The organism is Kaistia defluvii (genome assembly GCF_040548815.1).
Lineage (GTDB): Bacteria > Pseudomonadota > Alphaproteobacteria > Rhizobiales > Kaistiaceae > Kaistia > Kaistia defluvii_A.
This window is the reverse complement of the sequence record NZ_JBEPSM010000001.1, coordinates 962,542-1,188,908: the sequence shown is the minus strand read 5'-3', so window position 1 is coordinate 1,188,908 and position 226,367 is coordinate 962,542. Positions and strand designations below refer to the sequence as shown.

209 protein-coding genes, 3 tRNA genes, 1 pseudogene and 1 other annotated feature (1 of these 214 running past the window's edge) are annotated in these 226,367 nt (G+C 65.4%); of the genes and pseudogenes, 117 read left to right on the top strand and 96 right to left on the bottom strand.

Translation table 11 applies throughout. The features are described from left to right. On the bottom strand, positions 1-402 hold the 5' portion of the coding sequence (locus tag ABIE08_RS05605; RefSeq protein WP_354549344.1) for an ATP-binding protein. Its footprint begins 483 nt before the window's first position; only the first 402 of its 885 coding nucleotides appear in the window; its start codon is at positions 400-402; its stop codon lies beyond the left edge, outside the window. 325 nt (positions 403-727) lie between these two features. On the opposite strand from ABIE08_RS05605, the gene yajC reads away from it, so the two are divergent. The 5 genes from yajC to ABIE08_RS05580 all read left to right on the top strand — a co-directional run bounded on the left by yajC (position 728) and on the right by ABIE08_RS05580 (position 4,955). After that, entirely contained in the window at positions 728-1,066 is a 339-nt protein-coding gene (gene yajC / locus ABIE08_RS05600; protein ID WP_266342154.1) for a preprotein translocase subunit YajC, read from the top strand. A 65-nt stretch (positions 1,067-1,131) separates the two neighbouring features. Then, on the top strand, positions 1,132-2,733 hold the full coding sequence (gene secD / locus ABIE08_RS05595; protein ID WP_354549343.1) for a protein translocase subunit SecD: 1,602 nt from the start codon (positions 1,132-1,134) through the stop codon (positions 2,731-2,733). 22 nt (positions 2,734-2,755) lie between these two features. After that, positions 2,756-3,694, top strand: coding sequence for a protein translocase subunit SecF (gene secF / locus ABIE08_RS05590; RefSeq protein WP_354549341.1), 939 nt, complete (start codon positions 2,756-2,758; stop codon positions 3,692-3,694). 6 nt (positions 3,695-3,700) lie between these two features. Next, complete coding sequence (locus ABIE08_RS05585; protein WP_354549340.1) at positions 3,701-4,099, top strand: Mth938-like domain-containing protein; 399 nt, start codon at positions 3,701-3,703, stop codon at positions 4,097-4,099. 13 nt (positions 4,100-4,112) lie between these two features. Next, positions 4,113-4,955, top strand: a complete 843-nt coding sequence (locus ABIE08_RS05580; RefSeq protein ID WP_354549339.1) for a phytoene/squalene synthase family protein — start codon at positions 4,113-4,115, stop codon at positions 4,953-4,955. Positions 4,956-5,182: 227 nt separating this feature from the next. Here the strand turns inward: ABIE08_RS05580 and ABIE08_RS05575 are convergent, their stop codons facing one another. The 3 genes from ABIE08_RS05575 to ABIE08_RS05565 all read right to left on the bottom strand — a co-directional run bounded on the left by ABIE08_RS05575 (position 5,183) and on the right by ABIE08_RS05565 (position 8,864). After that, complete coding sequence (locus ABIE08_RS05575) at positions 5,183-6,937, bottom strand: B12-binding domain-containing radical SAM protein (RefSeq protein ID WP_354549337.1); 1,755 nt, start codon at positions 6,935-6,937, stop codon at positions 5,183-5,185. A 167-nt stretch (positions 6,938-7,104) separates the two neighbouring features. After that, the gene (trmFO, locus tag ABIE08_RS05570; RefSeq protein WP_354549336.1) at positions 7,105-8,514 is read right to left on the bottom strand and encodes a methylenetetrahydrofolate--tRNA-(uracil(54)-C(5))-methyltransferase (FADH(2)-oxidizing) TrmFO; all 1,410 of its coding nucleotides are present in this window, start codon (positions 8,512-8,514) and stop codon (positions 7,105-7,107) included. A gap of 197 nt (positions 8,515-8,711) precedes the next feature. Continuing rightward, on the bottom strand, positions 8,712-8,864 hold the full coding sequence (locus tag ABIE08_RS05565; protein ID WP_266332480.1) for a DUF1127 domain-containing protein: 153 nt from the start codon (positions 8,862-8,864) through the stop codon (positions 8,712-8,714). A gap of 268 nt (positions 8,865-9,132) precedes the next feature. Here ABIE08_RS05565 and ABIE08_RS05560 point away from each other — a divergent pair, with 268 nt between their 5' ends. After that, entirely contained in the window at positions 9,133-9,720 is a 588-nt protein-coding gene (locus ABIE08_RS05560; protein ID WP_354549335.1) for a hypothetical protein, read from the top strand. A gap of 180 nt (positions 9,721-9,900) precedes the next feature. Here ABIE08_RS05560 and ABIE08_RS05555 read toward each other — a convergent pair whose 3' ends face one another. Then, complete coding sequence (locus ABIE08_RS05555) at positions 9,901-10,647, bottom strand: DUF2189 domain-containing protein (RefSeq protein ID WP_354551593.1); 747 nt, start codon at positions 10,645-10,647, stop codon at positions 9,901-9,903. Positions 10,648-10,981: 334 nt separating this feature from the next. Between ABIE08_RS05555 and ABIE08_RS05550 the strand changes: the two genes are divergently transcribed. Continuing rightward, on the top strand, positions 10,982-11,386 hold the full coding sequence (locus ABIE08_RS05550) for a VOC family protein (protein WP_354549333.1): 405 nt from the start codon (positions 10,982-10,984) through the stop codon (positions 11,384-11,386). A gap of 8 nt (positions 11,387-11,394) precedes the next feature. On the opposite strand, the gene ABIE08_RS05545 is transcribed toward ABIE08_RS05550, so the two are convergent. Next, positions 11,395-12,168, bottom strand: a complete 774-nt coding sequence (locus ABIE08_RS05545; RefSeq protein ID WP_354551591.1) for a VOC family protein — start codon at positions 12,166-12,168, stop codon at positions 11,395-11,397. Between the two features lie 181 nt (positions 12,169-12,349). Further along, positions 12,350-12,405 (top strand) — a sequence feature (sul1 is cis-regulatory element that is thought to sense ions involved in sulfur or methionine metabolism; They are found in Alphaproteobacteria). 73 nt (positions 12,406-12,478) lie between these two features. Here ABIE08_RS05545 and ABIE08_RS05540 point away from each other — a divergent pair. Beyond that, positions 12,479-13,960 (top strand): SulP family inorganic anion transporter, encoded by a 1,482-nt coding sequence (locus tag ABIE08_RS05540; RefSeq protein WP_436409505.1) that lies wholly within the window; start codon positions 12,479-12,481, stop codon positions 13,958-13,960. A 135-nt stretch (positions 13,961-14,095) separates the two neighbouring features. Continuing rightward, positions 14,096-14,431, top strand: a complete 336-nt coding sequence (locus ABIE08_RS05535; RefSeq protein WP_354549332.1) for a hypothetical protein — start codon at positions 14,096-14,098, stop codon at positions 14,429-14,431. A 30-nt stretch (positions 14,432-14,461) separates the two neighbouring features. On the opposite strand, the gene ABIE08_RS05530 is transcribed toward ABIE08_RS05535, so the two are convergent. The 3 genes from ABIE08_RS05530 to ABIE08_RS05520 all read right to left on the bottom strand — a co-directional run bounded on the left by ABIE08_RS05530 (position 14,462) and on the right by ABIE08_RS05520 (position 17,103). Beyond that, positions 14,462-15,580 (bottom strand): winged helix DNA-binding domain-containing protein, encoded by a 1,119-nt coding sequence (locus tag ABIE08_RS05530; protein ID WP_354549330.1) that lies wholly within the window; start codon positions 15,578-15,580, stop codon positions 14,462-14,464. Positions 15,581-15,621: 41 nt separating this feature from the next. After that, a complete protein-coding gene (locus ABIE08_RS05525) occupies positions 15,622-16,248 on the bottom strand; it encodes a LysE family translocator (protein WP_354549329.1) in 627 nt (208 codons plus the stop codon). A 72-nt stretch (positions 16,249-16,320) separates the two neighbouring features. After that, the gene (locus tag ABIE08_RS05520) at positions 16,321-17,103 is read right to left on the bottom strand and encodes a TIGR00730 family Rossman fold protein (protein WP_354549328.1); all 783 of its coding nucleotides are present in this window, start codon (positions 17,101-17,103) and stop codon (positions 16,321-16,323) included. Positions 17,104-17,252: 149 nt separating this feature from the next. Here ABIE08_RS05520 and ABIE08_RS05515 point away from each other — a divergent pair, with 149 nt between their 5' ends. The 6 genes from ABIE08_RS05515 (at position 17,253) to ABIE08_RS05490 (ending at position 23,702) form a co-directional block, all read left to right on the top strand. After that, positions 17,253-18,068 (top strand): aminoglycoside phosphotransferase family protein, encoded by an 816-nt coding sequence (locus ABIE08_RS05515; RefSeq protein ID WP_354549326.1) that lies wholly within the window; start codon positions 17,253-17,255, stop codon positions 18,066-18,068. 288 nt (positions 18,069-18,356) lie between these two features. Then, on the top strand, positions 18,357-19,316 hold the full coding sequence (locus tag ABIE08_RS05510; RefSeq protein WP_354549325.1) for a substrate-binding domain-containing protein: 960 nt from the start codon (positions 18,357-18,359) through the stop codon (positions 19,314-19,316). Positions 19,317-19,728: 412 nt separating this feature from the next. Next, a complete protein-coding gene (locus ABIE08_RS05505; RefSeq protein WP_354549324.1) occupies positions 19,729-21,267 on the top strand; it encodes a sugar ABC transporter ATP-binding protein in 1,539 nt (512 codons plus the stop codon). Between the two features lie 19 nt (positions 21,268-21,286). After that, the gene (locus ABIE08_RS05500) at positions 21,287-22,306 is read left to right on the top strand and encodes an ABC transporter permease (RefSeq protein ID WP_266332469.1); all 1,020 of its coding nucleotides are present in this window, start codon (positions 21,287-21,289) and stop codon (positions 22,304-22,306) included. 245 nt (positions 22,307-22,551) lie between these two features. Further along, entirely contained in the window at positions 22,552-23,379 is an 828-nt protein-coding gene (locus ABIE08_RS05495; protein WP_354549322.1) for a DUF2092 domain-containing protein, read from the top strand. Continuing rightward, positions 23,376-23,702, top strand: a complete 327-nt coding sequence (locus tag ABIE08_RS05490) for a hypothetical protein (RefSeq protein WP_354549321.1) — start codon at positions 23,376-23,378, stop codon at positions 23,700-23,702. The genes ABIE08_RS05495 and ABIE08_RS05490 overlap by 4 nt, the downstream gene beginning before the upstream one ends. Before the next feature lie 68 nt (positions 23,703-23,770). On the opposite strand, the gene uvrA is transcribed toward ABIE08_RS05490, so the two are convergent. Continuing rightward, entirely contained in the window at positions 23,771-26,698 is a 2,928-nt protein-coding gene (uvrA, locus tag ABIE08_RS05485; RefSeq protein WP_354549320.1) for an excinuclease ABC subunit UvrA, read from the bottom strand. Positions 26,699-26,984: 286 nt separating this feature from the next. Here uvrA and ssb point away from each other — a divergent pair, with 286 nt between their 5' ends. After that, on the top strand, positions 26,985-27,488 hold the full coding sequence (gene ssb / locus ABIE08_RS05480; protein WP_354549319.1) for a single-stranded DNA-binding protein: 504 nt from the start codon (positions 26,985-26,987) through the stop codon (positions 27,486-27,488). 243 nt (positions 27,489-27,731) lie between these two features. Here ssb and ABIE08_RS05475 read toward each other — a convergent pair whose 3' ends face one another. Further along, the gene (locus ABIE08_RS05475; RefSeq protein ID WP_354549317.1) at positions 27,732-28,859 is read right to left on the bottom strand and encodes an iron-containing alcohol dehydrogenase; all 1,128 of its coding nucleotides are present in this window, start codon (positions 28,857-28,859) and stop codon (positions 27,732-27,734) included. 136 nt (positions 28,860-28,995) lie between these two features. Here ABIE08_RS05475 and ABIE08_RS05470 point away from each other — a divergent pair, with 136 nt between their 5' ends. Beyond that, positions 28,996-30,327 (top strand): MOSC domain-containing protein, encoded by a 1,332-nt coding sequence (locus ABIE08_RS05470; RefSeq protein ID WP_354549316.1) that lies wholly within the window; start codon positions 28,996-28,998, stop codon positions 30,325-30,327. A 23-nt stretch (positions 30,328-30,350) separates the two neighbouring features. Next, positions 30,351-31,133 (top strand): glycosyltransferase family 25 protein, encoded by a 783-nt coding sequence (locus ABIE08_RS05465; RefSeq protein WP_354549315.1) that lies wholly within the window; start codon positions 30,351-30,353, stop codon positions 31,131-31,133. A gap of 4 nt (positions 31,134-31,137) precedes the next feature. On the opposite strand, the gene ABIE08_RS05460 is transcribed toward ABIE08_RS05465, so the two are convergent. The 3 genes from ABIE08_RS05460 to ABIE08_RS05450 all read right to left on the bottom strand — a co-directional run bounded on the left by ABIE08_RS05460 (position 31,138) and on the right by ABIE08_RS05450 (position 33,237). Then, positions 31,138-31,458 carry a hypothetical protein gene (locus ABIE08_RS05460; protein WP_354549314.1) on the bottom strand — a complete coding sequence of 107 codons (321 nt, stop codon included), beginning with the start codon at positions 31,456-31,458 and terminating at the stop codon, positions 31,138-31,140. Between the two features lie 104 nt (positions 31,459-31,562). Then, on the bottom strand, positions 31,563-32,498 hold the full coding sequence (locus ABIE08_RS05455) for a CHAD domain-containing protein (RefSeq protein WP_354549312.1): 936 nt from the start codon (positions 32,496-32,498) through the stop codon (positions 31,563-31,565). Between the two features lie 82 nt (positions 32,499-32,580). After that, positions 32,581-33,237: a MarC family protein gene (locus ABIE08_RS05450; RefSeq protein ID WP_354549311.1), complete on the bottom strand. Its 657-nt coding sequence runs from the start codon at positions 33,235-33,237 to the stop codon at positions 32,581-32,583. A gap of 410 nt (positions 33,238-33,647) precedes the next feature. Here ABIE08_RS05450 and gyrA point away from each other — a divergent pair, with 410 nt between their 5' ends. Then, the gene (gene gyrA / locus ABIE08_RS05445) at positions 33,648-36,377 is read left to right on the top strand and encodes a DNA gyrase subunit A (RefSeq protein WP_396309460.1); all 2,730 of its coding nucleotides are present in this window, start codon (positions 33,648-33,650) and stop codon (positions 36,375-36,377) included. 104 nt (positions 36,378-36,481) lie between these two features. On the opposite strand, the gene ABIE08_RS05440 is transcribed toward gyrA, so the two are convergent. Continuing rightward, a complete protein-coding gene (locus ABIE08_RS05440) occupies positions 36,482-36,709 on the bottom strand; it encodes a hypothetical protein (RefSeq protein ID WP_354549310.1) in 228 nt (75 codons plus the stop codon). Between the two features lie 206 nt (positions 36,710-36,915). On the opposite strand from ABIE08_RS05440, the gene coaD reads away from it, so the two are divergent. The 5 genes from coaD to tgt all read left to right on the top strand — a co-directional run bounded on the left by coaD (position 36,916) and on the right by tgt (position 40,850). Further along, entirely contained in the window at positions 36,916-37,407 is a 492-nt protein-coding gene (gene coaD, locus ABIE08_RS05435; protein ID WP_354551586.1) for a pantetheine-phosphate adenylyltransferase, read from the top strand. A gap of 43 nt (positions 37,408-37,450) precedes the next feature. Beyond that, on the top strand, positions 37,451-37,999 hold the full coding sequence (locus ABIE08_RS05430; protein ID WP_436409504.1) for a peptidylprolyl isomerase: 549 nt from the start codon (positions 37,451-37,453) through the stop codon (positions 37,997-37,999). Between the two features lie 52 nt (positions 38,000-38,051). Beyond that, the gene (locus ABIE08_RS05425; RefSeq protein WP_354549309.1) at positions 38,052-38,525 is read left to right on the top strand and encodes a peptidylprolyl isomerase; all 474 of its coding nucleotides are present in this window, start codon (positions 38,052-38,054) and stop codon (positions 38,523-38,525) included. A 115-nt stretch (positions 38,526-38,640) separates the two neighbouring features. Further along, positions 38,641-39,723, top strand: a complete 1,083-nt coding sequence (queA, locus tag ABIE08_RS05420) for a tRNA preQ1(34) S-adenosylmethionine ribosyltransferase-isomerase QueA (protein WP_354549307.1) — start codon at positions 38,641-38,643, stop codon at positions 39,721-39,723. Then, positions 39,720-40,850, top strand: a complete 1,131-nt coding sequence (gene tgt / locus ABIE08_RS05415; RefSeq protein ID WP_354549306.1) for a tRNA guanosine(34) transglycosylase Tgt — start codon at positions 39,720-39,722, stop codon at positions 40,848-40,850. The genes queA and tgt overlap by 4 nt, the downstream gene beginning before the upstream one ends. A gap of 18 nt (positions 40,851-40,868) precedes the next feature. On the opposite strand, the gene cobD is transcribed toward tgt, so the two are convergent. Then, on the bottom strand, positions 40,869-41,879 hold the full coding sequence (gene cobD, locus ABIE08_RS05410; protein WP_354549305.1) for a threonine-phosphate decarboxylase CobD: 1,011 nt from the start codon (positions 41,877-41,879) through the stop codon (positions 40,869-40,871). 258 nt (positions 41,880-42,137) lie between these two features. Here cobD and ABIE08_RS05405 point away from each other — a divergent pair, with 258 nt between their 5' ends. Continuing rightward, positions 42,138-43,064 (top strand): alpha/beta hydrolase, encoded by a 927-nt coding sequence (locus ABIE08_RS05405; RefSeq protein WP_354549303.1) that lies wholly within the window; start codon positions 42,138-42,140, stop codon positions 43,062-43,064. A 63-nt stretch (positions 43,065-43,127) separates the two neighbouring features. Here the strand turns inward: ABIE08_RS05405 and ABIE08_RS05400 are convergent. After that, positions 43,128-43,201: transfer RNA gene (locus tag ABIE08_RS05400), tRNA-Cys, on the bottom strand. Between the two features lie 273 nt (positions 43,202-43,474). Then, positions 43,475-44,341: a hypothetical protein gene (locus ABIE08_RS05395; protein WP_354549302.1), complete on the bottom strand. Its 867-nt coding sequence runs from the start codon at positions 44,339-44,341 to the stop codon at positions 43,475-43,477. A gap of 250 nt (positions 44,342-44,591) precedes the next feature. On the opposite strand from ABIE08_RS05395, the gene ABIE08_RS05390 reads away from it, so the two are divergent. The 4 genes from ABIE08_RS05390 (at position 44,592) to ABIE08_RS05375 (ending at position 50,566) form a co-directional block, all read left to right on the top strand. Next, the gene (locus ABIE08_RS05390) at positions 44,592-45,260 is read left to right on the top strand and encodes a protein-L-isoaspartate O-methyltransferase family protein (RefSeq protein ID WP_354551583.1); all 669 of its coding nucleotides are present in this window, start codon (positions 44,592-44,594) and stop codon (positions 45,258-45,260) included. Between the two features lie 246 nt (positions 45,261-45,506). Beyond that, positions 45,507-46,850, top strand: coding sequence for a TolC family outer membrane protein (locus tag ABIE08_RS05385; protein ID WP_354549301.1), 1,344 nt, complete (start codon positions 45,507-45,509; stop codon positions 46,848-46,850). Between the two features lie 159 nt (positions 46,851-47,009). Further along, positions 47,010-47,633: a PopZ family protein gene (locus tag ABIE08_RS05380; protein WP_354549299.1), complete on the top strand. Its 624-nt coding sequence runs from the start codon at positions 47,010-47,012 to the stop codon at positions 47,631-47,633. Between the two features lie 182 nt (positions 47,634-47,815). Next, the gene (locus ABIE08_RS05375) at positions 47,816-50,566 is read left to right on the top strand and encodes a valine--tRNA ligase (protein ID WP_354549298.1); all 2,751 of its coding nucleotides are present in this window, start codon (positions 47,816-47,818) and stop codon (positions 50,564-50,566) included. Positions 50,567-51,123: 557 nt separating this feature from the next. Here the strand turns inward: ABIE08_RS05375 and ABIE08_RS05370 are convergent. Next, entirely contained in the window at positions 51,124-53,004 is a 1,881-nt protein-coding gene (locus tag ABIE08_RS05370) for a DEAD/DEAH box helicase (protein ID WP_354549297.1), read from the bottom strand. A gap of 355 nt (positions 53,005-53,359) precedes the next feature. On the opposite strand from ABIE08_RS05370, the gene ABIE08_RS05365 reads away from it, so the two are divergent. The 11 genes from ABIE08_RS05365 (at position 53,360) to ABIE08_RS05315 (ending at position 62,230) form a co-directional block, all read left to right on the top strand. Beyond that, entirely contained in the window at positions 53,360-53,680 is a 321-nt protein-coding gene (locus ABIE08_RS05365) for an FtsB family cell division protein (RefSeq protein WP_354549295.1), read from the top strand. Between the two features lie 179 nt (positions 53,681-53,859). Beyond that, entirely contained in the window at positions 53,860-54,918 is a 1,059-nt protein-coding gene (gene pdhA / locus ABIE08_RS05360; RefSeq protein ID WP_354549294.1) for a pyruvate dehydrogenase (acetyl-transferring) E1 component subunit alpha, read from the top strand. 15 nt (positions 54,919-54,933) lie between these two features. Beyond that, entirely contained in the window at positions 54,934-56,337 is a 1,404-nt protein-coding gene (locus ABIE08_RS05355) for a pyruvate dehydrogenase complex E1 component subunit beta (RefSeq protein ID WP_354549292.1), read from the top strand. 4 nt (positions 56,338-56,341) lie between these two features. Beyond that, positions 56,342-56,638 (top strand): DUF5076 domain-containing protein, encoded by a 297-nt coding sequence (locus tag ABIE08_RS05350; RefSeq protein WP_354549290.1) that lies wholly within the window; start codon positions 56,342-56,344, stop codon positions 56,636-56,638. Between the two features lie 7 nt (positions 56,639-56,645). Then, positions 56,646-58,022 carry a pyruvate dehydrogenase complex dihydrolipoamide acetyltransferase gene (locus ABIE08_RS05345; RefSeq protein ID WP_354549289.1) on the top strand — a complete coding sequence of 459 codons (1,377 nt, stop codon included), beginning with the start codon at positions 56,646-56,648 and terminating at the stop codon, positions 58,020-58,022. Between the two features lie 75 nt (positions 58,023-58,097). Then, the gene (gene lpdA, locus ABIE08_RS05340; protein ID WP_354549287.1) at positions 58,098-59,537 is read left to right on the top strand and encodes a dihydrolipoyl dehydrogenase; all 1,440 of its coding nucleotides are present in this window, start codon (positions 58,098-58,100) and stop codon (positions 59,535-59,537) included. A 131-nt stretch (positions 59,538-59,668) separates the two neighbouring features. Further along, positions 59,669-59,854, top strand: coding sequence for a hypothetical protein (locus tag ABIE08_RS23605; RefSeq protein ID WP_436409503.1), 186 nt, complete (start codon positions 59,669-59,671; stop codon positions 59,852-59,854). Positions 59,855-60,198: 344 nt separating this feature from the next. Further along, complete coding sequence (locus ABIE08_RS05330; protein ID WP_354549285.1) at positions 60,199-60,447, top strand: GlsB/YeaQ/YmgE family stress response membrane protein; 249 nt, start codon at positions 60,199-60,201, stop codon at positions 60,445-60,447. 79 nt (positions 60,448-60,526) lie between these two features. After that, the gene (locus ABIE08_RS05325; RefSeq protein WP_354549284.1) at positions 60,527-60,775 is read left to right on the top strand and encodes a GlsB/YeaQ/YmgE family stress response membrane protein; all 249 of its coding nucleotides are present in this window, start codon (positions 60,527-60,529) and stop codon (positions 60,773-60,775) included. Between the two features lie 17 nt (positions 60,776-60,792). Then, positions 60,793-61,755 (top strand): lipoyl synthase, encoded by a 963-nt coding sequence (lipA, locus tag ABIE08_RS05320; protein ID WP_354549282.1) that lies wholly within the window; start codon positions 60,793-60,795, stop codon positions 61,753-61,755. A gap of 7 nt (positions 61,756-61,762) precedes the next feature. Beyond that, a complete protein-coding gene (locus ABIE08_RS05315; RefSeq protein ID WP_354549280.1) occupies positions 61,763-62,230 on the top strand; it encodes a type II toxin-antitoxin system RatA family toxin in 468 nt (155 codons plus the stop codon). Positions 62,231-62,293: 63 nt separating this feature from the next. Here ABIE08_RS05315 and ABIE08_RS05310 read toward each other — a convergent pair whose 3' ends face one another. Both ABIE08_RS05310 and ABIE08_RS05305 read right to left on the bottom strand, forming a co-directional pair. Further along, complete coding sequence (locus tag ABIE08_RS05310) at positions 62,294-62,797, bottom strand: CinA family protein (RefSeq protein ID WP_354549278.1); 504 nt, start codon at positions 62,795-62,797, stop codon at positions 62,294-62,296. Beyond that, positions 62,794-64,005: a bifunctional 2-C-methyl-D-erythritol 4-phosphate cytidylyltransferase/2-C-methyl-D-erythritol 2,4-cyclodiphosphate synthase gene (locus tag ABIE08_RS05305; RefSeq protein WP_354551581.1), complete on the bottom strand. Its 1,212-nt coding sequence runs from the start codon at positions 64,003-64,005 to the stop codon at positions 62,794-62,796. The genes ABIE08_RS05310 and ABIE08_RS05305 overlap by 4 nt, the downstream gene beginning before the upstream one ends. Positions 64,006-64,140: 135 nt before the next feature. Here ABIE08_RS05305 and dusB point away from each other — a divergent pair, with 135 nt between their 5' ends. From dusB to hflX, 8 genes are all read left to right on the top strand, one after another. Continuing rightward, positions 64,141-65,193: a tRNA dihydrouridine synthase DusB gene (dusB, locus tag ABIE08_RS05300; RefSeq protein WP_436409538.1), complete on the top strand. Its 1,053-nt coding sequence runs from the start codon at positions 64,141-64,143 to the stop codon at positions 65,191-65,193. Positions 65,194-65,201: 8 nt separating this feature from the next. Then, positions 65,202-66,326, top strand: a complete 1,125-nt coding sequence (locus ABIE08_RS05295) for a two-component system sensor histidine kinase NtrB (protein ID WP_354551579.1) — start codon at positions 65,202-65,204, stop codon at positions 66,324-66,326. 1 nt (position 66,327) lies between these two features. Further along, positions 66,328-67,770, top strand: coding sequence for a nitrogen regulation protein NR(I) (ntrC, locus tag ABIE08_RS05290; RefSeq protein WP_266332426.1), 1,443 nt, complete (start codon positions 66,328-66,330; stop codon positions 67,768-67,770). 135 nt (positions 67,771-67,905) lie between these two features. Next, positions 67,906-70,179 (top strand): sensor histidine kinase NtrY-like, encoded by a 2,274-nt coding sequence (locus ABIE08_RS05285; protein WP_354549275.1) that lies wholly within the window; start codon positions 67,906-67,908, stop codon positions 70,177-70,179. 14 nt (positions 70,180-70,193) lie between these two features. Continuing rightward, on the top strand, positions 70,194-71,558 hold the full coding sequence (gene ntrX, locus ABIE08_RS05280; RefSeq protein ID WP_354549273.1) for a nitrogen assimilation response regulator NtrX: 1,365 nt from the start codon (positions 70,194-70,196) through the stop codon (positions 71,556-71,558). 81 nt (positions 71,559-71,639) lie between these two features. Next, on the top strand, positions 71,640-72,518 hold the full coding sequence (locus ABIE08_RS05275) for a D-amino-acid transaminase (protein ID WP_354549271.1): 879 nt from the start codon (positions 71,640-71,642) through the stop codon (positions 72,516-72,518). Positions 72,519-72,665: 147 nt separating this feature from the next. After that, positions 72,666-72,920, top strand: a complete 255-nt coding sequence (gene hfq, locus ABIE08_RS05270; RefSeq protein ID WP_018181607.1) for an RNA chaperone Hfq — start codon at positions 72,666-72,668, stop codon at positions 72,918-72,920. Further along, positions 72,921-74,375, top strand: a complete 1,455-nt coding sequence (gene hflX, locus ABIE08_RS05265) for a GTPase HflX (protein ID WP_396308171.1) — start codon at positions 72,921-72,923, stop codon at positions 74,373-74,375. Between the two features lie 42 nt (positions 74,376-74,417). Here hflX and mazG read toward each other — a convergent pair whose 3' ends face one another. Next, positions 74,418-75,245 (bottom strand): nucleoside triphosphate pyrophosphohydrolase, encoded by an 828-nt coding sequence (gene mazG, locus ABIE08_RS05260; RefSeq protein WP_354549269.1) that lies wholly within the window; start codon positions 75,243-75,245, stop codon positions 74,418-74,420. A gap of 297 nt (positions 75,246-75,542) precedes the next feature. Here mazG and ABIE08_RS05255 point away from each other — a divergent pair, with 297 nt between their 5' ends. The 9 genes from ABIE08_RS05255 to ABIE08_RS05215 all read left to right on the top strand — a co-directional run bounded on the left by ABIE08_RS05255 (position 75,543) and on the right by ABIE08_RS05215 (position 84,194). Then, on the top strand, positions 75,543-75,752 hold the full coding sequence (locus ABIE08_RS05255) for a cold-shock protein (RefSeq protein WP_018181610.1): 210 nt from the start codon (positions 75,543-75,545) through the stop codon (positions 75,750-75,752). Positions 75,753-75,867: 115 nt separating this feature from the next. Continuing rightward, positions 75,868-76,089: a hypothetical protein gene (locus ABIE08_RS05250; protein WP_354549267.1), complete on the top strand. Its 222-nt coding sequence runs from the start codon at positions 75,868-75,870 to the stop codon at positions 76,087-76,089. Between the two features lie 151 nt (positions 76,090-76,240). Continuing rightward, positions 76,241-76,486, top strand: a complete 246-nt coding sequence (locus ABIE08_RS05245; RefSeq protein ID WP_354549265.1) for a hypothetical protein — start codon at positions 76,241-76,243, stop codon at positions 76,484-76,486. Positions 76,487-76,556: 70 nt separating this feature from the next. Further along, a complete protein-coding gene (locus tag ABIE08_RS05240) occupies positions 76,557-77,099 on the top strand; it encodes a thermonuclease family protein (protein WP_354549264.1) in 543 nt (180 codons plus the stop codon). Positions 77,100-77,271: 172 nt separating this feature from the next. Continuing rightward, positions 77,272-78,099: a response regulator transcription factor gene (locus ABIE08_RS05235; protein ID WP_354549262.1), complete on the top strand. Its 828-nt coding sequence runs from the start codon at positions 77,272-77,274 to the stop codon at positions 78,097-78,099. Positions 78,100-78,123: 24 nt separating this feature from the next. Continuing rightward, the gene (locus ABIE08_RS05230) at positions 78,124-80,388 is read left to right on the top strand and encodes a GumC family protein (RefSeq protein WP_354549261.1); all 2,265 of its coding nucleotides are present in this window, start codon (positions 78,124-78,126) and stop codon (positions 80,386-80,388) included. Further along, positions 80,389-81,618 carry a polysaccharide biosynthesis/export family protein gene (locus ABIE08_RS05225; RefSeq protein ID WP_354549259.1) on the top strand — a complete coding sequence of 410 codons (1,230 nt, stop codon included), beginning with the start codon at positions 80,389-80,391 and terminating at the stop codon, positions 81,616-81,618. Between the two features lie 117 nt (positions 81,619-81,735). Continuing rightward, positions 81,736-82,902 (top strand): glycosyltransferase, encoded by a 1,167-nt coding sequence (locus tag ABIE08_RS05220; RefSeq protein ID WP_354549258.1) that lies wholly within the window; start codon positions 81,736-81,738, stop codon positions 82,900-82,902. Beyond that, the gene (locus tag ABIE08_RS05215; RefSeq protein WP_354549256.1) at positions 82,899-84,194 is read left to right on the top strand and encodes a glycosyltransferase family 4 protein; all 1,296 of its coding nucleotides are present in this window, start codon (positions 82,899-82,901) and stop codon (positions 84,192-84,194) included. Before ABIE08_RS05220 ends, ABIE08_RS05215 begins: the two co-directional genes overlap by 4 nt. Positions 84,195-84,196: 2 nt before the next feature. Here ABIE08_RS05215 and ABIE08_RS05210 read toward each other — a convergent pair whose 3' ends face one another. The 7 genes from ABIE08_RS05210 to ABIE08_RS05180 form a co-directional block, all read right to left on the bottom strand. Further along, positions 84,197-85,438 (bottom strand): glycosyltransferase, encoded by a 1,242-nt coding sequence (locus ABIE08_RS05210; protein WP_354549254.1) that lies wholly within the window; start codon positions 85,436-85,438, stop codon positions 84,197-84,199. Continuing rightward, positions 85,435-86,700, bottom strand: coding sequence for a hypothetical protein (locus tag ABIE08_RS05205; RefSeq protein ID WP_354549253.1), 1,266 nt, complete (start codon positions 86,698-86,700; stop codon positions 85,435-85,437). Before ABIE08_RS05205 ends, ABIE08_RS05210 begins: the two co-directional genes overlap by 4 nt. 37 nt (positions 86,701-86,737) lie before the next feature. Continuing rightward, positions 86,738-87,655: a glycosyltransferase family 2 protein gene (locus ABIE08_RS05200; protein WP_354549251.1), complete on the bottom strand. Its 918-nt coding sequence runs from the start codon at positions 87,653-87,655 to the stop codon at positions 86,738-86,740. Then, positions 87,652-88,851: a glycosyltransferase family 4 protein gene (locus tag ABIE08_RS05195; protein WP_354549249.1), complete on the bottom strand. Its 1,200-nt coding sequence runs from the start codon at positions 88,849-88,851 to the stop codon at positions 87,652-87,654. The genes ABIE08_RS05200 and ABIE08_RS05195 overlap by 4 nt, the downstream gene beginning before the upstream one ends. A 158-nt stretch (positions 88,852-89,009) precedes the next feature. After that, positions 89,010-89,663, bottom strand: coding sequence for a PIG-L deacetylase family protein (locus ABIE08_RS05190; protein ID WP_354549248.1), 654 nt, complete (start codon positions 89,661-89,663; stop codon positions 89,010-89,012). Further along, a complete protein-coding gene (locus ABIE08_RS05185; RefSeq protein ID WP_354549246.1) occupies positions 89,660-90,472 on the bottom strand; it encodes a sugar phosphate nucleotidyltransferase in 813 nt (270 codons plus the stop codon). Before ABIE08_RS05185 ends, ABIE08_RS05190 begins: the two co-directional genes overlap by 4 nt. Continuing rightward, complete coding sequence (locus ABIE08_RS05180) at positions 90,472-91,758, bottom strand: class I SAM-dependent methyltransferase (protein WP_354549245.1); 1,287 nt, start codon at positions 91,756-91,758, stop codon at positions 90,472-90,474. Before ABIE08_RS05180 ends, ABIE08_RS05185 begins: the two co-directional genes overlap by 1 nt. Before the next feature lie 321 nt (positions 91,759-92,079). Here ABIE08_RS05180 and ABIE08_RS05175 point away from each other — a divergent pair, with 321 nt between their 5' ends. Then, positions 92,080-93,078, top strand: a complete 999-nt coding sequence (locus ABIE08_RS05175; RefSeq protein ID WP_354549243.1) for a glycosyltransferase — start codon at positions 92,080-92,082, stop codon at positions 93,076-93,078. 17 nt (positions 93,079-93,095) lie between these two features. Then, the gene (rfbC, locus tag ABIE08_RS05170) at positions 93,096-93,623 is read left to right on the top strand and encodes a dTDP-4-dehydrorhamnose 3,5-epimerase (protein ID WP_354549241.1); all 528 of its coding nucleotides are present in this window, start codon (positions 93,096-93,098) and stop codon (positions 93,621-93,623) included. 12 nt (positions 93,624-93,635) lie between these two features. On the opposite strand, the gene ABIE08_RS05165 is transcribed toward rfbC, so the two are convergent. Further along, the gene (locus ABIE08_RS05165; RefSeq protein WP_354549240.1) at positions 93,636-94,964 is read right to left on the bottom strand and encodes a DUF4910 domain-containing protein; all 1,329 of its coding nucleotides are present in this window, start codon (positions 94,962-94,964) and stop codon (positions 93,636-93,638) included. Continuing rightward, on the bottom strand, positions 94,961-96,025 hold the full coding sequence (locus ABIE08_RS05160; RefSeq protein ID WP_354549238.1) for an NAD-dependent epimerase/dehydratase family protein: 1,065 nt from the start codon (positions 96,023-96,025) through the stop codon (positions 94,961-94,963). The genes ABIE08_RS05165 and ABIE08_RS05160 overlap by 4 nt, the downstream gene beginning before the upstream one ends. A gap of 269 nt (positions 96,026-96,294) precedes the next feature. Here ABIE08_RS05160 and ABIE08_RS05155 point away from each other — a divergent pair, with 269 nt between their 5' ends. Then, the gene (locus ABIE08_RS05155; protein ID WP_354549237.1) at positions 96,295-97,752 is read left to right on the top strand and encodes a lipopolysaccharide biosynthesis protein; all 1,458 of its coding nucleotides are present in this window, start codon (positions 96,295-96,297) and stop codon (positions 97,750-97,752) included. A gap of 201 nt (positions 97,753-97,953) precedes the next feature. Here the strand turns inward: ABIE08_RS05155 and ABIE08_RS05150 are convergent, their stop codons facing one another. Both ABIE08_RS05150 and gmd read right to left on the bottom strand, forming a co-directional pair. Next, the gene (locus ABIE08_RS05150; protein WP_436409502.1) at positions 97,954-98,934 is read right to left on the bottom strand and encodes a GDP-L-fucose synthase family protein; all 981 of its coding nucleotides are present in this window, start codon (positions 98,932-98,934) and stop codon (positions 97,954-97,956) included. Next, a complete protein-coding gene (gmd, locus tag ABIE08_RS05145; RefSeq protein ID WP_354549234.1) occupies positions 98,909-99,982 on the bottom strand; it encodes a GDP-mannose 4,6-dehydratase in 1,074 nt (357 codons plus the stop codon). The genes ABIE08_RS05150 and gmd overlap by 26 nt, the downstream gene beginning before the upstream one ends. Before the next feature lie 252 nt (positions 99,983-100,234). On the opposite strand from gmd, the gene ABIE08_RS05140 reads away from it, so the two are divergent. Continuing rightward, the gene (locus tag ABIE08_RS05140) at positions 100,235-101,524 is read left to right on the top strand and encodes a glycosyltransferase family 4 protein (protein WP_354549232.1); all 1,290 of its coding nucleotides are present in this window, start codon (positions 100,235-100,237) and stop codon (positions 101,522-101,524) included. On the opposite strand, the gene ABIE08_RS05135 is transcribed toward ABIE08_RS05140, so the two are convergent. Next, the gene (locus tag ABIE08_RS05135) at positions 101,488-102,597 is read right to left on the bottom strand and encodes an MraY family glycosyltransferase (RefSeq protein WP_354549230.1); all 1,110 of its coding nucleotides are present in this window, start codon (positions 102,595-102,597) and stop codon (positions 101,488-101,490) included. The two genes, ABIE08_RS05140 and ABIE08_RS05135, sit on opposite strands and share 37 nt — an antisense overlap. Before the next feature lie 302 nt (positions 102,598-102,899). On the opposite strand from ABIE08_RS05135, the gene ABIE08_RS05130 reads away from it, so the two are divergent. Further along, positions 102,900-103,106 carry a tautomerase family protein gene (locus ABIE08_RS05130; protein WP_354549229.1) on the top strand — a complete coding sequence of 69 codons (207 nt, stop codon included), beginning with the start codon at positions 102,900-102,902 and terminating at the stop codon, positions 103,104-103,106. A gap of 77 nt (positions 103,107-103,183) precedes the next feature. On the opposite strand, the gene ABIE08_RS05125 is transcribed toward ABIE08_RS05130, so the two are convergent. After that, positions 103,184-103,387 (bottom strand): hypothetical protein, encoded by a 204-nt coding sequence (locus ABIE08_RS05125; protein WP_354549227.1) that lies wholly within the window; start codon positions 103,385-103,387, stop codon positions 103,184-103,186. A 394-nt stretch (positions 103,388-103,781) separates the two neighbouring features. On the opposite strand from ABIE08_RS05125, the gene ABIE08_RS05120 reads away from it, so the two are divergent. From ABIE08_RS05120 to ABIE08_RS05105, 4 genes are all read left to right on the top strand, one after another. After that, positions 103,782-104,723 carry a glycosyltransferase family 2 protein gene (locus ABIE08_RS05120; protein ID WP_354549225.1) on the top strand — a complete coding sequence of 314 codons (942 nt, stop codon included), beginning with the start codon at positions 103,782-103,784 and terminating at the stop codon, positions 104,721-104,723. 116 nt (positions 104,724-104,839) lie between these two features. Next, positions 104,840-105,883, top strand: coding sequence for a glycosyltransferase family 4 protein (locus tag ABIE08_RS05115; protein WP_354549224.1), 1,044 nt, complete (start codon positions 104,840-104,842; stop codon positions 105,881-105,883). Continuing rightward, positions 105,880-107,454 (top strand): glycosyltransferase, encoded by a 1,575-nt coding sequence (locus tag ABIE08_RS05110; protein WP_354549222.1) that lies wholly within the window; start codon positions 105,880-105,882, stop codon positions 107,452-107,454. Before ABIE08_RS05115 ends, ABIE08_RS05110 begins: the two co-directional genes overlap by 4 nt. A gap of 208 nt (positions 107,455-107,662) precedes the next feature. Beyond that, complete coding sequence (locus tag ABIE08_RS05105) at positions 107,663-109,798, top strand: histidine kinase dimerization/phosphoacceptor domain -containing protein (protein WP_354549220.1); 2,136 nt, start codon at positions 107,663-107,665, stop codon at positions 109,796-109,798. Positions 109,799-109,919: 121 nt separating this feature from the next. On the opposite strand, the gene ABIE08_RS05100 is transcribed toward ABIE08_RS05105, so the two are convergent. Together ABIE08_RS05100 and ABIE08_RS05095 are read right to left on the bottom strand one after the other, a co-directional pair. After that, entirely contained in the window at positions 109,920-110,243 is a 324-nt protein-coding gene (locus ABIE08_RS05100) for a hypothetical protein (RefSeq protein ID WP_354549218.1), read from the bottom strand. A gap of 376 nt (positions 110,244-110,619) precedes the next feature. Beyond that, a complete protein-coding gene (locus ABIE08_RS05095) occupies positions 110,620-110,883 on the bottom strand; it encodes a BrnA antitoxin family protein (RefSeq protein ID WP_354549217.1) in 264 nt (87 codons plus the stop codon). Positions 110,884-111,029: 146 nt separating this feature from the next. Between ABIE08_RS05095 and ABIE08_RS05090 the strand changes: the two genes are divergently transcribed. After that, a complete protein-coding gene (locus ABIE08_RS05090; RefSeq protein WP_436409501.1) occupies positions 111,030-112,322 on the top strand; it encodes an NRAMP family divalent metal transporter in 1,293 nt (430 codons plus the stop codon). A gap of 111 nt (positions 112,323-112,433) precedes the next feature. Here ABIE08_RS05090 and arr read toward each other — a convergent pair whose 3' ends face one another. Then, the gene (gene arr, locus ABIE08_RS05085) at positions 112,434-112,850 is read right to left on the bottom strand and encodes an NAD(+)--rifampin ADP-ribosyltransferase (RefSeq protein WP_354549213.1); all 417 of its coding nucleotides are present in this window, start codon (positions 112,848-112,850) and stop codon (positions 112,434-112,436) included. 363 nt (positions 112,851-113,213) lie between these two features. Continuing rightward, entirely contained in the window at positions 113,214-114,113 is a 900-nt protein-coding gene (locus ABIE08_RS05080) for a LysR substrate-binding domain-containing protein (RefSeq protein ID WP_354549211.1), read from the bottom strand. Between the two features lie 169 nt (positions 114,114-114,282). Between ABIE08_RS05080 and ABIE08_RS05075 the strand changes: the two genes are divergently transcribed. The 3 genes from ABIE08_RS05075 to ABIE08_RS05065 are packed head-to-tail and all read left to right on the top strand — an operon-like array spanning position 114,283 to position 116,020. Continuing rightward, positions 114,283-114,828, top strand: a complete 546-nt coding sequence (locus tag ABIE08_RS05075) for a sugar ABC transporter (protein ID WP_354549209.1) — start codon at positions 114,283-114,285, stop codon at positions 114,826-114,828. 5 nt (positions 114,829-114,833) lie between these two features. Then, positions 114,834-115,160, top strand: a complete 327-nt coding sequence (locus ABIE08_RS05070; protein ID WP_354549207.1) for a hypothetical protein — start codon at positions 114,834-114,836, stop codon at positions 115,158-115,160. Positions 115,161-115,180: 20 nt separating this feature from the next. Continuing rightward, a complete protein-coding gene (locus ABIE08_RS05065; protein WP_354549206.1) occupies positions 115,181-116,020 on the top strand; it encodes an MBL fold metallo-hydrolase in 840 nt (279 codons plus the stop codon). 385 nt (positions 116,021-116,405) lie between these two features. Here the strand turns inward: ABIE08_RS05065 and ABIE08_RS05060 are convergent, their stop codons facing one another. Together ABIE08_RS05060 and ABIE08_RS05055 are read right to left on the bottom strand one after the other, a co-directional pair. Next, on the bottom strand, positions 116,406-117,575 hold the full coding sequence (locus ABIE08_RS05060; RefSeq protein WP_354549204.1) for an MFS transporter: 1,170 nt from the start codon (positions 117,573-117,575) through the stop codon (positions 116,406-116,408). Further along, complete coding sequence (locus ABIE08_RS05055) at positions 117,572-117,910, bottom strand: antibiotic biosynthesis monooxygenase (RefSeq protein WP_354549202.1); 339 nt, start codon at positions 117,908-117,910, stop codon at positions 117,572-117,574. Before ABIE08_RS05055 ends, ABIE08_RS05060 begins: the two co-directional genes overlap by 4 nt. Positions 117,911-118,018: 108 nt before the next feature. On the opposite strand from ABIE08_RS05055, the gene ABIE08_RS05050 reads away from it, so the two are divergent. After that, complete coding sequence (locus tag ABIE08_RS05050) at positions 118,019-118,906, top strand: LysR family transcriptional regulator (protein ID WP_354549200.1); 888 nt, start codon at positions 118,019-118,021, stop codon at positions 118,904-118,906. A gap of 145 nt (positions 118,907-119,051) precedes the next feature. Here the strand turns inward: ABIE08_RS05050 and ABIE08_RS05045 are convergent. Continuing rightward, positions 119,052-119,141 (bottom strand) — tRNA-Ser (locus ABIE08_RS05045). Positions 119,142-119,455: 314 nt separating this feature from the next. On the opposite strand from ABIE08_RS05045, the gene ABIE08_RS23600 reads away from it, so the two are divergent. The 5 genes from ABIE08_RS23600 to metG all read left to right on the top strand — a co-directional run bounded on the left by ABIE08_RS23600 (position 119,456) and on the right by metG (position 125,465). Beyond that, entirely contained in the window at positions 119,456-120,820 is a 1,365-nt protein-coding gene (locus ABIE08_RS23600) for a septal ring lytic transglycosylase RlpA family protein (protein ID WP_436409500.1), read from the top strand. A 97-nt stretch (positions 120,821-120,917) separates the two neighbouring features. Further along, positions 120,918-122,108, top strand: a complete 1,191-nt coding sequence (locus ABIE08_RS05035) for a D-alanyl-D-alanine carboxypeptidase family protein (RefSeq protein WP_354549198.1) — start codon at positions 120,918-120,920, stop codon at positions 122,106-122,108. Next, positions 122,096-122,758, top strand: coding sequence for a dTMP kinase (tmk, locus tag ABIE08_RS05030; RefSeq protein WP_354549196.1), 663 nt, complete (start codon positions 122,096-122,098; stop codon positions 122,756-122,758). Before ABIE08_RS05035 ends, tmk begins: the two co-directional genes overlap by 13 nt. A 3-nt stretch (positions 122,759-122,761) precedes the next feature. Further along, on the top strand, positions 122,762-123,832 hold the full coding sequence (locus tag ABIE08_RS05025) for a DNA polymerase III subunit delta' (RefSeq protein WP_354549195.1): 1,071 nt from the start codon (positions 122,762-122,764) through the stop codon (positions 123,830-123,832). Between the two features lie 37 nt (positions 123,833-123,869). Further along, entirely contained in the window at positions 123,870-125,465 is a 1,596-nt protein-coding gene (metG, locus tag ABIE08_RS05020; RefSeq protein ID WP_354551576.1) for a methionine--tRNA ligase, read from the top strand. A gap of 266 nt (positions 125,466-125,731) precedes the next feature. Here metG and ABIE08_RS05015 read toward each other — a convergent pair whose 3' ends face one another. Continuing rightward, positions 125,732-126,712 (bottom strand): glycosyl transferase family 90, encoded by a 981-nt coding sequence (locus ABIE08_RS05015; protein WP_354549193.1) that lies wholly within the window; start codon positions 126,710-126,712, stop codon positions 125,732-125,734. A 234-nt stretch (positions 126,713-126,946) separates the two neighbouring features. Between ABIE08_RS05015 and ABIE08_RS05010 the strand changes: the two genes are divergently transcribed. The 3 genes from ABIE08_RS05010 to ABIE08_RS05000 all read left to right on the top strand — a co-directional run bounded on the left by ABIE08_RS05010 (position 126,947) and on the right by ABIE08_RS05000 (position 129,655). Then, positions 126,947-127,759 carry a TatD family hydrolase gene (locus ABIE08_RS05010; RefSeq protein ID WP_354551574.1) on the top strand — a complete coding sequence of 271 codons (813 nt, stop codon included), beginning with the start codon at positions 126,947-126,949 and terminating at the stop codon, positions 127,757-127,759. After that, positions 127,752-128,591, top strand: a complete 840-nt coding sequence (locus ABIE08_RS05005; protein ID WP_354549191.1) for an MBL fold metallo-hydrolase — start codon at positions 127,752-127,754, stop codon at positions 128,589-128,591. The genes ABIE08_RS05010 and ABIE08_RS05005 overlap by 8 nt, the downstream gene beginning before the upstream one ends. Positions 128,592-128,722: 131 nt before the next feature. After that, positions 128,723-129,655: a lysylphosphatidylglycerol synthase transmembrane domain-containing protein gene (locus tag ABIE08_RS05000; RefSeq protein ID WP_354549189.1), complete on the top strand. Its 933-nt coding sequence runs from the start codon at positions 128,723-128,725 to the stop codon at positions 129,653-129,655. A gap of 119 nt (positions 129,656-129,774) precedes the next feature. Here the strand turns inward: ABIE08_RS05000 and ABIE08_RS04995 are convergent, their stop codons facing one another. After that, on the bottom strand, positions 129,775-131,598 hold the full coding sequence (locus ABIE08_RS04995; protein ID WP_354549188.1) for a glycoside hydrolase family 2 protein: 1,824 nt from the start codon (positions 131,596-131,598) through the stop codon (positions 129,775-129,777). Between the two features lie 316 nt (positions 131,599-131,914). Here ABIE08_RS04995 and ABIE08_RS04990 point away from each other — a divergent pair, with 316 nt between their 5' ends. Beyond that, positions 131,915-132,625 carry a hypothetical protein gene (locus tag ABIE08_RS04990; protein WP_354549186.1) on the top strand — a complete coding sequence of 237 codons (711 nt, stop codon included), beginning with the start codon at positions 131,915-131,917 and terminating at the stop codon, positions 132,623-132,625. A gap of 278 nt (positions 132,626-132,903) precedes the next feature. Here the strand turns inward: ABIE08_RS04990 and ABIE08_RS04985 are convergent, their stop codons facing one another. After that, positions 132,904-133,446, bottom strand: a complete 543-nt coding sequence (locus ABIE08_RS04985; protein WP_354549184.1) for a chloramphenicol phosphotransferase CPT family protein — start codon at positions 133,444-133,446, stop codon at positions 132,904-132,906. 285 nt (positions 133,447-133,731) lie between these two features. On the opposite strand from ABIE08_RS04985, the pseudogene ABIE08_RS04980 reads away from it, so the two are divergent. Further along, positions 133,732-134,447 (top strand): annotated as a pseudogene (locus ABIE08_RS04980) (DUF1868 domain-containing protein). Between the two features lie 71 nt (positions 134,448-134,518). Here ABIE08_RS04980 and ABIE08_RS04975 read toward each other — a convergent pair. Next, positions 134,519-135,580: an alkene reductase gene (locus ABIE08_RS04975; protein WP_354549182.1), complete on the bottom strand. Its 1,062-nt coding sequence runs from the start codon at positions 135,578-135,580 to the stop codon at positions 134,519-134,521. Positions 135,581-135,694: 114 nt separating this feature from the next. After that, a complete protein-coding gene (locus ABIE08_RS04970) occupies positions 135,695-136,132 on the bottom strand; it encodes a group III truncated hemoglobin (RefSeq protein WP_354549181.1) in 438 nt (145 codons plus the stop codon). Positions 136,133-136,371: 239 nt separating this feature from the next. Between ABIE08_RS04970 and rimO the strand changes: the two genes are divergently transcribed. After that, a complete protein-coding gene (gene rimO, locus ABIE08_RS04965) occupies positions 136,372-137,685 on the top strand; it encodes a 30S ribosomal protein S12 methylthiotransferase RimO (RefSeq protein WP_354549179.1) in 1,314 nt (437 codons plus the stop codon). A gap of 112 nt (positions 137,686-137,797) precedes the next feature. Then, entirely contained in the window at positions 137,798-139,006 is a 1,209-nt protein-coding gene (locus ABIE08_RS04960; RefSeq protein ID WP_354549177.1) for an acyltransferase family protein, read from the top strand. Positions 139,007-139,045: 39 nt separating this feature from the next. On the opposite strand, the gene ABIE08_RS04955 is transcribed toward ABIE08_RS04960, so the two are convergent. Continuing rightward, positions 139,046-139,864 carry a hypothetical protein gene (locus ABIE08_RS04955; protein ID WP_354549175.1) on the bottom strand — a complete coding sequence of 273 codons (819 nt, stop codon included), beginning with the start codon at positions 139,862-139,864 and terminating at the stop codon, positions 139,046-139,048. Further along, complete coding sequence (locus ABIE08_RS04950; RefSeq protein ID WP_354549173.1) at positions 139,851-140,393, bottom strand: RNA polymerase sigma factor; 543 nt, start codon at positions 140,391-140,393, stop codon at positions 139,851-139,853. Before ABIE08_RS04950 ends, ABIE08_RS04955 begins: the two co-directional genes overlap by 14 nt. Before the next feature lie 93 nt (positions 140,394-140,486). On the opposite strand from ABIE08_RS04950, the gene ABIE08_RS04945 reads away from it, so the two are divergent. The 3 genes from ABIE08_RS04945 to ABIE08_RS04935 all read left to right on the top strand — a co-directional run bounded on the left by ABIE08_RS04945 (position 140,487) and on the right by ABIE08_RS04935 (position 143,358). Further along, positions 140,487-141,119 (top strand): tetratricopeptide repeat protein, encoded by a 633-nt coding sequence (locus ABIE08_RS04945; RefSeq protein WP_354549171.1) that lies wholly within the window; start codon positions 140,487-140,489, stop codon positions 141,117-141,119. A gap of 578 nt (positions 141,120-141,697) precedes the next feature. Further along, a complete protein-coding gene (locus tag ABIE08_RS04940; protein WP_354549170.1) occupies positions 141,698-142,825 on the top strand; it encodes a type III polyketide synthase in 1,128 nt (375 codons plus the stop codon). Further along, a complete protein-coding gene (locus ABIE08_RS04935; protein ID WP_354549168.1) occupies positions 142,822-143,358 on the top strand; it encodes an isoprenylcysteine carboxyl methyltransferase family protein in 537 nt (178 codons plus the stop codon). The genes ABIE08_RS04940 and ABIE08_RS04935 overlap by 4 nt, the downstream gene beginning before the upstream one ends. 346 nt (positions 143,359-143,704) lie before the next feature. Here the strand turns inward: ABIE08_RS04935 and ABIE08_RS04930 are convergent, their stop codons facing one another. From ABIE08_RS04930 to uraH, 12 genes are all read right to left on the bottom strand, one after another. After that, entirely contained in the window at positions 143,705-144,922 is a 1,218-nt protein-coding gene (locus ABIE08_RS04930; RefSeq protein ID WP_354549166.1) for an ArgE/DapE family deacylase, read from the bottom strand. Beyond that, entirely contained in the window at positions 144,919-146,193 is a 1,275-nt protein-coding gene (locus ABIE08_RS04925) for an allantoate amidohydrolase (RefSeq protein WP_354549165.1), read from the bottom strand. The genes ABIE08_RS04930 and ABIE08_RS04925 overlap by 4 nt, the downstream gene beginning before the upstream one ends. Then, complete coding sequence (uraD, locus tag ABIE08_RS04920) at positions 146,190-146,711, bottom strand: 2-oxo-4-hydroxy-4-carboxy-5-ureidoimidazoline decarboxylase (RefSeq protein ID WP_354549163.1); 522 nt, start codon at positions 146,709-146,711, stop codon at positions 146,190-146,192. The genes ABIE08_RS04925 and uraD overlap by 4 nt, the downstream gene beginning before the upstream one ends. A gap of 35 nt (positions 146,712-146,746) precedes the next feature. Beyond that, positions 146,747-147,928: a urate hydroxylase PuuD gene (locus tag ABIE08_RS04915; protein WP_354549161.1), complete on the bottom strand. Its 1,182-nt coding sequence runs from the start codon at positions 147,926-147,928 to the stop codon at positions 146,747-146,749. Between the two features lie 181 nt (positions 147,929-148,109). Further along, positions 148,110-149,180: a BMP family ABC transporter substrate-binding protein gene (locus ABIE08_RS04910; RefSeq protein WP_266333194.1), complete on the bottom strand. Its 1,071-nt coding sequence runs from the start codon at positions 149,178-149,180 to the stop codon at positions 148,110-148,112. A 91-nt stretch (positions 149,181-149,271) separates the two neighbouring features. Continuing rightward, on the bottom strand, positions 149,272-150,183 hold the full coding sequence (locus ABIE08_RS04905) for an ABC transporter permease (protein WP_354551573.1): 912 nt from the start codon (positions 150,181-150,183) through the stop codon (positions 149,272-149,274). Positions 150,184-150,191: 8 nt separating this feature from the next. Next, a complete protein-coding gene (locus tag ABIE08_RS04900; protein ID WP_354549159.1) occupies positions 150,192-151,346 on the bottom strand; it encodes an ABC transporter permease in 1,155 nt (384 codons plus the stop codon). Next, positions 151,336-152,844, bottom strand: a complete 1,509-nt coding sequence (locus tag ABIE08_RS04895) for an ABC transporter ATP-binding protein (protein WP_354551571.1) — start codon at positions 152,842-152,844, stop codon at positions 151,336-151,338. Before ABIE08_RS04895 ends, ABIE08_RS04900 begins: the two co-directional genes overlap by 11 nt. A 94-nt stretch (positions 152,845-152,938) precedes the next feature. Continuing rightward, a complete protein-coding gene (gene xdhC / locus ABIE08_RS04890; RefSeq protein ID WP_354549157.1) occupies positions 152,939-153,949 on the bottom strand; it encodes a xanthine dehydrogenase accessory protein XdhC in 1,011 nt (336 codons plus the stop codon). Positions 153,950-153,966: 17 nt separating this feature from the next. Then, the gene (xdhB, locus tag ABIE08_RS04885; RefSeq protein WP_354549156.1) at positions 153,967-156,288 is read right to left on the bottom strand and encodes a xanthine dehydrogenase molybdopterin binding subunit; all 2,322 of its coding nucleotides are present in this window, start codon (positions 156,286-156,288) and stop codon (positions 153,967-153,969) included. After that, complete coding sequence (gene xdhA / locus ABIE08_RS04880; RefSeq protein WP_354549154.1) at positions 156,275-157,759, bottom strand: xanthine dehydrogenase small subunit; 1,485 nt, start codon at positions 157,757-157,759, stop codon at positions 156,275-156,277. The genes xdhB and xdhA overlap by 14 nt, the downstream gene beginning before the upstream one ends. Positions 157,760-157,764: 5 nt before the next feature. Further along, positions 157,765-158,118 (bottom strand): hydroxyisourate hydrolase, encoded by a 354-nt coding sequence (gene uraH / locus ABIE08_RS04875; RefSeq protein ID WP_354549152.1) that lies wholly within the window; start codon positions 158,116-158,118, stop codon positions 157,765-157,767. Positions 158,119-158,364: 246 nt separating this feature from the next. Here uraH and ABIE08_RS04870 point away from each other — a divergent pair, with 246 nt between their 5' ends. Beyond that, complete coding sequence (locus ABIE08_RS04870; protein WP_354549150.1) at positions 158,365-159,321, top strand: LysR family transcriptional regulator; 957 nt, start codon at positions 158,365-158,367, stop codon at positions 159,319-159,321. Positions 159,322-159,791: 470 nt separating this feature from the next. Here the strand turns inward: ABIE08_RS04870 and ABIE08_RS04865 are convergent, their stop codons facing one another. From ABIE08_RS04865 to ABIE08_RS04850, 4 genes are all read right to left on the bottom strand, one after another. After that, positions 159,792-160,784, bottom strand: coding sequence for a quinone oxidoreductase family protein (locus ABIE08_RS04865; protein WP_354549149.1), 993 nt, complete (start codon positions 160,782-160,784; stop codon positions 159,792-159,794). A 106-nt stretch (positions 160,785-160,890) separates the two neighbouring features. Further along, positions 160,891-162,096 carry an MFS transporter gene (locus tag ABIE08_RS04860; RefSeq protein ID WP_354549147.1) on the bottom strand — a complete coding sequence of 402 codons (1,206 nt, stop codon included), beginning with the start codon at positions 162,094-162,096 and terminating at the stop codon, positions 160,891-160,893. 174 nt (positions 162,097-162,270) lie between these two features. After that, the gene (locus ABIE08_RS04855) at positions 162,271-162,993 is read right to left on the bottom strand and encodes a TerC family protein (RefSeq protein ID WP_354549145.1); all 723 of its coding nucleotides are present in this window, start codon (positions 162,991-162,993) and stop codon (positions 162,271-162,273) included. A gap of 17 nt (positions 162,994-163,010) precedes the next feature. Continuing rightward, entirely contained in the window at positions 163,011-163,712 is a 702-nt protein-coding gene (locus ABIE08_RS04850; RefSeq protein WP_354549144.1) for a CDP-alcohol phosphatidyltransferase family protein, read from the bottom strand. Positions 163,713-163,900: 188 nt separating this feature from the next. Between ABIE08_RS04850 and ABIE08_RS04845 the strand changes: the two genes are divergently transcribed. The 4 genes from ABIE08_RS04845 (at position 163,901) to hspQ (ending at position 166,404) form a co-directional block, all read left to right on the top strand. Continuing rightward, positions 163,901-164,338, top strand: a complete 438-nt coding sequence (locus tag ABIE08_RS04845) for a YeeE/YedE family protein (protein ID WP_354549142.1) — start codon at positions 163,901-163,903, stop codon at positions 164,336-164,338. Then, positions 164,335-164,811 (top strand): DUF6691 family protein, encoded by a 477-nt coding sequence (locus ABIE08_RS04840; RefSeq protein WP_354549140.1) that lies wholly within the window; start codon positions 164,335-164,337, stop codon positions 164,809-164,811. Before ABIE08_RS04845 ends, ABIE08_RS04840 begins: the two co-directional genes overlap by 4 nt. Continuing rightward, on the top strand, positions 164,808-165,968 hold the full coding sequence (locus tag ABIE08_RS04835) for a UbiH/UbiF family hydroxylase (RefSeq protein WP_354549138.1): 1,161 nt from the start codon (positions 164,808-164,810) through the stop codon (positions 165,966-165,968). Before ABIE08_RS04840 ends, ABIE08_RS04835 begins: the two co-directional genes overlap by 4 nt. A 100-nt stretch (positions 165,969-166,068) precedes the next feature. Next, complete coding sequence (hspQ, locus tag ABIE08_RS04830) at positions 166,069-166,404, top strand: heat shock protein HspQ (protein WP_354549137.1); 336 nt, start codon at positions 166,069-166,071, stop codon at positions 166,402-166,404. 408 nt (positions 166,405-166,812) lie between these two features. Here hspQ and ABIE08_RS04825 read toward each other — a convergent pair whose 3' ends face one another. Genes ABIE08_RS04825 through ABIE08_RS04795 form a run of 7 tightly spaced genes read right to left on the bottom strand, consistent with a single transcriptional unit; the run spans position 166,813 to position 172,862 of the window. Next, positions 166,813-167,637: a DeoR/GlpR family DNA-binding transcription regulator gene (locus ABIE08_RS04825; RefSeq protein ID WP_354549135.1), complete on the bottom strand. Its 825-nt coding sequence runs from the start codon at positions 167,635-167,637 to the stop codon at positions 166,813-166,815. Then, positions 167,634-168,584, bottom strand: a complete 951-nt coding sequence (locus ABIE08_RS04820; RefSeq protein WP_354549133.1) for an ROK family protein — start codon at positions 168,582-168,584, stop codon at positions 167,634-167,636. The genes ABIE08_RS04825 and ABIE08_RS04820 overlap by 4 nt, the downstream gene beginning before the upstream one ends. Further along, complete coding sequence (locus tag ABIE08_RS04815; RefSeq protein WP_354549132.1) at positions 168,581-169,312, bottom strand: ribulose-phosphate 3-epimerase; 732 nt, start codon at positions 169,310-169,312, stop codon at positions 168,581-168,583. Before ABIE08_RS04815 ends, ABIE08_RS04820 begins: the two co-directional genes overlap by 4 nt. After that, positions 169,309-170,136 (bottom strand): alpha/beta fold hydrolase, encoded by an 828-nt coding sequence (locus ABIE08_RS04810; protein WP_354549130.1) that lies wholly within the window; start codon positions 170,134-170,136, stop codon positions 169,309-169,311. Before ABIE08_RS04810 ends, ABIE08_RS04815 begins: the two co-directional genes overlap by 4 nt. Continuing rightward, complete coding sequence (locus tag ABIE08_RS04805; protein WP_354549128.1) at positions 170,133-170,957, bottom strand: sugar phosphate isomerase/epimerase family protein; 825 nt, start codon at positions 170,955-170,957, stop codon at positions 170,133-170,135. The genes ABIE08_RS04810 and ABIE08_RS04805 overlap by 4 nt, the downstream gene beginning before the upstream one ends. Further along, on the bottom strand, positions 170,957-172,033 hold the full coding sequence (locus ABIE08_RS04800; RefSeq protein WP_354549127.1) for a Gfo/Idh/MocA family protein: 1,077 nt from the start codon (positions 172,031-172,033) through the stop codon (positions 170,957-170,959). The genes ABIE08_RS04805 and ABIE08_RS04800 overlap by 1 nt, the downstream gene beginning before the upstream one ends. A 19-nt stretch (positions 172,034-172,052) precedes the next feature. Next, positions 172,053-172,862, bottom strand: a complete 810-nt coding sequence (locus tag ABIE08_RS04795; RefSeq protein ID WP_354549125.1) for a sugar phosphate isomerase/epimerase family protein — start codon at positions 172,860-172,862, stop codon at positions 172,053-172,055. Between the two features lie 180 nt (positions 172,863-173,042). Between ABIE08_RS04795 and ABIE08_RS04790 the strand changes: the two genes are divergently transcribed. From ABIE08_RS04790 to ABIE08_RS04750, 9 genes are all read left to right on the top strand, one after another. Beyond that, positions 173,043-174,179 carry a Gfo/Idh/MocA family protein gene (locus ABIE08_RS04790; protein ID WP_354549123.1) on the top strand — a complete coding sequence of 379 codons (1,137 nt, stop codon included), beginning with the start codon at positions 173,043-173,045 and terminating at the stop codon, positions 174,177-174,179. A 118-nt stretch (positions 174,180-174,297) separates the two neighbouring features. After that, positions 174,298-174,645 (top strand): hypothetical protein, encoded by a 348-nt coding sequence (locus ABIE08_RS04785; RefSeq protein WP_354549122.1) that lies wholly within the window; start codon positions 174,298-174,300, stop codon positions 174,643-174,645. A 117-nt stretch (positions 174,646-174,762) separates the two neighbouring features. After that, positions 174,763-175,785, top strand: coding sequence for an acyltransferase family protein (locus tag ABIE08_RS04780; RefSeq protein WP_354549120.1), 1,023 nt, complete (start codon positions 174,763-174,765; stop codon positions 175,783-175,785). Position 175,786: 1 nt separating this feature from the next. Then, on the top strand, positions 175,787-177,247 hold the full coding sequence (locus ABIE08_RS04775) for a cryptochrome/photolyase family protein (protein WP_354549118.1): 1,461 nt from the start codon (positions 175,787-175,789) through the stop codon (positions 177,245-177,247). A gap of 117 nt (positions 177,248-177,364) precedes the next feature. Then, the gene (locus ABIE08_RS04770) at positions 177,365-178,405 is read left to right on the top strand and encodes a cysteine synthase A (protein WP_354549116.1); all 1,041 of its coding nucleotides are present in this window, start codon (positions 177,365-177,367) and stop codon (positions 178,403-178,405) included. Next, positions 178,405-179,121 (top strand): alanyl-tRNA editing protein, encoded by a 717-nt coding sequence (locus tag ABIE08_RS04765; protein WP_354549114.1) that lies wholly within the window; start codon positions 178,405-178,407, stop codon positions 179,119-179,121. Before ABIE08_RS04770 ends, ABIE08_RS04765 begins: the two co-directional genes overlap by 1 nt. A 34-nt stretch (positions 179,122-179,155) precedes the next feature. Continuing rightward, the gene (sseA, locus tag ABIE08_RS04760) at positions 179,156-180,016 is read left to right on the top strand and encodes a 3-mercaptopyruvate sulfurtransferase (RefSeq protein WP_354549112.1); all 861 of its coding nucleotides are present in this window, start codon (positions 179,156-179,158) and stop codon (positions 180,014-180,016) included. A 14-nt stretch (positions 180,017-180,030) separates the two neighbouring features. Further along, positions 180,031-180,573, top strand: coding sequence for an MOSC domain-containing protein (locus ABIE08_RS04755; RefSeq protein ID WP_354549111.1), 543 nt, complete (start codon positions 180,031-180,033; stop codon positions 180,571-180,573). Positions 180,574-180,807: 234 nt separating this feature from the next. Beyond that, entirely contained in the window at positions 180,808-182,085 is a 1,278-nt protein-coding gene (locus ABIE08_RS04750) for an OmpA family protein (protein WP_354549109.1), read from the top strand. A 68-nt stretch (positions 182,086-182,153) separates the two neighbouring features. Here ABIE08_RS04750 and ABIE08_RS04745 read toward each other — a convergent pair whose 3' ends face one another. The 4 genes from ABIE08_RS04745 to ABIE08_RS04730 all read right to left on the bottom strand — a co-directional run bounded on the left by ABIE08_RS04745 (position 182,154) and on the right by ABIE08_RS04730 (position 186,678). Then, positions 182,154-182,954, bottom strand: coding sequence for an amino acid ABC transporter ATP-binding protein (locus tag ABIE08_RS04745; RefSeq protein ID WP_323181628.1), 801 nt, complete (start codon positions 182,952-182,954; stop codon positions 182,154-182,156). Positions 182,955-182,973: 19 nt separating this feature from the next. Further along, complete coding sequence (locus ABIE08_RS04740) at positions 182,974-184,308, bottom strand: amino acid ABC transporter permease (RefSeq protein WP_354549107.1); 1,335 nt, start codon at positions 184,306-184,308, stop codon at positions 182,974-182,976. A gap of 10 nt (positions 184,309-184,318) precedes the next feature. After that, positions 184,319-185,494 (bottom strand): amino acid ABC transporter permease, encoded by a 1,176-nt coding sequence (locus tag ABIE08_RS04735; RefSeq protein WP_354549106.1) that lies wholly within the window; start codon positions 185,492-185,494, stop codon positions 184,319-184,321. A 161-nt stretch (positions 185,495-185,655) separates the two neighbouring features. After that, on the bottom strand, positions 185,656-186,678 hold the full coding sequence (locus tag ABIE08_RS04730; protein WP_354549104.1) for an amino acid ABC transporter substrate-binding protein: 1,023 nt from the start codon (positions 186,676-186,678) through the stop codon (positions 185,656-185,658). A gap of 328 nt (positions 186,679-187,006) precedes the next feature. On the opposite strand from ABIE08_RS04730, the gene metC reads away from it, so the two are divergent. After that, positions 187,007-188,185 (top strand): cystathionine beta-lyase, encoded by a 1,179-nt coding sequence (metC, locus tag ABIE08_RS04725; RefSeq protein WP_354549102.1) that lies wholly within the window; start codon positions 187,007-187,009, stop codon positions 188,183-188,185. On the opposite strand, the gene ABIE08_RS04720 is transcribed toward metC, so the two are convergent. Genes ABIE08_RS04720 through ABIE08_RS04705 form a run of 4 tightly spaced genes read right to left on the bottom strand, consistent with a single transcriptional unit; the run spans position 188,178 to position 191,928 of the window. Then, positions 188,178-188,519 carry a lipid-A-disaccharide synthase N-terminal domain-containing protein gene (locus tag ABIE08_RS04720; protein WP_354549101.1) on the bottom strand — a complete coding sequence of 114 codons (342 nt, stop codon included), beginning with the start codon at positions 188,517-188,519 and terminating at the stop codon, positions 188,178-188,180. The two genes, metC and ABIE08_RS04720, sit on opposite strands and share 8 nt — an antisense overlap. Further along, entirely contained in the window at positions 188,509-189,306 is a 798-nt protein-coding gene (locus ABIE08_RS04715) for a glycosyltransferase family 2 protein (protein WP_354549099.1), read from the bottom strand. Before ABIE08_RS04715 ends, ABIE08_RS04720 begins: the two co-directional genes overlap by 11 nt. Beyond that, positions 189,263-190,216, bottom strand: coding sequence for a phosphatase PAP2 family protein (locus tag ABIE08_RS04710; protein ID WP_354549097.1), 954 nt, complete (start codon positions 190,214-190,216; stop codon positions 189,263-189,265). The genes ABIE08_RS04715 and ABIE08_RS04710 overlap by 44 nt, the downstream gene beginning before the upstream one ends. Then, positions 190,213-191,928 carry an ArnT family glycosyltransferase gene (locus ABIE08_RS04705; RefSeq protein WP_354549095.1) on the bottom strand — a complete coding sequence of 572 codons (1,716 nt, stop codon included), beginning with the start codon at positions 191,926-191,928 and terminating at the stop codon, positions 190,213-190,215. The genes ABIE08_RS04710 and ABIE08_RS04705 overlap by 4 nt, the downstream gene beginning before the upstream one ends. 171 nt (positions 191,929-192,099) lie before the next feature. Here ABIE08_RS04705 and ABIE08_RS04700 point away from each other — a divergent pair, with 171 nt between their 5' ends. The 7 genes from ABIE08_RS04700 to ABIE08_RS04670 are packed head-to-tail and all read left to right on the top strand — an operon-like array spanning position 192,100 to position 200,506. Continuing rightward, on the top strand, positions 192,100-194,823 hold the full coding sequence (locus tag ABIE08_RS04700; RefSeq protein WP_354549094.1) for a DUF2339 domain-containing protein: 2,724 nt from the start codon (positions 192,100-192,102) through the stop codon (positions 194,821-194,823). A gap of 58 nt (positions 194,824-194,881) precedes the next feature. Next, the gene (locus ABIE08_RS04695; protein WP_354549092.1) at positions 194,882-195,208 is read left to right on the top strand and encodes a hypothetical protein; all 327 of its coding nucleotides are present in this window, start codon (positions 194,882-194,884) and stop codon (positions 195,206-195,208) included. A 51-nt stretch (positions 195,209-195,259) separates the two neighbouring features. Continuing rightward, positions 195,260-196,318 (top strand): lipopolysaccharide heptosyltransferase II, encoded by a 1,059-nt coding sequence (waaF, locus tag ABIE08_RS04690; protein WP_354549091.1) that lies wholly within the window; start codon positions 195,260-195,262, stop codon positions 196,316-196,318. Between the two features lie 56 nt (positions 196,319-196,374). Continuing rightward, positions 196,375-197,385 (top strand): ADP-glyceromanno-heptose 6-epimerase, encoded by a 1,011-nt coding sequence (rfaD, locus tag ABIE08_RS04685; protein WP_354549090.1) that lies wholly within the window; start codon positions 196,375-196,377, stop codon positions 197,383-197,385. After that, positions 197,382-197,918, top strand: coding sequence for a D-glycero-alpha-D-manno-heptose-1,7-bisphosphate 7-phosphatase (locus ABIE08_RS04680; protein ID WP_354549089.1), 537 nt, complete (start codon positions 197,382-197,384; stop codon positions 197,916-197,918). Before rfaD ends, ABIE08_RS04680 begins: the two co-directional genes overlap by 4 nt. 9 nt (positions 197,919-197,927) lie before the next feature. Continuing rightward, on the top strand, positions 197,928-199,367 hold the full coding sequence (gene rfaE1, locus ABIE08_RS04675; protein WP_354549087.1) for a D-glycero-beta-D-manno-heptose-7-phosphate kinase: 1,440 nt from the start codon (positions 197,928-197,930) through the stop codon (positions 199,365-199,367). Then, complete coding sequence (locus tag ABIE08_RS04670; RefSeq protein ID WP_354549086.1) at positions 199,364-200,506, top strand: AGE family epimerase/isomerase; 1,143 nt, start codon at positions 199,364-199,366, stop codon at positions 200,504-200,506. The genes rfaE1 and ABIE08_RS04670 overlap by 4 nt, the downstream gene beginning before the upstream one ends. Here ABIE08_RS04670 and waaC read toward each other — a convergent pair. Then, positions 200,489-201,532, bottom strand: a complete 1,044-nt coding sequence (waaC, locus tag ABIE08_RS04665) for a lipopolysaccharide heptosyltransferase I (RefSeq protein ID WP_354549084.1) — start codon at positions 201,530-201,532, stop codon at positions 200,489-200,491. The two genes, ABIE08_RS04670 and waaC, sit on opposite strands and share 18 nt — an antisense overlap. Before the next feature lie 133 nt (positions 201,533-201,665). Here waaC and ABIE08_RS04660 point away from each other — a divergent pair, with 133 nt between their 5' ends. Beyond that, positions 201,666-202,757, top strand: coding sequence for a M24 family metallopeptidase (locus tag ABIE08_RS04660; RefSeq protein WP_354549083.1), 1,092 nt, complete (start codon positions 201,666-201,668; stop codon positions 202,755-202,757). Positions 202,758-202,840: 83 nt separating this feature from the next. Here the strand turns inward: ABIE08_RS04660 and ABIE08_RS04655 are convergent, their stop codons facing one another. Then, positions 202,841-203,932 (bottom strand): COX15/CtaA family protein, encoded by a 1,092-nt coding sequence (locus ABIE08_RS04655; RefSeq protein WP_354549082.1) that lies wholly within the window; start codon positions 203,930-203,932, stop codon positions 202,841-202,843. Positions 203,933-204,147: 215 nt separating this feature from the next. Here ABIE08_RS04655 and ABIE08_RS04650 point away from each other — a divergent pair, with 215 nt between their 5' ends. Beyond that, a complete protein-coding gene (locus ABIE08_RS04650; RefSeq protein WP_354549080.1) occupies positions 204,148-204,363 on the top strand; it encodes a DUF2842 domain-containing protein in 216 nt (71 codons plus the stop codon). Here ABIE08_RS04650 and ABIE08_RS04645 read toward each other — a convergent pair. After that, positions 204,344-205,411: a polysaccharide deacetylase family protein gene (locus tag ABIE08_RS04645; RefSeq protein ID WP_354549079.1), complete on the bottom strand. Its 1,068-nt coding sequence runs from the start codon at positions 205,409-205,411 to the stop codon at positions 204,344-204,346. The two genes, ABIE08_RS04650 and ABIE08_RS04645, sit on opposite strands and share 20 nt — an antisense overlap. A 115-nt stretch (positions 205,412-205,526) precedes the next feature. Here ABIE08_RS04645 and ABIE08_RS04640 point away from each other — a divergent pair, with 115 nt between their 5' ends. Then, complete coding sequence (locus tag ABIE08_RS04640; protein ID WP_354549078.1) at positions 205,527-206,738, top strand: GNAT family N-acetyltransferase; 1,212 nt, start codon at positions 205,527-205,529, stop codon at positions 206,736-206,738. Here the strand turns inward: ABIE08_RS04640 and ABIE08_RS04635 are convergent, their stop codons facing one another. Then, positions 206,739-208,832: a GumC family protein gene (locus tag ABIE08_RS04635; RefSeq protein WP_354549077.1), complete on the bottom strand. Its 2,094-nt coding sequence runs from the start codon at positions 208,830-208,832 to the stop codon at positions 206,739-206,741. Between the two features lie 232 nt (positions 208,833-209,064). Here ABIE08_RS04635 and ABIE08_RS04630 point away from each other — a divergent pair, with 232 nt between their 5' ends. Next, positions 209,065-209,628 carry a polysaccharide biosynthesis/export family protein gene (locus ABIE08_RS04630; RefSeq protein ID WP_436409499.1) on the top strand — a complete coding sequence of 188 codons (564 nt, stop codon included), beginning with the start codon at positions 209,065-209,067 and terminating at the stop codon, positions 209,626-209,628. 5 nt (positions 209,629-209,633) lie between these two features. Beyond that, positions 209,634-210,836, top strand: a complete 1,203-nt coding sequence (locus ABIE08_RS04625) for a glycosyltransferase family 4 protein (RefSeq protein WP_354549074.1) — start codon at positions 209,634-209,636, stop codon at positions 210,834-210,836. Positions 210,837-210,899: 63 nt separating this feature from the next. On the opposite strand, the gene ABIE08_RS04620 is transcribed toward ABIE08_RS04625, so the two are convergent. Together ABIE08_RS04620 and ABIE08_RS04615 are read right to left on the bottom strand one after the other, a co-directional pair. Continuing rightward, entirely contained in the window at positions 210,900-211,250 is a 351-nt protein-coding gene (locus ABIE08_RS04620; RefSeq protein WP_354549073.1) for a VOC family protein, read from the bottom strand. 75 nt (positions 211,251-211,325) lie between these two features. Next, positions 211,326-212,111: a DUF6597 domain-containing transcriptional factor gene (locus ABIE08_RS04615; protein WP_354549071.1), complete on the bottom strand. Its 786-nt coding sequence runs from the start codon at positions 212,109-212,111 to the stop codon at positions 211,326-211,328. A 158-nt stretch (positions 212,112-212,269) separates the two neighbouring features. Here ABIE08_RS04615 and ABIE08_RS04610 point away from each other — a divergent pair, with 158 nt between their 5' ends. Together ABIE08_RS04610 and ABIE08_RS04605 are read left to right on the top strand one after the other, a co-directional pair. Continuing rightward, entirely contained in the window at positions 212,270-213,769 is a 1,500-nt protein-coding gene (locus ABIE08_RS04610) for an undecaprenyl-phosphate glucose phosphotransferase (protein WP_354549070.1), read from the top strand. Positions 213,770-213,777: 8 nt separating this feature from the next. Next, positions 213,778-215,040, top strand: coding sequence for an O-antigen ligase family protein (locus ABIE08_RS04605; protein ID WP_354549069.1), 1,263 nt, complete (start codon positions 213,778-213,780; stop codon positions 215,038-215,040). A gap of 7 nt (positions 215,041-215,047) precedes the next feature. Here the strand turns inward: ABIE08_RS04605 and ABIE08_RS04600 are convergent, their stop codons facing one another. The 8 genes from ABIE08_RS04600 to ABIE08_RS04565 form a co-directional block, all read right to left on the bottom strand. Further along, on the bottom strand, positions 215,048-215,857 hold the full coding sequence (locus ABIE08_RS04600) for a class I SAM-dependent methyltransferase (RefSeq protein WP_354549068.1): 810 nt from the start codon (positions 215,855-215,857) through the stop codon (positions 215,048-215,050). Positions 215,858-215,933: 76 nt separating this feature from the next. After that, positions 215,934-216,977, bottom strand: a complete 1,044-nt coding sequence (locus tag ABIE08_RS04595; RefSeq protein WP_354549067.1) for a Gfo/Idh/MocA family protein — start codon at positions 216,975-216,977, stop codon at positions 215,934-215,936. A gap of 5 nt (positions 216,978-216,982) precedes the next feature. Then, the gene (locus ABIE08_RS04590; protein WP_354549066.1) at positions 216,983-217,990 is read right to left on the bottom strand and encodes a Gfo/Idh/MocA family protein; all 1,008 of its coding nucleotides are present in this window, start codon (positions 217,988-217,990) and stop codon (positions 216,983-216,985) included. Between the two features lie 11 nt (positions 217,991-218,001). Further along, the gene (locus tag ABIE08_RS04585) at positions 218,002-218,781 is read right to left on the bottom strand and encodes an SDR family oxidoreductase (protein ID WP_354549064.1); all 780 of its coding nucleotides are present in this window, start codon (positions 218,779-218,781) and stop codon (positions 218,002-218,004) included. Positions 218,782-218,821: 40 nt separating this feature from the next. Then, a complete protein-coding gene (locus ABIE08_RS04580; protein ID WP_354549063.1) occupies positions 218,822-219,154 on the bottom strand; it encodes a hypothetical protein in 333 nt (110 codons plus the stop codon). 56 nt (positions 219,155-219,210) lie between these two features. Then, entirely contained in the window at positions 219,211-220,338 is a 1,128-nt protein-coding gene (locus ABIE08_RS04575; RefSeq protein ID WP_354549062.1) for an ABC transporter substrate-binding protein, read from the bottom strand. Positions 220,339-220,374: 36 nt separating this feature from the next. Beyond that, complete coding sequence (locus tag ABIE08_RS04570) at positions 220,375-221,226, bottom strand: ABC transporter permease (RefSeq protein WP_436409498.1); 852 nt, start codon at positions 221,224-221,226, stop codon at positions 220,375-220,377. A 31-nt stretch (positions 221,227-221,257) separates the two neighbouring features. Beyond that, on the bottom strand, positions 221,258-222,061 hold the full coding sequence (locus ABIE08_RS04565; RefSeq protein ID WP_354549060.1) for an ABC transporter ATP-binding protein: 804 nt from the start codon (positions 222,059-222,061) through the stop codon (positions 221,258-221,260). Between the two features lie 408 nt (positions 222,062-222,469). On the opposite strand from ABIE08_RS04565, the gene ABIE08_RS04560 reads away from it, so the two are divergent. Next, the gene (locus ABIE08_RS04560) at positions 222,470-223,405 is read left to right on the top strand and encodes a MurR/RpiR family transcriptional regulator (RefSeq protein WP_354549059.1); all 936 of its coding nucleotides are present in this window, start codon (positions 222,470-222,472) and stop codon (positions 223,403-223,405) included. Positions 223,406-223,416: 11 nt separating this feature from the next. On the opposite strand, the gene ABIE08_RS04555 is transcribed toward ABIE08_RS04560, so the two are convergent. Beyond that, a complete protein-coding gene (locus ABIE08_RS04555) occupies positions 223,417-223,923 on the bottom strand; it encodes an NUDIX hydrolase (protein ID WP_354549058.1) in 507 nt (168 codons plus the stop codon). Between the two features lie 792 nt (positions 223,924-224,715). On the opposite strand from ABIE08_RS04555, the gene ABIE08_RS04550 reads away from it, so the two are divergent. After that, positions 224,716-225,414 (top strand): outer membrane protein, encoded by a 699-nt coding sequence (locus ABIE08_RS04550; RefSeq protein WP_354549056.1) that lies wholly within the window; start codon positions 224,716-224,718, stop codon positions 225,412-225,414. 537 nt (positions 225,415-225,951) lie between these two features. On the opposite strand, the gene ABIE08_RS04545 is transcribed toward ABIE08_RS04550, so the two are convergent. Beyond that, positions 225,952-226,028: transfer RNA gene (locus ABIE08_RS04545), tRNA-Pro, on the bottom strand. Between the last annotated feature and the right edge of the window lie 339 nt (positions 226,029-226,367).

Sequence of the window (226,367 nt, the reverse complement as noted above, 5' to 3'; positions counted from 1 at the left end):
GCTGTCGATATCCTCGCGGTGGATCTCGATCAGCTTCATCGCATGGCCGCCGGGCAGCTTGGACGGATCGCTGTTAATCGTCGCATGCGCCGCTTTGACCAGCGAGCTCTTGCCCATGCCGCGCGCGCCCCACAGCAGCACGTTGTTGGCAGGCAGGCCGCGCGCGAAACGGTCGGTATTTTCGACCAGGATGTCGCGCACCCGGTCGACACCCTTGAGCAGCACCATCTCGACGCGATTGACCTTCGGCACGGGCTGCAGCGTGCCGGTGGAAGCCTGCCAGACGAAGGCATCCGCGGCGTCAGGGTCGAATTCCGGCCGTGCCGGCGGGACCGCGCGCTCGATCAGGGAGATCAGCCGGTCAAGACGATCGGCGACGGATTTCAGCGTATCTTCTGTCACAGTCATTTCCTCGGGCCGATCCCCACCTCCCGCGTTTCGGGAGGGCTGAGGGCGCGCCGGCGGCTGGGGTGAAGTCGTGCGGAGGGAGGGGCAAACCCTTCATCCGGCCCTCCGGGCGATCTCTTCCCGCGTGCAAGCGAGGGCTCCGGACGACATTCGCCACTATCATGCCGGTGCGGCCATTTGCAAAGGCCTGCCGCGTGGTTATATTCCGCGCCGTTTCGCGTACCGCTGTCTCTCCCTATGTGAAGGTCGGCGCAAACCACGCGTCTTGATCGGACGGGCCACCAGCGGACCCGCCAACGCTACAGGGAGCAATTATTCAATGTTCATTACCCCCGCCTTCGCACAGGCCGCCGGCGCTTCCGCTGGTGGTGCCGACCTGCTGATCCAGTTCGTGCCGTTCATCTTCGTCTTCGCGATCATGTGGTTCCTGATGATTCGGCCGCAGCGGCAGAAGCAGAAGGCGCACCAGGAAATGATCAAGGGCGCGCGCCGCGGTGACACGGTCGTGCTGTCGGGCGGCCTGATCGGCAAGATCAACAAGGTCGTGGACGATTCCGAGCTGCTGCTGGAAGTCGCCGAAGGCGTCCGCGTTCGTGTTTCGCGTGCCTCCATTGCCGACGTGCGCGCCAAGGGCGAGCCGGCCAAGGACGGCGAGTAAGCCAGCCTCTAGCTCCCCTGATGAAACGGCCCGCCTGAGGGCCGAGATCGACTGGAACGGTTTCCATGCTGCACTTCACACGCTGGAAGATGATTGCGATCCTGACCGTCGTTGTGGTCGGGCTCCTCGCGGCGCTTCCCAATCTCTTCTCGAAGGAAACCGTCGATTCCTGGCCGAGCTGGGTGCCGAAACGGCAAATGGTTCTCGGCCTGGATCTCCAGGGGGGCGCCTATCTCCTCTATGAGGTGGATCGGCAGGACTATGTGCAGAAGCGCCTGCGCTCGCTCGTGGGCGACATCCGCAAGGCGATGCTGCAGGAGCCGCGTATCGGCTATTCGGGTCTGGGCGTGCAGGGGCAGGGCGTGCAGCTCCGCATCCGCGACCTCTCCCAGCTCGACGAGGTCAAGAAGCGCCTCGAGCCGCTGCGCAACCAGCTCGCGACCTCCGCGCTCGGCGGCACGGCCGTTAACGAATTCGACCTGACGGTCGGCAATGACGGCCTCGTCCAGATGGCCTATTCGACCGCCGGTCTCGATCAGCGCATCCGCCAGATCGTCGATCAGTCGATCGAGGTCATCGGTCGCCGTATCGACCAGCTTGGCACCGTCGAGCCCTCGATCCAGCGCCAGGGCTCGGACCGCATACTGGTCGAGGCTCCCGGCCTCGACGATCCCGAGCGCCTGAAAACGCTTGTCGGTCAGACCGCGCAGCTGACCTTCCATCTTGTCGACACTGGCGTTTCGCCGACTGCCGACACGCGCAAGCCCGGCACGATCGTCCTCAATTCGACCGATACGCCGCCGGTGCCCTACGTGCTCGAGGAAGCCCCGCTTCTGACGGGCGAGGATCTTACGGACGCGCAGGCGACCTTCGATTCCCGCACCAACGAACCGGTCGTGTCGTTCCGCCTTTCGAGCGCGGGCGCCCGCGTCTTCGGCGACGTGACGCAGAAGAACGTCAACCGGCCCTTCGCCATCGTTCTCGACGATAAGGTGATTTCGGCCCCGGTCATCCGCGAGCCGATCCTGGGCGGCTCCGGCCAGATCTCCGGCAATTTCTCGATCCAGTCCGCCAACGACCTGGCCATCCTGCTGCGCGCCGGCTCGCTGCCGGCCAAGCTGACGATCGTCGAGGAGCGCAACATCGGTCCGGGCCTCGGCGCCGACTCGATCCGCTCGGGCAAGATCGCCGCCATCATCGGCACCGCCGCCGTCTGCGCCTTCATGGTCATGACCTATGGCGTGCTGGGCTGGATCGCCAACATCGCGGTGATCGTCAACGTCATCCTGATCTTCTCGATCGTGACGATCCTGGGAGCGACGCTCTCGCTACCGGGCATCGCCGGCGTGATCATCACGGTTGGAACCGCGGTGGACTCCAACGTTCTGATCTATGAGCGCATACGAGAAGAGTTCCGGGCTGGGCGATCCGCGATCGCCTCGATCGATGCCGGCTTCCACAAGGCGCTCGGCACCATCCTCGACGCGAACGTGACCACGCTGATCGCCGCGCTCGTGCTCTTCTACATGGGTTCCGGCCCGATCCGCGGCTTCGCCGTCACGCACGCCATCGGCGTCGCGACGACGATGTTCACGGCGTTCACCTTTACCCGCCTCCTGGTTGCGATGTGGGTGCGTTGGCGCCGTCCGACCAAGATCACGCTCTGAATCGAAGCGAGGACAGAAACCCATGGCTCATCTTCGCATCGTACCCGACAACACCAAGATCCCCTTCATGCGGATGCGGAAGTGGACGTTTCCGCTTGCCGCTTTCCTGTCGATCATGTCGGTGATCCTGTTCTTTACCGTCGGTCCCAACTACGGCATCGACTTCCTCGGCGGCACCGTCATCGAGATTCAGACCAAGGACGCCAAGCCGGATCTCGGCAAGCTGCGTTCGACGTTGAACGGCCTCGGCCTCGGCGACGTCCAGGTTCAGACCATTGGCGCTGACAATTCGATCCTTATCCGCATGGGCCAGCAGGACGGCGGCGAGGAGGCCCAGCAGGCGGCAATCGGCAAGATCCGCACGGCGCTCGTCGATCAGGCGGAGTTCCGCCGCACCGAGATCGTGGGACCGCGCGTATCTGGCGAACTGGCGTCCAAGGGCGCGCTCGCCATGCTCGTCACCTTCGCGGCGATCGCCATCTACGTCTGGTTCCGGTTCGAATGGCAGTTCGCTGCCGGCTCGATCATTTCGGCCGCCAACGTCGTGGTCATGACCTTCGGCTTCTATGTCGTCACGCAGCATGAGTTCAATCTCACCTCGCTGGCCGCGATCCTGACGACGATCGGCTATTCGCTCAACGATACGGTCGTGGTCTATGACCGAATTCGAGAGACGCTGCGCAAGTACAAGAAGATCCCGCTCGGCGATCTGATCGACCGCGCCATCAACGACATGCTCGGCCGTACGGTGATTACGACGGTGACCACGCTGATCGCGCTGTTCTCGCTCTATATCTTCGGCGGCGAGGTCATCCAGGCGTTCACGCTGGCCATGATCTTCGGCGTGCTGGCTGCCATCTTCTCGTCGGTCTGCGTGGCTGCGCCGATCCTGATCTATTTCGGCCTGCGCTCGGATCAGATGTCGAAGAAGGAAGACGTGGAGGCGGCCGGAAAGGCCTGAGCCTCGATGGCGCTCTTCACGCGACCGTCCGTGTCGCTGCGTGACCAGCATTTTCCTGGTCAGGCTCCGATCGATGTCTACGGCGAAGGGGTATTCCGCTTCGCCGAGATGTCGCATCCGGGCTCGCTTCTCTGCCTGCCGAGCGGTATCTATGGATGGCCGGTCGGCAGCGTGGCGGAGATCACGGCCGAGACGCTGGCGGACGTGTTCGCCGAGGCGGCGGATGTCGCCCTGCTGGTGATCGGTTGCGGCCGTGACATCGGGGCGGTGCCGAGAGAACTGCGGCAGCAGCTCCGCGATAGCGGGATCGGTCTAGAGGTGATGGCGACCGGCCCGGCCGTCCGCACCTACAACATCCTGCTCGCCGAGGGCCGCCCTGTCGCGGCGGCGCTCGTCGCCATCTGATTGGTTTCGTTCCATGGACGTCTTCGCCCTTTGCGCCGATGAAGTGCGCGCGCATGACCGTGATCGGTTCCTCGCCGATCTGTTCGCGCCCGAGGCGAAGCGGCGATATCTCTTTGCGCTTCATGCCTTCAATCTCGAGATCGTGCGGGTCCGCGACCTGGTCAGCGATCCCATGCCGGGCGAGATCCGCTTGCAATGGTGGCGCGACGTGCTGTCGGGCGAGGCGAGGGGCGAGGTCGCCGGCCACCCGGTCGCAGCCGCCCTGCTCGAGACGATCGGCCTGCACCACCTGCCGCGCGCCGCCTTCGACAATCTGATCGAGGCGCATATCTTCGATCTCTACAATGATCCGATGCCGACGCTGGGCGATCTCGAAGGCTATGCCGGCGAGACGGTTTCCGTGCTGATCCAGCTGGCAGCGCTCATTCTTGCGGGCGGCGAGGATCCGCATACGGCGGATGCGGCTGGCCATGCCGGCGTGGCGCAGGCGCTCACCGGGCTAATGCGCGCGCTGCCGTTTCACGCCCGCCGCCAGCAACTCTTCCTCCCCGCCGATCTCATGGAGCGGCACGGGGTCAGGGCGGAAGATATCTTCGCGGGCCGCACGACGCCGGAACTGCTTGCCCTGCTCGCCGACCTGCGCGAGACCGCGCGGCGGCATCTCGATGCCGGTCGGGCCGCACTTGCGCATGCCGATCGCATCGCGCTGCCCGCGTTCCAGCCGGTCGCGCTCGTCGAGCCGATGCTCCGGCTGATGGACCGGCCCGGATACGATCCCTTCCTGATGACGATCGATCCGCCGCAATGGAAGCGCCAATGGTGGCTCTGGCGCGCCGCGCGCCGGGGCGAGTTTTAGGGGGCGACCTCAGCCTCCCACAGAGACCTTCGTGTTGGTACCATCTTCAACATGCTGAGGAGGCCCGCAGGGCCGTCTCGAAGCACGCAGAATGGCGCGGCATCGAGATTGGCCCTTAGGCGGTGCGTCCTTCGAGGCTTCTCTGCGCGAAGCACCTCAGGATGATGGAGATGGGAGACCGGCAGGCCGTCTTTCTTGCTGCGAGGAAGGGTTCGCTATCGCGCCCCTCAAGCCGCGCCGTGCGTCAGCACGTCGATGTTGTGGGCGTGGCGGACGGCGCCTCGGGCGGCTTCGTTCTGGTTGAAGATTTCCAGCGTCTCGGTCTCGTCATCGACGACCGGCATCAGGGCCGCGTCCATATAGCTGGCCTTGTCCGGGTCGGCCTCGATGCGCCGGCGCCGCCATTCGAGCTTGCCGAGCAGCCAGAGCAGTCGGGCGCTCTTGCGCACCGTCTCGATCGCGTGGCGCGGATAGAAACGCCAGACCGGTTCGACGGGCAGGCCGGGGCGCCGGTCGAGCCGGTCCTTGAAGCGGATGACGCCGCCCTGAAGCGGGTGGACATGCTCGACGTCGACGGAGGTCGAGAACCACATCAGCAGCTTCATGATGCTGGTTGTGCGGACGCCGGTCGCGGCCGCGCGGCGCAGGATCGTCAGCATGTGCTCGGGCGAATAGAACAGCCGCCAGGCGTCGCGATAGATGCCTTCCCATTCCTGCTGCGACATGCGCTCATGGCCGGTGACGGCATGTTCGAGGTCGTATTTGTTCAGGTCCGCGTCCATCGCCACGCCCTTGCGGTGCAGGGTCTGGTGGTCCTCGGAGCCAGGCAGCGGCGTCAGGAAGAAGAACTCCAGGATATCAAGCGGCAGTTCGCGCTGGATGATGCCGATGTCGCGGCGGATGCTCTCGGGCGTATCGTTGGGAAAGCCGAGGATGTAGCCGGCATAGGTGATGATGCCCTGGTGCTTCCAGTCGAGCAGCATGCGGCGATATTCGGTGATCTTGTTCTGGCGCTTCTTGGCGGCCATCAGGTTGTCGGGGTTGATGTTTTCCAGCCCGATGAAGACGCGGCTGACGCCGGCCCGTTTGCACTTCTCGATGAAGTTCGGGATCTTGTGGCAGAGCGTGTCGACCTGGATCATCAAGCCAATCCGCATGCCTTCCTTCTCACGCAACGCAATGATGCGGTCGAGGATGATTTCCCAATCCCGGTTTCGGGCGAAATTGTCGTCGGTGATGAAGTAGTTGTGAATGCCCTGGGCGAGGTTCTCGCGGATCAGCTTCTCCACGTCGTCCGGCGACCGGCGGCGGGATTTGCGGCCCTGCACGTTGATGATGGTGCAGAACGAGCACTGGAACGGACAGCCGCGCCCGGCATCGAAGCTGGTGTTGCCGCCCAGCGTCCGCGCGACATAGCCGGCCGGCAGGAAGGGCGGCGGCGTGCCTTCGACGCTCGGCAGATCCTTCATGTAGTTGTAAAGCGGCTGCAGCGTGCCGCCGGCCGCGTCGAGCAGCACGCGGTCGAGCCGGTCCTCGGCCTCGCCGGCGAACAGGCTGACGCCGATGTCCAGCGCCTGCTGCAGGTCGACATGCAAATCCGGCAGCATGGCGAGGCAGCCGGAAACATGAAACCCGCCCATGGCGACCGGAATGCCAGCCGCGCGCAGCGGACGCGCTAGGTCGAGGGCGCGCGGATATTGGTTCGACTGGACGCCGACCAGGCCGACCAGCCCGAAATTGCCGTGGCGGCGGAATTCCTCGATCACCTGGTCGATGCGTACCCGCGTGTTGGTCTCGTCGATGGCGCGGATGTCGATGGTCACGTCCTCGCCCAACACTTGCCGGGCCTCGCAATCCGCGGCAAGGCCGTAGAGGCTTGCCAGCGAGTTGGAGGGGATCGATGACCGGTACCAGCGGATCACATAACCATCGTCGTCGTAATGCGACGGCTTGATCAGCAGCAGAAGAAAGGGCCGCTTCATGGGCGGGCCCTGCAATGCACATCGGACTGCATGTCTGGCTTTCCCCCTTGCGGCGGTTCTAGCGCATGCGAATTCTCAGACTGGGCATTTCAACAGGCTTCGACGATTACTGTACGGAAGGCCGGCGCGTTCGGCAATGCCAAGCGCGCCGGCTGGAGTCTTGCCGGCTATTCGGCGGCGGCGACCGAGGTCTGGCCGCCCAGCCAGGCAGAGGCGTCGGCGCGGGCACGGGCCGTCAGCGCCTTCTTCTTGGCGACGGTCTTGTCGGTGCCGCGCAGCTTCACGCCCGGCTCCTTCGGGATCTCGATCGGCGGGAACAGGCCGAAATTGACGTTCATCGGCTGGAAGGAGCGGCTGCCGGCTGCATCGTCGACGAGATGGCCACCGGTGATGTGGCCGAGCAGGGCGCCGAAGGCCGTGGTGACAGGCGGCGTGACCGGCGTTTCGCCGAGACGCTCGGCGGCGGCGAAGCGTCCGGCGAGCAGGCCAATCGACGCCGATTCGACATAGCCCTCGCAGCCGGTGATCTGGCCGGCGAAGCGCAGGCGCGGCTGTGCCTTCAGGCGGAGCAGTGGATCGAGCAGCTTGGGCGAGTTGAGGAAGGTGTTGCGATGCAGGCCGCCGAGGCGCGCGAACTGCGCGTTCTCGAGGCCTGGGATCATCCGCAGCACGTCGGTCTGCGCGCCATACTTCAGCTTCGTCTGGAAGCCGACCATGTTGTAGAGCGTGCCGAGCGCATTGTCCTGGCGCAACTGGACGATGGCGTGCGCCTTGACGGTGGGGTTGCGCGGGTTGGTGAGGCCGACGGGCTTCATCGGGCCGAAGCGCAGCGTCTCGCGGCCGCGTTCGGCCATGATCTCGATCGGCAGGCAGCCGTCGAAATAGGGCGTCGAGGCCTCCCAGTCCTTGAAGTCGGCCTTGTCGCCGGCGATCAGCGCATCGAGGAAGGCGTTGTACTGCGCCTCGTCCATCGGGCAGTTGATGTAGTCGGCGCCATTGCCGCCCGGCCCGACCTTGTCGTAGCGCGACTGGAACCAGGCGATGTCCATGTTGATCGAGTCGAAATAGACGATCGGCGCGATGGCGTCGAAGAAGGCGAGTTCATCGGCGCCGGTGAGGCCCCGGATCGCTTCCGACAGGTCCGGCGAGGTGAGGGGTCCTGTGGCGACAATGACGCTATCCCACTCGGCCGGCGGCAGGCCGGCGATCTCGTTGCGGTCGATGGTGACGAGGGGATGGTCTTCCAGCGCCTTGGTGACGGCCTGGGAGAAGCCTTCGCGGTCGACGGCGAGCGCGCCGCCGGCCGGCACCTGGTTGGCGTCGCCCATGCGCATGATGAGCGAATTCGCCATCCGCATTTCCGCGTGCAGCAGGCCGACCGCATTGGTCTCGGCGTCGTCGGAGCGGAAGGAGTTGGAGCAGACGAGCTCAGCCAGGCCGTCCGTCTTGTGGGCGTCCGTCTCGCGGACCGGGCGCATCTCGTGCAGGACGACGGGAATGCCGCGATTGACGATCTGCCAGGCGGCTTCGGAGCCGGCCAAACCGCCGCCGATGATGTGAATGGGATCTGTTTTCATGGCGCGGAGATTATTGCGCCGGAGCCGTTCGGACAACCGCGCAGTTCGCAGTTCGGTCCGGACAAAAGAAAACGCCCGTCGGGGAGGAGGTCGACGGGCGTTTCTTTGAAAGGCGCATCGCGAGGGAGGAGGTTCGCTAGCGCCGCATCGCAGGGAACAAGGGAGGAGGTTTGTTCCCGCGCGAATTCTGTATCGGTTTAGTAACCGGCCGACTGCTTGGCAATCTGCGTGATGTCGCCGCGATTGATTCCAAGGTCATTGAGCTCGCGGGACGTCAGGCGCATCAACTCGCTGTAGGTCTCGCGGTACTTGCGCCAGTTCTTGTAGGAAGCGAGGATGTTCGTAGCCACGGTCTTTTTCCTTCGGACGATCGGACAATTGAAGAAGCGGAGGATGTCGTCTGCGTCGCCGCCGCTCTTGTTGATCCGAATATAGGGGAGGGCTTTCGAAACGAGCACTGCGAAAATGCGCATGGCTGCGCTGCGGATGATGCAGAGCAACAGGCGATAGTGACTAAATGTTGCGCTGCAATATTGCCTAAAGAGGCAGCGCCGGACACGATGAAGCCCGATCTCGGGAATCGCTGACGCCGCGAGGCCAGCCGCGTGGGGAAATCGCATGCCACTGAAACGAGTGCCCGGGACCCTGGCGGCCCTGCTGGTCCTGGCGTGGGCCGGGCACGCGGCGGCGGAGTCGCTTGCTCAGGTCAAGATTCGCTACTGCCATGGCTATGGCTGCAAGATGCGTTCTCCAGTGATCTTCTCGAGCGGCGATCTCCTGGCCCTGAAACGCATTTTGGATGGCGGCAAGGCCAGCCCCGCCGCCGAGCGGGCCGCGATCTCGCGCGCCGACCAGTGGTATGAGCGCAAGGCGGGCGCCGCGACGGGCACGTCAAAGGACGGCGCCAAGGATACGTATGAGCTGTTCACGCCGCTATCCGAGATCGACTGTGTCGACGAGACGGTGAACACCACGACGCTGCTGGAATTGCTCGACCGCCATGGCTGGCTCCGCCATCACAAGGCGGGCCGGCCGGCCAATCGGGGCTTCCTGATCGACGGCCGCTATCCGCACAATACGGCGACCATCATCGAGAAGGCGAGCGGCCGGCGTTGGGTGGTGGATAGCTGGGTGCGGGCCAATGCCGAGCCGCCGGATATCAAGCCGCTGGACGTCTGGAAGCGCGAAGGCGGGCGGCGCGGCTGAGGGAGCGTCAGCCGGGTGCCCATCCGCCGCGTCCGATGCGGCGTTCCGCAGCGCCGCATCGGTTGGTCATGGCCGTCCGGGACCCGGATGGCCTATTCGCTCAGACGGGCCGGTCAGCTCACGCTGCCTTGAAGGGAATGATCCCTTCCACGCGAGTCACGCTTTTCCGTCTCAGTCGCTCTAGACGACGACCTTGCGATAGAGATGCCAGGTCGCGTGACCCAGTACCGGCATGACGACCGCCAGGCCGAAGAATAGCGGGATCGAACCGATCGCCAGGGAGACGGCGACGATCAGGCCCCAGAGCGCCATGACACCCGGATTGGCCAGAACGGCGCGGATCGAGGTCAGGATCGCCGGGGCGAGGCCGACATCGCGATCGAGCAGCAACGGGAACGAGACGACGCTGACGGTGAGCACCATCAAGGCGAACAGGAAGCCGACGCCGTTGCCGACGAGAATGAGCGTCCAGCCGGCCCGGGTCGTCAGCACGCGGTGCAGGAAATCCGGCATCGAGGCTGCCGGCGTGTAGCCGAAATTCGCGATGTAGATCGCGTTGGCAACGGCGATCCAGACGAAGAACACCACTCCAAGCCCGATGCCGAGCATCAGGATCGCGCCGATCGACGGCGAATGGCGCGCTTCCAGGATCTTTGGCAGCGACACGTCCAGGCCCTGTTCGCGGCGGCGGGACAATTCGTAGAGGCCGAGCGCCGCGAAAGGCCCGAGCAGGGCGAAGCCGGCCATGAGCGGAAACAGCAGGGGGAGAATATCGGCGCCAAAGACGGCGCGACCGATCAGCAGGCCAACGATGGGGTAGATCACGACCAGGAAGATGGCGTGGGTCGGCATGGCGGCAAAGTCTTCCCAGCCGAGCCGCAGGGCGTCCCAGAGGTCGTCTACCGTAATCCTGCGGACGACAGGCATCGCGGTTTCGGGCGAGGTAGAGCCGGTGATCAGATGCCACCGGGTGGAATAGTCACTCATTTGCGCGGCCATGAGCGTGTTCTCCTGCTCTGCCCCCCAAAATCGAGCAACCGGCACGCCGCCAAAGACCAAGGTCGATCGCAGGCTCCGCAGCGCCTCGATACGCTCTGCGGCAGAATAGCGCAGAAGCCAGGTCGGGGCGATCACGATTTCGGGTGCCATGCTGCGTGGCCGGTCGCGGTCGCCGCGCTGGAGAGCGACGGGGCGAGACGTAGTCTCTGGCGCGTCTGCGCCGCGCTCGGCCAAGATCCGCAAAGATTGGGAGACACGCAGCATGATCACGATCGAACGCCTGGATCACCTCGTCCTGACCGTGGCCAGCATCGAGCGAAGCTGCGCGTTCTATGAGACCGTACTCGGCATGACACGCGAGGTGTTTGGCGCCGACCGCGTGGCGCTTCGCTTCGGCCAGCAGAAGATCAACCTGCATGAGGTCGGCCACGAATTTGAGCCGAAGGCAAGGCTTGCGACGGCCGGGTCCGCCGACCTCTGTTTCCTGACCGGCACGTCGCTGGCGGAGGTCGAGGCGCATTTCTACCGGCTTGGCGTTGCCATCGAACTTGGTCCGGTCCTGCGCGCCGGCGCCGTCGGCAGCATCCTTTCGCTCTACATCCGCGACCCCGACGGCAATCTGATCGAGATCTCCAATCCAAGCCGCGAATCCGGCGCCACGGGCTGACCCTTCCCTCAGGCGCGCTTGCCCAGCAGCGCGAACATCGCGCCTTGCGGATCCAGGCATTGCACGATCCAGTCGCCGCCTGGCACCTGCATGGGCCCATTGAGCAGCTTGCCGCCGCCGTTTTGGACCCGGGTGAGCGCGGCGTCGATGTCGTCGACGTTGAAGTAGAACAGCCAGAACGGCATGGGCATGGAGGGCGGCTTGTTGAACATGCCGCCGATCGGCATCGATCCTCCGGCGGTGGTGAAGAGCTGGTAGATTCCCATCTCGCCCATGTCCACCGGCTCGCCCTTCTGCCAGCCGAACATGGCCGCATAGAACTCGAACGCCTTTTGCCAGTCCGTGGCGCAGAGTTCGTGCCAGCCGACATAGCCCGGCGTGCCCGGCGCAGGATCCTGCGGCGGCGAGGGCATCGGCAGCGGGCTGAACAGGGTAATGACGCATTTCTGCGGATCGGAGACGACGGCGAAGCGCCCGACTTGCGGAATATCCGCCGGCTGCACATGCACGGCGCCACCGAGGCGCGCGGTCTTGGCGGCGGCGGCATCCACGTCGGCGACCGAGATATAGCCGAGCCAGCTCGGCGGCGAGCCCATCTGCCGGGCTTGCTCCGGCAGATCCATCAGCCCGGCGACAGGGCTCTCGCCAACGGTGAAGAGCGTGTAGGTCATGCCGGGCTGCGATGCATCGCGCGTGCCCCAGCCGACGACCGAGCCATAGAACAGCCGGGCACTTGCGGTGTCGGTCGTCATGAGCTCGTACCAGACGAAACGGCTAGCCAGATCGGTCATTCCCGCCTCCTTCCGTTGGGAGCCCTAGCCTACACGAGGATGTGCCGTAACGGAACTCGACGGCTTGGCGTCAGCAATCGTGCCTTCCAGGCAACAGCAATCCGCTCGTCGGCGGGGGACGGTGGATGTTGTTGCGTCCGCTTGCTGTCTGGGGATAAGAGGAAAGTATTCGACTGGACCCGGTGAAAACCCGGGTGGCTCTTCCGGCCGCCGATCCGCCGGACAACGCAGATTGCTATACGGACGGCTTCCGCAGCGTGTGCGCTGCGCCCCTCCGCGTCTGCCGCGAAGCACCCATCCCATGATCAACATGACCTCCATCCGTCGCGATTGGTTTTCGAACCTGCGCGGCGACATCCTGTCCGGCATGGTCGTTGCGCTGGCGCTGATCCCCGAGGCGATCGGCTTTTCGGTCATCGCCGGCGTCGATCCCAAGATCGGGCTCTACGCCTCGGTGGTGATTGCCTGCGTCATCGCCTTTACCGGCGGCCGGACCGCGATGATTTCGGCCGCGACGGCGGCGACCGCCGTGCTGATGGGCGGCCTCGTCCGCGATCACGGCATCCAGTATCTGTTCGCGGCCACCATCCTGATGGGTGTGTTCCAGGTTCTGGCCGCCGTGCTCCGCCTTGGCCGGCTGATGCGCTTCGTGTCGCAATCGGTGATGACCGGTTTCGTCAACGCATTGGCCGTGCTGATCTTCATGGCGCAGCTGCCGGAACTCGTGAACGTTCCGACCGCTACCTATGGTCTGATCGCGCTCGGCCTTGCCATCATCTATCTGCTGCCGCGGGTGACCCGGGCCGTACCGTCGCCGCTGGTGGCGATTGTCGTCGTCACTGCCGTCGCCGTGATCTTCAAGATCGATGTGCGCACCGTCGCTCATCTCGGCGAACTGCCGTCCGCGCTGCCCACCTTCGGCGTGCCGGACGTGCCCTTCACGCTGGAGACACTGCGCATCCTGCTGCCCGTGTCGCTGACGCTGGCGGCGGTAGGCCTGCTGGAATCGCTGCTCACGGCGCAATTGCTCGACGACATGACCGATACGCGCAGCAACAAGAACCGCGAATGCGCCGGGCAGGGCATCGCCAACATGGCTTCGGCGCTGTTCGGCGGCATGGGCGGCTGCGCGATGATCGGCCAGTCGGTGATTAACGTTTCGTCGGGGGCGAGGGGACGTCTCTCCACGCTGGTCGCGGGCTCGTTCCTGCTTGTCCTGCTGGTCGCGCTGCAGGACCTGCTGGCGATCGTCCCGGTCGCGGCGCTCACCGCCGTCATGATCATGGTTTCGATCAACACGTTCAACTGGCGCTCGGTCGTCAAGCTGCGCAACAATCCGTGGCAATCCTCCGTAGTGATGCTGGCGACGGTCGCGACCGTGTTCGCGACGCATGATCTCGCCAAGGGCGTTCTGGTCGGTGTGCTGCTGTCCGGCGTCTTCTTCGCCGGCAAGGTGGCGCGTCTCAGCCGCGTCACCTCGACGCTCTCCGACGACGGACGGACCCGGACCTACCGTGTCGAAGGCCAGGTATTCTTCGCTTCCGCCGGCACGTTCGGGGAATCGATCGACCTGCAGGAAGATGTCGAACGCATCGTCATCGACGTCCATTCGGCCCATTTCTGGGACATTTCCGCCGTGTCGGCGCTCGACAAGGTCGTGCTAAAGGCGCGGTCGCGCGGGCGCATCGTCGAGGTGATCGGCCTCAACGAGGCGAGCGCCACCATGGTCGAACGCTTTGGCCAGCACGATAAGGACGGAACTGTTTCGGCTCCGATCCATTGACGCTAGAACACCACTCTACGCTGCATGGGTTGCTCGGTCGCATCTCCGTCACAATCCTGCTAAACTCCGCCGTCCATGCAACGTCGCGTCCGGCGTCGGCAACCGAACGAAACGCTTTGAACAGAGAAATCCCCCATGAATCATAGAATTCCCGCACTGATCGCAGTGCTGGCCGCTGTTGGTCTGGCTGGCTGCATGTCGCGGCCCGTTCAGGTCTCCGCGCCTCCCGGCCTTTCCGCGCCCTCCAACGAACCCCTGACCTGGGTCCGCAAGGACGGCCAGAGCGGCCGTGCCAATCCGGCGCTAGCGGATCAGTTTGCCGCCGACCGCGCCGACTGCGTGCGCGCCCCGGGCGACAATGCGGCGCTGCGCGAAGCCGAAGCCTGCATGGCCAATCGCGGCTACGCACTGGTGCCGGCTTCGCAGGCCGCCGCCCGCGCTGCCCAATACCGCCGCATGGCCGGCTACTAAGATCTACAAGCTTGTCTTCGCCGGCGCCGCTCAGGGCGCGTCGGCGAAGACAATTTCGCGCGTCTTGGCGTCCGGTTCCTGGAACGCCAGCAGGGCTTCGGCCTCGCGCTCCAGGGCCTTGCGATCCCGATTTTTGAGCGGGATGAGCGGCGTGATCCGCAGCGTCGCACGGCCGCGCTCGCGGTCGATCCGCCAGCTTCCTCCGGCGAAACCGTCGACAAGAAACGCCGGTATCAGCCCGTTTTCCTTCGTAAAATGACTGCGATGGTCGTCATGGACGATCCGGCTTCGCTCGGCGTGACCCAGCATCACATTGTCATAGTCGGGCAGGAAACGCGGCGGCGCGGCGGTGTCTTCGGACGGTCTCGGCGCGTCGGGAAGGTCGTACAGAACCTGTCCGGCCTCGTCGCGGAATTCAGACAGTTCGTCTCTCAGGGACGCAACCGCGCCGGCCAGCTTTGTCAGCCCTGACCAGGCCTGCACATCTTGGACCGATGCCGGGCCGAAGACGGCCAGATAGCGCCGGATCATGGCTTCCGGTCGGTCGTCCGTGGTGGTCGCCTGACCCGTCCAGCTCTCGAGTGTCGTCGAAATCGCCAGGCCGCCCTGCCGCCAGAGGCCGCGCGGCGTCACCTGCACCAGCGGCAGCATCGCCCGCACCGCATGCGACAGCGCGTGGCCATCGACGCCAGGAAACCTTGGCGCAAGTACGGCCTCCAACTCCTTGTTGGAGTGTGGCTTTTCCTCAAGAAGCCGTTCGCCGGCTGCCACCAGTTCTGCGATGTCGACCGAGGCCAGCGCGCGTCCATAGGCGCTGCCCGGGGTCATCGTGCGCTCGAAAACCTTCTGCACAACGGGGCGCAGGGCGACCGCATCGGCAACCGTCACGAGATGGAGCGTGCCGCGCATCAGGGCGATCCGCACCAGCTTTCGCGCGGCGGTGAGATCCGAAACCTCTTCCGGGCGGAACCCTTCCAGGCGGGACCAGAGCGCGGTGTAGGGATTGCCCGGGATCTGCGATTGCAGGCCGATCAGCGTTTCGATCGCCGCCTCGGCCGGCATCGCCACCCGCTCCAGCAGCATCTGGCGGGCGAGCAGGGCGCGGTTTAGCGCCCTTGTCGTGAGAATGAGAGCGGCGTCGGCGGCCATGCTTTGGTGCGAACTCCTGTTAACACTCCGTCAGCCGTCTGTTAACGCGCATCGAGGATCAGGCGGATGCCGAGCGCGCCGATGACGGCCCCGGCGAAACGATCGATCCAGAGCTTGGCGCCGAGATAGAGGGCGCGCGGCCGCGACGAGGAGAAGGCGAGGGCGACGAGGGCATACCAGCCCGTCTCCTGCACGAAGATCAGCGCCGGCAGAGCGAGGTCGAGCCAGAGCGGGCGCTCGGCCGGGAGGAGGGCTGCGAAAACGGCGCCGAAGACGGCGACGATCTTTGGATTGCTCATCTGGGTAGCCAGCGCCAGGCCGAAGGATCTGCCGAGATTGGAACGGGTCCCGGTTCCGTTGCGGACGACCTCGACCGGCTCCCGGGCGCCGCGCCAGATCCGGTAGGCGAGATAGAGCAGGTAAATGCCGCCGGCGATCTTCAGCGCGGTGTAGAGACCGGCGGCTTCGGTCATCAGCGTGCGTAGGCCGAGCAGAGCCAACGCGCCGAACAACGCCGCGCCGACACCCATGCCGACCGCTGCCGCCAGCCCGTCGGCGCGCGACTGGGCGACCGCAGTGCGCACCACGAAGACGAAGCTCGGCCCCGGGCTGATCGCACCGACCAGAAGGGCGCCGAGGATGGCGAAGAGCGCGGCGAGCGGCGTCATGGATGATTCCCCCGGATGACGAGGCGGTGGCTCCGCCTCGCCGCCCAGATTATGCCGCGAACGGACGAGCGCCTAGGGACCGTCGCTCGCCTGTTCTCCCGCATGCAGTCCGACGCCGGCGTCGGTCAGCTTCTGCCAGACCTCTTCCGCCGTCTCGGCATAGACGAACAGGTCGAGGTCCTTGCGCGCGATCATGCCTTCTTCGATCAGCGCCTCGAAATTGATCACCCGCTTCCAGTAGGCGCTGTCGAACAGCACGATCGGGATCGGCGGCGCCTTGCCGGTCTGGCGCAGCGTCAGCAGTTCGAACATCTCGTCGAAGGTGCCGAAGCCGCCCGGAAAGACGATCAGCGCGTTGGCGCGCATGGCGAGATGCATCTTGCGCATCGCGAAATAGTGGAAGCGGAAGGTCAGTTCCGGCGTCGAATAGGCGTTGGGCTCCTGCTCGTGCGGCAGGGTGATGTTGAAGCCGATCGAGGGCGCGCCGACATCGGCCGCGCCGCGATTGGCCGCCGCCATGATGCCCGGGCCGCCGCCGGTCGCGATGACATTGTCGCGAAACGTGCCGTTGGTGACCAGGGCGCCACCGCGTTCGGACACGATGCGGCCGACGGCGCGCGCCTGATCATACCAGTTCGCATGATGGCCCTCGCCGCCTTCGCCGATGCGGGCGCTGCCGAAGACGACGATGGTGGAGCGAACGCCCCACTGGCGCAGCGCCATCTCGGCCTTGGCATATTCGAGCAAGAACCGCACGCCGCGCATGGAATCGCTGAGCAGGAAATCCTGGTCGAGCGCGGGAAGGCGGTAGGAGGGGGATTCCATCTGCGGGGAATTGGGCTTGGTATCGGTCATGGCACCATCATTTACTGAATCGAGGCTGGATTATGCAGGGCCACGCCGGCATCCGGTAGGTCGCGGGGTGCGTGGGGTCGTCGCGGCTGCCGGGCGGAGGCAGAATCGGAACGACGAGAACGGGCAGGGGCATGAATCGGATTGAGGGAATGCAGGCACAGAGGCAGGACTTCGAGAGTTATCTGCGGCTTTGGTCGCTCGCCCCGGATGGTGACGTGATCGTGACCCATACCAGCCGTCTTCTTCCCGTTCGTCGGGACGGCGTTCCGCTGATGCTGAAACTCTCGCATGCCTCGGAAGAACGCTATGGCGGACAACTGATGCTGTGGTGGGACGGGGAAGGCGCGGTGCGCATCCTCGAACACGATGACGATGCCCTCCTGATGGAGCGCGCCACCGGACCGCGTTCGGTTTCCGACATGGCGCGGTCCGGCGAGGATGATGCAGCGAGCCTCATCATTTGCGAGGTTGCACGGCGGTTGCATGCGCCGCGACCCGGCAGCGCGCCAGCGGCAACATCGCTCGATCTCTGGTTCCGGGATCTCTTTCCGGCAGCCGATCGGCATGGCGGTGTCCTGGTCGCGGCCGCCGAAACGGCACGAGCGCTGCTGGGGGATCCGCGCGATATCCGCGTTCTGCATGGCGACCTGCATCACGGCAATGTCCTGGATGGCGGGGCGCGCGGCTTTCTCGCCATTGACCCGAAGCGCCTGCTTGGCGAGCGCAGCTTCGATTTCGCCAACCTCTTCTGCAATCCGGACGCGGCGGTAGCGACCCGGCCCGGCAGACTCACCCGGCAGGCGGGGATCGTCGCGGAGGCGGCCGGTCTCGACCGTGAGCGGCTGATGCGGTGGATCCTTGCCTATGCCGGCCTTTCGGCTGCCTGGCATCTGGACGATGGCACCGACCCGGCTTTGGCGCTCGCCGTCGCCGGAATCGCCAAGCGGGATATTGAGGGCGGGTAGGGTGCCCGAAGGCCGGTTTATCGGCTCTCCTGTCGCGATCCGGGGCCCAATTCAGCCCGGTTTGCGTGCTCGCCGTATCGTTGCGTTCGACGGGATGGAACGGCCGCCGATCAAGCACTGGCCCGGTTGATGCAGATATTTATTATAAGGCATCCTGTTGGTGACGTAGCTGTCGATCCGCCATTTATGCACCACGCGTGCAAAGTTCATAATTTCATTTGTGACTCGCACCAACCTGCGGCATGTTCTGCTTCAGCCCCGTTTCGAAGAGGGCATGGGAGGAACTAAATGTCGAATTTCACACGGTCCTTGCTCGCCGCCGGCGCGATTTCGCTCGCTGCGATGTCCACTGCACCGGCACCCGCCGTTGCCCAGGAAAAGGTCGAGATCCTGACCTCGGTCCCGGGCCTCACGTTCCCGTTCTTCGTTCACATGATGAACGCCTTCAAGGCTGAGGCCGAGAAGCAGGGCGTCACCGCGATCGAGAGCGACGGCCAGGTTTCCTCGCCCAAGCAGACCGCCGACGTCGAGGCCGCCATCGCGCGCGGCGTGAAGGGCATCGTCATCAGCCCGAACGAAGTCGACGCCATGGCGCCGGCCCTGCAGCAGGCCGTCGAGGCAGGCATCCCGGTCGTCACCGTGGATCGTCGCGTCGCGCAGGTCGAGGGCATCCTCGCCCATATCGGCGCCGACAACGTCAAGGGCGGCGAGGCCCAGGCCGAGCTGATCATGAAGCTCTACCCGAATGGCGCGAACATCGTGAACCTGCAGGGCCAGTCGGGCGCCTCGCCGGCCATCGACCGCAACAAGGGCCTGCACAACGTTCTCGATAAGGCTGCCGACAAGTACAAGATCGTGTTCGAGCAGACCGCCGGCTTCGACCGCGCCAAGGGCCTTTCGGTGACGGAAGCCGCCCTTTCGGCGCTGAAGGAAGCCCCGCAGGTGATCGTTGCTGCCAATGACGACATGGCACTGGGCGCCATGGAAGCGGTCAAGGGCCGCAACATGTCGGGTATCGCGATCATCGGTTTCGACGCGCTTCCCGAAGCGCTCGGCCAGGTGCGCGACGGTGGCCTGACGGCCACCATCGAGCAGTTCCCGGGCAAGCAGAGCGCCATGGGCGTCGACACGCTCGTCGCCTTCATCAAGGACGGCAAGAAGCCGGCCGAGGCCGTGACCCTGCTGACGCCGGTCGCGATCACCAAGGACAACCTCAACATCGCCGAGCGTCTCGGCGAACTGAAGTAGTCTGAAATCCGGCAAGGCGCTCCGTGCTTCGGCATGGAGCGCCTTCGCCGACTCCGGCCAACGCCCAAGTAGTTTTACCTCTCCGTCGTGGAGAGGTGCGCAAATGGCGAAACCGATATGCAGACTGCGGGCACGCCAAGTTCGTCGCCCCGGCGAAGGCCGGGGCCCATGAACACCGGCGGCGCCAGTCGAGGCCAAGTCGCTCTCCGCGAGGCTCGGTGTGCCTGGGCCATGGATCCCGACCTTCGCCGGGATGACGACCCGGGGGAACCCGGGGCCGAGCGCTACAAGAACGTACCTCGAAACTGGCCCAAACGACCGCTCGTCGGACCGGACTGATCTTTCGTTTTCGTCTCGCCCCGGCATTGGCCAGGGGCCAGCCATTCCCTTTCTCCATCGCAAGCGATTACCGATGACCGATCCGCAACCCCTCCTGAAGATGACCGGCATCGCCAAGAGCTTTCCGGGCGTCAAGGCGCTCGACGGCGTCGATCTCGAGGTCGCGCCCGCCGAGATCCACGCGCTGCTGGGCGAGAACGGCGCCGGCAAGTCGACGCTGCTGAAGATCCTCGCCGGCGCCCAGTCGCCCGATCGCGGCACCATCCAGTTCGCTGGCCAGGACGTCACGCTCGGCACGCCGCAGGACGCCCAGAAGCTCGGCATCGTCACGATCTATCAGGAGTTCACGCTCGCACCCGACATGACGATCGCGGAGAATGTCTTCATCGGCCGCGAGCCGGGCCCGCGCTTCTTCATCAACTGGCCGAAGATGGAAGCGGAGACGCTGAAGCTGATCCGCCGCATCGGCCTCGAGCGCAGCCCGATGACCCTGGTGCGCGATCTCTCGGTCGCCGAGCAGCAGATGGTCGAGATCGCCCGCGCACTCTCGATGCAGTCGCGCGTCATCATCATGGACGAGCCGACCTCGGCGCTCAGCTCGGCTGAGGTCGAGAAGCTGTTCCGCATCGTGCGCCAGCTCAAGTCCGAAGGCATTTCGATCATCTTCGTGACCCATCGCCTGGAGGAGGTGATCGAGATCTGCGATCGCCTGACCGTGCTGCGCGACGGCCGCAATGTCGGCGCCGGCAAGGTCAGCGAGACGACGATCGACGGCATCATCCGCCTGATGGTCGGCCGCGAGGTCAATGCGCTCTATGCCCATCGCGAGGCAGGCGAGGTGGGCCCCATCGCGCTGGCCGTCGAGGGGCTGACCCGGCTGCGCACGGCGCATGACCCGCACGCGACCGAACTGAAGGATGTTTCGCTGCATGTGCGCCGCGGCGAGATCCTCGGTATTGCCGGTCTCGTCGGCGCCGGGCGAACCGAGATGGCCCGCGCCATCTTCGGCGCCGACCCGTTCGATTCCGGCCGCGTGCTGATCGACGGCGAGCCCGTGGACATCCGCTCGCCGCGCGACGCGATCCGCCGCGGCATCGGCCTGGTGCCGGAAGACCGCAAGCAGCAGGCGCTGTTCCTGGCGCAGGCCATCCGCACCAATCTCTCCATTGCCGCCCTCGACCGTATCGGCCGCTTCGGCCTGTTCGTCGACGAGCGCAAGGAGCGCGACATGGTCGAGGAATATCGCAAGCTGCTGAACATCCGCATGGCAAGCGGCGACCAGGCCGTCGGCAACCTTTCGGGCGGCAACCAGCAGAAGGTGGTTCTCGCCCGCTGGCTGGCGCTGCGGCCCAAGGTTCTGATCGTCGACGAGCCGACGCGCGGCATCGACATCGGCGCCAAGGTCGAGGTGCACAATCTGCTTTTCGAAATGGCGAAATCCGGCATCGCCGTCATCGCCATTTCCTCCGAACTTCCCGAGGTTCTCGCGGTCGCAGACCGGATCGTCACGATGCGCGAAGGGCGCGTCACCGGCGAGACGATGCGCGCCGACGCGACCCAGGAAAAACTCATGACCATGATGACGCTCAGCGCCGCCAGCCGAGCAGCGTGACAAGACAAGGGACACCCTAATGACGGACGCACAGAGAGTGACGGCGGAAAGCGCGCGCGTCGACTGGTTCGGTATGCTGGCGCGCTTTGCGCCGCTGATCTTCCTGATCGCGCTGATGATCATCTTCGCGGTGCTGGAACCGCGCTTCATGTCGTCGATCAACCTGTTTAACGTGATGCGCCAAGTGTCGATCACCGGCCTCCTGGCCATCGGCATGACCTTCGTCATCCTGACGGCCGGCATCGACCTTTCGGTCGGTTCGCTGCTGGCTTTCGCCGGGCTGGTTGCCGCCGCTGTCGCCAAGGGCGGCATGCAGGATCGCTTCACGATCGGCGAGGGCGCGATCGGCTGGGGCTGGGAACTCGCCGCGCTGGCGGCGATCGCCGTCGGCGTTTGCGGCGGCCTGCTGCAGGGCCTGGCCATCACCAAGCTCAAGGTGCCGCCCTTCGTGGTGACGCTGGGCGGCATGTCGGTGTTCCGCGGCGCGGCGCTCCTGTTCGCCGCCGGCGGCCCGATCTCCGGCTTCCAGCCGGATTTCACCTGGTGGGGCCAGGGCAAGATCGGTCCCGTGCCGGTTCCGGTCATCATCTTCCTGGTCGCGGCGCTGCTGGCGCATATCGCGCTGCGCTACATGCGCTATGGCCGGCAGGTCTATGCGGTCGGCGGCAATCCGGAAGCGGCGCGGCTATCGGGCCTCAACGTCAACTGGGTGATCTGCAGCGTCTATGTGATCATGGGCTTCTTCGCCGGCCTCGGCGCCTTCGTTCTGTCGGCGCGGCTGAATTCGGCCGAGGCCGTCGCCGGCACCGGCTATGAGCTTACCGTCATCGCCTCGGTCGTCATCGGCGGCACCTCGCTGTTCGGCGGCGCCGGCACGATCTTCGGCACCGTGATCGGCTCGATCCTGATCGGCGTACTGCTCAACGGCCTCGTGCTGATGAACGTCTCTTCCTACATCCAGCAGATCATCATCGGTGTGATCATCGTGCTGGCCGTGGCGTTCGACACCTTCGCCAAGTCGCGCCGCCGCAAGGCTTGATCGAGCCAGCCTTCGACCTGGAAATGGCCGCGCCTTGCGCGGCCATTTTCGTTTGCGCCGCTCTTGGCGATGCCGTGTCGATCACGGGAAGTCGAACAAGGGCGCGCCGCCACCCGTGGTAGCATCCGGCCAGCTGGGCGGCCTCGGGGATGCGGGATCCCCGTCGGTCCGCCTTCGTCCTGGAGGAGGAAGCAATGCTTGAGCATGCATCTACGCCACCAAAGGGGTGGGGCCGGGGCCGCGGGATGGCGATCGCGGCCGGGGTCGCGATGACCCTGGCCTGCTTCGCGCCCGCCTGGGCGCAGGACGCCCCGCAGGCCGCCGACCAGAACCGGCAGGAGGCGATCGGGATCGTCAAGCGCATGGCGCAGTATGTCGGCAGCGAGACCGACATCACGCTCTCCTTTGACAGCGAGCTGGAAGTCGTCACGCCGCAAATGGAGAAGCTGCAGTTCAACAGCTCGGGCAAGGCGCAGATCCACAGGCCCGATGCCTTCCGTCTCAGCCGCACCGGCGGCTATGCCGATGTGGAGCTCATCTTCGATGGCAAGAGCGTCACGGTTCTCGACAAGAATACCAACACCTATGCCACCGAGCCGCTGAAAGGGTCGATCGACGAGGTCATCGACAAGCTGCGCGGCGACCTGATGCTAGACCTGCCGGCGGCGGACCTGATGATCGCCGACTCCTTCAACGCGTTGATGGCCGATGTGGTCGAGGCCAAGCATATCGGCCGGGGCGTCATCGACGGCGTCGCCTGCGAGCATGTCGCCTTCCGCAACCACGACACCGACTGGCAGCTCTGGGTCGAGGTCGGCGAACGGCCGGTGCCCTGCAAGATGGTGATCACCAGCAAGACGGTCGGGGGCGCGCCGCAATATACGATCCGCATCACCGACTGGCACAGCGGCTCGCAATTCCCGGCCGGCACCTTCACCTTCGCTCCGCCGGCGGGCGCCAAGAAGGTCGATTTCAAGCAACTGGCAGACGTGGACGAGATTCCGTCGAGCGGCGCGACGCCGACCGACATGACACCCGCCAACGGCGCCGCGACCTCGGGAGAAAGCAAATGACAGAGATCCGTCAAAGCCGGGCTATACGCCCGGCCATCCGCTTGGCGGCGCTGGCCCTCGGCCTCGCCGCACTTTTCATCTCCGAAACGCCGGCGCCGCACATGCCGGGCTTCGGTCTCGTCAGCCGGGCCGAGGCGATCATCGGCCGTCCGCTGACCCCGCTCAGCTATGCCGGCGTCGCGCGCCGGACCACGCGCCGGGCGGTCGTCGGCGGCGCCTATGTCGGTGGGGCCTATGTGGCCGCGCCCTATGCCGTGGCGCCCCGCGCCGGCTGCGTGCGGGTGGTTGATGCCTATGGCCGGGTCTACTGGCGCTGCGTGTAGCCGGTCTTGCCAAGGATAAGCCAGGCGACCGCGCGCGCCGCCTGGCGACAGGGCAGGCGGGGCCGCGCCTATTCGGCGGCGACGGCCTTGCGCTTGCGGTTGGCGGCCCGCGCCTTGTCCAGCACCGGCTTCAGGAAGTGGCCGGTATAGCTGCGCGGCTCCTTGACGATCTGCTCCGGCGTGCCGGTCGCGACGATCTCGCCGCCGCCGTCGCCGCCCTCCGGGCCGATGTCGATGATCCAGTCCGCCGTCTTGATCACCTCGAGATTGTGCTCGATGACCACGACCGTGTTGCCCTGGTCGACCAGCGAATGCAGCACTTCCATCAGCTTGGCGACGTCGTGGAAATGCAGGCCCGTCGTCGGCTCGTCGAGGATGTACAGCGTCTTGCCGGTGGCGCGGCGCGACAGTTCCTTGGCGAGCTTGACGCGCTGCGCCTCGCCGCCGGAAAGCGTCGTCGCCTGCTGGCCGACCTTGACGTAGCCGAGGCCGACTTCCTGCAGGGTCGCCATCTTGTCGCGAATGCCGGGCACGGCCTGGAAGAACTCGTGCGCTTCCTCGACCGTCATGTCGAGCACGTCGGCGATCGACTTGCCCTTGAACTTCACATCCAGCGTTTCGCGGCTATAGCGCTTGCCCTTGCAGACTTCGCAGGTGACGTAGACATCCGGCAGGAAGTGCATCTCGATCTTGATGACGCCGTCGCCCTGGCACGCTTCGCAGCGGCCGCCCTTGACGTTGAACGAGAAGCGGCCGGGGCCATAGCCGCGCACCTTGGCTTCCGGCAGGCCGGAGAACCATTCGCGGATCGGCGTGAAGGCGCCGGTATAGGTGGCCGGGTTGGAGCGCGGCGTGCGGCCGATCGGCGACTGGTCGATGTCGATGATCTTGTCGATGAACTCCAGCCCCTCGATCCGGTCATGCGGCGCCGGATGTATATGCGCGCCGTTCAACCGCCGCGCCACGGCGGCGTAGAGCGTATCGATCAGGAAGGTGGACTTGCCGCCGCCGGAGACGCCCGTCACGCAGGTGAAGGTGCCGAGCGGGATATCGGCGGAGACGTTCTTCAGATTGTTGCCGCGCGCGCCGATGACGCTGATTTTTCGCGATTTGGAGATCGCGCGGCGCTTTTCCGGCACCTCGACCGAGAGCTCGCCGGTCAGATATTTGCCGGTCAGCGAGTTGGGATTGGCCATCACCTCGGCCGGCGTTCCCTTGGCGATGATCTGGCCGCCATGCACGCCCGCTTCCGGGCCGACATCGACGACATAATCGGCGGTCATGATCGCGTCTTCGTCATGCTCAACGACAAGCACCGTATTGCCGATGTCGCGCAGGTGGCGCAGCGTCTCGAGCAGCCGCTCATTGTCGCGCTGATGCAGGCCGATCGACGGCTCGTCCAGCACGTAGAGCACGCCGGTGAGACCCGAACCGATCTGCGAGGCGAGGCGGATGCGCTGGCTCTCGCCGCCCGAAAGCGTGCCCGAATTGCGCGACAGCATCAGATAGTCGAGGCCGACATCGACCAGGAAGGAAAGCCGCTCGCGGATTTCCTTCAGGATGCGGACGGCGATCTCGTTCTGCTTGTCGTTCAGCTCGGCCGGCAGCGTCTCGAACCACTTGTAGGCGTTGCGGATCGACATCTGCGAAATCTGCGCGATGTGGTTGCCGGCGATCTTGACCGCCAGCGCCTCGGGCTTCAGCCGCGCGCCGCCGCAGGCCTTGCACGGCGTAGAGCCCTGGTAGCGCTCGATCTCCTCGCGCGCCCAGTTCGATTCCGTCTCGCGCCAGCGACGCTCCAGATTGGTGACCACGCCCTCGAACGATTTCTGCGTCTTGTAGGAGCGGGTGCCGTCATTATAGACGAACTCGATCTCGCCCTTGCCGGTGCCGAACAGGATGGCGTTACGGGCCGCTTCCGGGATCTCGTCCCAGGGCGTCGTCATCTTGAAATTGTAATGCCGGGCGATCGCCTCCAGCGTCTGCGCGTAATAGGGCGAGGACGACTTGGCCCAGGGCGCGACGGCGCCCTGCTTCAGCGAGACGGAGCCATCCGGGACGACAAGATCGGGGTCGATCTTCTTCTCGGAACCGAGGCCGTCGCATTCCGGGCAGGCGCCGAACGGGTTGTTGAACGAGAACAGCCGCGGCTCGATCTCGGTGATCGTGAAGCCGGAAACGGGGCAGGCGAACTTTTCCGAGAAGATGACGCGGCGCTCATTGCCCTTCTCGTCCTTCTCGTCGGCATATTCGGCGATCGCAATGCCGTCGGCCAGTTCGAGCGCGGTCTGGAAACTGTCGGCGAGGCGCGCGGCAATATCGCCGCGCACGACGATGCGGTCGATGACCACGTCGATGTCGTGCTTCAGCTTCTTGTCGAGGACCGGCGCCTCGTCGATCTCGAAGAAAACGCCATCCAGCTTGATGCGCTGGAAGCCCTTCTTCTGCAGCTCGGCCAGTTCCTTCTTGTATTCGCCCTTGCGGCCGCGGATCATCGGCGCCAGCAGATAGAGCCGCGTGCCCTCGGGCAGCGCCAGGACGCGATCGACCATCTGGCTGACCGTCTGGCTCTCGATCGGCAGGCCGGTGGCCGGCGAATACGGGATGCCGACGCGCGCGAACAGCAGGCGCATATAGTCGTAGATCTCAGTGACCGTGCCGACGGTCGAACGCGGGTTCTTCGAGGTCGTCTTCTGCTCGATCGAGATGGCGGGCGACAGGCCGTCGATCTGGTCGACGTCCGGCTTCTGCATCATCTCGAGGAACTGGCGCGCATAGGCCGAGAGGCTCTCGACATAGCGGCGCTGGCCTTCGGCATAGATGGTGTCGAAGGCGAGCGACGACTTGCCCGAGCCGGACAGCCCGGTCAGCACCACCAGCTTGTCGCGCGGAATATCGATATCGACATTCTTCAGATTGTGCTCGCGCGCGCCCCGGACGGAAATAAACTTGCCAGAGGTCGCGCCGGAAAGCCGCGCGTCATCATGCTGAGCCATGTGTCGTCTGTCCAAATGGAAGGGGTTGGCGTGGAAACACCAAGGCCCAAATTTAGGCTATCGGCCTCTCCATACAAGGAGCAGGCCGTGATTGTCGCGGCATTCGGGTGATTCACCTGACGGGATCTTGCCAGTTCGGCATGAATTGTCTAGAACAAAAAGGGAACGAGGGGCTCCGCGCGCCTCCGGGCAGCGATTGTCTGGTGGACAAGGCCCGATTGTCGCGGGCGGGCCGTGTCATTTCGGGATAGTTTGGAGCCAGCAAAGAGGCAAGAAGGAACAGACCATGGCCGGAAGCGTCAACAAGGTCATTCTCGTCGGCAATCTCGGGCGCGACCCGGAAGTGCGGCGCATGAATTCGGGCGAGTCGGTCGTCAATCTGAACATCGCGACGTCGGAAAGCTGGCGCGACAAGCAGAGCGGCGAGCGCAAGGAAAAGACCGAGTGGCATCGCGTGGTGATCTTCAACGAGAACCTCGCCAAGATCGCCGAGCAGTATCTGAAGAAGGGCTCGAAGGTTTACGTCGAGGGCCAGCTGCAGACGCGCAAATGGCAGGACCAGACCGGCGCCGAGAAGTTCACCACCGAGATCGTGCTGCAGCGTTTCCGTGGCGAGCTGACCCTGCTGGACGGCCGGGCCGGCGGCGGCGAGCAGTCGGAATATCAGGGCGGCGGCAGCGATTTCGGCCGTTCCAGCCCGCTCGAGGCCCCGCGCGGCGGCGGCCAGGCGCGCCAGCCGGCAGCCACCTCGTCCTACGCGGCGGACCTCGACGACGACATCCCGTTCTAGGATTTTTGGGACGCCTGGTGCACTTCACCTCTCCCGTGGGAGAGGTCGACGGCCGCAGGCCGGCGGGTGAGGGCGTAGGAAACCATCCGGTGAGGTCGTAAACCCTCACCCGGCTCTGCGAGCCGACCTCTCCCTCAGGGAGAGGTAAGAGGGTTCGGCGAAATCCGCTGGATTGATGACAGAAAAGCCCGGGGAGCGATGGCTTCCCGGGCTTTTCCTTTGGGTCAATGCGGCTCGGACCCGTCAGACCATCACGCCGTCGAGGATGGCGCGGAATTCGTCCGCCGTCGCGGCGCGCGGATTGGTGGCGTAGGAGTGATCGGCCAGCGCCCGCTCGACCACCCAGGGCAGCACCTCTTCGGAGACGCCCAGCGTCTTCAGGCCCGCCGGAATGCCGAGGCGCCGGTTCAGTGCGTCGAGTTCGTCGGCCAGATCGGCCGAGGCCGGCAGGCCCATGGCGGCGGTCAGCCGGTCGATCTTGGCCGGCACCGTCTCGCGGTTGAAGCGCACGATCGCCGGCATCAGGATGGCGTTCAGCGTGCCGTGATGCAGGCTTGGGCTCTTCAGGCCGCCCAGCGCGTGGCTGAGCGCATGCACCGCGCCGAGACCCTTCTGGAAGGCGAGCCCGCCCTGCAGCGCGCCCATCATCATCTCGCTGCGGGCTTCGAGGTCGCCGCCATTGCTGCAGGCGCGCTCGATGTGGTCCCAGATCCGGCGCGCGCCATCCAGCGCGATCGCATCGGCGACGGGGTTTTCGCGCGGCGACAGGAAGGTCTCGATGCAATGCGACAGCGCATCGAGGCCGGTCGCCGCCGTCAGGCCCTTTGGCAGGCCGAGCGTCAGTTCCGGATCGCAGATCGCGCGCTTGGGGATCAGATGCGGGCTAATGAAGCCGAGCTTGCGGCCGTCATTCAGCGTCAGCAGGGCGGCGCGGCCAACCTCGGCGCCGGTGCCAGCCGTGGTGGGAATAGCGATGATCGGCGCGACCTTGGCGCTGATGCGGGCGACGCCGCCGAGGATGGCCGCATAGGGCTCCAGCGGGCCCTCATGCGTGGCGAGCAGGCCGACGCCCTTGGCGAGATCGATCGGCGAGCCGCCGCCGACCGCGACCACGCCATCGCAGCCGCCGGCGCGATAGGCTTCAAGCGCCGCCAAGACGGCCGCCTCGGTCGGATTGGGGGGGACGTCGAGGAAGATCGCCGAGTCCGACGGCAGAAGGGCGGTGACGCGGTCGAGGAGGCCGGATGCCTGCAGGCCCTTGTCGCTGACGACCAGCGGCCGGGTTACGCCGAGCGCCGCCAGGGCATCGGGCAGGACCGAAACCACGCCGGCTCCGAACTCAATCTGCGTCAGGTAGTTAATCGTGCTCATAAGCGTTCTCTTCCCGGTACGGTATTCAAGGCACGCGGCCGGCGCGGAGATTGGCAGCAATGGCCGCGCAGTGACAGATGGTTTTTGCGTTTGCCGCCGGGGCGGGCGTGGTTTCTAGGGAAAGGACTTCGGTTCGATGCCGATATTGCCGGATGTTCTGGCGCCAGGGCTGGATATTGTCTTCTGCGGAACGGGCGCGGGCGCTTGGTCGGCGCGAGTCGGCGCCTATTACGCCAATCCCGGCAACAAGTTCTGGCCGACGCTTCACGCGATCGGGCTGACGCCGCGGCGGATGTCCCCGGGAGAGTTCCCGCAGGTGCTGCAGTTCGGCATCGGGCTGACGGATGTCGCCAAGGAGCATGTCGGCCAGGACACGGCGATCGACCTCACCCTGGTCGACGCGGCGGCGCTGCGAGACAAGATCGTGCGATACGCACCGCGCTTCCTGGCCTTCACCAGCAAGCGGGCGGCGAGCCTGTTCCTCGATCTGCCGACGGGCGCGATCCCTTATGGCGAACAGGAAAGGCGGATCGGCGCGACGCGGGTGCATGTCCTGACCTCGCCCTCGGGCCAGGCGGGGCCGCACTGGTCGATGGAGCCGTGGCGCGCTCTGGCGCAGGCGGTTGCGGCCGAGGCTGGACAAGCGGCCGGACTCGCCCCCCAATGCGGCGACAAGACACCGGCCGGAACGGGCGGTAAGGGCACAGGGACATCCATGACGACGATCGCCTCTCTCTATCGCTATCCGGTCAAGGGATTCTCGGCCGAAGCGCTGGACCAAGCGGAGCTCCGGCCGCGCCATCGCTTCGACCATGACCGCGTCTATGCGATCGAGAACGGCCCCTCCGGTTTCGATCCGGCGGCGCCGGCCTACAAGCCGAAGGCGAAATTCCTCTGCCTGATGAAAAACGCGCGGTTGGCCGAACTGGAGACGCGCTTCGATCCCGCGACACAGGTCTGGTCGATCGAGGGCCACGGTGCGCCGTTCTCCGCCGATCTTTCCGATCCGGCCGGCCGGGCGGCGACCGAGGCCTTCCTGACCGAGTTCATGGGCGAGGAGAGACGCGGACCGCTCAAGGTGCTGTCTGCGCTGGGCCACGCCTTCACCGATGTCGGCAAGCCCTACATTTCCTTCATCAACCTGGCCTCGGTGGCGGCGGTGGCCGAACTGGTCGGTGCGCCGGTCGATCCGCTGCGCTTCCGCGCCAACATCAATCTCGACGGCCTCGCCCCCTGGCAGGAACTGGAACTGGTCGGACGGGAGGCGACGATCGGCGCAGCGCGGGTAAGGTTCGCCAAGCGCACCCAGCGCTGCGCTGCGACCAACGTCAATCCCGACACGGCCGCCCGCGACCTCGAAATCCCCGCCACCCTGCTGCGAGCCCTCGACCACATGGACTGCGGCATCTATGCCGATGTCATCGAGGGGGGCCAAATCGAGGTCGGTGACGAACTGAGACTGGTCTAGCCAGACTTGGGGGAAGCGGTTCCATGCGGGTCGTCGTCATCAATCTGGATCGTTCGCCGGATCGGCTCGCGATGTTCCGCGAGCAGGCGGAAGGGATGGGCCTCGCCTTCGAGCGCATGGCGGCGATTGACGCGACGACCGTCGTGGAACCACGCGGGCGGCTGACCGCCGGGGAGATTGCCTGCTTCGAAAGCCATCGTCGCGTCTGGAAGGAACTGGTCGAAAGCGGTGATGGCTGGCTGGCGGTGTTCGAGGACGACGTCGTGCTCGCGCCGGCGCTGGCCGGGCTGCTGGCGGCGCCGGAGCAGCTGCCCGCCCGCGCCGATCTGATCAAGCTGGAGGCGTTCACCGACGAGGTCGCCCTGGCGCGGCGACATCTGACCTTCGATGGCTTCGCGCTGCACCGCATGCTGTCCCGCCACAGGGGATCCGCCGGCTACCTGATCTCCCGTCGTGCCGCGGCGCGGCTCCTGCAGCAAACCGACGGGTTCCTCCGTCCGATCGACGTGCTGATCTTCGACCCGGACAACCCGGTGACGCGCGGCCTTCGCCTCCTGCAGGCGGTGCCCGCCCTCTGCATCCAGGAACATTTCCTCGCCAAGAAGGCGCTTCGTCCGCCGCGGCATGAGAGCCTCATCCGACACTCCGGGCCGACGACCGTGCCGCGTCCATCCCAGCTGACGCCGCTAGGTCGGCTGGGGCGCGAAATTCGGCGTCTTGGCACGCAAGTCGTCCGTCTTGCGGCGAGGATGCGCAAGGGGGTTGTCCCGTCGCAGCGGATGGTGGTTCCGTTCGCGGATTCCTGAACGCTCAGTTCATCGGCACGACGCGCAGGATGCTCCAGCGGGAGGTGCCGGAGACGACGTGCGGCTCCAGCTTCTTGCCCCATTCGACATGGGCCGGGATCGCGGCGATTCCCTCGAACAGTCGTTCGAGCTCGGCCAGGTTCTCGACCATCAGATTATTCTCAATCGTCGCTTCCAGCGCGCCGATCGAGCCGGTCACCACCGAGGAGCGCTCCGGGTCGACGCCGGCCTTGGCGCCGATCTCGCGCTCCCATTCCCGCATCAGCTCAAGGGCTTCCTTCTTGTGCCCGAAGCGGGCGTCGATCTGCCAGCGCGCGATGAACATGATCGGTCCTCCGAAGCCGTGTGGCCGTTCTGTGTGACGGCCCGGTCTTCAGATTAACACGCAGCCGATCCGGCCGATCTTCACGTCTCCCGGCGCGGCGCGCGCTACCAGAAGCGCTTGGCGGCCCGGTATTCGCGCCAGAGCTTGTCGAGCTTCGATAGCCGGTTCGCCCGGTCACGGACCGACCAGCCCCCGATCGCGCCGACGGCGCGCTGCACGACGGGGGAAGGGTCCTGCTCGGCAATGCGGTCCAGGCCTTGCTGCGTCATCCGAGCCTCGTGCAGCCCGTCCAGCGTCGAATGCAGCGCGTGCAGGTGCTGCCGGTAACGCCGGAACCGGGGCGGGCGTGGCCAGAGCGGGCCGACTAGGTCCATCACCGCCGCGAGATGCCGCACATCGCCGCGCAACTCCTGCTGGACATCCTCCGCGAGACGGCGAATGGCCTTGCCCCGGTCCTGAAGGCGTTTGTCCAGCCGCGCGATCTCGCGCCTGGTCCGCACGCGGAATTTCGCGGCGAGGCGCTTGGAGATCGCGCCCTCGTCGCCGCGCCAGCGGGGCTGCGAGACGAGGAAGGCGAGACCGAGCAAAACCCGCTGCGGCAGCGGGCCGTCGAGCAGGGCGCGCACGCGGCGGTGGCTTTCCAGCCGGGCGGCGGCCGCCGCGTCGCCGAGCGCCGCCACGTCGGCGACGCCGGCAAGCGCGTCGATGTGGCTGGCCAATGTTTCGACCACCAGCGCGTCCCAGCGGCGGGCGTCGTCGAGGGCTTCAATGAGGGTGTGCCCGTTGCGCAGCAGATCGTCGAACGCCCCGGTGCCAGACAGGCGCGCGCAGAGTGCCAGCGTGGTGCTCAGGGCCTGCAGCGCCGCATGCAGGGGTTGAATCGCTTCCGGCATCGGCCGGTCGAGCGCGGCGCGCAGGGCGGCCACGGTTTCGGTCTGGCGCTGGGCGAGCAGGATGGCGATCGCTTCATCGACCGTCAGGCGCGAGGTCAGCGGGGAGGCGAGGGCCGCCGCGTGACAGGCATTCTTTCGGTCGGACATGGTCGCCTTTCCTGGGCCACCGGCGAGCGTGCCGGCCGCGGCGCGCATCTCTAGACGGTTCGCCTTCCGCCCGAAAGAGGCGTCAGCCGGCGCGCATCGCCGCCCGGGCGATCTCCGTCACGCCGTCGGCGACGAACTGCACGGCAAGGGCCGAGAGCAGCACGCCCAGCAGCCGCGTCAGCACGATGCGGCCCGTCGTGCCCAGCATGCGGTCGAGCGGACCGGCGAGCAGGAACACGGCCAGGCAGGCGCCGACCAGCGCGCCAATGATCACCAGCAGGCCGATCAGGCCGAGCGTGCTCGGTGCCGAGGCGGCGATCAGGATGGTGGCCGAAATCGCGCCGGGTCCGGCGATCAGCGGGATGGCGAGCGGGAAGACGGCGAGGTGGTGGATATCCGCCAGCTCATGCACGCGCTCCTCCTCGATCGCCTTCTGCGCATTGGCCAGCTTGCGCTGGTCACGGCGCTCGAACACCATCTCGAAGGCGATCCAGAACAGCAGCAGGCCGCCGGAAATGCGGAACGCCGCCAGCGAGATGCCGAGGAAGGTCAGCAGGCCCTCGCCGATCAGGGCGAAGGCGTAGAGGATGATCGTGGCGGTCACGGTGGCGCGGATCGCCGTCTGGCGGCGTTGGCCCCGGCTCATGCCGCGCGTCAGCCCGACGAAGATCGGCGCCAGACCAATGGGGTCGATGGTGACGAACAGGGTGATCAGGGCATTCAGCAGGTAATCGAGCACGCCTCGTCCTTTGCACGCTCCGCCGGACTTGGCGTCTCGCAGCATCGCTTCCGGAAAGAGCGCCATGGTGACAGGCCGGAGGCGCCTTCGCCAGCCTGATCCGTCACGATCGGGCAGGGTGCGCCGGGCGCAAATCCGCCTGCCGTCGCGCCGGCGGCGAGGGGGCGTGGCGGGAAAGGCCGAGCGCGGTGCCGCAGGGCCGCGGCAAATCGGCGGGATATGGCTAAAAGCACCACGAATCCTGCGGTTTTGGCGGGATTCCTTGAGTCCGCCACACGGGGTCTCTATGATGTCTGCAATCGAAACTGATTCCGGAAAATAACTTGTCCGATACCCCCGAGCCGCCACGCCCCGATGAGCCGGGCGATGGCCGCCCATCCGACAACGAAACGATCTCCATCACCGATGAGATGAAGCGGAGCTATCTCGATTACGCGATGAGCGTGATCGTGAGCCGCGCGCTTCCCGATGCGCGCGACGGCCTCAAGCCGGTGCACCGCCGTATCCTCTATTCGATGCATGAGAACGGCTACGACTGGAACAAGTCGTTCCGCAAGTCGGCCCGCGTCGTTGGTGATGTGATCGGTAAGTACCATCCGCACGGCGATGCTTCGATCTACTTCGCCCTGGTCCGCATGGCGCAAGAGTTCTCCATGCGCGTGATGCTGGCCGATGGTCAGGGCAATTTCGGCTCGGTCGACGGCGATAGCCCGGCCGCCATGCGTTACACGGAAGTGCGCCTTGCGAAGCCGGCGCATGCGCTGCTGGACGATATCGACAAGGACACGGTCGACTACCAGGACAATTATGACGGTTCGGAGCGCGAGCCCGTCGTCCTGCCGGCCCGTTTCCCGAACCTTCTGGTCAATGGCGCCGGCGGCATCGCCGTCGGCATGGCGACCAACATTCCCTCGCACAATCTGGGCGAGGTGATCGACGGCTGCATCGCCTATCTGGAAAATCCCGGCATCAGCATCGAAGAGCTGATGGAGATCATTCCCGGTCCGGACTTCCCGACCGCCGGCCTGATCATCGGCCGCGCCGGCATCCGCTCCGCCTATCACGAGGGCCGTGGTTCGGTCCTGATGCGCGGCCGCGTGACGATTGAGACGGTTCGCAAGGAGCGCGAGGCTCTCATCATCCATGAGATCCCGTACCAGGTGAACAAGGCGACGATGATCGAGAAGATCGCCGAGCTCGTCCGCGACAAGCGGATCGAGGGCATCTCCGATATCCGCGACGAGTCCGATCGCCTCGGCATGCGCGTCGTCATCGAGCTGAAGCGGGATGCCGTGGCCGATGTCGTGCTGAACCAGGTCTATCGCTATTCGCCGCTGCAGACGTCGTTCGGCGTCAACATGGTGGCGCTGACCGGCGGCAAGCCGCAGCTGATGAACCTCAAGGACCTGATCCAGGCCTTTGTCGTCTTCCGCGAAGAAGTCGTCGCGCGGCGTACCCGCTTCCTGCTCAACAAGGCGCGCGACCGCGCCCATGTCTTGGTCGGCCTCGGCATCGCCGTCGCCAATATCGACGAAGTCATCCATCTGATCCGCACGGCGCCCGATCCTTCGACGGCGCGCGAGCGGTTGATGGAGCGGCATTGGCCGGCCGTCGACATCGCCCCGCTGGTCGCCCTGATCGCCGATCCGCGCCACAAGCTGGCGGCCGACAACACCTACCAGCTGTCGGAAGTGCAGGCCCGCGCGATCCTCGATCTCCGCCTGCAGCGCCTGACCGCTCTGGGACGCGACGAAATCGCGGACGAGCTGAACAAGCTCGGCACCGAGATCGCCGACTACCTTGAGATCCTTCGCTCGCGCGCCCGCATCGTCGCGATCATCCGCGAAGAGCTGGTCGCGGTGCGCGACGAGTTCGCCACCCCGCGCAAGACCGAGATCCTCGACGGCGGCATCGACTTCGAGGATGAAGACCTCATCCAGCGCGAAGACATGGTCGTCACCGTCAGCCATGAGGGCTACATCAAGCGCGTGCCGCTGGTCACCTACCGGGCCCAGCATCGCGGCGGCAAGGGCCGCTCCGGCATGGCGACGAAGGACGAGGATTTCGTAACCCGTCTGTTCGTCACCAACACGCACACGCCGGTCGTGTTCTTCTCGTCGCGCGGCATCGCCTACAAGATGAAGGTCTGGCGGCTGCCGCTGGCCGCTCCCCAGGCGCGCGGAAAGTTCCTGAACAACCTGCTGCCGCTCCAGGAAGGCGAACGGATCACCTCGATTCTGCTGCTGCCCGAGGATGAGGATCAGTGGGCGACGCTCGACGTGATGTTCGCGACGACGCGCGGCACGGTTCGCCGCAACAAGCTTTCCGACTTCGTCCAGGTGAACCGCAATGGCAAGATCGCCATGAAGTTCGACGAGGAAGGCGATGCGATCGTCGACGTCCAGCTCTGCTCCGAGCATGACGACGTGTTGCTGACCACGGCAAAGGGGCAGTGCATCCGCTTTGCCGTCACCGACGTCCGCGTCTTCAAGGGACGCGACTCGACCGGCGTGCGCGGCATCTCGCTCGCCGAGGGCGACCGCATCATCTCGATGGCGATCCTGCATCACTTCGATGCCAATGGCGACGAACGCTCGGCCTATCTGAAGATGAGCCGCGCGGTGCGTGGCGAGGTCGAGGATGCGACGGTCATCGAGCACGATGCCGACGAGGCACCGGGCAATGCAACGCTGCCGCAGACGCGCTATGCCGAGATGAGCGCCGCCGAGCAGTTCGTGCTGACGATCTCCGAGAATGGCTACGGCAAGCGGACGTCGTCCTTCGAGTATCGGATCACCGGTCGCGGCGGCAAGGGCATCGTCGCCATGGCGGTGAATGACCGAAACGGCGAGCTGATCGCGTCCTTCCCGGTGGAAGATTCGGACCAGATCATGCTGGTGACCGATGCCGGGCAGATGATCCGCATGCCGGTTGGCGGCGATAAGCCGATCCGGATCGTCGGCCGCGGCTCGCAGGGCGTTATCGTCTTCAATACGAGCGACAAGGAAAAGGTCGTTTCGGTCGACCGCCTGACGGATGTCGAGGAAGACGAGCCGGACGCAGAAGCGCCTGCACCGGCCTCCGATGGCCCGCCCTCGCCGGATGCGCCGCCGGCCCCCGAGACGCCGGCCGAAGGCTGAACGCTCCCTACAAAACGATGACGCCGGCCTCAGGGGAAAGGCCGGCGTCGTCACAAATGATCTTGGGGTCTTCTTGGAGGTCTTTCAGGGTTGAGGGGAAACCCTCAGTTCGCGTCCGAGATGGGGACGCGGGTAATGACGGAGTAGCCCTTCTGGCTATCCACGATGGTCGTCATCCGAGCGTCGGAGAGCTCTACGGCAGCAGAAAGGCGATCGCCCTTCTTAGCTGCCGGAACATCCCGGTCGGAATAGGCGGCTGCGCTGGCGAAACCAACCGCGATGGTCGCTGCGGCGCAAGTTGCGAGAATGATGCTGTGGAACCACGTCGTCATGGCTTGCCCTCCGTGTCCTGTTGCGCCGGAACGTGGACGCAACCTGCTCCTTTGCCTATGAACCGCATCACAACTCGCCGTTCATTTGCTATTCATCTGGGGAAGCAATGTCCGTTTGGGAAGTTGGTTCCTTAAGGAAGTCTTCTTCTCCTTCGTAAACCTTGCGTGAGAATCCGGCATCGATCCGGGAGCGAGATGTGATCATGGTGCGTACAGGACTCTATCCGGGCTCGTTCGATCCGCCGACCAACGGCCATGTCGAGATGCTGCGCGCCGCGCTGGCCGTGGTGGACAGGCTCGTCGTCGCCATCGGCGTTCATCCCGGCAAGACGCCGCTCTTCTCCTTTGACGAGCGCGTGGCGCTGATCCGCGAGCTCGCGGATGAGATCGAGGGCGGGGCGGGCCGAATCGAGGTGATGTCCTTTGACGGGCTGACGATCGACGCCGCGCGCGATTGCGGCGCATCGGTGATGATCCGCGGGCTTCGCGACGGCACCGATCTGGACTATGAGATGCAGCTCGCGGGGATGAACGGCGCCATGGCGCCGGCGATTCAGACCGTGTTTCTGCCGGCTACGCCCGCGACGCGTCACATAACCGCGACGCTGGTACGCCAGATTGCGAAGATGGGCGGCGACGCTTCAGCCTTCGTCCCGACGGGTGTCGCCCGAAAGCTGACACAAAAATTCAGTTCCTGACGTCACCGCAAAAGGCGGTACCGTCCACCGACCGGAGGTCTCAGTGACCCGTTTCCTTGGCCTGTTCGCGGCGATCGCCGCTGCGTTCCTCTTCATTGCCGCGCCTGCCCAGGCTGCGAGCGAGAAGCTCGACCCGCAAAATACGATCTATCTCGACCTGAAGGATGGTCGCGTCGTGATCAAGCTTCGCCCGGACCTGGCGCCGAAGCATGTCGCGCAGATCAAGAAGCTGACCCGCGAGGGCTTCTATGACGGCATCGTCTTCCACCGCGTGATCGACGGCTTCATGGCCCAGACGGGCGACCCGACCGGCACCGGCATGGGCGGCTCCAAGGAGCCCGACATCAAGGCCGAATTCTCCAAGGCGCACTTTGCGCGCGGCACGCTCGGCATGGCGCGCTCGCAGAATCCGGACTCGGCCAATTCCCAGTTCTTCATCATGTTCGCCGATGGCGGCTTCCTCGACGGCCAGTACACCGTCTGGGGCGAAGTCGTCGACGGCATGCAGTTCGTCGACAAGATCGCAAAGGGCGAGCCCCCGGCAAACCCCGACAAGATCATCAAGATGCAGATCGCCGCCGACGCGAAGTAAGTCGGCTCTCGCTGCGCCGCCTTCCGGCGCGGCCCCTCAGAAGGAGATAACCGTGGCCGAAATCAAGGACCCGGAGAACACCCTCATCCTCGAGACCACCCAGGGCTCGGCGACCATCGCCCTGCGCCCGGACCTCGCGCCGCAGCACGTTGCGCGGATCAAGGAATTGGCTCGCGAAGGCTTTTATGACGGCATCGTCTTCCATCGCGTGATCGACGGCTTCATGGCCCAGACGGGCGACCCGACCGGCACCGGCATGGGCGGTTCGGGCAAGAAGCTCAAGGCTGAATTCTCGCGCGAGCCGCATGTCCGCGGCACCGCGTCGATGGCCCGCTCGCAGGATCCGAACTCCGGCGACAGCCAGTTCTTCCTCTGCTTCGGCGATGCACGCTTCCTCGACGGTCAGTACACCGTCTGGGGCCAGGTCATCGAAGGCATGGACAACATCGACAAGATCAAGCGCGGCGAGCCGGTCCAGAACCCGGACAAGATCGTCTCGATGAAGGTTGCCGCCGACGTGGCGTGATCCCGCTTGGCCTGCGGCCGATCGCCGGCATGACGCCGGTTGATTTGCAATAGCGGGCCTGGCTGATTAGGAGAGGGGCGCCGTGCGAACGGCGCCCCTCTTTGTTTGAGCCCCCATGCGCGTCGACCTTTTCGATTTTGATCTCCCCGAGGAGAATATCGCCCTCCGGCCGGCCCGGCCGCGCGATTCCGCGCGCCTGCTCGTCGTCAAGCAGGGCGCTGCCCTGGAAGACCACATCGTGCGCGAGCTGCCCGACATGCTGCGCCCGGGCGATGCGCTCGTCTTCAACGACACCAAGGTGATCCCGGCCCAATTGTTCGGCGAGCGCGTCCGCGACGGCGTTTCGGCGCGGATCGGCGTGACCCTGCACATGCGCGAGGCGGCCGACCGTTGGCGCGCCTTTGTCCGCCCGGCCAAGAAGCTGCAGCTCGGCGACCGTATCCAGTTTGGCGAAAGCGCGGATCGCGCCTGCCTGGTTTCCGGCCTTGCCGCGACCGTCGCCGAAAAGGGCGATGCGGGCGAGGTGGTGCTGGCCTTCGATCTCACGGGACCCGCTCTCGACGAGGCGATCGCCTCGGTCGGGCATATCCCGCTGCCGCCCTATATCGCCTCGAAGCGCGTCGAGGACGGCGAAGACAAGCTCGACTACCAGACGATCTATGCCCGCGAGGAGGGCGCCGTGGCGGCGCCGACCGCCGGCCTGCATTTCACGCCCGACCTTTTTGCGCGCCTCGATGCGCTGGGCGTCGAGCGGCATTTCGTGACGCTGCATGTCGGCGCCGGCACCTTCCTGCCGGTCAAGGCGGACGACACGGCCGAGCACAAGATGCATGCCGAGCGCGGCGAGGTCTCGCAGGCGACGGCGGATGCGCTCAACGCGGTGCGCGCGCGGGGCGGCCGCGTCGTGGCGGTGGGCACGACGTCGCTGCGGCTGCTTGAGAGCGCCGCCGGCGAGGACAAGATCATCCGGCCGTTCAACGGCCCGACCAGCATCTTCATCACGCCGGGCTATCGTTTCCGCGCGATCGACCTGCTGATGACCAACTTCCATCTGCCGCGCTCGACGCTGTTCATGCTGGTTTCCGCCTTTGCCGGGCTGGACACGATGCGGGCGGCCTATGCGCATGCGGTCGCCGGCGGCTATCGCTTCTATTCCTATGGCGACGCGTCGCTGCTTTTTCCGAACGAGACAGAATGACCGAGACCTTCCAGTTCAAGCTGCTCGCCAAGGATGGCATGGCGCGACGCGGTGAAGTTTCTATGCCGCGCGGCACCATCCGCACGCCGGCCTTCATGCCGGTCGGCACGGCCGGCACCGTCAAGGCGATGTATCCGGGCCAGGTGCGCGAGCTCGGCGCCGACGTCATCCTCGGCAACACCTACCACCTGATGCTGCGCCCCGGCGCGGAACGGGTGGCGAAGCTTGGCGGCCTGCACACCTTCGCGCAGTGGCCGCACCCGATCCTGACCGATTCCGGCGGTTTCCAGGTCATGTCGCTCTCCAAGCTGCGCAAGCTGAACGAGAAGGGCGTCACCTTCCAGAGCCACATTGACGGCCGACGCTACGAGCTGACGCCGGAGCGTTCCGTCGAGATCCAGGGTCTGCTCGGCAGCGACATCCAGATGCAGCTCGACGAATGTGTCGGGCTGCCGACGACCGAGAAGGAAATCGAGCGCGCGATGAACCTGTCGCTGCGCTGGGCCGAGCGCTCCAAGGCGGCCTTCGGCGACCAGCCCGGCAAGGCGATCTTCGGCATCGTGCAGGGCGGCGACAATCCGCGCCTGCGCATCGAGAGCGCCACGGCGCTCGCCGCCATGGACTTCAAGGGCTATTCGGTCGGTGGCCTCGCCGTCGGCGAGCCGCAGGAGGTCATGCTCGAAATGCTCTCCATCACCACGCCGGTGATGCCGGAGTTGAAGCCGCGCTATCTGATGGGCGTCGGCACGCCGGACGACATCCTCGAATCGGTGGCGCGCGGCATCGACATGTTCGATTGCGTGATGCCGACCCGCGCCGGCCGGCATGGCCTCGCCTTCACCCGTTTCGGCAAGGTCAATCTGAAGAATGCGCGCCATGCCGACGATCATCGTCCGCTGGACGAGGAATCGGATTGCCCGGCCAGCCGCGATTATTCGCGCGCCTATCTGCATCATCTGTTCAAGTCCGGCGAGACGCTGGCCGCGATGCTGCTGACCTGGAACAACCTCGCCTATTACCAGAGCCTGATGGCCGGCATCCGCGCCGCGATCGACGAAGGCCGCTTCGAGGATTTCCGCCTGGCCACCAAGGAAGGCTGGGCGCGAGGCGATATCGCCGCGCTCTAAGGGGAGCGGCGAGGGCGCCTAGCGCTCGACCCGACCCAGCGCCGCCTCCAGCCGCGCAAAGCCGGGCTCGGGCGGCAGGCCGAACCGGATGCGGTCCGGCTGGTCGGCGAAGACTCGGGTCCAGATGCCGGCGCGCGCCAGCGATCCGTGGATAGCGACGGCCTGCGGGGTGCGCACCAGAACGAAGAGGTCGGTGCCGCCTTCGATCGCCAGCCCTGCGCCCGTGACGAGGCTTTCCAAGCGGGTCCGGGCGGCGGCAAGCCTTTGCCGGGTGGCCGACTGCCAGGCCGAATCGGCCAGCGCCTTCCGGCCCAGCGACAAAGCCGGGCCCGAGACCGGCCAATCGCCGACCCGTTCGCGCAGGCGCTCGACGCGCGCGTCCTGCCCCAGCACGAAGCCGAGCCGCAGTCCGGCCAGCCCATAGAACTTGCCGAACGAGCGCAGCACCACGATCGGCAAGGCGCCCAGGTGGGGAATCACGCTCAGCCCCGGCGCCACCTCGCCAAACGCCTCGTCGACCACCAGCAGTCCATCGCGCTGGGCCAGCCGCTCGGCGACACGCAAAAGCTCTGAGGGCGCGACGGCGCGGCCATCGGGGTTGTTGGGATTGACGATCGCGACGATGGCAGCCCGCTCGGTCGCCTCGTGGAGCGATGCCGCCGCATGAACCCCGCGCCCGGCGCGTCGCCAGGCCTCGGCATGGCCGGAATAGGTCGGGCCGACAATGGCGACATCGCCGGCCGGCGCGACGAGCGGCAACAGGCGCAGTGCCAGATCCGAACCCGGCATGGCCGCGATGGCCGCCTTCGCCGGCACGCCATAGACCTTGCGCGCTACCGCCAGCAGATCGGCGAGGGCGGCGGGATCGGGCAGGCGATGAAAATCGGAAGCCGGCAGATCCGCCAGCGGGTAGGGGTGCGGGTTGATCCCGGTCGAGAGATCCAGCCAGTCCTCCAGCGCCACGCCATAGCGCGCGGATGCGTCGCGAAGGGCGCCGCCGTGACGGGGGGCGAGGGGATGAGCCAGCATGGCGGTCTTATCGCCCCGAACGACCCCTGCTGGCAATCCGGCGGGCGAGGGCTCCGGATCATGCGAGGGGTTCGAAGCGATTGTTTTTCGGCGCGGAACTTTTCGGGACGGCGGTCCGTATAGCCATCATGGTCTCGATCCCCCGCCTCGCCCGGCGCTTTCTCGCGCCGACCCGTTTCTCCGCCTCGCACGTCTCGACCGGCAATCCCGGCGGGGGCGCCGCACTGTCTGTCACGGCCTCGCGCCCGAGGCCGTGGCTTGCGCTGGAGCGCCCTGGGCCTCGCCATCGCCGCGATCGTCTATCTGGGAAATGTCATGTGGTTCTCTCCGGTCGATTTTCTGAACGGCCTCGCCGCCTTTGCCAACAATCGCGCGGCAACCGACGTCCCCTATGGAACGGGACCGCGCAATCAGTTGGATATCTATCGGCCGCGTGGCGGGGCCGAGAGGCTCCCGGTCGCCGTGATGTTCTATGGCGGCACGTGGAAGGAGGGCGATCGGGCGACCTATCGCTTCGTCGGCGCCGCGCTCGCCAAACGCGGCATCGTGACGGTCATTCCCGACTACCGGGTCTATCCGGAGGTTCGCTTTCCGGACTTTCTGCGCGACGCGGCGGAGGCCGTCCGCTGGACGCGCGACCACGCCGCCGATTATGGCGGCGATCCCACGAAGATCGTTCTTATCGGGCACTCTGCCGGCGCCCATATCGCCGCCATGCTGGCGCTGGACCCTCAATGGCTGGTGAATGTCGGGCTCAACGGTCGCCGGGATATAAGGGGCATGGTCGGGCTTGCTGGCCCCTATGATTTCCTGCCGCTGACGGATCCGAAGCTCAAGGATATCTTCGGGCCCGCCGATCAGCGCGCGCGCACCCAGCCGATCAACTTCGTCGACGGCAAAGCGGCGCCGATTTTCGTCGCCGCCGGCACAGACGATACGACGGTCGATCCCGGCAACACGACGCGCCTTGCTCGCAAGATCGAATCGCGCGGCGGACAGGTCGCGGCGGTGCTCTATCCCGGCGTCGATCACCGCACCCTGATCGGCACCTTTTCGCCCCTGCTCCGCAGTCGCGCGCCGGCTCTGGACGACACGGTGCGCTTCATTCAGGACGTAACCCAGGCCTTGCCGCCGTCCTCCGGAAAGAGCTTCAAACGAGCGCCGGCGACGACAAACGCCGAATGACCCCGGCGGGTTCGCCGTGGTCGGGCTCCCCGGAGGGGTCGATATCACTGGGAGAAGAAGGGGTGGAGGCCTCGCCCGGAATCGAACCGGGATGCAAGGATTTGCAGTCCTCTGCGTAACCATTCCGCCACGAGGCCATCTCGTTGATATGCCGCTCGAAATCATATTTCGGCGGGACATCCGGCAGGCGCATTTCAGGGCAATCGCAAAAGACCCGAACCGCGCAACAGGCGAGGGAGCTAATACTTCCGCGACCGTCTGGCGGCTTCTACAAGCTCGCGGCGGCGACGTCTAGTCCGATCGTCAACAATGCCGACGCAAGGCTGTGGAGGACGGCGGCAGAGCGGCGTAACCGTCAGGGCACGAAGGCGGGACGGCCCGGAAGACCGCCCCACTTCCTGGAAGAGACGTCAGCGGGTGACGGTCTTGCCGGTCGCGACGTCGAGGACGGCGCCGGTCTCGAGATCGACGCGGTAGATCTCGCGGGTGACATTGCCCGAGAAGGCCAGTTCGACGATCGAGACCGTCTTGAACGTCGCCGGAATGCCTTCCGGCAGGATCTGGTTGAACTGGTCGGCGAGCGCGCCCATCGACTGCTGGATTTCCGGCGAAAAGGTCTTGGTGCTGTAGACGAGCGTGTTGTGCGGATTGTGCGAGCGCAGTTCCTCGCCGTTCTTCACGACGTTGACGCCGCTGACGCCGACGGTCTTGACCAGTTCCTTGCCCGCATCGGCCATCTTGGCGAAGACCGGGCCGGTGACGCGCGGCAGCGGCCCGTCGCGCAGCGGCGTCAGGGCGGCGGTGGCAGCGGTGTTGTAGGCCATCATCCGCTCGAAGCCGTCGCCTTCCTTGACCACGCCGAGGTCGAGCCACCAGGGCTGGCCGGCGCCCTTGGCGGCCTCGGTGGTATAAAACTTCTTCAGCGTGACGTTGAGCGGCTTCGGCGGCGTCGGCAGCGCTTCGAGCATCTTCGCCGGCGTGGTCGGGTCGGCGTTGTGGATGTGCACAACCGTGACATGCGGAATGTTGGTGCGGATGGCCTCGGTCTCGAGGCCGAGCGTCAGAAGGCGCTCCGTCAGCATGCCGCCCAGCGAGCGATGCAGGGTCTCGTTGACCTCGGCCGGCATCGTATAGACGAGGCCGAAGGTCCGGTCGTGCGGGCGGAACGCAGTGGATTCAAGTGCACTGTTGTCGATCTTCGTGTCCGCGACAGCAGCCTGGATGGTGGAAAGGCCCAGAAGGGCAATTGCGGCGCCATAGAGTGTCTTGCGTACCATCGACTGTATCCTCTTTCAGAGTGAGCTGATCGAACGACAACCGCGCATCCGGTGGATCTCGACGCGTCGTTTCACGGCGTCGTATGGACAGCCCATGTAACAGGAGGATGATGGCGCTTGGCTATCCCCCGCGGCGTCGACGATCGGCGGGGGCCTGCGGCGCCGCGCCCCTCCGGAATGGCTTGTCACCTTGCCGAACGCCCGGTATTGGAACGTCTATTGCCACAATGACGATAAAGGGTCCCTGATCATGGTCGATTTCGCCAAGGCGCGAACCACGATGGTGGACTGCCAGATTCGCACCGTCGACGTGACCGAGTACGACGTGCTCGACGCCTTCGCCGCGGTGCCGCGCGAAATCTTCGCGCCCGATCATCTGAAGCCGCTCGCCTATATCGACGAGGATCTGCTCGTGTCGGCTCCCGGCAGCGCGCCGCGCTATGTCATGGAGCCGGGGCCCCTGGCGAAGCTGGTCCAGCTTGCCGCGATCCTGCCGACCGATCGCGTGCTCGATGTCGGCACCACGACCGGCTATTCCGCGGCCATCCTCAGTCATCTGGCGGCCTCTGTGGTCGCGCTCGAATCGGACGAGGCCCTGGCCGCGACCGCGCGCGACAATCTCGCCACCCTCGGCATTTCCAATGTCGAGGTTGTCGTCGGGCCGCTTCAGGACGGTCATGCCGCCAAGGCGCCCTATGACGTGATCCTGCTTGAAGGCGCCGTCGAACTCATACCGCCGGCGCTGGTCGACCAGCTCGGCGAGGGCGGACGAATCATCGCCGTGGTTGGTGCGAACGGCCTGGCTGCAAAAGCGATGATCTACACGCGCTCCGGCGGGTCGGTCAGCGGCCGTCCGGCGTTCAACACCTCGGTCCGCACCTTGCCGGGCTTTGCGAAGCCCAAATCTTTCGTGTTCTGATTTCCGTTAGGAATGAAAGGGTTAGCCGCTGATTCCTCGACAGTTCGTCGAGCGGTATCTGTGGCTTTCCCGTCGCACGGAGCGCTTTATCCAACTTTTCGCACCCCATGCCATTTGACCGTCACGGGGGCTCGCGTACATTAACGATGTATTGTCCGACGGTGGACGTCCGGTAGGGGGGCGTCGCCTCGCAACGCCGAGGTTTCGAACGTGGTTTTTTCCCGGGTCTATCTGGCAACCGTAGCTATGGCTGCGGTTATCGTAGCTGCCCCCTCGGTATATGCCGAAACGCTGACTTCCGCCCTTTCGCAGACGTATAATTCCAACCCCACGCTGAATGCGATGCGCGCTCAACTACGCGCGACCGACGAAAACGTTCCCCAGGCTCTGTCGGGATATCGTCCCGTGCTGACGGGTAGTGCTTTCATCGGGCCGTCCTATTCTCGGGGTCGTACGTCGCCGCAGCTCCCCGTCGGGTCGTCGACGACCTGGCCGCGCGGCTACGGGCTCACCATCGAACAGCCGATCTTTCGCGGATTTCGTACGCAGAACTCCGTGAAGCAGGCCGAATCCGCGGTGCTCGCCGGTCGCGAGATCCTGCGTTCGACCGAGCAGGACGTGCTGCTGGATGCCGTGACGGCCTATACCAACGTCATCTACCAGAAGGGCATTGTCAGCCTGCGCGAGCAGAACATCGCCTTCCTGCGCGAACAGCAGCGCGCCGCCGCCGACCGCCTGAAGGTGGGCGAGGGCACGCGTACCGACCTGGCGCAGACCGATGCGGCACTCAGCCAGGGCCAGACGGCCTATGACGTCGCCATTGCGGACCTGAACTCCGCCAATGCGACCTACATCCAGATCATCGGCACCGCGCCGAAGAGCCTGCAGACGCCGGTGGTGAACACCCGCCTGCTCGCCAAGTCGGCCGAGTCGGCAGTTTCCGCCGGCCAGTCGCGCCATCCGGCCATTCGCGCCGCCAGCTACAATGTCGACACGGCCGCCTTCAACGTGAAGGTGATCGAGGGCCAGCTGCTGCCGACCGTGTCGGTGCAGGGCCAGCTCGCGCACAATGATGATTCGTCGAACACCGGTTCGTGGGGCAATTCCGCGACCATCACGGCTAATCTGAGCGTGCCGATCTATGAAGGCGGCGTCGTCTACTCGCAGACCCGCCAGGCCAAGGAAACGCTCGGCCAGTACCGCATCCAGCTGGATTCGGCGCGCGACCAGGTCCGCGCGGCGGCGGTTTCGGCATTCGGCCAGCTCCAGGCTGCCCGTGCTTCGATCACCTCGGCCCAGGACCAGATCCGCGCTTCGCAGCTCGCTCTCGAAGGCGTCATCGAAGAACAGAAGGTCGGCCAGCGCACCACCCTCGACGTGCTGAACCAGCAGCAGTCGCTTCTGCAGGCCCGCGAGACGCTGATCTTGGCGCAGCGCGCCCAGGTGGTGGCCTCCTACACGCTGCTGTCGTCGACCGGATCGCTTTCGGCCGAAAACCTCAGTCTCAAGGTCCAGCGCTACGAGCCGAAGCAGCATTACCAGGCGGTTCGCGACAAGTGGATCGGCCTCAGGACGCCGGACGGCCGGTAGTCGAGCCTCCAGTCGGGGAAAAGCGACCGGTCGTGTTCCGGCCGGTCGTGCTTTTCGCTACTCTGGCCCTTGGAATCGCTGAATTCTCAAAGCGATTCGACTGAGTTCTGTGGGTGTGGGGTAGCGATGGCCAAAGTCAGTGCGGCACAAGAGCCTTCGATGGAGGAAATCCTCGCCTCGATCCGCCGGATCATCTCCGAGGATGAACACGGCCTGGCCGCGCCCAAGGCTTCCGAGCTGACGGCGCTGCCGCCCAAGCTTCCGAGCGTCCCCGTCTCCGCCGCAGATATCGACGCACTGTTCAGCGCTCGCGTGGCCGAGTTTGCGGCGCCGCCGGCCGCGCCGGCCCGGACCGACATTGTCGCCCCGGAACCGGCGCCTGCCGCTTCGGCTCCCATGGCCGAGCCGCGCATGCTGCGCCCGGCGGTACAGGCGCCCGAGCCGCCGCGTGCCGCCGAACCCGTCCGTGCCCCGGAACCTTCCCGCGCCCCTTCGCCCATTCGCGCCGAAGCGCCTGCGCCGGCTCCGGCTGCGCCCTCCAGGCCTGTCCGGGCCGAATTGCCCGCCGGCGAGCCGCTGCTGTCGCCCGCTGCCGATGCCATCGTGCAGTCCGCTTTCGGCAATCTCGCCAATACGGTGCTGGCCGGCAATTCGCGGACGCTCGAGGATCTGGTCAAGGACATGCTCCGGCCGATGCTGAAGACCTGGCTCGATACCAACCTGCCGCCGCTCGTCGAGCGGCTGGTGCGCGACGAGATCGAGCGCGTATCGCGCGGTCGCTGACCTCCCGGCGGCCTCGCACGGGCGGCGCGTGGCGCCGTTCTTACGGAACGCCTCCCGGCTTCCCATATGAGGCGTTCGACGCAGGCGGGGGATGGGCCTTGGGGTCGCCTTGGGGCTGCGCGGTTGACTCGCCCGCGACCATCCGATTTACACCAGTTCAAATTCCTCATCCGGAAACGGTCATGCTCGATAAGAATTATGACGCGGCCGCGGTCGAGCCGCGCATCTATGAAACTTGGGAAGGCCAAGGCGCCTTCAAGGCAGGCGCTGGCGCGAAGCCCGGCGCGGAGCCTTTCTCCATCGTCATCCCGCCGCCGAACGTCACCGGCTCGCTGCATATGGGCCATGCGCTCAACAACACGCTGCAGGACGTTCTCGTCCGCTTCGAGCGCATGCGCGGCAAGGACGTTCTCTGGCAGGTCGGCCTCGACCATGCCGGCATCGCCACGCAGATGGTGGTCGAGCGGCAGATGGCCGAGCGCCAGGAGCCCGGCCGCCGCGAGATCGGCCGCGAGGCGTTCGTCGAGAAGATCTGGAAGTGGAAGGCCGAATCCGGCGGCACGATCATCGGCCAGCTGAAGCGCCTCGGCGCCTCGGCCGACTGGTCGCGCGAGCGCTTCACCATGGATGAGGGCCTGTCCAAGGCCGTGCTCAAGGTGTTCGTCGAGCTCTATCGCGGCGGGCTGATCTACAAGGACAAGCGCCTGGTCAACTGGGACCCGAAGCTGGAGACGGCGATCTCGGATCTCGAGGTCATCCAGGTCGAGACCAAGGGCAAGCTCTACCATTTCCGCTATCCGATCGAGGGCAAGACCTTCGATCCCGACGATGCGATGACCTTCATCACGGTGGCGACGACCCGGCCGGAAACGATGCTGGGCGACACCGCCGTCGCCGTGCATCCGGATGACGAGCGCTACCAGGCGTTCGTCGCCGCCGGCGCACATGCCATCCTGCCGCTCGTCGGCCGCCGCATCCCAATCGTCGCCGACGAATATTCCGATCCCGAGAAGGGTTCGGGCGCGGTCAAGATCACGCCGGCGCACGACTTCAACGATTTCGAGGTTGGGCGCCGCCATAACCTGCCGATGATCTCCGTGCTCGATCGCCAGGCCAATGTGGCGATCGCCGGCAATGCCGAGTTCCTCGCGGGGCTGGACAAGACGGCGGCACTCGCCGACACGATCGCCGCATTCGAGGGCCTGGACCGCTTCACGGTGCGCAACTCCATCGTCGCGATGATGGAAGAGCAGGGCTATCTGGCCGAGATCGAGGATCATGCGCACACCGTGCCGCATGGCGATCGTGGCAACGTGCCGATCGAGCCATTCCTGACCGAGCAGTGGTATGTCGATGCGCATACGCTGGCGCAGCCGGCGATCGCCTCGGTGCGCGAAGGGCGGACCAACTTCGTCCCGAAGACCTGGGAAAAGACCTATTACGAGTGGATGGACAACATCCAGCCCTGGTGCATTTCGCGCCAGCTCTGGTGGGGACACCAGATCCCGGCATGGTATGGCCCGGACGGCAAGGTGTTCGTCGCCTATGACGAGGCCGAGGCTTCGGCGCTCGCCACGGCGCATTACGGCGCGCCGGTCGCGCTGACGCGCGACGAGGACGTGCTCGACACCTGGTTCTCTTCGGCGCTGTGGCCGTTCTCGACGATGGGTTGGCCGGACAAGACCAACGAGCTTGCCCGCTACTTCCCGACCAGCGTCCTGATCACCGGCTTCGACATCATCTTCTTCTGGGTCGCCCGGATGATGATGATGAGCCTGCACTTCATGAAGGACGAGAACGGCACGCCGGTCGAGCCCTTCAAGGACATCTACATGCATGCGCTCGTCCGGGACGAGAAGGGCGCCAAGATGTCGAAGTCGAAGGGCAACGTCATCGATCCGATCACGCTGATCGACGAATATGGCGCCGACGCGCTGCGCTTCACGCTGACCGCCATGGCGGCGCAGGGCCGCGACATCAAGCTCGCGACCTCGCGCGTCGAGGGCTACCGCAACTTCGCGACCAAGCTCTGGAACGCCTCGCGCTTCGCCGAGATGAACGGGGCGACGCGGGTCGCCGGCTTCGATCCTTCGACGGCCAAGGAGCGGCTGAACCGCTGGATCGCGACCGAGACGACGCGCACCGCGCGCGCCGTGACGGAGGCGCTGGAAGCCTATCGCTTCAACGACGCCGCCAACGCGCTGTATCGCTTCGTCTGGAATTCGTTCTGCGACTGGTACCTGGAACTGGTCAAGCCGGTGTTGAATGGCGAGGACGAGGCTGCCAAGGCCGAGACCCGCGCCACGATCGGCTGGACGCTGGACCGGATCGTCACGCTGCTGCACCCCTTCATGCCCTTCATCACCGAAGAGCTCTGGGACCGCACGGCCGACGAGGGAAGCCGCCGCGAGGGCCTGCTCGCGCTCAATGCTTGGCCGACGCTCGACTTCGAGGACGAGGCGGCAGCGGCCGAGATCAACTGGCTGGTCGATCTGATTTCGGCGGTCCGCTCGGTTCGCTCCGAAATCAACGTGCCGCCGGGCGCCATGGTGCCGCTGATCATCGTCGGCGCTTCGGCGGAGACGACGGCGCGGCTGGCGACGCATGATGCGCTGATCAAGCGCCTGGCGCGGGCGTCCGAGATCTCGGCCGCCGACACGCCGCCCAAGGGCTCCGTGCAGACCGTGCTCGGCGAGGCGACGATCGCCCTGCCGCTGGCCGGCGTCATCGACCTCGTGGCCGAGCGCGCGCGTCTCGGCAAGGAACTCGACAAGGCCGCCAAGGAGATCGCGAAGATCGAAGCCAAGCTCGGCAACGAGAACTTCGTCTCGCGCGCCCCAGAAGAGGTGATCGACGAGCAGCGCGAGCGCTTGGCCGAAGCGCAAGAGCTGACCGCCAAGATCAACGCCGCGCTCGAGCGTCTCAAGGACTGATTTGGCGGGGTTTTTCTGTCGGATTGCAGAGGGCTCGCGACATCGTCGCGGGCCCTTTTGTTTTGGGGTCGGCGATCCGGCGTGCCGACCCAAAGGTTGTGCGCTCAAACTATTCGGAGGCTTTGCGGGACGCGGGTCCCTGCGTCATCGCGGCGAAGGCCGGGATCCAGACACGCCGGCCTGCGGAGACAAGGCTGGCCACTCCTTGCTTGGCCTGTGGCTATGGGCCCCGGCCTTCGCCGGGGCGACGGTTCGTCTTGGTCCAAGAAGGACGCTCTGCAGATTCCCGACCTCCAACATCCTGAGGCGCTTCGCGCAGCGAAGCCTCGAAGGACGCACCGGCCGGAGTGCAACTCTTGATGGCGGGACCGCTCTGCGTGCTTCAAGACGGCCCTCCGGGCCTCCTCAGCATGTTGAGGGCGGGTTTCCGCCAACTTCCCCCTCCGAGAGAGGTGAGGAGGCCCGGACAAAGCCCAACGCCCCCCCCCGATAGAAGTCCAACGAAAAAGGCCCGCGACGATGTCGCGGGCCCCATGATTCCATAGCGAAAGAAGCGCTTAGCCGTCGTTGCGTTCGCGCTTCTTGAAGCCGGGCTTGCCGCCCGGCTTGAAACCGGGCTTGCCGCCGGCGCCGCCGGGCTTGAAGCCAGCGCGGCGGGTCGGCTTCTTGCCGGGGCCACGGGCACCGGCGCCGCCGACGGGCGCGCCGTCAGCCGGCTCGATGCGGATCTCTTCCTCGCCACCGCGACGCAGCGCGACGGTGAAGCGCTCGGCCGCCTCGGCGACGATCTCGAAGCGCGTGTCGCGTTCGAAGATCTTGATCGCGCCGATCTCGTTCTTGGTGACGTGGCCACGACGGCAGATCAGCGGCAGCAGCCACTTCGGATCCGCGTTCTTTTGGTGGCCGATGCTCATGCGGAACCAGACCATGTCCTGCTGCGGGCGCTCGACGCGGCCGTTCTCGCTGCCGGGACCACTGGTCGGCCACTGGCCGTCACTGGCGTCGCGCGGGGCGCGGGGCGGGCGCTCGCCACGGGGCGCATCGCGGTCGGAACGATCGCTGCGCTCGCTGCGCGGGCTGTCCTGGCGGCGGGGCTTGGCGTCGCGTGCGCCGCGATCCTGCTGCTGGCCGGGATCGAACAGATCCTCGGGCGAGGGCAGGCGCGAACGGTGCAGGCGGATCAGCGCGGCGGCGATTTCTTCCGGCGTGCGCTTGGTGAGGAGTTCGGTCGCGAGCGCCATGTCTTCCTCGGAAGCCGGCTCGGAGACCATGGCCTTCTCGAGGAGGCGTTCCTGATCCTTGGCGCGAACCTCGTCGGCCGACGGGGCGGCCGTCCAGTAGGCGTCGACGCCGGCGGCGCTGATCAGGCGCAGCGCCTTGGAGCGGTTGGTGTAGGGAACGAGCAGGGCAGAAATACCCTTGCGGCCGGCGCGGCCGGTACGGCCCGAACGGTGCAGCAGGATGGCGGGGCCGGTCGGCAGGTCGGCATGGACGACAAGGCCGAGATCCGGGAGATCCAGACCGCGCGCGGCGACGTCGGTGGCGACGCAGACACGGGCGCGGCCGTCGCGCAGAGCCTGCAGCGCATGCATGCGCTCGCCCTGGCTGAGCTCGCCCGACAGCGCCACGACTTCGAAGCCGCGCTCCTGAAGGCTTGCATGCAGGCGGCGAACCGATTCACGCGTCGAGCAGAAGACGAGCGTTGCCGGCTGGTCGAAATAGCGCAGCACGTTGACGACGGCGTGGTCGATCTCGTTCGGCGCAACGCGCAGCGCACGATATTCGATGTCGCCATGCGGCTGGCTCTGGTCGATCGTGTCGATGCGGATGGCGTCCCGCTGATACTGCTTGGCCAGGCGCACGATTTCGCGCGGCAGCGTGGCCGAGAACAGCATTGTGCGGCGCTCTTTCGGCGACGCGTCGAGGATCAGCTCCAGATCTTCCTTGAAGCCGAGGTCGAGCATCTCGTCGGCCTCGTCGAGCACGACGACCTTGAGCTTGGAGATGTCGAGGCGTCCGCGCTCCAGATGGTCGCGCAGGCGGCCCGGCGTGCCGACGACGATATGCGCGCCCATTTCCAGCGCGCGGGCTTCGCGGCGGACGTCCATGCCGCCGACGCAGGAGGCGATTCGCGCACCCGCCGGGCCATAGAGCCAGATCAGCTCGCGCTGGACCTGCAGAGCCAGTTCGCGCGTCGGGGCGATGATGAGGGCCAGCGGCTCGGTGGCCGGGCCGAAGCGTTCTTCATTGCCCAGAAGCGTCGAGGCAAAGGCGAGGCCGTAGGCCACCGTCTTGCCGGAGCCGGTCTGCGCGGAGACGAGGAGATCGTTTTCGCCGACGCTATCCTGGAGGACAGCGGTCTGGACGGGGGTAAGCGTTTCATAGCCCTTTTCCGCGAGGGCGCGTGCGAGGGCTGGATTCTGGACGAGCGATACCATGGTGGGCGAAGGCCTGAAATTGGAGAAGCATTCCGGGTCGCGCGCAAACGGTTCGCGAGCGGTGAAGGATCATGCGGAATGCGAGTTGGCCCTCCCATACCGCGAGTGGGCCCAATAGCCAAGGATTCTCTATTTTGAAGACCGTCATGCGCGCGGTCACGCCGTCGCATGCAACCTGCGGCAGATCGCCGGTGAGACGGAAGAGGGCGGGCCAGCGAGCTGGGGAAAAGCCCGATGCAACAGGCCAAAACGCTTTTTGACGGCTTTCTCAGCGCCGCGAGCGGGCCGGAAACTCCGCGTTAATCGTCTTGGCCCATCCTTTATCAATCATGTTGCACCGCGTTCAGATTCCCTCATGACCACTCGACAGCGCAAGCATTCCAAGCTTCGGCGGCTCATCCTTCCACTCGGCTCGCTCGCCGTGATGGGCTACTTCGCCTACCATTCCTTCAATGGCGATTACGGTATCTGGTCGCGCGAGCGAATGGAGCGGGAAGCCATTGTCCTGGAAAAGGAATTGGCGGAACTGAAGGCGAACCGCCTCTCTCTGGTGGCTCGCGCGCAGCTGCTCCGGCCCGAGAGTCTCGATCCCGACATGATCGACGAGAGGGCCCGTGCCAAGCTCAATGTCGTCCAGGCAGACGAGTTGGTGATCAGCATTGCTGCATCGCAATAGACCCCGCAGCATTGCGATCACGGCTGGAATTGCGATGAACCGAATTTCAGTTCATTACAATTTTTGTAATCAAGTCATGTAGTTGACGCATGGCTCCGATGCTTGCGCTGCATCTTGGAATGACGGTTGGCTTCGGATAACGTCCCGCTCAGTTTGGGACACGCCCCGGAGAACAAGGCATGGCCGTAGCCAAAGCGAAAGTCGGCAGCAAATCTGCGCCGGCCGCCGGACGGAAGACTGCAACGGTAAAATCGGCAAGGCCGACCGCTGTTGAAAATTTCTCCAAGGAGCAGGAACTCTTCGCCTATCGCGAGATGCTCCTCATCCGCCGTTTCGAAGAAAAGGCCGGCCAGATGTATGGCATGGGCCTCATCGGCGGCTTCTGTCACCTCTATATCGGGCAGGAAGCTGTCGTTGTCGGCATGCAGATGGCGATTCGGACCGGTGAAGACCAGACGATCACCGGGTATCGCGATCACGGCCACATGCTCGTTGCAGGCATGGATTCGAATGGCGTGATGGCAGAGCTCACCGGCCGGCGCGGCGGTTATTCGCACGGCAAGGGTGGCTCGATGCACATGTTCTCCATCGAGAAGCAGTTCTTCGGCGGCAACGGCATCGTCGGCGCCCAGGTGTCGCTCGGCACCGGCCTCGCCTTCGCCAACCGCTATCGCAAGAACGACAAGGTCTGCCTGACCTATTTCGGTGACGGCGCGGCAAACCAGGGCCAGGTCTACGAGAGCTTCAACATGGCGCAGCTCTGGAAGCTGCCCGTGGTCTACATCATCGAGAACAACCGCTACGCCATGGGCACGTCCGTGTCGCGCTCCTCCGCGCAGACCGACTTCTCCCGTCGCGGCGTCTCGTTCGACATTCCCGGCGAGAAGGTGGACGGCATGGACGTCCGGGCCGTGAAGGCAGCCGGCGACAAGGCCGTTGCCTGGTGCCGCGCCGGCAAGGGTCCGTACATCCTCGAGATGGAAACCTATCGCTATCGTGGACACTCCATGTCCGACCCGGCCAAGTACCGGTCGAAGGACGAAGTCCAGAAGATGCGCAACGAGCACGATCCGATCGAGCAGGTCCGCACCCGTCTCCTGCAGCAGGAATGGGCCACCGAGGACGATCTGAAGAAGATCGACGCCGAGGTGCGTGATATCGTGAACAACGCGGCGGAATTCGCCCAGAACGATCCGGAGCCGGATGCATCCGAGCTCTGGACGGATATTTTGAAGTAAGGCCGGGAGACAGCCATGCCCATCGATATTCTGATGCCGGCCCTCTCGCCGACCATGGAGGAGGGTACGCTCTCCAAGTGGCTCAAGAAGGAAGGCGATACCGTCAAGTCCGGCGACGTGATCGCCGAGATCGAGACCGACAAGGCGACGATGGAAGTCGAAGCCGTCGACGAGGGAACGATCGCCAAGCTTCTCGTGGCCGAAGGCACCGAGAACGTGAAGGTCAACACCCCGATCGCCGTGATTGCGGCTGACGGCGAGGACGTCTCCGCCGCCGCGAGCGCGCAGGCCGCGCCGAAGGCTGAGGCGGCTCCGGCCGCTGCGGAACAGCCCGCCGCCGAGGCAAAGCCGGCTCCGGCCGCGGCTGCTGCCCCGGTTGCCGCCGCCCCGATCGCGATCCAGGTCGCGGCCGATCCGGCGATTCCGGAAGGCACCACCTTCGTCTCGACCACCGTCCGCGAAGCACTTCGCGATGCGATGGCGGAAGAGATGCGCAGGGATCCCGACGTCTTCGTCATCGGCGAGGAAGTCGCCGAGTACCAGGGCGCCTACAAGATCACGCAGGGCCTGCTGCAGGAATTCAGCGCCGACCGCGTCATCGACACGCCGATCACCGAGCACGGCTTTGCCGGTCTCGCGACCGGAGCGGCGCTGGCCGGCCTGCGCCCGATCGTCGAGTTCATGACCTTCAACTTCGCCATGCAGGCGATCGACCAGATCATCAACTCGGCCGCCAAGACGCTCTACATGTCGGGCGGACAGCTCGGCGCGCCGATTGTCTTCCGCGGTCCGAACGGCGCGGCAGCCCGCGTGGGCGCCCAGCACAGCCAGGATTACTCGTCCTGGTACAGCCACATCCCGGGCCTCAAGGTCGTCGTGCCCTACACGGCCGCCGACGCGAAGGGCTTGCTCAAGGCGGCGATCCGCGATCCCAATCCGGTGATCTTCCTCGAGAACGAGATCCTCTACGGCCACTCCTTCGACGTGCCGCAGATCGAGGACTTCGTCCTGCCGATCGGCAAGGCGCGCATCCACAAGGTCGGCAAGGACGTGACCATCGTCTCGTTCGGCATCGGCATGACCTATGCGACCAAGGCCGTGGCGGAACTGGCCGAGCAGGGCATCGACGCCGAGCTCATCGACCTGCGCACGCTGCGTCCGCTCGACATCGACACGGTCATCGAGTCGGTCAAGAAGACCGGCCGCTGCGTGACGGTGGAAGAGGGCTGGCCGCAGAACTCGATCGGCTCGCACATCGCGTCCGAGCTGATGGAAAAGGCGTTCGATTTCCTCGACGCGCCGGTCCTGAAGGTCACGGGCAAGGACGTTCCGATGCCCTACGCCGCCAACCTCGAGAAGCTTGCGCTGCCGAATGTCGGCGAAGTCGTCGCGGCCGTCAAAGCCGTAACGTATCGGTAGCGCCATGGCCGGACACAAACGCGAGCTTGAAATTCCGCCCGGCGCCCTGGAATCGGAAGATGCAGCGGAAGTGTTCCGCGCCTGGATCGTCGACAAAGGTCTGGACGTCAGCTTCCGGACAGCGTTCGATGATCCGGCCACGTGGGGTATCCTGCTGGTCGACATCGCACGTCAGGTAGCGCGTGGATTCGAAACGGACGGCGTCTGCTCGGAAGGGCAGGCGCTTGACGCGATCAAGTCCAGTTTCGATTCCGAATGGGACCGTCCGTTAGACCTGGGCACGCCAGAATCACGCCAATAGGTGCTTTATGCCGATCAATATCCTGATGCCCGCGCTTTCGCCGACCATGGAAGAGGGAAACCTCGCCAAGTGGAACGTGAAGGTTGGCGACAAGGTCAAGTCGGGCGATGTCATCGCCGAGATCGAGACCGACAAGGCGACGATGGAAGTCGAATCCATCGATGAAGGCACCGTTGGCCAGCTGCTGGTGCCGGAAGGCGCGCAGGGCGTGAAGGTCAATGCGCTGATCGCCGTTCTTCTGGCGGATGGCGAGGATGCGAGCGCCATCGGCGCCGCGCCGGCCGAGGCCGCTCCTGCGCCGGAAGCGGCTCCGACCGCCGCAGCGGCACCCGCCGCTTCGGCTCCGGCGGCTGCACCCGCACCGGCTGCCGTCGCACCCGTGGCTGCGCCCGCACCGGCGGCTCCGGCAGCGGCTCCTGCCGCTTCGTCGGGCGAGCGCGTGTTCGCCTCGCCGCTGGCGCGCCGTATCGCTAAGGAAGCCGGCATCGATATCGCCAAGGTGGCCGGTTCCGGCCCGCATGGCCGTATCGTGCAGGCCGACGTTGAAGCTGCGAAGAAGGGTGGCGCCGCCAAGGCTGCACCGGCTGCCGCCGCTGCCGCGCCGGCTCCCGCCGCCGCAACGGCGGCTCCGGCGCATTCCGGCCCGACCGACGCGCAGACGCTCAAGCTGTTCGCCCAGGGCTCCTACGAGCTCGTGCCGCATGACAACATGCGCAAGACGATCGCGCGCCGCCTGACCGAATCGAAGCAGAACGTTCCGCACTTCTACGTCACCGTCGATACCGATCTCGACGCGCTGCTGGCGCTTCGCGAGCAGATCAACGGCTCGGCGCCGAAGGATGCGGACGGCAAGCCCGTCTACAAGATCTCGGTCAACGACATGGTCATCAAGGCCATGGCTCTGGCGCTGAAGAAGGTTCCGGGCGCCAACGCTTCCTGGACCGATGGCGGCATGCTCGTGCACAAGGTCGTCGATGTCGGCGTCGCCGTCTCGATCCCCGGCGGACTGATCACGCCGGTCGTGCGCAACGCCGATGCCAAGTCGCTGTCCACCATCTCCAACGAGATGAAGGACCTGGCCAAGCGGGCGCGCGATCGCAAGCTGAAGCCGGAAGAATACCAGGGCGGCACGACTTCGGTCTCCAACCTCGGCATGTTCGGCGTCAAGGACTTCGCGGCGATCATCAACCCGCCTCATGCGACGATCCTCGCCGTTGGCGCAGGCATCCAGCAGCCGGTCGTGCGCGGCGGCGAGATCAAGATCGCGACCATCATGTCGGTCACGCTCTCGACCGATCACCGCGTGGTCGATGGCGCGCTGGGCGCCGAGCTTCTCCAGGCCTTCAAGGGCTATATCGAGAAGCCGATGGCGATGCTGGTGTAGCCGGCACCGTCGTTCCGGCTCCCTTCTCCCCGTGAGGAGGGGGCCGCAAGACCTTCAACGCGCAGTGAGACGAACATGGCCGCACCCTACGACGTCATCATCATCGGCTCCGGCCCGGGCGGCTATGTCGCCGCCATCCGCGCCGCCCAGCTCGGCCTCAAGGTCGCCGTGGTCGAGAAGACCCATCTCGGCGGTATCTGCCTGAACTGGGGCTGCATCCCGACCAAGGCGCTGCTGCGCTCGGCCGAGGTCTACCACTACATGGACCACGCCAAGGATTACGGCCTGTCGGTGGAGAAATTCAGCGCCGACATGTCGGCGATCACCAAGCGTTCGCGTGGTGTCGCCGCCCAGCTGAACCAGGGCGTCACCGGCCTCTTGAAGAAGAACAAGGTCGACGTGATCTGGGGCGTCGCCGAGATCGCGGCGCCCGGCAAGGTCGTCGTCAAGCCGGCGCCGGAAGAGGCCTATGGCAAGCCCAATCCCGCGCCGAAGAACGCCCTTGGCGCCGGCGAATATGAAGCGAAGAACATCATCATCGCGACCGGCGCCCGCCCGCGCGCGCTGCCCGGCATCGAGCCGGACAAGAAGCTGATCCTGACCTATTTCGAGGCCATGATCCCCGAGACGCTGCCGAAGACCCTGCTCGTCATGGGCTCCGGCGCGATCGGCATCGAGTTCGCCTCGTTCTATCGTACGATGGGCTCCGAGGTCACGGTCGTCGAGGTTCTGCCGCAGATCCTCCCCGTCGAGGACGAAGAGATCGCCGCGCATGCTCGCAAGCGCTTCGAGAAGCAGGGCATCAAGATCCTGACCGGCGCCAAGGTGACCAAGGTCGTCAAGGCGGACAATTCGGTCACGGCGACGATCGAGACCGCGGACGGCAAGTCGCAGGAAATCTCGGCCGAGAAGCTGATCTCGGCGGTTGGCGTCGTCGGCAACATCGAGGGCCTCGGTCTGGAGAAGCTCGGCGTCAAGACGGATCGCGGCTGCGTCGTCATCGACGGCGTCGGCAAGACCAATGTTCCCGGCATCTGGGCGATCGGCGACGTCGCCGGCCCGCCGATGCTGGCGCACAAGGCCGAGCATGAGGGTGTCATCGCCGTCGAGGCCATCGCCGGCTTGCACCCGCATTTCATGGACAAGGCCAAGATCCCGGGCTGCACCTACTGCAACCCGCAGATCGCGTCTGTCGGCTTGACCGAGAAGAAGGCGAAGGAAGCCGGCTACGACGTGCGCGTCGGCAAGTTCCCCTTCATCGGCAACGGCAAGGCGATCGCGCTCGGCGAGCCCGAGGGCTTGGTCAAGACGGTGTTCGACAAGAAGACCGGCCAGCTGCTCGGCGCCCATCTCGTCGGCGCGGAAGTGACCGAACTGATCCAGGGCTTCGTCATCTCCATGAACCTGGAGACCACAGAAGAAGAGCTGATCAACACCGTCTTCCCGCATCCGACCCTGTCCGAGACGATGCACGAGAGCGTGCTCTCGGCCTACGGCCGCGCGATCCACATCTAGGGCGGCACGAAGACGCGGGGGCAATGAGAATGCGCCCCTGCGTCTACATCATGGCAAGTCAGAGGTATGGAACGCTCTATATCGGCGTGACGAGTAACCTCGCTGCCAGGACATGGTAGCACCGAGAAGGAATGGTCGAGGAGTTTTCGAAGCGCTACGGAACGAAGGTCCTCGTATTTTTCGAGATGCACGACACGATGGAAGGCGCCATACGTCGGGAAAAGCAGCTCAAGGAATGGCAACGGGACTGGAAGATTCGTCTGATTGAGGAATTCAATCCGGACTGGAGCGACCTCTACCCCCTGACGATGGATTGACGCTGGCTCCGTCGTCACCCCGGCGAAGGCCGGGGTCCATAAACACCGGCGGCGCGGTTGAGGGATGGATCCCGGCCTTCGCCGGGATGACGACAGAGTTCGAGGGTGGATAGAGCAGTTGCACTGCGCGGTTGACTGACAATGAACTGACGGCTGCTCGTCGTCACCCCGGCGAAGGCCGGGGTCCATAAGCACCGGCGGCGCGGTTGAGGAATAGATCCCGGCCTTCGCCGGGATGACGAGAGAGCTCGATGATGGATAGAGAAGTTGCATTGGGCGGTTGACTGAAGATGCATTGAAGGCTGCTTGCCTTCGCCGGAATGACGAAAGAGCTTGTTGACTGAATGGACGGACAAACGATCCTGATCTGGGTGGCCATCGGCCTGATCGCGGGCTGGCTGGCCAGCATCGTGGTCGGCGGCGGCGGATTGTTCCGCAACATCATCACGGGGCTGATCGGCGCCGTGGTGGGCGGGTTCCTGGTCCGCTACTTCAATGTGCCGATCGATTTCGGCTATGACTTCGTCAATCAGGTCGTCATCGCGGCGATCGGCGCCGTCATCGTCGTGTCGCTGGCGCGGGTAATCGCATAACGGCCATGCGCAACACAAAGCTGGTGTTGCGCAGGCTCTTCCACCATATGTGCTGGAACACGAACGGGCAGGGCTCAACATGAACGGTGTCGGCATTTTCGCGACGATCCTCATCGGCATCCTTGCCGGCTGGATTGCTTCCCGCGTCATGGAGCGCCGCCACGGCCTGCTCATCAACCTGATCGTCGGCCTGATTGGCGCCTGGATCGGCGCGGCGCTTGCCGCCGCCTTCAACATCCATTTCGCCGGGTTCGTCGGCAGCCTGGTGGTGTCGACCGTCGGCGCGATCGTTCTGCTGTTCCTGCTCAGCCTCCTGCGCCGCGCGTAAGGAAGATCGGAGTTTCCATGGTCGTCGTTCTCGATACGCGCCCCGGCAAGGACCTTCGGCCCCGGCACCCGGAAAAGGTGAACCGCCCGGAGACGCCGCTGCTGCGCAAGCCGGACTGGATCCGCGTGCGCGCGCCGGGTTCGCCCGTCTATCGCGAGACGCAGGAGATCGTGAAGAAGAACGGCCTCGTCACCGTTTGCGAGGAGGCCGGCTGCCCGAATATCGGCGAGTGCTGGTCGAAGAAGCACGCCACCTTCATGATCATGGGCGACACCTGCACCCGCGCCTGTGCCTTCTGCAACGTCCGCACCGGCATGCCGGAAGCGCTGGATATGGCGGAGCCGGAGAAGGTCGCGGAAGCCGTCGCCAAGCTTGGCCTGCAGCACGTCGTGATCACCTCCGTCGATCGCGACGATCTGGCCGATGGCGGCGCGAAGCACTTTGCGGACGTGATCTATGCGATCCGTCGCGCCGCGCCCGGCACGACCATCGAGATCCTGACCCCGGATTTCCTGCGCAAGCCCGGCGCGCTTGAGGTCGTCGTCGAGGCTCGGCCCGACGTCTTTAACCACAATCTCGAGACGGTTCCGTCCAAGTATCTGAAGGTGCGCCCCGGCGCCCGCTACTTCCATTCGCTGCGCCTGCTGCAGCGGGTGAAGGAACTGGATCCCAACATGTTCACCAAGTCCGGCATCATGGTCGGCCTTGGCGAAGAGCGTAATGAAATCCTGCAGCTGATGGACGACCTGCGCGTCGCCGAGGTCGATTTCATGACCATCGGCCAGTACCTGCAGCCGAGCCGCAAGCACCACCCGGTTCTGCGCTTCGTCACGCCGGAGGAGTTCAAGTCGTTCGAGACGATCGCCTATGCCAAGGGCTTCCTGATGGTTTCGTCCAGCCCGCTGACGCGTTCGTCGCATCACGCCGGCGAGGATTTCGATCGCCTGCGTTCGGCCCGCCAGGCCCAGCACCAGGGCTGATCCGGATATGCCCAGCTTCACGACCGAGCGTCGCGTCGGCCATACGGCCGAGGAGATGTTCGCCCTGGTATCGGACGTCGAGAAATATCCGCTCTTCGTGCCGCTCTGCGAGCGGCTGGTCATTCGCGGCCGCAAGCCGGATGGCGATCGCGAAGTGCTGATCGCCGACATGACCGTCGCCTACAAGTTCATCCGCGAGACCTTCACCACCAAGGTCGTGCTGGACCGAAAGGCCGGCACCATCCGCGCCGAATATCTCGACGGCCCGTTCAAGCATCTCGACAATGTCTGGACGTTCAAGGCCGTCGATGGCGGCCACAGTACCGTGTATTTCGCGATCGATTACGAGTTCCGCTCGCGCACGCTGTCGGCGCTGATGGGCACGGTCTTCGACAAGGCGTTCCGCAAATTCGCCGACGCTTTCGAGAAGCGCGCCGATGCTGTCTATGGCGTCGTGCCTCAGCTCAGCACCTAGCGATCACAGCGCTTTTTCAGCCTGTTCCGCAGGTCATGAATGGTGACGCCGGAAACCGTTAGTTCAGGCTTCCGCCGTTGCTTCTTCCCGCAGCAGCTTTAGCGCCTCCACGACGGTGGCAAACCGGACGCCCGATCGGTCGAGCCCGGCAAAGACATGCACCGCATGGCGCGCGGGCGAGCCGCGCCGCATCACGCCGAAATGGACCATGCCGACGGGCTTTTCCGCCGAGCCGCCCGTCGGACCGGCGACGCCGGTGACGGCGACGACCAGGTCGGCTTTGGACTTCGCCAGCGCGCCGGCCGCCATGGCGAGCGCCACTTCCTGGCTGACGGCGCCGACGCGCTCGATCAGCCCTTTCGGAACACCGAGCATGTCGGCCTTGGCGGCATTCGAATAGGTGACGAAGCCGCGATCAACCACCGCGGAAGAGCCGGAGATCTCGGTGAGCACGCCGGCGATCAGTCCGCCGGTGCAGGATTCGGCGGTGGCGATCTTCAGGCCGCGCGCGGTGCAGAGTTCGATCAGCGCCTGGGCTTGGCCTAGCAGGGGCGTGAGGTCGGTCATGCGTCTTCCTCCGTGAAGGGCAGGCGGATCGTGGCCGTCGCGATCGCCGCGATGCCTTCGCCGCGGCCGACAAATCCCATCTTCTCGTTCGTCGTCGCCTTGACGCCGACCCGGTTGGGTCCGATGCCGGCAATCTCGGCGATCCGGGCGCGCATGGCGTCGCGATGCGGGCCGATCCTGGGCTCCTCGGCGATGATGGCGAGGTCCAGATTGACGATGGCGCCGCCGCGGGCGCGAACGCGCTCCACCGCGAAAGCGAGGAACCGGTCCGAGGACGCGCCGCGCCATTGCGGATCGGAGGGCGGGAAGTGATCGCCGATATCGCCGTCCGCGATGGCGCCAAGCACCGCATCGGTCAGCGCATGCAGCGCGACGTCGGCGTCGGAATGGCCCGACAGCTTGCGGTCATGCGGGATCTCGATGCCGCCAAGCCAGACGCCCGAGCCCTCGGTAAAGGAATGCACGTCGTAGCCGGTGCCGACGCGGGTTTCGCCAACCCTCAGGCTCTCTTCCATGCGCAGGCGCGTATCGGCCATCTCGATGTCCTCCGGCAGGGTCAGTTTGATGTTGGAGCGCTCCCCCAGCACGATCTGGACCGGGATGCCGGCCCATTCGGCGATGCCGGCATCGTCCGTGAAGGGTTCCCGCGCATCGGCGGCGCGGCGATGCGCCTCGAGGATGGTGGCGAGGCGAAAGGCCTGCGGCGTCTCGGCGGCATAGAGGTCTTCGCGCGGCACGGTATCGCCAACGATGCCCGCCGCATCGGCGCGCTTCAGCGTGTCGGTGACCGGCGAGGCGGCGAGCACGGCATCTGCTTCGGAAAGCGCATCGATGACACGGTCGATCAGGGCAGGGGACGCGAAGGGCCGGACCGCGTCATGGATCAGCACATGGGTGATCCCGCGCTCGGCCAGCGCTTCGAGTCCCCGCCGCACCGATTCCTGTCGCGTCGCGCCGCCCGTGACGAAGGGCAGCAGGCGGTCCTGGCCTGCCACTGCCGCTTGGTAAAGCGCCACATCGTCGGCGTGAATGACGACGAGAACGTCATCGACGCGCGCATGTGACAAAAAGCGCGCCGCCGTGCGCCGCAGGATCGCCTGGCCGGCCAGTTTGCGATATTGCTTGGGCACCTCGCCACCGGCGCGAATGCCGCGCCCGGCCGCCACGATCAGGGCTGCGACGCGGGGAAGAGGCACGTTTTCGCTCATGCGGGAGGGATCCTGGCTGTTTTCGGGATCGGTCGGATCCCGGCACGACTTGGTCCGCATGGATCGGAGATTCCACTTCGCAACGCAACAAGTCTCTTGCCGTCCGCCGATCCCTGACTAATATGTGGGCAACTGATCCTATGCCTATTCGGTAATCAATTGCCTGACGTGCCCAACCCAACTGCCCGCCTTGCCGAGTCTCTCCGCATTGGAAGCGTGACGATCGCCAACCGCGTTCTTCTCGCGCCGATGTCCGGTGTGTCCGATCGGCCGTTCCGGCGGGTCGCGGCGTCGTTCGGGGCCGGGCTGGTGATTTCCGAGATGGTCGCCAGCGAAGAACTGGCCAATGGCAATGCCGAGACCGCGATGCGCGCCGAGGCGACGGGCGACGGGCTGCATGTGGTGCAGCTTGCCGGGCGCGAGGCGCACTGGATGGCCGAGGGCGCGCGCGCCGCGGCCGACGCCGGCGCCGACATCATCGACATCAACATGGGCTGCCCCGCCAAGCGCGTGACGACAGGCTATTCCGGCTCGGCACTGATGCGCGATCTCGATCACGCGCTGACGCTCGTGGAGGCGACGGTCGGCGCCAGTCCGGTGCCCGTCACGCTGAAGATGCGGCTTGGCTGGGACGACAAGACGATCAACGCGCCGGAACTCGCGCGCCGCGCGGAAAATGCCGGCGTATCGATGATCACCGTGCATGGCCGCACGCGCTGCCAGTTCTATAAGGGCACCGCCGACTGGGCGGCGATCGCCGCCGTCAAGGCCGAGATCTCGATCCCGCTCATCGCCAATGGCGATTGCTTGAGTCCCGAGAGCCTGGCGCCGATGCTGAACCAGTCGGGCGCCGATGGCGTCATGGTCGGGCGCGGCGCTTACGGCCGGCCCTGGATGCCGGGCCATCTCGCGCGCTTCGCGGCGACCGGCATCATGCCCGAGCCGCCGCGCGGCGACGCGCTGATCGATCTGGTCGTCGGTCATTTCGAGGAGATGATCCAGCTCTATGGCCCGATTCTCGGCGTGCGCAATGCGCGCAAGCATCTGAGCTGGACGCTGGAAGCGCTCGGCACGGATGTCATCGAGCCGTCGGCTCGCCTCGCCATCATGACGGAACATCAGCCGGAACGCGTGGTCTCGCTTCTGCGCAAGCATCTCGGCGAAGCCGAACTGAGGAGAGCCGCGTGAACAAGAACTTGGCGCCCATCGACGCCGGCATCGCGAACGCCAATGGATCGGCGTCGATCCTGCTCGACGCGCTCCCGCATCCGATCATCATGATCGATGGCGCGGGCCATGTCGCCGAGGCCAACAGCGCGGCGCAGGACTTCTTCCAGGCGTCGATCGCCGTGCTCCGCCGGCAGCCGATCGAGCATTTCGTGCCGTTTGGCAGCCCGCTGCTGGCGCTGATCGAGCAGGTGCGCTCGCGTGGCGCCGCCGTCAACGAATATCGCGTCGATGTCGGGACGCCGCGCAATGGCAGCGACCGGATCGTCGACATCTATGCCTCGCCGGTGCCCGAGCGGCCCAACTCCGTCGTCGTCCTGCTGCAGGAAAAGACGATGGCCGAGAAGATCGACCGCCAGCTGACGCATCGCGGCGCGGCGCGCTCGGTCACGGGCCTCGCCGCCATGCTGGCGCATGAGATCAAGAACCCGCTTTCCGGCATTCGCGGCGCGGCGCAGCTGCTCGAAACCTCGGTCGATGACGACGACCGGGCGCTGACACGGCTGATCTGCGACGAGACGGACCGGATCGTGAAGCTGGTCGACCGCATGGAGGTATTCTCCGACGAGCGCCCCGTCGAGCGCGCGCCGGTCAACATCCATGTTGTGCTGGAGCATGTGAAGCGGCTGGCGCAGTCCGGCTTCGCCCGCAACATCCGCATCGTCGAGGAATATGACCCGTCGCTGCCGCCGGTCTACGCCAATCGCGACCAGCTGGTGCAGGTGTTCCTGAACCTCGTCAAGAACGCGGCCGAGGCGATCGGCAATGACGATGACGGCGAGATCCTGCTTTCGACCGCGTTCAAGCCGGGCATCCGCCTTTCCGTACCGGGCTCGACCAATCGCGTCACCCTGCCGCTGGAATTCTCGGTGCGCGACAACGGGCCGGGCGTGCCGGCCGACATGCTTCCACATCTCTTCGACCCGTTCGTCACCACCAAGACCAACGGCACCGGCCTTGGGCTCGCGCTCGTGGCCAAGATCATCGGCGATCATGGCGGCGTGATCGAATGCGACTCCCAGCAGAACCGCACCACCTTCCGGGTGCTGATGCCGGCTTTCCCGGGCGCTATGCCCGCAGACAAGGATGATTGATATGGCGAGCGGCACCATCCTCGTGGCCGATGACGATGCGGCGATCCGCACGGTTCTCAATCAGGCCCTGTCGCGCGCCGGCTATGAAGTCAGGCTGACCTCCAACGCCGCCACCCTCTGGCGCTGGGTCAGCCAGGGCGAGGGCGACCTGGTCATCACCGACGTGGTGATGCCGGACGAGAACGCCTTCGACCTGCTGCCGCGCGTGAAGCGGGCGCGGCCGGAACTCCCCGTCATCGTCATGAGCGCGCAGAACACCTTCATGACCGCGATCCGCGCCTCCGAGCGCGGCGCCTACGAATATCTGCCGAAGCCGTTCGACCTCAAGGAACTGATCTCGATCGTCGGCCGCGCGCTGGCCGAGCCGAAGTTGCGCAGCAAGGATGCGCGGATCGACGACGGCAGCGAGAACATTCCGCTGGTCGGCCGGTCGCCTGCCATGCAGGACATCTATCGCGTGCTGGCGCGGCTGATGCAGACCGACCTGACGGTGATGATCGCCGGCGAGTCGGGCACCGGCAAGGAACTGGTCGCGCGCGCGCTGCATGACTATGGCAAGCGCCGCACCGGGCCGTTCGTCGCCATCAACATGGCCGCCATCCCGCGCGACCTGATCGAGAGCGAACTGTTCGGCCACGAGAAGGGCGCCTTCACCGGCGCGCAGGCGCGTTCCGCCGGCCGCTTCGAGCAGGCCGAGGGCGGCACGCTGTTCCTCGACGAAATCGGCGACATGCCCATGGAGGCGCAGACGCGGCTTCTCCGCGTGCTGCAGCAGGGCGAATACACCACCGTCGGCGGGCGCACGCCGATCAAGACCGATGTCCGCATCGTCGCCGCTACCAACAAGGACCTGCGGATCCTGATCAATCAGGGCCTGTTCCGCGAGGACCTGTTCTTCCGCCTGAACGTCGTGCCGATCCGCCTGCCGGCGCTGCGCGAACGGTCCGAGGATATTCCCGATCTGGTCCGGCACTTCTTCGCGCTCGTCGAGAAGGAAGGCCTGCCGCACAAGCAGATCGAGACGGCGGCGGTCGAGCGGCTGAAGCGCTATCGCTGGCCGGGCAACGTGCGCGAGCTGGAGAACCTGATCCGCCGTCTGGCGGCGCTCTATCCCCAGGACACCATCACCGAGAACATCATCGACGCGGAGCTGGACCAGCCGGCGGCAGCGCTCGCGACCAATGGTTCGGAAATGGAAGACACGCTGATGAGCTCCGTGGAGCGGCATCTGTCGACCTATTTCCACGGTTTTGGCGATGGCTTGCCGCCGCCGGGCCTTTATCACCGCATTTTGCGCGACGTCGAATATCCGCTGATCAGCACCGCCCTGGCGGCGACGCGGGGCAACCAGATCAAGGCGGCCGAGCTTCTCGGCGTCAATCGCAACACGCTGCGTAAGAAGATCCGCGATCTCGACGTTCAGGTGATCCGGAACTCGCGCTGAAAACGCGCGTAGCGGGCGCCCCTGTTGCCCGCTCGCCACATTGCTGTTGCAATTCGGTCCCACGGTCCGGCCCATGAAGGGCTCAGACTGCTGCACTAGAATCGGACAGGCTTCTCGACTCGAAGGAAGCGCGACGTGATCGCGACCCTCGAACAGGCCGCGCCCATTTCCCAGGATTACGAACGCCGCCGGCGGCGGTTCACTGTGCGCGCCGCGGGCTACATCACCGTCATCCTGGCGCTGACCTGCGCCTGCTTCAGCTTCTTCCTGCTGATGGGCCTGACGCCGATCCAGCCGACCGAGCAGGTCGTGTTCTGGGCGCTCGCTGTCAATGGCGTGCTGACCGGCCTTCTGGTCATCGAGCTATGCCTTGAAGTCGCGCTGCTGATCCGCGCCCGGCGGCGGGGACGCGCCGCGGCGCGGCTGCATATCCGCATCGTCGGCCTGTTCAGCATTGTGGCGGTCGTGCCGGCGATCCTGATCGCCGTGGTCGCCTCGATCACGCTCAACCGCGGGCTCGATCACTGGTTCTCCGAGCGCACGCGCGCCATCGTCGAGACCTCGCTGTCGATCGCCCAGGCCTATGCGGAGGAGCATGCCCGCACGCTCAAGGTCGACATTCTCGGGCTGAAGTCGGATTTCGAGCGAGCCCAGACGCTGCTGGAGCAGAATCCGGATCGCTTCCAGGCCTTCATGAACTCCATGGCGGCCCTTCGCGGCATTCCCGGCGTCTTTCTGGTCAAGCCGGACGGCTCGCTGATCGCCCAGGCCAATTTCCAGTTTTCCACGGGCTACCTGCCGCCGCCGGCCGATGCGCTGGCCCGTGCCGCCAAGTCCGGCAACGAACCCATCCTGATCGCGCCGGGCGCCACCAACGTCGTCGGCGCCATTGCCCGGCTGACGAACTACACCGACGTCTTCCTCTACATCACGCGCGAGATCGACCCAAAGGTCATCCGCTACATCTCCGAGACGACGGCGAGCGTCAACGAATACAAGAACTTGGAGGCGACCCGCTGGGGCGTTCAGGTGGCTTTCGGCCTGCTCTATCTCGGCCTGGCGCTCGTGGTCCTGCTTTCGGCGGTCTGGCTCGGCATCGGCTTTGCCAACCGGCTGGTTTCGCCGATCCGCCGCCTGATCGACGCCGCCGACGAGATCGGCCGTGGCAATCTCGAAGTGCATGTGCCGTTCCGTAGCGCCGATGGCGATCTCGGCGCGCTCGGTCAGACCTTCAACACGATGACGACCGAGCTGCGCAACCAGCGGCATGAACTGGTCGCCGCCAGCGAGCAGATCGATAGCCGCCGCCGCTTCACCGAGGCCGTGCTGGCCGGCGTCAGCGCCGGCGTGGTTGGAACCGACGCGCATGGCCTTGTCACCATCGCCAATCGCGGCGCGATGCGTCTCCTTGGCCTGAACGACAGCGTCCCGATCGGCCAGTCGGTGATCGACGTCGTGCCGGAATTGAAGAATGTCGTCGAGGCATCGCTGAACGAGCCGCACCGCGCCGAGCACCGCGATCAGGTTTCCGTGGTTCGCGACGGCCGCGAGCGCACCATCAATGTCCGTGTGACGACCGAGGAATCCGATACGGCCGAGCATGGCTATGTCATCACGCTGGATGACATCACCGATCTCGTCTCGGCGCAGCGCAGCGCCGCCTGGGCCGACATCGCCCGCCGCATCGCGCATGAGATCAAGAACCCGCTGACTCCGATCCAGCTTTCGGCCGAGCGCCTCAAGCGCCGCTTCGGCAAGCACATCGTCGAAGGCCGCGAGATCTTCGACCAGTGCACCGACACGATCATCCGCCAGGTCGGCGATATCGGCCGCATGGTGGACGAGTTCTCGTCCTTCGCGCGGATGCCGAAGCCGACCTTCGAGGAACGCAATCTCGGTGAAGCAGCGCGCGAGGCTGTCTTCCTGATGGAAGTCAGCAATCCCGACATTACCTTCGAGATGCAGCTTCCCGAGGAGCCGCTGATCGGCCGCTTCGACCCGCGCCTGATCTCGCAGGCCTTTACCAATCTCGTGAAGAACGCGACCGAGGCGATCGAGGCGCTGCCGCCGGAAGAGGCGGCGGGCGCGAAGATCACGGTGCGCGGCCGCGTCGAAGGCGATTTCAACGTCGTCGAATTCATCGATACTGGCATCGGCCTGCCGCATGAAAACCGGCATCGCCTGCTGGAGCCTTACATGACGACGCGCGAGAAGGGCACCGGCCTCGGCCTCGCCATCGTCAGCAAGATTATCGAGGAACATGGCGGGCAGCTCGATCTGCTCGATTCGCCCGCCGTCGCCACAGGGGGGCGCGGGGCCATGGTGCGTATCACGCTGCCAAGGCCCCAACACGACGGCAGCGATGGCAGCGCTGCCGTAGACCGCACGACCAATCCCGTAGACGCCTGACGAAGATAGAGATCATGCCGTCCGATATTCTGATCATCGATGATGAAGCTGACATCCGCGGGCTCGTTGCCGGAATCCTCGAAGACGAGGGCCATGGCACCCGTACCGCAGGCGATACCGACACCGCCCTGGCCGAAATCGAGAAGCGGCGTCCAACGCTGATCTTTCTCGACATCTGGCTGACTGGCAGCCGGATCGACGGCCTGACCCTGCTCGACATCATTAAGGGGCAGCATCCCGATCTGCCGGTGGTGATGATCTCCGGCCATGGCAACATCGAAACCGCCGTGTCCGCCATCCGCCGCGGCGCCTACGACTATATCGAGAAGCCGTTCAAGGCCGACCGCCTGCTGATGATCGCCGAGCGCGCGCTGGAGGCTTCCAAGCTTCGCCGCGAAGTGCGCGATCTGCGCGAGCGGGCAGGCGACACCGGCCGCCTGGTCGGCTCCTCGATCGCGATGAGCCATCTCAAGCAGACGATCGAGCGCGTCGCGCCGACCAACAGCCGGATCATGATCTCGGGCCCGTCCGGCTCGGGCAAGGAACTGGTCGCCCGCGCGATCCATGAATCGTCGCTGCGCATGGACGGCCCCTTCGTCGTCCTCAACGCTGCCGCGATCACGCCCGACCGTATGGAGCACGAGCTGTTCGGCACGGAGAACGGCACCGGCTCGGCGCGCAATGTCGGCGCTCTGGAAGAGGCGCATGGCGGCACGCTCTATCTCGACGAGATCGCCGACATGCCGCGCGAGACGCAGGGCAAGATCCTGCGCGTGCTGATCGACCAGAGCTTCCAGCGCGTCAACGGCACGACCAAGGTCAATGTCGACGTGCGCATCATCTCGTCGACTGCTCGCGATCTCGAGCATGAGATCGCGGAGGGGAGCTTTCGCGAGGATCTGTTCCACCGTCTTTCGGTGGTGCCGCTGCGCGTGCCGGCTTTGGCGGAACGCCGCGACGACGTGCCGGAGCTGGTCAATCACTTCATCGATCAGATTTCGCGGTCTACGGGCCTGCCGGTCCGCACCGTCGGTTCGGACGCGCTGGCCGTGCTCCAGGCGCATGACTGGCCCGGAAACATTCGCCAGCTGCGCAACAACGTCGAACGCCTGCTGATCCTGGCGCGTGGTGACGAGAGCCAGGCGATTTCGGCTGACATGCTGCCGCCGGAGATCGGCGAGATGCTGCCGACGACACCCAATCGCGGCGGCGAGCATCTGATGTCGCTGCCGCTGCGCGACGCGCGCGAGATCTTCGAGCGCGAATATCTGACGGCGCAGGTCAACCGCTTCGGCGGCAACATCTCCCGCACGGCCGAGTTCGTCGGCATGGAGCGGTCGGCGCTGCATCGGAAGTTGAAATCGCTCGGCGTCGGTTGACGCTGCGGGCGTCGCATTGTCCCATGCGGCGTCTTTCCAGCCCCTGACCGACGTCTGATTCTTAAGCCTTGCAGGAATGCCATGTCGCGCTTCGCCTATGTGAACGGTCTCTATCTCCGCCACCCGGAGGCGGTCGTTCATGTCGAGGATCGCGGCTATCAGTTTGCCGATGGCGTCTATGAGGTCTGCGAGATCCGCGGCGGGCGGCTGATCGACGAAGCCCTTCATATGGCGCGCCTCGAACGCTCGCTGAAGGAGCTGCGCATTGCCCAGCCGATGAGCCTCGGCGCGCTCGGCGTCGTGCTGCGCGAGGTCGTGCGGCGCAACCGCGTTCACGACGGGCTCGTCTACCTGCAGATCACGCGTGGCGTCGCGCCGCGCAACCACGCTTTCCCCGCCGAGGGGACGCCGCCTTCGATCGTTGTTACGGCGAAGTCGAGCCCGCGCAGCGCCGGCGACCTCCGTGCGGAAAAGGGCGTCAGCGTCATTACCGTGCCGGAGAACCGCTGGGACCGTGTGGATATCAAGACGACCTCGCTGTTGCCCAACGTCCTGGCCAAGCAGGCTGCAAAGGAAGCCGGCGCCTACGAGGCCTGGTTCGTGGATGCGGACGGCAAGGTGACCGAAGGATCCTCGACCAACGCCTGGATCGTGACGATGGATGGCGGGATCGTCACGCGCCCGGCCGAAAGCGGCATTTTGCGCGGTATCACGCGGACGGTGCTGTTTGAGGTGGCCAAGGCGGCGGGTCTCCGGATCGAGGAGCGCGCCTTCAGCCTCGACGAGGCGAAGGCGGCGCGCGAGGCCTTCATCAGCGCCGCGACGGCCATCGTCACGCCGGTCGTCGAGATCGACGGCCACCCGGTCGGCAACGGCGCGCCGGGCACGGTGGCGACGGAATTGCGCCGTCGTTTCCACGAGTTCGCGGCCGAGGCGCCCGCGCGTTCGCGCGGTGGATAGCGGACTGGCGATCCGCACAGGTTTGAAGAGGGACGGAATTTCTTGGGTGACGCGAAGCGATTATCCGGGCAAAGTGACGGCAAGGCTGGGAGGACATCCGGCCATCGGGACCACGGTCCCCAACAAGGTCAAGCGTGAGAGATAAGAATGGCAGAACGCGCACAAAATCTTCAGGACACGTTTCTCAACCATGTCCGGAAGAGCAAGATCCCCCTTACGATTTTTCTGGTGAATGGCGTCAAGTTGCAGGGCATCGTCACCTGGTTTGATAATTTCTGCGTGCTGTTGCGCCGGGATGGCCATTCCCAGCTCGTCTACAAGCATGCCATCTCCACCATCATGCCGGGCGCACCCGTCCAGCTCTTCGAGCCGGGCGAAGAGGGCGAACGGCCGGGAGCCTGATTGACCGAAAATTCTGATCTGCCGGAAGGCGCCGAAGGGCCCGAGGCAACCGATTCTCACATCGAAACAAAGCGCGTGCCGGAACGCGCCCTCGTGCTCGTGCCGGTTCGTCCGGCGCGGACACGGCGGCGCGTCGAAGGCGACCCTCGCGGCGCAGTCCGCAGCACGGCAGCCCGCGTCGAGGAGGCCATCGGCCTGGCCCGCGCCATCGACCTCGATGTGGTCGAAGGTATTCCCGTGCCTTTGCCGATGTTCAAGCCGGCGACGCTGTTCGGCTCCGGCAAGGTCCTGGAGATCGCGGAGCGCGTGAAGGCCGATCATGTCGGCCTCGTCATCGTCGATCACGCGCTGACCCCGGTCCAGCAGCAAAATCTCGAAGAAGCCTGGGGCACCAAGGTCATCGACCGCACCGGCTTGATCCTCGAGATCTTCGGCGAGCGGGCGCAGACCAAGGAAGGCACGCTGCAGGTCGAACTGGCGCATCTGAACTATCAGAAGAGCCGGCTGGTCCGCAGTTGGACCCACCTTGAACGCCAGCGCGGTGGCTTCGGCTTCCTCGGCGGCCCCGGCGAAACCCAGATCGAGGCGGACAAGCGCGCGCTGCAGGAGCGCATCTCGCGCATCGAGCACGAGCTTGAAACCGTTGTGCGGACGCGGCGCCTGCAGCGGGAGAACCGTCGCAAGATCCCGCATCCGATCGTGGCGCTCGTCGGCTACACCAATGCCGGTAAGTCGACGCTGTTCAATACGCTGACCCAGTCCGACATCTTCGCCAAGGACTTGCTGTTCGCGACGCTCGATCCGACCTTGCGCCGGCTCAAGCTGCCGCACGGCACCGAGGCGATCCTGTCGGATACGGTGGGCTTCATCTCCGACCTGCCGACCCATCTCGTCGCCGCTTTCCGGGCGACGCTGGAAGAGGTGATCGAGGCGACGCTGATCCTGCATGTGCGCGACATCGCGCATGAGGACAGCGAGGCGCAGGCGCATGACGTCATGACCGTGCTCGAGCAATTGGGCGTCGAGGTTGGCAAGACGGATCGCCTGATCGAGGTCTGGAACAAGATTGACCTGATGCCGGCCGATGCGCGTCCGGCGGGCCGCATCCACAGCGAAAAGGGCAAGCCGGCGATCGTGCCGATTTCGGCCTTGACCGGGGAGGGCGTCGACACGCTGCTCGATCTCGTCGAACAGCGGTTGAACGAGGACCGGCCGGTCTTCACGCTTTCGCTGCATGGCGACGCGCTGGCCAAGCTGCACCGGCTCTATGATCTCGGCGAAGTGCTGTCGCGCGAGGATCAGGAGGATGGCACCACGGTCGCGCGGATTCGCGTGCCCGAGAAGAACGAGCCGATCTTCCACCGGGAGTTTCCCGGCGCCCGCCTGCTGGTCGCGACCGAAAAGGCCAAGCCGGAGACCGACGCCCAGCCCTGGGATCCCATCAAGAAGGCTTGATGTTTCGCGCCTGGACGGGCGCGAAACATCCATCCGCCCGCTTTAGAGACGGGACTTCGCCTCGACCCAGAGTTCTTCCATTTCGTCGAGGCTGGCCTCGGCAGGGCTTCGGCCCTTCGCCGCCAGGCTGGTTTCGATGTGGCGAAAGCGGTTCCGGAACTTCTCGCTGGTGCCGCGCAAGGCGGCATCCGGGTCGATCTCGACATGGCGCGCCAGGTTCGCGACCGCAAACAGCAGGTCGCCGATCTCGTCCTGAACCCGCTCTTTCGAAATCGCTGGCTGGTCGAGCTCGTGTTCGATCTCGGCGATCTCTTCCTTGAGCTTGGCGAGCACGGCGCGCGGATCGTTCCAGTCGAAGCCGACGGTGCCGGCCTTCTGCTGCAGCTTGACCGCGCGGGCGAGCGTCGTCATGCCGGCGGGAACATCGTCCAGCAGGCTTTTGGCTTCGGGATCGGATTGCCCCGCCTGGAGCCGCCTCTCGGCGCGAATGCGCTTTTCTTCCGCCTTCACGGCCTCCCAGAAGCCCTTGGCCGCCCCGGTGCTGCGCGCCTCCTCGCTGCCGAAGACATGGGGATGACGCCGGATCATTTTCGACGTGATCGCCATCACGACGTCGCCGAAGGCGAAGGCGCCGATTTCCTCGGCCATGCGGGCGTGGTAGACCACCTGCAGCAGCAGGTCGCCCAGCTCTTCCTCGAGGTCGACGAGGTCGCCGCGCTCGATGGCGTCGGCCACCTCATAGGCTTCCTCGATCGTGTAGGGCGCGATAGAGTTGAAGTCCTGAACCTTGTCCCATGAACAGCCGGTCACCGGATCGCGCAGCGCGACCATGATCTCGATTAGGCGCTCAACATTCCGGGACGGCTGCATGGGATGATCCTTGTATGGGTCAGAAATACCGCCGGCGGTGAGCGGAACCACCGCGCTTCTGCCGGCAGAGAATGGGGGGCGCCAGCACGCCGGATCCGCGGGTCCACGACGTTTTGGCGGGCGATCAAATCATAGGTTTGTTGTTTTGGTCTTTTGGACTTATATAGACTGAATTCGATATTTAGCTCTGCCTTGATATATGCCCGCGCGGCGCGTCCCAAGACATCGCTGGAACTCGGATTGGCCGACGCGGGAGTCGCGCGGCCATAGCCAAGCAATGCACAAAGGACACGAGACATGGCTACCGGCACCGTTAAGTTTTTCAATGGCCAAAAGGGCTTCGGTTTCATTCAGCAGGACGGCGGCGGACCGGACGTGTTTGTTCACATCAGCGCTGTTGAGCGTGCTGGCATGCGCGGCCTGGTCGAAGGCCAGAAGCTGAGCTTCGACATCGAAGCCGACCGTCGCAGTGGCAAGTCGGCTGCAGCGAACCTTCAGAACGCTTGAACTCATCAGTTCGCGTTACGGGGTCCGGCGTTTCGACGCCGGACCCTTTTTGTTTTCAAGCCGGTCCCGGGGATTGCGGTCCCTGAAGCCGGCCACGCTTGTATGGAGTTGTCCCATGGCCAAGAAACCAGCCGCCCGCAGCGAGGTTGTCCTGTTCGACGTGTTCTATGAAGACGGCACCCAGCGTTCCAATCGCCGCGTCCCGGGCGAAATCCTTGGCGGACTTGATGGCGACGAGCCCGCGCGTACCGAGATCGAGGCACAGGACCGCCTGATCGCCGAGAAGTCCGGCATCCCGGCGCCCGCGATCGACTCGCTCCGCCGCTCGAAGAAGTAACCTTTTCGCTGCGTAAGGCACACCATCCGACCAAAGCTGATAGAGTGGCGTGCCCGACGAATCCGTCGATGTCGCCGGTCAGGCTGTTCGTCTCGTTCCCGGATTGACGATCCAGTTGTCGAGAGCCGCCCTGCGGCAGGAAAGGATGGCAATGTCTCCAAGCGATACGAAGGATGCCGCGAAGGCGCGCGCCGAAGAGCGCTTCAAGAAGGCCGAGAGACTGCGTAGCGGCGAAGCCGCCGTGATGGCCGGCGAGCGCGACCGCGTCGCCGCCCAGGGCGCGAAGACGGCCAAGTTGCGCCAGCTGCGCCTCGCCAAGGAAGCCGCGGAAGACGCCGAGCCCAAGGCGCCCGTGGTCAAGAAGAAGGCCGCGGCCAAGCCGAAGCCCCGCGCCTAAGCGTCGGCCTGCCGACGCTCCCGCTCCCCGACACGACCGTCATGGTTGGAAGACCATCCGGCTGCCTGCCATGATTCGTGCCCCGAGACGCCGCCGCAAGTCGCCGCCCCTGATCTTTCTGGTCCTGCTCGTCCTCGGCCTGCTGCTCATCGGCTATGTCGATCAGCAGCGCCGGGAAATCCGGGCGTCCGACGGCGCGGTCGTGACCGTCCGCGATGGCGATTCGCTCGCGATCGACGAGACCGAATTCCGGATCTTCGGCATCGACGCGCCCGAACTCCGCCAGACCTGTTCGGACGCGGAGGGCAAGCCCTGGCGTTGCGGCGAAGCGGCCAAATCCGCTCTGCGAAACCTGGTCGCCGAGGGCGACCTGCGATGTCTGCCGCAGGCGCGCGACCGCTTCGGGCGCACGGTCGCGACCTGCAGGGTCAAGGGCGACCGGGATGTCGGCGAGGCGATGGTCCGGCAGGGCCTGGCGATCGATTTCGAAGACCGGGGAGGGGCTAATTACGCTGCGGCGGAAAGCACTGCCCGCCGCGACAAGCGCGGAATCTGGCAGGGGCGCTTCACCCCGCCAGCCGACTGGCGCAGGGATCATCCAAGGGGCGACTGACGCCCGCATACCCGAAATAGCTTAGGCGGCGTATCTTACAACCTGGCCTTCAAGATAATCACGATTTGTTCCTGACCACAGGTTGCAATTGCGTGTATCTGGTTGTATATCTCCCTCCATACCGTAGTGCCGAAAGCAAACCTTTCCTCTGGTAATCCGAATGGAGCCGGGCATGTGGAATTGCGAATCCGTACAGGTGGCAGGGAACGACTCCCCAGGCGCGGTGGCGCAGAGCTCGAGGGTCAAGATCGCGCTCATCGATCGCCGCGCCCTAGACCGGGAGTGTCTGGCGCAGGCCTTGCTCGCCAGCCAGCCCAATCTGGAAATCCGCGCGTTTGGCTCCGTCGAGGAGTGGGAAGCAGCCGGTGCGAGGCTTCATGACGCCTGCGCCGTCCTTCTGAGCATCGGTGGGCAGAACCCCGGCGATGCCGTGGTGGCCGCGGCGCTGAGCAATCTGGAGCGCGAATTTCCCGGAATCCCGACCATCGTCCTCGCCGATAGCGAGGCGGCAAGCGATGTCCTGATGGCGCTGGATCGCGGCGCCCGGGGGTACATCGCATCGAGCAGCGGCCTGCGCGTCGTCGTCGAGGTCGTCAATCTGGTCCGGGCGGGGGGCACCTATGTTCCGGCCAGCAGCCTGAACGCCTGCCGCAGTGAAATCCTGGCGCAGGGAATCGAGGAGGAGGTCGATCCGCTCGACGCGCTGCTGACGCCCCGCCAGGCCGCCGTGGCCGAGGCGCTTCGCCAGGGCAAGGCGAACAAGATCATCGCCTATGAGCTCGACCTGAGCGAGAGCACGGTCAAGGTTCATATCCGTGCCATCATGCGCAAGCTGCACGCGCATAACCGCACCGAGGTCGCCTTCAAGCTCAGCGCCTTGGTGCCGGCGCGACGGACCACGGCTCGCCTGCTCAGCCTGCCGGCCTATCGTGACCGGCCGCCCGGCGTTCGCCTCGCGCCGGCGCAACCGCCGCAGCCGCAATCGGCGGCCTACCGCTAATCTCAAATCGGTCCTGAGGGCCTCATGGTCATCCAATCCTCGCCTTCGGCGCGCGAGCCCGTCGTGCTGCGCGACGTCGTTGCCATCCTGCGTCGGCGATCCGGCCTGCTGGCGCTGTTCGCGGTCGCCGGGCTTGGCGCGGGCGCTGCCTACCACGCCCACCAGCCACGCCTCTATCGCGCCGAGGCGGTGATGGCCCTGGACGTCCGCCGGATCCAGGGCATGCCGATCGATCAGGTTGTGACGCCGCTGCCGCAGGAAAACCCGGTTCTCCGCACCGAACTCGACCGGATCGGATCGCGCGTGATGGCGCAGCGCGTTCTCGCCAAGCTGGTGGCCGAGGGCATCGATCCGTTCGGCGGGGTCGCCGTTCCAGGCGAGGTTCGCCCGGTGGATCCACCTGTACCGACGCCCGGCGAAACCGTTGCCAATCCGGACGTGACCCACTCCGGGGGGACTCCGGGACCTCAGGTTCGGGCGGAGGATGCGGCCGCCTTTCGCGAGGATCGTTTGCGCGCCGGCCTGAAGGTCGTGAACGACGGCCGCTCCTACACGATCTACATCGCCTATACCGCCGGAGATCCCGACATCGCTGCGCGGGTCGCCAACGCCTATGCGCGCGCCTATCTCGCCTATCAGGACGATGTGCAGATCGACGCCACCCGCCGGGTCAGCGACTGGCTGTCCAACCGCCTCAAGGTCATGGCGGCCCGGCTGGAGCAAGCGGAGCAGGAGGCCGAACGCTTCCGGGCCTCGTCCGGGCTGCTGGAGATCGACGGCGTCACGCTGGCGGCCCAACGCCTCGCCGCGCTCAACACCGAACTGATGGCGGCCCGGGCCGCCCATGCGACCGCCGAGGCGCGGGAGAAGACCGCCGCCCGGCTTGCCGCTGACCAGGACGGCCTCGACAGCTTCACCGAGGTGCTGGGCTCGCCGATCATCCAGCAATTGCGCGCCAGCCAGGCGCAGATGGAACGAAGGCTGCGCGTGCTGAAGGATACCGGCGCCGCCCAGAGCGCTGAAATTCCGTCGCTGACGTCGGAGCTCGACGCCGTCCGCCAGCAGATTACCCAGGAGGTTGGGCATATCCTCGTCAGCCTGCGCAACGAGATCGACTCGGCGGCGCGACGCGTCACCTCGCTGGAGGAGGAACTGCACGCTGCACAGGCCAATTATGGCGCGTCGGACATGGCGCGGGTGAAGCTCGATGCCCTGGTTCGCGAGGCCAATGCCGACCGCGCGGTCTATGAGAGCCTCTTGGGGCGTTCGAAGCAGATCGTGGACCAGAACGGGCTGGTGGATCCGGGCGTCCGCCTGATCTCGGAGGCGACAGCGCCAAGCCATCGTTTCGGCCTGCGCCTTCTGCCCGCCTTGCTGATGGGCGTGATCGCCGGTGGCGTTGTTGGCCTCGGGCTCGTCCTGATCCTGGAACGCCTGGACGATCGCGTGCGCTCGCGCCGCGCCATCGAGGCCGCCACCGGACTGCCGGTCCTGGCGACGATCCCCAATGTGCCGTGGCGTCGCCGCCGCCGGCCGGGCTGGGAGAAGGGGCGGGCCGCGGGCGCGCCTTTCGCCGAAGCACTGGCGAGCCTGCAATGGATGCTGCGCCTGTCGCCCGCGACACGGCCGGCCGCCAGCTTCCTGGTAACCTCCGCCCTGCCCAGGGAAGGCAAGACAACCGTCGCGCTCGCGCTGGCGCGGTCGATGGCGATGGCCGGGCGATCGGCGGTGCTGGTCGACGCCGATCTGCATCGCCAGAGCCTGGGGCGGATGGCCCGATCGGGACAAATGGAAGATCCGCCGCGGCCCGGGCTGGGCGCGTTCCTGAGCGGCGCAGCAACCCTCGACGACATCCTGTCTCCGGATTCGGCTTCGCCACTGCGGATCATCGCTTCCCCCGAGCCGGGCGACGACGCCCAGGAACGGCTCGGCAGTGCTCGGATGAAGCTGCTGATGGACGGATTGCGCGAGCGTTTCGACGTCGTGATCCTCGACGCGCCGCCCGTCCTCACGACATCGGATGCGGCCCAGATCGCCAGCCATGTCGACTCCATCCTGTTTGTCACGTGCTGGGGCTACGCCACGCATGAGGCCGTTCTCTCGGCGCTGCAGAAGCTGGCGCTTTGCGGGCTGGCTGCGCCCGTGCTGGTGCTGAACCGCGTCGAGCGGCGGGCGCATCAGAGCTACGAGGGACCCCGGACCCTACGCCATCCCGCCATGGCACGATCCACCATCGCCCGGCTCGGCGAGGCGGCGGAGCCTTCGTTCGCCCAGAGAGGAGAGCGGTAAATGCGTCTCGCATGTCAGAAGCCGTGGCGCGGCGTCACCCGTCTCCTGCAGGCAGTGCTCCTGCTTTGTGCTCTCGGCGGCGTTGCCCTCGCCCAGGAAGCCTACCGCTTTGGTGTCGGCGACGTGCTGCAGGTCTCGGTCTTCGGCCAGCCGGACCTGAGCGGCCGTTTCTCGATCGGCTCCGACGGCGCCATCCGCTATCCGAGGCTCGGCCGGGTCATGATGCTGGGCCTCATGCCGGAGGAAGCTTCGCAACGCATCGCCGAGGGCTTGGCCGGCCGCATTCCCGCCGACCACACCGTGACCATCGACGTGCTCAGCCACGCCCCGGTCTTCGTCACCGGCGATGTGCAGACGCCGGGACGCTATGAATATCGGCCGGGAATGATCGTGCTGGAACTGGTCGCGCTCGGCGGTGGACTGCGCCGGCCCGCCTCTCCGGTGACGGGCGCCGCCCTGCAGCTTCTGACGCTCCGCCAGGACTATGCCGACCAGAGGCTGATCCGCTGGTCGCAGCGGATCGAGCGCACCCGGCTGGAAGCCGAGATTGCGGGTGGAGTGTTTGACGGCAAGGACCTGTTGGCCGGCGGTGCGCCATCCGACATGGTCGCGGCGGAGACCGCGCTGTTCAAGGTCCGGACAGATGCGCTGGCGGCGCAGGCCGAGGCGGCGGATGCGCAGCGCCGCACGCTCGATCAGGAGATCGAGGCGCTTCAGGAAAGCCTGCGTCTGCACGACCGCGACCTGGTGCTGATCGAGCAGGATGTCAGCGCTACCCAGCAGCTGGCCGATCAGGGGCTGACGGCCCATTCGCGGCTGCGCGACAACCAGCGCCAGCAATCGGCCCTGAAGCGCGACCGGCTCGAGGTGATCGGCTTCCTCGCTCGGGCGCGGCAGAACCGGCTGGACGTAGACCAGCGCGCGGCGGCGTCTCTGGAGGCGCGGGCGGCGGAGAATGCGGCGGCGCTGCGGGCCGTCGAACTGGCGATCACGCGCACGGAGCAGAGGATCGCGTCGCTTGCCGCCAGCATGGAGGCGGCCCGTGACGATCTGGAGACAGGAAGCCTGCGGCAGATTCCGACTGCTACCTTTGCCGTGGTGCGCAGCACCAGCTCTGGCACGATCCAGATTGCCGTCGGCGAGCATGACCGACTCCGGCCAGGCGACATCTTGGAAGTCGACCGCCATCTGGCCGAGATGGAAATGCCCGCCCGGGCGGCCATCCGCTGAACCCCGCCACACAAGACGAACAGGAGCGTTTCGATGACGGCAGCCGATCTCTTGGCGGCGCGCCCATCGCGGAACAGTTCGGCTGAACCTGCCGAAGCGATCCGCGTGGCGATGGTCATGGCGCATCTGTCGCAACGGTCGGGGGGCGTGTTCGAGGCGGTGCATGGTCTCGCGCCGGCGCTGGAGGCGCGCGCCGGCATGGACGTCAGCGTATACGGGCTGGAGCATCCGGCGCCGGCGTATCAGATGCTGCGGCAGCGCGGCGTTTCGACGGAGGTGTTTCCGGTGCGGGGGCCCGCCTCGTTTGGCTATGCGCCACGCCTCGGCCAAGCGTTGCGGCGGGGGGCGGCCGATCTTCTGCATGTGCAGGGTCTCTGGATGTATCCCTCGGTCGCTGCCATGGGCTGGACGGGGCGGGCGATGCCCTATGTCGTGACGACGCACGGCATGCTGGACCGGTGGGCATTGGCCAACCGGCGCTGGAAGAAGCGGCTTGCCAGCCTGGTTTTCGAGACGCGGCATCTGAGGGGCGCCGCTTGCCTGCATGCGCTTTGCGCCTCCGAACTGGAATCGATCCGCGACGCGGGATTGCGCAATCCCGTTTGCGTCATCCCGAACGGCGTCGAAATCTCGTCTGCGCCCCCCGTCGCGACGCCGCCGCTTTGGCGCGGAATAATCCCGGGGCGCGCGGCGGTCCTGCTTTTCCTCGGCAGGATCGCGCCGCAAAAGGGCATACCCGATCTCCTGCGCGGCTTTGCCCGCTATCGTCAGGAGGCAGCCGGCGCGTCGATGCAGCCAAAGTGGCATCTGGTGATCGCCGGCTGGGGCGAGGATGCCTATCGGACGAGCCTGCAGCAGCTGACGACCGAGCTGGGACTGAATCCTGTCGTACATTTCGTCGGGCCGCAATTCGGCGAGGAGAAGGCGCGAAGCTTCGCGGCGGCCGATGCATTCGTGCTGCCCTCGATCAGCGAGGGCCTGCCAATTGCGGTTCTGGAGGCTTGGGCAGCGCATCTGCCAGTTTTGATGACGCCGCGATGCAATCTCGCCATCGGGTTCGCGCAGGGCGCGGCACTCCCAATCGAGCCGGAGCCCGCGAGTATCGCGGAGGGACTTCGCACGCTGGTTTCGCTGACGCCCGCGCAACGACGGCAGATCGGTGTGCAGGGGGCCAAACTGGTTGTGGAGAGCTTCTCCTGGCCGAAGGCGGCGGAGAGCATGGAGGCCGTCTATCGATGGGTGCTCGGCCGCGGCGACCGGCCGGACACGGTTGATCTGGCATGAGCGCCGCCGTCGATTATCACCGTGCCGAGGCGACATCATCCGTCCGGCCCAGGGTGACAGTCGTGCAGGATGGCTCCCGGCTGCATTACGGCCTGCCGCTCGGCCTGAAACTGGCGGGTATCCTGGATACGGTCCACATGGACTGGTTCGTGCGCCCCGGATCGCTGGAGGCGGCGGCGGCCCCGATGATGGCCAGGCTCGGCGGCGCGAACGGCCGCCGGCTGGCCGCCCGGCGATGCGCCGGCCTCGATGGCAGTCGCGTGGTCGCTGCAGGGTGGTCGACGCTGCTGGCCAGGCTCCGGGAGGACCGCAACGCTCTGCCGGAGCAAAACTTCGTCCGCCGCTCGCAGGCTATGGCGCGGCAAGTGATGGGCGATGGCTGGCGCGGCGCCAACAGCCTGGTCGGCTTCGTCCGCAATATAGACCCGTCCCTTTGCCAGGCCGCGCGCCGGGACGGGCTTTCCGTCGTCCTCGACCAGATGATCGCGCCGATCGCGGTTCAGAGGCGCGAGGAGGCGCGCCAGGCGGAACTCTGGCCGGAATGGCAGACGCCACAGGATACGGGCTCTGCCATCATGCAGGACGTCGAGCAACGGAGTTGGGACGCCGCTGGCCATATCACCTGCGCCTCCGCCTATGTGCGCGATGGCTTGCTAGCGGTGGGACTGCGCTCCGGGCAGATCTCCGTCATTCCCTATCCGGTGGATGCCTCGGCCTATGCGTTTTGTGACCGGCGGAAACGAACGGGCCCGGTTGTCGTCGGCTTCGTCGGTGCGGTTTCGTTGCGCAAGGGCGCACCCGCCTTCTTCGAGATCGCCCGGGCGTTCGACCCGGCAAAAGTGCGCTTTGTCATGGTTGGCCCCATCGCCGCCGAGCCCGCGCTGGTCGAGCGGCGGCGCGGGGAGGTCGCGGTGATCGGCGCCGTGCCTCGTGGCGAGGTGCGCACCTGGCTCGAGCAGTTTGATCTGTTCCTCTTTCCATCGGCCTGCGAAGGCTCGGCCGGCGCGGTGATGGAGGCCATGGCAACCGGCCTTCCCATCGTCACCACGCCGAACAGCGGCACCCCGGTTCGCGACGGCGAGGATGGGTTCGTCATTCCTTGCGAGGACCTAGCCGGCATGTCGCGGGCGATCGATCGGCTGGTACAAGACCAGGATCTCCGCCTGCGCATGGGGATCTCCGCCCGCCGGCGTGTCGAGGATCTGACGGTCCGTCGCTACGGGGAGGCTTGGCGGGATCTGCTGGAGCGGGTGATGGCAGCCGGTGACGGCATGCGTCCATTGCTGGAATAGCGTCAGCCGTCGGTGCGCTCGCGGCGGCAGAGCAGGGCCGCGGCGAGCCAGCGGCCGATCGGGTCCGGGGCAAGCGGCGCCGCGTTGCGTGCCAACTCCACCGCCTGCCGCAACGCGCGGCCGAAGCGATCGGGCGACCATTCGGCGATGATCGCCTGTCCCGCTTGCGCCATCGCCATCCGGTCGCAATCCTTGCCGGCGATGGTCAGCATCTGGCCCATGAGTTCGCGGGGAGCGAAAGGGTTGAAGCGAAATCCATTCACTCCGGGACGGACCAGATCCTCGCTGCAACCGCAGCGCTCCGACACCAGGACGGGCAGACCCGCGGCCATCGCCTCGTTGACGACCAGGCCCCATTGCTCCGTCGTGCTCGGCAGAATGAAGGCCTCCGCCAGGCCGTAATAGGCAGGGAGCTCCGGATACTGCCGAAAACCCGGCAGATGGACAGAGTCGACCAGGCCGCGCCCCGCAATCGCGGCCCGCAGTTCGGTTTCCAGCGGACCGCCGCCAAGCAGGACCAGGTCCCATGCCGCGCCGCCGGCCACGCCACGATATCCTTGATAGGCCTCCAGCAAGACAAACAGGTTCTTCTTGGCCACGAACCGACAGGAGGCGAGGAAATAGCGGGGCGGCAATGCGAGTTGCCTGCGGAGTGCCTCGGCGTCTCTTCGGGCGGTGGCCGCGCCGGTGGCGAAATGCTCATTGTCGACGACGTCGAAGCCTTCGCGGATCAGCCTGTTCTGTACGCCGAGCCCCGCCAGATAGCGTCGCTGCGGCGCTCCGGCGACCAATCCCGTGCTGAAGAGGGACACCACCCGTCGTTTGACCGCCTCCCGCCAGGGCTTCCGGACTTCGTCGATCTCCGTGCTATCCGACATCACGATGGCCGGAACCCGCCGGCGTGTGCACCACAGCAGGGCTGCCAGCGCGGCTGGGTTCGACCAGCCGGCGATCGCCACCGCCTCTGGCGCTGCCCGGTCGAGCGCCGCGGTCATCTTGCGGAACAGCGCTGGGACGCGCTCCGCGTCACTGTCGGGAGAGACCACGATGCGAGAGAACGGGAAGGTCTCGGACGCGCTCCATGCGTAGGTCCTGTCCGTGCCGCTGAACTCGATGCCGGTCAGCGCCATATGCCGGGCCGCAGCCTGAAGTCGGCTGACGTGATAGGGACCGAACCTATGGAACAGGACCGCGACCCTCGGATGGGCAGGGTTGGCGCCCAACGTCCCGGCAGCCTGGGTCATGACGGAGATCCTGCGGTACCCGCCACCCAGGACGGCGAGGGTTGCCGGATCCGCGCCAGAAGCAGGGCCGGCAGCAGGAAGAGCGCCATGTGCACTAGCGCGGAGATCGGCCACTGCGTGTGATGCGTGATCGCCAGCATCGCCGGCGCCAGGATCAGCGGATAGGCGATCTGCCACCCCGTGCTGCCGGAATCCGCCGCGTCGTAGATCCGCCGCATCCCGAAGCCGATCAGGAGGAACTTGACCGCGCCGAGATAGCCGAACGACGCGAACGCGTCGGCGAGTCCGGTTTCCGTGGAGCCGATCGGCGGTGCGTAGTCGCGCGCGATCTGATCGTCGAACGACAGGGTCAGGCTCTCCTTGAGAGCCGAACCGACCAGTTGCGCCGGAACATAGTTGAAAACCAGCGTGTTCCAGTGAAACAGCCCGAAGTCGAAGGATTGCGTGTCGCTGGCCGATTCCAGGCGCAGCACGGCATTGCGCACCTCCGGCCCGCCATGCGCGACCACTTCGGCGAAATTGGCGAGCACATTGATCTTGAGAAGATCGGACCAGCCGGAATCCTCGCTTTCGGTGGTGATCGCGCGATAGTCGCCCGCGCTGTTCATCGCGATGGCGCCGAACATGACGAGGCCCGACGTCAGGAGACGGGGGGCGGCGCGCCTCCGCTGGAACCACCAGGCTAGCCCGATCAGAAACACGAACTCGGCTGTCTCGCTGCGGCGGCCGAGCAGCAGGATCCGTTCGGCATAGAAGAGTGTGTCGAAGGCAATGATGGACAGCGCCGCGATGCTCATGCGCCGCGCACCACAGATAAGCGCGATGGCGAAGCCATAATTCAGCAGCTTGGCGAAGAACAGATAGACCACGGGCATGCCGGTATAGATCGAATATTTGATCTCGGGCGGCAGGTGCGAGACCTTGAAATAGAAATACGCTCCCGCGAGCGACAGGACCCCGGATACGATCAGCAGCTTCTTTTCGTCGAAGCGCCACGGTTTTCCCGCGACGCGGGGCAGCGTCAGCTGCCAACCCAAGCCACAGGCTGTGATGCAGAGGATCGCGAAGAGGGCGGCCCGTGTCACCGCGCCCCCTGGCAGAAACGGGTCGTCCGCCATTGCCGGAAACTGCGGCGCGATGAAGCCGAGAAAGGTCGCCCCCGCGAGGAAAGGGTATTGATAGACCCCCTCGGGTCGGCGCAGTCCAAAGATCACCCAGAACGCGGAGATGGCGACCAGCGCGCCGATCAAGGGCATGTCCATAGGCTGCCCTCACTTGCCCGGCGCGTCGGCTTGCAGCTCACAGCGGCAGCCCTTTTTCCCGCCTCTGGATCTCGATCATCTTGGTGACGATCATCGTTTCGTAGGTCATCAGCAGCCTGCAATAGACGAAGCCGGCCCGGCCATCGAGGAAGCCGCCGCGCAGCAGATACATGTAGAGGAAGCGCAGGAGCGGCCTGCAGGGCAGCCGGAAGGACAGGGTTTTTAGGGCGCGCCGCCGTTCCGCTCCGGATGCAAATAGCAACGCACGCCAATCGACCCGCTCGGCGTCCAGGCTTTTGAGCGACTCCCGCGCCTCGTGCCACGAATAGCGATTGTGCTTTTCAAACCAGGCGTTGAGGCCCTTGTTGAAGGTGTAATGCAGCAGATGGCCGTCGAGCCTGCCTTCCGGCCCGTTGGCCACGGTTCGCAGATTGATCTCTCGCTCGAAGCGGACGCGCCCCGGCTCCACCAAACGGGCGAACCAGGTGGGGTACAATCCGCTCCATCGCAGCCAGTGTCCCATGAACATGGTGCGGGACCGAACGTGAAAAGCGACCTCCGGACGGCCCGGTTCCGCGGCGATCGCCAGGATCTCGTCCCGTAGTGCGGGGGTTGTCACCTCGTCCGCGTCGGGGAGATACACGAAGCGGTTCTTGTAAGCGATCTCGTTGAGTCCGAAGCTCCGCTGAGCTGGTTCGCTATCGAAGCGACGCTGATAAACACGGGCGCCAAAGTCGCGTGCGATCTCGACCGTCCGGTCCTGGCTGAAGGAATCGAGCACGACGATATCGTCGCTCCAACTGACAGAGGCGAGGCATGTCGGCAGGTTGAGTTCCTCGTCGAGGGTCAGGATGAGTACCGAGACGTTGGCGCTCGCGGTGCTCGGCCGCGCCACAGCGGCCGCGGAGCTTTCGGCTCCTGCGTCCCTGCGCAGAATCATCGATTCCAGGCTCATGCCGCGCGCTCCCGGATGGTTCGCAGCAGGTTCTTGAGCGGCGTCGGCAAGTGGGATCGCAACCCGTCCCGCAGTCCCCAGGGGAGGTGCCAGTGCTCGATGGGAAGCGGCGGCGCGATCGGGGGCGGCCGCTCGTGCAGCCCGGCGAGCAGCGCGCCATAGCGTTCCGCCATGCGGGAGATGCTGAAGCGCTCGCGCATCGCGATCGGCCCATGGCAGGCCATGGCGTGCCAATGGGCAGGATCCCGCCGAAGATGGCGGATGGTCTCCGCCGCCGCCGCGACATCGCCGACTGGAAACAAGAGGCCTGTCACGCCGTCGTCGACCACCGTGTCGGTGACGCCCCGGATCCGGGATGCGACCGGCACGCATCCCGTGGCCATCGCCTCGACCAGTGTGATCATGAAGCCTTCAAAACGGGACGGCGCGACGAAGATGTCGTGTTCGGCCATCAGTGCCGGGATTGCGGCGGGCGAGACCCGCCCGAGAAGCTGCGCGCGGCCGGCAAGCGGGGCCATGGTGCGCCGGAGGCGGGCGACATCCGGGCCGTCGCCGGCGATGGTCAACGTGACGTCGTCCGGCAGTTGGGCCAGGATTTGCGGCAACCAGAGCACGCCTTTGGCTTGATCCTCGATCCGCCCGAGCGACAGCAGCCGGAGCGGTTGACCGATCGTTCGGAGAGCCCGGGGCGGGGGGGTAGGGAAGTCGACCGCGTTGTGGATCTCGTGGGTCGTCCTTGGGTCGAAACGATAGTGCGTCAGCAGGTCATCGCGGATACGGCGGGAGACGCAGGCGGTGGCATGGACATGATCGCGGATCGCCCGCGCCGCGGCGTAGGTCGCGGGCGTTATGTTATGCACGATCATTACGCGGAGCATGGCACGCGGCAGGTAGCGCGCGAGGTTGGTCTGGACCCGGTCGGCGTGGACGCTGACGAAAACGCCATCGAAATTCTGCTCCGCGAGATGGGAAAGCATCGCCTGCGCCTGCGTAGGCTCGCTGTCCGCCGCCGCGCCACAGGCATGGCCGGTCGACCACTCCGAGCGCCAGGCCGGGTCTCGGGCCGCCGCATGAGCCCCCTGGCCTATGCCAAGCCACTCGACGTCTATCCCCCAAGGCGCCAGGCCGGCGCGCAGATGGCGGAACACCGTGAAGGTGCCGCCGAGGTGCGGATATCCGAAGAAGGCGAATTTCATCTCGTCCTCCTGAGCTCCGCGCAAGAGCGGGGCGCATCCAGCCTAGAGCTTGCCTTGCTGCGATCCAGCCTGGCCTCTTGGGCAAAGCGCATCATCCCTCCGGTTAGGAAGGCGTGGCGCCGCCGTGCTTCAGCACCGGCCAGGGCCATCCGAGACGATCAGCCGATCCAGGCCTTGCGCAAGGTGAACGCCTCGGCGTAGCGCCCGGGCGAACGGCACTCCATGCCGCGGAGCCGGGCCAGACCGCGAAACGTCTCGGCGTCGAACCAATCCTTCGCGCGCTGGCTGGTGAAATGAGTCAGCAGTAGGTCGATCTTGCGCGCGAGGATCTCCTCGCCGAACGCCGCATAGCTGTTGGGGCGGCCAAGGTCGCCGTCCCATTTCGGGATCTCGTATTCGAGGATCATGTGGTCGCGGAACGTGTTCCAGGTCAGGCGCGACACGGCGCGGTGATCCTGATGCGCGTCGTCGCGCCGATGCGTCAGGATCACGTCAGGCACCGGGCCGTCCTTCAGCTCTTCCATCCACCGCTTCAAGGTGGCTTCCTGCTGTGGAAACAGGCCGTCCTCGAAACGGGCGAGCTTGAGATCGGCGAGTACCGCGCCGCTCAGAAAGGCATGCGCGGATTGTTCGGCTTCCGTCGAGCGGATGCCTGCGGCGCTGAGGACGCACCAGCGCACGTCGAGCCGGATGCCGTTGGCGAGCCAGTTGAGCAGCAGTCCGCCGGCGCCGATCTCGATATCATCGGCATGGGCGCCGAGGCACAGGACCGAGAGCGCTTCGCCCGGGCGCGCGAGTGGCAAAGCCTTCATGAGCCGGCGACCGCGCGGGCGGGGTGGCCGCTTCCGGCATCCGTCAGCCGCCAGGGCATGGCGCCCTGTTCGACCATATCCTCCAGGATTTGGCGGTCCTTCAGCGTGTCCATGGCGCGCCAGAACCCCTCATATTTATAGGCCATGAGGGCATCCGCTTCGATCAAACGGGTGAATGGTTCTTGCACCAGTTCCTCCCCGGGGCGGATGAAATCGAAGATGCCCGGCCGGAACAGGAAGAAGCCGCCATTGATCCAGAGATCGGAACGGTCGGCGGTGCGAAACCCTCGCATCGAGCCATTCGGTTGGATATCGGCGAAATGGAAGCTCAGATGCGGGCGGACCGCGAGAAAGCAGGCGAGCTTGTCGCTGTTTCGGAAGCGCTCGATCATGTCGTCGAGATCGACGTCGCTGAGGCCGTCGCTGTAATTGGCGAGGAAGATCTCCTCGTTGCAGACATGTTCGCGAACCGCGAGCAGTCGTTCGCCGATATTGCGCCAGATGCCGGTGTCGATCAGGGCGATGCGCCAGTCCTGTTCGGGCTTGCCGAGCAGTTCGATCTTGGTGCCGAAGCCGGACACGATGCAGTCGGCATAGGCCTGCGGCCGGTAGTTCAGGAAGAAGTCCTTGATCACATTGGCCTTATAACCGGTGCAGAGGATGAATTCGTTGTGACCCCGCTGGCTGTAGTAATTCATCAGGTGCCAGAGGATGGGCTGGTGGCCGATCGGAATCATCGGCTTCGGAATGCTCTCCGGATATTCGCGGATGCGCGTGCCCAAACCGCCGCAGAATAGGATGACCTTCATCACCGGATATCCTTGGGTTGGACGATGCGTGGCGTGGGAATCGGCACGATGAAGCGGCCGCCCCAGTCGGCGATGTGCCTCATTTGCCGCGTGATCTCGGTCTGGAGGTTCCACGGCAGGATCAACACGAAATCGGGCCGGGCCGCGTCGATCGCGGCGACGGGCAGGATCGGGATGTGCATGCCGGGGGTGAAGCGGCCGTGCTTGTGCGGGTTGCGATCCACCGTGAAGTCGAGAAAGTCCGGGCCGATACCGCAATAGTTGAGCAGCGTGTTGCCCTTGCCCGGAGCTCCATAGCCGCAGATGGACTTGCCGGAATTGCGCAGCGCGATCAGCAGCGTGAGGAGGTCGCGTTTGGTACGGTGGACCTTCTCCGCGAAGGCGGAATAGGTCTCGATCCGCGCCAGGCCGAAGCGCCGCTCTTTGTGCAGCAATCTAGAGACGGCAGCTTGCTGCGGCCGAACGGAATTGGCGTGCGCCAGGTGGAGCCGCAGCGATCCCCCATGCGTTGGCAATTCCTCGACATCGATAATCTTCAGATCATGTCGCGCCGCGAGCCGCTCGACCGTCAGCAGCGAGAAATAGGAGAAGTGCTCGTGATAGATCGTGTCAAACTGGGTTTCCGACATAAGCCGTTGAAGATGCGGGAACTCAAGCGTCACAACGCCGTCCGGCTTTAGAAGAATGGCTAGACCTGCGGTAAAGTCGTTGAGGTCGGGGACCTGGGCCAGGACATTGTTGCCAATGATCAGGTCGGCCTGTCGGCCCTCTGCGGCGAGCGACCGCGCCAGACGGGTTCCGAAGAACTCGATGCGCGTGTCGATGCCTTTCCGGATGGCGACGGCGGCGACATTGGCGGCCGGCTCAATGCCGAGCCCAGGAATGCCCAGAGGTGAGAAATGCTGGAGCAGGTAACCGTCATTGCTGGCGATCTCGATGACCGTGCTGGCCAGTCCCAGGCCGAGCCGTTTCGTGATCGCCTCGCAATAGGCTTTGGCATGCGCCACCCAGCTCGGCGAATAGGATGAGAAATAGGCGTAGTCGCTGAAGATCTCCGACGGCCCGACATATTCCCCGAGTTGCACCAGAAAGCACTGTTCGCAGACCATCGCCCGGAGTGGAAAATACGGCTCCATGCGGTCGCACTGATCTGCCGTCAGAAAGCTTTCGCAAAGAGGAGACATGCCCAGATCCGCGAACAGCCGATGCAGCGCGGTCCCACATAACCGGCAGGAATAAGCGACAGAACCCTCCGTCGATACGGAGGCATGGATCGGAACGGTCATCCTCAGGATCCCCTTTGCTCAGCGCTGCGACAGGTCGCCGCCGCACCCGGCAATCTCTTCAACTTCCGCTAGCGTACGGGGGATTTTTTAGAACAGAAGATGAACTCTCCGCGTCGCTTCTCAGCATTTCGGATAGGGGAGGCTTAGGTCCGTGCTAGCCGCCTCGTCCCGTCGGATGATGGTCAAAGGGCGAACTGGCCGGAAATCTGCTGCCCCCATCCCTTTGTGGCCATCGCGGGCCCAGGGCTGGTCGCGTTCAATGGCCCGATAGCTCTGCTTCGAACGGGATGACCCATCGCAAGGCACGGATGACCGCTAGACATGGCCAGCATCGACGTCGCCATTCCGAACTATCAGTACGGCCGCTACTTGCGGGATTGCGTGCACAGTGTCCTGAGCCAGGGTGTGGCCGATCTGCGGATCCTCATCATCGACAACGCCTCGACCGACAACAGCGCCGAAGTCGCGCAACAGCTGGCGGCGCAGGATAAGCGCATCTGCTTTGTGCGCCATCGTGCCAATCTCGGGCACCACGCCTCCTTCAACGAGGCGATCGACTGGGCAGAGGCGGATTATTTCCTGCTGCTTTGCGCCGACGACATGCTCACCACCGGAGCCTTGTCGCGCGCCCTCGCGGTTATGGATCGGGACGAGAAGATCAACCTCGCTTTTGCCAATCGCGCGGCGCTGACACAGCCACATCTGGCCTCGCGAAGCAGCGATATCGGAGCAAGATGGGACGTCATGCCCGGCCGCGCCCTTCTGGAGCGATTCTGCCGGACCGCGCTGTGCAGCGTTGTCGGCTGCTCGGCGGTGGTTCGAACGGCGGCGCAAAAGCGGGTTGGCTATTACAGGATGTCCCTCGACCACACCGACGACTTCGAATTGTTCATGCGACTGGCTGCGCTCGACGGCAACATCGCCGAGACGCGGACCCCGCAGGTGTTTCTCCGCTCGCATGACGAGGCGCGCTCCGCCGTCGTGCGGCGCAACCGCAGCCTCCAGATCCGCAAGTACGAAGCTGCCTTCACGTCGTTCTTCGCGCATGAGGGCCGGCAGTTGCCTGACGCGGAAGCGTTGCAGCGGCTGGCGCGACGCAGCCTGGCAAGCCGCGCCTACTGGTCGGGCGTCAGCCATCTGTGCCGCGGCGATTTCGCCAACGCCGCTGGCCTGCTGCGCTACGCGGTCCAGCGATCCCGGTCGACAGCGTTTGTCCCGCCGATCGACTATCTGTTTCGACAGGAACGGGTGCTTGAGCGCGCCGCGGGTGCGCTCGAGGATGGGCTGCAGCGGCTCCATCTTGCCCGGCGCGCCGGCTGACCGCAGGGAGCACCGCCATGCAGTTCCTCGCGACCAGGCTCGAAGGGGCCTATCGGATCGAACCGACCCCTGTCTCGGACGAGCGGGGCCGGTTTGAACGTAGTTTCTGCACCCGCGAATTCGAGGCGGCGGGACTGCATACCGGGTTCGTTCAGCACAGCCAGTCCTGGTCGTCGGCCAGGGGGACGCTGCGGGGCATGCATTTCCAACGGGCACCGCATGGCGAGATCAAGCTCGTCCGATGCCTGCGGGGGCGGATCTGGGACGTCATCCTCGATCTGCGCACGGCATCGCCGACCTTCCGGCTCTGGCAGGGCTTTGAACTGGCGGAGGACAATCGCAACCAGCTCTATGTGCCCGAAGGCTTTGCGCATGGGTTCCAGACGCTCACCGACGATGTCGAGGTGGGCTACATGATTTCGACGCACTACGCGGCCGATTACGCCAGCGGGGTGCGCCATGACGACCCCGCATTTGGAATCGACTGGCCGCTGCCTGTTACTGCGATCTCGGAAAGGGATCGCAACTGGCCGGACTATGGCTGACGCAAGATGGCGTCAGGCCTGCAGCAGGCCGTGGGATTGCAATCGCCGCGCAACAGCGAGTACCTGGGCGAAAGGCACGTCGGCCCGCTCGGCGATGTCGAGCAGCGTGTGGTGTCCGTCGGCAAGATTGAGAACCCAGAGCATGGCGAGATTGGCGGCCTGCGTCGCCGGGGAACCGTCGCCGCCGGCGTAGAGACCATGGCGGCCAAGCTGTCGCTCGCCCTTCAAGAGCGTGCCAAGCGGCGTGAAGTCTTGCTCGATGACGTCCAGGATCGACTCGATCATCGCATAGGACTCAGCGAGGTGGCTGGGCCGTACGAAATCCAGATTGTCGGCCGAGGTGTGATATTCCGGGAAACTGCCGTAGACGCTGCGCTGGAACAGTCCCACCGGCAGGTTGAAGCCGGGCGAACAGAATTGTCGCTCGTCATAGCCATAAGGGCTGAAGTCGAGAAGCACAGGCGCGGGCGCCGCGTGGCGCAGCACGTGGCTGGCGGCACGGTCGATGAAGGCGTCGCCGCGGCGGGAGCGCTTGTAGGTCGGGCCTCCGCCGTCCCCGACGCAGGAAACCACGAGTCCGTGCCGGATTCGCGCCGTCTGCTCTTCGTTGCGGGCGAGCCATGCAATGGCCCCGATCGTGCCGGGCGCGAACAGAAACCGGTAGCTGTAGCGCGTCTTTCGCCGAGAAATCGCCTTTGCCAGCAAGGTCAGCAACGCAAGGCCAGAGCAATTGTCGTTGGCGAGCGAGGGATGGCAAATATGCGCCGACAGCAGCACCTCATCTTCGCTGGTGCCGGCGTGATAATATTCGCCGTAGGATAGGCTCCCTACCGTCAGGCTCGAGTCGATCACCGCTTCATAGAGCCCATCCGGCAGGGCGATCAGCCGGTCATGCGCCATGCAGAAGCCCCAGGCCTCGTCATAGGCGGACTTGCGATAGGGAATCCGATCGGGCTGATCGGGCAGGGTGAAGATGTGCTGCTTCAGTTCGGAAAGCGGCAGGACCGTCCGGATTGGCGCGCTGTGGTTCAGCACATGCAGGTTGCAGTCCCGAAAATCGACCACGCGCTCGCCGGCCTCATTGCGGATATAGGCATCGCGGATCGTCCACTCGGGCGGGATGGTCCAGTCGAACACCTGTGTTCCGCTTGGCACTTCATGAATCGTCAGGTCGATTTCGCGCTGCAACCGTCGGAGTGTTTCGCGCACGCCTTCGCCGGCGACGGAACGGCAGATGGGGAAAATTTCGGCCAGTAGGCGATAGATCGCCTCGCCGATGCCGGGCGCTTCCCGGTCCGATCCTGGAACGGCGCTGTCGCGCAGATCGGGCGGAAATCTCATGTCGCAGCGATCGGGTCGCGCGACCAGACCGGGTTCAACGGCCTCAGGTTCTCATCGAGCGTGCCTGCCGCCATCAGTTGCCGTATCTGTCCGATCCGCTGATAGCGGGAGCCTTCGGCGGTCTCGGCAGTCAGAGCCGCGGCGCGATACGCGGCATAGAGCTGCTGGGCGCCGCTCCGGGCATCCCAACGCGGCCTGAAGCCTGGCAACATTCGGCCAATTTTCTCGAACGAGACGCGATAGGAGCGGCTGTCCGGCGCGGCGTCGGGCGCGACCGTAAGCTGGCAGCCCGGCACGACATCGGACACGATCCGCGCCAGATCGCGGATGCGGTAATTATGTTCGGTCTGCCCGACGTTGAAGGCCTGGTTCCTGACGAGATCCTCCGGCGCCGTCAGCCCGGCCCGGAAGGCGCGCGCAATGTCCTCGACGTGAACGATGGGTCGCCAGGGCGTCCCGTCCGAGAGCATATGGATGACGCCTCTCGTAGCGGCGCCGGCAACCAGATCGTTGAGCACGATGTCCAGCCTTAGGCGCGGCGACACGCCATAGGCGGTCGCCGGGCGAAAATAGACGGGGCAGAAGGTCTCGTCGGCCAGACGCGCGATGTCGCGCTCCGCCAGAACCTTCGACTTGCCATAGGCCGTGACGGGCCGCAGTTCCGAGGCCTCGTCGACCATGGCGTCGCCGGCGCGGCCGTAGTTGCTGCAGGAGGATGCAAACAGGAAGCGGCGCACGCCGGCGGCTTTGGCAAGCTCCGCAAGACGCACGCTGGCCCGATGGTTGACGGCGTAGGTGACGTCCGCGTTCAGCGCGCCAAGCGGATCGTTCGATAGCGCCGCGAGGTGGATCACGGCGTCGAATCCGACCAGCGCCGATTGCGGGATATCCCGGATATCCATCTGCATCGCCACAATGTCGGCAATCGGCCCGCCGGCTGGGAAGGTGCTGCCGGCGTAAAGGTCGCTGTCGAAACCGACGACCGTGTGGCCGGCGCGCAGCAGCATCGGCGTCATGACCGTGCCGATATACCCGCGATGACCGGTGACGAGAACCTTCATGCGTCATCCTCCCTGACAGGCCGTTCGCGCGAGGGCCGGCAAAAGGCGGGCTGCAACGCGGGATTCGTCTCAGGCTAGGGCGAGCGCAACGGCCTTTCGCCCTGCCCTTGGGGGCAGGGACCTAAGCCTTTTGAGGGATGTCGGCTTGCTTGCTCCATGCCGCTCTCGGCGCAAGGCTTAGCAATCTCGCCCGATGGACAGGAGGAGCGCGGGATGCCGCTCCGATAGGCTGGGAGTGGAGCGGGGCGCGCACCGGGAGACGCACGGGCATGCAGGATCTGCGGCAGAAGACCATCCGCAGCGGTCTGGCCAAGCTCATGGGGCAGGGCATCGGCGCGTTGATGCGCCTTGCCTTCATGGTGGTGCTGGCGCGCCTGCTCGATCCGCGCGAATTCGGGCTCGTCGCCATGGCCACGGCGATCACGGGACTGCTCGCCATGTTTGCGTCGGCGGGCCTGTCTTCGGCGGCGGTGCAGGCGCGGTCTATCAGCGGGCAGCAGATCTCGACTCTGTTCTGGGTCAACATGCTGATCGGCGTCGTGTTCGCCATTTTATGCTGCGCGCTCGCGCCGGTGCTCGTCCGCTTCTATGACGAGCCGAGGTTGTATTGGCTCACCATCTTGCTGGCGCCTGGCTTTCTGCTCAGCGCTGCCAGCGTCCAGCATCTGGCGATCCTGCAGCGCGATATGCGCTATGCGACGTTGACCGTGGTCGAGTCCGCCGGGCAATTGCTTGGACTGGTCGCCGGGGTAACGCTGGCGCTGGCCGGCTACCGCTATTGGGCGCTGGTCGGCGCCACGTTTGCAAGCCAGCTCGGAGTCACGTCAGGGCTTTGGGCGACCGCGCGCTGGCTGCCGGGGCGACCTGGGCGCATCGGCAGCATCGTGCCGCTGCTGCGCGTGGGCGGGACGATCACGCTCCAAACGCTCGTCACCTATGTCGGCTACAATCTGGAAAAGATCCTGCTCGGCCGCTTCTGGGGGGCGGAGGCGCTCGGCAATTACGGACGCGCCTACCAGCTGATCTCCGTGCCGATCGACAATCTGAACAGTGCGTTTGGCGGGGTAGCCTTCTCGGCGCTCGCGAGACTGCAGGACGACCCCGTCCGGCTGCGGCACTATTTCATCCATGGCTATTCGCTCGTCATCTCTATGACGGTGCCATTGACGCTGTTTCTCGGTTTCTTCGCCGACCAGATCTTCCTGGTTCTGTTCGGACCGAAATGGCTGGAGGCCGCCGCGATCTTCCGCCTGATGACGCCGACCGTCCTGATCTTCAGCCTTATCAATCCGTTCGGCTGGCTGTTGTTCGCCACGGGCCGACAGAGGCGCAGCCTGCACACGGCGCTGGTGATCGCGCCGTTGGTGATCCTCGCCTGCGTCCTCGGCCTGCCCTATGGCCCCCGGGGCGTGGCGGCCGCCTATTCCATTGCCATGGCGCTGTGGTTCGTGCCGCATATGGTCTGGTGCGTGCAGGGGACACCGGTCAGCGTGCGCGACCTGCTGCCTTCGATCGGCCGGCCAGTACTGGCCAGCCTCGTCGCCGGCACGCTGGGGATCATCGTTGACCGCTACACGATGGCCGACAAGTCGCCGCTGGTCGAGCTGGTGTTTGGCGGCGGCTTCATGCTCGCCATCTACGGTGTGATGATCCTCCTGGTGCTCGGGCAGGGAGGTTTTTACCGCGACCTGTTTCGCGATTTGCGCAAGGTGTCCGTGCCCTCGTGATCCGAGCTCCACTCGTCGATCCCGGGGCGTCGGCCGACGGCTCGCCGAAGAGGCGATGCGTACCGGAGGCGTCTGACCTTGCTGTTGGACACATGGAAAACCACTTGGTGCCCGATCTGGCAACCCGAGGTGGTGAGAGAGAGTGCCAGCTTGCTGCGAGTGCGAGGCGGGCTTGGACAATCCAGATGGCGAAAGATCGCTCTAGAGGGCCCGCATTGCGGCGGAGCCGTCGAGCCAGGCGCGGTAGCTGGATTCGATGCCCTCCAACAGTCCGATGGATGGGCGCCACCCGAGCGAGGCGAGCCGGCTGCTGTCCATCAGCTTGCGAGGCGCGCCATCCGGCTTGTCGAGATCGGTCAGGATCTTGCCGGAGTAGCCGGTGATGTCGGCGATTAGAGCCGCCAGGTCATAGATCGAGATTTCCTGGCCCGAGCCTACATTGATCAGTTCCGGCGCCTCATATCGCCGGAGCAACAGGACGCAGGCGTCCGCGAGATCGTCGACATGCAGAAACTCGCGCATCGGCAGCCCCGTGCCCCAGATGGTCACGCTGGGCGATCCGTCCAGCTTGGCCAGATGGAACCGGCGGATCAGCGCAGCCAAGACATGCGAGCTGTCCGGGTCGTAATTGTCGTTGGGGCCATAGAGATTGGGCGGCACGGCCGTGATGAACCGGCACCCATACTCGCGGTGATAGCTCTCTGCGAGTTTGAGCCCGGCAATCTTGGCGACGGCATAGGGCTCGTTGGTCGGCTCGAGCGGCCCGGAGAGCAGCGCCGTTTCGCGCATGGGCTGGATCGCCTCGCGCGGATACATGCAGCTGGAGCCGAGATAGAGCAGCTTTTCGACGCCTGCCCGTCGCGCGCCCTCGATGATGTGGGTGGCGATGGCGAGGTTGTCATAGATGAACGGCGCCGGATGGGTCGCATTGGCGACGATGCCGCCGACCCGCGCCGCGGCAATGACGATCGCATCGGGTGCGTTGGCGTCGATCCAGGCCTCGGTCGCGGATTGGCGACGGAGATCGAGCTCGGCACTGGTGACGGTCAGGATCTCGCAGGGTTCGCGCCGCAACCGGCGAACGAGCGCCGAACCGACCATGCCGCGATGGCCCGCCACCCAGATCCGCTTGCCGGCGAGCTCGAAAGGGTCTGCTTCATGCGTATCGGTCATTGCGGCCAACCTCGCGCAGAACAGCCTGCAGGTCCGATTGTACCATGTCGGCGATCAGGTCCTGGAACGACGCCGTATGGGTCCACCCCAATTGCTGCCGCGCCTTGGCGGGGTCGCCAAGGAGCAGGTCGACCTCGGTCGGACGGAAATAACGTGGATCGATCTCGATCAGCGTCGCGCCATTGCTGGCGTCGCGGCCTTTCTCCGCCACACCTTCGCCGCTCCAATCGATGGAACGGCCGATCTCTCCGAAGGCGCGCTCGACGAATTCGCGCACGGTGTGCGTTTCGCCCGTCGCTAGGACAAAATCGTCAGCCTTTGGCTGCTGCACGATGCGCCACATGCCATCGACATAGTCGCGGGCATGACCCCAGTCGCGCCGGGCATCCAGATTGCCGAGATGGATGGTCTTCTGGAGGCCATGCGCTATGGCGGCGACGCCGCGCGTGATCTTGCGGGTTACGAAGGTTTCGCCGCGCAGCGGGCTCTCGTGATTGAACAGGATGCCGTTCGACGCGTGAATACCATAAGCCTCGCGGTAGTTCACCGTAATCCAGTAGGCGTAAAGCTTGGCCGCCGCGTAGGGACTGCGCGGTGCGAAGGGAGTCGTCTCGTGCTGCGGCGCTGTCTGGCTGCCGCCGAACAGTTCTGACGTGGACGCTTGGTAGAAACGGCAGTGCCCGGCGATGCCCGCGATCCGCATAGCTTCGAGAAGGCGAAGCGTGCCGAGCGCATCGGCATTGGCGGTATATTCCGGGGTCTCGAACGAGACCTGGACGTGGCTCTGCGCGCCGAGATTATAGATCTCGTCTGGCTCCACCTCATGAATGATCCGGCAGAGGTTCGTCGCGTCGGTCAATTCGCCGAAATGCAGATGAAGCCGGACGGGCTCCGGGCCATGCGGGTCCTGGTAGAGATGATCGATCCGCTGGGTGTTGAAGGACGAGGATCGGCGCTTGATGCCATGCACCTCGTAACCCTTTTCGAGAAGCAGTTCGGCCAGATAGGCCCCGTCCTGGCCGGTCACCCCGACGATCAGAGCTTTCTTCGCGCCCATGTTCTTGCCCCGTCCGTTTCATGACGGAACTATACGAGACACGAAAACTGTCGCCGCCTAGCCATGGGGACAGGACATAGGCTCGATCCCTGGCCAATCGAGGCGGAGCGGCCGATGCGCATAGGCGGCGCTACGCCATACGGATAGGGAGGCTCGCCCGGACGAACTCGCACTCGACGCCTTCTCGCGCCTTGCCGTGCGGCCGGCCGCGAGGAACGTTATCGGACCCTGGCTCTGGAGGTATTGGGTCCGATGCGCATCGTGCTGGTCAACCGCTATTTCCACCCCGACGAATCGGCAACCAGCCGGATGGTTTCCAGCCTGGCCCTCGGTCTGGCCTCAGCCGGCGTTGCGGTCGAGATCCTGACCAGCCGACATCGCCACGATGATCCCGATGCCGCCCTGCCGGGCACCGAGACGATCGGGGGCGTCAAGGTGAACCGGATCGGCACATCGCGCTTTGGCCGTGCGCGGCTAACCGGGCGGGCAGCGGACTATGCGAGCTTTCACGCCAGCGCCGCGCTCTGGTGCCTCAAGCACGTCCGACGTGGCGAGATCGTCATCGCCTGCACCGATCCGCCCTTGCTTTCCGTGTCCGTCGCCGCGGCGACGGCGTTGCGACGCGGTCGGCTGGTGAACTGGCTGCACGATGTGTTTCCGGAGGTCGCGATCGAGCTCGGGCTGGTCGCGCGGCAGGGGCGGCTCGCCCGTCTGAGCCTGGCCGGGCGGGACTGGTCCCTCCATCGCGCCATCCGCAACGTTGTGCCGACGGCGGCGATGGCGCGAGTCCTGAACGGGCGCGGGATTGCCGAGGACGCCGTGGCGCTCATTCCCTACTGGTCGGAAGAAGACGAGATCCGGCCGATCGCGCCGGTCGACAATCGCCTGCGCCACGAATGGGGCTTTGGCGATGAGGCCGCTTTTGTCGTTGGCTATTCCGGCAATTTCGGCCGCGCCCATGAGTTCGACACCGTGCTGGATGCGGCCGAACATCTGCGGGACGATCCGCATATCCGTTTCCTGCTCGTCGGCGGCGGTCATGGTCGCCTGGGGATCGAGCAGGAAATTGCGCGGCGCGGGCTCGCCAATGTCCAACTGCAGCCCTTGCAGCCGCGCGAGCGGCTGGCGGAGAGCCTTTCGGTTGCCGATGTTCATCTGGTCTCACTGCGGCCATCGCTCGAGCCCTACGTCGTGCCGAGCAAGCTCTACGGCATCATGGCCGTCGCGCGGCCCGTGCTCTTCGTCGGGGCTGGGGACGGGGAGGTCGCGACCGTGCTGCGGTCGCATGGCATCGGCCATAGCGTCGCGATCGGCGAGGGCAGGACCTTGGCGTCACGGATCGTCGACATGCAGCGGGACCGCCCTGCGCGCGAGGCAATGGGGCGTCGTGCGCGGGAAGCCTTTGAGAGGGATCATCTGCGGTCGCGGGCCGTGTCGGCTTGGCTTTCCCTGTTGCAGGCGATCGCGGCCGAGGAAACCAAGGCCAGCGTAGAGGCTCGCCTCCGCTATTCCGCGGGCTCGGACGACAGGACCAGCGCCTGAGCCGTCTCCCGGCGCCGGTGCGCGCAGTTCCAGACCAGCGCGCAGTGCGCCAACGCGGGAAGGGCCAGGCCGGCGGCCATCAAGGCCGGGGGCACCCGAAGCATCAATCCCGCAACGCCGACCATCGCGAGAAGAGCGGCGGTCCCGGCTAGAACCATGGTGGTTTGGGCCGGTGACAGGCCGGAATCGAGCAGCAGGTGATGCAGATGCTCGCGGTCGGCGGCCATCGGGCTTCGACCGGCAAGCGGCCGGCGGATCATGAGGCTGGCGGTATCGATCACCGGGATGGCGACCAGCCAGAGCAGGGAGGGGATCCTCTCAAACCCGCCCTCCGTCATCGGGGAATGCGACGCGAGCTCGACAATGAGAGCGGCAATGGCACATCCCAGCATCATGCTGCCGGCGTCCCCCATGAAGGCGAGCGCCCGCCGCAGGCCGGGCCGGCGCAGGTTGAAGACCAGGAACCCCAGCACCACGGCAAGAAGGAGCAGGCTGTCATCGACAAGGCTCGCATGCCCCGCCAGCCTTCCCGCGACCGCCAGCCCGATCAGCGTGACCGCAGCCAGCGCGCCCGCGAGACCATCCAGCCCGTCGATCATGTTGTAGGCATTGATCAGACCGACGATGAACAGCAGCGTGATGGCGGTTGCAATCCAGTCGCGGCCCGGCATGGCGGCGGGAAGGTGGAGGAGGCCATTGCCATAGGTATCTCCCCCAGCGCCGAGAAGAAGGCTGACCGCGATGACCTGAAGCGATAGCTTCGTCACCGCCCCCATCCCCCAGCGGTCGTCGACGAACCCGATGGCGACCAGCATTCCAAGCGTGCCGGCCAGCGGAAGCATGCTGTGTCCCAGGCTGCCGCCGGGCGGCTGCAGTCCTTGGCGGATGGCCAGGGCGGCGAGCAGGGCGCCAAACATGGCTAGGCCGCCGCAGACGGGTACGTGGCCGTGATGAACCTTTCGCGCGGTGGGCGCGTCGAGCAGCCCCAGGCGTGGCGCGATCGAGCGCAACGTAGCGACCAGGGCGACGCAACACAGAAATGCGGACGCGAGCGGAATGCCGCCGATCGACATGAGCCGGCTCCTTCATCGGGCTGCTGCGCGGAATGAGGCAGGCCGGGAGAAGAAGTCGGAGGACGATCCCTCCACGGCAGGAGCACGATAGGCGCGTGACAATCGACGGCCGATTCAGCCCTCCTGTCGAGAGCTGCAACCATGGGATGTACTCGCGGGGATCGTCTACGCCCTTCGCATAGGGTTGCTGCAAGGAAGGGCTGGCGAAGATCGGGCAGGGATTGCAGATTGGCGTCACGCGGACGGGGCGCGATCAAGGATGCCTTGCCGCCTGGGCAATATTGCCGTCATGGGAGAGAAGCATGCCGTTCGTCAACATCCGCCTCGTCAAGGAAGTCATCGCCAGCGACCCCGAGGGCAAGAAGGCCGCGATCGCAGCCAAGGTGACCGAAGCGATCCGGGAAGCTACCGGCCTGAGCGACAACGACGTCTGGGTCGTGTTCGAGGAGGTGCATGCGCGGGACTGGTATATCGGCCCGACCGATGTCGCGACGCTGCGGAAACTCTGACTTAAAACGAGACGTTGCGACGGGGGCGGCGCATATATAGCCGCATAAGGGCGCGCATCCTGCCCTCCTGCAAAGGCTTACGGTTCGACCTTCGAGCCGTCGGCGTTGCGCGTCCCCTCAGCCTTCTCGCGCGCGATGCGCTCGCGTCGCTCGGCCCGACGGGCGGCGATTTCTTCCGGCGTGCTGATCTTCAGTGGCGGCAGTTCCGCCGCCGCCTCAGCTATGGCCGGATCGATGCCTTCGGCGAGGAGAGCAGCCTTGAATTCGTCGGCGCGTGGCAAGGCAGGCTCCTCATGCTGCGCGTCGGGTCCGTCAACGCGACGACTTGACGGCGTCATTCCGGCGGTGCGCACTCCGGCAGACGGAGCCGTCATCCGCATCGCACGTTTAGGCGCGCCCCAAAATAGGGTCAAGGGCAGGTCAACCGATAGCCTTGGACGAAAGCTCGATCGCGTCGGTCGCTGCCAGCCAGAGGCACGACGTCCATCGACAGCTCCAGCGGACCGGAAGGCGCTACCCTGCCGAGTTGCCTTGCTCCAGGGCAACGTTGGGTGGGGCAGCACGACGAAAAAGTGACCGAATACTTGCCGGAGGGGCAGCTGCCTTGTTTCCCTAGCGGGATCGACTTGGTATGAGGCGCAGTCCGTTTGAGTTTTGGTGCACTGCAAGAATCGTATGTTGGTCAATCCCTTATCGGCATTTACGCATGGTTGCGTGAGTGTCGTCATACCCGCTCATAATGCAGCGAAGACCATCCGGAGAACCCTCGCTTCCCTCGTCAGCGAACGGTCGGCCATTCTCGAGTGCATCGTCGTTAATGACGGATCGGTCGATGAAACGGTGTCCGTGGTCCAGGCCTGTGCCGTCGAGCTCGATCTCCCCATCGTCGTGCGCTCCATTCGTTGCCTCGATGCCGGGGCTGCCCGCAACCACGGCCTTTCGCAGGCTTCGGGGAAGTGGGTGTATTTCCTGGACGCGGACGACGTCCATGAGGCGGGCGGGCTGCGCGCCATGGTGGAGGCGGGCGAGGGGCCCTCAGCGCCAGAACTCGTGCTCGGTTCCTATTTCATCCAGCGGGAGGGCCGCGCACGAGACCGCTTCGTCCACCGGGACGAAAAGCTCTCGCCGGAGCAGTATCTGGCGGATCGAGCCGTCGTCATTGTCATGGGCTGCAGCCTTATCCGGCGAGACGCGCTGGAGAATTTGCGCTTTCCGGACTCGCTTGCCTATGACGAAGACACGCTGTTTTGGGCGGCGCTCCTGGCGAGTTGCCGAACCGCCATCATTGACGTTGCGGTAATGACCTATAACGTGAGCCTGCAACGGTCCGATGATCGGCTCGTGCATGAATCGCGCAGCAGCTTCGGCCGATGGCGCGAGAGTCTGCTGGCTCTTGAGAGTCGCGGGATTTCTCGTACGGCCTTGCGGCAGCGAGAGGCCTTCATGGCGATCCGGGTGGCGCGGATTCACATGCGGCGTGGCGAACTGGTTGAGGCGGGGCACTTTTTGACCGTTGCACGAAAAGCCCCGAAGACGCGGGCCGATGCCTATCGCTGGCTGCGGTTTCGGCTGAAGCTCGCGCTGCGCCGTCGCTTTGGCAGCAACGTCCCAAGATGATGCAGTGCCTGTTCCTCACGGCTCATCCGGCCTTCCCTGCGGTGACGGGCGCTGATCTGCGCAACTGGCAGAATGCCTCCGCGGCAGCCCAGCTTGGCGAAGTGCGACTCGTCTCCGTGATCGCCGGCAGCGAGGGCGTTACCGACGTTGCGAGGGTTACGACGAGCCATCTCGGCAGCGATGCGGAGGCGTTGTATCGCCTGCCGCCGGGAAGCGCGTCCATCGATCTCGCCATCGATCCCCGCAGGATCGAGGCTCTGGAGCGTGTCGTCCAAGAGTTCCGGCCGGACCTGATCGTGGTAGAGCATCTGGGCCTGCATCCGTTCCTGCCGATGCTGCGGCAATGCGGGGCGCGGCTGGTTCTCGACCTGCACAATGTCGAATCCGATCTCGCCGGCCAGATCCGCCAGAAGCGCGATTGGTTCGGCGCGAAGCGCCGGCGCGAACAGCGGATGATCGCCGCGCTTGAGGCGCAGGTCGTGGCCAGCGTCGACGCCGTGTGGGTCTGCTCCGGGGAGGACGCGGCGCGCCTCGGGAAACGGGGCCTCGGTCCGGTCTCCATCGTTCCGAACGGGCTGCCGCGCGCCGGCGCCGCGCCGCGACGATTGCCGTCCGAGCCGGATGCCGCTGGGCCGGAACTCCTCTTCATCGGTCATCTCGGCTATACGCCGAACGTCGTGGCCTGCCGCTCCCTCGCCCGCCGGATCTTGCCGAGAGTGCTGCGCAGCCTGGCCCAGGCGCACGTCACGCTGGCTGGACGAAACCCGGCTCGCAAGGTCCGGCGTCTGGCATCGGGCAGTGTCCAGATCGTTGCCAATCCCGACGATCTGGCCCCGTTGCTGCGCGGCGCGCATATGACGGTCGTGCCGTTGCGCAGTGGCGGCGGCACCCGTTTCAAGATCATCGAGGCAATGGCGTGGGGCGTTCCGGTTGTCGCGACCCCCTTGGCGGCCGAGGGCCTCGGCCTCCGCCACGGCCATGACATTCTGCTTGCCGAGAGCGACAGCGGACTGGCCGATCTCATCACCGCCCTCTGGCAGGATCCGGCTCGCCGCTCGGCCCTTCGCACCCAGGCCCACGCCACCGCATGGGACCGCTTCGGACCGGAGCGGATCGACCAGGCCGTCCTAGCCGCCATCGAAGCCGTGCCCACGCGATGATACCCAGGATCATTCACCAGACCTGGCGCGACCGGGACATCCCGCCATCCCTGCAAGCCTATGTCGCCAGTTGGCCGCGATTGCATCCGGGCTGGGAGATCAGGCTTTGGACGGATGAGGACCTGGCCGCGCTGGTGCGGCAGGAATATCCGCATCTGGCCGAGCAGTACTTCGGCTATTCACGAGCTATCCAGCGCGCCGATCTCGGCCGCTATTTGGTCCTGCGCAGTCATGGCGGCGTCTATGCCGATCTCGATGCGGAGGCGCTGCGATCCTTCGACGTCCTGCTGCAGCAGGACCGGCCGCTCTTCGCCGAGGAGCCCCGCAGCCATCTGGCAGAAAAGCCGGCGGTCGTGCGGGGGCTGACGACGCGGATCGTTTCGAACGCCGTCATGGTTTCGCCCGCCCGACACCCTTTCTGGGATGTCGTGGTCGATCTGGCGGTTCATTGCCGGCACGCGCTCGATCCGCTCGACGCGACCGGACCGTTCCTGCTGACAGGGGCGGTCGACGCGGCCAGCGTGCGCATCCGGCCCGATGTCATACCGGGCTATATGTTCTCGCCGCATGACAAATATGGCCGGCTCTGCGCCGATCGGAACGATGCGGTTCCCGCGCTGGCGCAGCATCACTGGTGTCACACCTGGATCCCCGACGAAAAGCCGCTGTCGCGAAGCGTCCGGATCAAGACGGCGCTGCGCAAGGCGCGCCTGCGATGGCGGGAGCGCCGCGCACAAAGCCCCGCCTTGCGCGAGGATGCCGTCGATCGCGTCACTCTGGCCCGGAATGCGCCTGCCAATGGCTCCGTCCTGATCGCCATCCCCGTGCGGAACGCCGCGCAGACGCTCGATGCGCTGTTCGCGCGGATCCTTGCGCTGGATTTTCCGCCGGAACGCCTCTCCATCGCTCTTTTGGTCGGCAATTCGACCGATGATAGCCTCGCCCGGATCAAGGCCTTTCTGGAGGAGAACAGCCACGGCCGTTTTCGCCGTGCCACGCTGCTGGAGCAGGATTTCGCCATTCGCGGGCAGGGCCCCCGCTGGAGCGTCGCGCTTCAGCGAGAGCGGCGCAGCCGTATCGCCAGGGCACGGAACCTGCTGCTGCGGGATGGGCTGCAGGCGGAAGACTGGGTGCTGTGGATCGACGCGGATATCATCGATTTCCCCACGGATACGCTGAAGCGACTGCTGGCCGAACGGGCCCGCGTCGTGCATCCGGATTCCGTGCGGAAGGCGGGTGGCCCGAGCTTCGATCAGAATGCGTGGATCTCGGTCGGCGAGCCGGAAGACCACCAGTGGATCAAGCATGTCCATGATGGCCTCTACCAACCGCCCGCGCATCATCTGCGGCTCTACATGCACGACCTTCGCTATCTGCGTCGTGTACCCCTGGAGTCAGTCGGCGGAACGATGCTTCTGGTTGATGCCAACGTCCATCGCGCCGGCATCGTCTTTCCCGAAACTCCCTATCGCCGTCTGATCGAAACGGAAGCCTTCGCCGCGCTTGCCCGCCGCCTCGGCGTCGACCTGGTCGGCCTGCCGCAGTTGCAGACCCTTCACGCCGATTTCTGAGTTATCAGAACGCGTTATTCGGTCGATCTCACGTTATGACAACGCGTCAGGCGGGAGTTTGGGTGAATGTCATCATCCAGGATTGTGACAATCCGCCTACGGTTGCGAATAGAGCACTGCAGTCAATTTCGTCTCATTTGAACTTCTCTTCGCCATTTTCGTTGGTGAATAGAGTTTCAAAATCTGCAAGCACAGGACCTTACGGGATTTGACTATCGAAATCGTCAGTTGCGACGCGGAACCGATTCATATTCCGGGTTCAATTCAGCCTCAGGGCTTCATGTTGATCGCGGATGTTTCCTCGAAATTGATCGTGGGCTACGCAGGGCGAAAGGACTACCGCGTCGACAGCCGTGTCGTCGGCCTTTCCCTGGATGCAGTTATCGATTTCGGCGCCAACGTCTCGCCCGACATGTTTCCCTCCGCTGGCGCCAAGGTCATCGGCGACGTTTCTTTCGCGGGAACAACGATGGATGCCGTCGCCTTTCGCACCGGCGACCATCTCGTCGTCGAAGTGACCGACAAGGGTTCCCGTCCCAGCCTGGACGCGTGGTTCCTCGCGGAGCTGCAGGTCGTAGGTGGCACGTTCGAGCGGTCCTCGTCGCTCAACGAGTTGTGCCAGCAGGCAGCCAAGGCATTTCAGGGCCTCACCGGCTACAGTCGCGTGATGGTGTACCGCTTCATCGATGACGAGGCGGGGGTCGTGGTCGGCGAGAGCCTCTCCGGTGACGTCTCGAGCTTCATGAATCACCACTTTCCCGCCTCGGACATACCGCGCCAGGCGAGGGCCCTTTACGTTCGCAATCCGGTGCGCGTCATTGCCGATGTGAATTATACCCCCGTCCCGATCGTCGGGATCGACCCGGGGCTCGCCATGATCGACCTCAGCGACTCCACGCTGCGCAGCGTCTCGCCGATCCATATCCAGTACCTCAAGAACATGGGGGTCGCGGCCTCTGCCTCGATGTCCATCGTCATGGACGGCGTGCTGTGGGGGCTGGTCGCCTGTCACCACAACGAGCCCCGGTCGTTGACCCTCACGACCCGACTGGCCTGCCAGGCGCTGGCGGCGAGCCTTTCGCGACAGATCAAGGCTCGCGAGGAGAATGAGCTGTATCGAGAGCGGATCCGTCTGCGCTCGCAGGAAGATGTTATTCTCGCTGAGCTTGGAAGCGACGATGCCCTGTCGGACTTCCTGAATCGATCCGGCGGACAGCTGGCGAAGCTGCTGCAGGCTGATGGCTTTGCCGCGCTTTGCGGCACCAGCCTGTTCGTGCATGGCGAATGCCCAGCTGCGATCGACGTGGAAGGCGTGGCCAAGGTAGCGCTCAGCCGGGGTGTTCCTGGTCCATGGGTCACTAATGAACTGAGCCGGGAACTCCCCGCCGCCAGCAATCATCGTGACATGGCGAGCGGACTTCTGGCCTCTGTCGTGTCCGCAGAGGAACCCATCGTGCTGATGTGGTTCCGCGCCGAGCAGCTTCAGACCGTGAAATGGGCCGGCAATCCGCATGAGAATGTAAAGCTGGCGCCCGGGGCCACTTTGATGCCCCGCGCCTCGTTCGAGGCTTGGGCGGAAAGCGTGCACGGGCGCTCGCGCGAATGGAGTCTTGCGGAGGTGGAGTCCTGCACCCGCCTGGTCCGCCACTTGCTCGACAACCGCAACAACCAGCGCCTTCGACGCCTGAACCGCGAACTGACGGTGACGCTACGCGAGAATGAAACCCTGCTGTCGCAGAAGGACTTTCTGCTGCAGGAGGTCAATCATAGGGTGCAGAATAGCCTGTCCCTGGTGTCGAGCTTTCTTCGAATGCAGCGTCGTGGCGCCAGCGCGGACGTGAAGACGCAGCTCGAGGAGGCGGAGCGCCGGCTCACCGCGGTAAGCCTCGTCTATCGACGGCTATACCAGGCCGACAGCATCTCGATCATCGATCTTTCTCGCTATCTGGGTGAGCTTTGCACCGAGATCCTGACGGCGATGGACAAGAATTGGGCCAGTCACATCACCCTGGACTTCGCGCCTGTGCTCGTCACCACCGATCGGGCCATCAGCATCGGCCTGATCGTCAATGAGCTTATGACCAATGCCACCAAATATGCCTATGGCGGGGCGCCGGGGCCGCTGACGGTCGCCATCGAACAACACCGCGACACCTTGCGCATCGTCGTTTCTGACCATGGTGAGGGCAAGAGCGAGGTTACGAAAGGCACGGGCTTCGGATCGCGTATGTTGGGGGCTCTCATCGACCAGTTGCGCGGCCAAATCAGCTATGTGGACAATGCGCCCGGTCTCCGCGCGATTGTATCGATGCCGATCCACGCGCCCGCCAAAAACAAACCTTGAATCGAAAGGCTTAGACCTTCGATCTGAGTGTAAGCCGTTCGGCGCGCTCGTTTCGGTCAAATACAAAACGACGAAGCCCCGCCAGAGGCAGGGCTTCGCAACTAACTTCGTCGAACGCGAATTACTGGATCGACGTGCAGAACGTCTTCACTGCAGCCGAGTAACGCAGCGGCTCTGCCGTCACGTTCTGATTGCAGGTGTTCTTGGCAGCCTGCAGCTGTTCCGGGGTCAGATTGGCAGCGCCCATCGTGATGTCATAGCCGAAGACATCCTCGTCCTTGATCTGGACCTGGGAATCGGTGCCGCTCGTCGTGCCGCCCGGATTGGAACTGGCGGCCGGCGCCGTCGGGGTGGTCGGTGCACTCGGTGCATCCTGAGCGAATGCCGGCGACGCAAAGAGAATAGCCACCGCACTGGCGGCGAGAATATGCTTGAAGCTGTTCATTTTTTCCTCCGGTTCAATATCGGCGCAGAATATCGCGTGGATAATCCTGCCGGGTTGAGCTGCCTATCAGCGGGATTGCTCTGTTAGACATATCGAATGAACAACTTCACTCTGGGAATTTGGTTCCAGACGTTGTCACCGCATTTGTCTGCAGATTTTCCTCGGCGTCAGCTCGGCGGGGGAGGAGGTGCCCAGCCTGGAGGATCCTGCGCGCAGGCCGGGTGGCGCGTTCGCGTCGGCGGCGCCCGGCGCGTGGTCAGGATCAATGCTTGCGGGGCGGGGTGCACAAAGCACCGCCTGTGACAGTCCTTGGCGCGTATGAGCGCCTGCGGCGTTCGACCTGAGATATTCGAGGCGATAGCCGGTGCGGCTAGGATCAGGACTCGCTGTCGTTCGCTCCCGCGCCCAACCCATCGGCCATGGCAGCCGCGCGCAGAGCGTCGTTCATTCGATCTTGCCAGCCGGGACCTTCAGCCTGGAAATGCTCGAGCACGTCGCGATCGATCCGGAGCGAGACCTGTTCCCGCACATTCGGGAGCGCGTTCGTCTTGATATCCGGTGCGCTCGGCTTCTTCTTGGCGAACACCGCCTCCGCGGCGGCGAAGGGGTCCTGGGGGCGGCGGGGCCGGTCTTGGGACATCGTCTTGTTCCTTGGTTTCACTCCGCCGTCGGCAAGGCGCGAGATGCGATGCGACGGCGCGAATACGGCTATGTCGGACGTCCGCGCGACAGTCTATGAAGAGGGCGGCGCAGCCACAAGGCCAAAGGCCAGCCCGGAGAAGTCGGATGACGCAGGCCAGGCACCCAGATGAACCGCTCCCTGGCCAAGCCGGCAAGGGCCCGGAACGCGTCTTGCGCTCGCTGGGCCCGGGATTGGTCACGGGAGCGGCCGACGACGACCCGAGCGGGATCGCCACCTACAGCCAGGTTGGCGCGCAGTTCGGCTTCGGCCTTGCCTGGACGATGCTGTTCAGCTTCCCGCTCATGGCCGTCATCCAGGCGATCAGCGCCAGGATTGGCTGCGTGACGGGTGTCGGCATTGCCCAGAATCTGCGTCGCCACTATTCACCCTGGCTGCTGCGCGGCGTGGTTCTGCTTCTCGTCATCGCCAATGTCATCAATCTCGGCGCCGATATCGGCGCCATGGCCGCGGCATTGGGTTTGCTGATCGGCGGCCCGGAGCGGCTTTACGCGGTGCTGTTCGGCGTAGCGTGCATCCTGCTCGAAACCTTCCTCAGCTACGCCCGCTATGCCGCGATCCTGAAATGGGCGACGCTGTCTCTGTTCACCTATGTCGCGGTGGTCTTTGCGGTGCATGTCCCGTGGGACCAGGCGCTTTACGGCACGCTGGTTCCGCATCTGACCTTCAAGGCCGATCAGGCCATGGCCGTGGTCGCCGTGCTCGGCACGACGATCAGCCCCTATCTCTTCTTCTGGCAGGCCGGGCAGGAGGTCGAGGAACTGCATCGGCGCCACGTCAAGCCGCTCTGCATTGCGCCACGCGAAGCCGGGCCGGAGCTTGCCCGCATTCGCACCGATACGCTGGTCGGCATGGGCATCTCCAACGCCATCGCGCTGTGCATCATCTTCGCCACGGCGGCGACGCTGCACGCCAACGGCGTGACCGAGATCCAGACTTCGTCGCAAGCGGCCGAGGCGCTGCGCCCCATCGCCGGCGTATTCACCTTCGCGATCTTCGCCTTAGGGATCGTGGCGACGGGCATGCTGGCCGTGCCGGTGCTGGCGGGATCCGCGGCCTATGGCGTCTCCGAGCTCTTCGGCTGGCGCGAGGGGCTGGACCGGCGCCTCCGGGAGGCCAAGGCCTTCTACGCGACCATCGCCGTGGCGACGCTGGGCGGCGTCGCGCTGAACTTCACTTCGATCGATCCGATAAAGGCGCTTTACTGGAGCGCGGTGGTGAACGGCCTGCTGGCTGCGCCCTTGATGGCCGTGATGATGATCATCGCGATGAACCCGCGCATCATGGGAAGGCTCACCTTGCCGAGGCCGATGTTCCTCGTCGGCTGGCTCGCCACCTTCGTCATGGCCCTCGCGTCGATCGCGTTTCTCGTCTGGTGATCTTTCCTGGCGGGCTTACCCGCCTGCATCTTCCCGGCCCCCGAGATCACAAGATGTCGCCGAACGAAAGCAGTCTAGGACGGCCACCTGACAGGGTAGGGACAACCCTGTTCAGTCGATGATCTCGCCGGATCCTTCAGCCTTCAGGCGGGCTAGGCCGTCTCTCATCTGCTGCAACCGCTCGGCCGAATGGCCCTGCCACTTGGTCACTTCGCCAATCACCCGCAGCGGATCACGGGACCGATAGGAGAGGGTCGGATTGCCGGGAAACTTCTTGTCGGTGAGGTTGGGGTCATCCATGACCGGCCCGGTCGGCTCGACGACGTAGATGCGTTCCGCCCCGTCGCCGACAGCGAGTTCGGCGCCCCAGATCGCCGCGTCCAGCGTCCCGGCGAAGTACACCCAGGACAGACGCTCGCCGTCTGCGAAGTTGGACTGGTACCCGACGACAATATGGTCGCCCGGGCTCAGGTCGGCCCGGGTGCCGTGGAAGAACGACTGGGCGAACATGCTGGCAGAAGCAGGCATGGGTCTGACGGCTCCATTCCGCGTGAAAGGACAAGCCCTCCAGTTGGCAACAGAACGCCTCACGGATGCAACCCCGGGATCTGGCTGGGAAGATAGTCTACGGAACGGGAGTCGAAGCGTCGGCGCGCATCGCTACCGGTCTCGCCTGGAGAGCCCGCGTGGCAATCTGTGGCGGGTGTATATCGTCCGATGGGATAGTGGACAGGGGCGGGAATTGCGCAATGGCGGGCCAAGAGCGACCAAGAAGAGAACTATGTGTTCGCTAAGCCCTATGATGCACGGATGCGACGAAGACTTCACGATATGGGCAGAGGGATTTGTGTCCTAATCTGTCCGCCTGCGGGCCTTGGGCTGCGGTTGACCTCAAGGCGTTGGATTTGAAGATCGCGCTTCCTTCAGCAACCAATTTGCAAAAAGCTGTATCGGACCCTCACTCAGTCGGATCGGCTCCGGCAGGATGAGGCAGAAGGTCTTGGAGATCGACTCCCCATCAGGCCAAGGCGCGACCAGTTGCCCCTCCGCCAACTCGGTTTCGATATAGAGGCGCGGCACCAGCGCGACGCCGAGACCGGCCAACGCGGCTTCGATTTGCATGGAGTGAAGATCGTAACGGGCACCAACCGCAGGATGGGTCAGCACGATCCCGGTTTCTTCCGCATAGCGTTGCCAGGCGTCCGGGTTCTGGCGGCGATGGAGCCGCGGCAGCGCATCGAGGGCTGCCGCAGGGTCTCGGTCCCTGATCAGCGCCGGATGGCAGACCGGAACTAGCACCTCATGCAGCAAGCGGTGTGTCCGCATTCCCGTCCAGGCAGGATGCTCAAAATGGATGGCGGCGTCGAAGCCGCTGCCGGTGAGAACGAATGGCTCCATCCGTTCCGCAAGATGCAGGGTGATATGCGGATGCCGCTCCTGGAACGGCTTCAGACGCGGGATGAGCCAACGCGTGGCGAACGTCGGCAGGATTGCGATGTCGAGGCTCGCGCCGTCGCTCGGCTGCCCCATAAGATATTGACTGTCACGCTCCAGCCGGTCGAGTGTCTCGCGCACCTGAACCGCATAGCGCGCTCCATTCGGCAAAAGCCGCACGCGATTGCCGATCCGCTCGAACAGCGTGACGCCGAGGAAGGCTTCCAGCCGGCCTATCTGGCGGCTGATCGCCCCTTCGGTCAGGGCCAGTTCGTCGGCCGCGCGGGCGAAGCTGCCATGACGCGCCGATGCCTCGAACGCCATGAGTGCGGAATTGCTGGGAATCTTGCGGCGCATTGACGGTTCCTGACAGGATGGTTCGGCATTCGATTTGCCGCCACCTTGATATTAGATCACTGAAGCATGACCCCTTGTCGATATATAGGCACGGGTTTGCAGTCTATCGTGAGAAGATATCAACGATAGACAAGACTGGAAGGACACTCTTCCGGTCGAAGGTGGCGCGATGATCTATACGGTGGAATGCAGCTTTGCCGATCCCGGCAGCGAAGCGGAATGGAACGACTTTTACAGCCTGGACAAGCTGCCAGCCCTCATTTCGGTGAGCGGCTTCCATACCTCGCAGCGTTTCAAGGCGCTGAGCGGTGGCTGCCCGGTCTATCTCGCCCTTCATTCGATAGATGGCCTCGACATACTAACGGGCGAGGAATACCGCCATAAGGGCGGCGGCAATTTCGCGCGCTGGCAACAGCACATCACCGACTGGCACCGGAACCTCTATGGCGGGATCGACCGCGCGCCGGCCATTGGTGAGGGCGAATATCTGGCGTTGAGCGCAACAGGCCCCGAACCTCTGATCGGGTTTGGTCTCACCCCTTATGCGATGCAGGCGGTCGCTATGGAGAAGTTCCCGGAACACCGCTGGCTCGCCAAGGTCGGCCGCGGCAATGTGCCTGACATCGAACATCTTCCGGAGGGCGTCCATGTCTATGCGCCGATGACGGCGCAGTTGACGAATGACGTTGACGCCGCTGTCGGGAAAGCGCGGTAGTACCGATGCCGAATGTCACGATATACATTCCGGCGGACAAGATGCCGCCGGACGAAGCTCTGGCTGACCTCACGGAGCAATGCACCGAACTCTGCACCGGCGTTCTCCGGGCCGCATTGGCGAACGTGCATATCGTCTATGTCGCTGTCCGGCACGGCCGGGGACACCCCGCCTTTGCAGAAATCCAATATCGCCTTGAGCCCTTTCGGACGCCGCCGGTCATGGAGCGGTTCATGGAGGGGCTGGACAACGCCATAAGGCGCAATACCGGCCTCACCGCGCGCATTCGCTGCTTTGGCTATGAAACGTCGAGCATCCACGCGCGAAATTGAGCGGATGCCTGGAGAAACCGATGTCTAATCTTACATCTCCCACACAACAGTTCGGTGACTTAACAATCACCGCCGTCAGCGATGGCTATCTCCACGCCAGTTTCGATTTCCTCGCGAATATCGACCCGGCCGATGCCACCCGTTTGCAGGAAATTGCGGGGATAACGGATCATACCTCGATCCATATCAACTGCTACCTTGTGCGCGGAGGCGGTCACACCGTCCTGATCGATGCCGGAGGGGGTGGTTTCAAGCAGTGGGGCGGCCGACTGAAAACCAATCTGCTGCTTGCCGGCATCCAGCCTTGCGAGATCGACGCGATCCTGCTGACGCACGCCCATCCCGATCATGTCGGCGGGCTGATGGACGCTTCAGGAGCAGCCGTCTTCCCGAACGCCGAGCTTGTCGCCCACCATCGGGAAGTCGCGTTCTGGCAGGATGACGGCAAGCTGAGCCGCGCGCCCGAGCGCGCCCGCGGCAACTTCCTCGTGGCGCGTCAGGTGTTCGATGGATATCGCGACCGGCTGCGCACCTTTGAGGGCGGCGAGGTGCTGCCCGGTGTCACGGCGATGCCGCTTCCGGGCCACACAGCCGGACACACCGGCTACCGGTTCGATTCAGGTGACAAGAGCCTGCTGGTCTGGGGCGATATCGTTCATTTCCCGCAAATTCAGGTTCCGCGCCCTGACGTGTCGATCGCATTCGACCAGGATGCGCATCTCGCCGCCGAAACACGAACGAAGCTGCTGGACTGCGCCGCCGCCGAGCAGCTGCTGATCGCCGGCATGCATCTCGGGGAACCCGGCTTCGCAGGCATCAAACGGGCGGGCGACACCTATGCTCTCGCATATGAGAAGTGAACATGACACCAAGCGCGCTCATATCACGAACGGGAGGCGTTCCTTGCCAGTCTGGGCCCAATCCCAACGGGAGCATAGGAAATTCCTCGATCGTCGCAGGCAGTTCATCTGAATAATCTACAGTGGGGGACGAGCACATCCCAACTTGATTTAGTGGTCGAGGGCGGCCGCTTCTTTCAGGGGGGCAAATCGCAGCCAAATTTGCTTTTGAAGTTCCCGCGGCAATCGGCGACGACTGAGTAGCCATCATTCAGACCGTCGCGCCACAGCGTGCAACGGTGGAGGCTGGCGGGCCGCCCCGACGACGATGAGCACGGCGTCTACGCTATAGCCCTCTAACGCCGCATGATACGATAGTCCGGACCAAGCCTTGCGCCGCGCTTTGTCACATCATGCGTTTTGCGCCAGCGCGGCGCCCCATGCACAGCGATGATCCGGTAGCGCCGACAAGCAGGGCGATGCCTGCCCACGACAACGCACCTGCTCCTGCGGTTTCGAGGATGACGCCGCCCATGACGGCTCCGCCAAAAATGGCGATGTTCCATGCCGTGACGATCATCGCCTGGGCCGCGTCGGCTGCAGGACCGGCAGCACGCGCAGATGCGGTCTGAAAGAGCGTCGCTGACCCGCCAAAAGCCAGTCCCCAGAGAAGTGCGGCCCCGTAGATCGCCACGGGTGCTTCGGTCGTCACCACAAGTATCAAGACCGCCACAAGAAACAGGCCGATGCCGGTGAAGGTCAATGGTTGCAGCCATTTGTCGATCAACACGCCCGTCAGACCGATACTGACAAGTGCGGCCCCCCCGAAAACCAGAAGGACACTGTCGATCTGGCCCGTCATGCGATGGCTGATCAGAAGTGGCGCGATGTAGGTGTAGAGGAGGTTATGGGCCAGGACGAAACAGAGCGTCACCGCCAGCACCGGGCGTACACCCGGAACCATAAAGACCTGGGCTAAGGAAGGGCGTTGCGTTTCAGGCTCGCCGGCGAAATCCGGCACCTTCGCGATGATCCACCCAGCGAGCAGCAACGCGATCACGCTGAGCAATCCGAAGGTCAGTCGCCAACCGGCGAGGTTGCCGATAAATGTGCCGGCCGGGATGCCGATGGAGAGCGCTAACGGCGTCCCCGCCATCGCAATGGCCATGGCCCTGCCAGCGAGGCTGGGCGGCGCCATGCGAACAGCATAGCCGGCCAGCAACGCCCACAGCAGGCCGGCCGATACGCCGCCGACGAAACGTGCCGCCATCGCGACGATAAAACTCGTCGTCAGGGCCGTAATCAGATTGGCGATAGCGAAACCGATGATGGCGCCGAGCAAGAGCGGTCGCCTTCGCCAGCTTCGCGTTGCTGCCGTCAGCGGGATCGCTGCGAGCAGCGATCCCAGCGCGTAGATACTGATCCATTGTCCCGCCATGGCCTCGCTTACCCCCAGCGATCCCCCGATCTGCGGAAGCAGACCAGCCGGGAGGGCCTCTGTCAGGATGGTGACGAAACCGGCGACCGCCAGTGCGCATAGCCCCGCTACCGGCAGCCGTTCGCCCTGCGTCGTCACGCTGAGGCCTTCGGCAGCACCAGGTCGCCAACGGTGTAGGTGTGAAACTCGCTCGACGAGACGGTGTCCAACTCGCGGAATTTTTGGAGGAATACCGGATCGGAAAAGAAAATCTCGACGTCGCCGGGGTCGGAGATCGCCTCGATATTCACGACCGTCAACCCATCCGAACTCTTGGCAAGGTTGCTCCACAAAAAGCCAGGCTTCCGCTCGGCGACATAGTGGACGACATCCTGGATTAACCGAAACGCCTCCTCCTGTTTACCGGGGTGAACGTGAATGACATTGACGATGAAAGTCGTTGGGGCGGGCTGGATCGTGAAGGCGGGGATCATATGCGTCTCCTTGGTTTCGGACGGCCAAGGGATAGCGGACGGCTTGTTGCGGAAAAACAGGCCGCCGTTCCGATGACTACGGAATGAAATTCCCGTAGAGATCAAGGCATGGACAAACTCACGGCGTTCGAAGCCTTCGTGCAATCGGCTGAAACCGGCAGCTTCGTGGCGGCTGGCCGCAAGCTCGGACTTTCCGCTTCTGCGGTTGGCAAAGCGGTGGTCCGACTGGAACAACGGCTGGATGTGCGCCTGTTTCATCGCAACACCCGCAACATGACGCTCACCGAAGAGGGGCGGCTGTTCCTCGAACGCTGCCGCCGCATCTTCGAAGAGGTCGAGACAGCGGAAGCCGAGCTTGCCCGATCCAATCGGACGCCGAGAGGGAGGCTGCGGGTCAGTCTGCCGCTGGTCGGCATGCTGCTGACACCGGTGATGGCCAAGTTCATGCAGGCTTGGCCGGAGGTGCAGCTAGACCTGGACTTCAGCGATCGGTTGGTGGACGTGGTGGAGGAAGGGTTCGATGCCGTCATTCGCACCGGGCAACCATCGGACAGCCGGTTGATGAGCCGCAATGTCGGAAGGTTCAAACTCAAGATCGTCGCCTCACCCGACTATCTGGTAAGGTGTGGCGTGCCGGAAACCCCTGACGATCTGGTGCAGCACCAGTGTCTTCACCAACGGTCGCCCAGTACCGGCAAGATTCGGCCCTGGCCGCTTGCTCGCGGGGAACGGCAGGCGAAGATTGTCCTGCCCGAACGGATGAGCGCGACGGCGGTCGATCCTCTGATCGAGTTGGCGATCGAGGGGCTGGGCATTGCCTGCCTGCCGCCCTTTGCGATCCGTGGCGAGATCGCTGACGGCCGTCTCGTGTCGATTTTGGATGGGTGGGTGGAGGGGATCGATCAGTTCAACGTGCTCTGGCCGGCCAGCCGCCAGATCACGCCCAAACTGAGGGCGTTCGTCGACTTCATGGCCGAGCATCTGCAGCCGCAATAGGCATCGCATAGCGCGCCGGTTCGCCTCGTTTCGGCTGTCATGGTGGCGGGCGGAGCGGCGGCGGCTGAAAGCGCGGTGCGGAAATCGGCGGCGTGTTCGTAGCTATCGCGCAGAACATCGCGCTATAGCGGGCAATCGGCGAGGGTGGCGGACGGGGTGGGATTCGAACCCACGGAGGGCTTGCACCCTCGGCGGTTTTCAAGACCGCTGCCTTAAACCACTCGGCCACCCGTCCGGGTCCATCCGGGATCAATGCTGAACCCGGCTTGCGAATGCAAGCGCAACCTTCGATCCAGATGTGGATGACCCGTCCCGCGTCCGAAATTGGGAACGATTGATTAACGCTCCCGCCAAGTCCTTGGAGTTCCGCGCAATTGACGCAATTCGGCCACGTTTGATTAACCAGCCGGAAAGGCCAAACCGGCTGAATGCGATCTCATGTCAGGACCGGGGCGCGCGTGGCGGCATTCCCCCTTCCTGGCCCGAAAGGCGTCGGCACCGGTCGATCCAATCGACAAATGCAACGGTTGCTGCTATCGGATAGGCGAGATGGGGATTTCAAAAAAACGAGTTCTGGGCCTGTTCGGCTCGGAAGCGCCGCAGGGCAGGGTGATGCTGAAAGCCGCGACCGCCGTCGCCGCTGCCGCGCTCCTCGCTTCCTGCGCCACGGCCCCGTCCAAGCCGGCCAAGCGCAGCAAGGAATATTTCTCCGAAAAGGAATATGGCGTCAAAGCCAGCCCGCGCGTGGTCCAGTACGGCCAGCCGGTGCCGCAGGGCGGCGGACGCTACATGGTCGGCAAGCCCTATACGGTGAAGGGCCGCGTCTACAAGCCGTTCGAGCACAAGCGCTATACAGCGGTCGGCTACGCTTCCTGGTATGGCTCGGCCTTCCATGGCCGCTACACCGCGAATGGCGAAGTCTATGACATGGACGGCTTTTCGGCAGCGCACCCGACCATGCCGCTGCCCAGCTATGCCCGCGTCACCAACTTGCGCAACGGCCGCTCGATCATGGTCCGCGTCAACGATCGCGGCCCCTATGCCAGCGATCGCGTGATGGATCTTTCCTCGCGCACGGCCGAAGTGCTCGACATGAAGCATCACGGCACGGCCAAGGTTAAGGTCGAATATATCGGCCCGGCCCGGATGGAAGGCCACGACCAGCGCATGCTGCTGGCTTCCTATAAGGGCCCGGGCAGCAGCGTTTCCGGCGATACCATGCTGGCCATGGCGCCGACTCCGGCGCTTCGCGCCCCGAGCGCCAATCCGGCCGTCGTCATGGCGGCCCTGGTGCCCGTGCCGCGGGCGCGTCCTGATTTCTACGAGGGCGGCGCCGCCTTCGATCCGGCCGTTGCCTATAATGAGGGGCAGCCGACCCGCCGGGTCGTCGCGGAAGCGGCGCCCGACGCCAATGCGGGAACCAATTACGGCGAGCGTTCGCTGGGCTCGTATACGGTCAACAGCCCCGTCGGCTTTTCGGACGCGGAAGCGATCCCGGCGTCAATCACGTCGGACGAGTATGCTCCGCCGGTGCGGCGCTCGGCGCGTTCTTCCTATGCGGCCGATATGCCGATCTCGCCGGCGCAGCGCGCCGTCTCCGACTTGGCCGCCGGCGCAGCCGGAAAGGACAAGCTGCAGTCGGCGCTCGATGCCGCCGTGGAGCGGGTCGCTTCCGAACGCAGCGCCGATGTTCCGGTGATCCAGCTCGGCGTGTTCTCGAACCTCGCCAATGCGCAGGCCGTGGCCGGTCGTTTCACCGAACTCGGCCGCGTGACGGCAACGCCGATCACGGTCGGCGGCAAGAACCTGCAATCGGTGCGCCTGGTCCTCGCCGATCGCTCGGTGAGCGGCGAGGATGCCGTTCGCTCGGTGCAGGCCGCCGGATTGCCGGGTGCCTATCTGGTCACCCGCTGACCACGATCTTCATTGATCGGGGCGCATCGAGCCTGTTAACCAGAAGAGGGCGGCCGCTGGCCGCTCCCGCTCTGGTTCTCGCGCCCGGTATTGTGTGATGTTTTCCGACCGGATCCCGCTCCGCCTTCGCCTTGTCTGCGCCGTGCTGATGATTGTCGGCGCGGCAATGCTGCCACGGGCGAGCCTCGCCGCTCCCTATGAGAGCAAGGCCGCGAACGCGATGCTGGTCGACCTCGACTCCGGCACGCTGCTCTACAGCAAGGCTGAGGACGTGCCGTTTCAGCCGGCCGCCATGGCGAAGATGATGACGATGGCCGTCGTGTTCGACGCCATCCACGCCGGCAAGATTCATCTCGAAGACAGCTTTCCGGTCAGCGAATATGCCTGGCGTACGGGCGGCGCGCCGTCTGGCAGCGCCACCATGTTCGCCAAGCTGAAGTCCTCCATCGCGGTCTCGGATCTCTTGCGCGGCGCCATCGTGCAGGCGGGCAATGACGCCTGCATCATCCTGGCGGAAGGTATCGCGGGTTCCGAAGGCGCCTTCGTCGAGATGATGAACCGCAAGGCGAAGGAACTGGGTCTCACCGGCTCGCGGTTCACCAACGTTTCCGGCCTGCCGGACCCCGCCCAGAAGGTGACGGCGGAGGATCTCTACAAGATCGCCGCCTACCTGATCCGCACCTATCCCGACCTCTACAAGATCTATTCCGAGCCGGACTTCACCTGGAACAACATCTACCAGCGCAACCGCAATCCGCTGCTGGCGGCCGGCATTGGCGCGGACGGCCTTTCGACGGGTTTCACCAAGGAATCCGGGTATGGCCTGACCGCCTCGGCGGTCCGGGACGGCCATCGCATGATCGTGGTGATCAGCGGCCTGGAGACCGACAAGGAGCGGGCCGAGGAGGCGCGTAAGCTGCTCGACTGGGGCAACACGGCGTTCGAGCGGCTGCGCTTCTTTGATCGCGGCGAGGTGGTGGGCGAGGCGCGTGTCTATGGCGGCGCGTCGAGTTCGGTGGGGCTCGCGACGCAGGATCCGCTCGACATCCTGTTGATGCGAGGCAATCGCGACCGGATTCGCGCCCGGATCACCTATACCGGCCCCTTGCTTGCGCCGGTGGAGCAGGGCAGACAGGTCGGCGTCGTTCGCGTCTGGGTTGGCGATGCCCAGATTCTCGAAAAGCCCGTGTTCACTACCGCCGCCATAGCCAAGGGTTCAATGGATCAGCGCGCCCTCGACGCCGTCCAGCAATTGCTGATCGGCTGGCTGCCACAATGGAAGTTATGACGCGCTTGCCGGGTCGGTTCATCACATTCGAAGGCGGGGAGGGGTCGGGCAAGTCGACCCAGATCCGCCGCTTGGCCGAGCGCCTGCGCGAGGGCGGCCATACGGTCGTCCTGACGCGAGAGCCCGGGGGAACGGAGATGGCGGAGCAGATCCGCGCGTTTATCCTTTCCGGCGCCGCGGAACATCTGGGTCCGGAAGCGGAAACGATGCTGTTCGCGGCCGCCCGCGCCGACCATGTCGATCGCCTGATCCGGCCGGCGCTGGAGCGCGGCGACTGGGTGCTGTGCGACCGGTTCATCGATTCCACCCGCGCCTATCAGGGTTCGGACGGGGTCGATTCCGTCCTGCTCGACAGCCTCGAGAAGATCGCCATCGGCAACGCGCGGCCGGACCTGACGCTGGTGCTCGACCTGCCGGTCGAGATCGGCCTGGCGCGCGCCGCGCGGCGGCGTAGCGGTGAGGCGGGGCCTGCCGACCGGTTCGAGCGCGAGACGGTTGAACGGCACGAGCGGCGACGCCAATTGTTCCTGGCGATCGCGGCGGCTGAACCCGATCGCTGCCTCGTCATCGATGCCAACCAGACGCAGGACATTGTCGCCGATGCCATCTGGCAGGGCGTTCGCCAGCGCATGATCGAGAGTGTGAACTAGACCATGGCAGCGCCCGAGATCACCCGCCCCGACGCCATCGAGGGCTGGCCGCTGCCGGAAGAGCAGACCGAGTGGCATGGCGACCCCGCGGTCGAGCGGCTGATGGTCGAGGCCTATCGGGGCGGCCGCATGCACCATGCCTGGATGATTGGCGGACCGCGCGGCATCGGCAAAGCGACGCTGGCCTATCGGTTTGCCCGCTTCGCGCTGACCTATCCCGATCCCGCCCGGGCTCCTGACGCCGAAACGCTGGCGGTGCCGTCGGATTCGCCGGCTGCCGGCAAGATCGCGGCCCGTTCGCATCCCAACATCCTGACACTGTCGCGCCCCTGGGACGAGCAGGGCAAGCGCTTCAAGGCCAGCCTGACGATCGACGAGATCCGCCGGACGATTCCCTTCTTTGGCTCCACGGCGGGCGAGGCAGGCTGGCGCATCGCGATCGTCGATTCGGCCGATGACATGAATCCCAATGCGGCCAATGCCTTGCTGAAGATTCTGGAGGAACCGCCGAAGCGCTCGCTGTTCCTGGTGGTTTCCCATGCCCCCGGCCGGCTGCTGCCGACCATCCGTTCGCGGTGCCGCCGGCTCGATCTGCCATCGCTGGCGGTGCCGGCGATCGAGGAGGCGCTCAGGCGTCATTCGGATGCAGATGCGGACATCCGGCGCTTCGCCGCCGAGGCGGGGCAGGGCAGCCTGCGGCGCGCCATCGGCTTCCTCGATGAAGACGCCGCCGCAATGGGACGTGCTTTTTCCCGCGTCGTGGCGCGGTTTCCCCAGTTCGACGGCCCGCTGGCGCATGGCCTCGGCGACCTGGTCGCGCAGCGCGGGGCCGACGAAGCCTTCGCCAATTTCGTCGATCTGGTCTTCGCCTGGCTGAACCGCCGCGCGCGCGGGCTGCCCGAGCCGGACGGCTCGCCGATCCCCGAAAGCGTGGCGGCGACGCCGCTTGCGACTTGGGCGGAGGTATGGGAAAAGCTGCGACAGTCTTCGGCTGAGGTCGAGGCGCTCAATCTCGACCGCAAACAGTTTGTGCTGACGACCATGAACATCCTCGCTCGCGCGACCCGAATGTGAAGCTGTCGAACGGCCGGCCCGAGCTGGCGCACAGACTATTGGTTGCGTTTACAAAAGAAGCGAGACAGCGGTGACAGCGCCGAAATTCTACATCACGACGGCTATTTCCTATCCGAATGGCGTTCCGCATATCGGCCATGCCTATGAAATGCTGGCAACCGATACGCTGGCGCGCTTCAAGCGGCTGGATGGCTATGACGTCTTCTTCCTGACGGGAACGGACGAGCACGGCATCAAGATGGTGCAGACGGCGGCGCGCGACGGCATCAACGCGCGCGAACTGGCCGATCGCAACGTGCCGCGTTTCCAGGCAATGGCCGAGGCGCTGAACTGCTCCAATGACGACTTCATCCGGACCACCGAGCCGCGCCACTACCGCGCCTCGGAAGAGATCTGGCGCCGCATGGAAGCCAATGGCGACATCTACAAGGATGCCTATGCCGGTTGGTATTCGGTTCGCGACGAGGCCTATTACGCCGAGTCGGAGACCGAGGTCCGCGCCGACGGCCTGCGCTATGGCCCGCAGGGCACTGTGGTCGACTGGGTCGAGGAGGAGAGCTACTTCTTCCGCCTCTCCGCCTATGAGGATCGCCTGCTCGCGCATTACGAAGCCAATCGCGACTTCATCGGCCCGGACGAGCGCCGCAACGAGGTCGTCAGCTTCGTCAAGGGCGGGCTGAAGGACCTTTCGATCTCGCGCACGACCTTCGATTGGGGCATCCCGGTTCCGAGCGATCCGAAGCACGTGATGTATGTCTGGGTCGACGCCCTGACCAACTACATCACCGCGGTCGGCTTCCCGGACGACAAGAGCGAGAGCTTCCAGCGCTACTGGCCGGCCGACGTCCATGTCATTGGCAAGGACATCGTGCGCTTCCATTCGGTCTACTGGCCCGCATTCCTGTTCTCGGCCGGCCTGCAGCCGCCCAAGCGCGTCTTCGCGCATGGCTTCCTGTTCAACCGCGGCGAGAAGATGTCGAAGTCGCTCGGCAACGTCATCGATCCGTTCTCGCTGATCGAGCATTACGGCGTCGATCCGGTCCGCTTCTTCTTCCTGCGCGAAGTTCCCTTCGGCCAGGACGGCAATTACAGCCACGAGGCGATCATCAACCGGATCAATGCGGATCTGGCCAACGACCTCGGCAATCTGGCGCAGCGTTCGCTGTCGATGATCGGCAAGAACCTCGACGGCATCGTTCCGCAGCCGGGCGCCTTGCAGCCGGCCGACGAGGAAATCCTCGCCGCCGCGGATGGCTTGCTGCCGACCTGCCGGACGGCCATGGATTCGCAGCAGATCCATCACGCGCTGAATGCGATCTGGGGCGTCGTCGCCGAGGCGAACCGCTATTTCGCCAACCAGGCGCCGTGGCAACTGCGCAAGACGGATCCGGAGCGCGCCGCAACCGTGCTGTACGTGACGGCCGAGGTGATCCGCCAGATCGCCATCCTGTCGCAGCCGGTGATGCCGGGCTCGGCCTCGAAGCTGCTCGATCTGCTGGCGGTTCCTGAGGCGGGTCGCAGCTTCGCCTCGCTCGGCGCTGCCGGCCGCCTGACGCCCGGATCGACGCTCCCGGCCCCGGCCGGTGTCTTCCCGCGCTATGTCGAGGCGGAAGAGGCTGAAAAGTCCGCATAAGGGACAACCGGGTGGCGCTCAGGCGTCAGCCCGGATCCATTCCCGGGGCGGACGCCCGGCGTGTCGCGAGATTGATCGCAAGCAAGACCCTCACCCAACCCTCTCCCGCGAGCGGGCGAGGGCTTTTAGGCCTGCGTGGTTGCGACGCTGGCGACCTTGGGTCTAGGTGCGATGCGCCCTCTACCGCTCGCGGGAGAGGGTAGGGGTGAGGGGCTTTCTGACTTGAAGACCCTCCGCCGAAACCGGCTGAACTAGCCTAGCCTCGACTACCCCGGCCCGAGCCGGTCATTGATCCGCTGCACTGTGGCGATCGTCTCGGATTCCCGCGTCCGGCGCAGGGCGAAATCCTGACCGGCCGCCGCGATCTCGCGGCAGGCCTGGTCGTGCGTCCGGCACCATTCGACCTTCTCGACGATGTCAGAGAGATCCGCCGCCACTGGGATGAAGTGCGTCCAAGGCACGAACTCGTCATAGAACCACTGCCGGAAGCCGGCGGGCGAGCCGACCTTCAGCACGCAGCAGCCTAGCAGCATGCGCGTATAGAGATTGCCCCAGCTATTGGTCGGGCCGTCGATGTCGATGGCGAACTTGACGTCGATCCAGCGCGCCGGCGGCACGAAGCTGCCGAGAATGCCATGCGCTTCCATGGCCTGCCGCGCGGGATGGGCGGCGCGGTCGCGCTCGGGCACGATCAGGCGAACGTCGACATCGTCCAGCCCGCGCAGCGCCAAACACAGGCGCACCCGCTGCTTCAGGTTGGGATCGTCGATGTCCATCGCATCGGTCGTGGTGTCGCCATGGCCGGAAATGGCGCCGCGCCAGAGCAGCATGTCGCTGCGCGCCGCCCATTGCCCGGGCCGGTTCTCGGCAAGCCGGCGGAAGGACTGGTAGATCTCCGGCTTCATGAAGCCCGGATCCGGCACCAGGATCGCCTGCGGCTCGTCGGCGCAATAGGCGAGCTCGTTCGGGAGGTTGCCGCCGCCATCGGAAATGCTCGCCGTAGCCGAGGTCACGCCCGGCGCGGTGCGCGCCATGATGTGGATCAGCGCGGGCAAGCGACGCCAGATCATCTCGAACTGGTAGGGATCGCGCGCCATCAGGTCGAGGTCGAGCTTGACGTGCAACTGCGTGCCGATGCGCTCGAAATCGATCTGGAAGCGGTGTCGGGCGGCTTCGGTCAACTGGTTCAGCACCAGCGAGGCGGGGGCGCCCTGCATGGCGGGCAGCCGGGCCGCCAGCTTGCGCACCAGGGCCTCTTCCTTGAGGCGTCTCGGAAGGATCGCATAAAAAGTGCGTTGGCTGAGTTGCAAGTGCGAATCCCCGGCCGCCTGCGGTCACATAGGGCACTCTAGAGGCGGGATCTCGCCACTGTCCAGAATGGTCGACAGCGTGGCCGTTAGCCGCTACTGACTGCGCACCCAACGCCCCATATTCGCGCCATGACATCCTCGATGACGCAATCAGCCGAGCCCCTGAACAGAATGCTGGTCGATAGCCACTGCCATCTCGATTTCGCTGACTTCGATGCCGACCGCGAGGCGCTGATGCAGCGTGCGCGCGACGCCGGCGTCGGCCTCATGGTCACCATCTCCACCCGCGTTCGCCAGTTCGACAAGATCCGCGCGCTGGCCGAGGCGCATGACGAGGTCTATTGCTCGGTCGGCACGCACCCGAACAGCGCGCATGAAGAACCGGACATCACTACCGAGGAACTGGTCGCGCTGTCGGCGCATCCCAAGGTGGTCGCGATCGGCGAGGCGGGGCTCGATTACTTCTACGGCGCCGAACACAAGGTGCTGCAGGCGCAGGGCCTGCGCCGCCACATCGCCGCCGCCCGCATCACGCAGTTGCCTTTGGTCATCCACGCGCGTGACGCCGACGAGGACATGATCGCCATCCTGCGCGACGAGATGGGGAAGGGGGCCTTCCCGGCCATCCTGCACTGCTTCTCCTCCGGCGCGGCTCTGGCGAAGGTCGGCCTCGAACTCGGCCTCTACGTTTCCTTCTCCGGCATCCTGACCTTCAAGAGCGCGCAGGCGATCCGCGACGTAGCCGAATTCGTGCCGATGGATCGGCTGCTGGTCGAGACCGACGCGCCCTATCTGGCGCCGGTGCCGCATCGCGGCCAGCGCAACGAGCCGGCCTATGTCCGCGACACCGCCGCCGTGCTGGCCGAGGTCAAGGGTGTGAGCCCTGAGGAGATCGCGCGCGCGACGACGGAGAATTTCATGCGCCTCTTCACCAAGGTGCCGCGCGACGCGCTGGCGGGCCAGGCGGCAGCGCATCATGGCTGATGGCGGAGCAGGGGCCCCGCGCGCCGATCGGCTGCGCATCACCGTGCTGGGCTGTGGCGCGTCGCCCGGCGTGCCGCGCATCGGCAATGACTGGGGCGCCTGCGACCCTTCCGAACCGAAGAACCGGCGCACGCGCTCGTCCATCCTGATCGACGGCTTTCGCGGTGACCACCCCTATCCGACCCGCATCCTCGTCGATGCCGGCCCGGATGTCCGCAACCAGTTGCTCGATGCGCGGGTCGACAGACTTGATGCGGTGCTGTTCACGCATCCGCATGCCGACCACACGCATGGCATCGACGATCTGCGGTCTTTGTGGCTGGATACGCACCGGCTGGTGCCTGTCTATTCGGACGATTTCACCCAGGAGCGACTGGAAGAAGCGTTCGGCTATTGCTTCCGCACGCCTGCCGGCGGCAGCTATCCGCCGATCCTTGGCCGGACGCGGATAGAAGGCGGGGAGGGCTTCACGATCGACGGCCCGGGCGGCAAGCTCGACATCCTGCCGATCCGCCAGATCCATGGCGACATCGACAGCCTCGGCTTCCGCATTGGCGATTTCGTCTATTCCAGCGATATCAGCGCGATCCCTGACGAGAGCCTGCCGCATTTCGCCAACATGCAGCTCTGGATGGTCGACGCGCTGCGCTGGCGGCCGCATCCGAGCCACTTCAGCGTCGATGACACGCTGGCCTGGCACGAGCGACTGAGGCCGCGCAGGACCATCCTGACCCACATGCATGGCGACCTCGACTATACGGCGCTTGCGGCCTATGTGCCGGGCGATGTCGAGCCCGCTTATGACGGGATGGTCATTCCTTTTCAGCTCTAGTTCCGGATGCGGCAATTCAGTTCTGGATGCGACCGGCGTTGCACTGGTCCATTCCGAAGGGACATGCCACTCTTGGAATCAGAACGCGGCGGACCCTCGGGAACCGGCGCCCGAGAGGGAGATTCTACTTAATGAAAATCCGAAACGCGGCTTGGTCCGTCTTCGGGATCGGCGCGGTCGCCGTCTCTGTGTACATTCTCTATCGCGAGTTTCGGCGCATTTCCTTTGCCGAAGTGGCGGACAGTCTCGCCGCGATAACCGCCGGAAACTGGGCCCTCGCCATATGCGCCACCCTCGTCGCCTATGGGGCGCTCGCCTGGTATGACCGGATCGCCATCCTGCATCTCGGCAAGAAGGTGTCCTGGCTCTTCATATCGCTCTGCTCGTTCACGACCTACGCGCTTTCGCACAATATCGGCGCCTCGGTCATTTCCGGCGCCGTGGTGCGCTACCGGGCCTATTCGACCCGCGGGCTGACGGGCCAGGAAATCGGCGTTCTCATCGTTTTCTGCTCGTTCACCTTCGCCCTCGGCACGGTGCTGATGGGCGGATTGGCGCTGACGATCGAGCCGCATATCGTGCGCCGGCTGATCGACGTGCCGGACTGGATCTCCTTCAGCATCGGCGTGGTCCTGCTGGCTTTGGTGGGGCTCTACGCGCTGGGCTCGTGGCGGCATTTCCCACCATGGCAGTTCAAGCGCTTCACGCTGCAATATCCGCGCCTGCCGATCGTTGCGCGCCAGATGCTGGCCGGCCCGCTCGAGCTGGCCGCCGCCGCTGCCATCATCTATTTCGCTCTCCCGGCGGCGGGAAACCCGGGCTATCTCGTCATCCTCGGCATCTTCCTCGCCTCGTTCACCCTGGCGCTGCTCTCGCATGCCCCCGGTGGGCTCGGCGTGCTGGAAGTGACCTTCCTTGCAGCGCTTCCCGAGCTCAATCCGAACGATGTGCTGGCGGCGCTGATCGTCTTCCGGCTGCTTTACCTGCTCATTCCGTTCGCCTTCGCGCTCGTCGTCGTCCTGCTGTTCGAAAAGACGCAGCTCGGCCGCAAGGATCTGGACTGAAACGGATAAAGCCATTTCTAAACAATGGCTTGTCGATATTTCATTATGTATCTGATCAACAAGAAAGCCGCGGCGAGTGCCGCGGCTTTCTGTTGTTCGACCCGTAAAGGGCAGGGGGCCTAGGCCTTCCGCCCTGCCCCCTTGCGGGCAAGCCAGCGGGCATTATAGCCAAACGGGTCGGCCGGCAGGCGCTCTACCGGCACGCCCAGATTGGCCGCGCGGAGGCTGGCGATGTCGGCCTTGGGCTTGCGATCCATGGTCAGGACGCCATTCTGCTCCTGATAGGTATCGGTCAGCTGCGTGTAGCAATAGCCGGCCAGCAGGCTCGATTCCGTCGTCGGGCGCAGCACGTCGGCATAGCGCTCGACGAAGTCGTCGGCGTCCTTGGCCTGGCTGTAGCCCCATCCCTTTTCCTGGCCCATGAAGAAGGCGATGCCGCCGAATTCCGTCAGCATGACCGGCTGGCTGGCCCAAGGGTGACCGTCGAGGGCGAGGGCGCGTCCCGCCGAGCGGAAGGTCGTCAGCGTGTTGCGGAACGCCGCTTCGGAACGGTAGCGGCCATCCAGCACGTCGCCATCATGATGATAATCGTGCACGGCGAAGATGTCGGTCGCCATCTGCTCCCAGCCATCATTGCCGCTCACCGGGCGTGACGGATCGAGCGACTTGGTCAGGTGGTAAAGCGCCTGCTGGTAGCTGCGCTGGCGCGCATCATGTGGCAGCTCCGGAATGCCCCAGGATTCGTTGAAGGGCACCCAGGTGACGATGCAGGGATGCGAATAGTCGCGCTCGATCGCTTCCTGCCATTCCGCCGTGACGCGGGTGACCGCTTCGGTGGAAAAGGAGTAGGCGCTCGGCATCTCTTCCCAGACCAGCAGGCCGAGCACGTCGGCCCAGTAGAGGAAGCGCGGGTTCTCGATCTTCTGGTGCTTGCGCACGCCGTTGAAGCCAAGCTGCTTGGTGAGCTCGACATCGCGGCGCAACTCGTCGTCGCTGGCCGTCATGATGCCCTCGCGCCAATAGCCCTGGTCGAGCACGAGGCGGAGGAAATAAGACCGGCCGTTCATGACGAAGCGGCCATTGGCGGTCGAGACGCCGCGCATGGCGGTGTAGCTCTTGACGGTGTCCAGCACATTGCCGGCCGCATCAACGAGCGTCACTTCGGCGTCGATCAGCTGCGGATGTTCCGGCGACCAGACATATTGTGCGCGACCGTCGTCGATGCCGGGATCGGGGAGGGCGATCACCCTGCCCGTATCCTTGCCGGTGACGGCATAGTCGTCCTCGACGAGCACCCGCCCCTCGAGCGACAGCTTGACCCGAAGGCGGCACCCCTTCGGCTGCGTGACACGCGCATCCAGCCGGATCTCGAAGCGGGCGAAATCGGCCGTCCAGTGCAGGCGATCGACATGGCTGTTGCCGACCGGTTCGATCCAGACGCTCTGCCAGATGCCTGTCGTGCGCGGATACCAGATGCCATGCGGCTCGGGCAGCCAGTCCTGCTTGCCGCGCGGCTTGTGCATGTCGGCCGGATCATCCTCGGCGCGGACGACGATCTCGAAAGAGCGGCCCTGGATCAGCGCGCCGAGCGCGACGCGCACCGGCGTGTGGCCGCCAACATGCGAGGCGGCGTGCTGACCGTTGATCCAGACGTCGCTCGCGTAGTCGATCGCGCCGAAATGCAGGATCAGGTCCTCGGCCGCACCCAGTTCCTCGGTCAGTTCGACCGTGCGGCGATACCAGACGACCGGATGAAAGCCTTCGTCATGAATGCCGCTGCGCGGCGATTCCGGCACATAGGGCACGTTGATGCTGCGCGTGAAATCCGGCTGATCCGGGCGCTGCCATTCAGCCGCGTCGTCATAAGCGAACTGCCAGGCGCCATCGAGCGACTGCCATCGGGCGCGCTCCATCTGCGGGCGCGGATGGGTACTGTAGACCAAGGAACTTCCTCCGATTCCAACCACGATAGGACGCAGTCGGGCTCCGGCGGCGCGTCAGAAGCACCTCCGGATGGCCCAAGGGCAGGGGACTGCCCTCCTCCATTCTGCGATGATCGCCATGACCAATGGTATTATGATAAGATTGCCCTAGAAGGCTGTCAAATGACGGTCCGAGTTGCAAAAATACCGGCCAGAATGGCCGAATGCCGCCAAATCAGCGCTCCGCGGTCGCCGCATCGCCCGAAAGCCGCCCCATTGAGGCCGGGAATCAGGCGCCTAATAGCACCATCGCATTCACCTCAGCAGAGGGATGGTCATGGACGATTTCAATGATGAGTTTTCGCTAAGGAAGCTGAAGCAGATTCCGCGCCTGGCGCTGCTGGGATCGGCGTCTCTTGCCGCGATCCTGTGTGCCGGCTTCGTCGCCAACGCCATGCTGACCCGGTCCCAGCTTCCCAACCTGCCGCCACCGGCTACCGCGCAGATGTATGTCCTGCCGGAAGAAGGCGCCGCCGCACCGATCCTGCCGGCTGATCCGCTGCCGGACGCAGAGGCGTCCGCTGGCAGCGTTGCCGAACCCAAGCCGGAGAAGGTAGCGGCGATCCCGCCAAAGCCGCTGGCGAAGCCCGTAGAGGCCAAGCCGCGCTGCGAGGCGGATGAATGCGTGTCCTGGGAAACAACGGTCAATAAGGCGCTGGCCGCCAGCTCCGCCCAGCCGGCGCCTGCACGGATCGGAACCGCGGCGCCGCGCGACATGACGCGGCCAGCCAGCTTCGATCGGCCCACCGATCCGGTTCAGTCCAGCAACTTCGCTGAGCCCATACCGCCGGCTGACGTGCCGATGGACGGTCCGGTCCTGATGCGCCATGAGCCGACCACTGTCGGCGGCATGGCCAAGTCGGCAGCGTCGACGGTCGTGACCCAGAGCGGCAAGCTCGTCGATGACCTGATGCGCTGGAGCGACAAGACGGTTTCCAAGCTGGTGACGCCGCCACGCTGGGCATCGGCCGACGACGCAAACCCTTGAGGCCAATGCGCTGGGCAGGCGACAACGCCGCCCAGGCCAAGCCATCAAAAGCCCGCCAGTCCGCCATTCCCGTCTATATCGAATGGTTCCATAATATATCTTATGCGAATAGCGTATGTGGCGGTCCGAACGTCTTCCCGGTCTATGGCGGATCTGGCTGGGACGCCGTCGCCCTCGCCGTCCATGCCGTTGAACCGACCCTGAGGGTTGGGTCGTTCGCTCGGCATGAGCTTTCCTCGCCCTGCGCCGTGCCGGCTGACAGCCAGAGCCGATATGGCTCAGGTTCTATCTCGACCAAAACTCGAAGCGCGGCCACCGCTGCGCCAGGCTGCGAGCAACGCTTCGACGTTGGCATCGAGGTCCTCTGTCGTGTTCAGCTCGATGTCGTAGGCCTTGCCGATATGGATGGTCTCGTGGTCCTGCCTGGCGCTACCGATCGGCCGGTCGCCCCGCCTGGCCTCTCGCGCGACCAGCAGCTCCAGCGGACAATGGATGCCGACGAAGAAGACGTCATGCTGCGCGAAGAGCGCGGCCAACTCTTCGAGCCATCCTTCTGTGTCCAGGATGTGTTCGAGGATCAGATCGTTGCCTGCGTCGGCATAGGCCTTCAGCGAGCGATGAAAGCCATCGAAGAACGAGCCCCGGCAATCGGCCCAGTGGAACTCGCCTGTCTGGAAACGTCGCGTCGGCAGCACGCCGGCATCGCGCAGATGATCGATCGAAATGTGCCAGAACGGGCCCTCGATACGGTCCTGAAGCGCCCTGGCAAGGGTCGACTTCCCGGAACTCGAAGGACCGTGCAGAAAAATGATCCGTGCCATGCTGGCCTCCGTCACTTCGGGATCGGCGGGATACAGCCGTTGCGTGACAGCAGCATGACCGGTCGGCCCGCCTCAGCTTTAAGCCAGAAAACCGTTCTTTCTCAATGCCTTATTCTATTCTTTGGGCAGGGCCTGTCTACGCCCTGCCCGGCCTCGCGCCCTGCTCCGCTTCGAGGCAGACGTGTCGTCTTCGTCACGCCGGGTTCATCGGCGCGCGCTACTGGCAGTCGCTCGTACGGTCCGTCCAGACCGCAAGCCTTCCCGCCAGACCCGACGGTTGCCGCCATGTCCTCGACCACCTCCGTATCGTCGCTCGCCCGCTATGCCGCTGGCGACGCGAACCCGCTGCCGCCCCGGCATCTCGGCCAGCGCTATGACCAGGCCGGCACGTTTCTGCCGGAGCCCGGCAATACGGTCGTCTGCCATCTGGTCGAGGGTTCGCCGTCCCAGGCAGCTGTGCTGGAGGTTCGGCGACGGATGCAGGCGATGCCGGACGCGAACCGCCTCGCCTTCACGCCGGTATCCAGCCTGCACATGACGCTGTTCCAGGGCATCATCGAATATCGCCGCAGCCTGCCCTATTGGCCCGCCGATGTTCCTCTCGATACCGAGATCGGCGCGATGACCAGCCTCTATCTCAAGCGCCTGGAGGGCTTTGCCGGCGCCGGGCCGTTCCGGATCCGGGTTGTCGACGTCGTGCCGACTGGGCTTACCGTGGCCGGGGCGACGGATGACGACGTGTGCTGCATGCGGGCATGGCGGGATGCCTTCGCCGAGGTGTTTGGCTACCGCCATCCGGACCATGACGACTACGTGTTCCACGTCACGCTCGCCTACATGATCGACTGGCTCGACCCAGACCGCCTGCCGGAATGGGAGGCGCTGTTTGACGATTGCGGCGCCCTGCTCGCCCGGGAGCGCCGGTTCTCGAGCTTGAGCTGCCTGCCTTCTGCAGCTTCGAAGACATGAACCATTTCGAGCCGCTACGCGTGCTGGGCTGAACCGGCCCTAGGATCCCTGCCCCGCCGCCAGCGCTATTTGATGCGGCCGGCGGCGGGGCAAGGAAAACGTGTCAGCCGACGGTTTCGAGCGCCGGATAGTCTGTGTAGCCCTTGGGGCCGGGCGTGTAGAAGGTCGAGGGATCGGGCTCGTTCAGCGGCGCATCGATGGCGAAGCGCTTCGCCAGGTCCGGCGAGGCGATATATTTGCGGCCGAAGGCGACGGCATCGGCCGTGCCATTTCCGATCAGGCGTTCTGCATCGGCCTTGCTCATCCGCTCATTGGCGATGACCACGCCGCCAAAGGCACGCTTGATCTCGGCCAACAGGCTGTCCGGCTCCTCGCGCTCGATGACGAAGAGGAACGCAATGCGGCGCTTCTTCAGTTCGCCTGCGAGATAGGTGAACAGCGCGCGCGGATTGCTGTCGCCCATGGCGTGATCGTCGCCGCGCGGCCGGATATGCGCCGCAACCCGGTCCGGGCCCCAGACCGAGATCGCCGCATCGACGACTTCCAGCATCAGGCGGGCGCGGTTTTCGATCGAGCCACCATACTGGTCGGTGCGGTGGTTGCTGCCGTCCTGGAGGAACTGGTCGAGCAGGTAGCCATTGGCGCCGTGCACGTCGACGCCATCGAAGCCGGCCCGCTTGGCGTTCTCGGCCCCGCGCCGGTAATCCTCGACGATCCCGGGGATCTCGTGGGTCTCCAGCGCGCGCGGCACGACATAGGGCCGGACCGGACGCAGCAGGCTCACATTGCCGGGAATGCGGATGGCCGAAGGCGCCACCGGCAGTTCCCCGCCGAGCAGCTCGGGGTCCGAGATGCGCCCCACATGCCAGAGCTGCGATACCATGCGCCCGCCGGCGTCATGCACGGCCTTTGTGACGAGCTTCCATCCCTCCACCTGCGCGTCCGACCAGATGCCGGGCGTGCCGAGATAGCCGACGCCCTGCGCGCTGACGCTGGTCGCCTCGCTGATGATCAGGCCTGCATTGGCGCGCTGGGCGTAATACTCGGCCATCAGCGCGTTCGGGACCCGCTCGGCCCCTGCCCGGCTCCGCGTCAGCGGCGCCATCACGATACGATTCGGCAGGCGGATGGCGCCCGCCTGGAGCGGCTCGAAAAGCAGGGACATGCGTCGGGAATTCCTTGGCTGTGTAACTTGTCAGTTTTCCTGACCACTATAGGACGAACCGCGTCAGCTGCAATCGTCGATCTGCGGCGTAAAACGACGAAACCCCTGCGTCGGTCAGCCGGGCGTCGACATCTTGAAGGCGTGCCGGGGCGAGCGGATTTCGCCGCGCACGCTGCCGATGCCGAGCTCGAAGCTGTCGGCGATGCGGTTGGCGCGGTCGATGAAGATCGCGGCACTCTGGGGCGGCATGATCTCGCTGGCGGTCGTCCGGAAAAGCTGGAGCCAGCGGTCGAAATGCGCGGCCTCGATCGGCAGGCGCAGATGCTTCTGCATCGGCCGGCCCTGATAGCGTCCGGTGCGCAGCACGACATTGGACCAGAAGGCGCAGAGCTTTTCGAGATGCTCGGGCCAATCATCGACCTGGGCCTCGAATACCGGACCAATCAGCGGATCTTGCCGGACCCGGTCGTAAAAGGTGTGAACCAGTCGCTGGATCGAGGCTTCATCCACGCCGGCGGGAGGCTCGATCAGGGCGCTCGTCTGAAGGGTCATGCTGTCTCCGCTCGATGGTCGTTTGCCCTCACCTATGGCTGCTGGGGCCTCGTCACAAGGGCGAGATAAGGCCTGCCGCAAGGTTTGCATTGACAGATACCGGCCAGTTCGACAGAAAACGCGCCAGAATAGAACAATGAAAAGGTGCCGTCCCGTCGACCCGCCCGCGCGAACAGCGCCGGCGCTTCTGAAGCCCGTCGAACCGGACCTGCTACCGCTTACGCATACCGAGAACTCTAATGAACAGCGAAGCCCCGCGCATCTCTTTCGTCAGCCTTGGCTGCCCGAAGGCCCTGGTCGACTCCGAGCGCATCCTCACCCATTTGCGGGCCGAGGGTTACGAGCTTTCGCGCCATCATGACGGGGCCGACGTGGTCATCGTCAACACCTGCGGCTTCCTCGACAGCGCCAAGGCGGAGTCTCTCGAGGCGATCGGCACGGCGATGAAGGAAAACGGCAAGGTGATCGTCACCGGCTGCATGGGCGCCGAGCCCGAGCAGATCCGCCAGGCTTTTCCCAACGTGCTGGCGATCACCGGCCCGCAGCAATATGAGAGCGTGCTCGGCGCGGTCCACACGGCCGTGCCGCCGGCGCACGATCCCTTTGTCGATCTGGTGCCGCCGCAGGGCATCAAGCTGACGCCGCGCCACTACGCCTATCTGAAGATTTCGGAAGGCTGCAACAACCGCTGCTCCTTCTGCATCATCCCGAAGCTGCGCGGCGACCTCGTGAGCCGCCCGGCCGGCGACGTGCTGCGCGAGGCGGAACGCCTGGTGAAGGCCGGCGTCAAGGAACTGCTGGTGATCTCGCAGGACACCAGCGCCTATGGCGTCGACCTGAAATACGCGACCAGCCTTTGGCGCGACCGCGAGGTGCGGGCCAAGTTCCTTGACCTCTCCTCGGCGCTGGGCGAACTCGGCGCCTGGGTGCGCATGCACTATGTCTACCCCTACCCGCATGTTGATGCGGTGGTCGAGCTGATGGCCGAGGGCAAGATCCTCCCCTACATCGATATCCCGTTCCAGCATGCGAGCCCCAGCGTGCTGAAGTCGATGCGCCGTCCCGGCAACCAGGAAAAGACGGCCGACCGCATCCACAAATGGCGCGAGATCTGCCCGGATCTCGCCGTGCGCTCGACCTTCATCGTCGGCTTCCCCGGCGAGACGGACGAGGATTTTGAATATCTGCTCGAATGGCTCGATGATGTGAAGCTCGACCGGGTCGGCTGCTTCAAGTTTGAGCCGGTCGAGGGCGCGCCGGCCAACGAGCTGGCCAATCCGGTTCCGGAAGAGGTCAAGGAGATCCGCTGGCACCGCTTCATGAAGCGCCAGCAGGAAATCAGCGCCAAGCGCCTCGCCAAGAAGGTCGGCCGCCGCGTTTCCGTCATCATCGACGAGAGCAACGGCCTCACCGCCAAGGGCCGCACGGTCTGGGACGCCCCGGAGATCGACGGGGCGATCCACCTGACCTCGCGCCGCCCGATGCGCGTCGGCGAGATCTATACCGCCAGGATCGACCGCGCCGACGCCTATGACCTGTATGGCGCCGTGTGACGCGTGTCGTAGCCCCGATTTCGGCATCCCTGGGTGGCGCGCGCATAAGCGCTCGTTAAAGAGTTGTGCCTAGCCTAAGCTTCTCTGCGGAACGGATCTGTAGGCAGGCATCGTGGACGATTCACGGCTGGGTTCACCCCACTTTCGGGTGCTGGACGGATGGCGAGGCATCTGCGCATGCCTCGTCGCGGCGTTCCATTGCATGGCCTACAGCCACATCCATGCCCTGCCCTTCCTCCGCAACGCCTTCCTCTTCGTCGACTTCTTCTTCGCGCTCAGCGGTTTCGTGATCGCGGCCAACTACCGCGCGAAGCTTCGGCAGGGGTTTGGCGTGGGCCGCTTCATGTTCCTGCGCTGGGGGCGGCTCTATCCCCTGCATTTCGCGACCTTGATGTTCCTGGTGGGCATGGAGTGCCTGGCGCTGGCGATGCCGGAGGTCTCCGGCCGATCCGCCTTCACCGGCTCCGACCGCAACGTCGGCTCGCTCGTCTCGAATCTGCTGCTTCTGCAAGGAATTGGCCTCGACAGTTCGCTCAGCTGGAACTTCCCCAGTTGGACCATCAGCGCGGAGTTCTGGACCTATTTCCTCTTCGCGCTGGCCGCCGTCGCCCTCCCCGTCGGCTGGCTGCGCGTCGTCCTGCTTGCGGTTGCCCTGACCGCGCCGCTTCTGCTCGGCGTCCTCAGCAGCCAGAACATGGCCGCGACCTATGATTACGGCATCCTGCGGGCCCTTGGCGGCTTTGCGGCGGGCGCGATCTGCTTCGACGTTTACACGGTGCTGCGCCGGCTGGACCTGCCACACCCGGCCCCCTGGCTGTTCTCCGCGGCGGAGGGCGTCCTGATCCTTGGTGTCGTCCTATTCGTCTCGGCGGCGGGGCAGACGTCGCTATCGCTCTTCGCTCCCCTCGTCTTCTCGCTGACCATTCTGCTCTTCAGCGTGGAGGGCGGGCTGTTCAGCCGGCTCCTGCGATCAGGTCCGGCCATCCTGCTTGGGACGCTGTCCTATTCGATCTACATGGTGCATGTGCCGCTGCAGATGGTCACGAAGATGCTGGCTCGCGCCTTCGAACGCGAAACCGGCGTCCCCGTGTTTACGCCCGTGATCCTGGGCGAGGACCGCGTGATGATGCTGGGCCGGACCCTCTGGCAGGGCGATGTCGCCCTGGTTGCCATCCTGGCCGCGACCCTTATCGTGTCGGCGCTCACCTATTTCTGGATCGAGGCGCCTTGCCGTCGCTTCACGCGCCGTCTGGTGGACCGTCGGTCCAACGCGAAGTCTCGTGCCGAACCGAACCTCGCCCTACCCGAGCGCGCCGCGTAGAGGATGCGATCCAGCAGCGGGCTGGCGTCGTGCGTTCGTTCAGCCGGTGACCTTCTGCGCCAGCGCTTGTAGCCGCTCGGCCGGTGCGCGGCCGATCAGCAGGCGCCCCTGCCCGCCCGAGGCCCAATGGACGATGGTGAAGCCGTCGAGCTCCTCGATCGTCGGGGCGACATCCGCCTGGTCCGGCCGGGCGATGACGCAATAGGCGATCGGCCCGTGCTGCGGATCGAGATAGGCGATCTGCACCAGCGGCCGGCCCTGGAAATCGAAAAGCTGCGCGCCCCGGAAGGAGAGACCCGGGAACGCATCCGGCGCGCCCGTGAGGTCGACGCCGAGCTTGGCGGAGGCGGCGCTGAGTTCGGCCGCCGCGCGCTCCGGCGTCGGTGCGAGCGCAAGCGTCTCCGGCGTCGTCAGCGACCAGTATTCGGCCACCGCCTGTCGCCAGCCCTCGGTCGTACGGATCTCGCTGCCGCCGCCCTCGCGACCGATCCAGCCATTGAGCGAGGCTCCCAGCACGCCGCCCAGCACGAACAGCGCCAGCGCCGCCGCGACCAGCCGCGGCTGCCAGCGAGGGAAGCGCAAGGCGCGCGTCTGCGGCCGCTCCAGCACGCGCCGGGTCTCGTCGGTGACGATCGCCGAGGCGAGCAGATCCTCGAGCCTGGCGCGCGGCGCTTCGGCCTGCAGCGCTTCGAAGGCGGGCACGATGAGCCGACCGCCGCGCTCGATCCGGTCGAGACGCGCCTGAAGCGCCGGGTCGATATCGATGCGTGCGAGCAGCGCGGCCCGCTCCTCGTCGGCCAGCGTGCCGTCGAGCAAGGCGATCAGCCGCGCGTCTTCCGGATGACTAAGGTCCGCCATCGCCGCCTCGCTCGCTTGCCTCGCGCTGTTGTGGCGCGTCTGCCATTCCACCCAACTTTTCGCGAACGGTCGCGAGCCGGCTCATGATCGTGCCGATCGGCACACCGAGGAATTCCGCCGCCTCGCGATAGGAGTAACCTTCCGCATAAACGAGAAGCACGGTTTCACGCTGCGCTTCGGCGAGCCTTCCGATCTCCCTTAACACCTGGGACGCCAGAATATTCGTTTCGATCTCGCGCCCGCCATCGACGACCAGTGCGATTTCGGCATCGACCACGCCGGAGCCCTGGCGGACGCGCCTCGCCCGCAACTCGTTGATCCAGATCGAGCGCTCGATGGCAAACAGCCAGCGATCCAGCCGTGTGCCCGGCAGGAACTGCTGCGATCGCTCCAGCGCGCGCACGCAGGTCGCCTGAACGAGGTCCTCGGCCGTATCGCGATTGCGCGACAGCACCAAGCCATAGCGCCATAGCGCCGCCAGATGCTGCGACAGCCCGGTCCTCACCTCTTCGTGATCGGTTCTCGACATGGGCGATCGAATAGGGCTCCCCGCCCTGGTGTTCTTGCCGCGACTCTCGTCTCCGGGGCGAGAGAAAATCAGTCGGAGGATCCGATGACAACCATGTTCGATAAGACAAGCCGTTCCGTGGTCACCCTTGCCTTCATTGGCTTGCTGGCGTCGACCGGTGCCGCCCTCGCCTCCAGCGGTGGTGGTGGCGGCGGCGGCGGCGGCGGAAGCAGTGGCGGCGGTGGCATGGGAGGCAGCAGCGGCACCAGCAGTGGAAGCAGCGGCAGCGGCTCCGGCCACTTCATGCCGTCGAACCAGGTCTGCAAGCGCGGCATGGTCTACAGCACGAAGACGCAGCGTTGCGTCAAGGCCCAGCACAGCGGACTGGATGACAAGGAGTTGCTGCAGCAGGGCCGCCAGCTGGCGCTGGCGGGCTATTACGACAATGCGCTCGACGTGCTCAACGCCGTGCAGAACAAGCAGGATTCCATGGTCCTGACCTATATCGGCTACAGCCACCGCAAGAAGGGCGACACCGATGTCGGCATCGGCTTCTACAAGCAGGCGCTGGCGATCGACCCCAACAATCTGAACACGCATGAATATCTCGGCGAAGGCTATGCCAGCGCCGGCCGGATCGAGCTCGCCAAGGCGGAACTCGCCATCGTCCAGAAGCTCTGTGGCAACACCGAATGCGAGCAATATGAGGATCTGTCGGCGGCCGTCGCCGGCAAGCCCGTCGAATAGCGCTCGCATCCTCGAACCAAACCGAGCCGGCGACGTTGGGTCACACGCCGCCGGCCGGGGTCACCACTTCGTGACTGCCTTACCCGTTCTGGATGTCGAATAGTCCGCCCGCAAGGAATAGCCTTTCCTCGGCACGACGCCGACGGAGATATACCGATGATCTCGGTAACAGCCCGTTCCTCGCTAGCGATCACGTCCATCGTTCTGGTCGGCTTGGCCGCCGCGGCCCCCGCTTGGGGAGCGTGCGGCCACAGAAGGGTTCACCGTGCGCAATTCCCACCATGCAGCAACCAGCAGGTCTGGGACACCCAGTATCAGCGCTGCCTGTCGTTCAGCGCCAAGGGACCGCCCGACCAGAAACCATGGCAGCTCGGGCCTCGATGGGATCCGGGCAATCGCGACTACGACTCGGCCATGTCCATGTGGAACTAGCGCCGCGTCCAGAATTCCAATCCAGCGAGGAAGACGAGCCTTATGACGATTTCGCCTTTGCCCTTCCCGGCAAACCAGTCGATGGAGGCGGGCGGCAGCCCGCATTCGCGCCTTCGCAGCCTTGTTTCGTGCCGGAGTTGCCGAGCATGAACCTCCTTCGCTTTCCCGACGCCGTCGCCGACGCCCAGCGCCTGGCGCGATCGGATGTCACCGCGACCCTGAGCTCGCTGGTGACGGTCGTGCCGCCACACCGCATTCCCCAATCGGTCGCCAAGGAGCGGGCGCGCGAGGTCTTCGCCTCCCGCATGCCGTTCTTCGATCAGCTGGAGCAGGTGTTCGACAATGCCGCGATCGATGCGCGGCACAGCTGCCTGCCGGTCGAATGGTTCCTGGGCCCTGCCGATTTCGAGGAGAAGACGCGGCTCTACCAGGAGCACGCCACCGCCCTCGCCTTTGACGCGGCCAACCGCGCCCTCGACCAGGCCGGCCTGGGGCCGGAGGAGATCGACGTTCTCGTCTTCGTCTCGTCCACCGGCATCTCGACGCCCACGATCGAAGCGCGGCTGATGAACAAGATCGCCTTCCGGCGCGACGTGATGCGGCTGCCGATCTTCGGTTTCGGCTGTGCCGGCGGCGTCCTCGGGCTCACCCGCACCGCGCAGATGGCGCGGTCGCAGCCCGGCCTTCGCTGCCTGATGATCGTCGTCGAGCTGAGCAGTCTCGCCTTTCGCTATGACCGGCTCACGAAGAGCAATCTGGTCGCCAGCGCGCTGTTCGGGGATGGCGCGGCGGCCGCAGTGATCAGCAGCGACCCGTGTGACTCGAGCCTTGCGACGCTGGGCGTCGGCGGCGAGCATTGCTGGCTCGATACGCTCGACGTGATGGGCTGGAACATCGACGCCAATGGCCTCGACGTCATCTTCCAGCAGAGCATCCCGCAGATCATCGCCGACCAGTATCCGGCCGTGCTCGATGCCTTTCTCGCCAATCATGGGCTGACCCGCTCGGACATCGACCGGCCCTGCTGCCACCCGGGCGGCGCCAAGGTCGTGGACGAACTGGAGAAGGTCTTCGACTATCCGAAGCTCGGCCTCGACGCGGAACGCCGGGTTTTGGCCGCCTACGGAAACATGTCCGCGCCGACCGTGCTATTCGTGCTGGAAGACCTGCTCAGGACGGGCCAGCAGGGCGACATGCTGACATCGTCGCTAGGCCCCGGCTTCACCGCGGCCTTCCACATGGTGTCGGTCGGCGAAGGGAGCAGCGCGGCATGACGGCGGCCGGCTTCGTCTTTGGCTGGGCCTACTGGCTGCTGCTGGCCGTTGCCCTGCAGCGGCTGGTCGAGCTTTGGCGCGCCCAGCGCAACACGCGCCGCCTGCTGGCGCGCGGCGGCCGCGAGGTAGGGCGGGAGCACTATCCGCTCATCGTCGCCCTGCACGCGGCATGGCTGCTCACCCTGGCGCTGTTGACCGCGCCGGAACCTCCGGTCCATTGGGGTCTGATCGGCTTGTTCGCGCTGCTGCAGGTCCTGCGGATCTGGGTGCTGACGACGCTGGGGCCCTACTGGACGACGCGCATCATCACGATCGACGATGCGCCTCTCAGGCGGCAGGGTCCCTACCGCTTCCTGCGCCATCCCAATTATGTTGTCGTGGCGCTGGAAATTCCCCTGCTCGCCCTGATCCTCGACCTGCCGGTCGTTGCCCTGGTCTTCGGGCTGCTCAACCTGCTCGTCCTCTGGATGCGGATCCGGATCGAGAATCAGGCGCTGGCGGCGAGACGGGTGGCCAATGGAATGATTGGGTAAGGGCGCGGGGCTACTTCACCGTGCCCACAGGGAGAGGTCGACGGCCCCAGGCCAGCGGGTGAGGGGTAAGATCTCATCGAAAGGGTCGCAGCCCCTCACCCGGACCTCCAGTCCGACCTCTCCCTACGAAGACCTTCGAACAACACCATCCTCAACATGCTGAGGAGGCCCGGAGGGCCGTCTCGAAGCACGCAGGGTGTGGCAGCGTTAAGATTGCACTGGGGCAGTGCGTCCTTCGAGACGGCTTGCTCGCGCAAGCCTCCTCAGGATGTTGGGATCGAGATTTGCCCAGCCGCTTTTCGGGTTCCGTGAAAGTCTCCCAATGGGAGAGGTGGCTGAACGCCGCTCACGCAGACAGCAGGTCCTCCAGCGCCAGGGCGACGATCTCGGTGGCGGCGCGCAGGTCCGACAGCTGAATGTGCTCGTCGGTCGAATGCGCTCGTGCCTCCAGGATCGATCGCGGACCGGCGCCGTAGAGGATGGTCGGAATGCCGGCCGCCGCATAATGGCGGGCGTCGGTATAGAGCGGCACCCCGGTCGCCTCGATCGAGAGACCCAATACGGCCTTCGCTGGCCCCTGCACGGCCTGGACGAGCCGTTCGACGCCCGGCAGAGGCCGCAGCGGCTCCGCCAGCATGATCCGGCGGCATTCGACCTCGACGCCGGCCATATCCGGCGTCGCGGCCTCGATCAGTTGGATCAGTTCCGCCTCGACGGCCTCGCCCTGCTCTTCCGGGATCAGGCGACGATCGATGCGGAAGGCGATGCGGTCCGGCACGACATTGGTGTTGATGCCGCCCGAAATCAGGCCAACCGTGATCTGCGGTGAACCGATGCCGCGTTCGGTCGAGACCCGCTCGAGCAGGCGCCGGCGCTCGGCATAGATGGCAGCGAGGATCGGCGTCGCCGCCTCCAGCGCATCGACGCCGGACGATGGCATCGCGGCATGCGCCTGGCGGCCGCGCACCACGACTTCGAGATGCAGCGCGCCATTATGGGCCGTGGTGATCGCATAGGAGAAGCCGGCCGAAATGGCGTGGGTCGCCTTCGAGAGATCGTGCGCCAGCAGCCATTGCGGACCGACGAAGCCGCCCGTCTCCTCGTCATAGGTCAGATGCAGCTCGACGCCGCCATCGAGCGGCTTGGCTGATTGCTCCAGCGCCAGCAGCGCAAAGGCATAGGTCGCGAAATCGGATTTCGACACCGCCGCGCCCCGGCCGTAGATCGCGCCGTTGCGTTCTTCGGCGCCATAGGGATCGCTGGTCCAGCCGCCGCCCGGCGGCACGACATCGCCATGGGCGTTGAGGGCGATGACGGGCCCCTGCCCGCTGCCGAAGGTCTTGCGGACGATCAGGTTGGTGACGCTCTTCATGCCGTGCTGGCGCACATAGGGCTCCGGCACGGGGTGCTGCTCGACGGTGAAGCCGAGCGCCTCCAGTTCGGCCGCCGCCGCTTCGGCATGGGGGGCGCAGTTGCCCGGCGGGTTGTCGCTCGGCACCTGGATCATCGCCTTCAGGAACGCGACCTCGCGCTCCCAGTTGGCGGCGACGGCGTCCCGGATCATGGCTGTTCTTCCTGTCTTGCCAGTTCGAGGATGGTCTCGACCAAGGCCTCCACCGCGAGGCCCATGTCGTCGATGGTGACGAACTCGGCCGGGTTGTGGCTGATGCCGGCCCGGCAGCGCACGAAGATCATGCCGAACTCGCCGAGATGCGCCATGGACTGGCCGTCATGCCCGGCGCCGGACATCAGGCTGCGCGCCGGTTCGCCCTGCACTGTCGTGACGGCCTTGCCGATCGCCTTCTGCAGCCGCGCGCCGCAGGTCGCGACCGGCTTTTCCAGCATGGTCTCGACGCCGACCACGACATGGCGGGTCTTGTCGACTTTTCGCGCGACGAGCGTGATCGCCTCGACCGCTTCCTGCCGCGCGCGATCGTTGGCGGCCCGGACATCGAGCGAGAAGCGGACATCGGCGGGAATGACGTTGGACGCGCCCGGCATCACCTCGACATGGCCAACGGTCGCGACCAACGAGTTCTTCTTGTCCTTTTTGGCGATTGCCTCGATCGCCAGGATGATTTCCGCGGCCGCCGCGAGCGCGTCATGGCGCATGTTCATCGGCACGGTGCCGGCATGGCCGGCTTCGCCCTTGATGCGGATGCGATGGCGGCTCTGGCTGGCGATGGCGGTGACGACGCCGAGAGGCTCCTGCGCCCGTTCCAGCACCGGTCCCTGCTCGATATGCACTTCCAGATAGCCGAGCACGGAGGGGCGCTGATAGGCCTCCTCCTTCAGCCGAGCCGGGTCGCCGCCAAAGGCGATGAGCGCATCGCGCAGGGTGATATCGGCATCGTCGGTGATGTCGAGCGCCTTGGGATCGAAAACGCCGGCCGTCACGGCGGAGGTGGTCAGCGTCACGGGAAAGCGGACGCCCTCCTCGTCGCCAAACGCCAGGATGTCGATGCCGAACGGCAGGGCGACGCCCCGCGCCTTCAGCGTCTCCACCGCCAATATGCCGACGACGACGCCGAGATTGCCGTCATAGCGGCCGGCATTGATGACGGTGTCGATATGCGAGCCGATCAGCAGCGCCTTGTTGCCGCTGCGCCCCGCCCGCCCCGGCGGCATCGATCCGCGCATGGTGCCGGCGGCGTCGAGCCGCGTCGAGAGGCCGGCCTCGCGCATCCATTCGCCGACCAGTTCGGCGGCGCGCTTGTGCTCCGGCGTCAGATAGAGGCGGGTCAGATGGTCGGGGCTGGCGGAAATCGCGGTCAGCGCGTCGATCATGCGCTGCGCCTTCTCGCCCAGCGCTCGGGCGGTCGCAACCGGGGTCATGACGCGACGCGGTCCTCGAGGCGGAAGCGGATGATCCGCTGGACCTGGGCCAGGGCGGTGGTGCGCTCGACCTCGACTGAGTTGTCGAGGCGCGCATCGAAGGCTTCGAGCACCTGGTCCTTGGTCGCGCCCTTGACGGCGAGGATGAAGGGGATGCCGTGCCGCTCGCGATAGGCGCCATTCAGGCGGGAAAAGCGCGCATATTCCTCGGCGCTCATCCGGTCGAGCCCGGCGCCGGCCTGCTCGTTGCGGGATTCGGGCGCCAGTTCGCCGGCGATCGCGGCGCGACCGGCGAGGTCCGGATGCTCGCGCAGAAGCGCCAGCTGCGCATCAGGCTCCGCCGCAGCGACTGCATCGGCGAAGGCGGCCACCATCGCCGCCCGGTCGGGATAGGGCCTTGCCCTCTCCGCCACCGTCGCCACCCAGGGCGAGTGCTCGGCGATATCGCCAAAGCTCGCCACGAAGGCATCTGCATCCATGCGGTTGACCGCGGCGAGCGTCAGCGTTTGGGTCGACATTTCATCCCGGTTTCAGGAAAAGGAGTTGGGCTTGTCTAATGGCTTTGCAGCCACGCGCCAAGCCTCTTGCGGTCTTCCATCGTCATGCCGTGCTCATTGCCGAGCGGCATGGCGGTGCCGTTCACGGCCTGGGCCATGACCTGCTCCTTGTGCGCGGCAAGCTGATCCGTCGAGGTCAAGATCACGCCCTTGGGCGGCGCGTCGAAGCCGTCATGCGTCGGCCTGGCGGCGTGGCACATGGCGCAATGCTTGGCCGTCAGCGTCAGTACGTCGGCATCCGACACCGTCAGGCTCGGGTCGATCTCGACCGGGCGCGGCGCCGTCATCACCAGCAGCACGCCGAAGGCGACTGCCGCGGCGGGAATCGTCCAAGCAAACTTGCGGAACGGATCATGCGCCTCGTGGCGGTTGAGGAAATGGCGGATCGAGCCGCCGAGCAACAGCACGAAGGCGACGAGGATCCAGCTCTGCGGATGGCTGGAGAGCATCGGATAATGGTTGGAGACCATCATCAGCAGCACGGGCAGCGTCAGGTAGTTGTTGTGCACCGAGCGCTGCTTGCCGATGGCGCCGAGGCGCGGGTCCGGCTTCTCGTGCTTCAGCAGCGAAGCGACGATCTTCTTCTGGTTCGGGATGATCACGCCGAACACGTTGACCGCCATGATCGTGCCGATGAAGGCGCCGACATGGATCAGCGCGCCACGACCGGAATAGACATGGGTGAACATGTAGGCCGCGCCGACGATCAGCACGAACAGGCAGACCGCGAGCAGCGGCGTGTAGCGGCCGATGATCGACTTGCAGAGCTGGTCATAGATGACCCAGCCGCCGATGAGCGACAGGATCGAAATCACGATCGCCTGCGAGGGCAGCATCGGCAGGATCGACTTGTCGATCAGGAAGGTGTTGGCGTTCCAGTAGTACTGGACCGTCAGCAGCAGGAAGCCGGTCAGCCAGGTGAGATAGGCTTCCCACTTGAACCAGATCAGGTCGGACGGCAGCGCCGGCGGCGCGACCAGGTATTTCTCGACGTGATAGAAGCCGCCGCCATGCACTTCCCAGGCCGTGCCATAGACGCCCTCCTTCATCTGCTCGCGCTTCTTCAGCGAGAGATCGAGCCCGATGAAATAGAAGGATGTGCCGATCCAGCCGATGCCCACGATCATATGGGCCCAGCGGATCAGGAGGTTCAGCCAATCGACGACGAATGCGGACATTGGGCGGGGTTCGGTCTCGTTGAGGTGCCGGTTGCGTGTGGGCGCGCAGGTGCCGGTTCCGAGAAGGCGCTTTCCAGAGGCCCAGCCCGGAACGGATCCGGCTGGTGTGGAAGGCGCTCGCTGCTGGCTGGGTATTCCCGGACGCGGCCCCCTGGCTGCGTCCGGGAGTTGTCGTGGCCGCTTACTGCGGCAGCTTGTCGTCGATACCCTTGACGTACCAGTTCATGCTGAGCAGCGTGCCGTCGTCGAGGGTCTTGCCCTCGCCGATCACTTCGGTGCCGTCCTGCTTGAAGATCGGGCCCTTGAAGGGATGCAGCGTGCCGGCTTCGATCTTGGCCTGGGTGTCCTTCGCCGAGGCGACGACATCATCCGGCAGGTTGGTGTAATCGGCCATGTGCAGGATGCCGTCCTTCAGGCCGTCCCAAATCTGCTCGGCCTTCCAGGTGCCGTCGAGAACCGCGTTGACGCGCTTCACGTAATACGGGCCCCAGGTGTCGATGATGGCCGTGTACTGCGCCTTGGGCGCGAAGTCGTACATGTTGTGGGCCTGGCCGAAGCCATGCAGGCCGCGCTCCTGGGCGATCTGCAGCGGCGCCGGCGAGTCGGTATGCTGGGTGATGATATCGGCGCCCTGGTCGAACAGCGCCTTGGCGGCGTCGGCTTCCTTGGCGGGGTCGAACCACGAATTGACCCAGACGATCTTCAGCTTGAAGTCGGGGTTGATCGACTGCGCGCCGAGCATGAAGGAGTTGATGCCCATCACGACTTCGGGGATCGGGAAGGAGACGATGTAGCCGGCGACGCCGGACTTCGACTGCTTGGCCGCGATCTGGCCGGCGATGTAGCGGCCTTCATAGAAGCGCGCATTGTAGGTGCCGACATTCGGCGCGGTCTTGAAGCCGGTGGCGTGCTCGAACTTCACCTTCGGGAACTTGGCGGCGACCTTGATGGTCGGGTCCATGAAGCCGAACGAGGTCGAGAAGATGATCTCGCAGCCGGAGCGGGCGAGGCGCTCGAGCGCGCGCTCGGCGTCCGGACCTTCGGCGATGCTTTCGACATAGGAGGTCTCAACCTTGTCGCCGAGTTCCTTCTGGACCATCTGGCGGCCAACGTCATGGCCTTCGCTGTAGCCGCCGTCATTGTGCGGGCCGACATACATCCAGCAAGCCTTCAGCTTGTCGGCCGCGTTGGCGGAGCCGATGCCGACGGCGAGTGCGACGATTGCCGTCGCGGTGGCGAGAATTTTCTTCATTGCCTGCTTCCCTCTGGCCTTCACCATTTGCGATCCACTCCATTCAGGATTTCACCGCGGATCGCTGCGGCATGTCCCGGACAAGCGTTCCCTAGCGGTCGGGAACGAAAGATTGACCGAGCGCCGCCGGTGTATTGGCCCGGACGAGCGCGCGGTTGCGCGAAATGATCACCAGCACGATGACGGTGGTGAGATAGGGCAGCGCCGACAGGAACTGCGACGGCACGCCGACGCCGAGCGCCTGGGCATGCAGTTGCAGGATGCTGACGCCACCGAACAGCAGGGCACCGATCGCGACGCGTCCCGGCAGCCAGGTGCCGAACACGACAAGCGCCAGCGCGATCCAGCCGCGCCCCGCCGTCATCGCCTGTGTCCATTGCGGCGTGTAGACGAGCGAGAGATAGGCCCCCGCGAGGCCGGAGCAGGCGCCGCCGAACAGCACCGCCATGAAGCGAACGCGGATGACGCTGTAGCCAAGCGCGTGCGCCGAGACATGGCTGTCGCCAACGGCGCGCAGGATCAACCCGCCGCGCATGCGGAACAGGAACCACGATACGGCGGTGGTGATCGCGACGGCGAGATAGGTGAGCGGATCGAGCCGGAGCAGCAGGCCGACGACCGGCAGCTCGCTCAGGCCCGGGATCGAGACACGGGCAAGGCCGGCACCCGGCACGCCGACGAAGGCGTCGCCGATCAGCCCGGAAAGACCGAGGCCGAACAGGGTCAGAGCCAGTCCCGATGCCACCTGGTTGGCAACGAAGATCAGCGTCACCACGCCGAACAACGCCGCCATCGCCATGCCGGCGAGGATCGCGCCGACGACGCCGAGCGCGATATTGCCGGTCGAATGCGCCACGGCGAAGCCGATGACGGCGCCCATCGCCATCATGCCTTCGACGCCGAGATTGAGCACCCCCGAGCGCTCGGTCACCAGTTCGCCGATGGAGGCGAACAGCAGCGGCGTCGCGGCGGTGATGATGGTGAGCAGGATGCCTTCCAGCATGAGCGCGGTCATGACGTCACCGTGCCTGTCTGCAGGGTCGGGGTTCGAACGATCTGCAGCCGGTAGAAGATGAAGCTGTCGCAGGCCAGCACGAAGAACAGCAGCATCCCCTGGAACACCCGCGTCGTCTGGTCGGACATGCCGAGCGCGATCTGTGCGCCCTCCCCGCCGAGATAGGAGAGCGCCAGCAGGAAGCCGGCAAAGATCGCGCCGATCGGGTTCAACCTTCCCAGGAAGGCGACGATGATCGCGGTGAAGCCGTAGCCGGGCGAGACCGAGGTGCGGAGCTGACCGACCGGGCCGGCAACCTCGCAGATGCCGGCAAGGCCCGCCAGCGCCCCCGAGATCAGGAAGGTCATCAGCACCATGCGGTTCTGGCTGAAGCCTGCAAAGGCCCCTGCCCGCGGCGCTTGGCCCAGCACCTTGATCTGGAAGCCCATCTTGGTCCAGCGCATCAGGAACCAGGCGGCGAAGGCCGCGATGAAGACGAAGATCAGGCTGATGCGGATGTTGGTGTCGAACAGCGTCGGCAGGACCTGGCCGCCATCGAAAGCGCGGCTATCCGGGAAGTTGTGGCCTTCCGGATTGCGCCAAGGTCCCCGCGCCAGATAGTCGAGAAAGAGCTGCGCCACATAGACCAGCATCAGGCTGGTCAGGATCTCGTTGGTGCCGAAGCGGATCTTGAGCAGCGCGGGGATCGCGGCATAGGCCATGCCGCCCAGCATGCCGAGGATGAGCATGGCCGGCAGCATGAACGGGCCATGCCAGTCGGGAAAGAAGATCGGCAGGAACGAGCCGGTGATCGCGCCCACCGCGATCTGGCCTTCGGCGCCGATGTTCCAGGTGTTGGAGAGGTAGCAGAGCGAGAGGCCGATCGCGACGAGGATTATCGGCGTGGCCTTGGCGACCAGTTCCTCCAGCGACCAGAGCTCGGTCAGCGGCTCGATGAAGAAGACATAGAGGAAGCGGCCGTAATCGACGAAGCCCTGTTGCAGCGCGCCGAAGAAGCCGCCCGATGCCGGGTTCGACAAATCGACCGTCGACAGCCGCCAGACGATCACGATCAGCGCCCCGCCGATCAGTGTCAGCAGCAGCGCCAGCAATGGCGACAGATAGGCCATGGCGGCGGAACGCTCGCCACGCCGGACCAGTTCAACCCGCATCTAGTGCCCCCCGGTCGGCCGCCAGCGGCTCGCCCATGCCGCCCATCAGCAGGCCGATTTCCTCGCGCGTCAACCCGGAGGTCGGCCGCGAGGGCGAAAGATGGCCCTTGGAGATCACCGCGACGTGGTCGGCGATTTCCAGAACCTCGTCGAGATCCTGGCTGATGACCAGAATCGCCGAGCCGGAACGGGCGAGGTCGATCAGCGCCTGGCGGATGATCGCGGCGGCGCCGGCATCGACGCCCCAGGTGGGCTGGCTCACGACGAGCACCCCGGGCTGGCGATCGATCTCGCGGCCGACGACGAATTTCTGCAGATTGCCGCCGGAAAGCGAGCCCGCTTCCGGGTCCGGCGTGCCCTTGCGCACATCGAAGGAGCGGCTGACGCGGTCGGCCAGTTGCCGGGCCGCATCGGGATCCAGCACTCCGGCGCGCAGGAGGTGATCGCCGGTGGAGTGCCGGGTCAAAAGCACATTGTCGGAAAGCCGCATGCGCGGCACCGCTCCATGGCCCAGGCGCTCTTCCGGCACGAAGGCGGCGCCGAGCCGGCGACGCGCGGTCACGCCGATATCGCCGCAGGGCTTGCCGTCGATCGAGACCGACGTGGCGCGGTCGCAGGTGCGTTCGCCGGACAGCGCGTCGAACAACTCGCCCTGCCCGTTGCCGGCGATGCCGGCAATGCCCATCACCTCGCCGGCCTTGACCTCAAGCGAAATATTGCTGAGCGCGACGGCGAAGGGATGCGGCTGCGGCAGCGAAAGGTCGGTGACGGACAGACGGGTGCGGGTGTTCTGTGGCGGCGGCAGGTCGGAGGAAAGCTTGCGCACCTCGACGCCGACCATCATTGTCGCCAGTTTCGCCGCCGTTTCCTTCTGCGGGTCGCATTCGGAAACGACCTTGCCGTGGCGCAGGATCGTCGCGTGGTGGCAGATGCGCTTCACCTCTTCCAGCCGATGGCTGATGTAGAGCACGGCGCAGCCGCGCGCCGTCAGGCGGTCGAGCGTGACGAATAGATCATCGGCTTCCTGCGGCGTCAGCACCGAGGTCGGCTCGTCCATGATGATCAATTCGGGATTCTGCAGCAGGCAGCGCACGATCTCGACCCGCTGCCGCTCGCCGACGGAGAGATCGGCCACGACGGAGGACGGGTTCAGCGGCAGGCCGTATTCGACCGAGATCTGCTCGATTTCGCGCGCCAGGGCCGAGCGGCTTTTCCGGTCGGAAAGCGCCAGCGCGATGTTCTCGACGACGGTTAGCGCCTCGAACAGCGAGAAATGCTGGAACACCATGCCGATGCCGAGCTTTCGCGCGGCAGAGGGACTTGGGATGCCGACCGGCTGCCCCTTCCAGAGGATGCGGCCCTCGGTCGGCTGCAGCACGCCATAGAGGATCTTGACCAGCGTCGACTTGCCGGCGCCGTTCTCGCCGAGCAGCGCATGGATCTCGCCGGGTCGGATGGCCAGGTCGATGCCGTCATTGGCCTTGAAGGCGCCGAACATCTTGGTGATGGCCGTTGCGTGCAGCAAGGGCGGGCTATCCGGGCGCTGCCGGCTCTGCGCTGGCGTCTCGGCGCCTGCCAGAATGACATCCACGTCAGCGTCCCCCCACTGCCAGCGCCGATGGTTCGGCGGGCCCCGTCTTTCCCCGCGCATGCACATGCCGCAAGGCTTCGTCGCGTACAAGTAGATCGGCAGCGACGGATGCCGCAATAGCCGCGGGGAGCTTCGATTTGATGCCGGGGACGCCGATCGGCGAAACCAGCCGCTCGATGTCGTCCTTCGCCAGCCCTGCCCGATCGAGCTGATGCGAGAAGCGGGCCCGCTTGGTCTCGCTGCCGATGAGCCCGACATAGCCAAAACGCTGGTCCTTCAAGGCCCGCGCGACGATGGCGAGGTCTAGCGCGTGGCTGTGCGACATCACCAGCACGAAGCTGTCATGCGGCGCGCCATCGAGCGCCGCCGGCGTATCCTGCGCCGGTTCGCAGCGCACATTGGCCGGAACATATTGTGGAAAGGCATCCGGCCGGGGGTCTACCCAGACGATCCGGAACGGCAGCGGCGCCAGCGCCATCACCAAAGCGCGGCCGACATGCCCTGCCCCGAAGAGATAGAGGACGCGGCTGTCCTCGCCAAAGCCCTCTTCCACCACCCCGTGATCGACGCGCGCCGAGCCGATGGCAAGCCGGCTGGCCGGATCGATCGAGCGATGCAGCTTGCCGTCCGATTGCTGCGTGGCGCGGGTACGGAACACGCCCGCCCCTTCCGCCTCGGCCAGTGCCTGGATTTCGGCCCGGCGCGAGCGGTCGAACACTTCAAGCGCCAGGTCGACGCGCCCGCCGCAGCATTGGCCGAGTTCCGGCCCCAGCGCAACGCGCTGGCTTGTGTAGAAATGCGGGGTCGGTCGGGCGAGGGCTCCCTGCAGGTCGGCGATGACCCGCCATTCCAGCGTGCCGCCGCCAATCGTGCCGAAGAAGCTGGCGTCCGGCAGCACGACGATGCGCGCGCCCGCCTCGCGCGGCGCCGATCCGCGCGTCTCCACGATCGTCGCCATGGCAGCCTTGCCGTGACGATCGATCGCTTGGAGGAGACGCTGCCAGACCAACATGATCTATCCTGCCATCATCAAGCAGCCGTCATGCCGCGCACCGCCCGCATGATCGCTTCCGGCGTCGCCGGGGCGTCGAGGGCGGGCATGACGCCCGGTTTCAGGCTGGCGATCGCGTTGTTGATCGCGCAGAACACCGAAATACCGAGCATCAGCGGAGGTTCGCCGACGGCCTTCGACTTGAATATGGTGTCTTCGCGCGGTCCTTCCGACTGGAAAAGTTCGACCCGGAAGTGCTCGGGAATATCCGAGGCGGCGGGGATCTTGTAGGTCGAGGGCGCATGCGTGCGCAGCCGGCCCTGCTTGTCCCAGACCAGTTCCTCCGTCGTCAGCCAGCCCATGCCCTGGACGAAGCCGCCCTCGATCTGGCCGATATCGATCGCCGGATTGAGCGACTTGCCGACATCGTGCAGCACGTCGACCCGGTCCACCTTCATCTCGCCGGTCATGGTGTCGATGGTGACTTCCGAGCAGGACGCGCCATAGGCGAAATAGAAGAACGGCCGTCCCTCGGCCTTGTCGCGGTTCCAGGCGATCTTCGGCGTCTTGTAGAAGCCCGAGGCCGAAAGCTGGACGCGCTCGACATAGGCGGCGTTGGCAAGCTCCGCCAGGCTCATGACGTGGTTGCCGATGATCACCTGGTTGTCGCGGAACGACACCTGGTTGCGGCGGACCTGCCACTTCTCCTCGATGAAGGCGTAGAGCCGGTCCTTGATGATGTTGCAGGCGTTGAGCGCCGCCATGGCGTTGAGGTCGGTGCCGGAGGAGGCGGCGGTCGGCGAGGTGTTGGGCACCTTGTCGGTCCGCGTCGCTGTTATCGCGACCTTGCCCATGTCGACGCCGAATTCCTCGGCCACGACCTGCGCCACCTTGAGGAACAGCCCCTGCCCCATCTCGGTGCCGCCATGGTTCAGGTTGAGCGAACCGTCGCGATAGAGGTGCAGCAGCGCGCCGGCCTGGTTCAGCATCATCAGCGTGAAGGAGATGCCGAACTTCACCGGCGTCAGCGCCAGGCCCTTCTTCAGGATGCGGCTCTCGGCGTTGAAGGCGGTGATTTCCTCGCGCCGCGCCCAGTAGTCGGAGCTCGCCTCCAGCTGTGCCACCAGCGGCTGCAGCAGGTTGTCCTCGACCTTCATGCCGTAGGGCGTGTGGTCGCGGTCGCCCTGGTAGAAGTTCAGCTTGCGGATCTCGAGCGGGTCCTTGCCGAGGGTATAGGCGACATGATCCATCATCCGCTCGGCAAAGGTCATGCCCTGCGGTCCGCCAAAGCCGCGGAAGGCGGTGTTGGAGACGGTATTGGTCCGCATCCTGCGGGTGAGAACCCGGCAGGTCGGATAGAAATACGAATTATCGGAATGGAACATCGTCCGGTCCACGACGCCCATGGAGAGATCTTCGGAATGGCCGCAGCGCGCATTGAGCGCGACATCGACCGTCTCCAGCAGGCCCTCGGCGCTGGCGCCGACGCGGTAATCGACCCGGAAATCATGCCGCTTGCCGGTCATGATCATGTCGTCGTCGCGGTCGAGCCGCATCTTGCACGGGCGCCCGGTCTTGAACGCGGCGAGCGCCGCGAGCACGGCCCATTGCGACGCCTGGCTCTCCTTGCCGCCGAAACCGCCGCCCATGCGGCGGATCTCGACCGTCACGGCGCTCGAGGGCACATGCAGCGCATGCGCGACGAGGTGCTGGACCTCACTCGGATGCTGGGTGGACGAGTAGACGAACATCTCGCCCGCCTCGCCTGGCACGGCCATCGCGATCTGGCCTTCGAGATAGAAATGCTCCTGCCCGCCGATGCGGAAGCTCGCTTCCAGCTTGAGCGGCGACGCGGCAAGGCCCGCCTCGACATCGCCGCGGCCAAAGGCATATTCCGGCAGGACGGTATCGGTCGTGTCGGCGAGATCGATCGCCGGCACCTCGGCCACGGTCGTGATCTTCGCCTTCTTGGCGGCGCGGCGCGCAGTGTCGCGCGTCTTCGCCACCACGACGAACACGACCTGCCCGTAGAAGCGGATCTCGTCGACGGCGAGCGTCGGATCGTCGCCGATCAGCTTGGGGCTGACGTCGTTGACGCCGGGAATGTCGGCCGCCGTCAGAACCGCGACGACGCCCGGAAAGGCGCGCACGGCGTCGAGGTCGAGGCCGGTGATGCGGCCCTTCGCGATCGGCGCATAGCCGGGCGCAATATGCAGCGTGCCGGCCGGCTCGCGGATATCGTCGATATAGGCGGCGGCGCCGGTCACATGGCGCGGCGCGCTGTCGTGCGGCAGCGGCTTGCGGATGACGGCCAGTTCGGCATCGGTGGTCACGGGCGAAACCCTGTTATTCAGCGGCATGGACAAAGCCCTCCCGCCGTCCGACCAGACGGGTGCGCGAGGTCGGCGTCCCGGCAGCCTCGATCAACGCCTTGCCGAGCAGCGCATGCGCCGTCTCGGCCCGGTAGCTCGCGCTGGCGCGATGATCGTCGAGCGGCGTGAAATCCGAGCGCAACGCCTCGAACGCCCGGGCCCAGGCGGCGGTGTCGCGAATGCCGGCGCCGTGCAGCGCCGATTCCGCGCCCTTGGCCCGCTTCGGCGTTCCGGCCATGCCACCATAGGCGATGCGCGCCTCGGTGATCATCCCTTCCGGATTGATGGTGAAGCGGAAGGCGCCCATGACCGAGGAAATGTCCTGGTCGAAGCGCTTGGTCACCTTGTAGCAGCGGAAGATCTGGTCCGGCCGCAGCTTCGGCACCAGCAGCCCCGTGACGAACTCGCCCGAGGCCCGGTTCTGCTTGCCATATTCGATGTAGAAATCCTCGACGGGCAGGATGCGCGAGCGGTCGCGGCGGCGCAGTTCCATCGTCGCGCCGAGCACGATCAGCGCCGGCGGCGTATCGCCGATCGGCGAGCCATTGGCGACATTGCCGCCCACCGTTCCCCGCGCGCGAACCTGCTTCGAGCCGATGCGGCGGAAGAGTTCGCCGAGGTCGGGGTCGATCGCCCGCATGTAGGGCTCGACGCTGGCATAGGTCGCGGCCGCCCCGATCAGGACCTCGCGTCCGGTATCCTCGACGCCGTCCAGTCCCCTGACCCGGCCGAGATGGATGATCTTGGGCAGGTCGCGCAGCTGCTTGGTGATCCAGAGGCCGACATCGGTGGCGCCGGCGACAATCGTCGCATCGGGATGCTGCGCGTAGAGCGCGGCCAGTCCATCCACCGAGGCGGGAGCGGCGAAGAAGCGCTCGTCATTGCCGATGAAGATGTCGCTGTCGTCCGCGATGAAGTTCAGGATCCCGGCCGTATCCTCGGCCGCCTTGCGGAACTTGTCGTCGCGCGGGGTGGCGCAGGCCGCAAGCGCCGCCTCGACGATCGGCCGGTAACCGGTGCAGCGGCAGAGATTGCCGGCGATGGTGTCGTTGATCTGGTCGCGGCCGACCGCGCCGTCTGTGCCCTGGTAGAGCGAGAAGATGCTCATCACGAAGCCCGGCGTGCAGAAGCCGCATTGCGAGCCGTGCTTGTCGACCATCGCGGCCTGGACGGGATGAAGCTGCTCTCCTTCCGCCAGGTCCTCTACCGCGACGATCTCGGTGCCGTCGACCATGCCCAGCAGCTGGATGCAGGCATTGACCGGCTCGTAGACGACCTTGCCGTTGCGGGGGCGTCCGATCGCGACGGTACAGGCGCCGCAGTCGCCCTCGCCGCAGCCTTCCTTGGTTCCCGTCGCCCCTTCGGTGAGGCGCAGATGATCGAGCAGCGTCATCATCGGATCGACATTGGCGACCTCGACGATCTTGCCGCGGCGGAGAAAACGGACGGTCTCGCGCATGCTGCTCAGCTGCCCCGGTAGGTCGAATAGCCGTAAGGCGAGATCAGCAGCGGCACATGATAGTGCTCGGCTGCCGAGGCGATGCCGAAGCGGATCGGGATCACGTCGAGAAAGAGCGTCGCCGGCAGGGCCTCGTTCACGCCCCGGAGATAGTCACCGGCATGGAAGACCAGCTCGTAGCTGCCCTCCTCCAGCGCCGCGCCCTCGAGCAGCGGCCCTCCATCGACCCGGCCGTCGGCATTGGTCGTGACCGTTTTCACCAGGATCGGATCCGGTCCGAGCCTGAAAAGGTCGATCTTCAGCCCCGCTGCGGGCCGGCCAGCGGCGGTATCGAGAACATGTGTGGTGAGGCGACCCATTTCGGTCCGTATCCAATGCTTCTCGCGCGTCCGGTTCGGACGAAGATAGAGAGATGCCTAAGGTTTGATCAAATGGAATTTTTGATCATTTGGTGCATCTTAATGCGGCAGGCGGTGACTGCAACGCAATCCTGCGGCCATCCCCCATCATCATGCTAGAACGCCTCCAATGTCCATGATACTGCCAGTTGAAGCGCAAGGTGCTGCTGAAAAGGCAACAGTGGTACGGATAGCAAGGCGGCCCGCATGGTTCAGGAGAGCAAGAACACCCTCTCGCCCGCCAGCCTGGCGCGGCTGTTCCATACGCCGTCGCTGATCTATTTCACGATGGTCGCCGAGACCCTGTCGATGCGCGAGACCGCGCGGCGGCTCAACGTGGCCTCCTCGGCCGTGGCGCGACAGATCGGCCATCTCGAACAGACGCTGGAAATGCCCCTGTTTGTCCGCGAGTCGCGCCGGCTGCGCCTGACGCCGGCGGGCGAGATCCTCTACCGCCACTGCCGGCAATTGGCGGCACCGCTCGAGGCGGCGGTGTCGCAGCTGAGCTTGCTGGCAGGACTGAAGACCGGCACCGTCCGCATCGCCACGGTGGAGAGCGTCGGCTTGACCATCCTGCCCGGCATCGTCGCCGATTTCAGCGCGCAATATCCGAGCCTGCATGTCGATATCCGCATGGCCTCGGCACAGGAGGCCATCGCCATGGTGGTCGATTCCGAGGTCGATATCGGTTTCACCTTCCTGGCGGCGCAGCATCGCGGCATCGAGATCGCCATCCGGCGCGACCTGCCGATCGGTGCGGTGATGCGGGCCGATCACCCGCTGGCGGGCGAGATGCGGCCGAGCTTCGCCACCTGCTTTTCACACGCTTTTGCGGTGCCGCGACATGGCCTGTCGATCCGCGAGGTGATCGAGCCGTTCCTGACCCAGGATGCGTCGCGTGGGCGCTCCTTCGTCGAGGTGAACTCGATCCGCATGCTGTTCGAACTGGCCAAGACCGGCCGCTACCTGTCCTTCATGACGCCGCTCGGCATCGAGCGGGAACTGGCCAGCGGCGAGGTCGTGTTCCGGCCGATCGCCGACAAGGGCCTGCCACTCAACCGGTTCGGCATGGTGATCCGCAAAGGCGGCGATCTGCGCTACGCCCCCGCGGCCTTCTTCAACCTCGCCAGCAGCCACTTTGCGGCGCGTGACGGGCTATCTTGAAAGGGCTTGGGCAGGGGCAGAGCTCGTCCCTGCAGGACAGGCCCTCACCTCTCCCTGAGGGAGAGGTCGGAGCGAAACTCCGGGTGAGGGTTTAGGGAACTTTCCGGATAGAGCGTCAGTCCGAAGAGCCAGTCGCGGCGAGGCCGTAAACCCTCACCCGCCGGCCTGCGGCCGTCGACCTCTCCCTCAGGGAGAGGTGAAGAGAAGCCCGGATCGAGGATGAAATCAGGCTTTTCGAACTTACGACCCGCACGCTGAGGCGCCGCGAAAACGAGTCCTCAAATAAGGCGCCGTCCAGTCATCTGCGCTGGCGCCGTCGCCCCGGCGAAGGCCGGGGCCCATAGCCACGGGCCAAGGCAGATGGTACCCGGCCCGCTAGACTTCGGCCAGTGCGTCTGGATCCCGGCCTCCGCCGGGATGACGACCGAGGGAGGCCCGGAAATGCGTCGACGACGCCAGAGCGGGAAGCCCTACGGGATCAGCACCACCGAGCCTGTCGTCTGCCGGCCTTCCAGCGCGCGCTGGGCTTCTGCCGCGTCGGCGAGCTTGTAGGTCTGCGGCTCCGCCACGACGACCTTGCCCGACAGGATGACGTCGAACAGATCCTTCGCCGTCTCGACCAGTTCGCCGCGCTCGGCGACATAGCCGCCCAGTGACGGGCGAGTCGCGAACAGCGAGCCCTTCTGGTTCAGGATGCCGATGGAGAAGGGCGGCACCGCGCCGGAGGCGTTGCCGAAGGAGACCCACATCCCGCGGCGCTTCAGGCAGTCGAGCGAGGCCGGGAACGTGTCCTTGCCGACCGAGTCGTAGACGACGTCGACCTTGGCGCCGCCGGTGATCTCCACGACGCGCTCGACGAAATTCTCGGTCCTGTAATTGATGACATGGTCGCAGCCGAGCTTGCGGGCGATCGCCGCCTTCTCCTCGGAACCGACCGTGCCGATCACAGTGGCGCCGAGCGCCTTGGCCCACTGCGTGGCGATCTGGCCGACGCCGCCGGCGGCTGCGTGGTAGAGTATGGTGTGCGCGGGGCCGACTTTGAACGTCTCGCGCAGCAGGTAGCGCGCGGTCATACCCTTCAGCATGGACGACGCCGCGATCTGGTCGCTGATGCCATCGGGGATGTGGATCAGCCGGGCCGCCGGCGACAGGCGTGCCTCGGCATAGGAGCCCATCGGGTCGGCATAGCCGACGCGGTCGCCGACCTTGAACTCGGTGACGCCCTCGCCCACTGCCTCGACGACGCCGACGCCCTCGCTGCCGAGCACGAAAGGGAACGGGCCGGGCGCCGGGTAGAGACCGGTGCGGAAATAGGTATCCACGAAATTGAGGCCGATGGCCGTGTGGCGAAGGCGGACCTGGCCGGGTCCCGGTGCGCCGACCTCGATCTTGTCGAAGGAAAGCACCTTGGGTCCGCCATGCGAATGAACCCGGATGGCGTGAACCTCGATCGCCGCGACCATGACCGTCTCCTGCTCTCTGCTATACGCCGCGCGGACGTCAAACAGGCGGGGCGCACGGGCGTGGAATGAAGGAGGCCGGCGCTGCGGCCGGCCTCTTCCGTCTAGGCTATACCGACTCGGCGGCGGTGTCGCGGCCGCCGTCCTTGGCCGGGATCCGCGTGCTGGCGGGCTTGCGCGGCCGTACCTCGCCGGAAAGCAGCAGGCTCATGAGGGTCGCGAGCAGCAGGGTCGCCATGCCCATGCGGTAGCCGCCAAACTGGGCGACGAAGCCGACCATGGGCGGCCCGAGCAGGAAGCCTGAGAAGGAAAGCAGCGACAGCGCCGCGACGTTGACGGCGGGCGGACCTTCGCGCGAGGCAGCCGCCGTGACGGCGAGCGGGAAGACGATCGAGACGCCGAAGCCGGTAGCCGCTGCGCCGGCGATGACCATGAACGGGTTGACGGCGAAGACCATGACCAGCAGGCCCACGAGCGCCACCGTGCAGCAGACGCGTCCCATCTGCACCGCGCCATAGCGCATGGAAAGCCAGTCGCCGGCCAGGCGGCCAAACGCCATGACCAGGCTGAAGGCGGTCAGCGCATATCCGGTCGTCGGCGGCGTGGCGCCAAAGACGTCGCGCAGATAGATCGCGCTCCAGTCGATGATGCCGCCCTCGACGAGCAGCATGCCGAAGGCGAACAGGCAGAGCAGCACGATCTTCGGCGACGGCAGAACGAAGGAGGATGTCTTGACCTTCGGCGCGTCGTCCTCGGCCGTCTCGATATGCGGCAGGCGCGACGCCAGCGCCTCGCCGATCACGAATACGCAGATCACGACCACGATCATGTGGATCTCGGGCGGCAGGTTGTAGGTGGCGGCGAGCGATCCGGTGATGCTGCCGCCCATCAGGCCGAAGCTCCAGAAGGCATGGCAGCGCGACATGACCGTGCGGCCGATGGCGCGGCCGATCCGGTCGGCCGTGACGTTGAGGGCGACCTCGAGCGGGCCCATGCCGAGGCCGACCAGCACGAGCGCGAAGAACAGCAGCGTCGGCGTGGGCGCGAAGCCCGGCAGCAGCAACGGCACGAGCAGCAGCGGGAAGCCGATCTTGATGGCGCGGCGCGGGCCGAGCCATTCGACGACGGCGCCCGAGAACGCCATCGAGGTGACGAGGCCGATCGGCACCCCGAGCAGGCAGATCGCCAGCGTCGCCGGATCCATTCCGAGCTTGTGCTGGACGTCCGGAATGCGGATCAGCCAGTTCGCCATGGAGCTGGAATAGAAGAAGAACAGCGCCATGATGAGGCGCGCGGACGCGAAGGAAAGGCCCATTTCGGACTCTGTCGTTGCTGGGTGGTGGACGCAGCCGGGACCGCGTGGATGGATGCGCCATCCGGGCGAAAACGCCCGCCAAAAAGGGGAAAATCCCTTGTACAGGCCCCTCCGACCCCATGCAACCGATTCTAGAACCGATTCAATCTCGCCGATCCCGGCGAAAACGCCCCGTCAGGACGCCTTCTTTCGGTTTCGCTGCGCAACCACGTTGAGCACCTCCACGACGGTCGAGAACGCCATCGCCGCATAGAGGTAGCTGCGCGGGATGTGGAAGCCGATGCCGTCGGCGATCAGCGCCGCGCCGATCATCAGCAGGAAGGCCAGGGCCAGCATTTTGGTCGTCGGGTGATGCTCGATGAAGTGCGAGATCGGGCCGGAGGCGATGTACATGACGATCATCGCGACGATGACGGCCGCGATCATGATCTCGAGATGCTCGGCCATGCCGATCGCGGTGATGATCGAATCGACCGAGAAGACGATGTCGATGACGATGATCTGCGACACCACGGCGGCGAAGCCGGCCGTGATCGGACCGGACGAGCCGTCCCCCTCGCCCTCGACGCCCTTATGGATCTCGTGCGTCGCCTTGTAGACAAGGAACAGACCACCGGCGAGCAGGATCAGGTCGCGCCACGAGAACGGGTGGTCGAACAGGGTGAAGACAGGCTGGGTCAGGCCGACGAGATACGCCAGCACCATCAGCAGGATGATGCGGAACACCAGCGCCAGCCCGAGGCCGATCTGGCGGGCGCGCTTGGCCTGCTCCGCCGGCAACCGCGCGACGAGAACCGAGATGAAGACGATGTTGTCGATGCCGAGAACGATCTCCATGACGGAAAGCGTCAGGAAACTGGCCCATGCGGCGGGCTGGAAGAGAAGATCGACGTTCATCTGGCGCGGCGCCTCGGTTAGGTTTTCTGGGGCAGGCGGAAGCGCGTGGCCTGCAGCACCGCGCCGATAAAGGTCAGATAGATGGTCGTGAGCCCCAGGCCGGCCAGCACGAGCTGATTCGGCCGCAGCTGGGCAAAGACCGCGAGCAGCGAAAAGATCGACCAGGCCAGCGTCACCGCCAACGTCAGCGGCCGCAGCCGCTTGACCCGGACCGGGTGGACGAACTCGACCGGCGAGAAGGTCAGCGCCGCCAGCGCCACGATGACGACAACGGAAAAGATCGGCGACGGCGCGAACACCATCAGCACGAACACCACCATGTTCCAGACAGCGGGAAAGCCGCGGAAGCCATATTCGCGCGTCTTCATCCGCGTATCCGCGAAATACAACGCGCCGATGACGGCGACGAGAATGCCGGCGGGCGCCGCCAGCGAAGGCGGCATCAGGTCCGAACGGGCCAGGATCAGGGCGGGAATGAAGACATAGGTCGTGTAGTCGATGACCATGTCGAGGATCGCGCCATCGAACCACGGCACGCGCTCGCCGACACGGAAGCCGCGCGCCAGCGGACCGTCGACGGCATCGACGAACAGCGCTGCTCCGAGCCAGATGAAGGCCTCGACCCATGCGCCGCGCATGACGGCAAGCGCTGCCAGCATCGCGAATCCGGCACCGCTCGCCGTAAGGAGATGAACGGCCCAAGTCTTCGTCGTCGGCATGAGGCTCCCCTGCTGCACCGGCCGCCAGGAGGTGGGAGCCGCATCCAGCGCCTTTGGCTGCATGAACTGTCGATACGTGCAGAACGGCTCACTGGCAATAGCCTCTGCGGCGTCGTGACCTGCGACATCTGACAGGATTGCCCCTCCCGGACGCCTCGACCACCATGCCGGCAACTCGGGAGATCCGTATGATCGGCTTTTCGCCCATATCCGCGACGATCGGAGGCGCCTTGATTGGCGCCGCCGCCGGCCTGCTGTGGATTGTCAACGGCCGCATCGCCGGCATCTCGTCGATCTTCGGCTCGGCGCTGTCTGGGCGCCTCGACGACGTGCGGTGGCGGCTGCTGTTCCTGGTCGGACTCCCGCTCGGCGCGGCCCTCGGCCTGGCCTTCGCGCCCCGGCTGATTTCCGACGCATCCGCGGCCATGCCGAGCCTCGGCATCGGCCGGTACGAACTGGCCGCCTCCGGGCTTCTCGTTGGCGTCGGCACGGCGCTCGCGCGGGGGTGCACGTCGGGTCACGGCGTCTGCGGACTGGCGCGGCTCTCGGCCCGCTCGATCGTCGCCGTGCTCGTCTTCATGCTTTCCGCCATCGCCACGGTCTATGTCGTGAGGCACGGGCTTTGATCGCACGACCGACTGCGTTTTATCTGGGCGCCCTCGCGTCGGGGCTGCTGTTCGGCCTCGGCCTCGCGATCTCCGGCATGATCTATCCGGCCAAGGTGAAGGCCTTCCTCGACATCGGGGCCATCGCCACGGGCGGCTGGGACCCGAGCCTCGCCTTTGTTCTGGCCTCGGCCGTGCTGGTCAGCATGGCGGCCATCCGCATCGCACACCGCCACCGCCATCCGATCGCCGCCTCGACCTTCTCCGGCCCGGCGGCGCGGCGCGTCGACGCTCCTCTGGTGCTGGGCTCAGTCCTGTTCGGGGTCGGCTGGGGCCTCTCCGGCTTGTGTCCGGGCCCGGCGATCGCCAATATTGCGTTCGCGCTGCCCGACATACTGATCTTCCTCGTCGCAATGGCGATCGGCGCCCTGGCCGTCCGGCTGGTCCGTAGCCGCTCCAACCCAGGCGATTCAAGAACGCAGGCCCCGTCATGAGTGATGATCTTCGCGATGTAGCCGTCGTCGGTGGTGGCCCGGCAGGGCTGGTGGCTGCCCTGCTGGCACGCCGTCACGGCGCCTCGGTCACACTGATCGCCCCCAACACACCGCCGCGCGACGAGCGCACCGTTGCCATGCTCGGCGCCTCGGTTGAGATCCTGCAGGAAACCGGCGTCTGGGCGTCGGTGGAAGCGAAATCCGCGCCACTTCGCACCATGCGAATCGTCGATGCTACGCGCCGCCTGATCCGGGCGCCGCTGGTCGAGTTCCATGCGCATGAGGTTGGCCGCGAGGCATTCGGCTACAACATCCCCAATGCCGTGCTCATCGCCGCGCTGGATGAAGCGATCGAACAGGCCGGCATCGAGCGCGTCACGGGCTTCGCATCGGAAATCCTGCCATCGGAGGATTCGGTCCGCGTCGTGACCACGGATGGCGCCGAGGTGCGGGCGAAGCTTCTCGGCGCGGCGGATGGAAGGCGTTCCAAGGCCCGCGACGCGGCCGGCCTCGCGGTGCGAAGCTGGTCCTATCCGCAGGCAGCTTTGGTGGCGAACATCGCGCACAGCCGGCCGCATGACGACGTCTCGACCGAGTTCCACACCGAAACCGGCCCGTTCACCATCGTGCCGATGCCGGGCCTTCGCTCGGCGATCGTCTGCGTCGAAAGCCCCGCCGAAGCGGAGCGTCTTTCCAAGCTGGATGACGAGGCGCTGGCGGCCGAATTCGAGCGGCGCTCCCGCTCGATCGTCGGCAAGATCACCATCGCCGGCAACCGGCAGGTCTTCCCGCTTTCCGGTCAGACGGCGCGTCATTTCGCGGCCCGGCGCATCGCGCTGATCGGCGAAGCCGCGCATGTGTTTCCGCCGATCGGCGCGCAGGGGCTCAATCTGGGCCTGCGCGATGCCGCGGCCTTCGCCGGCGTGGTTCGCGACCATCGCGCCGATCCCGGCAGCGCCGAGGCGATCTCCGCCTATGATCGCGCCCGGATTGGTGACGTGCTCTCAAGGACGACGGCGGTCGACGCGTTGAACCGCACGCTGCTGACCGATTTCCTGCCGGTCCAGGCCCTGCGCGGCGTCGGCCTCTACGCCATCGACCGGCTGCCGAAGCTGAAGCGCCTGGTGATGCGCCAGGGGCTTACGCCGCATCTTTGAACCCAAGCGTCAAAGTCCCTCAGGCGGCTAAATGGTTCGCGGAGGTTGACGCGGCGCGGACATCGTGGCTTTTGGCCAGCCCGTGACAAGTGGACAGGCCATGGTTCAGCCGCGTACAGCCAAATTCCAGATCGGACAGATCGTCCGCCACCGGAGCTTCCCGTTCCGCGGCGTGATCTTCGACGTCGATCCTGTCTTTTCCAACACCGAGGAATGGTGGGACGCGATCCCCGCCGATGCGCGGCCGTCGCGGGACCAGCCCTTCTATCACCTGCTCGCCGAGAACGCCGACACGGAATATGTCGCCTATGTCTCGGAGCAAAACCTGCTGGCCGACGATTCCGACGAGCCCCTGCGCCACCCGCAGATCCGCGAATATTTCTCCGAGCGCCGCGGCGACGTCTATGTGGCCCGCAAGGTCGGCGCGCTGAACTAGCTCGCGGCCGTTGAGATGGTGAGGTTTTTTTCCCTTCACCTCTGCCTGGGGGAAAGGTCGGAGCGCAGCTCCGGGCGAGGGTTTAGGGAACCATCCGGCTAGAACAACATGCTGTCGGGAGCCTGACCGGTGAGGCCGTAACCCCTCACCCGCCGGCCTTTCGGCCGTCGACCTCTCCTTCAGGGAGAGGTGAAGGGCCTCTGCGGACACTGCGAGTTCCCGTGTTGTAAGTTTTTCATCTGCCCTCCGCTCCGCCGTCATCCCGGCGAAGGCCGGGATCCATACCCACCGCCCCTGACCAGAAATTATGCTGAGCCTTGAAAGGCCTGTGCCTACGGGCCCCGGCCTTCGCCGGGGCGACGAGCCCGCTCGGGCTGCGGATCAAATCTTTCCAACCAGGCCGCGCCCTCACTCCCCGCAGACGATCACCTGCACCCCTGCCCGCTCCAGCGCGGCGGCGAGTTCCGGCGGTGGCTCGGCATCCGTGACGAGGCACTGGATATCATCGAGCGGCGCGATGTTGGCGAAGGCCGTGATGCCGAACTTGCTCTGATCGGCCACGACGATGGTGCGCGACGCGACGCCGATCATGCCGGCGGTATGCGCCGCCTCGTCCAGCTTGGTCATTGAGATGCCGGACGCCGAGACGCCGGAACAGCCGATCACCGCCGTGTCGGCATGGATGCCGGCGACCGCCGCGAAGCCGATGGCGCCGATCGTCACCTGGTAGTTGGGCCAATACGACCCGCCGAGGATGTGGATCGACTGGATGCTGCCTTCCGGCACCACGGCCGGCAAACGCAGATTGTTTGTCACGATGGTGAGGCTGCGCCGCCCGCCCAGCGCCGCTGCAAAGAAGCAGATCGTCGAGCCACCATTCAGGATCAGAGTCTCATCATCGCGGATGAGGTCGGAGGCCGCATGCCCGATCCGCCGCTTGGCCTCGACATGTTCGTCCATGCGCAGGCCCATGGTCGTGTCGACCCGGACGAGGCGATCCTTGGTCACCGCGCCGCCATGGGTCCGGACCAGCAGCCCGCGTCGTTCCAGCAGATCCAGGTCCCGGCGCACCGTATCGCGCGAGACGTCCAGCAGCGTGACGAGTTCGGCGACGGTCGCCTGCCCGCGGTCCTGCAAGTATTGCAGCAGCCGGCTATGCCGAAGCGCCGGCAGCGCACCGCCGGCTGCGTCGGATTCGGTGGGAACGGTCGTGTGGCTGTCGTCCTGGCTCATGATGCCTCCGGAAGCATGAGGCTGGCGGCGCCGACAAGGCCGGCATTGCGGCCGAGCGCGGCCTGGACCACCGGCACGTCGCGAAACGCCGCCATCGCCCGTTCCCCAATCGTGCGCCGGATGCGCTCCTGTATCATCGGCAGCAGGCTGCCGACGCCGCCGCCCAGGATCAGCCGTTCCGGCGAGTAGAGATGCAGCAGATTGGTCAGGCCGACGCCGAGCCAGCGCGCCTCCTCATCCAGCAGCTGCAGTGCGGGCCCGTCGCCCTGCCGGGCGGCCTCGGCGACATGCCGGCCGGTGACCGGATCGCTTCCGGCGAGACGGCCGATCCCGGGCGCGCCGCCGGACGCCACCAAATGGCTGGCCTCGCGCGCCAGCGCCGTGCCCGAGGCAAAGGCCTCCCAGCAGCCGAGACCGCCACAGGCGCAGCGCACCGGCCGCTCGGAAACCGCCATGTGACCGATCTCTCCGGCGAGACCGCGACGTCCATGCAGCAGGTGCCCGTCGACGATCACCCCGCCGCCGATACCGGTCGAGACGGTCACGAAAACGAGGGATTGCGTGCCCTGCCCGGCGCCAAAGCGCCATTCGCCGAGAGCGGCTGCGTTGGCGTCGTTTTCCAGCCGGACGGCGACACCGAGACGCTCGGACAGGATGGCGGCGAGCGGTACGTTGCGCCAGCCGACGAGCGTCGGCGCATCGACGACGATGCCCGCATCGGGATCGAGAGGACCGGGCGCTCCAACGCCGAGGCCGACGATGTCCGCTTCCGGCGTCTCGGCGCGCACCTGACCGAGCAGCGCCACCATCTGGGCGATGACCGCGTCGGGGCCACCCTTCGCATCGGTCGGCGTCGATGCGAAGGCGGCGACGCGGCCGGTCGCCTCGACGACGGCGGCGCGCAGGTCCGTACCACCGAGATCGATGGCGAGCGCCGCGCGCGTCATGCCGCCTCGCCCGGGCCGGGAAGCGCGTGCAGCCACGCCATGCGGGCGGCGAGATCGGGATCGCCGAAGGCGAGCGAGCCCAGCACGACGGTCTCGGCGCCGGCGGCGCGCAGGCGCGGCACGGTATCGTGCCGGTTGCCGCCATCGGAGGCGAGGCGGACGGAGTCCTCGAGGCCCGCTTCCTTCAGCATGGCGCGGACGGCCTGAAGCCGCGGGCAGGCTTCCTCCGCGAGCCCCACGCCCTTCACGCCGATCGCCGTGCCGAGCAGCGTCACGAAGGCGAGTTTTGAAAGCCACGGCTTCACGGTCTCGAGCGGGGTTTCCAGCCGCACGACCATGCCGGTCTCGACGCCGAGTTCTGCGATCCGCGCCAGCGCCTCTTCGGCCACGGCGGCGTTTTCGACGTGGATGGAGATGAGGTCGGCGCCCGCTTCCGCGAACTGCTCGATCTGCGACAGCAGGATGCTGTCCTGGACCATCAGGTGCACGTGCAGCGGCTTGCGCGTCAGGCCGCGGATGCGGGCGACGAGATCGGGAAAGAATAGCAGGGCCGGCGCGAAATGGCCGTCGGCGACGTCGATATGGCAGATATCGACATGCGGCTCGATGCGGGCGAGATCGCGTTCCATGTTGCAGAGATCGGCCGACCATAGCGAGAATTCGCCGAGCATTCGGTCGCGCGGCAGGGCCTGGAGCCAGCCGGCAGCGGGCTTGTTGGTAGCGGTCATGGGTTCGTCTCCCGGGACGGATCGAGGGTGCGCAGGAAGCTGTCCAGTTCGCTGCGGAATTCGTGGATATGACGCGGCTTGTCGGTCGCCTTGGGCGCTATCTCCGCCAGGCGGGCGCCGGGGATGATCTCGGCGAGACGCTGCGCATAGGCGAGCGGATGGACGGAATCGACGCGATGCCCGATCACCAGCGTCGGCACACCGAGCGCCCTCGCCTCCTCCTCGGTGACGCCGGGCCCGTCGAGCGCGATGCCGCCGAGTAGGTCGGCGGTAACGGCAGGCTCCGGGCGATCGAAGAATTTCAGCAGCGAGGCGAGATTGTCGGGCGCGTGAATGGCGAGATCCTGCGCCAAAGGCGAGCTGGCGAACGTGGCCTTGGCTTCCTCTGGCGGATGACGTCGCAGGTGCTCCGCGACCAGCGCATAGGGCCGCATGTTTTCCGGTGCCGTATCGAACAGCCAGGCCGGACGCGCCAGCACGAGACCGGCGACGCGGTCCGAATGGCGATGGGCGATATGCAGCGCGATCGCCGCGCCCATCGAGATGCCGCCCATGACGAAGCGATCGATGCCGCGCGCGTCGCAGACGGCGAGGATGTCGGAAGCGAACATGGCGATCGAGAACGGCCGCGTGGTGCCGGGTTGCGACTGGCCCTGCGCCCGGCATTCGACGGTCAGCCGGCGATAGGCGGGGCCATCCGGGAAATTCTCCACCACCTGGCCATTGTCGCCGCCGAGGCCGTGCTGGAACACGACCGGCAGGCCTGTCCCGCTGTCGAAGACGCTGAGGTCTGCATCGTCGCGCTGGAAGGTCGAATGGGTCATGGCCGCAACAGGCTCGACAGATAGCGGGCGACGCCGGGCGCCTCCTCGGCCGAGAGGCCATGGGTCACGACGGGACCGTCGAAGCCGACCGCCCGAAGCCGCGCGAAAAAGTCCGGGAAGTCCACGACGCCGGTTCCAGCCGTGGCAAAGCTGCCATCCGGGTTACGGTCCTTGGCATGCGCCATGGCGATCCGGCCCGCCAATTGCTCGACCGCGTCGGCGACGATGCCGCGCGCGGTATCTCTATCCGCGACCTCGAACAGATTGGCCGGATCGAGCACGAAGCGGATCCGCTCCGAGCCGATCGCTTCGACCAGCCGCCTGCCGTCCTCGGCCGAGGTGACGACATTCGCCTGCTCGGGCTCGATACCGAGATCGACACCCGTCGCCTCGGCCAGCGCGACCGCCTTGGTCATCTCGGCCAGAAGGTCGGCCCAGGCCTCGGGCGTCGCATTGTCGGGATGGTGCGCCCACTGGTCCAATGGATCGCGCGTGCCAGTGCAGAGCGTCACCAGAGGGATGCCGAGCTGCTGCGCGGCGTCGAGCAGCAAGCCGAGCCGGCGCATTCCATCTTGGCGCACCGCCAGGTCGGGATGGATCATGTTGTAGGTGCCGGAAAGCGCCACCAGCTCGACGCCGGTCTCGGCGACCGCTTGCCGGATCGCCGCGATCGCCTCCGCAGGGATTTCATCCGGCATGGCCGGCAATCCGGCGCAGGCCATGTTGAACTGCGCGGTCTCGTAGCCGGCCGCCTTGACGGCAGCCAGCACGGTTAACGGATTGCTACCAGAAAACGTCTTTGCGAAGATGCCGAGGCGCATCAGACCGCCCCCTGCATGTCCGCGACGCGGACAGACTTGCCGCTGCGCGCCGACTCGGCGATCGCCGCCATGGCGCGTACGGAAGCGAGCCCGTCATCGATGTTGGCACCGCGTTGCGGCACGCCGTTCAGGACGGTGTCGGTAAAGCCTTCGAGCTGGCGGCGGAAGAAGTGACCATCGGCACCGAGCGGACGATGATAGGTCGCGTCCTTCTCGGAGAAGATCTCGACATCGCTCGATTTGAAGTACCAGGGATTGTAGGTCTTCGCGATGATGCTGCCGTTTTCGCCATAGAGCTGGAAGCCCTCGAACCAGTCCATGCGGACGGCGACCGTCAGGTCGAGATGGCCCAGCACGCCATTGGCGAAGCTGGTCTCGACGAACCAACTATAGGCGCCGAAACGCTCCAGTAGACGCGCCCTTACCTCGGTGATCTCGCCGCAGAGAAAGCGTGCGGTATCAACCAGATGGCTGCCATGGGCGAGCATGAAATAGCGCCTGAGGTCCGCCTTGGGGTTCTCGCTCGGCTTCCTGGCCAGCTTGCTGGTGATCGGCAGCGGCTGGACGGCGTCGGTCATCGTGTAGCGGTGGGTGCTGTCGCAATACCAGGCCTTGAGCGAGAGCATCTGGCCCATCTCCGTCTGGATGAACTTTTCTGCCGCCTCCAGCCCCGGATCGAAGCGCTTCATGTGGCCGACCTGCAGGGTCAGGCCCGTCCGCTCGACGACTTTCTTCAGCGCCTCGACCTCCTCGACATTGACGCCGAGAGGCTTCTCGCAGAGCACGGGCTTGCCGGCTTCCAGCGCGCGGATCGCCATCGGCACGTGAAAGCTGTCGGAGATCGCGACGACGACCGCCTCGACCTCGGGATCGGCCAGCATGGCGTCATAATCGGCATAGGCCTTGGTCGGCTCGTAGGTCGCCCCCATTCGCGCCAGCAGGTCGGGCGCCGCGTCGCAGATCGCGTAGAGGTCGGCGTTGCGGGCCTTCACCGCGGATTCGAGATGGGCAAACTGGGCGATCGGGCCGCAGCCGAGCACGCCAACCCGCAGCCTGCGCGCGTCCTTCGTGGGCATGGAATATCCTTCTTGGCGTTCACGCGAGCAGCGCTCGCATCGTCTCGCGATTGGTCTGGACGGCCTTGGCCGGGCCTGCTGCGGCGACGTCCGATTCTTCTTCGAGCACGAGCCAGCCGTTGAAGTTCGGGCTCGCGGCGACGATCTCGACCACCGCCCGCGTGTCGCAGATGCCGGAACCCAGCATCCGCCAGTCGCCGGCCGCGTCGACATCCTTCAGATGCAGGTAGCGGATGCGGTCACGATAGGTGGTCAAGGTGTCGAGAATATCCATGCCGCCGCGCAGGATATGGCCGGTATCTGGCACCCAGCCGAGCCGGATCGGGTCGGTCAGGGCAAATAGCCGGTCATAGTCGGCACGGCTGAACAGCAGCGTGTTGTGATGCGAACTGGGGTGCACGGCGATCGGCACGCCCGCCTTCTCGCCCAGCTCGGCCGCCGCGTTGTAGAGCTCCGCAGCCGCCGCGAATTTTCCCTCGCGATCGCCCGGCGACATTACGGTGGCGCTCCCCAGCGACAGCACCGCGCCTGGAAACGCCGCCACGAAATCGAGCGTGCGATCGATCATGGCAAGATCACTCGCGAGCCGGTCGGGCTCGGTGTAGCCGCTGTCGCTGGCGCAGGCGAAGGCGGCCAGTTCCAGTCCCCGCGTCGAGAGCGCACGGCCGAAGGCCTCCGGCTTGCCGACATAGGAGCCGATCATGGTGTCGGTGATCTCGATGCCGGAATAGCCGGCGCTGGCGATCGCATCGAGCAGATCGTCCGGCCCGCCGCTCCAGCGGTCGCCGAGCATTTCCCAAGTATAGGTCTGGCAGCCGATCTGCAGCATGATGCACGGATTCCAGGTTGCGGACGCCGCGCCCGGCGCGCGTCGACTACGGTTCGTTGAAATCATGCTTGCTGTTTTGTGCGCGCCGGTCAAGCATGATGACGCACGAATGCGCATCGAGGCGCAGAGTGCGAGTTCGGGGGAGGACTCGCACGGGTGTGAAAGTTGGGGGAGACAGACATGAAGCGACTGGGAATTGGCGTCATCGGCTGCGGCAACATCGCCAGCACCTATCTGCGCAACGCCGCCCTGTTTCCGGGCGTGGAGCTGCGTGCCTGTGCCGACATGCAGCGGGAGGCGGCTCAAAGACGGGCGAGCGAGTACGGCCTGCGCGCGCTCACCGTGGACGCGCTGCTGGCGGCGGAGGATGTCGATCTCGTCCTGAACCTGACGGTCCCGAACGCGCATTTCGAAATCTCAATGGCAGCGCTTTCTGCCGGCAAGCATGTCTTCACGGAAAAGCCCCTCGCCGCCACGGCCGCCGAAGGCCGCACCCTGGTTGCGGAGGCCAGGCGGCGGAACCTCGCCATCGGTTCGGCGCCCGACACGTTCCTGGGCGCGGCCGGCCGGCTGGCGCGGCGGTTGATGGATGAGGGCGCCATCGGCCGGGTGGTCGCCGGAACGGCCTTCATGATGGGGCGCGGCATGGAGCACTGGCATCCGGCGCCGCAATTCTACTACCAGCCGGGCGGCGGCCCGGTCCTCGACATGGGCCCCTATTACGTCACCATGCTGGTCAACCTGCTCGGCCGGGCGAAACGGGTCATGGCGCTGAGCACGATCGGTGAGGTGGAGCGCAGGATCACGGCGCCCGGACCGAACCACGGCAGCACCTTTCCCGTCGGCACGCCGACCACCATCATGGCGCTGATCGAGTTCGTCTCCGGCGCCAGCGTCACCCTCGGCATGAGTTGGGATGTCTTCCGGCATAGCAATCATCCGATCGAACTGCACGGCACCGAGGGATCGATGCGCCTGCCGGATCCCGATACTTTTGGCGGCACGGTCGGTCTCAGCGCCCGTGGCGAGCCATGGCGGGAACTCTCCACCGCCGACACGCTGCACGGCCGCATCAACTGGCCCTATGATGCGCCCGATCGCGCCAACTACCGTATGCTCGGCGTCGCGGACCTCGCGCGGTCCCTTAGCGATGGCTCGCCGCCGCGCGCATCCGGCGAACTGGCGCTGCATGTCCTGGAGATCCTGGAGGGCATTCTCCAGGCCGGCGTTTCCGGATCCGCCGTCACCCTGCCGGAAAGCTCGGTCCGCCCTGCGAGCCTCTCCGAGGAAGAGGCCGCGCTGCTGCAGAACGATTGAGTTTCGCGCTTCCCGTGCAGGCGGCGTTAGCCATGCCAGCAAAGCGCGATGCAAAGCGGCGCCCGTCGTTCTATATTGCTCCGAACCCTATTTTAGGCTTCGGCGACAGGAGACCATGATGAGACGCTTTTCGTTGATCGCATTGGCAGCGTTGGGATTTGTTGCCGGCGCGACCGCCGCCAGCGCGCAGACCGAGGCCATCCAGCCGGTCGATCCGAGCCAGTTCCGCAATCTCTCCTGCGATGAGATCGCCAGCCGGATCCAGGCGCTGAACGTGCCGATCTCCAGCAACAACAACAGCTGGGACGAGCTTCGCCGCAATCCGACGCTGCAGTTTATCCTGCTCGGCATCCGGACGCCGAATCCGACCTATGAAGAGTTCATGGCGCATGTGCGCGGCGAGCGCATCGCCCTGATCGAAGTCGCTGTCGCCAAGAACTGCGCTGCCCAGCGCGGCATCCACTAAGCACACGCGACGATCCTGACTCCACGAGGCGGCGGATTCCCTGCCGCCTTGTCCGTTCACGGGATCAACGCTTCCGGCTCTTCGTCTTGCTCGCAGTCTAAACGGGGTTGGCAATCAATGTCGGGACGCGCCCGGATCGACTGGGTCGATTACGCCAAGGGGTTCTGCATCATCATGGTGGTGATGATGCATTCGACACTCGGCGTCGAAAAGGCCGCCGGCGCGGAGAGTTGGCTCGGCCATGTAGTGGCCTTCGCCCGCCCCTTCCGGATGCCGGACTTCTTCCTGATCTCGGGATTATTCCTGGCCAAGGTCATCGATCGCGACTGGCGCACCTATGCCGACCGCAAGATCGTACACTTCGCTTATTTCTACGTTCTGTGGCTGGTCATCCAGTTCGCCTTCAAGGCGCCCGGCATGGCGGCTGAAGACGGCGTCGCGGGGGCGCTCGGGCAGTTCCTGCTCGCCTTCATCGAGCCTTTCGGCACGCTCTGGTTCATCTATCTGCTGCCGATCTTCTTCGCCGTGACCAAGCTGCTGCGCGGCGTTCCGTCCTGGATCGTGCTGCTCGCCGCTGCCGTTCTGGAAATCGCACCGATCCATACGGGCTGGACGATTCCCGACGAGTTCGCCTCCCGCTTCGTCTATTTCTATGCCGGATACCTGTTCGCGCCGCAGGTATTCCGTCTTGCCGCGGCGGTTATCGCCCAACCGGCCCTGGCGGTGCTCGGGCTGGTCGCCTGGGGCCTCATCAACGGCTTCGCGGTGTTTGGCGGGGTCTCCGAAATGCCCTTCATCGGGCTTGGGCTTGGCATCCTTGGCGCCTGCGCCGTCGTCGCCTTCTCGGCCCTGCTCTCCAAGGCAGATCTCATGGCGCCGCTGCGCTATTGCGGCGAGCATTCGATCGTCATCTATCTCGCTTTCTTCCTGCCGATGGCGGCGACCCGCGTGCTTCTGCTGCGCACTGGAGTCATTCCCGATCTCGGCTCCGTATCGCTGATCGTGACGGCAATGGGCGTGCTCGTGCCGCTGCTGCTCTACTGGGCTGTGCGCGGCACGCGGCTGCGCTTCCTGTTTGAACGGCCCGGCTGGGCGCGCATTGACCGGGTGAAGACGCAAGAATTCGCACCGGCGGAGTGACATGGCCGATAACCTGAAGCCCACGCTGGTCTGGCTGCGCGATGATTTGCGCCTTGCCGACAACCCCGCCCTGACGGCGGGAGCGAAGATCGCAGCCCCGCTCGTCGTCCTCTACATCCTCGACGAGATGAGCGAGGGCATCCGCCCGCTCGGCGGCGCGTCCAAATGGTGGCTGCACGGATCGCTGGATGCGCTCGGTAAAGCCTTGGCCGAACAGGGGCAGACGCTCGTGCTGCGGCATGGCCCGGCGCAGGAAGTGCTGCTGGAGCTTGCGGCCGAAATCGATGCAGGCCACGTCTTCTGGAACCGCCGCTATGGCGGCGGCGAGCGCGCCGTCGATGCTGCCATCAAGACGGCATTGAAGGAAAAGGGCGCCGCGGTCGAGAGCTTCCAGGCCAACCTGCTTTTCGAGCCCTGGACCGTGCGCACCAAGGCCGACCAGCCGTTTCGCGTCTTCACGCCGTTCTGGAACGCCTGCCGGGCGCAAACGCCACGCGCGCCGCTTCCGGCCCCGAAGACCCTTCCCGCGCCGCTCGCGAACCTCCGATCCGACGACCTCGAAAGCTGGAAGCTTCTGCCGACCCGGCCGGATTGGGCTGGCGACCTGCGAGCCAATTGGACGCCCGGCGAAGCCGGCGCGCAGTCACGGTTCCAGGCCTTTCGCGCGGAGCGGCTGAAGGACTATGCAGCCCATCGAGACGAGCCGGCCGCCGACGCGTCATCGCGCCTGTCGCCGCATCTGCGCTTCGGCGAGATCAGCCCGTTCCAGCTCTGGCATGGCGTTTCGCCCGAGGCGCTCGGCGATACGGCAAAGATCAGGCAGGCCAATATAGACAAGTTCCTGTCCGAGATCGGCTGGCGCGAATTCTCCTGGCACCTGCTGTTCCACCAGCCCGATCTCGCCACGCGCAACTTCCAGCCGCGGTTCGACGCTTTTCCGTGGCCTGCCGTCAACGAGACAGCTCTGGTCGCCTGGCAGCAGGGCCGGACCGGCATTCCGATCGTCGACGCCGGCATGCGCGAGCTTTGGCAGACCGGCTTCATGCACAATCGCGTGCGCATGATCACCGCCTCGTTCCTGATCAAGAACCTAATGGTCGACTGGCGCATTGGCGAGGCGTGGTTCTGGGACACGCTGGTCGATGCCGACGCCGCGAACAACCCGGCCAGCTGGCAATGGGTCGCGGGTTCCGGCGCCGATGCGGCGCCCTATTTTCGCGTCTTCAATCCCGTCCTGCAGGGCGAAAAGTTCGACGCCAAAGGCGACTATGTGCGAACCCATGTGCACGAGCTGGCGGATGTTCCGGCCAAGCACATTCATGCCCCCTGGAAAGCGGGTGGCGTCGCCGGATACCCCGAGCCGATTGTAGATCTCGGTGCTACACGCGAGCGGGCTTTGCGTGCCTTTGCCCAGATGCGCGAAGATGATGTGGATTCGTCTTCCGGAATTGCAGAGGAATGAAGCATGATATTTCGCACGCGTCGAAGCTGCCGGGGAATGGTGCTTTGCCCGGCGGGTCCGGTTAAAGCCAGTCTGTGGGCCCGCTAGCCTCCCTGCCTCCAGTTCAAGAAAGCGATCATGGCCGTTCTCCCCTCCGTCATCGAAGCCATCGGCAACACCCCCCTGATCCGCCTGCGCCGGGCGTCCGAGGAGACGGGCTGCGAGATCCTGGGCAAGGCCGAATTCATGAACCCGGGCCAGTCCGTCAAGGACCGCGCGGCGCTGTTCATCATCCGGGATGCGATGGCTAAGGGGCAACTCCGCCCGGGCGGCACGATCGTCGAGGGAACCGCCGGCAATACGGGCATCGGCCTGGCGCTGGTGGCGAGCGCGCTGGGCTTCAAGACGGTCATCGTCATTCCCGAGACCCAGTCGCAGGAAAAGAAGGACGCGCTCCGGCTTGCCGGCGCCGAGCTTATCGAGGTGCCGGCGGTCCCCTACAAGAACCCGAACAACTACGTGAAGCTCTCCGGCCGCCTCGCCGAGCAACTGGCGAAGACGGAGCCGAATGGTGCGATCTGGGCCAACCAGTTCGACAATGTCGCCAACCGGCAGGCGCATATCGAGACGACCGGCCCTGAAATCTGGGCGCAGACGGACGGCAAGGTCGACGGCTTCGTGTCGGCAGTCGGCTCTGGCGGGACGCTCGCCGGCATCGGCATCGCGCTGAAGGAACGCAACCCCAGCATCCAGATCGCCTTGGCCGATCCGCTCGGCGCGGCGCTGTTCAGCTACTACACCACCGGCGTGCTGAAGGCCGAGGGATCGTCGATCACCGAGGGCATCGGCCAGGGCCGCATCACCGCCAACCTGGAAGGCGCCCCCGTCGATGCCGCGTACCAGATCACCGACACCGAGGCGCTGGAAGTCGTCTTCGACCTCGCCGAGCATGAGGGACTGGTTCTTGGCGGTTCGTCGGGCATCAACCTTGCCGGCGCGATCCGCCTCGCCAAGGCGCTCGGACCCGGGCACACCATCGTGACCATCCTGTGCGACTATGGCACTCGCTATCAATCGAAGCTGTTCAATCCGGCGTTCCTGCGCGAAAAAGGATTGCCGGTCCCCGCTTGGCTGGAAGGGCATGCGGACATGTCCGTCCCCTACGAAAAGGCGCTGTAATGACCGAAACGACCCTGCTCTTCCGCGACGATGCCTATCTTTCGACCGCTGAGGCCAGGGTTGTCGGCATCAACGAGCGGGGTGGCATCCTGCTGGACCGCTCGATCTTCTACGCCACCGGCGGCGGCCAGCCGGGCGATACCGGCACGCTGGAACGCGCCGACGGGTCGATGATCAAGATCGCGACGACGGTCTATGGCGACAGCAAGAGCGAGATCGTGCACGTGCCGGAGGAGGGCTCCGCCCTGCCCTCGCCCGACGAAACGGTCGTCCAGCATTTGGACTGGGCAACGCGCCATCGCCACATGCGCATCCACACCGGCCTGCATCTCCTGACGGTCGCGCTGCCCTTCCCGGTCTCGGGCGGGCGGATCGGCGCGGAGGAAGGGCATCTCGATTTCGACATCGACGGTGCGGTGCCGGCCAAGGAGGCGATCGAGGAAAAGCTCAACGCGCTCATGGCCGCGGACCACGCCGTCTCGACCGAGTGGATCACCGACGAGGAACTCCTCGCCAATCCCGGTCTGGTCAAGACGATGAGCGTGATGCCGCCCATGGGCAGCGGCCGCGTCCGTCTCGTTCGGATCGGCGATATCGATCTGCAGCCCTGTGGCGGCACGCATGTGCAGACGACGAGCGAGATCGGCGCCCTCGTCGTGGCGAAGATCGAGAACAAGGGCAAGCAGAACCGGCGCGTGCGCATCCGCTTCGCCTGACGCCGCTAACGCATTCCGATTCCGGGAGACGGACATGATCGACCGCGCCACCACCTTCGTTTCGACCGAATGGCTTGCCGACCGCCTGGGCGACCCGTCGATCTCCGTCGTCGATGCCTCCTGGTACCTGCCGAACGCCAACCGGGACGCGGCCGGCGAATTCCTGACGTCGCATATTCCAGGCGCCGTCTATTTCGATCTCGACAAGGTAGCGGACACCGACTCCGGCCTGCCCCACATGCTGCCTTCGGCCGAGCAATTCGCGGCGACGGTCGGTAAGCTCGGCATTTCCGATACGCAGACGATCGTCGTCTATGACGGTGCCGGCCTGTTCTCCGCGCCGCGCGTCTGGTGGACGTTTCGCGTGATGGGCGCGAAGGATGTGCGGATCCTTGAGGGCGGCTTCCCGAAATGGGTCGCCGAAGGCCGACCGGTCGAGACCGGAGAAGCCAAACCGGCCGCCAAGACCTTCCATGCCGAGCTTGACGCGGCGCAGGTGCGTTCGATCGCCGACATGCGGGACCTGGTGGCGGACCGCAGCGCGACGATCGTCGATGCCCGGCCGGGCGAACGCTTTCGCGCCGAGCAGCCAGAGCCCCGCGCCGGCCTGCGTTCCGGGCACATGCCCGGCAGCCGCAATGTACCGGCCGGGTCTCTCATTGCCGACGGCAAGCTGAAGAGCGCAGCCGAGATCGAGGCGGCGTTTGCAGCCGCCGGCGTGGATGTTTCGAAGCCGATCGTCACGAGTTGCGGATCGGGCGTCACCGCCGCGATCCTCACCCTCGCGCTCGGCACGATCGGGGCCAAGGATGTCGCGCTCTATGACGGCTCCTGGGCCGAATGGGGTTCGGCCTCCGATACTCCGGTCGTCACCGGACCGGCCGACGCGACATAAATCGGGCCGCTTCCATGAACGCCGGCGTCGTTGCCGTTTCCAAAAGCGCGGTGCATGGCTTCAGCAAGGAGCCGCAGCCGAGCATTCGGCTCATCGCGGGGCTGGGCGTCGAGGGAGACGCCCATCTTGGCGAGACGGTCAAGCATCGCTCGCGCGTGGCCCAGGATCCGACGCAGCCCAATCTGCGCCAGGTTCATCTCGTCCATCAGGAACTTCTCGACGAACTGCAGGCGCAAGGCTTTGCCGTCTCGGCCGGCACGATCGGCGAGAACATCACGACCCGGGGTATCGACCTGCTCGGCCTTCCAACCGGCGCGCGGTTGCGGATCGGGCCCGAAGCGGTCGTTGAGGTTACGGGCCTGCGCAATCCCTGCGTTCAGCTCGAACGCTACCAGAAGGGTCTCATGGCCGCCACGCTGGACCGTGACAACGAGGGCAATCTGGTGCGCAAGGCCGGCATCATGAGCATCGTGCTTACCGGTGGCGTGATCGCCCCGGGCGACCCCATCCGGATCGAACTGCCCCCGCCGCCGCATGTCCGGCTGGTGCGCGTCTAGGTACCTGCGGGTTCGCTGAACAGCCCATTCAGCCGCCGTTCAGGGGCCTTCCGGCTATATCCCTCTCATGGTCGCCGCATTTTGGCGGCAAGCAGACGCGAGATTGGAACGCAATTCCGTTCCGCGTGTTGCGTGATCGGCCGGCTGAGGCCTAGCTGTAGGAAGCCCATGAAACCCTCTCATTTTCTTCTGCTTTCATCGGTAGCGATCCCGGTTCTGCTGGCGGGTCCATCGATGGCATTCGCCGAGCAGGTTCGCTCCATCAACGCACCGATCGTCGTCGCGCAGGCGGAGGACCGGGTATCCCGGGCCCGCGAACTGCTCGAGCAGGCCCAGAACTCGCTGAAGCAGGCCGAAGAGACGGGCGGCGATGTCCGCGCCGCGCGTCGAGGTGTCTCCGAAGCCATGAAGGACCTTCGTTCGGCGGAAACGGCGGGTGGCGGCGGCGCGCCTGCGCCGGATGCCCGTGCCCCTGCGGAGACCGAGCCTTCCCGTCCCGCCCCCCGGCAGGCGCAGCCCAATCCGCCCGCCGACAAGGGCGCGCAGCCCAAGCCCTACCAGCCGCCGGCGCCTCCCGCCGATACCAAGAAGCCGGATGCCCCCGCGCCGAAGCCGGCACCGCCGGCCAAGTCCGACGCCAAGCCTGCGCCGGATAGCCGCCCGGCTCCCGACCGCAGGCCGACGCCTCCAGCTTCGGGTGCTGAAACGCGGCCCAGGCCCCAGCCCGAGCCTGATTCCGCTCGCCCTGGGCCCGGCCGCCGTCCTGACGATGCGACGACTCGGCCGCCGCGCGGCGAACAGGCGCGTCCCGATGCAACGCGCCCCGGCAATGACCGCCCTCGCCCCGATGCTCGTCCGCCGCGCCCCGGTGATGACGGACCGTATCGCGACGACTACCGCGATGGCCCGCCGCCCCGCGATATCTTCATCGAGGGACGCCGCCCCGGCGATCGCGAAGTGCCCCCGCCTCCGGGCGCCTATCGCGACGATCCGCGTCCGTACCGTCCCAATGGCCGGTTCATCGATGGCGGGCGCGCCACCGAACGGCAGATCGAGGATACGTTCCGCTCGGCCCCGGTGCAGCGGATCGACCGTGGCTATTCGATCAATGAAATCCGTAGGGACCCCAGGGTTCGCGACATGGTGCGGCGTGTCGATCTCGACTCGATCACCTTCGAGTTCGGTTCGGCGCGGGTTCCGGATGATCAGGTGCGAAAGCTGCGGTCCATCGGTCGCGCCATCAGTCGCGTCGTCGATCGCAATCCGAATGCCGTGTTCCTGATCGAAGGGCACACCGATGCCGTGGGCACCGACCTCGCCAATCTCGAACTTTCGGATCGGCGTGCGGCGTCGGTGGCGGGTATCCTGGCCGAGTATTTCGACATTCCCCGCGATGCTCTCATCAGCCAGGGCTATGGCGAGCGCTATCTGAAGATCCCGACGGACGGGCCGGAGCGCCAGAACCGCCGCGTGACCATCCGCAACATCACGCCCCTGCTGCAGGGCCGGTAGTCACCCTCAATAACAAGAAAGCCCGGCAGTTCCGCTGCCGGGCTTTTTCGCGTCTGGACGCCAGACGGTCAGTGCAGGATCTGGCTCAGGAACAGCTTGGTCCGCTCGTGCTGCGGATTGGTGAAGAAGCTGACCGGATCGTTCTGCTCGATGATCTGGCCGCCATCCATGAAGATGACGCGGTTGGCCACCTGGCGGGCAAAGCCCATCTCGTGCGTGACGCAAATCATCGTCATGCCTTCGAGCGCCAGACCGACCATCACGTCGAGCACCTCCTTGATCATTTCCGGATCGAGCGCCGAGGTGGGCTCGTCGAACAGCATTACGCGCGGGTTCATGCAGAGCGAGCGCGCGATCGCGACGCGCTGCTGCTGGCCGCCAGAAAGCTGGCCCGGATATTTGTTGGCCTGTTCCGGGATCTTGACCCGGTTCAGATAGTGCATCGCGATGTCCTCGGCCTCGCGCTTCGGCATCTTGCGCACGTTGATCGGCGCCAGCGTGCAATTCTCGAGGATCGTCAGATGCGGGAACAGGTTGAAGTGCTGGAACACCATGCCGACCTCGCGGCGCACCTCGTCGATCTTCCGGAGATCGTTGGTGAGTTCCTTGCCGTCGACGACGATCTTGCCCTTCTGGTGTTCTTCCAGCCGGTTGATGCAGCGGATCAGCGTGGACTTGCCGGATCCCGAGGGTCCGCAGATCACGATACGTTCGCCGCGCATGACCTTGAGGTTGATGTCGCGCAGGACGTGGAACTCGCCATACCACTTGTTGACGTCGACCATCTCGACCGCGACGTCGGTGGAGGAGACCTTCAGGGCGGGCGCAACCGGCGGAAGTTCCTCGGTGGCGACGGAAAGATCCGACATCTTCAGTTCCCCTTGCAATTCATCTGCGGCCCCTGTCGAGCCGTCTTTCTGTAAAGGCAGCATAGCGCGACATCGAGAAACAGAATGCCCAAAACACCATGGCCGCGAAAATATAGCCCGTCAGTCCAGTCACCGGAGAGGCCCATTTGGCGTCGTTCGCCGAGGCCTGGATCTGGCCCAGGAAGTCGTACAGCCCGATGATGATGACCAGCGTCGTATCCTTGAACAGGGAGATGAACGAGCCGACGATGCCAGGAATGACGATCTTGAGCGATTGCGGCAGGATGATCATCCGCATCATCTGCCAATAGCCGAGGCCCAGCGCCTTGGCGCCTTCATACTGGCCGCGCGGAATCGCCTGCAAGCCGCCGCGAATGGTCTCGGCCATGTAGGCGGCGTTGAACAGCGCTACGCCGATCAGGGCGCGCAGCAGCTTGTCGAACGTCACGCCGTCGGGAAGGAACAGCGGCAGCATCACCGAGGCCATGAACAGCACGGTGATGAGCGGCACGCCGCGCCAGACCTCGATGAAGATGGTCGAGGCGAGCTTGACCACGGGCATCTCCGAACGCCTGCCGAGCGCCAGCAGAATGCCGAGCGGCAAGGACGCGATCATGCCGGTGATGGCGACGACCAGCGTCACCAGGAGACCACCCCAATTGGCGGTCTCCACGGGGACCAGACCGAAATCGATGCCGCAGAGCGCGAGCACCGCGGCGACGCAGCCCAGGATGATCCCAACGACATTGCCGGAACCGGCGACAGGCTTGCCGGACAGCCAGGCGAACAGTCCGACGAAGAACAGGATCACCGCCGAAAGGATGCCGAATTCGATGGCGAACCGCAGCGGCGATGGCGGCATCACGCTGTTGGGGATCAGCCGGCCGGCGAACTGATAGTGGCCGCCCGTCAGCAGGATGAAGGCTGCGACCGGAAAGATGCCGAGCAGGAAGATGGCGTTGAGCCGCTTGAAGGGCGCGCGCGGGATCAGCATGGGGATCATGCCGATCACAAGCATCCAGAAGACGAGATCGACGCGCCAGCGCTCGCCGATCGGATAGCGGCCATAGATGAACTGCGGAAGATAGGCTTTCACATAAGCCCAGCAGGCGCCGGTCGATCGCAGGCAGGCCTGCCGGTCGGTTCCCGTCCAGGTCGCGTCGATCAGCGTGAAGCGGATGAACGGCGTCACGGCCCAGACGATGAAGACCAGCAGAACGACCGTCATGACGCTGTTCAGCGGCGTCGAGAACAGGTTCTTCCGCATCCAGCCATTGATGCCGACGGAATTGGCCGGCGGCGCCTGGGCCGGGATGAGGGCGTTGCTGACGAAGGTTTGGCTTGGAGCATTCATGGCGCGGTCCTCACCGTTCGACCAGCGCGGCGCGCTTGTTGAAATAGCCCATGACTGCGGAAGTGAGGAAGCTGAGGCCGAGATAGAACAGCATCCATATGCTGACGACTTCGACCGCCTGTCCCGTCTGGTTCAGTACGGTGCCGCCGACGGCGACCAGATCCGGATAGGCCACGGCCACGGCCAGCGACGAGTTCTTGGTGAGATTGAGATACTGGTTGGTGAGCGGCGGGATGATGACCCGCATCGCCTGCGGCACCACCACCAGGCGCAGAGTCTGACCCGAGCGAAGCCCGAGCGAGGCGGCTGCCTCGGTCTGGCCCCGGCTAACGGCCTGGATGCCCGATCGCACCACTTCGGCGATATAGGCGGCGGTGTAGAGCGACAGCGAAAGCAGCAGGCCGACGAATTCGGGGATGATCGTCATGCCGGAATCCGGCTGGAAGCCCCGCCGCAGCAAGGGTCCGGTTTCGTTGAATACCGGCACGTTGAAGTGCAGCGGCTGGCCGGCGAAGAAGAAGGCTGCCACGGGAAGGCCGATCAGGATGGCGAGGTTGATCCATCCAACCGGCGGACGATAGCCCGTGGCGCTCTGCCGGGCCGCGCCCCATTTGGCCACGAAGATCATCAACGCGATGGCGATCAGGATGGCGGCGCCGACCATCCAGGCGGTATCGCCCAGCACCAGCTTGGGCACATGCAGGCCGCCAATGTTGATGTGGAAGACACCAAACAGGGACCATTTCTCGCGCATGCCCGGAACGGCGCGCAAGACCATGAAATACCAGAAGAAAAGCTGCAGCAACAGCGGGATGTTGCGCAGGATCTCGACATAGGCGGTCGCGACCCGCGACACGAGCCAGTTGGAAGAGAGCCGCGCGACGCCGACGATGAAACCAATGACGGTCGCCAGGATGATGCCGAGGCCCGAGACGAGGAGCGTGTTCAGCAGGCCGATCAGCAGCGCCCTCCCGTAGGAGGACGATTCTGCGTAGGCGATCAGCTTCTGGACGATGCCGAACCCGGCCGTCCGGTCCAGGAAGCCATAGCCGGCGGCGATGTTCGCCTTCTGCAGGTTGCGCGCGGTGTTGTCGATGATGTCCCAGACCAGCCAGCCCAGGACAAGCACGAAGACGATCTGGAACGCGTAGCCTCGGATCGTCGGATTGTTCAGAAGGGTAGCCATGCGTCCCCCTGCGGACGCCGCGCCTCTATCTGCCAAAACTGTATCCCCTCATCGACCGGAGGAACCGGTCTTTTGTCGGTCCATGCGCACGGTTCGGGTCTTGGCGCCCGTCACCGCTGCGAACCACGGACGGCGAACCGTCCGTGGTCGACTCGATCAAGTCAGCGGATCGGGGGCGCGTACTGGATGCCGCCCTTCGACCAGAGATTATTCAGGCCGCGCGCGATGCCGAGCGGCGTGGAGGGACCGATATTGGCGTCGAAGATCTCGCCGTAATTGCCGACGCCCTTGATGACGTTGTAGGCCCAGTCCGCGGGAAGGCCGATCGGCTCGCCGAAATTGCCCTCGATGCCGAGGAAGCGCTTGATCTCCGGATTGTCGGAGGTCTTCTTCTCGTCGATGTTGGCCTTGGTCAGGCCCAGCTCTTCGGCGTTCAGCAGCGCGAACAGCGTCCACTTTGCCAGCGTGAACCACTTGTCGTCGCCCTGACGAACGGCCGGTCCGAGCGGCTCCTTAGAGATGATCTCCGGCAGGATCATGTGCTCGTCGGGATTGGTCAGCTTGAGGCGCTCGGCATAGAGGCCGGAGGCGTCGGTGGTGTAGGCGTCACAACGGCCGGCCTCATAGGCCTGCAGCACTTCCTCGTTCTTCTCGAACGCCACGACCTCGTAGGGCATGTTGTGCGAGCGGAAATAGTCGGCGAGGTTGAGCTCGGTCGTGGTGCCGGTCTGCGTGCAGACCTTCGCGCCGGAGAGCTCCAGCGCCGACGAGACGCCGAGCGCCTTGCGGACCATGAAGCCCTGGCCGTCATAATAGGTGACACCGACGAACTGCAGGCCGAGCGAGCTGTCGCGCGACATCGTCCAGGTCGTATTGCGGGAAAGCACGTCCACTTCGCCGGACTGCAGCGCGGTGAAGCGCTCCTTGGCGTTGAGCGGCGTGAACTTCACCTTGGTCGGGTCGTTGAAGATGGCGGCCGCCATTGCGCGGCAGAAATCGACGTCGATGCCGCTCCACTCGCCCTTTTCATCCGTGGCGCCGAAACCAATCAAATTGCCGCCATTGGCGCCGCATTGAAGAAAGCCCTTGGCCTTCACGTCTTCAAGCGTGCCTGCCCCGGCACCCGTTGCGCCTGTCAGCGCCATCGCGGCGCCAATCAGAATAGAAGCAATCTTCCTGTTCATCGTGCAGCCTTCTGTTCCCCTGGAATACCCGTCGTTTCAGGCCGATGCAGTATCGTCTCGTTACCGAGATCTTCGACCCAGCCATTCAACATGGATGGATCCTGCAATCTTCCCGATCCATCTGTACCGGGCACAATCTCTTATGAATTGATCCTCGTCCCGCGTGTCGGAACTTGAATTGACCCGTGCATCACATGGCATTATGCCAAGCCGGTCAAGGGGGCGCGGTTCTGCCGACAGACCATTGTTTCAGCAAAGGTTTTAGAAAGAGGCACCAGCGTGGGAACGAAGTTCCCGCCCCCGCCCGCCATTTTCTTCGGAGTCCTGCATGTCCCGCAATGACAAGAACACGTCGATGGAAAAGCCGCTGACGCGCCTGGTGCGCAGCGGGCGGGATCACGACCTGACCGGTCCGTTCGTCAATCCGCCGGTCGTGCATGCGTCGACCGTCCTGTTCGAAACCTCCGACGATATGCTCAGCGGCCAGCAGCGCTACACCTATGGCCGTCGCGGCACGCCGACGATCGAGGCGCTCGAAATGGCGATGACGGAGATGGAGGGCGCCGAAGGGACCGTGCTCTGCCCGTCCGGCCTCTCCGCCGTGTCGACCGCCCTGCTCTCCGTGCTTCGGTCCGGCGATCATCTGCTGATGGCCGACAATGCCTACGACCCCGCCCGGAATTTCGCGCGCAATATGCTGCAGCGCCTGGGCATCGAGACGACCTTCTTCGATCCCAGGATCGGCGCCGAGATCGCCACGCTCTTCAAGCCCAACACCCGCGCGGTCTACCTAGAGAGCCCGGGTTCGCTGACCTTCGAGATTTCCGACATCCCGGCGATCGCGGCCGTGGCGCATGCCCGCGGCGCCTTCGTGCTGGCGGACAACACCTGGGCTACGCCCTATTTCTTCAAGCCGCTCGAACATGGCGTCGATCTCGCGATCCTGGCCGGCACAAAGTATCTCTGCGGCCATTCCGACGTGATGATCGGCACCGTCGCCGCCAATGCCCGCACTCACAAGATGCTCCGGGACACGCATGGCGACATGGGCCTCTGCGTCGGGCCGGACGATATCTACCTGACGCTCCGCGGCATCCGGACGATGGGTGTCCGCCTCGACCGCCAGATGCAATCCGGGCTCACAATCGCCGGCTGGCTCGAAGGCCGGGCCGAGGTCGGCCGGGTGCTGCATCCGGGGCTGCCGTCCGATCCCGGCCACGCGATCTGGAAACGCGACATGACGGGCTCCAGCGGCCTGTTCGGCATCGTCATGAACGATTGGAGCCTCGATAAGGTCAAGGCGTTCCTGGACGGCTTGCGACTGTTCGGACTCGGCTATTCCTGGGGCGGCTTCGAAAGCCTGGCGATCATCGGCCGCCCGAACCGCGCGGCCAGGCCCTGGCCGGTCGAGGACCGGATCATCCGGCTCCAGATCGGACTGGAAGACACGTCCGACCTGATCGCCGATCTGGAAGCGAGCTTCGCGCGCGTCAGCAATCTCAGCTGACAGCGCCGCTCTCGCGGGCCAGCTTCCGCTCGTGCAGGATGAACCAGACGTTGCGGAAATAGATGAACAGGCCGGCCGCCTGTCCGGCGATGAATACCGGATCCTTGCGGTAGATCGCATAGACGAGCAGAAGCGCGCCGCCGAGGATCGAGAAGGTCCAGAAGGCGGCGGGCACGACGCTCTTCTTGGCCCGCTCGCTCGCGATCCACTGCACGACGAAGCGCATCGTGAACAGCGCCTGCGCGACGAAGCCGAGCAGGATCCACACATCGAACTGCTCCACGAAGACGTGGTGCAGCCAGTTTCCAATTGCGCCGAAAAGATTACCGGCCATCGATCGTCACCTCTGTCGGCGCGGGAATATTCTTCCGCCGCCGGATCAACCACCACACACCGAATAGATCGAGAGCGCCGACAAGGCCGCGATCCAGGATGCCGTATTTGGACGTGCCGTGACGGCGGTTGCGGTCGACAACGTCGACATGCGCGACCTTGTAGCCTTCGCGGATCGTCAGGGCCGGCAGATAGCGGTGCCAGCCGTCGAAATAGGGAAACAGCAGGAAGACCTCGCGCCGGATCGCCTTGAGGCCGCAGCCGGAATCGCGCGTGCCATCCTTGAGGATCGCGCCGCGCAGCCGGTTGGCAAAGCGCGAAGCCATCCGCTTGGCGCCGGAATCGGTGCGCTTCAGGCGCTGGCCGGCGACAAGCGCCGTCTGCGGGCCGCCCTGCTCCAGCGCGTCCAGCATCGCCGGCATGAAGTCGGGATTGTTCTGGCCGTCGCCGTCGATCGTCAGGACGACGTCACCGCGCGCGGCGAGCAGGCCGGTGCGGACGGCGGCGCTCTGGCCGCTCGACCGGGTGTCGCGCATCGAGCGCAGCCAGGGCCTGTCGCGCATCAGTTCGCGGATCACGGCCGGCGTCGCATCGGTCGAACCGTCGTCGACGACGATGATCTCGAAACGGCGCCCTGCAAGAGCGGCGGCGATCTCGCCGATCAGCTCCGGCAGGTTTTCCGCTTCGTTCTTGCACGGGATGACCACGGAAACGTCCGGCCGCGTCGTCAACCGGGCGTCCGCGTCATGGTGGGTCAAGACGGTTTCGCCGGGAGCGGGCATCGTCATAGGAACCGTCTCCGATGGATTTGAGCGCCGCGATCCAGATCCGCCGTCCCAGGAGCGCATCCAGAAGCCCGGCAAACAGGATCGCGACACGCGCGGGACTTCCGAAACTGATCCGGATCGCCGCAGTGCGCGCGGTTATAGAGCCGGTCGATCCGCGTGCAAAGCCCCAGCCTGCGGCGGCAAAACGTCCGGCCAGCCAAAGGCTGAACGCATAGCCGAAAATCAGCCCTGCCAGGATGTCGCTTGGATAGTGGGCGGCAACGACCACCCGGCTTGCTGCAATGGAAAGCCCTAGGATCAGAAGGCCCAGGCGCCAGCGCGGAATGACCAGGAAACCGATGGCGATGAGCGCCCCTGCTGTGGTCGCATGGCCGGAGGGGAAGCTCTGGAAGCGATAGGCGAATTCCAGCGGATGCAACGCCAGGGCGCCGTATTCGTCAAAGGTCGGCGGGCGTCCGCGTCCGATCAACTGCTTGGCAATGTTGACGAGAATTCCGGAGCCGGCAATCGCCAGGAAGATGTAGGCGGCAAGCGCACCGATCTCCGCCCAGGCAGCGCGGACCAGCGGCGGCACGATCTTCCAGCGGCCAGACAACAGCACCAGGACCACAATCCCGGCCGGCACCAGTTCCCATTGCGACTTGCCGAAATAGGAAAGCCAATCGCCGATGAAATAGACGACGCGGGGCAAGGCGCGGGCTCGCTCCACCGACAGGCCATCGAAGGCGAGCCCGACGATGGCAATCAGCGCCACGCTGATCACGACCAGCGCGAGGATGTCGGAAATCTGGAAGACCGGCGCGTGGGTGGTCGGGCGCTGCTGCACCCGGCGTGCCCGCTCGGCAATCGCCGCGCAGTTCTCGCGCGGCCAGGACAGCCGCTTCTTCAGGCGGAAAAGCGCTACCTTCACGGCGTAGCGCTCCGGGGGACGAAGACATGCAGGTCGAGCATGCGGCCGCCGTTCAGCGCATAGCCGCGCACGACGCTCGCCTCGTCCACGATCATGCCGAGATCCTCGGCGCGTTCGTTGAAGCTCTGCAATTGACGCTTTTCGACAAAAGCGGCGCGGCAATCGCCGGCCGCGAGGAAGTTGGCGGCGCCGCTGCCTTCGGTCAGCAACGTGTCTGTGCCGGCGAGGAGGACAAGGCTCGGCTCAGCAAAGCCTGCGCTGGCGAAGCGAGGGCTCGGGCACGTCAGGGCGGCATGGCCGGCGCGGGCAAGGTTCTCGCTGATCCGGGTCTGTTGATAGCCCGGCAGCACCATGCCGAAAATGCCGAGATAGGTGATGATCGCAGCCAGGACCGCGACGATACTGCTGGCAATCGGCGACAGGGCGAACAACCGGGCTGAGACGAGCCCGACCAACGTGGCCGCCAGCAGGACGACGATACCGAGGACCGGCACCGCCTCGCCGAGCAGGAACGCGATCACGGCAGCGGCGATGGCGAGGGCGAAGGGAAACAGCGCGGCGCCGGATGCTGCGAAGCGGGCGAACCAGCCTCGGGTCCTGACGCCGCCGCCATCGAGCGCGGCGGCCGTGGCAATCGCCATCAGCGGATAGAGCGGCAGGACATAGTGCGGCAGCTTGGTCGGCGTCGCCTCGACGGCGAGCCAGAAGGGGATCACCGACGCGACGGCATAGAGGATCACGGGTTGCCGGAAGCGGTCCATGATCCAGGATATTCCGGCGCTGAAATAGGCGGCGACCGGCCAGAAGGTGAAGAACATCAGCAGCAGATAGGCGCCGGGTGGGGCGCCGTGCGATTCCTGGACGCTGACGACCTTGCCGATCAGGTCCTTGCCGACGGCCTCCTGGAAGAAGGCGCCCTTGCTGGCGATGCCGATGGCGACGAACCAGGGCGCCACGACGACGAGCATCCAGACCAGGCCCGGCAACGGCGCCAGTTGCTTGAACCAGCGGAAGGAGCCGCCGACGACGGATAGCAGGATGAGCGGACCGGCGATCGCCGCCAGCCCGACGGGACCCTTGATCAGGATCGACGCGCCAAGCGCGGTCCAGAAGATCGCCGCAAGCTTGAGATTGCGCTCCGTCGAGGTGGAGAGCCACGCCCGCGCCAGCGCTCCATGCGCCACGAGGATCGTGGCCAGCAGCACTGCGTCTGTCTTGGCGAGGCGCGCCTCGACGCCGAGCAGCACGGTGGAGGCCATGAGCAGGCCGGCCAGCAGGGCGACGCGTGGTCGCCCGAAGGCCATGGCCAGCCACCAGGTCAGGCAGGCCGCCAGGATCGCGCCGATCATCGACGGCAGGCGATAGACGCCGATCGGCGCGTCCGGCCCCGTTCCCGTCATCCAGACCGCGATCGACTGCAGCCAGTAGATGCCGATCGGCTTCTTGTAGCGGGTCTGCTCCTGCAGCCGGATATCGAGGTAATTGCCGGTCTCGACCATCTGGTGCGTCGCCTGGGCGAAGCGCGGCTCGTCACGGTCGACCGGAGGCAGCGTCGCAAGGCCAGGCAGGAAGGAGAGCAGCGCCACGAGAGCGATCAGGATGAGGCTCGCGGCGGATGAACCGGCGATCCGGTCCACGGCGCTTTCGATTCTCGTGGCGAGGCGCGACCAGATCGCCCCTGTCCCGCCTGCGGTCGCCTCGGCTCTGCTCACGCGCCTACCGTCCCATTCCTGTCCGTGCCCGAAGCGAGCGGGATATAGCGAAGTCCGCGCCGCAGCAACAGCGGCACGCTGCGCCGCGCGGATCCAGCGCATGCGGGCGCGCGGATCCGCCTTGAGAAATCGATCACAGCCCAAACCGATTTGTCGTGCTAACAGACGGACATGGATGAATGGATCGCCCTTGGAATCATCGCCCTGATCGCACTGCCGATCATGGCCATTTCAGCCTTTGTCATGTCGCTCGGCGCACGCCGGCGCATCCGGGCGCTCGAATCACGCCTGCTCCTGCTTGAGCAGCGCCCTCCCGCTGCATTGGCGGCAGCGCCCGCCGAGAGCCCGCCCCTTCCGACCGTTGACATTCTGGAGCCGACGCCTGAGGCGGACGTGGCAGCCCTCTCGCAGGAGGCTGACGAGCCGTCTCCTCCGGAGTTGGTGCAGACGCCCGCGGACGCTGCACCCAAGCCGCCACAGCGGCCGAAGGAAAGCTTCGAGCAGAAGCTTGGCGCGCGCTGGGCCGTCTGGGTCGGCGGCCTGGCGCTGGCGCTCGGTGCGATCTTCCTCGTCCGCTTCTCGATCGAAGCCGGTCTGCTCGGGCCGGGTGTGCGCATCGCCTTCGGCGCGCTGTTCTCGCTCGTCCTGCTGGGCCTTGGCGAATGGCTGCGCCGTTCCGACCGGATCACGGCGATTTCGCGCATCCCGGCCGCCAATGTCCCGGGCATTCTCACGGCAGCCGGCACGGTCGGCCTGTTCGCCACGGTCTATGCCGCCTATGCGCTCTATGGCCTGATCGGGCCGACGGCCGCCTTCATCCTGCTGGCGCTGATCGGCATGGCGACCATGGCCGCCGCCGGCCTGCATGGCGCCTGGCTTTCCGGCCTCGGCCTCGTCGGCTCCTATGTCACGCCGCTGCTGATCTCCAGCGACGCGCCCAACATCCTGGCGCTGATGATCTATCTGGTCGTCGTGACGACGTTCGCCTTCGCGCTGGCCCGGCTGCGCCTCTGGCGCTGGCTGGCGATCGCGGCCAGCATTGCCGCCATCCTATGGGGCTTCGTCATGTTCGGCGCGGGCGCCGGCGCGATCGAAAGCGGCATCTATGCCATCCTCCTGCTCGCCCTCGCCTCGATCTTCCTGGTCGTCGATGTGCAGCGCGACACGACCACCGACCGGCCGGACGGGTTCGCCGTCGGCGTGCTGGCCTGTATCGCGGCCCTGCTCGTCGTCGGCGCGATCGCGCGCGACTATGCCTCGGCAAGCATTGCCGCCAGCCTGATCGGCGGCGCCATGTTGCTGTTGCTGGCACGGCGCTACGACGCGGTCGCCTTCGTTTCGCCGGTCGTCGCAATCGAACTGGTCGCGCTGCTGTTCTTCTGGCCGGCCGCGGCGCAGGCGGCGCTCGAGCCCGTCACCTATATCGTCGATGCGCTCTCGACCTACTTCCCCCTCCCCGACGCGATCCGCATGTTCGGCATCGTCGGCTTGCTGGGATCGGCGGCGCTGATCGCGAGCGCCTTGACGCGGTTGCAGGCGCGACCCGAAGCCGGACCTTTCGCCACCACGGCGCACGCCGCGGCGGCCAGCGCGGGGCCCGTCGTGGTCGCCATCGTAGCCTATCTTCGCATTACCGGCTTTGTCTCCAGCCTCGCCTTCGCCGCCGTCGCGCTGGCTCTGGCTGCCCTCTATGCCGTGCTGACCGAGCGTTTTGCCCGCCGCGAGCGGGACGGATCGGCGCTGGATCAGGTGCCGACCGGCCTGTTCGCCGCCGGCGCCATCGCGGCCATTGCCGCGGCGCTGACCATGGCGCTGGAAGGCGGCATGCTGACGACGGCGCTGGCCCTCGCAGCGCTGGGCGCCGCCTGGGTGCAGTTGCGCCGCCCGATCGGCGTGCTGCGATATGCGGTTGCGGTCCTGGCGCTGCTGGTGCTCGGCCGCATCGCCTGGGACCCCTACATCTTCGGTGTCCGCGCAGGCACCGGCATCTATCTCTCGATCCTGATCGGCTACGGCATCCCTGCCGCCGCCTTCGCCACCGCGTCGGTTCTGCTGCGGCGGGTCCGCGTCGATCGCGCCGTGTTCGCCGCGGAGGCTCTGGCGGTGATCATGACAGCGCTGCTCGTCGTGTTCGAAATCCGCGCCATCGTCTTCGGCGGCGATCTGCTGACGCCGGCAACCGCGCTCAGCGAACAGGGCCTGACGACCGCCGCGGCTTTCGCCTTCGCGCTTGGTCTCTCGCGTCTCGCGCAGAGCCGACCGAGCCCGGTGTTTCGCATCGGTGGAGCGCTGGCCCGCATCTTCGGTTTGCTCAACGCAGTGATCGGGCTCGGCCTCGTGGTCAATCCGCTGTTCACCGGCGATCCCGTCGGTGGCGGACCGGTCTTCAACGAAATCCTGCTCGCCTATGGCCTGCCGGCCGTTCTCGCCGGCCTGGTAGCCTTCCGCACGCCGCCGGCCAGTCTGCGCTGGCTGCAAGGCGCGACCGGCGCCGTGGCGCTGATCCTCGCCTTCGCTGCCGTCACGCTGGAAATCCGATTCCTGTTCTCCGCCTCGCCGGACCTCTCGCGCGATCCGATCGGTTCGGCCGAGTCCTACGCCTATTCCGCGGCTTGGCTGGCGCTCGGCATCCTGCTGCTGGCCTTTGGCCTCGTCTTCCAGCAAAGGGCGGCCCGGTTGGCCTCCGCGCTGCTGATCGTCGTCACCGTGCTGAAGGTCTTCCTGATCGACATGTCGAACCTGGAAGGCGTCTGGCGCGCACTCTCCTTCATGGGGCTTGGCGCGGTGCTGATCGGCATCGGACTCGTCTATCAGCGGCTGCTCTTCGGCGGGTCCGGCGCTTCCAGCCAGCCCGATGAGATCCCGCCGGAAACAGGAACGCCGGCCGACACATAGGGCATTTGCCAGGAACTCCCTTCGCCCCCATCCGTTGAGCTAGCGAAGGGAGAATTTCATGTCCGATCTGAACCGCCCCGTCCTCGCCACGCCGGGACCCGACGTGCCCGATCCGGGTCAGCTCCAGCCGGCGCCCCCGGTGCACGACCCGAGCCCGCAGCCCGACCAGCCTCAGCCCGGACCGGATATTCCTCCGATCCCGCCGCAGGAACTTCCGGGCAATCCCGATGTGCCCAATCCGGCGCCGCCGCAGCCCATGCCGCCAATGCATGATCCGCAGCCTCAGCCCCCGCCGAGCCCGACCCCGCCCGACATCCAGCCGGTGCCGCAGGAATTACCCGGCAATTCGCCGCAGGAAATTCCGATGAACGCTCCGCGCGGCTGATCTGCCTTGACGCACGCACGGCTCGGGGCCATGAAGTCCCCCGAGCCACACATGCGCGCCACAGACACCCAATCCCCCATATTGCTTGTCGGCCCTTCGTGGGTCGGCGACATGGTCATGGCCGCGAGCCTCGTCGCGGCCATCCGCGCGCGATTTCCTGGCCGTGCGGTCGATGTCCTGGCCCCACCGGCGGCCCTCCCCATTGCCACTCTGATCGAAGGCGTCCGCAACGCCATCCCGCTTGGCTTCGGGCACGGTCAGTTCGGGCCGGCCGGCCGCTGGAAGATCGGTCGATCCCTGAAATCAGCAGGCTATGGCACGGCCATCGTGCTGCCCCGCGCCTTCAAGGCGGCCATTGCGCCTTTTGCCGCGCGAATTCCGGAGCGGATCGGCTATGCCGCGGAAGGGCGCAGCATCCTTCTGACCGATGCGCGCAACGACGCAGACCGCAAGACGGCGCGCACCATCGACCGCTTCGTAGCGCTCGCCGGCCCGGCCGGCCAATCGCCGGCGTCTCCGCGTCCCCGCCTGCTGCAGCCGGATGTCGACCTCACTGCCCTCGCCGGCCGCTTTGGCCTGGCCAATGACCGGCCCGTTCTCGGCCTCTGTCCAGGTGCGGAATACGGGCCAGCGAAGCAGTGGCCAGCGGCGAAATTCGCGGCCCTCGCCCAACTCGCCGATGAAGCCGGTTATCGGGTACGCCTGTTCGGCGGCCCCAAGGACAAGACGATCTCCGCCGAAATTGCCCGGCTGGCCGGCGTGCCGGTGGATGATCTCTCCGGCAAGACATCGCTGATCGAAGCCGCTGCGTTGCTCGGCCGCTGCGACGCCGTCGTCTCCAACGATTCGGGCCTGATGCATGTCGCCGGCGCGCTGGACCGGCCGCTTGTCGTCGTTTACGGCTCGAGTTCCGAGGCGATGACGCCGCCGACCGCGCCGAATGCCGAGGTCGTCTCGATCGCGCTCTCCTGCCGGCCCTGCTTCAAGCGCGAATGTCCGCTCGGCACGCTGGCGTGCCTGGAGGGCATTGACGCACAGCGAGTCTTTGCGGCCGTGCAACGTGTGATTGCAGTCGCGCAAGCCGAAGCCGCCGGTTCCATCCACCGCTGACTTGCGCTATCCAACCGCCGACGCGCCGATCCGACGCGGGCTTGAGGGAAATGCCGATGAGCGTGAATTCGAGAAACGGCCGCGACACGATCCTGGTCACCGGCGGCGCGGGCTTCATCGGATCCAACATGGCGCGCGCGCTCGCTGCGGACGGCTGGCGGATCGTCGTATCGGACTGGTTCGGCACCGGCCGCAAATGGCTGAATGTCGCCGATATCCTGCTAGATGACGTCATCCGGCCCGAGGCCACCGTGGCCTGGCTGGAAGACAATCACCGTCGCGTCGAGGCAATCGTGCATATGGGCGCCATTTCGGCGACCACGGAAGCCGATGTCGACCTGATCGTCGAACGCAACATCCGCGCGACGCTCGACCTCTGGGCGCTCTCCACGCGACACGAAATCCGCCTGATCTACGCTTCGTCGGCCGCCACCTATGGCGACGGCAAGGACGGCTTCGTCGATGACGAGACCCCGGAGCATCTGGCCAGGCTCCGACCGCTCAACGCCTATGGCTGGAGCAAGCTCGCCGTCGACCGCCGCATCATGGACGATGTCCGCGCCGGTCGCGCCACGCCGCCGCAATGGGCGGGGCTGAAGTTCTTCAACGTCTACGGCCCGTTCGAGGCGCACAAGGACGACATGCGCTCGGTGATCCACAAGATCTACCCGACCGCCGCCGCCGGCGAGGCGGTGACGCTGTTCCGCTCGCACGACCCCAACTATGTCGATGGCGGCCAGCTGCGCGATTTCGTCCATGTGGCGGATTGCGTCGATGTCGCCCGTTGGCTGATCGGCAGCCCCGGCGTCAGCGGCATCTTCAATGTCGGCACCGGCAAGGCCCGCAGCTTCGCGGATCTCGCTCGCGCCGTGTTCAAGGCCGCCGGCCGCGAACCGGTGATCGACTATGTCGACATGCCGGAGCGCATCCGCAACGCGTACCAGTATTTCACGGAAGCCGACATGACCAAGCTGCGCCGGGCCGGTTACAATGCCGACTTCCGTTCGCTGGAAGACGGCATCCAGAGCTATGTCGGTGACTATCTCGCCAGGGGCATCGCACTTTGAGCGAGGCCCTCCGTCCGGCGGCGTTTCTCGACCGCGACGGCGTCATCAATGTCGATCACGGCTACACCTACAAGCCGGAGGATCTCGTCTTCATCGACGGGGCGCCGGACGCCATCCGACGGCTGAACGAGGCCGGCTATCTGGTCGTCGTCGTCACCAACCAGTCGGGCGTCGCGCGCGGCTATTATTCCGAAGCGGATGTTGCGCGTTTCCACGAGCATATGCTGGCGGAACTGGCCGAGGCCGGGGCGCGGATCGACGCTGTCTACAGCTGCCCCTACCACCCCAAGGGCGTCGTCGCGGAATACCGGGTCGATCATCCCGATCGCAAGCCGAAGCCCGGCATGATCCTGCGCGCGGCGCGGGAGTTGCCGATCGATATCGCCCGCTCGTTCCTGATCGGCGACAAGTCGAGCGACATCGCGGCGGCTACGGCGGCCAATATTTCAGGACATCGCTTCACCGGCGGAGATCTTGACGATTTCGTCGCCGGGGTGCTCCTACAGGCGGATGCGCCCATCCGGGCCAAATAGGATCTTTCGATGCTGGACGAACTGCATTCCGGCCGCGTGGCCGTCATCGGCGATGTCATGGTGGACCGCTACATCACCGGCTCCGTCAGCCGGATCTCTCCGGAAGCGCCCGTGCCGGTGCTGCTGCACGGTAATATCCGCATCGTCGCCGGTGGCGCGGCCAATGTCGCCGCCAATGTCGCGGGACTCGGTGCGGCGGTGACGCTGGTCGGCTATGTCGGCGCGGACGTCGAAGCCGATGAGCTTCGGACCGTGCTCGCCGAATACCCCGCCATCCACCTGAATCACCTTGTTGTCGACAAGACCCGCCCGACCGTGACCAAGACCCGGGTCATGAGCGGCCGCCAGCAGATCGTCCGCATCGACGCCGAGAGCCCCGGCTCGCCAGGCCCCGAGGCAGAGGCCAACCTGATCGCGGCCGGCAAGGCGGCCATCGCCGAAGCCGATATCGTCGTGCTCTCCGACTATGCCAAGGGCGTGCTCTCCGACTGGGTCATCACGTCGCTGATCGCCGAGGCGCGGGCACGCAAGGTGCCGGTGATCGTCGATCCGAAGCGCCGGACCTTCGACATTTATCGCGGCGCGACGCTGGTGACGCCCAACCGCAAGGAACTGTTCGAGGCGACCGGCCTGAACGACGATACCGACGAGGAAGCGGTGCGCGCCGCCGCAGCGGCCGGCCAGCAATTCGATGGCGACGTGCTGGTGACCCGCGCCGAGAAGGGTATGACGCTCTGGCGCCAGACCGGCGCTGTGACGCATGTTCCGACCGAGGCACGCGAGGTGTTCGACGTCTCCGGCGCCGGCGATACGGTGGTTGCCGCGCTCGCCGTGGCGCTCGCCTCCGGGTTGCCGCTCGAAACCAGCGTCGTCACGGCCAATGCCGCCGCCGCGATCGCCGTCAGCAAGCTCGGCACGGCCGTCGTGACGCGCGCCGAGCTGGTCGCGGCCCTCGATCGCACCAGCCATGCCGAGGACCGTGCCGGCGCGCTTGTCTCACGCGCTGATGCGGCCAAGATCGTCGCCCGCTGGCAGGCCCGAGGCTCGCGGGTCGTGTTCACCAATGGCTGCTTCGACCTGCTGCATCCCGGTCACATCGCGCTGATCGAGGCGGCGGCGAAGGAAGGCGACCGGCTGGTCGTGGCCCTCAATACCGATGCCTCGGTCAAGCGCCTGAAGGGTCCGTCGCGGCCGCTGCAGGACGAGCAGGCCCGCGCGCGCGTGATGGGCGCGCTGCGGGCGGTTGACCTCGTGGTCCTGTTCGACGAGGACACGCCGCTCGAGGCCATCCACGCGATCCGGCCAGACGTGCTGGTGAAGGGCGCGGACTATCGCGAGGACCAAGTCGTCGGCGCTGACTTCGTCAAGGCGCGCGGCGGCAAGGTGGTGCTGGCCAATCTGATCGCCGGCCGTTCCACGAGCGCGCTCGTCGCGGCGGCCAAGTCGTGAAAAGCCTCGCCTACGCCAAGGCCTGGGCGACCGAAGCAGCCCTTCCGCTCTGGGCCGAGACCGGCTTCGACCGGCAACGCGGCCTGTTCCACGAACGGCTCGATTTCGAGCGCCGGCCGCTCGCCCTGCCGGCCACCCGGCTGATGGTGCAGGCCCGCCAGATCGCCACCTTTTCGCGCGCCAGCCTCAAGGGCTGGCACAAGGGCGCGGACGAGGCCGTGGTCACGTGTCTCGCCAATGTCGAGCGGCTCTATCACCGTGGCGACGGCCATCCCGGCTGGATCTTTTCGATCGACGCGGACGGCAAGCCGGCGAGCCGGGTGCGCGATCTCTATGCCCATGCCTTCATCGTCTATGCGCTCGCCTGGAGCTATCGCCTGACGGGCGACCCGCATGCGATCCGCCTGGCGGACGAAACGCTCGCCGAGATCGACGTCGTGCTGGCCGCGCCGCATGGCGGATTTCTCGATGCGACGCCCTCGGCCGACCCGACGCGCCGCCAGAACCCGCACATGCACCTACTGGAAGCCGTGCTGGCGCTCTACGAGACGACCGGACGGGCGCGCGACTTCGCCCGTGCCGACGCCCTGGTAAAACTTGCCCTGGAGCGGATGATCGATCCCGAGAGCGGGGCCTTGCTCGAGGACTTCTCGCCCGACTGGAAGCCACTGCTTGCGCGCGGCGAAAACCGCGTCGAACCGGGCCACCAGTTCGAATGGTACTGGCTGCTCGGCGAGTATCGCCGCCTTGGCGGCATCGTGCCGGAATCCGTGACGGACCGGCTGCTGATGTTTGGCCTCGATCACGGCCTGGACCAGTCGACCGGCCTGATCGTCGATGCGGTGACGGACAGCGGCAGCGTTATGATCCCGAGCTTCCGGTCCTGGCCGCATGCCGAGGGTGTCAAGGCACTCGTTACCGCAACTCGCGAAGGCCAGCCCGGCGCGGCGGAGATGGCCGATCATCTGATGGCGAGCCTGCTGACCTTTGCGCCGGATTCACTTGAAGGCGGCTGGATGGACCGGATCGAAGCCGACGGCACCCCGCTGGTCGACCACATGCCGGCGTCGACGCTCTATCATGTGATGGGCGCGCTTTTCGAAGCCGAGGATGCGGCTAACTCAAAGACCGCCGGCTGAGGCGAGGCGCAGCCGCCGAGCCAGGGCCTGCCCGACCCGATCGGCGGTCTGGTCGGCCATGCAGGGCGGTCCCTCGCCAAAGTCCGGCTTGATCCGGCATTGCGTCTGTTCGCAGGGCGCGCAATCGCGCGTCGACACGAACTCTTCGACGTCGGGACCGACCAGCCCGGTAAGGCCGGGATTGGTTGGGCCATAGAGGCCGATCGTCGGGATGCCGAAGGCAGCGGCGAGATGGCCGAGGCCCGTATCGACAGTGACGACGCCGGCTGCATTGGCGATCACCGGAATGAGGCTCTCCAGCCCACCGGCCGGCACCTGTTCGACGTTCGGCAGGCCGGCCGCGATTCTGGCCGCCCGCTCGGTCTCGGTGGCGCCATGCGCGAACAGCTTCACGCCGAGGCCGGCCGCGCCACAATGCTCGGCAACGCCGCGCCAGCCTTCGACCGTCCAGGTCTTGGTGGCCCAGCTGGTGCCGTGGATCAGCACGACGCCGTCGCCGCTGCGCGTCCGGATACCGGTATTGGCGAAATCCGGCACCAGCCCAGCATCCGCCGGGCCTCTCGGCATCGGATAGCCGAGCGACTGCGCGAACAGCTTGCGGATCCGCGTGACCATATGCTCGGTTTCGGGGATGTCGTGGCCGACTTGGTAGAACCAGGTCGCCATGCTCTCGCGCGCGCTGCCCTTGGCGAAGCCGTGGCGTGGCGTGACGCCGGAAAACATCCCGACGAGCGAACTCTTCATTAACCCCTGGGCGTCGATCAGCAGGTCGTAGCCGCCGCCCCGGAGCATGCCGACGGCGTCCTTCATTTCGGCGAAGGTCTCGCGCGGCTTCTTCTTCATCCGGCGAATCGGCAGGGCGATGACGTTGCGCACGGCTGGATGCAGTCTTGCCAGCGGCGCGAACGCCTCGTCGACGACCCAGTCCAGCTCAAGGCCGGGAATGGCGCGCATGGCGTCCGTCACCGCAGGATAGGTGTGGACGACGTCGCCAAGCGACGAGAGTTTGACGAGAAGGACGCGCATCATCACCCTGCGGCCAGATCGGCCTTTCCTAGGCAATGCCGCAATCGCGCCGGCTTCGCAAGCGCGGCGATCGTCGGTTGACCGAGCCCCGCATAATTTTTACCAATAGTGAAACTTCTCGCGGGAGACGACGATGACACGGCTTGCCACCCTTCAATCCATGCTCCGCCAGAATGGCGTCGACGCGGTGGCGCTCGGGCCGGGCCCGCACATGGCCTATATCGCCGACGTGCATCCGCATGCCGACGAGCGCCCCTGCCTGCTGATCGCGACGCCCGCCGGCGCGGCCATCCTGATGCCGGAGCTCAACGCCGACGAAATGCGGCGGCAGACCGACCTGCCCTTCTTCACCTGGTCCGACGCGACCGGGCCGCAGGCCGCCCTTGCCGCGCTGATCCAGTCGCTCGGCATCGAGAAGGGAACCAAGCTGGTGCAGGTGGACGAGACGATGCGCGCCGATTTCGCGCTGCTCGTCCTCGAAGCGCTCGGCCAGCCCAAGGCCGCCTTCGCCGCCGAGAGCGTCGGGCGCATGCGCCTTTCCAAGGATGAGGCCGAAAAGGCCGAGATCCTTCGCAACGCCGAGATCGACGATCGCGCCATGGAGGCGGCCTTCGCCGCGATCCGTCCCGGCGTCACCGAGCAAGAGATCGCCGACGCCGCCCGCGCCGTGTTCGAGGAAGCCGGCGCCACGCCGCTCTTCACCATCATCGGTGCCGGCGGCAACGGGGCCTTCCCGCATTACGCGACCGGCGACCAGCCGGTGGCGGTCGGCGATGCGATCGTCATGGACATTGGCGCTCGATCCGGCTCGTTCTCCAGCGACCTCACCCGCATGGCCTTCGTCGGCCAGCCGAGCGAGGAATATCTCAGGGTTCACGCCGTTGTCGAAGCCGCGGTGCAGGCCGCCTGCGAAGCCGCACGCCCCGGCGTTGCCGCCCGAGAGGTCGATGCGGCGGCGCGCGGCGTGATTACGGCGGCGGGCTATGGCCCCTATTTCACCCATCGCACGGGCCATGGCCTGGGTCTCGAAGGCCACGAGCCGCCTTATCTGACCTCGACCAGCGATACGATCCTCGAGGAGGGCATGGTGTTCTCGATCGAGCCCGGCATCTATCTGCAAGGCAAGTTCGGCATCCGCTTGGAGGAGATCGTGATTCTCGAAGCCGACGGTCCGCGCATCGTCAGCCGCCTGCCGCGCGAGGTCTTCGTGGCTCCTGCTGAATGAACCGGAGCGTCCGAAATCGGGCCTGACGAAAAGCGGCCCGCGTCGTGAAAGGCGCTGGCCGCTTTTGGGTTCGATTGGGAAGATTACGCCGTGATCGGCGTCGGCTCATTGAGCGCGCGGCGGTGGGCCACGGCAGCCCACAGCACAACGGCAGCGCCGAACTGGTGCAGTAGCGCCAGGTCCAGCGGCACGACGGCGACCAGGGTCGCGATGCCGATGCCGGCCTGCGCGGTCACCAGCAGGGCCAGATGCCGTGCCCGGCGCGCGGCGGGCGTACGCGGCACCAGCTTCCAGGCCTGGAAGGCATGGATCATGGCGGCGATGAACAGCAGATAGGCGACAACGCGGTGGTCGAACTGCACCGTCATCACGTCCTCGAAGACGCTCCTCCAGGCGGGATCATAGTCAAACACGCCGCTCGGGATGATGTTGCCGGCCATCAGCGGCCAGGTGTTGTAGGTCAGGCCGGCCTTCAGGCCGGCGACGAGACCGCCCAGGAAGATCTGGAGAAAGACCACCACGACAAGAAATGTCGCCATGCCCTTGAGCGGCGCGGAGTTCTTGCGATTCTCGCCCCGATCCGGCACCAGCCCACGGCTGATCCAGACGGCGGCGCCAAGGATGAAGCAGGCAATGATGAGATGGATCGCGAGCCGATACTGGCTAACGCTGATGCGGTTCACGAGACCGCTGGTGACCATCCACCAGCCGATCGCGCCCTGAAGCCCGCCCAGCGCGAACAGGCCGAGCAGGCGGGGAACCAGGCGACGCTCGATCCGACCGGTCATCCAGAGCAGCACGAACGGGACGAAGAAGACCACGCCGATCAGGCGGCCGAGCAGGCGGTGGCCCCACTCCCACCAGAAGATCTGCTTGAACTCGTCGACCGTCATGCCCTTGTTGACGATCTCGTATTGCGGAATCTGCTGGTACTTGGCGAACTCTTCCTGCCACTCGACGTCGCCGATCGGCGGAATCACGCCGTGAATCGGCTTCCATTCGGTGATGGACAGGCCGGAGCCGGTGAGGCGGGTCGCGCCGCCGACGACGATCATGGCGATGACCATCAGGATCACGGCGCCGAGCCAGAGGCGGATCAGAGCGCGATCCTGCTGCCTGTCCCGCACGGGTGCCTGCCCAGCCGTCGTCTTCGTCGCCAAACCGTCCATCGCCATCGCGCACCTCAAGAGCTCTCGACGGCTGGGCTTAGCGGCTCGGCGCGCTGGGGACAACAGAGGCCGCTCCCGCCGCACCAATCGGCCGCGCGACATCCGGTCGCGCAACGTCAGACCGGGCGATCCGCCATCACGGCCTTTGCGGATCGCCGGCGAACGCGCTATTGCCACGACCACCGCTTCCGAACCCGCACGTCCCGCACGAAAGGCCAGACATGCCCATCCGGCTCCGCAAATTCATCGGCATGATCGCGCTTGTCGTCCTCGTGATCGTCTATGCCTTCGTCGCCATGGTGATCGCTCAGCTGAAGCTGCCGGAAGCGCCGCGCTGGGCCCAGATGCTCTACTACGTCGTCGTCGGCCTTGCCTGGATCTTCCCGGCCGGCGCCATCATCGCGTGGATGCAGAAGCCTATCGCGCCGAAGAACTAGCCGGCCTTCCGACCCAGCCACGGATCCGGCGCTCGAGCGCGATCGGCACGCCGGAGAGCAGCAGGTCCAGATAGCGCGTGGACTGGTAGTGCCCGTTCATCGAGATGCGCGGCAAGGCGGTCAGTCGGGTTTCGGGCCCCAGCACGCCGCGCCGGGTCGTCACGGCGGTGGTAAAGCCCAGTTCCGACGCCAAATCGAATTCCCGCTCGCCGACCGTGCGGTGCGAGCCATAGGGATAGGCGAAATGACGAGGCCGGAGGCCGGTCATCGCCTCGATCCGATCCCGGCTTTGGTCCATCTCCCGCAGGGCGCGCCCGCGCTCCAACCGGGCGAGCGCATAGTGGCCCACCGTGTGGGCGCCGATCGTGACCAGCGGGTCGGCGGCCAGCGCCCTCACCTCGTCCCAGTCCATCATCTCGCGGGCCAGCATCTGCTGGGTGTCGACGCCATAGACGGCAGCGGCGTGATCGATGGCGTCGCGCTGGGCGTCTTCCGCGACGCTGCAAAGCTCCAGCGCCAGTGTTCGCGCAGCGCCCCTCTTCTCCGAAAGCGTCGCGGTCGGCAGATCGAAGACCCGATCGCCGATGCGCATTTTGAGCCGCGGCGTCTGCTCGACCAGCGAGACCATGACCTCCCACCAGGGCACGGCGGTACGATCGATCAGGCCCGTCGCCACATAGACGGTGAAAGGCGCCCGGAGCGCCTTCAGGACAGGATAGGCCTCGGTGAAATTGTTGCGATAGCCGTCGTCGAAGGTGAGGACCACGAAACGCCTGGCGCCCGGATCTGCCAGGCGTCGGCTCGCCTCGTCGAGATCGACGATGTCCAGCCCGCGCGCCGTGATGCGCTCCACTACCTGCCCAAGAAAGCCGGGCGTCACTTCGAGATGGGCGTTGGGCTGGAAGCGCGAGCCGCCGGCTGCCCGCACATGATGAAACATCAGGATGGCGCCCGCCCCGCGGACATGGGGCGCAAAAAACCAGTGCGCGCCGCTCCAGTAGAGTGCGTTCAGGCCCGCCTTGTAGCCGGTAGTCTTCAGACCATGCATCAGAGATCCCAGCCGTCCGGGCTACATGCAACCATCCCATGCCTCATACGAACCCGATCTTTACGATAGGTTGATACCGTCGCAAGAACTTATGGGAAGCATTGGAATCCTAGGCATGGACGGATCAGACGCGCAGGCGCCGGCGGGCGGTATCGCGGTTGCGAATCTCAAGATCGCCGTCCACGCCTCGCCGCGCGAAATCGCGGAGGACTGGCGCGCGCTGGAACACGCCCTGCCCGTCTCCGTCTACCAGAGTTTCGACTGGATCGACTGCTGGACCGAGACGGCCACCGCACCGCAAGGCATCCGGCCTGCCATCGTCTCGATCCGCCATGGAACTCGCCTTGTCGCGATCCTGCCGCTCGGCATCGAGCGTGCCGGCCCGCTGCGGGTCGCGCGCTTCCTGGGCGGCGACCATGCCAACATCCGCATGGGCCTGTTCGACCCCGCTTTCGCCACCTCGCTCGACGGCCAATCGACTGGCGATCTGTTGCGCACGGTCGCGGGCCGAATCCGGGGCGTCGACCTTTTCGATCTCGACGCCCAGCCGATCGCATGGGCGGACATTCCGAACCCGCTCGCGGTGCACACGGATGCGACCCCGGCCCGGTGCGACGTCGGCATGATGCGGCTGGAGGCGGATTTCGCCGCAGTCCTCAGGGCGCATAGGGGCGCCAAGAAGGCCAAGAAGCGCCGGTGGCAGGCCAACACGCTGGAGCCTGTGGGAGGATTCACGCTGCGCCGCGCGGCATCGCAGGAAGAAGCGCTGTCGATCCTCGACACCTATTTCGCGCAGAAGGCGGCCTGGTTCCGCAGCCAGGGGATCGCCGACAGCTTTGCCGAGCCCGGCGTTGCGGACTTCTTCCGCGCGCTTGTCAGGCGACGCTGGAGCGGTGACGAAAGCGCGCTGATCGAGCTCGACGCGCTGGAATTCGATGGCGGCATCCGCGCGATCCTTGGCAGCGGGACGCAGTCCGGACGCCTGAGCGGCTATTTCATGTCGGTCTCCGACGATGATTGGCGTCGTGTCAGCCCCGGCGAATTGATGCTCTATGAAGTCATCGCCGCCAGTTGCGCACGCGGCCTCCAGGAGCTCGATCTCGGCCGCGGCGACGAGCGCTACAAGGCCTCCTGGCTCGACATCAACGAGCCGCATGTTCGCGCCATCGTTCCGGTGACGCAGGCCGGTCGTGCCGCCGCAGCCTTGCTACGCCTCGCCGACAGGACCGAGCGCGCGGTTCGCGGCAATCCGAGACTGTGGAAGCTGGCCAAGACGATCCGGCGCTGGCGCGGACGAGACGAGAAAATGCCCGCCGACGCCGACTGATCAGGCGACGGCAGCCTCGGGCGTCGCATCCTCCTCGTCGGCGGAGGGCGCCGTGGCGATCAGCACCATCACCTCGGCGAAGGTTGCCGCCTTCATCGCCTCCACGGCGCTTGTCGTGCCTGCATCGTCGGGGTTGCCTTCGGTGACGAGGATCACTGCGCCCGCCTGGGGCGCCATCTGCAACGCCATGTCAGAGTCGGCATCGAGCAGGATCTGGTCATAGGTCTGATCGAGCGCTTCGAGGATGCTGACGAAACGCTCGCCCTTGGCCGCCTCGGGCCCGAACTCCAGCAATCCGTGCGGAATGAGATGGGCGCGGGAACGGCGGTCGCGGAAGATGACCTGCGCGAACGAAGCGATGCCCGCGAAAAGGTCGGTGAGGCCCGGCAGGCGCTCGCCCGCCGCCATTGCCTTGCTGTCGGCGCCATCGGCATGAAGATCGATCAGCAGCACGCGGTTGCCCCGGCGCGACAAAGCGCGGGCAAGGGCCACGGCGGCCAGAGGCCGCCCCGCCTCATCCGGCCCTGCCATCGAGATCAGCACCCGGCGGGCTTTCGAGTCGACGATGTGGTCGACGATCGAGTTCAGAGAATCCTGCGCCTCGGCGCTCAAGCCGCGTCCAAGAGCCGGTCCGGCCGCGACCAGGGTCGGCACGACCTCCGGGGTCGCTTCGTTCCAGCGCTTCCGGTCCTCGACCGGTACGGCGGTGGGCGCGAGTGGCGGCGGCTCCACCGAAATCCGGCGCAGCGCCCTGCCCGAGGTCAGTTCGCGGATCAGGATGATGGCGATGGCAAGCAGCAGCAGTGCGATGGTCGCCGCCGCCGTGATCGGCAGCTTCTTCGGGAAGGTCGGCTCCAGCGGCACGGCGGCGCGCGAGATGATGCGAGCGTCGGCCGGCAGGTAGTTGCCGTCCTGGCGCGACGACGCTTCGCGGTAGCGCTTCAGGTAGCTTTCCAGCAGATCGCGCTGCGCCGTGGCTTCCCGCTCCAGCGCCCGCAGTTCCACTTCATCATTGTTGGTCTGGCCAGTCGCCGCCTTGGCGCGCGTCAGATCCTGGCCGATATCCGCCTCACGGGCCCGCGCTGTCGCCGCCTCGCCTTCAAGGCTCTGCAGGATCCGCGTCACCTCGCGACGCACCTGCGCGTCGAGGTCGGCAAGCTGGGCGTTCAATTCCCGGAGGCGGGGATGCGCCGGCAGCAGCGTCGCCGACATCTGCGCGATCTGCGCCCGGAGCGCTACCTGCTGTTCGCGCAGGCGCTGGATCAGCTGCGAGTCACGGACATCGGGCACGTCGGGCGTGGTGCCGCTGCTCAGGCTCTTGCGGACCGTCGCCGCCTTCGCTTCGGCGGCGGAACGGGCTGCGACCAGTCGCGCCAGCTCGGTGTTGAGGTCGTTCAGCTTCTGTTGCGCCAGCGAGGTGTTGTTCTGCCCGCCGGAAAACAGGCCGTGCTCGGTGCGGAACGCCTCGACCTTGCCCTCGGCCGTCGTGACCTTGTTACGCAGATCGGCGATCTGCGATTCGAGCCAGCGCGTGGCGTCGGCATTGGTCGAACGGCGCGCCTCGCGTTCCAGCGCCAGATATTCGTCCGCGACCGCGTTGGCGACCTGGGCCGCGAGCTGCGGATTGGTCGACGAGAACCCGACCGTGATGACGCGGGTCTTGTCGATCGAGAACACGTCCAGCCGGTCCGCGAAGCGCTGCAAGACGCGCTCTTCGAGCGGACCCTCCGCGACGGGCCGCCCCAGCCCCATCCGGACCAGCATCTGGTCGAAAGAGGGCAGGAAGCGCGGCTTGTTGAATTCCTTGAGCGAGGCAAGGCCGAGCGAATCGACCACCGTTGTCGCGAGGTCGCGCGAGCCGATGAGCTGGACCTGACTGGCGACGCCCTCCGAATCGAGCAGCGACCTTATCTCGTCCGCGCCGGCGCCGGCACGCGTGATTTCCGATTCACCGCTTTCGATCAGGATCTTCGTTTCGGCCGTATAGCGCGGCGTCACGAAGTTCAGGCCGATATAGAGCGCGCCGGCAAACAGAATGGAGACGAGCAGCAGCCAGGGCAGAGCGCGCAGCAGCGCGCCAAACAGCGCGCGCATGTCGAGCTCGACATCATCGATTTGCCCTGGGCGGCCATCCGTCATAATCGCGTCAATTCCCCTGCCGATGCCGCATCATCGAAAATCAGGGTAACCACCGCGTTAACTTCGGCCGCGATGCGGTTAAGACGCCGTGGGATGACGGTCGCCAGCCCCTCGAACTTTACGCGTCATTAACCATGACAGACGACAGTCCGGTTACAGATTCTCTCGCGAGCCGGACGCCATGCAGATGCGATTCTTTCTTTTCGTCGCGACCCTTATCGGCGCTGCCTTGCTCGGCGGCTGCGCCAGCCCCTACCCGCCCCAAGACCCTGCGACCTACAAGGCGCTGATCGCCCCCTATCGCCTCGATAGCGGTGATCGTCTGCGCGTCGTCGTCTTCGGTCAGGCCGATCTCACCAACAGCTACACCATCGATCAGGCCGGCTATATCTCGATGCCGTTGATCGGCGCGGTGGCAGCGCGCGGACGCAGCACGCAGGAAATGGAAGGCGACATCGCCGCCAAGCTGCGCAAGGGCTTCGTCCGCAATCCGGACGTATCCGTCGAAGTCGATCGCTATCGGCCGTTCTTCATCATGGGCGAGGTCACGAGCGCCGGCCAGTATCCCTATGTGAACGGCATGACGGCCCAGACGGCGGTCGCGATCGCCGGCGGCTTCTCGCCGCGCGCCCAGCGCGCCGATGTCGATGTCACGCGCCAAGTGAACGGAAAAGTCACCACTATCCGGCTATTGCCGACGCAGCCGATCTTCCCCGGCGATACCGTCAACGTGCGCGAGCGCTTCTTCTGAGCCATATGACCGAGCAGCCGGACGATTCTCATGCGCGCGAGGGCGCCAAGCTCAGGATCGTCCACTGCTTCCGGTCGCCGGTCGGCGGCATCTTCCGGCACGTCCGCGACCTCGCCGAGGCACAGGCAGCTGAAGGGCATAGCGTCGGCATCGTCTGCGACTCCTCGACAGGCGGCGCACGCGAGGAAGAACTGATCCAGGCCCTGCTGCCGCATCTCGAACTCGGGCTGCACCGGACGCCTATGAAGCGTCAGGTGTCGCCATCCGATCTCCTTGCCTTCCTGCGGCTGTTCCGCCGCATCAAGGCGCTCAATCCCGATATCCTGCATACGCACGGCGCCAAGGGCGGTGTGTATGGACGCGGTATCGGCACGCTCTTGCGGGTCTTTGGTTCCAGCGTGGCTCGCATCTACTGTCCGCATGGCGGCAGCCTGCACTATGACGCTGCGACGCGTTCTGGCCGGCTGTTCTTCCGCATCGAGCACTGGCTCGAGAAGATGACCGACGCGCTCGTCTTCGTCAGCGAATACGAGGCGCGCACCTACAGCCAGAAGGTCGGCCCTCCCCGCAAGCCCTGGCGGATCGTGCCCAACGGCATCCGGGAGGAGGAGTTCGTGCCGGTCGCCACCCGGCCGGATGCCGCTGATTTTCTCTATATCGGCATGATGCGCGACCTGAAGGGAACGGACGTCTTCATCGACGCCCTGGCGCAGCTGCGCGACCGGCGCGGCATCGCCCCCACAGCGAAGATCGTCGGCGACGGCCCCGACAAGGCGCGCTACGAGGCGCAGGTCCGGCGTCTCGGCCTCGAGCCGACCACCCGCTTCCACCCCGCTATGGCGACCCGCACCGCCTTCAGCATGGCGCGGATCGTCGTCGTGCCGTCGCGGGCGGAATCGATGCCTTATGTCGTGCTGGAAGCCGCCGCGGCGGCCCGGCCCATCATCGCGACGCGGGTCGGCGGGATTCCGGAAATCTTCGCGGCGGAACAGCAGCGCCTGGTGGCGCCCGGCGACGTTGCCGCGCTTGCGGAGGCGATGGACCGGCTGCTCGACCAACCATCCCGCGCGGCGGCCGAGGCGCAAAGGCTGCGCGAGATCGTCCATCCGCGGTTTTCGATCCAGCACATGACCGATGTCGTGAGCGCGCTCTATGGCGATTGCCGCCGGCAGTCCGAAACATCCGGCAGCCGGCGGCCTCTGTTTTAGCCCGCGAGGGCAACGCGCGAAGTCTTAGCGCCCCACATATCGTCTAGGGGGAAGGTACGCGCCTCAGCGCTCGGTCCACACCGCGAGCTCGTAGCCATCCAGATCGGTGAAATGGAATCGGCTTCCGCCTGGAAAATCGAAAGTCGGCGTGGTGATCTGGGCACCGGCCGCTTCGAGACGCTTCTGCGTCTCCGCCAGATCCTCGGCGTAGAGGATGATCAGGGCTCCACCCGGCCGGGGCGTTCCGGGTGTGAAGCCGCCCGTCAGCCGGCCATCCGTGAATTCGCAATAAGCCGGACCGAATTCGGTGAAGGTCCAGCCGAAGACCTCGCCATAGAAGGCTTTCGAGCGAGCGATATCGCCCACGGCGAACTCGATATTGTCGATCTGGCTATCCTTGCCGCGCATGTCCATGACTCATTCTCCGTTGTTGGAACGTGAAGCCATTTGGGCGAAGGGGCAGCGCCACGTCTTGGACAAAACCGCCAGTCACCGGGAAAGTTGACGCAGGAATGCCCCGGCCGACATGACGCAAAGCGACTGGACCTCGCGGTTGAGGTGGGCCTGATCGGCAAATCCCGCCTCGGCCGCCAGCGCGGCCAGGCTCGCACGCGGCGATCGGCGCGCCATCGCCTGGAAGCGCTGGAACCGAAGAATTCGGTCCAGCATCTTTGGGCCGTAGCCAAAATGTTCGTGGCTGCGTCGCAGGAGAGTGCGCTCGCTGATGTCGAGGCGCTCGCGTAGAACCGTGATCGGCTCCTCCGCGCCGAGGCCCTCGCCCAGCCACGCGAACATCCGTTCCGCGACAGGATCCGGGCTCCCGTCCGGAGGGGACAAGGCAGCAATTCCATCCAGCAGCGACCGAGCCTTCTGGCCGGTCGATACCGTATCGGCGATCGGCTCGACGACATCACGCAATCGGCGTGCGCTCCAGATACCGGCCAGATCGACCGAGCGTCCGACCAGTTCCGACATGGGCAGGCCGAGCCAGCGCGCCGCCGCGCCGGCGCGAAAGCGGGCTCCCAACACGATCGAACCGGCCGCCAGCACGGGCCTCGCGACGGTGATGTCGGGACCGGCGACGAGCAACCGCCCACCCCGCCAGACGAGATCCACGCAGCCATCCGGAACCACATCGACGGGACCGCCGGACGTGGCGGCCGCGCGATTGATCCAGACGCATTGGAAATGACCCCGCAGGGCTATCGGCGGCGCGAATTCGCGATAGAAGCCTGCCTGGTCGGCAACGGGATTCGTGACGGGCTTGTCTTTCATCGCGGAATCCCGCTTCGCTGACGCTGTCGAACAGCGCGTCTCCCGCGGGTCTTAGCTCGAAGCACAATTCTCGTCGACTGCGTCGCCGCGATTCGCGGCAAAGGTTTGTTAGCGCTCAACCGCTACTCTGTTAGCAACATGTATAATTTGGCCAGGCCATGACGTTCGAACCCCAGCAGCGCCTCGACACGAACGCGATGCGCGGCTCGCTGAATGACCACGCACGCGCGGTCGCCGCCAGCCTCTCGACAGAGGCGATATCGCCGCGCCTTCTCGCCGGCGCGATCCAGGTGATCGAGGCGATTGCGCTGCTCCTCATCGGCGGGCTGTCTTGGCTCGCCTCGTCGCAGGGCATGGCTACGCTCGGCTGGGGCGAGGCCATGCTGGTCATCGCCGCGCCGGCGATCGCCATTCTCGGCATCCGCTGGATCGGCGGCTATGCGGTGGCGGCGCTTCGCAACTACCTGCCGATTCTCTCGCGCATCCTGATCGGCTGGGGTCTCACCATCGCCATCGTCGCGGCGGGCAGCTTCTTCTTCGAGCTGGAGACGGATGGCCGGCGAGCCTGGCTCGGCATCATGTTCCTGCTCGGCGCAGCGTTCTTCATCCTGGAGCGGGTGACGGTTTCCGCCCTTGTCGAACGCTGGACCAAGGCAGGGCGGCTGGAACGCAGGGCCGTCATCGTCGGTGGCGGCGAACTTGCCGCGGAACTGCTGACGGCGCTCGGCGACCCCACCTCCACGGATGTCCGCATCTGCGGCCTGTTCGATGACCGGAGCGGCGACCGGTCGCCGGAAGAGGTCGCGGGCGTGCCCAAGCTCGGCACGGTGTCGGAACTGGTGGAATTCGCCCGCCTCGCGCGGATCGACCTGCTGATCGTGACGCTTCCGATGAGCGCGGAAAGCCGCGTGCTGCAGCTTCTCAAGCAACTCTGGGTCCTGCCGGTCGACATCCGCATTTCCGCGCTCGGCAACAAGCTGCGCTTCACGCCGCGCTCCTATTCCTATCTCGGCCCCGTCCCGTTGATCGATCTGTTCGATCGGCCGATCGCCGGCTGGAACTCGCTGCTGAAGCGTGCCTTCGACATCGTCTTTGCGACCCTCGCGCTGATCCTGCTGTCACCGGTCATGTTGATCACGGCCATCCTGATCCGCCTGGGCAGCCCCGGACCGGTGCTGTTCCGCCAGAAGCGCTACGGCTTCAACAACGAGGTCATCGACGTGCTCAAGTTCCGCTCGATGTACCATCACATGCGCGACCCCTCGGCCAAGATCGCCGTCACCAAGGGCGACCCGCGCGTGACGCCGATCGGACGCTTCATCCGCCGCACCTCGATCGACGAGCTGCCGCAGCTGGTGAACGTGCTTCGCGGCGATCTCTCGCTGGTCGGTCCCCGGCCGCATGCGGTCAATGCGCATACCGAGAACCGGCTCTGGGACCAGGTGGTCGATGGCTATTTCGCCCGCCACAAGGTCAAGCCCGGCGTCACCGGCTGGGCGCAGATCAATGGCTGGCGCGGCGAAGTCGATACGCCGGAGAAGATCCGCCGCCGCGTCGAGTTCGACCTGCAATATATCGAACGCTGGTCCGTGCCGTTCGATCTCTACATCCTGATGATGACGCCCTTCTCGTTGATCAACGCCGAGAACGCCTATTGATGCGTGTCGTGACGAGGCCGAGCGCGATACCGGCGGGCATGGTCGCCAACGCGACCATCGGCACCCTCGTCTTCCTGAGCGGATTCGTCCTCTATGAGCCGGCCCCGTCCGACCTGCTGCTTTGCATCGTCGTCGCGATCTGGGCTTTTCTCGGGCTGAAGCTCAGCCGGCCGATGCTGCCGATGATCGCGTTGATGCTCGCCTATCAGGCCGGCGGCCTGCTCTCCTTCACCCAGCTCAAGGTGTTCGTGAACCCGTCAATCTACATGGCGACGACGGCGTTCCTGATCATCTCGTCGATCTTCTTCGCCGCCGTCATCCAGGTCGATACCGAACGGCGATTGCGCACGATCGAGAAGAGCTACATCGCGGCCGCGATCCTCTGCTCGCTGATCGGCATCCTCGCCTATTTCGGCCTGATCCCCTATGCGCAGCTCTTCACGCTCTATGATCGCGCCAAGGGCGTGTTCAAGGATCCGAACGTTTTCGGGCCCTATCTCGTCCTGCCGCTGGTTGTGCTGACCCGGGCGGTCCTGACCGACAAGCTGAAGAACTCCTTCTGGCGCATGGCCGGGATCCTGATCCTGCTGGCCGGCATCTTCCTGTCCTTCTCCCGCGCCGCCTGGGGCCTCGCGATCTTCGCGCTGCTGCTGGTGACGCTGCTCGCCTTCCTGACCGAGCCGCGCCAGAGCCATCGCCTGCGCATGCTCGCCTACATCGCCGGCGGCATCCTGGTTGTCGCGCTGTTGCTGGCGCTGCTGCTATCCATCCCGGTGGTGCAGGACCTTTTCAGCCAGCGGTTCAAGCTGGTGCAGGAATATGATGGCGGCCGGCTCGGCCGCTTCGAGCGGCACATCATCGGCTTCTTCATGATCCAGGAGAAGCCGCTCGGCCTCGGCCCGTTCGAGTTCGGCAAGATGATGGGCGAGGACGAGCACAATATGTGGCTGAAGGGCTTCACCGCCTATGGCTGGCTCGGCGGCTTCTCCTACATCGCGCTGGTGATCTGGACGCTGGTGATCGCGACGCCGCTGGTGTTCCGGAACCGGCCCTGGACCCCTTTTATCCAGAGCGTCTACGCCGTCTATCTCGGCCATCTGATGATCCATAACGTCATCGACAACGACCACTGGCGGCATGTCTTCCTGATCTACGGACTGCTCTGGGGCATCTATGCGCTGGAGTGGAAGATGCGGCGCGTGGCGCGGCTGGAACGATCCAGGCCACCGCCGCTCGTGTTCGGCCCGGTGCCTCTACCGCGCGCAAGCTGAGCCGGACTCACTGGAACGAATAGAGCCGGATGAGATCGCTCGGCGCGACAAACAGCTCGCGCGTGCGGTCAAAGCCCGCGTCGCGGCCGAGCCTCTCCCATGTCGACGGGGTCTCGGGATAGTCAGCCTGCGAGATATGTCCCCACACGACCTCCCACTCGGCGTCGTCATAGGCGCTCCAGTGTGGGCGCTGGGCCTCGAGGCGTCGCATCCAACCCTCCCGGCTTTCGCCGTCCGGGCTGGAGTTCTCGTAGACCAGAAAACGCCCTCCTTCGCCAAGGAACACTCGGATGGCCCGCATGAGGCGCAACTTCTCCTCGGTCTGAAAGTGATGCAGCGACAGCCCGATCCAGACCACGTCCACCGAGTCCCGGCGCACCGGCAGCAATTCGGCGAAATCCCCCTCATGGAGGGTATAGGGACACCCGAGCGCGGGCAGCCGTTGATCGGCCATATCGAGAGCCGCGCGCGACAGATCTATCCCTTCATAGTGTGACACGGCCGTTCCCTGGAGCGCTGGAAGGCTCGCGCTTGCATCGCCGCAGGCGATGTCGAGAAAGGAGAACGGACGGACGATTTCAGACACGAGGATATGATGCAGGCACGCATAGGCCTCGCGGTGGAAGAGATAGTTGTTATCGATCATCTTCCGATAGATCTGCCAGTCGCGCTGGAAGATCTGCTGGGTAGGCAGGTCGGCACGGGCCGGCCGCGCCTCCGACTGGGCAAGCGGCTCCATCATCGCCTCCGGTGCGCGCTGCCGGCGCCGAGCAGAGCCGGGATCGGACTGGGGCTGCGGCAAACCGACAGCAGCCACCAGTCTATCATGTCCGCACCGCAGTTCTTCCCGGGGAGCCTCGCCTTTCGATAAGGCAGAGGCTCCGATTGTCTCGCTAGAGCGTGACCACCTGCTGCGTGTGGATCGACTCGTCGGCGGCCAGCACGATCTTCAGGCTTTTCACGCCATCGTTCATGTGATCCGTCAGATCGAGATCCTCTTCGATCGCCTTCAGCAGGTAGAGTTGCTCACGCTCGCACAAGGCATTGTGATCCGGCTCGTCGGAGACGTCGATGCGCTCGTCCGGCCTGCTCATGTCGGCATAGTGGCGAAGGATCTGGCTGGTCTTGGTGTGGGCATTGATGTCGTCCGACTTCACGCCAGCATTGTTCTCGGCCATGACGATCGAGGCCGAGCCCTTCGGGCCGAACACGTCCTTCACGAAGAAGGCCTGCTCCGAAACCATCGGCCCCCAGCCTGCCTCGTACCAACCGACCGAGCCATCCTCGAACATCACCTGCAACTGGCCGTAATTGTTGATGGGCACCTCGTTCGTCAGGCGTGCGCCGATGGCGTGCACGCGCACCGGCTTGGCCGAGGTCATCTGGCACATCACGTCGACATAGTGGACGCCGCAATCGACGATCGGCGGGAAGCTCTGCATCAGCCGCTTGTGCCACTCCCACGTCTCGCCATTCGACTGCTGGTTCAGATTCATGCGGAAGACCAGCGGCGTGCCGAGCTCGCGCGCGATCTCGATGAACTTGATCCAGCTCGGGTGCTGGCGAAGGATATACCCGATGACGAGCTTGCGGTTCGTCCGCTTGGCGACTTCGACGACGCGCTCGGCATCGGCGGCCGAGATCGCCATCGGCTTCTCGACGAAGACATGCGCGCCCGCTTCCATCGCCTTGATGGCGAAGTCGGCATGCGTGTCCGGCATGGTGTTGACCGAGACGACGTCGGGCTTCAACTCCGCGAGCGCCGTCTCGAAATCGTTGAACTTCGCGACGCCCTGCAGCTGCGGCGGCAGCTCTACCTTGTCGATGTTGCGCGTGCAGAGACCCACCAACTCGTATCCGTCGATCTTGGCATAGGCGAGCGCGTGGCTCATGCCCATATTGCCGAGACCGACGACGAGAACCCGTTGCTTGGCCATATCGCTCACCCCTGTCCGATCCTGATGACATTGCCCGTTCGGGCTGATTCTTCCGCCGCAAGCGTCGCTTCCAGCGCCGCCGCGGCATCCGTCGGCACGCCCATCACCGGCGTCTCGCCGGCCAGCGCGCAATTGGCGAAATAGGAGAACTCGTCCCTCAGCGCCCCGCCGCGCACGCCGTTGAACTCCGGCCAATAGGTGGTGTCCGGACTGTGCAGCTTGTCGCTGGAGACGATGCCGAGATTGGGGAAGGTATCCTGAACGTGGATGATGCCTTCCGTGCCGATGATCGACATGCGCTCGTCAATGTCGAACGGCGTCTTCTCCGGCATGCACCAGACCGTCTCCAGCGTCGCGGTCGCGCCGCTCTCGAAGCGGTACATGGTCTGGCCGATATCGGGATGCTTCAAGTTGCGGACCGAGATCGTCTGCGCATAGGCCGACACGATCTTTTCCCCGGTAAACCAGAGCATGATGTCGGTGTCGTGGATGGCGTCGCCGACGATCGGACCGATCTTGTTGAGGATCGTGGGCGTCCAGGCGGCGGGAATGTTCCGCCGCGACGACAGCGCGACGATCTTGCCGATCTTGCCGGTGTCGATCGCCTGCTTGGCCATGCGGTAGCGCGGATTGAAGCGGACGATATGGCCGACGAACAGGATGCCCCTGGCGCCCTTGGACGCCTCGATGATGGTGCGCGCATCCTCAACGGTCGAGGCGATCGGCTTTTCCAGAAAGACGTGCTTGCCCGCCTTCAGCGCCGCGACGGCGGGGCCGACATGCTGGTCCCACATCGTGCAGATCGACACCGCGTCGATCTCGGGATCGGCCAGCATGTCGTTGTAATCGGCATAGGTCTTGGCGACGCCGAACTTGGCGCCCATCGCGGCGAGGCGATCCGGCTGGCGCGTGCAGAGTGCCGCAAGCTCGAGATTGGGAACGCCGATGATCGTCTCGCAGTGGATCTCGCCGAACCAGCCGAGGCCGATGACGCCGATGCGCAGCCTGTCCATGTCTCTCCCCCTCAGAAGTCTTCAAGAGTCAGTTCGCGCGACATGACGATGTTGCCGGCCGTCAGTCCGCAATCGACCGGGATCGCCGCGCCCGTCACCGCGCTGGCAGCGTCCGACGCCAGGAAGGCGACGACGCGGGCCACCTCGATCGGGTCGACGATGCGACCGAGCGGGTACCAGCGCTGCAGCGTCTCCAGCACCTTTGGGTCCTTCTTCGCCCGCTCGTCCCAAAGCGGCGAGCGCACCGTGCCGGGCAACACGATGTTGGCGCGGATGCCATAGCGGCCATATTCCATGGCTAGCGCTTTGGTGAGCGCGATCATGCCGGCCTTTGCGGCGCTATAGGCCGGGTCGCCCAGCGCATGCAGCGCGTTGACCGAGCCGACATTGACGATCGACCCGGAATGCCGCGACACCATGCCGGGAAGCACCGCATGGGCGCAGGCATGCGCACCGCCGAGATTGCCATTCATCTCGGATTGCCAGGCGGCCGGGTCGGTCTGGGCCAGCGTCGGATGATGCGAGTAGCCGGCATTGTTGACGAGGATGTCGATGTCGCCGGACGAGGCGAACGCGGCCGCGACGGCCTCCGCCGACCCGATATCAACCACCGCCGCCTTCGCGGCTATGCCTTCGGCCGCGAGACTTTCGACCAGCCCCAATACCTTGTCGCTCTTGTCGAGCGCGACGATGAAGGCCCCCTCGCCGCCGAACAGCCGGCAAAGCGTCTGTCCGATGCCGCCCGCGGCACCGGTGATGGCAACGCGCTTGCCCGCGAATGTCGCACTCATGGTGAATTCCTCATTACCGTTTTCGTCCGACGCGCCGCCCTCACTCGAACCAGCCGTCTTTGAGGTAGCGCATGTATTCGAACACCACGCCGTGCTTCAGGACGAAGACGACCTCGAGAAACTCGCCGACGATGAAGGGCGGGATCAGGATCTCGACATCCCTGAGATGCGGTTCCAGTTCCTTCACCCGGTAGGCGACGTGCGGCGTGTTCTTGATGATCTCAGGCACCGGGCTATCCGGCGCATAGCGCAGGAACTCGATGTGCTCGGGGTGGTTTCGCGGATTGGTGACCCAGATCCGGCTCTGCTCGACCCAGTTTTCATCCGGCTGCGGCTCGGTCGTGGTGATGCCGACATGGTCGAATTCAAACATCCTACCCCCCCACAAAGATGAAGGGCGGCGGCACGCTGGCGCCGCCGCCCTATCTATCAGAGCGCCGCTTCGATCGCGGCGACGTCGACGGCCTTGTAGGCATCCGAAAGCTGGAAGGCGTCCGCGTCGGCCTTCACCTTGGCGTGGTCGAAATCATTCGCCGCCGCGATGAACTGGTTGGTGGTGACGTCGGCGGCCTTGAACACCTTGGAGACCTGGCCGATTTCGGCGATCGCGTCGAAATAGCCCTGCCAGCTGTCCTCGATGTGGAAGCCCCAGGCCTTGCGCTCGTCCCAGCGCGCATGCATCAGCGCCGTCTGCTGCATGAGCGACTCGGTCGCGACGGTCGGATCCATCTGGCTGACGAGGCCCGGGAACTGCTCCATGGTGATCTGGGTCGCGGCGCGCGGATTGATCCAGCCGAATTCCATGCCCATCGCCCAGCCGCGCAGATACTTCTCGTAGGCCGCGACCTTGGCCGGATCGGAGAGGTCCGACTTGCGGATCACATAGGAGTTGGCCGGGAACTTCGAGACGTTCTTGCCGAGCAGGTAATCGAAATCGAGCCCCTGCCCGCGCCACTGGGCGCGAAGGCCTTCCCAGGACAGCGCCGCGTCGGCCTGGCCCTGCGCCAGCGCCTGGCCCCAGGCACTGACTTCGACATACTTGACCTTGCTGGTATCGACGCCGGCCGCTGCCAGCATGGGATTGGTGATCGCCTGCCAGCCGGAGGAGCCCAGCGCGATGGTCTTGCCTTCGAGCCCCTTCAGGTCGGCCGGGGCCTTGCCTTTCGGGAAGGCGAAGTTGAACACGTCGCCGGCCATCACGTGATAGGCGGAGACGAGGTCCATGCCCTGCTCCAGGCCGAGCGATAGCACGCCGGGCGACGGATAGCCGAAATCGGACTGGTTCTGGTCGACCAGCTTGACCGTGGCCGTGCCGTCCTGCGGACCGGCTTCGATCACGGTCTTCAGGTCGCCGAAATAGCCGTATTTCTGGCCGACCCAATAGGCGAAGTCGTCCAGCACCTCGAGCGTGCCGCGCGGCGACACCCAGCGGACGGTGATCTCCTCGGCTTCCGCCATGCCCGTGCCGCCAAGGCCGATGGCCGAGATGGTCACGCCCGCCGCTGTCACCTGCAGAAGCCGGCGACGATTGATCATCAGGTTCGATAGGTCAGTCATTGCAGTTCCCTCGTTTCTGTCAGGCAACGATCGGCGTCAGGCTTCCCAATTGGCCCATTTCTTACCGACCCAGAAGAAGAACACGTAGATCGAGATGCCGATGATCGCGAGCAGCGTGATGACCGCGAAGAATTGCGGCATCCGGATCATCGACGAATAGTAGTTGAGACGGTTTCCGAGCCCCTCCGCGCCGCCGACCATCTCGGCGCCGACCGTAGTCAGCAGGCCGAAGATCGAGCCAACCATCAGGCCGACAATGATCATCGGCATGGCCATCGGAATGCGGATCTTGGTAAAGATCTGGAAGGTCGAGGCGCCGAACGAGCGGGCGAGCGCAATCTTAGCGAGATCGACGCGGCGAAATCCAGTGGCCGAGTTGATCATCACCATCGGCCCGGAGGCGAGCGCCACCGCGATGATGCGCGGCTCCCAGCCAAACCCGAAACGCAGCACCAGCAAGGGCACGAGCGCCAGCATCGGCGTCGTCACCAGCAGCAGGATGTAGGGCGTGACGATCTTCTCGGCGAAGGGAAACTGCGTGATCACCGCCGCCAGCACGAAGCCGATCGAGGCGCCGATGGCGAAGCCGATGAGCAGCTCGCAGATCGTCACCACCAGATGCGGCCAGATAAACTTCCATTCTGTGATCAGCGCCATGCCGATCTGGCTCGGCTTCGGCATGATGTATTGCGGCACCTGGAAGATGCCGAGCAGAAGCTCCAGGCCGCCGATGATGACCACCGCGACCAGGATGATGATGAAGGTCTCGAAGGCGCTGCGGCCGCCGCCCGAGGTGAGCGACGCCAGGCCGCCGGAAAGGCTGGCGCCGCCGGCGGCGTCGGGCTTGGCGCCGAAAGTCGGGATCTGGTCGCGAAGTTGGCTGTCCACGTGCACTATCCTTGAACTTTGACTGCGACCGTCAGGCTTTGCGGTGGTCGATCATCGCCTTGATGGCATTGACCCGCTCGATGAAGGCCGGCGTCGACTGCACGTCGACGCCGCGCGGGCGCGGCAGGTCGACATCGACGATCTCCTGAATCCGACCGGGACGTGCCGACATCACGACGATGCGGTCGGCGAGAAACAGCGCCTCGACGATCGAATGAGTGATGAAGATGATGGTCTTCTGCGTCTCCATCCAGATTTCCTGGATCAGCAGGTTCATCTCGTCGCGCGTGAAGGCATCGAGCGCGCCGAACGGTTCGTCCATCAGCAGCACGGACGGATTGACCGCAAGGCTGCGGACAATCGAGGCGCGCTGCTGCATGCCGCCGGAAAGCTCGCGCGGCATCTTGGTCTCGAAGCCCTTGAGGCCGACGCGCTGGAGCAGCGCTTGGATCCGCGCTGTATCCGGCGGAATGCGCTTCAGTTCGAACGGCAGCTCGATGTTCTTCTCGAGATTGCGCCAGGGCAGCAGGTTTGCCTCCTGGAAGATCATCGCGATCTCTGGATGCGGCTTCAGGATCGGCTCCTGGCCCAGCCGGATCTTGCCGGCGCTGAGGCCATGCAGTCCCGCCATCGACCAGAGCAGCGTGGACTTGCCGCAGCCGGACGGCCCGAGGATGCAGAGGAACTCGCCCTCCTTCACCTCCAGCGAGACATTGTCGAGCGCATGCACGACCCCGCTTCGCGCCTGGTAGAACTTGCTGGCTCCCTCGACGACCATTTTGGCCGGCGCGGCCGCGCCTGCGCGCGACAAGCCAAGAGCATCGATAGCGTTCACGCTAGCGCCCCCACATTCCCTGAAAGCTGCCGGCGGCCTTTGCGGCTCGTCCCGTCAGCTCTGTTCCCCGTCCGCCCTTAGGAGCGGCTCATTCCTGAAATGATGTTACAATAATTCGATCTCCGCAAGGCCGAATGCCGGCGCGGGCGAAAACATCCGCCTGCCCTCGAAGACAAGCCTTTCTGCCGAATATGTTTGATCGCAATACAAAATTGTCCGTGCCGCGATGTGGAACGCACGTGTCGCGCCCCGCGGCAGTGTCCTTGTCGAAGTCGTGAAAACATGTAATTCAATTTCTTCCGTTCCTCGTCGCGGGCGGTCGCCCTGCTGTCGGATCCGACTCGCGGGACGCGAAGACTGGCGGCGGGTCGGAGCTGCCGTCGCATCAAGACTTGAAGAGACTGCCGGATGCCTTCACGAAAGCCACCCGTCTCCACCGCTGCCATCGACATTGTCTCGCGTATCGAGCGGGTGGAAACCGACCTTTCGCCGGCCGAGCGACGCGTCGCGGAAGTGGTGCGGCAGGATTTTGAGGCGGCAACGCGGCTCACCATCGCCGACCTCGCCAGCAAGGCCGGCGTCAGCCAGCCGACGGTGACGCGCTTCTGCCGTTCCGTAGGCTGCGGCTCGTTCAACGAGTTCAAGATCGGCCTGGCGACGACCCTGACCGTCGCCGCGGTCTATCTGCGTTCCGACCGTGTCTTCAGCGACGATGTCGGTCAGCTGGCGCAGACGATCATGATGCGGGCCGCCACGACCGTTCGCGAGACGCTGGACCAGTTGGATACCGCGGCCGTGGGCGCCGCCATCGACGCCTTCGCCAAGGCGCGGCGCATCGATCTCTATGGGCAGGGCGGCGGCTCGGCCGCGATGATCGAGGATGCGAAGCTGCGCCTGTTCCGGCTCGGCATTCCCGTCTCGGTCTACACCGACGGCCACCAGATGCGCATGTCGGCGGCGACGCTGCAGCCGGGCGATGCCGTGTTCGCGATCTCCAACAGCGGCAATTCTCGGGCCGTGATCCAGGCGGTCGAGATCGCCGGCTCGTTCGGCGCGACGACCGTGGCGATGACCCGGCCCGGCACGCCGCTTGCCAAGGCGGCCGGAACCGTCATCCCGATAGTCATCGAGGAGGATGGCAACATCCTGCTGCCAACCCCGTCACGTTACGCGCATATGGCGGTGATCGACACCATCGCCGCCGGCGTGGCGGTCAAGCTGGGCGGCAAGGGTCGCGAAGCACTCCGCCGCGTCCGTTATACGGTGGCCAGCATCGGGATCGCGATCCCGACGCCATCGACCGATCCCGGCCCCTTGAACCAAACCGTCCGGTCCGACGAATAGACGTCGCCGTATCAGCGCTTGGGCGGCACATCCGCCTGGGCGAGCAACCGGCCATCCGCCTGCACCTCGCGCAGCAATCGCCCGAGTCCCTCGTCCGAAACCAGGTCGATGGCCTCACTGAGATTGCACCACCGGCGCTTGCGTTCGCCGCGCTCGCGCCACTGCAGCAGCGTGCCACGGACGCGCAGGGCGAACATCGTGACGATGCAGTCGACAGTCGACTGGTCACGCAGGATCTTCTCGTAATTGTAGGAGCCGAGCGCACGGTCGTCGACGTCGCCGATCACGCCGGCTTCCTCGAAGGCTTCCGTCGCAGCGCTCTCATGCGCCGTGCGTCCTTCGGCGAGCCATCCCTTCGGGAACAGCCAGCGGCCCCGCTCGCGCGAGGTGACGAGCAGCACGCGAATATCGCCATGCTTGTTGCGCCGCCAGGGCAGCGCGCCAAACTGCTGGAAGGAATCTCCGTCCTCGATCGGGGTCCGGCGGCGCGATGGCCGCTCCAGGATCAACTCGTCCATCAGATCAAGCCTCCGACACCCCAACGCACAGGGGCCGGCGAGGAAACACTCAAGCCGGCGCGCATGGCAAAACACCGCGAGCAGGTCACGGTCGCAGGGGAGGTCAGGAAGAACGAAAGCGTAAACATGGATAGCTCCGGCTAGGTGCACCCGGCACAGCAAATTGGCCGCAAATCGACGATCTGAGGTCCCCGGAGTGGAAGAACTGCGCGGTAATCAGCTCGACAAAATGCCACTCCGGGAGAAATCGCGCGTTTTCCCGGGCAGCCTGGCAACAAAAAATCGGATCATCATAGACATGATGAAATCCATAATCCGCGAATCTGACTAAACTATGATGCACCCTAGGAAAATGTGACCCCGGTCACAAGCAATATGTCCCCCCCATTGTCCAATGCTGCCGGCGAGAACCGTTCCAAGGCTGGAGGGAGGTAGAAGAGCTGCCGCCTTAAGATGCAGGTGAGTAAAAGACGGGCCCAATGGTTGCCCATCCCGCCATGGTTCCTCCTTCACCTTGAACGTCGCGGCGGCGGACATGCCTGGGGACAGACAAGACCGCCTTTGTCCGGTGGCCCGTCCTGCCGAAGCCATCGACTCATCGACGGAGCTGCCGGCATCCGCTGCGTCTGGCTTTTCGCGGCGCCAAATCCTTCTTGCAATAAGCGCTGACGAGGAACGCCGCACGGGGTTAATAGGATCATAATCTCCTTTCCGTGTTGCGGGGCCGCTACAGCGCCAAATCCCCTACGTAAGCTAAGGAAAGGATGAACTTTCGCGTGGAGGGGGGATTTCATGCGCGCTCTTTATTTGGCGGCCATCGCTGCCGTGGTCACGTCTTCCGCCTGTGCGGCTGACCTCGCACCCGAGCCGGCTCCGGTCGCGCTTCCGGAGGCGTTCAACTGGACGGGCTTCTACGCCGGTGTTCATGGCGGCTATGGTTGGGCGAAGACGGACGGTGACTATTTCGCCCCCGTCGAAACACCGCAGCCGGATGGTTTCTTCGGTGGTGGACAAGTCGGATACAATTTCGAGTTCTCGAACAAGGTAGTTCTCGGCGTGGAGGCTGATGCCGCCTGGGCCGACCTCTCCGACGATACCGTCTACAACAACACCTTCATCTTCCCCTACTCGCTGGGATACCAGGCCAAGGTGGAATCCTTCGGCACCGTGCGCGGCCGCGCCGGCTATGCCATCGACCGCTTCCTGCCCTATGTCACAGGTGGCTTCGCCTGGGCCAACACCGAACTCGACAGCCAATTCACCCAGTCATTCCCGGTGACGTTTGATAGCCACGGCTCCGATACGCAGACCTTCACCGGATGGACGGTCGGCGCCGGCTTCGAATACGCTTTCGCAGGCAATGTCACGGCCAAGGTCGAATATCTCTATGCCGATCTGGGCTCGAAGTACTTTCACCTTGGCGACGCCGGCCCGTTCCCGGTCGATCTGAAGATGCAGACGGCAAAGCTCGGACTGAACTACAAGTTCTGACCCCGAGCCTTTGGTCCCGCCCGGTCGAAAGCGGTGGCTACCGCCCCCGCCGAACCCGGAAATGGATGAGCCGCGGCGCGCCGTCCGCCGACAGGCGGATCATGGACCGTTTCCCGGGATGGGTGCCTTGGAATTCTGCTGTGCTAGAATGCGCCGCCGGGGAAGCCTTTGAACCCTGGCCACGCCCCGAACTTGACCGCCCGCTGGCCTTCGCATCGCCGCGGGCTTTCTTTTGAGGCCGGGCGAGCCTCTGCCATGCCACAGCTAAGGCGGAACTAAATTCCGGCTGCCTTCATTGTCGATGGCGGACGTGGCGTCGCGTTACTTGGCGTCATGCGGAGATCGGTGCCCACCCTTCCCGCAGTTCGGAGCGTTCGCGCTTCGGGCCGTCCGCACCATGCACAGCAGGCCTGGGATCGGTCGACGGGAAGTGGCCATCGCCGATGGAGGATCCGCCAAGTGGGCGATGACCCACAGACGGCCGCACACTGCCAAAACGACTTCGTCGATACGATTGGAAGCAATGAGCTAAGTGGTTGGTCGGAACGGCAGGATTTGAACCTGCGACCCCTTGTCCCCCAGACAAGTGCGCTACCAGGCTGCGCTACGCTCCGTAACCATCGGATCCGAAAATCCGCTTATCCATCAAGGGCCTTGGCCCTCGAGCGGTGTGAACCGCGCCGGTCAGTCTCTGGTCGACTGCCGATGCGCCGCTGTTAGCATGGTTCGCGCGCGCTTGTCACCGGCTATTCGACCCCGGTGCTCCATGCCATGCGCATTTCCAGTGGATGGATTGCGCGATGCCGGAAAAAGGGCCGGGCGCCCTGCCCGCCCTTGCCTAGCGCACGTTATCGAGGATGCGCTTGCACTCCAGCAACTCCATCAGCGTCGCCTGCAGCCGCTCACGATCGCCATGGCCCAGTCCGGAAGATGCGGGCTGCTGCGCAACGGCA

Excerpts from the sequence above, each read along its gene's own strand:
- yajC (WP_266342154.1), top strand. The coding sequence starts at position 728 with ATGTTCATTACCCCCGCCTTCGCACAGGCCGCCGGCGCTTCCGCTGGT.
- secD (WP_354549343.1), top strand. The coding sequence starts at position 1,132 with ATGCTGCACTTCACACGCTGGAAGATGATTGCGATCCTGACCGTCGTT.
- secF (WP_354549341.1), top strand. The coding sequence starts at position 2,756 with ATGGCTCATCTTCGCATCGTACCCGACAACACCAAGATCCCCTTCATG.
- ABIE08_RS05585 (WP_354549340.1), top strand. The coding sequence starts at position 3,701 with ATGGCGCTCTTCACGCGACCGTCCGTGTCGCTGCGTGACCAGCATTTT.
- ABIE08_RS05580 (WP_354549339.1), top strand. The coding sequence starts at position 4,113 with ATGGACGTCTTCGCCCTTTGCGCCGATGAAGTGCGCGCGCATGACCGT.
- ABIE08_RS05575 (WP_354549337.1), bottom strand. The coding sequence starts at position 6,937 with ATGAAGCGGCCCTTTCTTCTGCTGCTGATCAAGCCGTCGCATTACGAC.
- trmFO (WP_354549336.1), bottom strand. The coding sequence starts at position 8,514 with ATGAAAACAGATCCCATTCACATCATCGGCGGCGGTTTGGCCGGCTCC.
- ABIE08_RS05560 (WP_354549335.1), top strand. The coding sequence starts at position 9,133 with ATGCCACTGAAACGAGTGCCCGGGACCCTGGCGGCCCTGCTGGTCCTG.
- ABIE08_RS05555 (WP_354551593.1), bottom strand. The coding sequence starts at position 10,647 with ATGCCTGTCGTCCGCAGGATTACGGTAGACGACCTCTGGGACGCCCTG.
- ABIE08_RS05550 (WP_354549333.1), top strand. The coding sequence starts at position 10,982 with ATGATCACGATCGAACGCCTGGATCACCTCGTCCTGACCGTGGCCAGC.
- ABIE08_RS05540 (WP_436409505.1), top strand. The coding sequence starts at position 12,479 with ATGATCAACATGACCTCCATCCGTCGCGATTGGTTTTCGAACCTGCGC.
- ABIE08_RS05535 (WP_354549332.1), top strand. The coding sequence starts at position 14,096 with ATGAATCATAGAATTCCCGCACTGATCGCAGTGCTGGCCGCTGTTGGT.
- ABIE08_RS05530 (WP_354549330.1), bottom strand. The coding sequence starts at position 15,580 with ATGGCCGCCGACGCCGCTCTCATTCTCACGACAAGGGCGCTAAACCGC.
- ABIE08_RS05525 (WP_354549329.1), bottom strand. The coding sequence starts at position 16,248 with ATGACGCCGCTCGCCGCGCTCTTCGCCATCCTCGGCGCCCTTCTGGTC.
- ABIE08_RS05520 (WP_354549328.1), bottom strand. The coding sequence starts at position 17,103 with ATGACCGATACCAAGCCCAATTCCCCGCAGATGGAATCCCCCTCCTAC.
- ABIE08_RS05515 (WP_354549326.1), top strand. The coding sequence starts at position 17,253 with ATGCAGGCACAGAGGCAGGACTTCGAGAGTTATCTGCGGCTTTGGTCG.
- ABIE08_RS05510 (WP_354549325.1), top strand. The coding sequence starts at position 18,357 with ATGTCGAATTTCACACGGTCCTTGCTCGCCGCCGGCGCGATTTCGCTC.
- ABIE08_RS05505 (WP_354549324.1), top strand. The coding sequence starts at position 19,729 with ATGACCGATCCGCAACCCCTCCTGAAGATGACCGGCATCGCCAAGAGC.
- ABIE08_RS05500 (WP_266332469.1), top strand. The coding sequence starts at position 21,287 with ATGACGGACGCACAGAGAGTGACGGCGGAAAGCGCGCGCGTCGACTGG.
- ABIE08_RS05495 (WP_354549322.1), top strand. The coding sequence starts at position 22,552 with ATGGCGATCGCGGCCGGGGTCGCGATGACCCTGGCCTGCTTCGCGCCC.
- ABIE08_RS05490 (WP_354549321.1), top strand. The coding sequence starts at position 23,376 with ATGACAGAGATCCGTCAAAGCCGGGCTATACGCCCGGCCATCCGCTTG.
- uvrA (WP_354549320.1), bottom strand. The coding sequence starts at position 26,698 with ATGGCTCAGCATGATGACGCGCGGCTTTCCGGCGCGACCTCTGGCAAG.
- ssb (WP_354549319.1), top strand. The coding sequence starts at position 26,985 with ATGGCCGGAAGCGTCAACAAGGTCATTCTCGTCGGCAATCTCGGGCGC.
- ABIE08_RS05475 (WP_354549317.1), bottom strand. The coding sequence starts at position 28,859 with ATGAGCACGATTAACTACCTGACGCAGATTGAGTTCGGAGCCGGCGTG.
- ABIE08_RS05470 (WP_354549316.1), top strand. The coding sequence starts at position 28,996 with ATGCCGATATTGCCGGATGTTCTGGCGCCAGGGCTGGATATTGTCTTC.
- ABIE08_RS05465 (WP_354549315.1), top strand. The coding sequence starts at position 30,351 with ATGCGGGTCGTCGTCATCAATCTGGATCGTTCGCCGGATCGGCTCGCG.
- ABIE08_RS05460 (WP_354549314.1), bottom strand. The coding sequence starts at position 31,458 with ATGTTCATCGCGCGCTGGCAGATCGACGCCCGCTTCGGGCACAAGAAG.
- ABIE08_RS05455 (WP_354549312.1), bottom strand. The coding sequence starts at position 32,498 with ATGTCCGACCGAAAGAATGCCTGTCACGCGGCGGCCCTCGCCTCCCCG.
- gyrA (WP_396309460.1), top strand. The coding sequence starts at position 33,648 with ATGAAGCGGAGCTATCTCGATTACGCGATGAGCGTGATCGTGAGCCGC.
- ABIE08_RS05440 (WP_354549310.1), bottom strand. The coding sequence starts at position 36,709 with ATGACGACGTGGTTCCACAGCATCATTCTCGCAACTTGCGCCGCAGCG.
- queA (WP_354549307.1), top strand. The coding sequence starts at position 38,641 with ATGCGCGTCGACCTTTTCGATTTTGATCTCCCCGAGGAGAATATCGCC.
- tgt (WP_354549306.1), top strand. The coding sequence starts at position 39,720 with ATGACCGAGACCTTCCAGTTCAAGCTGCTCGCCAAGGATGGCATGGCG.
- cobD (WP_354549305.1), bottom strand. The coding sequence starts at position 41,879 with ATGCTGGCTCATCCCCTCGCCCCCCGTCACGGCGGCGCCCTTCGCGAC.
- ABIE08_RS05395 (WP_354549302.1), bottom strand. The coding sequence starts at position 44,341 with ATGGTACGCAAGACACTCTATGGCGCCGCAATTGCCCTTCTGGGCCTT.
- ABIE08_RS05390 (WP_354551583.1), top strand. The coding sequence starts at position 44,592 with ATGGTCGATTTCGCCAAGGCGCGAACCACGATGGTGGACTGCCAGATT.
- ABIE08_RS05385 (WP_354549301.1), top strand. The coding sequence starts at position 45,507 with ATGGCTGCGGTTATCGTAGCTGCCCCCTCGGTATATGCCGAAACGCTG.
- ABIE08_RS05380 (WP_354549299.1), top strand. The coding sequence starts at position 47,010 with ATGGAGGAAATCCTCGCCTCGATCCGCCGGATCATCTCCGAGGATGAA.
- ABIE08_RS05375 (WP_354549298.1), top strand. The coding sequence starts at position 47,816 with ATGCTCGATAAGAATTATGACGCGGCCGCGGTCGAGCCGCGCATCTAT.
- ABIE08_RS05370 (WP_354549297.1), bottom strand. The coding sequence starts at position 53,004 with ATGGTATCGCTCGTCCAGAATCCAGCCCTCGCACGCGCCCTCGCGGAA.
- ABIE08_RS05365 (WP_354549295.1), top strand. The coding sequence starts at position 53,360 with ATGACCACTCGACAGCGCAAGCATTCCAAGCTTCGGCGGCTCATCCTT.
- pdhA (WP_354549294.1), top strand. The coding sequence starts at position 53,860 with ATGGCCGTAGCCAAAGCGAAAGTCGGCAGCAAATCTGCGCCGGCCGCC.
- ABIE08_RS05355 (WP_354549292.1), top strand. The coding sequence starts at position 54,934 with ATGCCCATCGATATTCTGATGCCGGCCCTCTCGCCGACCATGGAGGAG.
- ABIE08_RS05350 (WP_354549290.1), top strand. The coding sequence starts at position 56,342 with ATGGCCGGACACAAACGCGAGCTTGAAATTCCGCCCGGCGCCCTGGAA.
- ABIE08_RS05345 (WP_354549289.1), top strand. The coding sequence starts at position 56,646 with ATGCCGATCAATATCCTGATGCCCGCGCTTTCGCCGACCATGGAAGAG.
- lpdA (WP_354549287.1), top strand. The coding sequence starts at position 58,098 with ATGGCCGCACCCTACGACGTCATCATCATCGGCTCCGGCCCGGGCGGC.
- ABIE08_RS23605 (WP_436409503.1), top strand. The coding sequence starts at position 59,669 with ATGGTCGAGGAGTTTTCGAAGCGCTACGGAACGAAGGTCCTCGTATTT.
- ABIE08_RS05330 (WP_354549285.1), top strand. The coding sequence starts at position 60,199 with ATGGACGGACAAACGATCCTGATCTGGGTGGCCATCGGCCTGATCGCG.
- ABIE08_RS05325 (WP_354549284.1), top strand. The coding sequence starts at position 60,527 with ATGAACGGTGTCGGCATTTTCGCGACGATCCTCATCGGCATCCTTGCC.
- lipA (WP_354549282.1), top strand. The coding sequence starts at position 60,793 with ATGGTCGTCGTTCTCGATACGCGCCCCGGCAAGGACCTTCGGCCCCGG.
- ABIE08_RS05315 (WP_354549280.1), top strand. The coding sequence starts at position 61,763 with ATGCCCAGCTTCACGACCGAGCGTCGCGTCGGCCATACGGCCGAGGAG.
- ABIE08_RS05310 (WP_354549278.1), bottom strand. The coding sequence starts at position 62,797 with ATGACCGACCTCACGCCCCTGCTAGGCCAAGCCCAGGCGCTGATCGAA.
- ABIE08_RS05305 (WP_354551581.1), bottom strand. The coding sequence starts at position 64,005 with ATGAGCGAAAACGTGCCTCTTCCCCGCGTCGCAGCCCTGATCGTGGCG.
- ntrC (WP_266332426.1), top strand. The coding sequence starts at position 66,328 with ATGGCGAGCGGCACCATCCTCGTGGCCGATGACGATGCGGCGATCCGC.
- ntrX (WP_354549273.1), top strand. The coding sequence starts at position 70,194 with ATGCCGTCCGATATTCTGATCATCGATGATGAAGCTGACATCCGCGGG.
- ABIE08_RS05275 (WP_354549271.1), top strand. The coding sequence starts at position 71,640 with ATGTCGCGCTTCGCCTATGTGAACGGTCTCTATCTCCGCCACCCGGAG.
- hfq (WP_018181607.1), top strand. The coding sequence starts at position 72,666 with ATGGCAGAACGCGCACAAAATCTTCAGGACACGTTTCTCAACCATGTC.
- mazG (WP_354549269.1), bottom strand. The coding sequence starts at position 75,245 with ATGCAGCCGTCCCGGAATGTTGAGCGCCTAATCGAGATCATGGTCGCG.
- ABIE08_RS05255 (WP_018181610.1), top strand. The coding sequence starts at position 75,543 with ATGGCTACCGGCACCGTTAAGTTTTTCAATGGCCAAAAGGGCTTCGGT.
- ABIE08_RS05250 (WP_354549267.1), top strand. The coding sequence starts at position 75,868 with ATGGCCAAGAAACCAGCCGCCCGCAGCGAGGTTGTCCTGTTCGACGTG.
- ABIE08_RS05245 (WP_354549265.1), top strand. The coding sequence starts at position 76,241 with ATGTCTCCAAGCGATACGAAGGATGCCGCGAAGGCGCGCGCCGAAGAG.
- ABIE08_RS05240 (WP_354549264.1), top strand. The coding sequence starts at position 76,557 with ATGATTCGTGCCCCGAGACGCCGCCGCAAGTCGCCGCCCCTGATCTTT.
- ABIE08_RS05235 (WP_354549262.1), top strand. The coding sequence starts at position 77,272 with ATGTGGAATTGCGAATCCGTACAGGTGGCAGGGAACGACTCCCCAGGC.
- ABIE08_RS05230 (WP_354549261.1), top strand. The coding sequence starts at position 78,124 with ATGGTCATCCAATCCTCGCCTTCGGCGCGCGAGCCCGTCGTGCTGCGC.
- ABIE08_RS05225 (WP_354549259.1), top strand. The coding sequence starts at position 80,389 with ATGCGTCTCGCATGTCAGAAGCCGTGGCGCGGCGTCACCCGTCTCCTG.
- ABIE08_RS05220 (WP_354549258.1), top strand. The coding sequence starts at position 81,736 with ATGGCGCATCTGTCGCAACGGTCGGGGGGCGTGTTCGAGGCGGTGCAT.
- ABIE08_RS05215 (WP_354549256.1), top strand. The coding sequence starts at position 82,899 with ATGAGCGCCGCCGTCGATTATCACCGTGCCGAGGCGACATCATCCGTC.
- ABIE08_RS05210 (WP_354549254.1), bottom strand. The coding sequence starts at position 85,438 with ATGACCCAGGCTGCCGGGACGTTGGGCGCCAACCCTGCCCATCCGAGG.
- ABIE08_RS05205 (WP_354549253.1), bottom strand. The coding sequence starts at position 86,700 with ATGGACATGCCCTTGATCGGCGCGCTGGTCGCCATCTCCGCGTTCTGG.
- ABIE08_RS05200 (WP_354549251.1), bottom strand. The coding sequence starts at position 87,655 with ATGAGCCTGGAATCGATGATTCTGCGCAGGGACGCAGGAGCCGAAAGC.
- ABIE08_RS05195 (WP_354549249.1), bottom strand. The coding sequence starts at position 88,851 with ATGAAATTCGCCTTCTTCGGATATCCGCACCTCGGCGGCACCTTCACG.
- ABIE08_RS05190 (WP_354549248.1), bottom strand. The coding sequence starts at position 89,663 with ATGAAGGCTTTGCCACTCGCGCGCCCGGGCGAAGCGCTCTCGGTCCTG.
- ABIE08_RS05185 (WP_354549246.1), bottom strand. The coding sequence starts at position 90,472 with ATGAAGGTCATCCTATTCTGCGGCGGTTTGGGCACGCGCATCCGCGAA.
- ABIE08_RS05180 (WP_354549245.1), bottom strand. The coding sequence starts at position 91,758 with ATGACCGTTCCGATCCATGCCTCCGTATCGACGGAGGGTTCTGTCGCT.
- ABIE08_RS05175 (WP_354549243.1), top strand. The coding sequence starts at position 92,080 with ATGGCCAGCATCGACGTCGCCATTCCGAACTATCAGTACGGCCGCTAC.
- rfbC (WP_354549241.1), top strand. The coding sequence starts at position 93,096 with ATGCAGTTCCTCGCGACCAGGCTCGAAGGGGCCTATCGGATCGAACCG.
- ABIE08_RS05165 (WP_354549240.1), bottom strand. The coding sequence starts at position 94,964 with ATGAGATTTCCGCCCGATCTGCGCGACAGCGCCGTTCCAGGATCGGAC.
- ABIE08_RS05160 (WP_354549238.1), bottom strand. The coding sequence starts at position 96,025 with ATGAAGGTTCTCGTCACCGGTCATCGCGGGTATATCGGCACGGTCATG.
- ABIE08_RS05155 (WP_354549237.1), top strand. The coding sequence starts at position 96,295 with ATGCAGGATCTGCGGCAGAAGACCATCCGCAGCGGTCTGGCCAAGCTC.
- gmd (WP_354549234.1), bottom strand. The coding sequence starts at position 99,982 with ATGGGCGCGAAGAAAGCTCTGATCGTCGGGGTGACCGGCCAGGACGGG.
- ABIE08_RS05140 (WP_354549232.1), top strand. The coding sequence starts at position 100,235 with ATGCGCATCGTGCTGGTCAACCGCTATTTCCACCCCGACGAATCGGCA.
- ABIE08_RS05135 (WP_354549230.1), bottom strand. The coding sequence starts at position 102,597 with ATGTCGATCGGCGGCATTCCGCTCGCGTCCGCATTTCTGTGTTGCGTC.
- ABIE08_RS05130 (WP_354549229.1), top strand. The coding sequence starts at position 102,900 with ATGCCGTTCGTCAACATCCGCCTCGTCAAGGAAGTCATCGCCAGCGAC.
- ABIE08_RS05120 (WP_354549225.1), top strand. The coding sequence starts at position 103,782 with ATGTTGGTCAATCCCTTATCGGCATTTACGCATGGTTGCGTGAGTGTC.
- ABIE08_RS05110 (WP_354549222.1), top strand. The coding sequence starts at position 105,880 with ATGATACCCAGGATCATTCACCAGACCTGGCGCGACCGGGACATCCCG.
- ABIE08_RS05100 (WP_354549218.1), bottom strand. The coding sequence starts at position 110,243 with ATGAACAGCTTCAAGCATATTCTCGCCGCCAGTGCGGTGGCTATTCTC.
- ABIE08_RS05095 (WP_354549217.1), bottom strand. The coding sequence starts at position 110,883 with ATGTCCCAAGACCGGCCCCGCCGCCCCCAGGACCCCTTCGCCGCCGCG.
- ABIE08_RS05090 (WP_436409501.1), top strand. The coding sequence starts at position 111,030 with ATGACGCAGGCCAGGCACCCAGATGAACCGCTCCCTGGCCAAGCCGGC.
- arr (WP_354549213.1), bottom strand. The coding sequence starts at position 112,850 with ATGCCTGCTTCTGCCAGCATGTTCGCCCAGTCGTTCTTCCACGGCACC.
- ABIE08_RS05080 (WP_354549211.1), bottom strand. The coding sequence starts at position 114,113 with ATGCGCCGCAAGATTCCCAGCAATTCCGCACTCATGGCGTTCGAGGCA.
- ABIE08_RS05075 (WP_354549209.1), top strand. The coding sequence starts at position 114,283 with ATGATCTATACGGTGGAATGCAGCTTTGCCGATCCCGGCAGCGAAGCG.
- ABIE08_RS05070 (WP_354549207.1), top strand. The coding sequence starts at position 114,834 with ATGCCGAATGTCACGATATACATTCCGGCGGACAAGATGCCGCCGGAC.
- ABIE08_RS05065 (WP_354549206.1), top strand. The coding sequence starts at position 115,181 with ATGTCTAATCTTACATCTCCCACACAACAGTTCGGTGACTTAACAATC.
- ABIE08_RS05055 (WP_354549202.1), bottom strand. The coding sequence starts at position 117,910 with ATGATCCCCGCCTTCACGATCCAGCCCGCCCCAACGACTTTCATCGTC.
- ABIE08_RS05050 (WP_354549200.1), top strand. The coding sequence starts at position 118,019 with ATGGACAAACTCACGGCGTTCGAAGCCTTCGTGCAATCGGCTGAAACC.
- ABIE08_RS23600 (WP_436409500.1), top strand. The coding sequence starts at position 119,456 with ATGGGGATTTCAAAAAAACGAGTTCTGGGCCTGTTCGGCTCGGAAGCG.
- ABIE08_RS05035 (WP_354549198.1), top strand. The coding sequence starts at position 120,918 with ATGTTTTCCGACCGGATCCCGCTCCGCCTTCGCCTTGTCTGCGCCGTG.
- tmk (WP_354549196.1), top strand. The coding sequence starts at position 122,096 with ATGGAAGTTATGACGCGCTTGCCGGGTCGGTTCATCACATTCGAAGGC.
- ABIE08_RS05025 (WP_354549195.1), top strand. The coding sequence starts at position 122,762 with ATGGCAGCGCCCGAGATCACCCGCCCCGACGCCATCGAGGGCTGGCCG.
- ABIE08_RS05010 (WP_354551574.1), top strand. The coding sequence starts at position 126,947 with ATGCTGGTCGATAGCCACTGCCATCTCGATTTCGCTGACTTCGATGCC.
- ABIE08_RS05005 (WP_354549191.1), top strand. The coding sequence starts at position 127,752 with ATGGCTGATGGCGGAGCAGGGGCCCCGCGCGCCGATCGGCTGCGCATC.
- ABIE08_RS05000 (WP_354549189.1), top strand. The coding sequence starts at position 128,723 with ATGAAAATCCGAAACGCGGCTTGGTCCGTCTTCGGGATCGGCGCGGTC.
- ABIE08_RS04990 (WP_354549186.1), top strand. The coding sequence starts at position 131,915 with ATGGACGATTTCAATGATGAGTTTTCGCTAAGGAAGCTGAAGCAGATT.
- ABIE08_RS04985 (WP_354549184.1), bottom strand. The coding sequence starts at position 133,446 with ATGGCACGGATCATTTTTCTGCACGGTCCTTCGAGTTCCGGGAAGTCG.
- ABIE08_RS04975 (WP_354549182.1), bottom strand. The coding sequence starts at position 135,580 with ATGTCCCTGCTTTTCGAGCCGCTCCAGGCGGGCGCCATCCGCCTGCCG.
- ABIE08_RS04970 (WP_354549181.1), bottom strand. The coding sequence starts at position 136,132 with ATGACCCTTCAGACGAGCGCCCTGATCGAGCCTCCCGCCGGCGTGGAT.
- rimO (WP_354549179.1), top strand. The coding sequence starts at position 136,372 with ATGAACAGCGAAGCCCCGCGCATCTCTTTCGTCAGCCTTGGCTGCCCG.
- ABIE08_RS04955 (WP_354549175.1), bottom strand. The coding sequence starts at position 139,864 with ATGGCGGACCTTAGTCATCCGGAAGACGCGCGGCTGATCGCCTTGCTC.
- ABIE08_RS04950 (WP_354549173.1), bottom strand. The coding sequence starts at position 140,393 with ATGTCGAGAACCGATCACGAAGAGGTGAGGACCGGGCTGTCGCAGCAT.
- ABIE08_RS04945 (WP_354549171.1), top strand. The coding sequence starts at position 140,487 with ATGTTCGATAAGACAAGCCGTTCCGTGGTCACCCTTGCCTTCATTGGC.
- ABIE08_RS04940 (WP_354549170.1), top strand. The coding sequence starts at position 141,698 with ATGAACCTCCTTCGCTTTCCCGACGCCGTCGCCGACGCCCAGCGCCTG.
- ABIE08_RS04935 (WP_354549168.1), top strand. The coding sequence starts at position 142,822 with ATGACGGCGGCCGGCTTCGTCTTTGGCTGGGCCTACTGGCTGCTGCTG.
- ABIE08_RS04930 (WP_354549166.1), bottom strand. The coding sequence starts at position 144,922 with ATGATCCGGGACGCCGTCGCCGCCAACTGGGAGCGCGAGGTCGCGTTC.
- ABIE08_RS04925 (WP_354549165.1), bottom strand. The coding sequence starts at position 146,193 with ATGACCCCGGTTGCGACCGCCCGAGCGCTGGGCGAGAAGGCGCAGCGC.
- uraD (WP_354549163.1), bottom strand. The coding sequence starts at position 146,711 with ATGTCGACCCAAACGCTGACGCTCGCCGCGGTCAACCGCATGGATGCA.
- ABIE08_RS04915 (WP_354549161.1), bottom strand. The coding sequence starts at position 147,928 with ATGTCCGCATTCGTCGTCGATTGGCTGAACCTCCTGATCCGCTGGGCC.
- ABIE08_RS04910 (WP_266333194.1), bottom strand. The coding sequence starts at position 149,180 with ATGAAGAAAATTCTCGCCACCGCGACGGCAATCGTCGCACTCGCCGTC.
- ABIE08_RS04905 (WP_354551573.1), bottom strand. The coding sequence starts at position 150,183 with ATGCTGGAAGGCATCCTGCTCACCATCATCACCGCCGCGACGCCGCTG.
- ABIE08_RS04900 (WP_354549159.1), bottom strand. The coding sequence starts at position 151,346 with ATGCGGGTTGAACTGGTCCGGCGTGGCGAGCGTTCCGCCGCCATGGCC.
- ABIE08_RS04895 (WP_354551571.1), bottom strand. The coding sequence starts at position 152,844 with ATGTTCGGCGCCTTCAAGGCCAATGACGGCATCGACCTGGCCATCCGA.
- xdhC (WP_354549157.1), bottom strand. The coding sequence starts at position 153,949 with ATGTTGGTCTGGCAGCGTCTCCTCCAAGCGATCGATCGTCACGGCAAG.
- xdhB (WP_354549156.1), bottom strand. The coding sequence starts at position 156,288 with ATGCCGCTGAATAACAGGGTTTCGCCCGTGACCACCGATGCCGAACTG.
- xdhA (WP_354549154.1), bottom strand. The coding sequence starts at position 157,759 with ATGCGCGAGACCGTCCGTTTTCTCCGCCGCGGCAAGATCGTCGAGGTC.
- uraH (WP_354549152.1), bottom strand. The coding sequence starts at position 158,118 with ATGGGTCGCCTCACCACACATGTTCTCGATACCGCCGCTGGCCGGCCC.
- ABIE08_RS04870 (WP_354549150.1), top strand. The coding sequence starts at position 158,365 with ATGGTTCAGGAGAGCAAGAACACCCTCTCGCCCGCCAGCCTGGCGCGG.
- ABIE08_RS04865 (WP_354549149.1), bottom strand. The coding sequence starts at position 160,784 with ATGGTCGCGGCGATCGAGGTTCACGCCATCCGGGTTCATTCGCATGGC.
- ABIE08_RS04860 (WP_354549147.1), bottom strand. The coding sequence starts at position 162,096 with ATGGGCCTTTCCTTCGCGTCCGCGCGCCTCATCATGGCGCTGTTCTTC.
- ABIE08_RS04855 (WP_354549145.1), bottom strand. The coding sequence starts at position 162,993 with ATGAACGTCGATCTTCTCTTCCAGCCCGCCGCATGGGCCAGTTTCCTG.
- ABIE08_RS04850 (WP_354549144.1), bottom strand. The coding sequence starts at position 163,712 with ATGCCGACGACGAAGACTTGGGCCGTTCATCTCCTTACGGCGAGCGGT.
- ABIE08_RS04845 (WP_354549142.1), top strand. The coding sequence starts at position 163,901 with ATGATCGGCTTTTCGCCCATATCCGCGACGATCGGAGGCGCCTTGATT.
- ABIE08_RS04835 (WP_354549138.1), top strand. The coding sequence starts at position 164,808 with ATGAGTGATGATCTTCGCGATGTAGCCGTCGTCGGTGGTGGCCCGGCA.
- hspQ (WP_354549137.1), top strand. The coding sequence starts at position 166,069 with ATGGTTCAGCCGCGTACAGCCAAATTCCAGATCGGACAGATCGTCCGC.
- ABIE08_RS04825 (WP_354549135.1), bottom strand. The coding sequence starts at position 167,637 with ATGAGCCAGGACGACAGCCACACGACCGTTCCCACCGAATCCGACGCA.
- ABIE08_RS04820 (WP_354549133.1), bottom strand. The coding sequence starts at position 168,584 with ATGACGCGCGCGGCGCTCGCCATCGATCTCGGTGGTACGGACCTGCGC.
- ABIE08_RS04815 (WP_354549132.1), bottom strand. The coding sequence starts at position 169,312 with ATGACCGCTACCAACAAGCCCGCTGCCGGCTGGCTCCAGGCCCTGCCG.
- ABIE08_RS04810 (WP_354549130.1), bottom strand. The coding sequence starts at position 170,136 with ATGACCCATTCGACCTTCCAGCGCGACGATGCAGACCTCAGCGTCTTC.
- ABIE08_RS04805 (WP_354549128.1), bottom strand. The coding sequence starts at position 170,957 with ATGCGCCTCGGCATCTTCGCAAAGACGTTTTCTGGTAGCAATCCGTTA.
- ABIE08_RS04800 (WP_354549127.1), bottom strand. The coding sequence starts at position 172,033 with ATGCCCACGAAGGACGCGCGCAGGCTGCGGGTTGGCGTGCTCGGCTGC.
- ABIE08_RS04795 (WP_354549125.1), bottom strand. The coding sequence starts at position 172,862 with ATGCTGCAGATCGGCTGCCAGACCTATACTTGGGAAATGCTCGGCGAC.
- ABIE08_RS04790 (WP_354549123.1), top strand. The coding sequence starts at position 173,043 with ATGAAGCGACTGGGAATTGGCGTCATCGGCTGCGGCAACATCGCCAGC.
- ABIE08_RS04785 (WP_354549122.1), top strand. The coding sequence starts at position 174,298 with ATGAGACGCTTTTCGTTGATCGCATTGGCAGCGTTGGGATTTGTTGCC.
- ABIE08_RS04780 (WP_354549120.1), top strand. The coding sequence starts at position 174,763 with ATGTCGGGACGCGCCCGGATCGACTGGGTCGATTACGCCAAGGGGTTC.
- ABIE08_RS04775 (WP_354549118.1), top strand. The coding sequence starts at position 175,787 with ATGGCCGATAACCTGAAGCCCACGCTGGTCTGGCTGCGCGATGATTTG.
- ABIE08_RS04770 (WP_354549116.1), top strand. The coding sequence starts at position 177,365 with ATGGCCGTTCTCCCCTCCGTCATCGAAGCCATCGGCAACACCCCCCTG.
- ABIE08_RS04765 (WP_354549114.1), top strand. The coding sequence starts at position 178,405 with ATGACCGAAACGACCCTGCTCTTCCGCGACGATGCCTATCTTTCGACC.
- sseA (WP_354549112.1), top strand. The coding sequence starts at position 179,156 with ATGATCGACCGCGCCACCACCTTCGTTTCGACCGAATGGCTTGCCGAC.
- ABIE08_RS04755 (WP_354549111.1), top strand. The coding sequence starts at position 180,031 with ATGAACGCCGGCGTCGTTGCCGTTTCCAAAAGCGCGGTGCATGGCTTC.
- ABIE08_RS04750 (WP_354549109.1), top strand. The coding sequence starts at position 180,808 with ATGGCATTCGCCGAGCAGGTTCGCTCCATCAACGCACCGATCGTCGTC.
- ABIE08_RS04745 (WP_323181628.1), bottom strand. The coding sequence starts at position 182,954 with ATGTCGGATCTTTCCGTCGCCACCGAGGAACTTCCGCCGGTTGCGCCC.
- ABIE08_RS04740 (WP_354549107.1), bottom strand. The coding sequence starts at position 184,308 with ATGAATGCTCCAAGCCAAACCTTCGTCAGCAACGCCCTCATCCCGGCC.
- ABIE08_RS04735 (WP_354549106.1), bottom strand. The coding sequence starts at position 185,494 with ATGGCTACCCTTCTGAACAATCCGACGATCCGAGGCTACGCGTTCCAG.
- ABIE08_RS04730 (WP_354549104.1), bottom strand. The coding sequence starts at position 186,678 with ATGAACAGGAAGATTGCTTCTATTCTGATTGGCGCCGCGATGGCGCTG.
- metC (WP_354549102.1), top strand. The coding sequence starts at position 187,007 with ATGTCCCGCAATGACAAGAACACGTCGATGGAAAAGCCGCTGACGCGC.
- ABIE08_RS04720 (WP_354549101.1), bottom strand. The coding sequence starts at position 188,519 with ATGGCCGGTAATCTTTTCGGCGCAATTGGAAACTGGCTGCACCACGTC.
- ABIE08_RS04715 (WP_354549099.1), bottom strand. The coding sequence starts at position 189,306 with ATGACGATGCCCGCTCCCGGCGAAACCGTCTTGACCCACCATGACGCG.
- ABIE08_RS04700 (WP_354549094.1), top strand. The coding sequence starts at position 192,100 with ATGGATGAATGGATCGCCCTTGGAATCATCGCCCTGATCGCACTGCCG.
- ABIE08_RS04695 (WP_354549092.1), top strand. The coding sequence starts at position 194,882 with ATGTCCGATCTGAACCGCCCCGTCCTCGCCACGCCGGGACCCGACGTG.
- waaF (WP_354549091.1), top strand. The coding sequence starts at position 195,260 with ATGCGCGCCACAGACACCCAATCCCCCATATTGCTTGTCGGCCCTTCG.
- rfaD (WP_354549090.1), top strand. The coding sequence starts at position 196,375 with ATGAGCGTGAATTCGAGAAACGGCCGCGACACGATCCTGGTCACCGGC.
- rfaE1 (WP_354549087.1), top strand. The coding sequence starts at position 197,928 with ATGCTGGACGAACTGCATTCCGGCCGCGTGGCCGTCATCGGCGATGTC.
- waaC (WP_354549084.1), bottom strand. The coding sequence starts at position 201,532 with ATGCGCGTCCTTCTCGTCAAACTCTCGTCGCTTGGCGACGTCGTCCAC.
- ABIE08_RS04660 (WP_354549083.1), top strand. The coding sequence starts at position 201,666 with ATGACACGGCTTGCCACCCTTCAATCCATGCTCCGCCAGAATGGCGTC.
- ABIE08_RS04655 (WP_354549082.1), bottom strand. The coding sequence starts at position 203,932 with ATGGCGATGGACGGTTTGGCGACGAAGACGACGGCTGGGCAGGCACCC.
- ABIE08_RS04650 (WP_354549080.1), top strand. The coding sequence starts at position 204,148 with ATGCCCATCCGGCTCCGCAAATTCATCGGCATGATCGCGCTTGTCGTC.
- ABIE08_RS04645 (WP_354549079.1), bottom strand. The coding sequence starts at position 205,411 with ATGCATGGTCTGAAGACTACCGGCTACAAGGCGGGCCTGAACGCACTC.
- ABIE08_RS04640 (WP_354549078.1), top strand. The coding sequence starts at position 205,527 with ATGGACGGATCAGACGCGCAGGCGCCGGCGGGCGGTATCGCGGTTGCG.
- ABIE08_RS04635 (WP_354549077.1), bottom strand. The coding sequence starts at position 208,832 with ATGCGCGCGCTGTTTGGCGCGCTGCTGCGCGCTCTGCCCTGGCTGCTG.
- ABIE08_RS04630 (WP_436409499.1), top strand. The coding sequence starts at position 209,065 with ATGCGATTCTTTCTTTTCGTCGCGACCCTTATCGGCGCTGCCTTGCTC.
- ABIE08_RS04625 (WP_354549074.1), top strand. The coding sequence starts at position 209,634 with ATGACCGAGCAGCCGGACGATTCTCATGCGCGCGAGGGCGCCAAGCTC.
- ABIE08_RS04620 (WP_354549073.1), bottom strand. The coding sequence starts at position 211,250 with ATGGACATGCGCGGCAAGGATAGCCAGATCGACAATATCGAGTTCGCC.
- ABIE08_RS04615 (WP_354549071.1), bottom strand. The coding sequence starts at position 212,111 with ATGAAAGACAAGCCCGTCACGAATCCCGTTGCCGACCAGGCAGGCTTC.
- ABIE08_RS04610 (WP_354549070.1), top strand. The coding sequence starts at position 212,270 with ATGACGTTCGAACCCCAGCAGCGCCTCGACACGAACGCGATGCGCGGC.
- ABIE08_RS04595 (WP_354549067.1), bottom strand. The coding sequence starts at position 216,977 with ATGGCCAAGCAACGGGTTCTCGTCGTCGGTCTCGGCAATATGGGCATG.
- ABIE08_RS04590 (WP_354549066.1), bottom strand. The coding sequence starts at position 217,990 with ATGGACAGGCTGCGCATCGGCGTCATCGGCCTCGGCTGGTTCGGCGAG.
- ABIE08_RS04585 (WP_354549064.1), bottom strand. The coding sequence starts at position 218,781 with ATGAGTGCGACATTCGCGGGCAAGCGCGTTGCCATCACCGGTGCCGCG.
- ABIE08_RS04580 (WP_354549063.1), bottom strand. The coding sequence starts at position 219,154 with ATGTTTGAATTCGACCATGTCGGCATCACCACGACCGAGCCGCAGCCG.
- ABIE08_RS04575 (WP_354549062.1), bottom strand. The coding sequence starts at position 220,338 with ATGACTGACCTATCGAACCTGATGATCAATCGTCGCCGGCTTCTGCAG.
- ABIE08_RS04560 (WP_354549059.1), top strand. The coding sequence starts at position 222,470 with ATGCCTTCACGAAAGCCACCCGTCTCCACCGCTGCCATCGACATTGTC.
- ABIE08_RS04555 (WP_354549058.1), bottom strand. The coding sequence starts at position 223,923 with ATGGACGAGTTGATCCTGGAGCGGCCATCGCGCCGCCGGACCCCGATC.
- ABIE08_RS04550 (WP_354549056.1), top strand. The coding sequence starts at position 224,716 with ATGCGCGCTCTTTATTTGGCGGCCATCGCTGCCGTGGTCACGTCTTCC.